This window comes from Candidatus Paceibacterota bacterium (assembly GCA_035530615.1).
In the GTDB taxonomy this organism is placed as follows: domain Bacteria; phylum Actinomycetota; class Actinomycetes; order Nanopelagicales; family Nanopelagicaceae; genus QYPT01.
In genome coordinates this window covers 57,672-288,357 of record DATKUL010000002.1, presented here as the reverse complement: position 1 = coordinate 288,357, position 230,686 = coordinate 57,672, and the positions used below count along the sequence as shown (strand labels likewise).

Sequence of the window (230,686 nt, the reverse complement as noted above, 5' to 3'; positions counted from 1 at the left end):
CTCAATTCCTCGCAGAGTCGGGACTATGCAAAATGTGCAGGTGTTATTACAGCCCACAGATACTGAAACCCAGGCGGAAAATGCCGAAAATCTGCGCGCCGGCAGCGTCGATGGGAAATGCTCTAGAGCCTCCAAAATTTCAATCTGCGACTCTTCTTCAATCCGCGCGCGCTCCAGCAAGACTGGCAGGGAACCAACGTTATGCGTCCCAAAAACGACGTCAACATACGGTGCCTTCTTTAGAATTGTTGCTTGGTCTTTCTGAGCCAGACATCCGCCCACGGCAATTTGCATGGCAGGATTGGCTTTCTTGATGGGTGCGAGAAAACTAAGATTCCCATAAAGTTTGTTGTCGGCATTTTCGCGAACCGCACAGGTGTTAAATACCACGACATCTGCCTGCTCACCCGGGCTGACTGGGATAAATCCGGCTTCATCCAGAAGTCCCGAAATTCGCTCTGAATCATGCACATTCATCTGGCAGCCGTATGTCTCAACGCTGTATGTGCGGGTCATGTGCCAATCGTAGTGGTGCTCTTTATATGCCGATTTCGCGCATAACCTCGTTGATAAGGCTCATAGAGAACCCTCTGCGGGCTAGAGCGCCATGAATTCGACGCCGAATAAGCTCTGAATCTAAATGAGAAATTGGTCTGAATTTGCGCAGAGCCAGGTCCAAAGCAATGGAGTATTCAAGACGATCATCGATTTCGGATGTGACGGTGATAATGATTTCATCCTCAACGCCTTTACCCCGCAACTCGCTGGCGATGACGCGCTTAGAGAGTTTCTTAGTTCTCTGTCGTGATTCGACCCAGGCTCGCGCAAATTCCTCATCGTTGACGAAGCCTTGCTCTTGCAGTCTATAAAGGACCGCGTTGGCAACATCTTCGGCTATGCCGCGCTTTTTAAGATGGGCGAAGAGCTCGCCCCTACTCTTGGCTCGCGGGGCGAGTGCCACTAGGGCAATCGTCTGGGCCAATGAGTAAGGGTCCGAGTCTTGCATCACTTCCACTCTCTGCGAAATGAGTGAAATTAGAAATCAACCTCTGCGGTGGCTTCATTTACTGCGGCAACCAAATCAGGGTCTACGGGCGTTGGTGCAAAATGGATGCGGATCTTGCTCTCAATATCGTTGGCGAGATCTGGATTATCAAGAAGGAAATTACGCGAATTTTCCTTTCCTTGACCTAGTTGGTCGCCTTCATAGGTGTACCAAGAACCAGACTTTTTGACCAGTCCAATATCAACACCGATATCGAGAAGTGAGCCTTCCCGTGATATTCCAACACCATAGAGAATGTCGAACTCTGCTTGCTTAAATGGCGGAGCCATCTTGTTTTTGACAACCTTCACACGAGTTCGGTTGCCGACAGCTTCTTGTCCATCTTTAAGGGTCTCGATCCGCCTGATATCCAGGCGGATTGATGCGTAAAACTTAAGCGCCTTTCCACCAGTAGTTGTCTCTGGAGAACCAAAGAAGACACCAATTTTCTCACGTAATTGGTTGATGAAAATTGCAGTTGTCTTTGACTGGTGAAGTGCTCCCGTGATCTTGCGAAGTGCTTGCGACATCAATCGTGCCTGCAACCCCATGTGAGAATCGCCCATTTCGCCTTCAATTTCCGCACGCGGAACAAGGGCTGCAACCGAGTCAACGACGACAATATCGAGGGCGCCGGAACGGATCAACATATCCATAATTTCTAGTGCTTGCTCGCCTGTATCAGGCTGCGAGACAAGAAGTGCGTCAATATCAACGCCGAGTTTCTTTGCGTACTCTGCATCAAAGGCATGTTCTGCATCGATAAAGGCTGCGATTCCGCCCGCCTTTTGCGCATTGGCGATGGCGTGAAGTGCGAGGGTTGTTTTACCTGATGACTCAGGACCATAGATTTCAACGATTCGACCGCGTGGGAGGCCGCCAATTCCAAGGGCAATATCCAAACTGATAGAGCCGGTAGGAATTACTTCAACCGCAATTGTTCCCCGCTCTCCCATCTTCATGACCGCGCCTTTTCCGAATTGACGTTCAATCTGGGCAAGGGCTGTATCTAGGGCTTTAGAACGATCATTGTTCTGCTTCTCTGTAGCCACTCTTTTTCCTTTCAACTAAACGTCATTGCATGTGTCCATGCCTGACGAAGGTACGGTCCAGAAGGTACGGAAGGCCACTGACGTGGGAACAGGCTTCGTGCCTGCGCCGTGGAAACCGCTCTGGTTGGGTAGAAGAAGCGTATCCGAACACCTGTTCGAAAGGTGCGACACGCCCAGAGTGGGGGCGGATTTGAGCGTGACTTAGCCCAATATCGACACGCCATAAATACTTTGAGAAAACCCTTGCATTTGATTCGCAGAACGATCTACTCTCCACTCATCGACTTACTAAAGTTAGTTAAGAAAGTAAGTGGCAACCAGAGGATGAGGACATGAGAGATAGTACGAATGAAGTCCTCCGCGCGATCGCTACATATGGGCCTGTATCTCGGGCTCAACTCGCTCGGGATCTTGGCCTGAGCGGGCCGACTCTGACGCAGGCCACTAAGTACCTCTTCGACAAGGGACTCATCACTGAAGTAAAGCAATCCCCTTCCACGGGTGGTCGGCCGGCCACCCTGTTGGGATTGGTTGCCAACGCCGGACAGGTCCTTGGGGTCAAGTTGGCCGATAACCACGCGGTCGGCGTCTGCGTCAACCTCCAATCCGAAGTCTTGTGGGGTTTTGAAGAGCCCTTTAGTTCGCGCGGCGACGAAGCGGTGAAGGAACTGGTCACGCTATTAAAGAAGCACACTCGAAAAATCAAAGGCCAGTTGCTAGGTATCGGTATCGGAATACCAGGTGTTGTATCTCCCCTGGATTCAGGTACCGCTGATTCTGCCATGTTGGGTTGGAGCCAAGAGAACGTTGGCAAGCAAATTTCGGATGCACTCAATACTCCCGTTCTTCTTGAGAACGATGTCAATACTCTTGCAGTCGCGGAGAGCCTTTACGGCCATGGTCGCGATGTCAGCAACTTCATCACGATCACGCTCGGTCGCGGTATCGGAATGGGGCTCGTCATCAATGGTGAGCTGTATGCAGGTTCTTATGGCGCCGGCGAATTCGGTCACGTAAATGCCGTCAACGGTGGCGAATTGTGTGAGTGTGGCAAGCGCGGTTGTCTTGAAACTATCGCCTCCGGTCCTGCAATTCACAAAGCGGCCGTTAAGGCGGGATTTGTCGCAGCCTCCGCACCTATGTCAAAAGTTTGGGAAGTAGCACGGAACGACCAAAAGATTGCAAACCAACTTTTCAAGAGACCAGCAGAGTTACTAGGAACTGCGCTCGCAAATGTTCTAAATGTCTTTGGCCCCGAACTCATTCTCATCAGTGGTGAAGGCGTAGAAGGTTGGGATCTCTGGGAAAAACCATTCAAAGCGGCACTCGACGAGCATGTGGTTTCAACCATGAATAAATTCGATATCGAAGTGGACCCCTGGGATGATGCTAAATGGGCGCTCGGTGCTACCGCAATCGTGCTTCAAGCATCCTTGAGCAGAAACCAACGCACAAATGCGAGTTTGACTGAAGTGAAACACCGACTTTCTGTAGCGTCCAAATTTGGGCGTGTCTCTTGATCAAGGCTAAACACGGCCGCACTGCCGCGCTTTTTATAGCACCCAGCTTCATACCTTTGGTGCTTTTTATTATTCTTCCGATGTTCGCCGCAGCCGTTCTTAGCTTTTCCAGTTGGGATCTACTTTCGCCACCACGCTGGATCGGGTTCGCAAACTTTCAAGAATTGAGCCACAACAAGGATTTCTATAATGCTCTAAAGAACACACTCGTTTTCATTGCGGGCTATTTGCCTCTGGTCTATCTCCTTGGGTTGAGCGCGGCTTTAGCCCTTGATCGCAAATTCAAAGGCTCCTCTGCCCTGAGAGCTGCATATTTTCTCCCCGTAATTACAAGCTGGGTAATTGTGGCGCTGCTATGGCAATGGATCCTCAACCCCCAGGGCGGGTTAGTTAACTCCGCACTGGCCACTATTGGAATAACCGGACCTGGCTGGTGGACCAGCACATCCTGGTCGATGATCTCCGTCATCATTCCTTCAGCCTGGAAAGATCTTGGCTTTGTAATGCTCATTCTCCTTGCGGGCCTGCAATCAATCCCACCGGAGTATAAAGAAGCTGCCGCAATCGATGGAGCGAGTAAGCGTCAGATCCTCTTCCGAATTACTCTCCCCTTACTGACACCAGCCTCCTTCTTTGTATTGGTTATTAGTCTGATCAATAATTTTCAAGTCTTTGATCAGATTTGGGTAATGACGCGAGGTGGACCAGAAGGATCGACATCCGTCATCGTGCAACAAATCGTGAGGAACTCATTTGATTATGGTCGGATGGGGTATGCCTCAGCTATGAGCATGGTGCTCTTCTTGATTATTTTACTTATTACAGGAATACAGATTCGCCTACAGAAACGATGGGTGAATTATGAATAGAACTAGTATGCGACCAAAATTCTTCACCACTTTCTTTGGTCTCCTCATGCTCTTCCCATTTTTCTGGATGATTAGTTCGTCCCTCAAGAATAGCGTTGAAGCCTTTGCAACGCCTCCAACCCTTTTCCCAAAGTCACCAACGCTGGAGAATTACAGAAAGGTCTTTGAGTTACTTGATATGCCAAGACTATTTCTTAATAGCATTGCTGTCTCGGTGATTGTCGTCTTCATTCAGATCTTGACCTCCGCGCTCGCTGGATATGCCTTCGCTCGATTGCAGTTCCGCGGAAAGAACCCAATCTTCTTGATCTATCTCGCTACCATGATGATCCCGTTCCAAGTCATCATCGTTCCATTGTTTATCGAGATGCGTCAACTCGGGTTGGTCGACAGTTATCTTGGACTAGGCCTACCCATGATTGCTTCAGCATTTGGCGTATTTCTCATGCGCCAAGCAATGCTTGCTATTCCCCGTGAACTTGAGGAAGCTGCGATCTTAGACGGAGCAAGCCATTTCAGATTATTTCGCTCAGTTGCACTTCCTCTCTGTATTCCCACCATTGCCGCACTGACAATTCTCTCGTCCATGTCAGTATGGAATTCTTATCTTTGGCCGTTATTGATTATTTTCAGCCCAGAGAAGATGACGCTGCCTCTTGCGTTAGCAAATCTTCACGGTGAAAATCTCACCGATTGGCCCATGGTTATGGCCGCTACAACTCTGACAGTTCTTCCAATCGCCTTTATCTACTTGATACTACAACGACAGATCGCACAAAGTTTTCTTACGGCGGGACTCAAAGGATGAAGTCATTCTCTGAAGTTCTTCCCAGCCGCGAGAAGGGCCTTCACAGGCTAGCTACACCACTTACTAGGGGAAAGAAATGATTACTAGGGGGAAAGAAATGAAAAGCAATAAACGAAAGATCTGGGCTGCTGGTATCGCCGGCATTTTGGTCGCGAGTGTTGGGCTAGTCAGTAATCCAGCTATTGCTGCTCCAAAAAAGGTCACAATCAACTTCTTCACGTTCACATCGGTACCTGACCATGTTAAGGATCTTCAAGCCATGGTCGCCGCTTTTGAAAAGAAGAATCCAGCAATCCACATAAATGTCCAATCCGCCAGCTATGCCGATTACTTTACAAAACTAAAGACTCGTGTAGCTGGAAACCAAGCACCAGATACTTTTGAGCTTAATTACGAGAACTTCGTAACATACGCATCAGCTGGGACCCTGCTTAACTTCAATAAGATATCCGCCAAAGATAAGACCTTTAAGAAGAGTTCCTACTATGGCAAGGCATACGACGTATTTTCCGCCAACGGAAAGCAATACGGCGTTCCTTCTTCATTCTCCACGGTTGTGCTCTACTACAACAAGGATCTCTTCAAGGCCGCAGGCGTTGCAACCCCGAATTCAAGTTGGGACTGGAGCGATGAAGCAGCTGCAGCTGCAGCGCTCAAGGCCAAACTGTCAGAAGGGACCTATGCCGATTTTCAGCCAACACAGTTCTGGGAGTTCTACAAAGTCCTCGGACAAGCTGGTGGCAAGTTCCTCAGCCCAGATAAGAAAAAGGCACTTTTCAATAAGCAACCCGGCATCAATGCACTTAGCTGGTTGGTCAGCAAAACTGCGAATGGATACACGCCAACTAGAGCACAAATGGGAACACTTGATGACGGTGCAATGTTCAAGGCGGGCAAGATCGCTATGTACCACACCGGCATCTGGATGTTCGATGCGTATAAAGATGTTCCATTTGGTTGGGACATTGTTGTTGAGCCAGGCGGAGTCACGCCCGGAAACCACTTCTTTGCTAACGCTGTTGTTGCCTCCGCAAAGACCAAAAACCCAGAAGCAGCTTGGAAATGGGCACGATTCATGACCAGTGATCCTGCTGCCGTAAAGATCCGTCTCGCTGCTGCATGGGAAATTCCTGCAATCTCGAACAAGAAGGCACTCTCCATCTACCTCTCAAAGCCCGTACCTGCCAACCGCGCAGCGGTCTTTGATGCTCTGAAAAATCCGATCACTCCTCCAGTAATCCGTCAACAGAATGAGATGCAAGACACGGTGAATGCGTGGCTTGAAAAAGCTCTTAATGGGACGGTTTCAGTCACTGAAGCCTTGAACTCGGCCGCAAGTGCAGTAAACGCAATACTCGCAAAAGAATAGTTCGGGACGGTAATGGCGTTGCGACAACATCCCGTCGCAACGCCATTACATTTTTAAATTTCGTACATTTAGAAGGTCACGGAAACGCTAATAGAATCGATGGTAGAGAGAATTATAATTGAAACGCACTCCAAGTTAAGAGACGCAAGTATTCGTATTATCAAGGCGAATCAAGCTGACTCTGGTGCATACATCGCTTCCCCAAATTTTCGGGTTTACAACTACAGCTGGTTCCGTGACGGCGCCTTCATTGCCGAGGCAATGAGTGTGTCTGGAGAGTCAGAAAGCGCCCTTAACTTCCACAAGTGGGCTACTCGCGTGATCATCGACCGCGAGGAGAAGGTGGCTTCACTTATTCGAAGGAAACGGCAGGGCAAAGAAATTGCGGCAGAGGAGCATCTCCATTGTCGTTATCAAATAGACGGGAAAGAGTCGGAAGAATATTGGACGAATCTGCAACTTGATGGATTTGGAACCTGGATATGGTCCCTTGACAAATTTCGTTCACGCGGAAATGCCCTTCCTATTGCAACATATCGCGCCGTTGAAACACTGGTCGGTTACCTTTCGTCCTTTTGGGAGATTGAGTCCTATGACTGGTGGGAAGAAAGCTTCGGTCACCAACACGTTGCTAATCTTGGAAGTATCGCCGCGGGACTGAAGGCATGTAGCACTTGGGAGGAATTGTCGACAGAATCCAGAAATGTCGCCGGCAACTGCGCCAATGCAATCCTGGACCTAATATATGAAAAGGGATTAGTAGAAGGACGCCTGGCAAAGTGGATCGGTGGTCAAGGTCTAGATGCGAGCCTCCTCTCACTCATCGCGCCTTTCGGACTTATTGAAGGAAGTAGTTCGATCGTTCAATCAACTATTAAGGCAGCTTCAGAAGAGCTGGGAACTTTCGGAACGTATCGCCACAAGGAAGATGGATATTTTGGTGGAGGTCGCTGGCCGCTACTTTCATGTTTCCTGGGCTTATCATTGATCGAAGCTGGCGATACGGCGAAGGCAGCAGAAATATTGGACTGGGTTGAGACTCTCACCAATGATGATCTCGAACTTCCCGAACAGTTGGAAAGCCCACTTCTCTTCCCAGAGATGAGAGCGGAATGGATTGCGAGTTGGGGCGAACCTGCCATACCGCTCCTCTGGAGCCATGCCATGTATTTATCCTTATACAGCGCACTTAATACGTCCTTAGGAAAGGAATAGGCCGGTGTTAGTCCACTCTCCGTTGGGCCTTGGTCATCCGTACCGGCATGAACCGGATCAAAGAGTTCCGGTACGTCCGAAATCGGGAGATGTATGGTCAGTTCGCGCTCGAACCGATGAGTCAACAAAGAAAGTTATGTTGTATCTTGCAGATGAAAATGAAGTGCAGGCTTTTGAACTCACCTGCGTGGGCCCGGCTCATTCACGTGATTATGGTCCTTATGGAAAGACCGCAAAATTCACGGGGACGAATACGCACCTGGCAGATGCGGCTGCACGCTCGGGTGAATACCCAGATGAACTCGCTTGGGAAGTTGTTTTGCCAGTACTCAAAGAGTTCCAAGAGGTCTCCTACTGGCTCGAGAGTGACACAGGTGAGAGAACGGAGACTTTCTCATTCTGTGCACTTGTGTGGTGCTCTGACGACGGATTCTTAAAACAGAGCGGACAATTCCCGTCCGGAATTTCAATTATGGATCCTGAAGTTCTGAAGGACTCTCAGCAACGGGTTTATGGTGTGAGAGCTGGGCTCCCCCTCGCACTCGAAGATCATGTTGTCGGCTTCGGAGAAAGGTTTCACTCCGTTGATCAACGCGGCGAACTAGTCGATGCGGTCGTCTACGAGGAATATAAAGGACAAGGCCATCGGACTTATCTACCTGCGCCGTTTGGAATGGTGATTGGCAGTAATTATGGTTTCTATCTCAATACCGGTAATCCCAGCCGCTTCGATGTGGGAGTGACCGATAAGGACCGGATTGCCTTTGAGATAGATATGGACCCTTCGCAAAACAACTGTGAAATCAAGGCATACGCGGGAACTCCTTCATCCATCTTGAATCAGTACATGTTGGAGTTCCCTCTGCCAAAGAATCCCCCGGAATGGATATACAAACTTTGGGGCAGTAGTAACGAGTGGAACACTCAGAAACGAGTTGAAGCAGAACTCGCCAAAAGCGCAGATGCGAAAATCGACCTGGGCGTTGTGGTGATCGAAGCATGGGCCGACGAGACCACTTTTATGGTATTCAGAGACGCCCAGTACAAGCCAACCGATGGATCACGCGGGTTACGTGCAATCGAGATTGAGTACCCCCACGACGGCGCTTGGCCCGATCCTAAGAAAATGATAGATGACATTCATGCGCAAGGAGCAAAAGTAATCCTCTGGCAGAATCCAGTAATCAAGGATATGCGTGGCGAACCTGATGCGCAGGAAGAAGCGATTTGGAAGTACGCGATCAATAATGACTTGGTTGTGAAAGATGGAGAAGGTGACCCCTACCGCGTTCGCGGTTTCTGGCTTCGATATGGCCTACTTCCAGATCTAACCAACAAGCGTGTCCGTGCGTGGTGGGCTGATCTGCACAAGTATCTCGTCACCGACATGGGAGTAGATGGCTTTAAAACCGATGGTGGTGAACATGCGTGGGGAACTGATTTGCGTTACTTAGATGGGCGCTCCGGCCTTGAGAAAAACAATCTACTACCGGTTGCGTATGCGCAGACTTTTCATGAACTTTTTGCCGATGCGAAGAAAGAGGGTGTGACATTCTCGCGGGCAGGCTTTGCGGGAAGTAGTTCATACCCGACCTTCTGGGCAGGTGATGAAGATTCAACCTGGAATGCCTACCGCGCTTCTATACGGGCCGGAATATCAGCATCGGCAAGTGGAATTTTCTTCTGGGGTTGGGATATCGGCGGGTTTAGCGGAGAACTTCCCAGTGCTGAGCTCTACCTGCGCGGCGCGGCGATGGCGACTTTCTGTCCCATCATGCAATTCCATTCTGAATACAACCATCATCGCATGCCATCAAATGATCGCTCTCCCTGGAATATCGCCGAGCAGACCGGTAAGCCAGAAGTTCTCACTATATTCCGCGACTTTGCGGCGGTGAGAAAGCGGCTTCTCCCCTACTTATCAGTGGAAGGCGAGATCGCGATCAAAACCGGCCGACCACTGATGGCTGGACTCTTCTTTGATTACACCCAAGACGATTCCATCTGGGCAGCGCCGTATCAGTACATGCTCGGTCGATATCTGCTGGTTGCTCCAGTAATTGAGGAAGCTGCGACAAGCATTCGTGTCTACTTACCCGAGGGCGAATGGGTTGATTTTTGGGACCGTAAAAAGTGGACTGGAAAACAGTGGATCGACATAGCAACACCTATCGATCGCATCCCTGTTTTCATTAGGGCAGATGCACCCGAGCAGGTGCACGCACTTTAAATATCTCAAGAAATTAACAAATGAAGCGACGCCATGCCCCACTGGCCCGGCGTCGCTTCATTTCCTAGGCGCGTGAAATTGATACTTTCTTAGATTTCGTAACGGCCTTGGGAACAAGCACTTTCACCTCGAGGATCCCATCCTTATACGTGGCGTGAACATCCCCTTCCTTAACGCCGTGAGGCAGCGTGATCGAGCGTGAGAAGCTTCCATAGTGGAATTCTGATCGATCCGCTTCTTTCTTCTCTACTCGCTTCTCACCCATGATCGTAAGTAGACCATCGTCAAAACTGATCTCAATATCTTTATCGGGATCAACACCTGGCATTTCAGCCCTCACGACGATCTCGTTCTCGTTGACGCTCTCTTCGATTCGAATGAGATGCGCTTCCCCATTGCATTTCATTTGGGATATTGGGAGAAAATCATCAAACCAATCCATCATTCGTGGGAATTCCAGCCTTGGAAAATCCAAAAAAGTTCGAACGGATGATGGTTTGTGAATAGTTAACTCTTTTGTAGCCATGATCTTTTTTTCCTTAGTCGCGACACCTCCAACAGGAGATCTGTCGCCCTTAACATTAACTCTGCGGATATGCCGTTTCAAGATAGGAAGCGATCATTCTCGTGTGAAAAATTTTGCACCAGAAATGACAAATGAGAGTTACAACTCATTACAAACTGGTGATTCTCCGAGCCTGTTCGACACTCTGAGTTTCGGTAAGTGGCTGCAGCACCTGCGCAACCAACCATCGCTGTGCTACTTCCGCCTGAATTTCATCTCCCAGGAACTGAAGCAATCCGGCACGAATCTGTTCCCAAAGAGGGTCTTCGACTTGGGTAAGCAACAGCGCAAGAACACCACTGTCTGTCTTTCGCATAGTCGCGAAAGCTGGGTCAGCCGAGATTTCGACTGATATCTGAGCAAGCGCCTTCCCCTGAGAAAGATCAATATCAATAATTTGAAGGAGGCGCTCAACTTCACTTTCGAGAACGGCCCGCATCACACTGGTTTTGTCTCGAAAATGGTTGTACAACGTTGCGCGAGACACCTCTGCAGTGTCTGCAATTTCGACCATGCTCGCACGGTGCAATCCACGTGAAGCAATGAGCGATTTAGCACCCTCAAGAATTGCGCTTCGAGTACGTCGATAGGACGTCATCTGTCGCTGGTATGGCTCGTCTGTAAGAAGTGAGGGATTCTCCGAGATGGTCACGCTATTTATGCAGCGTCAACAACCACGAGCTTAACGCTCTCAGTGGTCCTTATTTCGTGCGCTACATCTGTAATCACAGAAGCGAGCGAAAGACCCAGTGCCTGGCAGATTGCGTTGAGCAGTTCAGATGAAGCTTCCTTCTGACCCCGCTCGACTTCCGAGAGATACCCAAGAGATACACGTGCCTGACGTGCGACATCTCGCAACGTTCGATTCTGAGAAGTGCGAGCAGCACGCAAGGATGTTCCGATGTGTGTGCGTAGTAGTTCCATCGTTCATCCCCTTTCGATCCGTTATTGCTTCAGGGTCCCTAGGATACGCTCAAAAGTCGATATCGCGCTGGATACACTCGCGTTTCGCACCACTTCACGCTCACCTTCCACTTCGAGTTGAGTGGTCTGATTAATGGGACCACTAATGGCAATCCATACCGTGCCAGCAGCGACACCGTCGGCATCTCCTGGACCCGCCACTCCTGTAGTTGATATCCCCCATGTGCTTCCGAGCAGTTCTCGAATTCCATCTGCCATAGCCACAGCGACCTCTTCGCTCACAACTCCGAAGGTAGCAATCGTTTCCTTTTTGATCCTGAGAAGTGATTCTTTCACGGCTGGACTATAGGCAATGACGCCACCGAGAAAAACATCAGAAGCTCCACCAACAGCAGTGAGGGCGGCTCCGACTCCACCACCGGTGAGTGACTCGGCGACCGCAACGGACTGCTTCTTCGCCTTCAGGAGTTCAACAACTGCTCTCGCACTTTGGAAGGTCGTCATAGAAATACTCTATTTTCTCCGGGATTCAACGACGTACCAAATCCCCGTGACCAGAGTCAGAATGAGTGCCAATCCCATAAAAGTCTCCCGAAACCAATAGAGAGATGGCCCAAGAGGCAGAATGTAAAAACCAGCAGCGAGATTCTGAACCGTAGTCTTTACCTTTCCCCCTCGGTTGGCAGGTATGACCCCCCTCTTAATCACTGCGAAGCGGAAAATCGTAATTCCAATTTCTCGGGCCAAAATCACAATAGTGACCCACCAAGGAAGGATTTCAAGAATGGAAAGTCCCACCAAGGCTGTTCCAATGAGTGCCTTATCAGCAATGGGGTCAAGCAATTTTCCAAACTCTGTCACAGTATTTCTGCTTCTAGCCAACTGGCCGTCCAGAAGATCTGTCATGCCCACGAAAAAAAAGAGAAGGAAAGAAATTATTCGCCAGGTCGTGTCATCTCCACCGTTTTTAAATAATGTATAAGCGCATAAGGGCAACATCAAGATGCGCGTAATCGTGATTGAGTTTGGAAGGTTCATCTCCGAGCGGCGGATCATTCCGGCACAGCAATCAAATCAGCACCTACGGAATCAACTACCCGTCCGGAGATATATTCACCGATTGCGAAACTTGTACCGATAAAGGAAGTGGTTCCATCGACCTCCGGTCCTTGATGTGCTGCGCGACCCTCCTGTAACTCGGCATCTTCGATCAAAACCAGTACCTCTTCACCGATTCTTTCACTTGCTCGTTCGCTCACTAAATTATCGGCAAGCGTGGAAAGATTCTCAACGCGATCATGAATCATGTCGCCATCAATCTTCTCCGCAAGATCTAGCGCTTCGGTATTGTCCTCATCCGAGTACCCAAAGATTCCGACTGCATCGAGTCTTGCTCGTGAGATAAAACTGACCAATTCTTGGTAATCCTCCTCGGTCTCGCCCGGAAAACCGACAATGAAGTTGGAGCGAATTCCGGCTTCCGGAGCAAGGGCACGAATTTGTGCAATGAGGTGTAGAAATTTCTCGCTATCCCCAAATCGACGCATGCGCCGCAGGACCCCACCACTGGCATGTTGAAAAGAAAGGTCAAAATAAGGCACAACCTTGGGCGTTGAAACCATCGCCTGTAACAAAGTTGGCCGCATCTCAGCAGGTTGAAGGTAAGACAGACGGATGCGCTTAATGGCATCAATCTGCGACATTTCGGGGAGAATCTTCTCCATCAAACGAAGGTCGCCTAAATCCTTTCCATATGAGGTGGTGTTCTCGCTCACCAAAAATAGTTCGCTCACACCTTCATTGGCCAACCAGTGAGCCTCATCAATGATCTCGGTAGGCCGACGCGATACAAAAGAACCGCGGAAATAAGGAATGGCGCAGAAGGAACAGCGTCTATCGCACCCTGCGGCGATCTTGAGTGGTGCCCAGGGTGCCGCGCCAAGACGCTTACGCAGCGGAGATCCGCCGGCACCCACCGAGGCGGCTTCCTTGACTCCAATTCGCTCGACAGGAGTGATGGGAAGAAGCGATCGGCGGTCTCTGGGAATGTGTGGCACATGCTTCTCGCCTGCAACTATTGACTGGAGCCTGGCACTAATGTCGCGGTAATCATCGAATCCCAATATGGCATCGGCTTCCGGGAGCGCACGTGCTAGTTCTTCACCGTAGCGTTCTGCCATGCAACCGACAGCCACTACAGTTCGCGTTAGACCGTGGCCCTTGAGTGAATTCGCCTCTAAGAGTGCATCAATAGAATCTTTCTTAGCGGATTCAATGAACCCACAGGTATTTACAAGCGCGACTTCCGCGGATTTGACATCATCAACCAGAGTCCAACCATCTGCTGCCAGTCGGCCTGCCAACTCCTCGGAGTCAACCTCGTTTCGGGCGCAACCCAAAGTAACTACTGCGACGGTTCGACTCATTGAAGCGATGATACAGAGTTAATTGGAAGAATTCGATCCGTAACTTCGATCGATCACTTCGCCGATCGCACCCGGGGTTGGAACACTCGTTCCATTCACAAGGACGTCAACTGCCCCGGCATTTCCGAATCGGATATTGACCACGCCATTACCCGCAAAGGTGCTTACAGTCCCTTGATCCAACCGACCCACATAAATTCTCTGACCAAACTGATCGGTGACAGATAACCAGGAAGATCCCCGGCTAGCGCTCACTTGGACTGCGATATCGCCCGACCCCAATGTGGGAACTGGAGGGGCAACGGCCGTTGGCGTACCAGAAGGAGAATCTGCAGGAACTGTTGGTACGGTTGAAGTCGATGGAGATAAAGTTGGTGTCGGCGTAGTAGCAGCGATCACGGTATTGGTTGCATTTCCTCGCGCAGGTTGGACATTGGTATAGACGACCTGACCTCCAACGACAAGAACCACAGCACTTGCTGAAACCATCGAAAGTGCCTTGAGAGAAACGCGAGATTTTTGTTGCCGTGGTGGAGTCACACTGCTCTCCGCCAATAGTTCATGCATTGGTCGAATTACCGTTGATTGCTCTACGTCAAATCTTTCAAGAAAGACTGCGGGTTCTACTCCGAGTGCATGTGCAAGGTTCCGCACGTGCCCACGTGCGTAGGTATTCCCACCGCACTTGGAGAAATCATCCGATTCGAAATCTCGCAACAAAGTCGCACGGATACTCGTGCGTTCGGCGAGTGAGTCAATGCTCACCCCGGCACTTCTACGCGCTTCCTTTAAGATCGAACCTAATGACATAAAACCTTTATCCGTCTGTTGGAGGGGATCCAAGAGGTAAGCGTAACGCGCACGGTCCAATCCTCATAGTCTTATTATTAGCAACCCATTGCGCACGCTCAATAATCCTGCAGGGTCCCCAGCACATCATCCAGATCTTCGACTTTAACCAGGACTACCCGTGCCTTTGAGCCCTCCGATGGGCCCACGATGCCACGGGATTCCATGAGGTCCATCAGTCGGCCCGCCTTTGCAAATCCAACTCTCAGTTTACGTTGGAGCATTGACGTGGAACCAAATTGGGTCGTTACGACCAAGTGAACCGCTTGAAGAAGCAACTCAAGATCATCTCCAATTTCAGTTTCGTTTACAACATGCCTAACCTGAGACGCAGTCACATCGCTGCGGTAACGTGGAGTGAGTTGACTCTTAACATGATTCACAACCACTTCGATCTCTCGTTCGGAAACATAAGCACCTTGAATGCGGACCGCGCGACTCGCACCCATAGGAATGAAAAGCGCATCACCCTGACCAATAAGTTTTTCCGCTCCAGCGCTATCCAAAATAACTCGACTATCAGCCAAACTGCTCGTTGCAAACGAAAGTCTCGAAGGAACATTTGCCTTGATGAGGCCTGTCACCACATCGACGCTGGGACGTTGCGTTGCGAGAACCAAATGAATTCCCGCTGAACGAGCCAGTTGAGTAATACGGACAACGCACTCTTCGACCTCTTTAGCTGCAATCATCATAAGATCTGCAAGTTCGTCAATCACAATCAGCAAGTATGGATATGGTTCCAGCACTCGGTCACTTCCCGGTGGGGCGACAGCCTTTCCCGCTCGAACAGCCTTATTGAAATCATCAATATGGCGATACCCGAAAGTCGATAGATCTTCGTACCTTAAATCCATTTCGCGAACTACCCACTGCAATGCGTCGGCCGCTTTCTTCGGGTGAGTAATGATTGGAGTAATCAAGTGTGGAATTCCATCATAGGCAGTTAGTTCGACTCGTTTAGGATCAATCAGAATCAAGCGCACATCATCTGGCGTCGAGCGCATCAGAATCGAAACGATCATGGCATTGATCATTGAAGACTTCCCAGCGCCAGTAGCGCCAGCCACCAAAAGATGAGGCATCTTTGCTAAATTTGCACAAACAAAATTGCCCTCAACGTCTTTGCCAAGTGCGACTAGCATTGGGTGATGATCCTGTCCCGCTACTGGGGATCTCAGAACATCACCTAAAGAAACAATCTCCCGATCGGAATTTGGAATTTCGATTCCAACTGCAGATTTGCCCGGAATAGGCGAAAGAATTCGCACCTCGCTGCTGGCTATAGCATACGAAATGTTCTTTGCCAGCGCGGTAATTCGCTCGACTTTAACTGCGTTTCCAAGCTCTACCTCATAGCGAGTAACAGTTGGTCCTCGCATAAATCCAGTAACCGTGGCATCGATCTCAAATTGAAAAAACACTTCAGTAAGTGCAGCTACAACCGCATCGTTCGCCTTACTCTTTGCTTTAGCAGGCGGTCCAGCGCGAAGTGCGTCCGGAGAAGGCAATTCGTACTTAGCATCATTGGTCAGGAGAAGTTGAACAGGCCGCTTCCCATTGACAGGCTCTTGCTCCTGCACATGCGCAACTTCTGCCGGCAAAGGGACAGTGAACTCTTCATCGAAACTCTCTTCATCGAGTTCATCCTCAATCTCCTCAGGAATTTGATGCTTCCAATCGGCGACCAAGGGAGTCTCAAATGGCGGCGATTCAGATATTTCGAAATCGTCTACTGCCTTTCTTACCCTGCCATTCAATTTAGAAATGACCCATACAAGGGAAGACTTAGTCTTGCTCGAAAGTTGAGATACAGGTGTTGCGGTGATAACTAGAACACCAAAAATGAAAAGACAGGCCAAAATGGGATACGCGAGAAGTGAAGTGACTAGGAGAATTAGCGGACGAGAAACGCCGTAGCCGATCCAGCCTCCCCCACCGTGGAGAGCCGCTGCGCTTGTGCCAGTCGACCCGTTTATCATGTGGGCGATGCCGGTAGTACTTAGAAGGAGTGCGAAAGTCCCAACAATAATCCGTCCGGTAGCCGCCTTCTCTTCAGGAACGCGGAAGAGTCGAAGAGCAAAGTAAGTAAGTACAAAGGGAGCGAAAAATCCAATCCGTCCAAGCGCCCCATAAAAAAACGAGAAAAGAGCGCGACCTACAAGATTGTCCGAATGAAACCAAGTACCGGTCGCCGCAATCAGTGCGAAAATCAGAAAGAGAAATGCAACACCATCTCTCTGATGGACTGGATCCAAATCACGGGCGCCACGTGCGAGATATCGCACCGCACTTCCAACACTCTTAGCGAGGAGACGCCAAAAACCAGCAAGTCCCCGCCCGATGGTTGAGCCCTTGCTCGAATTCTTTTTAACGTTTTTTTTCTTTGCCGCCACAGGCATGAGCGTATTTCCTAAAGAAAATCAATGCTCTTAGGCGCGCCGTAATTGAGCGCTATACCTCAATAACCAACGGAAGAATCATGGGACGGCGGCGATGTTCGCCGCCAACCCAAGCACCAACTGTTTTTCGCACAACTTGCGAAAGTTGATGGGTTCCGTTAATGCCATCTGCCACTGCCAGAGCCAGAGCCTTTTCAATTCGTAATTTCACTTCGTTTAGCAACGCTTGATCTTCGGCAAATCCGCGTGCGTGAATATCTGGACCTGCCACAATTTTTCCGCTCTGGGAGTCAACTACTACGACTACAGAAATGAATCCTTCCTCCCCTAGTATCCGTCGATCTTTAAGCGACGATTCTGTAATGTCACCAATACTCTGGCCATCTACGTATACAAACCCGACCGGTACGCTTCCAGCAATTGATACTTCGTGGTCAATAAGGTCAACGACTATGCCATTTTCAACAATGATTGTGTTATCACGTGGCACGCCAGATTGAATCGCCAATTCAGCATTGGCGGTGAGATGTCGCCACTCGCCATGAACTGGCATAACGTATTTGGGTTTGACTACGTTGTAGCAATAAAGAAGTTCGCCAGCAGCAGCATGTCCCGATACGTGGACAAGAGCATTACCTTTATGTACGACTTTTGCACCAAAGCGCGTGAGTTCGTTTATTACCCGATAAACGGGATTCTCATTGCCCGGAATGAGAGATGATGCAAGAACAACTGTGTCGCCCTCGCCAACGCGAATTGAGTGATCCCCGTTTGCCATCCGCGACAGTGCTGCCAATGGTTCGCCTTGAGAACCAGTACAAATAAGCACAACATTATCGCCATAACTATCAATATCTCTAGCATCGATAACTAAATTATCTGGGATCGTCAGGTATCCCATATCTTTAGATATCTTCATATTACGCACCATAGATCTGCCGACGAACGCCACCTTTCGCTCGTGAGCAAGCGCGGTATCAATAATCTGCTGAACGCGATGCACGTGAGATGCAAACGAAGCAACGATTACTCTCCGCCTGGTAGCCCTAAATACCCGATCTAGAGCGGGCATAATCTCTCTTTCGGAGGGTGTAAACCCAGGAACATCTGCATTTGTTGAGTCAACGAGAAAGAGATCCACTCCCCTCTCGCCTAGAGCGGCAAAAGCTCGAAGATCGGTAATACGTCCATCAAGTGGGAGTTGGTCCATCTTAAAATCACCGGTGTGGAGAACAGATCCGGCAGGCGTGTGAATGGCAACTGCGAGCGCATCTGGAATCGAGTGATTAACTGCAACAAACTCAACCGTGAACGGCCCGATATCTTCACTCATGCCCGCCGAAACTTCGCGCGTTAACGGCGTAATCCGGTGCTCTTTCAATTTAGCACTCACAAAAGCTAGCGTCAGCGCCGAGCCATAAATAGCGATGTCAGCGCGTTCACGCAATAGATATGGGACTGCGCCAATGTGGTCCTCATGTCCGTGCGTGAGAACTATGCCGATGACGTCGCTGAGTCGATCGCGGATATACGAAAAGTCAGGAAGGATCAAATCAATTCCTGGTTGCGTTTCCTCTGGGAACAACACGCCGACGTCAACTATGAGCAACTTGCCAGCGGTTTCAAAAACAGTCATGTTCCGGCCAATTTCACCGAGTCCGCCGAGAGCCACAATGCGCAATCCACCTGCCGCCAATGTGGCGGGAAGGCCTAAGCCGGGATGAGGATGTGTCATTGAGTAAGAGTTACTCCGCCCGCGAGAAGATCATCACGCAACTGTGAAATCTGCGCAGGCGTGGCATCTACTAGTGGCAGCCGAGTGTGACCGCCGGGCATCCCCATCAAATTTAACGCTGCCTTGGTCAAGATGGCGCCTTGGGTTCGAAATGTTCCGGTGAAGACTGGCAAAATCTTCTGGTGAATCTCCAGAGCGCGTGCAGAATTGCCGGCAAACCAGGCATCGAGCATTTCTCGGAGTTGCGCTCCGACCGTGTGTCCGCAAACAGATACGAACCCCACGGCTCCGACGGAAAGAAGTGGAAGGTTCAAAATATCATCGCCAGAATAGACGGGAATTCCACTTCTTTTGATAACCCACGACGTAGATGCAACATCACCCTTTGCATCTTTAAGAGCGACGATCTTTGGATGTTCGGCAAGGCGCACGATGGTGTCCGATTCGATCGCCATTCCGGTCCGTCCTGGAATGTCGTAGAGCATGACGGGCAAGTCAGTCGAATCTGCAATTGCCCGAAAATGCGCTTCGATGCCCGCTTGCGGGGGCTTGTTGTAATAAGGGGTGACAACCAACAGCGCGTGCGCCCCAGCCTGCTGTGCCCGTAATGCCTGCTCAACCGAGTGTGTTGTCTCGTTATTGCCCGCACCGGCAATCACCTTTACCTTCGAACCAACCGCTTCAAGCACAACTCGGATGATCTGGTCTTTCTCATCGTCGCTGGTAGTAGGGGCTTCTCCGGTTGTCCCGTTGACAACAATGGCATCGTGGCCGGTGGCTGCTAAATGAGTGGCCAGCGTCGAGACGCCATCCCAATCGATCGACAAATCCTTCTTGAAGGGGGTCACCATGGCCGTTGCCAGTCGCCCAAATGGCGCCAAGATTGTCATGTGCTTAGGCTACTACGGGTTAGAGGTCGCTCCCCTACAATTTTTGGATTCAAATGAAAGATCCAAGAAAGCGGCTAGTTAAGGAGCGATGCGGCCCGATTTTTCAAATGCTCCGTGAGTTAGAGGCATTAGTTCGGCAAAAATATCTTCCATTTTCTCCGCTACCATCTCGATTTCTCGCTGCGGATAGCTCGGAAAGTGAGAACCTTCTCTAGAAGTGCGCAGTGACAAGAAATTCATCAAGGCCCTTGCATTCATGGTGACATACATCGAGGAGTAAAGGCCAACCGGGAGAACCGCGCGAGCCACTTCACGTGCGACACCGGCCTCCAACATTCTCTGGTATCGCTCATACGAGTAAACGTAGCTTTCTTTCATTGCCTCTAGCGTTATTTTGTATTGCTCGGCCGTCCCATCAACAAAAGAGTATGAGCCCGTTTTGCCTATCTGGATGAGTTTTCTTTCTGGAGCTGGCACGTAGAAAACAGGGCGAAGTTCGCGGTAACGCCCACTCTCCTCATTGTAGGAAGCAATACGATGGCGCATAAATTCACGAAAAACGAAAATTGGAGCAGATATAAAAAAGGTCATAGAGGTGTGCTCAAAAGGCGAGCCGTGTCGCTCGCGGGCGAGGTAGTTGATCAAACCTGCCGAGCGAGAAGGATCCTTACTTACCTCCTCTAGCGATTGTTCGCCGGCGGTAGAAACTCGCGCCGCCCAAATGACATCGGCATCGCTGGCACTTGACTTCACCAACTCCACAGACATGTCACTTCTGAAGGTAGGCGTGTGTGATTCGATCGGGTTCGCAGGGTCTTCGGACATGTTGCGACCCTATCCAGCCTTTGGTACACAACATCGGATTGATACGGCAGAATGCCAGTCGTGTCTGCCACTACCAAATCCACGCTCCGCGATTCTTTCAGTGTTTCCCTAACCGTAGGCATGTATGGCATAGCCTTCGGCGCGGCCAGTGTGGCGGCTGGATTTTCGGTTCTGCAAAGTTGCCTCCTCTCCCTGCTTACATTCTCTGGCGCTTCTCAATTTGCAGTCATCGGAGTCATCGGTTCGGGCGGAAGTGCTCTGAGCGGGATTGCGACCGCCTCTCTCCTTGGCTTTCGAAACGGACTGTACGGAGCTCGAATGGCTCCGATCCTCAAAGTAATAGGTATAAAACGTCTGCTTGCCGCCCACGTCACCATAGATGAGTCGACGGGCGTCGCACTGATGCAGGAATCACGCGGAGAAGATGCGATGCGCTTGGGATTCTGGGCCACCGGTTGGGGCGTGTTTCTCTTTTGGAATCTCTTCACCCTGGCCGGAGCACTAGGAGCACAAGCCATGGGGAATCCAGCAGCTTGGGGGTTGGATGCAGCCGTCCCGGCCGCGTTCTTGGGGTTGGTCTGGCCACGACTCGACTCCCACAGAACCCGCCTCCTTGCGCTTTGCGCGATAGCGCTCGCCATTTCCCTAACACCATTGCTACCGGCTGGTCTTCCCATCATTGCCACCGCCTTTCTCGCCCTCGCCTTTGGATTGACCCAAAAATGAGCGCGACATGGTGGGGGGTGCTGGGCACGAGCGCCATCGCCTTGATACTTAAATATCTGGGACATTCCGTTCCTGAGAAATATTTGGCTCATCCCACGGTTCAAAGGGTCAATCTCCTCATTCCAGTAGCACTCTTGAGCGCCCTGGTTGCAATTCAGACATTCACCGAGGAATATCGGCTACTGATCGATCATCGTTCTGCCGGAGTAGGGGTGGCCGTAATTGCACTCCTGTTGCGCGCGCCATTTCCGATTGTCGTCATTTCATCAGCTCTCACATCCGCACTTTTATTCCATTTTATATAGTGCTCCTATAGCGTTTAATTGGCGCCGATACTTCGCCCAGATTGGGTGTGATCTCAGAAAACCGGGAAATCTTCTCTGAAATGATGCAAAAATGTGACAAATGACCAGTCACTTGCCCGTATATGTGGAAGCTTTCTGGGAAAGAGGGATACCTTGACGGGGCTTCTTCTCATCGATTCTCACGATCGGACGGTACATGCAACGGCAAGAAGGCGTGTTGCGTATGTTGTCGTGGCTCTCTTTTACGCCCAACCTTGAAACCGTTGCTCGGGCACTAGTTCTCGACTATTTCTCTACCTATCAAGCAACTCAATCAACCATTTGGCATCTCGATAAAGGCGATGTCTTAACGTGCTTGGCCGAATTTGGGGGAAATGAGTCGCTCGTTGGAAAGTCCTCACCTGGGCATGAATGGCGCACGATGCATAAAGCGGATCGACTCGCCGATCAACCACCATTGAAGAAATCGGCCACGTGGTCAGACATGAATCAGTTGGCAGTCATCAATCTTTATGCTCAGAATCTACTCATCGGATTTATCACTATTCGCTTCTCAAAACCAGTCGACGATACCGTGGCGATTGATGCAGATATTGAAAATATTTCGGCAGCAATTTCTCTCTATATCGCACTGCGCTTTCTTGATGGCCTTGAAAGTGGGCCGTCCTCGCGTGCACATCAGAACGGGCATTCAGAATTGACTCCTCGGCAGCACGAGGTGCTTACCGGTATCACCCGGAAGAAAACCAACAACATGATCGCGAAAGAGTTGGGCTACAGCGTGAGCACAATTCGACATGAGACCATGCGAATTTTTGAAGCTCTCGGAGTCTCGGATCGCATCGAAGCAGCCGCGTATGCCACTAAGAACGGAATAATCTAGAATTTGAAGGGTCGGTCAAGCGTTCGAGAAAACGCGTGACCGCAAAACCGCAAAGAGCCGGTCAACATTTGCCGTCGTTTGATCGTCCATCCGATATCCAACAGGCTCACGAACTTGTGCACTTGTGAAGATCCCTTGTTTTACCAGGAGATACTTTTCAATGGCCAGATATGCATCCAGTGAATGCTCAAGGCTGATGAGATTTGCTAACGGACCGCTAATAAGGTCGATTTGATTCCAATCCCCCTCCTTGAGGGCTTTCCATAGAGCGACAAGTGCCCACGTTAGATCTGCACCAGGCATGGTCCCGACTAATCCCCGCGGGAAGGTATCAATCAACGCTCCTCCGCCAGAACCCTCGAAGACTCGAGCTCGTCCCTGTGTCGCTTCCATAAAGACCGTAAGTCGTGGCCCGATTGGCACGGCTTCTGGCTTGAAATAAACCCGAGTTCCGTAGTCTTCTAGGAGTTTTACTTGTAATTCAAGAGAGAGAGGTCGGCCGATATAGCCCGAGGCATCCTGGACGATCATCGGAATTTCTGTCGCATCAAGAATGGATCCGTAATATGCATAAAGGTCCTCATCGCCTAATAAGGTAGTCAAAGGCGGATTGACCATGACGGCATCGGCATTGCAAGTTTCCGCGTGTTTTGAGTAGTGAATGGATTGCTTCAGAGACTCGCTTCCCGCACTTAGAACTGTTAAGGCGTGATGTGCGTTCGTTACTTCGCTGACCATTTCGTGGAGAGACATTCTCTCATTCGGTGAAAGGCGAAGAATTTCAGTCACCATTCCCGTGGTGACTCCATCAGCACCTTGCTCAAGTACCCATTTTACTTCACGCTGCAGCGTCTTCTTATCAATTTCGTCCTGCGCGTTAAATGGGGTTTGAAGAACAGGAAGTACACCGTGTACCTCTTTGAAGGAGCTCATCTCGTCTACCTATCTCTCATTGCGATGGACTTGTTTGTAGTGTGAAGGAAACCCAAGTTTGCCTGCTTTCATATGGACCAAGTTGAAGCGCTGTGCCATTCGCGATTGCGTCAGTCAAAGAAATGACGGGGGATGAAAATGGTTCAATAGTTATGAGTCGTTCTTTTCCCCACAACGGCCACTCTTTTATCCCCCCAAGTACCATCCACACCCAGCAGTAGGGGAAAGTCTTTACGTCCCAACCAACTTTTATGTCGGTCGAAAGGAAAGGGTTTCTAAAAAGCACGGATGCGTCCTTCATCGGTCCGAGAATCAGGTGACCATCAGTGCCGTCGTCTGCACCAAAGATACTTACGTCCACTTCTTCCCCGGCACTATTAAACGCGGATGGCCATTTCGATTCTGTCTCGGGTTTAAATCGATATGTGGGTCCAGGGTAATTCGGCACTTCAACTCTTTCCCCTGGATTCACGACAATTTCCATACCTGGATCAATGAAGGGGCCACCCAGTACAAGGTGTTGGCCCCATTGGAATTCAAGTGATTCGCCGCTCAAATTTTCCGCTGATTCGTCAAGACGAAGTTCGCCTCCGATAAGCGTCATAACGCGGATCAGTCGCATAGGGAAACGTCGCAGATTGACCGAGAATTCCACCGAGATAGATTCTGGAGTGTCGATTAAAATGCGATAATCCCATGAAAGAAGTGCTACTTCCCCGTGAGCGCCGATCGGAGCCCCTTTATAGGAAACGGGATATTGCGCCACGGGAAGTACCTCTTGCCACCCACCACTGAAGTGATCCAGAAAATTCCCGATGGACGCGTCAATTGACTGCACCGCCGGACGGAAGCGAACAATGTCTTCATGACCATGCCAAAGAAGGTCTAAATCCAATTTCTTTGAACGCAATTCAAGAATCTCAGCACCTCGAGTAAGACTTACTTTCAAATGAATCTCGGGAGATGACATCTCCACAATTTCGTGACCCTCCCAGAGAGCCAGACGGCCATAATGCCCCCTAGCGCGTCGGGTGAATGGGTCTCGTGGCCCCTGAAATGTCATGAAATTTTCTTCAATCGCCGGTTAACTATTCGGCAAGCCGGTTTTAGGATCGAGGTTATAGCGCTTCGCCAATTCGCTATCAATCGCAGGAACGCCTAACGCAGAAGTCCAGCCACCCTCAACCGCGATACTTTGCCCAGATACATAAGATGCGCGGGACGAGAGCAAGAATGCAACCACCTCGGCAATCTCACTTGGTTGACCAATCCGCTTCAAAGGCGTCAACACTTCAAGTGACTGACGACGAGCAACTGGGTCAGGTGCATCAACAAAACTCTGTTCTAAAGCCGGCGTCATGATTGCACCGGGAGCGACCGCATTTGCCCGAATGCCAAATGGGCCATAGGCAACAGCGACGTTCCGAGTTAGTGCATCAATCGCACCTTTTGTCATTTCGTATACGGCATGATCTGGCCATGCGCGTCGCCCATGTACTGAAGAAATATTCACTATCGCGCCAGCAACTTTTCTAGTCGTAAATGAAGCAACAGCTTCAGCGCAACCCCAGAACGAACCCACTTGGTTTGCGTTAATGAGTTCGTCCAAGACCGCGGGATCATTTGGAAATGCGTGCATTGGGGCGCCCCGGGTCCAACCCGCGCAGTTCACCCAAGCAATTAGATTACCTTTGGTCTCCGCCATCTTCCTTGCAGCTTCATGGGTCGAGCGCTTACCGACATCGCCAAGAACCGAATATGTCGTATGCCCTGCTTCAGCGATTTCCTGTTCAACTCTCGGAAGCGTCTTCTCGTTCAAATCAACAAGAATTACTGTGTAGTCCTGGGCAAGTCGATGTGCTATTGCACGTCCTATTCCGGATGCCGCTCCGGTGACGACTGCTACATCAGCCATGATGCAACTCCCCTTCCCTATCGATGTTCTACTGGTGAATGGCAGAGCCATGAGTGAGTCTCTGAACCTTGAGTGATCTGCAATGGTACGGACTTACAATCTTCGCGCCCTAGACCAACCGAGCAGCGAGATCTGTACAGACAAGCATCGTTCACACCGGGACTTGGCAATGACTGCACTTGTTCGCGACTTCGCTTGGTCGCCGAAGGAGTCGCCAATGGGACAGAAGAAAGTAGACCGACCGTGTAATGGTGCCGAGATTTGCTAAAGACATCATCTCGATTTCCGCGTTCGACAATGCGACCGCGGAACATGACGGCAATCTCATCGGCCATATAGTGTGCGACACCAAGATCATGCGTAATAAACAAATAAGTCAATCCACGCTCTTCTTGAATTCGACGAAGCAAATTCAGTACCTGTGCGCGCACAGATACATCTAGCGCAGATACAGCTTCATCTAGAACCACAACTTTCGGATCCAGTGCGAGTGCTCGAGCAATGGCAACACGTTGGCATTGGCCACCGGAAAGCTCGTGAGGTCTACGGCGTAAGTGCTCCTTCTCCAATCCAACGGATTGTAGAAGTTCGATTACCTGCCCCCTCCTAGACTCTTTATCGCCAATTCCAAAGGCAATAAGTGGGGCAGAAATAATTCGTTCAACCGAGTGCCGGCGATTCAGTTGGCTGAAAGGATCCTGCTGAACAACTTGAATCTCTCGACGAAGGAGTCGTAATTCTTCATGTTTAAGAGAGCCAAGTGTCTTGCCCAAGATTTCAATGGAACCAGAGTTTGGAGTGTCGAGTCCTAGAAGTATGCGCGCGGCGGTCGTCTTGCCACTACCCGATTCCCCCACCAATGCGAGTGTGTGACCCTCATTCAAGTCGAAGGAGACATTATCAAGGGCGTGAACGACACCAGTCTTTCCTTTAAAGGTACGACTCACATTGGTAACCGTGGCGACAGAAGTCATAAGCGAGCTCATCTAATGCACCATTCCAACGTGGAATAATTCGTCGGCCCTGAAACAAGCCGCAAGCCTGTCCTGCACTGAAATAAGAGGTGGCACTCCCTCTCGACATTGAGGTTGAATGTGCTCGCAGCGGGGCGAAAATACACATCCTTCCGGTCGGTTATCCGGTCGAGGCGGTTGACCAGCGATCGAATTAATTGGCTTGGTCACATCAATTGTGTAATCACATCGAGAGTCAAGAAGTGCCTTTGTGTAAGGATGCACGGGGTTGGAGAAGATCTGATTTACTGACCCTCTCTCCACTAATTTGCCTGCATACATGACCATGATTTCATCACTAAATTGAGCGGCTACCCCTAAATCATGAGTAATCAGAAGCACGGACAAACCACGCTCGGCAGCCAACTTATCAATCAGAGTAAGAACCCGATCTTGTGTGGTTACATCAAGGGCAGTAGTCGCTTCATCTGCAATGAGCACTTTGGGCTCGCCGCTGAGAGCAATAGCAATAACGACACGTTGCAGCATTCCACCTGACATTTCAAATGGATACGAATCAATCCTGCGATCTGGCTCTGGGATACCCACACTGGCTAAGTGTTCGATCGCCAATTTACGCGCCTGTGCGCGATTCACGTCCGAGTGAAGTCGAATACTCTCGATGATCTGAGCGCCAATACGCATGATCGGATTGAGCGCCGACATCGGGTCCTGATAGATCATTGAGATGTCATTGCCTCGCATATGGCGAAATTCCTTCATACTCATTCCAAGAATTTCTTTATCTCCTAGATAGATTTCGCCCTTATCAACGCGAACTGGATCCTTTATCAACCGCATCAAGGAATATGCCGTCAGAGATTTTCCGCTGCCTGACTCACCTACAAGACCAACTTTAGTACCGGCAGGAATATCAAATGAGACATCGTCTACGACCGTGACGCGGCCCTTGGAAGAAGGGACCGAGAGCGAAAGATTCTTTACGATCAGTGCATTCTTCATATGGAGGACCGCCTAGAATCCATCGTCACTCTGATCCGTTCTCCATACGCGTTAAAGGCCAAAATTGTAATTGTGACTGCCATTGCGGGAAAGAATACGAACCAATAGGTGTTCCAGATCTTGGCGTACCCCTGAAGCATGAGCGTCCCCCACGAAGCATTGGGCGGCTGAATACCTAAACCGATAAAACTCAGTGTTGCTTCCAACATAACCGCTGCCGCGGCATTAATACTTAGTTGAACGAGAAGTTGCGGGGCAATATTTGGCATTACTTCAGAGACGATCAATCGAGATCGCTTCGTCCCACTCGCGATTGCAGCTACAACGTAGTCTGATGAAAGCTCGGTAACTACTGCGCTTCTCGCCATTCTTGCCGTAGTTGGAGAAAGCAAAATACCAACAACTATAGGGAGCGAAATGACGCTCGCCCCAACAGCTGAGATACACACAAGAGCAAAGAGAATCTGCGGTATTGCCATTGTGGCATCGGCAGTTCTCATTAAGAATTCGTCCACCCATCCACGACGAACTCCTGCGGTCAGTCCCCACAGTGTGCCGATTATCAGCGCAATGAACGTTGCCATCATGGCGATCAGGATTGTGATACGTCCGCCGTAGAGAATTCGTGAAAGGAGGTCGCGGCCTAGGTCATCAGCACCAAACCAATGCTTCCCCGTAGGGCCCGAAAAAGGATCGGCAACACCAATCGCATTTGGATCATAAGGAGAAAGAATGGGTGCAGCCAGACAAATCCCCAAAATGAGAAGAATAAGAAATCCGGAGAAGGAGAATCGGTTCTTAAACTTCACTCTTCTGCTCCTTGGCCAAACGTAGTCGTGGATCCACAATTCCGCAGAGAACATCGAAGAGGAAAGTGGTCAAGATGAAGAACGAAATAATTGTCAAAGCCACACCTTGGATCACCACGTAATCTCGCTTAAATGAACTCTCAATGGCCAGCGATCCAATGCCAGGCAGTCCAAACATATATTCGATAACTACTACTCCACTAAGGGTGTACCCAACAATCAGGCCGAGCATGGTCAGAGTAGGAACCAAAGAGTTTGGAAGAATATGGCGGAAGAGAATGCGAGCGTTTGAGAGCCCTTTACCCTCTGCAGTTCGCACAAACGGCGACTGCTTTATCTCCAACATGGATGCTCGTAAGTAGCGCACCAAGTACGGCGTCGCAGTTAATCCCCCAGTGATAGAGGGGAGAATCATCAACTTTAAATTTTCTACAACACCTTCTGACATGGGTACATACCCTCGTGACGGAAGCCATTGAAGTTGAAGTGAGAAGATTAAAATGAAAATAATTCCGATGACAAAGCCGGGAACCGACAAGCCAAGTGACGTAAAATATCCAATAACACGATCAATAATGGAGCCTGGCTTCAATGTCGAAAGCGGTGCCAAAATTAGAGAAAGAACCACCGCGATTACGATTATGAAGAAGGTAAGTTCGAGTGTAACTGGGATTCTTTCTGCAACTAGTCGAGTCACCGGAAATTGCGAGAAGTAAGAGACACCTAAGTCGCCATGCAATGCATGGTTAATCCAAGAGAACAGCTGCACGAGGAGTGGGCGGTTGAGGCCCGCCTCCTCGCGCAGCGCCTTAAGGGCCGCAGGAGTTACTTGTGTGGCGGCACCAAGCTTTGCGAGCACGGGATCGCCAGGGAGTATTCGAATCGACATGAAGACCATCACCACACTCATCGCCAAAACAATGAGGCTCGATGTTGCACGTCGAATCAAAAACTTGCCCATATAACTCCTTCATCCTCTCTTTATAATATTCCAGTAGATTTTTTTGAAATCGACTGAAGTGGTATTTCGCTACTTGATTGAAACGCCTTCCAGGTGAATCTGTCCACCGGACTCAACCCAGGCACCCTTAACGCTCGCGCGTGCTGCGTGCAGTACGTCGAAAACGAATGGGGTGATGAGTGGAAGTTCGGCGTTCTCAAGCTTCAAAGCAGCACACCATGCCGCCTTGCGCTTACCCGCATCAAGCGTTCCGATTGCCTTGGTGTAGAGAGCGTCATACTTCGTGCTCTCCCAGTTATCTTCTGCACGTCCTGTTAAGAGGAAGTTCATAGAGAATGCTGGTTCGCCAGGAACTGACTGGTAGTTGGGAAGCAACAGGCCGGGATAGGTCTTTCCGGCTGGATAGAATTTGGCTGCCCAAGTTCCTACCTCATTGTTCTCAATCTTCATGTCGATACCGATTGATTTGAGTGATGCCTGAAGAACTTGACCCATTGCATCGAATTCCGGTAGCGCTCCCGCAACTCCCCACCACGTGAATGATGAGACACCTGCATCAGCAAAGAGTTGCTTCGCCTTGGCAAGATCGTAATTGTAGGAAATCAAGCCACCTGCAGTGCCACAGTTCCATGCACTCTTGTCTGGGACAATCGTGTTGAATTTAGAAACTGCACCGAAGCCGTAGTAAGCAGACTTCAAGATCGCTGCGCGATCAGTTGCATAAGCAATAGCTTGACGTACGCGGATGTCGTTAAATGGAGCTGACTTCATGTCATATTCCCATGTGACAGAAACGCTTGAAACCTTGGCCTTAACCAATTGAAGGTTCTTGTCCTTCTGGAGTGGGGCTGCGTCTGCTAGTGGAAGTTGATACAACACATCGATGTCGCCAGAGCGAAGTGAAGTGACCGCTGCGGTTGGGTCAGATGCCTTTACAAACTTGACCGAAGCCATTTTCGCAGCATTACCGTAGTAGTTGGGGTTACGAACGATAACAAGTGAAACGTTAGGGCTAAATGACTTGACCTTGTATGGACCAGAGGTAGCCGGATTAACATTGAATTTAGCAACCTGGCTAACCTTGATCATTTTGATCCATGCAATTGCTTCTGGGAACAGAGCGTTCGGAGAACTGAGATCAAAAATAACATTCTGCCCTTTAGCAGTTACCTTCGTGATCATCTTGATCTTGTTTGCTTCTTGGGTGACTGTTGTTGGTTTCTTTGCGTAATCAAATACGGCCTTTACGGCCTTAGCGTCAAGGGCGCTTCCGTCCGAGAACTTAACCCCCTTGCGGATGGTAAATGTCCATTGGGTTGCCTTGGTATTTGCCTTCCATGAAGATGCAAGGTCTGGACCAACGGTGCCATTTGGCTTCCATTGAGATAGACCTGACCACAGGAGCGGGAAGAGTGACTCTTCGAATGCGAAGGTACGGATAATCGGGTTGAGCTGAGGAAGTCCTTGCGTGGAGCCCACGACAAGAGTCGTCTTCGCTGCCGCAGCAGGTCCGACAGTAGAAGTGACAGAAAGAATCATGCCTGCTGCCATAGCAGCAGTAAGCAACTTCTTCTTCACACTGGTTTGTGACTGAAGCATCTATATCCCTCCAGAACTATGCAAAGTGGCGAGTTGAAACTCAAAGCGAGTATCACCTCGGGGTGGTGGCTCAGTGAAAGCCATAGGAAAAACGTTGTCAATAGGAAAGTTAGGCTCTGCCGAACGCTGGTAGGAAGATTTCCGAAATACTATCGACGAAGTAGCGGGTTGCCACGAAGTTCTCTAGTAAGCGCTTCTGCCTGCTTGACTACCAATCCTCCATAGAAGGCTACGCGCTTCTGACGCGCGGGGGTCTTGATTCCTGTAGCACTTATAGCCCCCACGCAGTTGCCGGCGTGATCGAAGAACGCCGCCCCAATGCAGAAAACCCCTTCAACATCCTCTTCATCATCAATGGCATATTTGCGTTCGCGAATCTGATTTATATCTCGCATCAAGGATGCCATTGTCGTATGCGAGTGCCGCGTGCGAGCACCCAATCCTGTTTCCTCAATCACCGCGCTGATCTCATCATCACTGAGTTGCGCCAATATCGCCTTACCGGCGGAGGAGACGTGTGGAACTTCGCGTACGCCAAGCATGGTGTGAAATCTAATTGAACCTGGCGCATCCACGCGGGAGACGAAGACGGGACGCCCTCCATCGTTTATCGCGACACGGATCGTCATTCCTGTCTCTAGTGCCAATTGATGGATAAAACCCTGTGCAATTTCATCTATCGGTTGCGTTGCGCGAGATTGATCTCCCAACCGAACTAGCGCCATTCCAGGCAAATAACGTGGTCCTGGATCGCGCATACGGGCATAGCCTGCATCAACAAGGGTTCGAAGAAGTGCCAATGTTGAACTTTTTGATATTCCGATCGTTTTTGATAATTCGGTAAGCGAATAACCTTCCGCGGGTCCAAGTGTGATTACTTCAATGAGGTTGAGCGCACGCGCCACGCCTGCTACGCGATCCGAGGAATTGCTCAATGCTGCGCCCCCTGCACTTCAATCTTTCGATTTAGAAACTTCGTGATGGTAGCCCTTCCGAACAGTCTTCGGCAATTACGGGGTGTATTTAATCCGCAGCCGCCTGCCTTTCAAACTTACGCGTACGTAAGTAGATTAATGCACTTATCACAAAGGTGAGCGCTCCCCCACAAAAGATGGCTGTACGAACACTCGAAGCTTGCGCAAACCAACCAACGAGTGGACCACCGGTAGCAGCCCCAATGTAGAAAATAAAGAGATAGATCCCATAAATTCGACCGCGAAAATCCTCGGGCGAACTTGAGGTAACTAATGAATTTGACGTCACCATGAACGTGAGGTGAAAAATGCTTGCTATGCCAGCAAAAAACGCGTACAACCAGAACGAAGGCATAAAAGCAGAGACCATCCAGAAGATCGAGACGGCCACTCCACTGTTGAGCATGGTTGACAGTCGAGGAGAGTGGCCCGGTACCGACCACCTAGCAGCAATGGCGGCACCGACGATGCAGCCGAGAGAGACGGCAACACCTATATAGCCCAGGTAAGAAGCATTGAGTTTAAATATGTTTTTGACCATCAAGGACGAAGTGAGGGCGAATTGCATACCAAGTCCTACAAAAATGGCCGCCATAGCCATCGAGAGCACGAGCAACGGAGTCGTACGGAGATACCTGATGGCATCGATCAATTTACCTGGTTTGGATGCTCCAAAATTCTCCATCTCGATTTCATGAATGCGCAGGAATGGAAGAATACAAAAAAGTAGAAAGTAAACTAATCCAAGCGCAAACCAAGGAGCGCCATTATCGAAATGGGTAATAAGAAGTCCGGCCATTAAAGTCCCAAGCAACCGACCTATATTGTAAGTGACAGAATTTAGGCTCATCACATTTGAAAGATTCTCAGCCCTCACGACTTCCAGAGAGATTGCAGTTCGTACTGGACCTTCCATGGCGTTGACCGTGGCGAGTATCAGAGCAGTGAAACAGAGGAAGGAATATGTAAGTGCGCCTTTGTGATAAAGCACGAAGAGCGCAAATGAAAAGATTGCATCGAGCGCCGTAACCAGCATCAAAAAATTTCGCTTATTGAATCTATCGGCAATTGAGCCGCCAATAACTGAAACCAATATAAACGGTCCAAGTTGAAATGCCAGCATTCCACCCAGCGCCGCCGCACTGCCCGTGAGGTCAAGAACCAACCAATCCATAGTTACTTGGTTTGCCCAACCAGCAATACTCATAAGTGTGCTGTAAGTGAAAACCAAACGGTAATTGAAGAACTTAAACGAGGTGAACATACCCACCTTTTTTACTGCTTGCCCCGCATTTACCAATCAAGAGAGCGTCTTTCGTAGTTGACTTACGCTCGCGTCAAAAAGTGCGTCCATGACACCTTTGCCGAAGGGAGGTTGCCAAGCGGTGTAAAGATTGAGATCGTGCAACGGATCCGGCACCACGTAACCAATCGCTTCGTAATCAACGCATGTGATTGCGACGACCGCATAGTCAGGGAACATTTCCCGAATCTTCTGCTGCCAGATGGAATAGACCTCGCACTGGACGCCGACAAAGAGAATTTTGCCAACCCGCCATCCATAAATTCTTAGTTCAATTTCACCACCGTCCTTTACTAATTTTGCGATGGACTTCTTCCTAAAAATTCTTTCGCGAGCAAAAGAATCAGTAGTCTTGCTCAACTCGGTATCCAATTCCTCAACGCTAGGCCACTTCTTAGTGGGAAGCCCCACCGGATCAGCAGTTATCACGATGTCCTCTGACACGGTGTACGGCTTCGGCTCCCAGTACGCCAGCGGAGCCCCAGATTCAACTGCACGGTCGAAAGCGAACTTATTTCCTGCTGAGTTCATGCTAAAGAGCGCACTGAGTGCCGCGAAGCCTAATTGAGCGCCATGACTATCGGCGACATTGGTATCGGCGACGTACTGAAAAGCTGGCGCCAAATCACCAGAGGCTCCCTGCAAAAACAGACAGGGGGCGCCGTCATATTCAGCCTCCACGACCTCTCGCATGGCTCCAACGTAATCAGGAGAAACCAGTTTGTTATCCCACCCCAGAGATGTTGGATGACATGCGTAATTGACAATAGTTCCAATGACTTTTCCGTCGAGAATGCGAGTCACGCGTCCCACCAATACTCTTTCTTCGGCTGTTACATCCGGATTAAATCCGGTGAGAAAGCGTGATGGGTCATGAGGATCCGGAAAATCTCGGTTGCTAGCAAGGGTGCAGTTCCCGTCAGTAAAAGTTATGATCGCGCTATCACGTTTTGCTAAGGCTTCCTTGCACACCTCAACCATTGTGTGGGCCATCTCCTGCAAATAACTCTCAATGAGATCGCCTCCCGGCAAGTGCGATCGGCTGCGTGCGAACCACGGCGAGGCGTGTGTGTGCGAACACGCCAGCATCAGATGAGAATCTTCAATCTCTAAAGCACGTATTATTTCTTTGCGCAACCAGAGCGCTTCCCTACCGTCAAGATCTCCAAGTGACGCTGCGTCCACGGTCATGAGAATTGCAGGTGAATCAGCAGGATCGGCTTGGATCGACATCACGGTGACATAAAGCGGCTTATGGGTGCCCTCAGATTTGTCGTGATTTGATGCCCCCCACATGCGCCCATATATTCCCACTGGTGGAGTGATATCGCGTCGTGAAATTCCAATCAATGCCTGGCCTTCAAATGGGATAACTTCTGGTGACAACATATGTAGTGACCTGAACCCTTTCATCTTCAAAATGATTCACATTTCCGATTGTGTAAATCTATGGCGCGTAATTAGAAAAATGAAATTCTTACGGAGGGAATCTTACTTCCTGGAATTGATTGATCTATGAAACGAAACAACATCTGCTTGAGTATCTTGTACTGGAATCCGATGCTGGAACAAATAGTTGTTCCCGCGCGCCAAAATATTAAGAAAAGTTATCCTTCCGTTTTGAAGGACTCACATCTAAACTGCCTGCATGAGTGGCACCGTCTCTTGTTCATTTGATCTAGATTCGCCAGGAAAAGATGCTGGCTATCTCCTCATCGGCAACTCGACCAATAGCAGTGGTTGGGCAACTCACCAAGTTCCCATTATTAAGATCGCAAATGGAGTGGGACCGACGATGCTTGTACTTGGTGGCAATCACGGCGATGAGTACGAGGGTCAAATTACGGCATCTTCTCTTTCGCGCGCGCTTAACGTGAGTCAGGTTCGCGGGCGAATCATCATCATTCCTTGTCTCTCCCAAGAGGCATCGCGTGCCGGAAATAGACTTTGGCCAAACGGAGACAACTTCAACCGGTCTTTCCCTGGGAAAGAAGATGGCGCACTCAATGAGAAATTGGCCCACTACATCAGCACCGAACTTTTCCCGATATGCGATGGCGTTCTTGATATGCACAGTGGCGGTCGAAGCATGTACTTCATCCCAAGCTCAAACATGGTCTGGGTAAGCAATCTCGAACTTCGCAAAGAAATGATCAAAAATATGCTCGCTTGGAATACCGAGGTTCATATGATCGGCGCCGAGCAACCTGGGACAAACCCTTATTCGCTGCTGCCGGGTGAGGCGGTACGACAGGGCATATCAGTCTCGACAGGCGAGTTTGGAGGCAGTGGTTACACAACTCCCGCCACAGTGAAAAACATCAAGACAGGGCTTACAAATTTCCTACGTACTTTCGGAGTACTCGAAGGCAAGCCTGTCACTCGCGAGGATTTGGGACTTGCTCCTGCATTAATCCTTGACGGGCGCAGCCCAAAGGGATTTGTGCTTGCAAGCAAGGCTGGAATCTATGAAAACTGTGTCCCTTTGAGATCAGATATCCAAGCGGGAGAGATTGTCGGGAAGATTCACGATTTTGATCACCCGGATGTCGATCCTGTGGAGTTGTATGCCAACATATCTGGTGTTATAAATCTCATCCGCGGTTTCCCACCGGTGACAACCGGAGATGTCGTCTGCGTCGTGACACCAAAATTCTCCTCGCTGGAGGAAATGGAAAGGGTGGCGGGCTAAAAATGAGCGGAACTGTCGCCCCATCCTTTGATCTCAACGCGGATGGCAAAAATAAGGGGTATCTCGTCATTGGGGACTCGACCAACGCGAGCGGTTGGGCGAATTTCCATGTTCCGATCATCAAAATTAAGAATGGGGAAGGTCCAACGGTTCTCGTACTCGCGGGAAATCACGGCGATGAGTATGAAGGGCAGTTTGCCGCTGCCGAACTCGCTCGTGAATTAATGCCAGAACAGATTCGGGGCCGAGTGATCATCATCCCCTGTCTATCGCAGGCTGCATCAAAGGCCGGAACTCGCCATTGGCCTTCAGGTGTGAATTTCAATCGCTCATTTCCAGGAGATGAAAATGGCGCAGTAAGTGACAAACTCGCTCACTTCATTTCAACCGAACTCTTTCCGATGTCAGACTCCGTCATGGACATGCATAGCGGTGGGCGAGGAATGTATTTCATTCCATGCTCACACATGGTCTGGTCCAGCAACAAGGCGCAGCGCGCAAAAATGATTTCAAGCATGATCGCGTGGAACACCAGTCATCACTTGATTTTCCCTGAGCAGCCAGGGACAAATCCGGCTTCACTACTTCCAGGCGATGCCGAACGGCAAGGAAAGAATATTTATACAACCGAACTTGGTGGCGCCGGTGTTGCAACATTCGAAACAACGAAGATTGCCAAGGACGGACTCAGAAATGCCCTGGCACACTCCGGAGTTCTATTAGCCCCTTCAAAAACTCGTGAAGAACTTGGACTCTCTGCTCCCGTGTTTCTGGATATGCGTGGTTCACGATCATATGTCCACGCAATGGATTCCGGGGTCTATGAGAATCTCATTCCCCTCGGCGAAGCCGTTGAAGAAGGCTCACCGGTTGGACTCATTCACAATATGGATCACCCATCTGCTCCTGCCATCGAGGTCCTCGCACCGCAATCCGGTGTAGTCGGAGTGATGCGAGGTTTCCCACGCGTTGTTATTGGTGATTTAGTAGCAGTCATCGGAAAGGCATACGGATCCATCGACGAGTTACCAGAGTGAGAGGTTAACTCTCGTTAGTTTTCAAAAAAGTCGAAATGGATTTATCCAGGAACTCAACCATTTCTTCGAAAGACCCTGGAGCCAAAATCGTCTGCCAGGATTGGTAGGCGTTTCGGGCATAAGCGCTACGAGTCGGGATATAGACATATCCGGGACCATTGGTCATATCCATGAACATAATGACACGTTCTGGGTGGCGACGACGCAATTCTTGCTGCATCTCAAAATATGCTTCTCCGCAATGCGCGACCATTACTGCATCGCCAATTTGCCAGAGCCATACAGGATGATTGACATGATCGTCATCCACGTAATTGAGACGAATTCCCAATTGCTTTTGAACTCTCATATTGACGATTCGCGGATTCACGTCATGCCAATTCACCCGCATTTGCTCTTCAGTTAAAAGTTTCTTGTGCTTCATCCGCACATTAACTCGTTCCCTCTTTACAATCGTCGATGGTTTTGCGGCTACAAACGTCCACTTTGCTAAATCAGCGCCTGAACGTACTAGTTCCGTGAGACGATATTCCGATGCCGGCGGAAACATTTTGGCGAGAGTCGCTAGAGTTGCATAGCCAAGAATTTCTCCATTGCGATCGGCGACGGCGGAATCGCCCACGTACTGCTCTCGCGGACCTAAGTTTCCGCAAGCGCCTTGGAGATAGAAGAATGGGGCTCCAGTCTTTGCCTCGACTACCTTCCGTGCTTGCCCGACAAAATCTGGCGAAATGAGATCACATTCCCATCCAAGCGTCGTGGGGTGGCATCCATAGTTTGCCAGTGTTGCCACTGATTTCCCTGCGATTGTCGTTACACAAGCAACAGTTAATGTGTCATCGGCAACAAGGTTTGGGTTGTAACCGACGAAGTCGGTCTCCCCTAATGGTAGATCTCGCACGTTAGCGAGATCGCATTTCCCGTACGCCCATGTAATATCTACCTCTTCAACTTTGGTCCGCGCCTCTTGGCAAATGGCGATAACAGAAGTAATAACGTTCTCAATAAACGCCGGGACCAACTCGGCTCCCTCGCGCGTCGCCTCGTGAATGCAAAATGGTGGACCCTTATGCGTCTGACTCAGATTAACGAGAAGATCATCTATTTCGATCCCCAGTTCATTTACCACTCGAGTTCTAAAGTTAATGACATCGCATTCATAGCAACCGATCCAGCCAATATCTAGAGTAACTAAGAAGAGTTCTCCTCCATCATTATGGAGCCCTTTAAGCACCATGACATTGGCCATCAAAGGATGATGAACTCCTGTTGATCGAGCACTTTCACTTTTACCCCATGGATTGGATTGGATCCCAACTGGGGGCGTGATGTCTCGCTGTGCGACACCACACAAGACTCGACTCAACGAGGGAACTACTCGATCGATTTCAGCCAGTTTGATCAATTCAACTGAAGACATGGCTATAGACATCTCATCCTCTAATTTTTGGGGAGTGACTTGATCGCCTTGTCGGTTGCGTCGATAATTAATTCGAGGGCTCCTGTGGCAAGTAGCGTTTGCCACGCTTGATAACGCACGCGCTCAAAGGCCTCTGGTGTTGGGATGTACATATATCCCGGCCCGTTTGTGCAATTGAGAACCGAGATAACCCGATCAGGATTTCGGCGACGTAGTTCAGTTTGGAATTGAGAGTAAGCCTCTCCCGGTTGACCCACAATGACGGCGTCTCCCCACATCCAGATCCACACTGGGTGTGTTGCGGCGCCATCAACAATGTATCCCGCACGTAACTTCATTGCGCGCCGAATTCTCGTCTCTCTTGCACCAGCGTCGATATCCTTCCAGCGCTCTTCCAGCTCTTCAATTGATGGCAATTTCTGAAGAGGCACGTCAACATCTATGCGGACAGTTTTGCTTGTACTCTGAGGATTGAAAGGCTCTTGAGTCCATTCACCTAATAGGGCACCCGATTCGACGGTGTTGGTAAAACGAATTCGCGTTGCAGATGGGAGCATTTTCTCAAGCACGGCGAGAGTCGCGAAGCCCAATATGCGACCATTCTTGTCCGCTAAATCGGTGTCCCCGCTAAAGCCATCACGTGGAGAGAGATCGCCAGAAGCTCCTTGCAGGAAAAGCATCGGCGCTTTCACTCGATCTTGAATGAGAAGACGTGCTTCTCCCACAAAGTCTGGTGAAACTTTGCTGTTTGCCCATGCAAGAGTCGTCGGATGGCACGCGTAATTCACAACAACACCTAGAACTTTCCCGGATTCGTCGCACACTCGACCAACGGTCAGAGTGTCGTCGGCTGGAACATCAGGGTTGTACGCCAGAACATCTTCGACTCCACACGGAAGGTCGCGATTTACTGCCAAATCACACTTTCCATACGCCCAGGTGATATTCGCTACGACGGCGTGATCGCGGGCTTCTTCACATGCTGCGACAATCTGTGAGATTGCCTTTGCATGATAGGCAGCGACAAATTCGCCACCTTCTTCATGAGCGACATCTGAAGCCGTAGTTGGTCCAGCATGAGTATGAGTGAGATGGAGCATCAGTTGATTCTCTTCGATGCTGAGTGCCTTGATTACTTCTCCTCGAACTGCCAAATCATCGGCTTTGCCCTGCCACCAACCCCAGTCGACCGTGACCAAGTAATTCACCGGTCCTGCTTCAGGGATCACCGCCATAGCCGTCGTAGTAATTGCGTTGTGAATGCCAGTGGCAACGTGACGCTTAGCCGCACCCCAACTCGCCGTGCGTATTCCAATTGGTGGGTTTATCTCCCGTTGAGCCACTCCGGCACGCATCCGCGTCGTTGGTGGTTCCCACAGGATATTTTCAGGGCGCAGGTCGGCTTTGCTACTCATGTCTATTTCTTCTCCCCTTTTTTCTTCCCGATGGATTCCTTGATGTATCTATCAACGTGACCAACAACTTCCTCTATGCATCCCGGAGCTAATAGCGTCTGCCATGCTTGATAGGCAGGTGCGACGTAGGCTGATCTGATCGGCAGATAGAAAAGGCCTGGATAGTTAGTCAAATTCATCACGAAGATAATTCGATCGGGGTTACGTTTGCGAAGTTCGATCTGAAGATATGAATAAGCCTCGCCAGGCTGAGCGACAAAAATTGCTTCGCCCCATTGCCAGACCCAAACAGGATGGGTGACCAATTGTCCTGATTCATAACCGAGGCGAAGCCGGGTGGCACGTTGGATGCGCTCTTCTAAAGCGTCTGAATCGATTCCAGCCCACTCCTCACGAAGTTCGTCAATGCTCTTCATTTCCTTCACTCGCACCGCAACGTCAAGGCGAGTCTCTTTCAGAGTTGAAGGTCCACGAGTCGGAAATTCACGCCAAACCCCTAGTAGGGCTCCGGATTCGACAATTCCTTGCCATCTCAATTCTCTAGCCGGTGACTGCATCGATGCCAGCGTTGCTAAAACCGAATGACCCAGATTAGTTCCATTCTTATCAGCCAGATGTGTGTCACCGCTGAACCCATCGCGCGGGGATAAGTCACCGGACGCACCTTGCAGAAAGAGCATGGGTGCTCCGGTTGCAAGTTGGACGATCTTGCGCGCTTCTCCAACATAGTCCGGAGAAATGGCGCGATTTTCCCACGCCAGAGTCGTTGGATGACAGGCGTAATTCACAATTGTTCCGATGGTCTTTCCGTTACGGTCAGCAATACGACCTACCGCTAGGGTGTCATCGGCTGGAATATCAGGATTGAAAGCGACTACTTCTTGCGATCCACAAGGAAGATCCCTATTCACAGCCAAGTCGCACTTCCCATAAGCCCACGTAATATCAACATCTTGGATATTCGCAGCAGCTTCCTTACATGCCTTAACAGTTCCGGCGACAATTTGCTCGATAAAGCCCGGCACAAGTTCGCTGCCATCTTTGCGCGCACGGTGAATGCATGGAAGCGGTGTTGAGTGAGAGTGGCTCGAGGAAAAGAGCAGATCACTCTGATCAATCGCCAATTCCGAAGCAATTCTCGCAAGAAGGTTCTCTCCACATTCAAGACATCCAAGTACGCAAAGATCAATACCGACGATGAACTTCTTTTGATCGTGTTCGTCTTCACGGGCTACAGCAGTGAGGAATAATCCATGGTGAACGGACTCTGACCGGGAATGCTTGCTTGCGCCCCACACGCCAGATTCAATTCCAATTGGAGGAGTGATATCCGCCTGTGCAATTCCCATGCGAAGTGCGCTCATGTCTTCGCGCCAAATAACTGTGCGTGGGGTCAAACTTGCATTGGGTGAATCAGTGGATGTCATTTTTCTGAAACCTTTCACGATTGTCCGCTATGGATGTTCCCGTGATTTCTCGTACTTAAGCACTGGGAAACCTCTGTGTCAATAAGAACGAGATAATGTCTCACTATGTAACTCGTGCTGCTTTCGTTTCGTTACTTCCAAATCTTTCTAGAACGTAAATTGCCATCACTGCCGCCATCACTGCACCAAACCCGATAGCGATCCGTGGAGAGAAGTTCTGGTTGATCCAACCCAAAATTGGTGCGCCAAGTGCGATTAGGGTCTGCCAAACAAAAATGTATATTCCCCATGCTCGACCATAAAAGCGAGGTGATGAATATGTGCGCAAACTTCCGTTTCCGGAAATATTTACTCCCATGGCGAAATACCCACAAAAAAAGAGAGCAACCGCGTATAGAACGAAATTTGGAGCCACACTGGCAATGAACCACGCTGCAGACATTTTCAATGCTGATATACCAACATTTCTGACCGTCGGAAGGGCCCTATTTCTAGCGAAAACCAAGGCTCCAACGATCGCTCCGAGAGCAAGTGAAGAACCGAGAACCCCAAAAGACGCAGCGCCACGCGCGAAAGTACCTTTAGCCATCATCGCCGAAGTAATCTGCATATCTTGTCCCCACATGGCAAGGAATGAAACTGCCAAAATCGACATATATAACTCTGGCTTTGTAAGCACATGGTTCACGCCTGATCGCAGCCTCGCGCCTTGGTCGTCCTCTCTGGCGTGCTGCTCTGTTTCATACAATTCTGGTTTTATGAGGACCAGCGAGCACAGCACGGCAATAAAGGTGACAGAATTAATAATGAAAGAAGGTCCGGTGCCGAAGCGTTCGATGAGCACACCTGACAACACGGGTCCAATGAGACGGCCAATATTGAGATTTGCGGAATTCAAGCTCAATGCATTTGGTAAATCCTTCTCTCCTACAAGAATTACGTAATAACTTTGCCGGATTGGACCATCAATTGCGTTTGTTGTGCCTAGTAAAAAAGCGGCGACGGTTACTACTATTACGTTCACCTTGCCGGTTATCACCAAAAGACCGAGCAGAAGAGAAATAAGGCTTCCAAAGAAGTTGCAGAGAATCAGAGCTTTCCTGCGATCAAATCGATCAGCGAGAGACCCGCCCGAGAGGCTAAAAAAGAATCCGGGTAGGAATTGTGCGCTGACAACTATGCCAAGTGCTTGCCCGCTATTTGTGAGTTCGAGGACCAACCAATCCTGTGCGATGCGGTGCACCCACGTTCCAATACTGGAAATTGATGACCCAATGAAAAAAATCCGATAATTGGGATGTTGCAACGAGGAGAGAATCATTTTCTTCTCATCCACCCCCAAAGTAGCCCCGTGCGAGAACTTGAAATATATTCTTACTTTGATTCGATGTAATGATTAGTTCGCTCTTCCACGCTCACGCGTTCGGGTAGAGCGAACATTTCGTTTTTTAACCATCACAACTCCGCTCCTCACGCTTGTTCGGATAAGAGTCAGGCGCGAACCCTCACCGCTCGGTCGATAGATTGTGACGCGATTGTTACATAAAAAAACGTTGCCAGCCAGAATTTTTGTGATTACTATCTCTCAAGCTCATGGAGGTCCTGATCCTGAGCTCCTACGCCCCAGGACAGACACGAGATCACTAACAAAGGAAGTAATGAATGAAAATTCGTAATTTACGAATGGTGGTTACCCAGCTCGCGGTGGTATCGCTTGCCGGAACTCTTCTCGTTGGAGTTCCTGCGGCCAATGCTGCAACTGGGGCGAAATGCAAACTCAATACGCCATCTTCAATTTCGCACTGTGATTCCATCACTGTCGCCCTCGTCGGAAAGGTCGTTTCTTTCGATCCTCTATCAAGTGCGCGAACACAGAATCAGAACTACATCACAAAGTACCTGATTCAGGGTGCTCTATGGCGCATCAACTCAAGTGGGCGTCCCGTATTTGACTTAGTTGCTTCAAGAAAGGTCTCAACAAACGGACTGGTCTGGACAATCAAGTTAAAGACTGGTCTCAAGTACTCAGACGGTGTTACTCCAGTACAGGCAGATGATGCTGTTTACATGTGGGAACTCTTCAAGAGTGGCGGTGTGCCACCTGTGCTCAGTGCAGTGAAAAACATCACGGCAACAGACACTTCAACAATCGTCATCACACTCAATACACGTTTTGATGATCTTCCATACTCGCTTGCAAGCCTTTACTTCTTCATGAATCCACGGAGCAAAGCCGAAGGAAATGCGAAGTACTGGGACAACCCACTCAGCGCTGGTCCTTATGAGATTAAGTCATGGACGCCAGGTTCTGATGAAATCACTTTAAAGGTGAACCCAAATTACTGGGCAAAGCCAGCCGTTGACGAAATCAAGTTCTTGGCCATCCCAGATGCCACAACTCGCGTTGTCGCACTTCGTCAGGGAACCATTGATTACGCGTTCGACCTTCCTGCTGCTGTAGCTCGAGCACAGCTCTCCGACAAGAAAACTTTCCGCGGAATACCTGTGCAGCTTCAAGGCACATTCTCTCTTGACTTCAATTTGCGCACTATGACTGCAGGCAAGCCATGGCGTGATGCAAAGGTACGTCAAGCACTGTCCTACGCTATTGACCGAAAGCGCATGGGTGATGTCGCCTTCTTCGGTGACGTCAAACCAAGTTGTACTGTGGTTTGGCAATCGAGCCGTCTTGCAACATGCATGCGCCCTGGTGGAATCGCACAGGACCTCGATAAGGCAAAAGAACTTCTCGCCGAAGCCGGATATTCAAAGGGCTTTGATATCAATATCATGGTCATGACCCGTGCTGGATGGCCAGACGCTGCAAGCCTTATTGCCGCTGACTGGAAGAAGATCGGCGTTAATGCCACCGTTGTTCCTCAGGCAGACGCTGTTGGTGTAGCAGCTTTGACCTCTGGTGCTTACGATGTTCAGTTCATCGGCGGCACAGGCGCAATCCCAACACAGTTGCTCCGTACTTACTATGGATCAACAGGTGCGCTCACAGTCTGGACTGGTGCAGGTTCAAACGATGCACTCCTCAACAAGATTGATACGTCTCCTGTTTCCCAGAAGAAGGCACTTCTTGCCCAAGTAGAATTGGCCATCTGGAACGAATCAGCACATATTCCTCTTGGACAGCGTGCCGTTTACGGTGCAACTCGTTTACCTGCCAATATTTTCCAGAACGTTGCAGGCAACGACAATTACTATGTAAAGCAGACCCCACCACTACGTTAAGCAAGTACACGTAATACGAGTGAAAAAGGTGGGGCATGGTTCCCCACCTTTTTCACTGCAATTACTAAAATGCATCAAGGAGGAAGTGAATGACAGAGGCGAACACAGAATCTCCCTCGACAGTCGAAAAAGAGACAGAGACTGCAAATCGAAATCGGGCAGCATTACGGAGAATGTTCCTAGGGCGAGCCCTTCGTTCGCTCAGCGTGGGCTTCTGGGTAATGGTCATTGCCTTCTTGATGATTCGGCTTAGTCCTGGCGACCCAGTTCGAATAGCTCTCGGAATCGAATCCACTGAAAAGCAAGTCGAAGTGATGCGTCACAAGTTGGGCTTAGACCAAAATATCCTTTTTCAGTTCTATCACTATCTGATCGGCGTTTTCCGAGGGGATCTTGGCTTTTCATATTTCTCAGGTCGTTCGGTAAGTGAGGTCATCGGCACTCACCTTCCAGTGACGCTCATGATCATTGCTCTCTCAATTGGCCTCGGCGCACTCTTAGCCATCCCGATCGCTCTCTTTGTCGCACAGAGCAAGAATCAATTTACAACGTACCTCTTTCGTGCATTCACTTCAGTCTCCCTCGCGCTTCCAGGCTTCTTTCTTGCAGTCGTCGGTCTCTTAGTCTTTGGCATTCGGTTAAATTGGGCTCCAGCCGCAGGCTATGAAGGAAGTTTCCCTGCAAACCTTCATTATCTCTGGCTGCCAGCTCTCGTGAATTGCGGTTCGCTCGTCCCTGTTCTTTCTCGCGTTCTCCATAGTTCTTTGATGGACACACTTGACGAAGAATTTGTCGAAACCGGCGTTATCCGCGGCGTAGGAAGAATTCGTTTCTACTGGTCCTATCTCCTTCGCCCTTCTCTCGCACCGACAGTTGTGCTGCTGAGTTACATGATTGGCGTCATGATTGGCGGAACCGTAATCATGGAGACCATCTTCTCGCTGCCAGGTATTGGCCGAGAATTGATTACTGCCGTAGATACTCGCGATTATCCGATTGTCCAAGGCATTGTGATGATCTTTGGACTGATAGTCGTCTTCTTTAGCTTCATTGGCGACCTTCTTGGATATCTACTAGATCGACGGGTGACACTTTCATGACAACGACATCACTAGAGAAGCAGGTCAAACGCATAAAGAGAATGCGGGAAGGATCTTTTGGCCTTTATTTCGGTTTCTCGATGATTATTATCATGATCGCTGCAGGAGGACTCATCCCGTGGTTGAGCAAGTACGATCCAAACGAACCGGGTGGCATTCCCCTCTCGCCGCCCAGTCATACCAACTATTTTGGAACAGATCTGCTGGGCAGAGATGTCTTCACGCGAGTTTTCGACGCTGTCTTCATCGATTTAGGCACTGCCATTATTGGAGTCTCCATCCCACTTATAATCGGGACAATCCTTGGAACTCTTTTAGGAATTTCAAGGAATAAGAGAATAAACTCCCTTGCAGGATCAATCATTGACGGAATCAATGCTTTCCCATTCCTCATATTCGTGATCGCGTTGATTGCATTTATTGGACCCGGTGTCCCGAGCATCATCCTCGCGCTTTCACTCGTAAACTGGGCTCGATACGCGCGTATCGCTCGAACGAGAGCCGTCGTCGTCAATCAGCAGGGATACGTCGAAGCTGCACGAATTCTTGGTTTTTCAAAGGTTCGAATTCTTTTCAAGCACATTATTCCAAATGTCTCTTCTGAGACGCGTGCATATGCGCTCAGCGATTTCATTATCGTGATTATTGCTGTGGCCGCCCTCTCATTCCTAGGAATGGGGACCCCTCCTCCGCAAGCGGAATGGGGAGCCATGATTAAAGATGGAACACAAATCCTTTCCGTCGCGTGGTGGCCAACAATTTTTCCGGGACTCGCCCTGTGCTGGGCGGGTATCGCCGTAGCATTTGTCGCTGAAGGAATGCAACGCAGATTACGGGAGACAAATACAAAATGAGTGAGAAGAAACTTCTAGAAATAGTCGACCTACAGATCGGCATTCCTCACCCTCGTCGCGAGACTCTCGTCATTGTTGATAATGCAAATTTCGATATCGGTTATGGCGAGATGCTTGGGATCGTAGGCGAATCAGGTTCGGGCAAGACAATGGTTTGTCGAAGTGTGATCGGAACTCTCGAGCGTCGCGGGGCGAAAGTAATTGGCGGACAGGTGCTATTTGAAGGTCGAGATCTCGCTCACGCGAGCGAATCACAATGGAAGAAATTGCGTGGTAAGGCAATTGGATACGTTCCTCAAAGCGCCCTGGCGGGCCCCAACCCTGTCTTGACGATTCAAGCACAATTGGCCGAAGCACTCCAAAAAAGTGAAGGCAAAGGATCGATCGCCGAACAGTCCAAGCGTCTGCTTGATCTAGTGAAGATCCGTCGAATTAACACCGTGCTTAAGCAGTACCCCAATCAACTCTCTGGGGGAATGAGGCAACGTGTCATGATCGCTTGCGCACTCGCCAGCGAGCCAAAACTATTAATCGCAGATGAGCCGACCACTGGTCTCGACGTAACCGTTCAGTCACAGATCATGGAACTCCTCAAGGAGATTCGAGGTGAATTTGGCACTTCTATCATTCTCATCTCTCACGATCTCGCACTCATTGATGATGTCTGCGACCGCGTAGTCGTGATGCACGCGGGTGCGACGGTTGAAGTTGGTTCGGTAGCCGAACTCGTCATACCTCGTCACCCTTACACAATCGCACTTAATCAATCCCGTATTGACATTGCTGAGCCTGGGAGCGAATTAGTCACCATTCGTGGGAACGCTCCTTCAGTTGGCGAATGGCCCACTGGATGCCGCTTTGCGGAGAGGTGCATTTTTAGGCAGAGTGATTGTTCAGACGGGGTGAGTCATCCCCCTCTCTTCGGAGAACGTGGATCACACCAGAGTGCCTGCTTGCATACAGAATTATTGGAGGGCGCACGATGAGTAAGAACATTATTGAAGCAAGAGACGTGAGCGTCACCTTTGGTTCGGGCGCTCACAAAGTGGAGGCAGTCAAGAATGCATCTCTCACACTCGCCGCTGGTGAACCTCTCGGCATCGTTGGCGAATCGGGAAGTGGTAAATCAACACTTGCCCGCGTTCTGGCTGGGCTTCAACCACCTACTTCCGGGCAGGTTTTCTTTAACGGGCAACCGGTCTACAAGGGGAACAAGTCCTACATCGGTGAAGCACGGCGCCAAGTTCAGATGGTTTTCCAGGACCCATATGCAAGTCTCAATCCGCAAATGACGGCGCTGAGCGCTGTCGCTGAAGCCGTTCGCATTCATAATGAGTGCGACAAGAAAGAAGCGGAGACAAAGGCTCTAGAGCTGCTCAAAAGAATGGGGATCGCTCAGCTCGATGCATTGAAGAAACCTCGGCAGTTATCTGGTGGTCAACGGCAGAGAGTGAGTGTCGCTCGTGCGCTCTCCGCAAACCCATCGGTGCTTCTTGCGGACGAGCCAACTTCAGCAATTGATCAGAGTGCCCAAGCGCAGTTACTCAACCTTTTCCGCGGGTTGCTCAATCAAGGCCTCGCAATCATCCTTGTTTCCCACGATCTTGGAGTTATCCGATATCTCACAAATCGCGTTTATGTAATGAAAGACGGCGTCTTTGTTGAATCTGGAGATACCGAAACCATCTTCAACAATCCACATCAGGATTACACCAAAGAACTACTGGCTTCAATACCAGGGGTACTGGGTGCGGCCGCTCGAAAGAAACGAACTGCATAGATGTGCGGGTGTTAAAACCTGCGCATAGTGAAAAGGAATGATGATTTTAGATACGAATATCTATCGATGCGCCACCATCGACAATGACCGTCTGACCAGTGATGTAAGAGGCGGTGGGAGAGGCAAGAAACTGGACCACGTTGCCGATTTCCATTGGATCGGCGAGTCGTTTGATGGGAATCGCATCTAACAACTTCTCATTAGTTGTGAGCCCCTTACCTAAGAGTTCTTCGTGGCTTCGTGTGTGCGTGAATCCTGGCGCAACCGCATTGACGCGGATGCCATCCAGCGCCCATTCCACGGCAAGCACTCGTGTAAGTGCTTCAATTCCCGACTTAGATACAGCGTATGACAATCGCTTGGGGAGCCCGATGCGCGCCATAATCGAGGAAATCGAAACAATTGCGCTCTGCGGTGATTCCTTCAAAAATGGATAGGCCGCCCGTGAACAGCGAAATGCGCCATCTAGATGAACGCCGGTCACATACTCCCAATCCTCGTCAGTGTATGTCGCAGAACGAGCCTGACGAAAATTGCCGGCGTTATTGACGAGAACGTCAATGCGACCGAAACGCTCTCCGACCTGGGCAAATGCGCCGTTGGCAGATTCAGTCTTGGCAACATTCAACTCAACCGCAAAAGTGCGCTTACCTGTCGGATCAAGTTCAAGCGCTGACGCCTGTGCGGCATCGGCATCCATATCTGTTATAGCGACATTGAAGCCCACATTGTAGAAACTCTGACAGCATGCGAAGCCGATCCCACGCGCTCCTCCGGTTACCAGGACAACTGGATTGCTTGATGCCACCCTTTATCCTTTGTTGAGTGTCTAGTTTTTGGGGAGCGGAATCCATTGTGCGCCACCACCGAGCGCCATTGATTCATCCGGTAAATCGGGCATAGTGAACTGCCATCCAAATTTGTCATTCTCTACAGTCTCGCTTTTGCGTGCGAAGATCATTTCCGCCAGCGGGTCCACGCTTGCACCCGGAGCTGAATACTCAATGGAAAACGTCGGAGAATCAATAAGGGATGCAATCTGAGAATGCCACGCATCATAAACGTGCCATGAGATAGATAAACCCGAATTTGCCATATATTCATTGAGTATAAGCATCCGCGATAGACCACCTTGGCAGGTCGTATCCATTCGAAGCATGTCTACCGCACCAGTTTCGATAAATGCTTGTGGGTGGTAAAGATGGCCCTCGTCATCACCACTTGCGAGCGGAACAGAGAGTAATGACCGCAAACCTCGGAGTTCATCAAGACTGCCAGGCACGAAAGGATCCTCAACCCAAGCCAGATCCAACCCTCCTACGATTTTCATCGCATCCTCAGGAGTCCTGCATGACCAGGCTAGATCTGTAGATACCGCACAGAGTTTGGTGTCGAGTGCGGCGATCAGCCGTTCGCGCGTCAATTCATGTGACATGCCAACAGGAAGTTTTACGCCGACCGCACCCGCATTGACCGCTGCCTGCACTTCCCACGCAATCTCTTCCGGTCCACGCGATGGTGGATATCCGATGACAGCCCACTGATCGAGCTTCTTTTTCACGCCACCGTAGCGCGCTACAACCGTCTGCTCTTCATGCCGAGCAATCGCGTCATGAGCTGCAAGATCCACGAGGGAGAAACCTCGCAATGCCGCACCTGCAGAAAGTGCGGGACTCGCCTGGCGAAGAAGTCGATCCCATGTCTTAACGGGATCGCCTTCAAAGAGTTCGCGATATGGCGTTGCAATAAGAGTATTGATCGCCTCTGATACTGGTGCACCGCGATCGAGTGCAAAAGCAGAACCAACGGTGCCATCTTCAAGTTCGACTGTTGCGACGCAGAAATCACGTGCGCGAATTACATAACTACCTAATTCAACTGGGTCGGGCAAGGTCAGCGTGACTCGACGACCTTGAATCTTCCGAATCTTAGGAATTGTCATTTCTTCCAAGGAATCTTCTTGGCTGAGAATCCGCCGTCAATGCTTAGTACATCGCCAGTGATAAAGCTTGCATCATCTGAGAGCAAGAATTTCACACCAGCTGCAATTTCATCTGGCTCGCCAAAACGTCCCATGGCGTGCATGCCTACAATCGTTGGATCTAAATGACCCTTCGCCGTTGCATTCACAACCAGCGGTGTATTGATATACCCCGGTGCAATGGCATTCACTCTGATTCCAAATTCCGCCCACTCGACTGCAAGGGTTCGGGTGAGTGCATCAATGCCCGCCTTAGACACTGCATAAGGAAGACGCCTTGGCCATCCAAATAAATGCGCGACGGATGAGAAATTGACGATCGCGCCGCCCTTCCCACTTTTCACCATCTCCCGAGCGACAGCCTGATTCATGTAGAAATGGCCATCCATATGGACGTCCATCACTTCGTGCCACTGCTCTGGAGTCATCTCCAAACTAGAGACGTTGGTGCTATTACCCGCACAGTTAACTAGCCCCGAGACGCCACCCGCCCAGGCCACTGTCGCTGCGACCAATTCAGTAGCACTCTCCGGTGAGGAGACATTAGCTTCAACGAAAAGAACACGATCCTTGCCAAACTCCTCTTGCACCTTCCCGATCTCACCGATGCGCAGATCGGCCGAGACAATCTTTACACCAGGCCAGTCCTCAAGCAGACGGCGAGCTGTTGCTAGTCCGATGCCGCTTCCGCCGCCTGTAACAATTACACAGGTGTGCCCGCCATTCACAGCGCTCACTCTGAGACCCACAATGTCGCTTCAACTTCAACACATAATTCAGGAAGCATCAACCGACTCACTTCAATGAACGTACAGACAGGAAGGATTGATGCAAATACCTCACCATGCGCCTTGGCAACCGCGGGCCAATCATCAATGCTCGTCATATAAACGCGAGTTCTGATCGTATTTTCAAAGGTTGCGCCAAGTTCTTTGATTGAGCCTTCAATCTCATTGAGAATGTACCGCATCTGACCATAGGCATCATTGGGGTGCATGACCTGTCCGTCGCGCGTCGTTGACGAAGTCCCACTCACCTCAATCAGATTCCCCATCCGCACTGATCGCGAGTAACCAACTATGGGAGCCCACGGACGATTGCCATCAGTACGACGAATGACTGTCATTTTATTTACACACTCCATTGGCAACGTCAATGCATCGCTCTTCAACACATTGGATCATATACATTGAGGTTGTACGCTAACATTTGCAACAAATCTGGTCAATAGAATAGGCGTTGAGTTATGAGTTCAAATAACCAAATTCATCTCTGGAAAAACACCTGGCAAGATATAGATAAGTTGGATCGTGACCGCACTCTTATTTTGATTCCCACGGGTGCGATTGAGCAACATGGACCTCACCTTCCACTGGACACTGACATTTTCAATGCCACTGCAATATCAGAAACTGTCGCAAATAATTTCTTACATAGTGAGAACTCAGTTCTCCTCGCCCCACCAATTTGGTGGGGTACCTCGCCTCACCACTTAGGATTTCCTGGAACAATCTCGCTGAGGAATGAGACGATGAGCAACATTGTGGTGGAGGTCATAACTTCACTCTTGCCACATGGTTTCTATAGATTCTTGTTGGTAAATGGACATGGTGGAAATGCTGGAATTCTGACTGCAACAGTCTCGCGAATCAGTCACGATTTAGGCATCTCTGTTCCAGCGCTTTCGTACTGGACACTTATCAAAGAGACACTCATCGAAATCGGAGAGTCGCCTATTGGTGGAATGGGCCACGGTTGTGAAATGGAAACTTCTCTCATGCTCCACCTTCGCCCCGAGTCTGTTCATATGAATCTTGCGGAGAAAGAGATGCCCCAGGAGCTCACCAATTGGTCCTGCATTGATTTCCGTGCTGGTGGTCCTGTTGGGATTCCCCTTGATTTCCGACGAGATAGCGAGCACGGAGTCATGGGAGATCCAACTCTTGCTAGTGCTGCCAAGGGTGAGCGAATCTTCAATGACGCGACAAGGGCGATTACCTCATTCGTCGATGAATTTTTTGCTCTAAAAAAGTCTGTTCTGATGAGTAAAAGGGGCTAACCCTTTACGAAATGCTTCCCCTGCTTCATCCCCGCGGATCCTCCCCGCGGATCCTCCCCGGGCGGCAATGGTTAAGGCCATCTTTCTTGAGGCCTCATCGATCATTGCACCATTGTAAATCACTGCTCCTCTTGCACCACCTTGGCTCGAGGTGTAGTACTCATAGGCCTCAAGAAGAGACATTGCAGAATCGAATTGCTCCTGAGAGGGCGTAAAGACCTCGTGGCAGAGTTTGATTTGGGAAGGGTGTAAAACCCATTTTCCATCAAATCCAAGAGCCCAGGCACGCCTTGCACTCGTTCTAAACTTATCTAGATCATGTACCTCAAGTGTCGGACCATCAATCGCAGCGATACCGGCAGCGCGCGCAGCGATCAATATTTTCATCATTGGATAATGAAACACATCCGCCAGGTCATAACCTTCCGGTCGGCTCTCAACTATTTGGGAAGGCATTCCAAGATCAGCCATATAGTCGGCAGGACCGAACGCTAAAGAGACAACACGCGGAGAGACTGCAATTGCTTCCGCATTAATGACTCCTTTGGCGCTTTCAATTTGAACATCCACTTTAATTACACCCTGAGTTAATCCGCAGGCCATCTCAATCTTCGCGAGCTCGCTATCAAGCCAAATTAAATCATGACTGTCAGATGCTTTCGGGAAAATGAGAGTATCGACTCCTCTTGCTGCGCCAGCCGCTAATAGAGCCAAGTCCTCGTCAATCCATGGAGTACCTAAACCATTGATTCGGACGCTTACTATTTTGGACGCGAACTGTCTTGCTTTCGCGAAATGTTGGTTGAGAGTTGATGAAACTAATGTGCGCGCAGCCAATTTTGAATCTGGAGCAACTGCATCTTCAAGATCCAAGAAGATTTGGTCGACCTGGAAATCCAGCGCCTTTCCAATCATTTTTTCGCTGTTTCCTGGAACCGCCAGAACGGAGCGTCTTGAATGAATCATTTCTCTCTAGCCTTTCCTCCAAGGATGAATGTTCAAATATTGAAACACTCCTTGCGGTTGAAAATGCATCGCACTAACGTACCTAAAGATTAGCGTAGATCACGTATGTGACTTCACAATATGGAGGCAAGATGACTGGTTTATATGTTGGTGCGGCATCATTCTCAATCTTGCCCATCACGAGTTCCTCTCCATTTTCACCACCGAGAATTCACAAGCCGGGGTTTTACTGACCGTCACAAATTGCTATTGGATCTCCGGTCTTAATCTCATCATCTACTTTGAAAAGTAACTCGGCGACTTTTCCTGAAATCGGCGAAGGGACCTCAACAGTGGCTTTATCAGTTTCAACCTCTAGAAGCATTTCACCAACAGCAATATCGTCGCCAACGGCTTTCTTCCATGCGACCAGGTAGACCGAATCGACGGTATCGCCAACTCGTGGCATCTTTATTGTCATTCTCATGCGTGCGCAGCCTTCTTTGGCGTCCAGATATTCTCAAACATCGATGCCAAGGTTGGTTCCGACGAAGCCTTACACGTTGCTACAACACCTTCGATCGTTGACTTCATCTCGGTCTTGATCTGTTCTGCACGAGCGGCGGTAAAAACACCACGAACAATCAAATCTTCCTCGGTTACTTTGATGGGATCGCGTTTCTGCCATAGCTCAAGCTCGCCTGCTGGACGATAGAGGGCTTGATCCGCTCGCGAATGACCCGCAAAGCGATAGGTCTTCGCTTCAATCAGAGTGGGGCCACCGCCATTCCTCGCCCGATCCACTGCCTCTTTCACCCCTCTGCGAACGGCGTGAATATCCATTCCGTCGAGTGAGAAGTGAGGCATGTTGTAACTCTCGGCACGAAGGTGGAGATCTTCAATCGGGGTTGTGGTTTGAATTCGACTGTACTCTCCATAAATATTGTTATCGCAGATGAAGATCACCGGAAGATTCCAAATTGCGGCCAGGTTCAGACCTTCATGGAATGCGCCAATATTTGTAGCACCATCACCAAAGACAGAAACACTGACACTATCAGTGCCTTTCGTCTGGAAAGCGAGTGCGGCACCCGCAGCAATCGGAATTCCCCCACCGACAATCGCCGACGTTGGAAGAAGTCCAACGCTCATGTCGCAAAGGTGCATCGACCCGCCAACACCGCCGCAACATCCGATTGTCTTTCCCATAATCTCGCCAAGAACAGACTCCGGTGTAAGTCCGAGTGAAAGCGCAATTCCATGTCCACGATAAGTAGCCATGACAATATCCGTCGGTCGCAGTTCGGCTGCAAGTCCGACTGAGAGCGCCTCTTGTCCAAGACAGAGGTGAGTAGTTCCGCGGATTTCACCTGAAGCGAATAACCCATTAATCTGCTCCTCGAATTCGCGAATCTCGACCATTCGCTCAAACTGCGCGACCTCATCCTGCTGCACAACCGTTCTGCGATCGAGTGCGTTGCTCATTACTTCAACCCTTCCAATTCCCACCACGTCTTCGGTGTCTGATTGCTAACAAGAGATTCTTTGAGCTGACGGGAAATATCTTCTGCTGTTGGTATATAGCGCGATTCGAGAACACCGCTATACGGAACCGGCGTATCCGGTGTTGTGATTCGGAACGGAGCAGCCTTTAAATGGCTGAATAATTGAGAAGTCACGCTCGCTACAATTTCAGATCCCCAGCCACCACTCTTGGGCGCTTCTTCAACAACTACCAGGCGCCCGGTCTTCTTTACCGAATCAAGAACAGTCTGTCGATCCCACGGAACCACTGTGGCCAAATCAATGAGTTCTGCATCAATACCTGAATCAGCGATCGCCTGGCGTGCGACATTGACCATCTGTCCCAGCGATACCACCGTGAACTCTTTACCTTCACGGAGCACACGAGCTTTACCAATCTCCATCTTCAGAGATACATCAACTTCCCCACGCTCTGCATAAAGAATTCTGGGCTCCAGCACCATGACCGGGTCTGGATCTTGGATCGCAGCACGCATCAAGCTATACGCGGACTGCGCATCGCTGATACTGACAACCTTTAGGCCCGGCGTCGCGGCAAACCAGTTTTCCAGGGTCTGCGAGTGTTGACTTCCAAATCCAAGTCCTGAGCCGCATGAGGCTCGGACAACCATCGGAACGGAAAGAGCTCCGTTGCTGAGATAGCGCATCTTTGCCGCCTCGGTTACGAGCTGATCGAGCGCCACTCCTAAGAATTCAACGAACATGATCTCCACGACCGGCTTCATTCCCAACATCGCTGCTCCAACGGCTGCGCCCGTGAACCCCATCTCTGAAATCGGCGTATCGCGAACTCGAAGGGGCCCAAACTCCGCGAGCAATCCCTCGGACGTTTTAAAAGGACCTTCAGCTACAGCAACATCTTCGCCAAAGACCATCACGGAAGGATCTGCTCTCATCTCGTCAGCCAAGGCGGAGACAATTGCCTGCCGAACTCTCATTGCGCTCATGTACGTCCCTACACTCGTCGAAAAGGCCAAGAACTGAGGAAGAAACTCGGCTGGAAACGTTTGCTAGGATATTAGGATGGTTGTGAGAAAGTCAAGGTTTTCGATGTCACATCACATATTACTGGGCCGCTCAGCGGGGCGATTTTCGCCAAACCTGACGTACCAGTCATAAAACCGGTTAGTACATCAGCTGTCCACCAGAAACGTTCATCACGGTTCCAGTCACAAAAGAAGATGCCTCAGAAGCGAGAAAGAGTACCGCGCCCACCATTTCGTCAGGGGTGCCAAGACGAGCCATCGGAATAAGAGATATAAATGAGGCAAGCGCTTCCGCACTCATTGCGCCCACCATCATTGATGTATCAACGCCCCCGGGTGAAACAGAGTTGACCCGGACCCCTTCCAATGCAAATGAGCGAGCGAGACCTTTGTGCCAGCAGTGCGAAAAGAATCACGCGCCGTTCTGTTCAAGAAGAATGTTGCCTTGAGATTCACATCGATCTGAACATCCCAATCGTCCTCAGTAACTTCGTCAACCGTAGTGCGGCGGCGAAGTACCGCTGCGCAATGGGCGAGAGCAGTAAATGGTGCCATTCTCTGCGCATGTTCAAATATGGCGGCATGCGACGAGATATCGACGAGGTCAACTTCATGGATGTCGTGGCCCGAACCCGGTAACGTATTAAAAACTTCTTTCATCGGGGAGCCTGGAATATCGACGAGCAGAACTTTGCATCCTGCCTCGGCAAACCCTTTCACGACTGCACGACCGATTCCTCCGGCCGCGCCCGTCACAACAACGCTTCTGTCTTCTAAGCCGGCATCATTTCTCCACATGCGCGCCCCTTTCCGTTTGACCTACCCGCTCGCAGGAAGGTTGGTTGTCTTAGTGATCTATCAATCTCTTTACGCGATCCCAAAGTTCAGCCGAGTTCGAACCAGCAATCAGAGCCTTTGAAATATCTTGCACTTCGGAAAGCTGGCCCCCGACCAGTGCTCTCCATTTCGTATTCATCCAATCGACCTCACGTGGATCATCAAAATCAGCTCCAGGTGGCGTAGTGATGGTTTCTATCTCGCGACCTGACGAAGTCACTACCTCCACGCTCGCCGCACCCATGGGAAGTGATGCGGGAATAATTACTATCCGATCCAGAAGTTCAGCGTTTGGCGTGAGACTTGTTGGATCCTTCGATGACCACGCCGCCGCAACCATCGCCTTCACATCCCACCAAAATCCACCTCGCGTGCCATCGAGCCAGGTGATTGCGCCTTCGGCAACATGCACGTGGAGCGACTCCAATTCGGCAGTATTTCTGCGGGCGAGAACTGCCGCTGCCAATACCGCCGACTGCGCAAAACCGGTAGCGGGAAAGAGTCGAAGGCTTGTTGTCGTGACCCCGTCCACCGTGAGCCTTGCTTCAGTTGGAAAATCTGAGGCAGAGTACATTTCCAAAATTCCAAAGGGCCCATCCCACAAATTCTCGACTGCGACTGTGCCGTCCGCTGCCGCCATCGCGGCAGTTGTACCTAGTATCGTTGCGGCAGAGCGATTGAAACCTGCTGCTCCATCTCGTTGACGTGGAGCTAGGGCGCTTGCTCCAATATTGGCACCGGTCAATCGCAACGCCTTCTGATGCACTGCGCTTGGATATCCAAGAGCCACGGACGCCGCGCTCGCAGCAGCGAAGGCCCCAGTAGTGCCGGTGACATGCCATTTTGATCGGTGGCCAACTCCTAGAAATCTAGCTACCGAAGCACTTGTTCGGTAGCCGACAAGGACTGCTTCCACGAAATTCTCACGGGCTTTTTCATGGTGAAGACAGACGGAAAATACTGTCGACCAAACGACCGAACCCGGATGCGTGCCGACAGTCCAATCAATGTCGTCGCGATCACCTTCACTTGCTCGAAGTGCAAGCCACGCACTCTTGCCAATAACTCCATCATCATAAAGCAAAGAAGGTGAAACGCGGCTCTTCTTAGCCTCACTTGCCGTACAAGCAAAATAGTCAATCAAAAGGATTTCTAAACGGTGAAGATTTTCCTTAGTCCGATAAAGAGTTGATAGATCGCTTAACTCTTCAAAAAGAAGATTGCCTCGCGTTTGTTCTACACCTGTCACTGTCTCACAATCCGCCATTCGTACTGGAGCGCACTGTAAATTTTGTTTCAATCACAGATTCGCTTGGCTCCTTGCCATTGAGCATTTCCAACATCAAATGCGCAGCTTCTCCACCCATCGCTTTCGCGTCGCGATAAACAGAGGAAATCGGTGGCATGAATACATCAAAGAGCGGCCACTCATCAATAGCGACGAAGGCGACATCTTTCCCAATTTGCAGTTTCAACTCATTGAGTGCACGGAGCGCTCCAGCGGTAGAACCAATGCCGCCGGTTATAAGTGCAGTTGGACGCGGATTCTTTGATAAGAAATTCCGAGTGTGAATCAATGCGTACTCGGCATCAAATCCGCCAAGTGCCATCCACTTTTCTGGCACATCTCGACCAGCGTCACTAAAAGCCGCCTTGTATCCACGCAAGCGATCACGCGTTGTGTAAACATTCTCTGCGCCAGTTACAAACGCAATATCCTCATGACCAAGACTTATAAGGTGCGCGGTCGCCTCATACACACCCGTGTAATGATCTGTGATAACAGCGCTTGCATTGAGATCTTTCATCTCACGATCTAGTAGAACGAGAGGTCGGCGAAGCGAAAGAATTGTCTTTTTTATATATGGAGAATCCTCAGCAACGAGTGAGGCAATGACACCATCAACACGTCGCCGTCGAAGAAGTAGTAGATTCTTCGATTCGGTCTCCACGCTTCCGTCCGAGTTCATTAGAATCATCGAATACCCATTACGGCGTAGTTCCTGCTCGCACGCCCTTGCAACCAAGGCGAAAAGAGGGTTGGAAATGTCTCGGATAATAAAACCGATATTGCGGGTCGTGCCGCTTCGTAGAGATTGGGCAAGCAAGTCCGGTTCGTAGCCTAAGGCTTGAACAGCTTCTTCCACCTTCTGACGCATGGCGGGTGAAACATCGGGATGTCCTGTTAGGGTACGCGAAACACTAGAGAGGGCGACCCCTGCTCGTGCGGCCACATGTCGGATAGTGACTTGCTCTCCCTCAATCTCCTTCGAACTCACTGCCGCCCCCGCACTTCTAGGAATACCCGCAACTGCTCTTTCATCTCCAAGCAGTCTTGACACTTCCTGCATATCTTCTAGGATGGAACCGTTACCAGAATAATGACATAGTTCCAGCGAAAAGACGAGGGCAGAGATGAAGGATTACACGATTACACGCATTGAGACCGAGCAGATCCGTGTTCCCCTTGAGCGTGTATACCGCGGGAGCCACTACAAAATGACCCATCGTTCGACCATTATCACCCGGGTCTACACCGCAGGAGGCTTAGTCGGCGAGGCATATGCCGGAGATGAAGATGCGGGGCTGGCAGAGATCGATGGAATTATTCACGATGAGATAGCTCCAGTGTTGATGGGGCAAGATGCCTCCGCCATTGAACTCTGCTGGGAGTTGGCGCGTCCGGCAACTTGGAACATTCTCCGCGATCGCAGGCTCGGTCTAGTCGCATGCGCATCCCTGGATGTCACGCTCTGGGATCTCTTTGCTCGCTCCCTTGATGTACCTCTATGGAAATTGTGGGGCGGCTATCGTTCCAAGATTCCAGTGATCACCATTGGTGGCTACTACGGAAGTGACCTGACAATCAAAGAAGAGGTCGAATACCTTCTCAAAGAAGAATTTGCAGGAATGAAATTTAAGATTGGTGGCCTCTCTCCCGATGAAGATGCCAAACGATTTAAGGAAGCCCGCGCCATTGGAGGAGATAACTTCCGAATCGCAGTGGATGCCAACCAGGGCTACACCCCGGCGGAAGCAATCCGCTTCTCTCACCTGGTTCAAGATGACAATCTTCTTTGGTTTGAAGAACCTTGCCAATGGCAAAACGATCGACGAGGAATGCGTGACGTTCGCTTTGCCGGCGGAGTTGCCGTCTGCGCGGGACAGAGCGAATTCTCGGCCGCAGGTTGTCGCGATCTCATGGAGACTGGCTCGATCGATTACTGCAACTTTGATTCTTCATGGTCAGGCGGTCCTACCGAATGGCGCAAGGTGGCTGCGATGTCTACGGTCTACGACGTCAAGATGGCCCACCACGAAGAAGCGCAAGTCGCGGCACATTTGCTTGCTTCTATTCCACACGGAACATACCTCGAATATTTCCACCCAAAGCGCGATCCCATCTGGCATAACCTGATTGCAAACCGACCAAAACTCAAGGACGGGCATATTCAACTGACCGACCGCCCAGGGCTTGGTTGGGAACTAGATCAGGATTACATTGCTAAATATCGCATTTCACAACGCGTGAGTGGCGAGAACTAAACTCCGCTTGCTTATCGTGCAGGATGGCTCTTAACAAGTCGTGTTGCCACAATCAGTGCAATCCCAAGAACGACTGCGATGATCGACAAGGTCATAAGGGGCGAGAGCACTCTTTCGAGAGTCTGTCGGGCAATCTGTTGCACGTATAGAGCGCTGTCGGATGAGGCAATCAGTTTTTGAGCAAGAATCGGGGTCATGAATCTCAGAGCAAGGCCGATTATTCCGATAGAGATGAGATGCGCACCAAAAATTCGCATGAGCCTTCTACCAATGAGGAGAAATAGCCTAACGAGTAGGACAAGCCAGAGAGCCCAGATAAATAACCCTTGGCGCAATAAGTTCTTGACCTTCCCAATCGTCGTGGACTGCTTACTCAAGTCAACCGATGTGGGTTTGATATCAGCAAGAATCTTCTTGCTGATCACCGTACTTTTCGCGGCCTCATTTACTTTCTCGGCCACCAATGTGGCGAGTGGTGCGAAATCCACGTTCACCGATGACGCACCACTCAATGCAGCCTGAAATATCTGGTTGAGAGTTGAGGAAATCTTCTCTTGGAAATCAGACGACGCGCCCAGCGAGGAAATGGTGCTCTCGATTTTTGTGCGGTTCTTCTTGATCTCTTTCGCCATATTTGGATCGGCATTCTTCGTGAACTCATCAATAATCGAACTCAGAGTATTTGGGCTTGACGAAACCTCTTCCAGGACCGTAGCCGCAACGTCTCCTACCTGGTTTAGGTTACTGACTAGGAGATTTGCTGAAGTCACAAGTAGCGCGATCAAGAGAAGGAGCCACGCGAGAGTCGATAGAAGACCGACCAATACCTTTTTGCCACCCGACATAGGATCCCCCGACGCCTTAGGAAGATACTACGGCTCAAAGTCAGATTATTGAGAGGTCCTTCAACTTTGTTTTTAGGACGTTATCCGATGGCTCGGTCAGATGGGTTCCGTCTGGAAAAACAATAACCGGGATTGACTTATACCCGCCATTGATTTCAATGACTTTATCCGACGCTGATGGATCAGCTTCAACATCAACCAGAGTGTATTTCACGTTAAGAGAATCAAGGAGCCGCTTAGACCGACGACAATCTCCACACCAGTCGGCTGCGTATATTGTTATCGTGGACGAAGTTTTCTCGGTCATAACGATAAGAACCTCTCTAGGCCGAAAGTTATTCCCTGATGCTTGCCGACTTCGCGAATTCCAAGCAAGACACCTGGCATAAAACTCGCTCGGTCTAGAGAGTCGTGGCGGATGGTCAACGTCTCGCCTGGCCCCCCGAAGAGAACCTCTTGGTGTGCGATCAAGCCGCGCAGGCGAATTGAATGGATGGGCACATCTCCCACTTTGGCACCACGTGCACCGTCAAGTGCGACCTTGGTCGCATCCGGCATTGGCGCGGAACCTGCTTCAGCGCGAGCCTGCGTAATAAGTTCGGCCGTTCGAGTCGATGTTCCACTGGGTGCATCCACCTTAGATGGATGGTGCAACTCAATAATTTCAGCGGACTCAAAATAACGTGCAGCTTTCTTGGCAAATTCCATCATGAGTACCGCACCAATGCCGAAGTTGGGAGCAATCAAGACCCCCACTTTAGGGTTAGTTGCGAGAAGTGATTCGACCCGCTTGAGGCGATTTTCATCGAACCCGGTAGTTCCGACAACTACATTGATTCCGTGGCTAATGAGAAACTCCAGATTTCCCATGACCGAATCTGGAGTAGTGAAATCAACAACAACCTCAGCGCCAGCGGATAGCATTTGATCGAGAGAGTCCCCTAAATCCAATTGAGCAACGAGGATCATGTCGGATGAACCGTTGACGGCGTTTACGACTTCTCCGCCCATCCTGCCTTTTGCGCCAAGGACCGCGACTTTGATTGCCACCTAAGCTCCTAAAATTCTCTCGAACTTGCTAGTGTCTTTATATGGGCCGACAAGTGCAAGGGTAGGTCTTTGGACGAGTATCTCGCCAGCGACTTTCCTTAGAGCTTCGGGAGTTACTGCGGAAATCCGCTTGAGAATCTCATCAAAGCTCATGACTTCGCCATAAACAATCTCGCTCTTGCCAATATGGCTCATGCGGGAGCCCGAATCTTCCTGGCTGAGTACCAGCGATCCCTTTACGGCGCCCTTTGCTCGCTCAATTTCCTCATGAGACATTCCATTTTCAGCCACATCATTGAGAACTTCGCGGATAATCTCGACAACTTCAACCGCCTTGGTTGGGTGACATCCGGCATAAAAGCCCAGGAGACCGGAACCGGCAAATTGTTGGGCATACGCATAAACAGAGTAGGCAAGACCGCGCTTTTCACGGATCTCTTGGAAGAGTCGCGAGGACATTCCGCCCCCGAGTGCCGCAGAGAGGATACCCATAGTGAAGCGACGGTCATCTTCGCGAGAAACGCCAGCAACTCCATAGAACATATGCGCCTGTTCTGTTTTGCGCTTAATGAGTCCGACTGATTGTTGTTCGCGCACCTTTATTGCATTGTTTGGACGAATTTGAGGCGTTCCCTTGACATCAAGAAATCCATCCCGCGAAAGCGCTTTTTCCACCATTTCAACTGCGCTCTTGTGTTTGATATTGCCAGCTACGGCGACAACAAGATCCTGTGGCAGGTAGCGCTTCTTGTAATAGTTGTACACATTCTTACGTGGCATCTGATTGATGGACTCTACGGTACCAAGGATCGAACGACCGAGTTGTGTATCGCCGTAGTAGGTATCAGCAAAGAGATCATGGACGAGATCACTTGGATCATCATCTCGCATTGCGATCTCCTCAAGGACTACTTTCCGCTCGCCATCTACATCAGCGGCCGTGACAAGTGAGGATGTAATGAGATCGGAAATGACATCAACCGCGATCGGAAGATCGGTATCGATGACACGTGCGTAGAAGCAGGTGTACTCCTTGCCGGTGAAGGCATTCATCTCCCCACCGACAGATTCAATCGAAGAAGAAATCTCCAATGCGGTCCGAGTCTTAGTGCCTTTAAAAAGTAAATGCTCTAGAAAGTGAGAAGCCCCAGCAGCGGCTGGGGTTTCATCACGTGAACCAACATTGATCCAAATACCTATTGCAGCACTGCGAACCGAGGAGACTTCCTCTGTGACGATCCGCAGGCCGCTAGATAGAACTGTGCGCTTTACGCTCACTATTTATAGGGTCTTTACTCAGCTGCTACAGCAGGAGTGTCTTCGAGAACTGGGATAAGTGAAAGCTTTCCCTTGGGATCAATTTCACCGATTTCAACCTGAATCTTGTCGCCCACCTTGAGTACTTCTTCAAGATTCTCAATGCGCTTGCCACCGTGCATCTTGCGGATTTGCGAGACGTGGAGCAGGCCATCTTTTCCTGGAAGGAGTGAGATAAAGGCACCAAAGGCAGCCAGTTTTACAACGGTACCGAGGTAGCGCTCTCCAACTTCTGGCATCTGTGGGTTTGCAATGGCGTTAATTTGGGCACGAGCGGCTTCTGCCTTCGGTCCATCAGTTGCACCAATGTAAATCGTGCCATCGTCTTCGATTGAGATCTCAGCGCCAGTTTCATCTTGAATCTGGTTGATGATCTTTCCCTTAGGTCCGATAACCGCACCGATCTGATCAACCGGAATCTTGATCGAGATGATGCGTGGCGCAAACGGACTCATCTCATCCGGAGTATCAATGGCTTCTGCCATGACATCAAGAATCGCTAGACGTGCTTCCTTCGCCTGGTGAAGAGCGCCGGCGAGAACCGAAGCAGGAATTCCATCCAACTTGGTATCGAGCTGTAAGGCAGTTATGAAATCACGGGTACCGGCAACCTTGAAGTCCATGTCGCCAAATGCATCTTCTGCCCCAAGGATGTCAGTCAAGGCAACGTATTCAATCTTGCCATCAACATCATCAGAGATAAGACCCATTGCGATACCTGCAACTGGTGCCTTGAGCGGAACACCTGCGTTGAGAAGCGAAAGAGTCGAAGCGCAAACAGATCCCATTGAAGTCGAACCATTTGAACCAAGTGCTTCAGATACCTGACGAATTGCGTATGGAAATTCTTCACGTGTGGGAAGAACTGGTACCAACGCGCGCTCGGCAAGTGCTCCGTGACCAATTTCGCGACGCTTAGGTGAACCAACGCGACCAGTTTCCCCCACTGAATATGGTGGAAAGTTGTAGTTGTGCATGTAGCGCTTATGGTTTTCCGGGTTCAATGTGTCGAGCTGTTGCTCCATCTTGAGCATGTTCAAAGTGGTGACTCCAACAATCTGGGTCTCTCCACGCTCGAAAATCGCCGATCCGTGTACGCGAGGAATTACCTCGACCTCAGCAGATAGTGGACGGATATCTCGTAGACCACGACCGTCAATACGAATCTTGTCGCGGAGAACGCGCTGACGAACCAATTTCTTGGTAAGTGAGCGGAACGCTGCTGGGATTTCTTTTTCACGACCTACGAATTGCTCAGCGAGTGAACCCTTAACCATTGCGCTGAGGCGATCGGTCTCGGTCTCACGATCTTGCTTTCCAGCAATCGTTAGCGCCTTTGCGAGGTCATCGCTGGCAATAGCGGAAACCGCTTCGTATGCATCACTCTGATAATCCAGGAAGACGGGGAATTCGCCGGTTGGCTTTGCGGCCAACTTGGCGAGTTCAAGTTGTGCATCGCAGAGTGTGCGGATAAATGGCTTAGCTGCTTCAAGACCTTGTCCTACGACCTCTTCTGTAGGGGTGACTGCGCCACCCTTAATGAGTTCTATGGTCTTCACCGTGGCTTCTGCCTCAACCATCATGATCGCTACATCATTATCAATGACACGACCTGCAACAACCATGTCGAAGACTGCGTCTTCTAATTGTGAATGATTTGGGAAAGCGACCCATTGGCCTGAGATCAATGCAACGCGAACTCCGCCGATTGGACCAGAGAATGGCAATCCTGCGAGTTGGGTTGAGATTGAAGCTGCATTGATTGCGACTACGTCATACATATGATCTGGATTGAGTGCCATAACAGTGACAACAACCTGCACTTCATTTCGCAAACCCTTGACGAATGATGGACGCAATGGTCGATCAATCAGTCGACAGGTAAGGATTGCATCCTCGGATGGGCGACCTTCGCGACGGAAGAACGATCCTGGAATGCGGCCAAGGGCATACATTCGCTCTTCCACATCCACCGTAAGTGGGAAGAAGTCGAACTGATCCTTTGGCGTCTTGGAAGCGGTTGTTGCTGAGAGAAGCATTGTTTCGTCATCTAGATAGACGGTCGCACTTCCACCTGCTTGGCGCGCAATGCGGCCGGTTTCAAAACGAATTTCTCTTTTTCCATATTTTCCGTTATCAATAACAGCAACGGATGAATGAATTTCTTGACCCTCCATGGGTCACTCCTGTTCTCGATCAAACCACGGGAGTGAATGAATCTTCGATCGAAGCCCACGGACCTCTGCCCTCTAGCCAGACTGGCAGTTGGGCAGTTCCGTAAACCACTACCGAGGACCATTGCTCCCGGTTGATCGTTGGTATTAGCGGCGAATACCGAGTTTTTCGATAATCGCTCTATAACGTTCGATGTCTGTCTTTGCGAGGTACTGAAGAATTCGGCGACGCTGACCAACCAAAAGGAGCAGGCCACGACGGTTGTGGTGGTCATGCTTGTTGGTCTTTAAATGCTCGGTGATCTCTTCAATGCGCTTGGAGAGCAAAGCGACCTGGGTCTCAGGACTTCCCGTGTCAGTAGGAGAGTTTCCGTACTTCGCGATGATCTCTTTTTTAACTTCTGTCGATAGTGCCATGTGTGGTACTCCTTCTACTGTTCACGAGGGCTTCCGGTTTGCCGCACGGAAACTCGCTTTCTCGGTGGACGGCTAAGGGTATCAGCGCAGACACGCTCAAGAGAAATCGAAGAGCTGGGGCAGAAACTGACTCACATATGCGTCAAAATACGAGCCTGATCGCAGTCCTTCTTCATTTGAACGAGCAGTGGCTCAAGACCGTCAAATTTGAGGGTATCTCGCAAGCGCCACCCAAAATCAATGATGGCCCCTTGATCGTACAAATCCAGTCCTTCTCGATCCAATGCATAGGCCTCTACCTGACTGGATCGCTCCCCCGCAAAAGTTGGGTTTGTGCCAATTGAAATCGCCGACGGCCATCGTTGTCCCGCTACTTCAAGCCATCCCGCGTAGACGCCATCAGCCGGCACGGTGTTACTGGCAGAGGAATAGCCCAGATTCGCGGTCGGATATCCAATCTCGCGACCCCGTTTTTCGCCGTGAACAACTATTCCTTCAAGGCGGTGAGGGCGAGTCAGCAGCCGCGAAGCAGTAGCAACATCCCCATGTGCCACCGCATCGCGAATACGAGTTGATGAAATCGGGTCGCCATCGGCAATTTCCAATTCAACTTCCTCCGCGGCAAATCCGTAAAGTTTCCCAGCGGCAATTAAGTCCGCCACTTTCCCCGCAGCCTTGTGACCGTAAGTGAAATTCTCTCCGACTACGACACCAGAAATCTGTAATTGCTTCACCAGTACCTCAGAGACAAATTCCTCAGGTGACTTGGAAGCGAAACTTCGATCAAAATCAATAACTACAACCGCATCTGCACCGTGTTGCTTGAGCAACTCCACCCTTCGTTCTAGCGATACCAACATAGTTGGCGCCCGCTCTGGTGCAAAAACCTGGGTTGGATGAGGGTCAAATGTGAGTGCAATTACGCTACGACCGTTGCTTAACTCTTTGGCCCGGGAAAGAATCGCTTGGTGACCTCGGTGCACTCCATCAAATATGCCAATAGCGACTGTTGCGCCAGATATCTGCTCGCCTCGCCACTGCACTCTATTCATCTGCGTATTCTGCCATTCTTATAGCGTTTATGAACCGTTACGAACGAGGCGCGAAGACCGCGATTGGTCGGGCTTTATCCTCTTCATTTAAAAGAAGCGCGATAAGTCGATCCTGCTCCATGGCAGCAGTGATTTGATCGGTCATATTAGGTGAAATGACTCTTCCGAATGAGAGTTCGCGCGTCTCATCGGAATTCAATTCACGAATAGGGAAAGTCCGCGCAGCCACATCAGCGATATGCAAGGGCGAAAAACCACCAGATTTGAGTGATTCAACCGAAATCGCGGACTCAGCCCCGAAACTTCCAACTCGAGTACGGCGCAACGCATTGAGATGTCCACCCACTCCCAAAGCCTCTCCGCAATCCCGAGCTATCGCACGTATAAAGGTTCCGGCTCCACACGTAACTTCGATATCCACCTCAACAAAACGTTCTAATCTCCGTATTCCTTTAACAACTAGGGAAGAAATGTGGACTTCGCGTGCTGGAAGTTCAAAGCTCTCTCCCGCGCGGACCCTCGCGTGAGCCCTCTCCCCCGCTACCTTTATCGCAGAAACCGAACTCGGGCGCTGCAGAACACGCCCAACCATCTTCTGTAGCTCCGTATGAATTTGCTCATCAGTAATTGCTCTAACTTTTTCTGCTGGTGCTTCAAACAAAAGAACACCTTCGGCGTCATCAGTGACTGTGCTTGCGCCGAGGACGATTGTGGCGACGTATTCCTTCTCACCTTCAGTAATGTACTGAAGCAGCCTCGTTCCATTTCCAAAACCAAGAACCAAGACGCCGGTGGCCATTGGATCTAGCGTTCCTGCGTGTCCAACTTTCTTGGTACCGAGTGCGCGACGAGCAATAGCCACAACATCGTGACTGGTCATTCCAGCGGATTTATCTACAGCGAGAAATCCGTCAGTTATCAATCTTCATCCGCTCGTTCGCGGGGAGCCTTGTATGGATCAGGCTCTCCTGCGTACTTAGCATTCGCACGAAGGGCAATGACTTCGGCATCTCGCTGATGGACTGTCTCTAGAAGTGATTCAAGTGCCTTTGCGCTCTCAGGCAGCGCATCAGAAAAGAAATCAATGGAAGGCGTAATCCGCATTCCAAGATCTTTACCCAGGGCCGCACGAATGACCCCTTTGGCACTGTCTAGAGCAGCGGCTGATGCAGCTCGCTGCTCTTCATCACCAAGAACTGTGTAAAAAACGGAAGCATGCTGTAGGTCGCCAGTAACGCGCGTATCCGTAATTGTGACGAACCCCAAGCGAGGATCTTTAATCTTCCCCTCAAGGAGTCCCGCCACAACAACTTTTATTCGGTCAGCAACTTTCTGCGAACGATGTGATTGGCCCATTGTTATACCCGCTTCTTCTCGCGCATCTCGTAGACCTGTACAACGTCACCGATCTGTACATCCTTGAAGTTCCCAACGCCGATACCGCACTCGAAGCCTTCGCGGACTTCAGTTGCATCGTCCTTGAATCGCTTGAGAGATTCGATAGTCAAACCATCTGTGACAATCTCACCCTTACGCAGCAATCGAGCTTTCCCATTTCGGCGGATGATTCCGTCCAAAACAATGGAGCCAGCGATGTTTCCGAACTTGCTCGACTTGAAGATCTCGCGGATTTCCGCATTTCCAAGCACAACCTCTTCGAACTCTGGCTTGAGCAGTCCCTTGAGTGCGAGTTCGACCTCTTCGATTGCTTGATAAATAACCGAGTAGAACCGGACATCCACACCCTCTTGATCGGCAAAGATTGCCGTCTGCGGCTCTGGCTTCACGTTGTATCCGATGACAACCGCAGTAGATGCCGAAGCCAGAGTGATGTCGCTCTTCGTAATAGCACCAACACCGCGGTGAATAACACGGAGATCAACTTCGGCTCCAACATCAAGCTGCATTAATGCATCTTCGAGCGCTTCTACCGATCCACTCACATCACCCTTGAGGATGAGATTGAGTGTGGTGATCTTCGACTGCTCCATGAAGTCTTCTAGCGAGACCTTCTTACGGGCCTTGGCTAGCTGAGCGTTCCGCTCTGCTGCCTGACGCTTCTCAGCGATCTGGCGGGCCGTACGGTCTTCATCGGCAACAAGGAAGGTATCCCCAGCATTTGGCACGGACGTAAATCCCAGTACCTGTACTGGTCGCGAAGGTCCTGCCGTTTCAACATTATCACCATGCTCATCCAACATCGCACGAACACGACCGAAGGAACCGCCAGCGACAATTGCATCTCCAACTTTAAGTGTTCCGCGCTGAATAAGGACGGTCGCAACTGGTCCGCGACCTCGATCGAGGTGGGCTTCAATTGCAACACCCCGAGCATCATCATCAGCAACTGCTTGAAGATTGATAGTGGCATCGGCAGTAAGAAGAATGGAATCAATAAGCTCTTTAATTCCATCGCCGGTCTTCGCAGAGACGTTTACGAAGATTGTGTCTCCGCCGTATTCCTCTGCAACCAAGTTGTACTCCGTGAGTTGTTGGCGAACCTTCTCTGGGTTTGCACCTTCTTTATCAATCTTGTTTACGGCAACAACGATTGGCACGTCTGCAGCTTGCGCATGGTTGAGTGCCTCAATGGTCTGAGGCATCACGCCATCATCTGCGGCAACAACCAAAACCGCAATATCGGTTACCTTTGCACCACGAGCACGCATTGCAGTAAATGCTTCGTGACCAGGCGTATCAATGAAGGTAATCGCACGATCTAGACCGTTGTGATTGTGGTGAATTTGGTAGGCGCCAATGTGCTGCGTGATTCCACCCGCCTCGCTCTTAACCACTTCAGTCTTACGGATCGCATCGAGCATTCGAGTTTTACCGTGATCGACGTGGCCCATGACCGTAACAACAGGTGGTCGCGTGACCAACTGTGATGGATCAAGAGAAGCGAGTTCGCCCTCAAGGTCGATATCGAATCCTTGAAGAAGTTCGCGATCTTCATCCTCTGGGCTGACGATCTGAATGACGTAACCCAATTCAGCGCCAAGTAGTGCGAAAGTATCTTCGTCCACTGATTGGGTAGCCGTGACCATCTCACCAAGGTGGAATAGGGCCGCAACCAGGGCGGCTGGATCGGCATTAATTTTCTCTGCAAAATCTGCAAGTGACGCTCCCCGACGCATACGGATAGATGTCTTTCCGTCACCGTGTGGAACTACTGCGCCACCCAGTTGTGGCGCCTGCATATTGTCGAATTCATCGCGCAGCGCCTTTCTACTCTTGGGCTTTCGCTTACTGCTTTTGCTCGCATTCTTACCAAACGCGCCACCCGTACTTCCACGTTGTGGTCGACCAGCAGCTGGACGGGCGGGTGCTCCGGCTGCGCCCCCGGCGCTCGGTGTGCGGTACGGACTTCCGGCGGCGCCGGTGGATGGGCCACCAGCGCGTGAAGGAAAACCAGTTCCGCCCGCCGGACGTGAAGAAGAGGGACGTGCCGCAAAACCAGGGCGGACAGATCCTGGACGCGGACCCGACATTGGTGGTCGTGGCGCGCCTGGCCCAGTTGGCCGTTGCGGTGGGCGCGGAGTTCCAAAAGCATTATTGCCGGGGCGCGGCACTGGTGGGCGTGGCGCCGGTGGGCGCGGAGTTCCAAATGGATTGTTGCCCGGGCGCGGAGCTGCCGGGCGCGGGATAGCTCCGCCAGCTGCTGGTAATGATGGGGCAGTTGGAGTGGCTGCCGCCGGTGGTGCGGGAATTGCGACTGATGCTGCAGTTGATGCTATTGGTAAAATTGGTGTCACCGGTCGCGCTTCGGCTGCAGCTTCGCGGGCGTGTTGGGCAGTGGTCTGCTCAACTAGTCCAGGTGCGAGTTCAGCCAAGAGTTCGGTTGCGGCCTCTGGCGTGATCTCCTCTTTTGCGGGTTTTGCGGTGGCCTTCTTTACGGCGGCCTTCTTGACGGGCTTGGTAACTTCTAGCGGCTTTGCATTTGGGAAGAGTTCAAGCATCTTCCGTACAACGGGTGCCTCTACTGTCGATGATGGAGATTTGACGAATTCGCCTATCTCCTGGAGTTTCGCAAGGACGACCTTGCTCTCCATACCGAGTTGTTTTGCTAACTCATGTACGCGGACCTTTGCCACAGTTCTCCTGTCTTGGCCCGCAATTTCTTAGATGCGAGCCTTAGTTGCCTGACCTCATGATCGGTTCGAACTCATTTGAGTGTCATATCTTTCGCATCCATTTCGTAGTTGTTACTTGTTACTTCCTAGATTCAACCGAACTTATGTAAGCAAGTAATTCGCTGCCATCCACGCTCTGTTCTCGTCTAAATGCCCAACGAAAAGACCCGCGTTTGACTGCTCGTACTGCACACAAGGGGTGTACCCACGCTCCCCGACCTGGGGAGGTGCGCTGTGGATCCGGAATTACATTTCCATCGATACACACCACACGAAGTAGCGCCGAAGGATTTTCACGTTTGCGACAGTCAACACAACTCCGCAAGTTTTTACTCTTGCTAGAGGAGGTGCTCATGACCACCGTCCGCTCAAATTCAACGTGCCAACCTTACCTGCCCAACGCGAGATATGCGAAACGGTTTCAAAAAGGGCGGTTTTATTGCTCCGACCGCGTTGGATTTGGGACATCGGAGTGAATATCGATGCGCCAGCCCGTCAATCGTGCCGCAAGGCGTGCATTCTGGCCGTCTTTACCAATGGCCAGGGAGAGTTGATAGTCCGGAACCGTCACTTTGGCCGAACGAGCAGCCAGATCAACAATCTCAACCTTCTCGACGCGGGCCGGAGCCAGAGCGTGGCCGACAAAGACGGCTGGGTCTTCCGACCAGTCCACGATGTCGATCTTCTCGCCATGGAGTTCATCCATCACGGCGCGAGCACGAGCGCCCAACGGACCGATGAGCGAACCCTTGGGACTCACACCAGCACGATGAGTTCGGACTGCAATCTTGGTCCGATGCCCAGCTTCGCGAGCCACGGCCATGATCTCGACAATTCTGTCGGCAATCTCCGGAACCTCTAGGGCAAACAACTGCTTCACAAGAGCTGGGTGACTTCGCGAGAGCGTGACTTCGGGACCTTTGAGTCCTTGTTTTACTTCGACGACGAAACATTTGATCCGCTCGCCATGGGTATAGACCTCGCCCGGGACTTGTTCCTGAGGCGGAACCTTGCCTTCAACTCGTCCCAGGTTCACATAAACCGTGCGCGGGTCTCGTCCTTGCTGAACGACCCCGGAGACAACGTCACCGACGGACGCGGTGAACTCTCCCACGATATCCGCATCATTTGCTTCGCGCATCTTCGCTTTAATGAGTTGGCGTGCCGTTGAGGTTGCGATTCGACTAAAACCTTCAGGACGATCCACCACTTCTTCAATCTTTTCCCCATCATCTCCAAAAATAGGAACTCGGATTTGGATCTCCCCGCTCTCGCGGTCCAAGTGGGCATACGCATGAGCACGCGCCTCGGGCATATGAGCGTACGCAGTAAGAACAGCGGCTTCTATTGCGCCAATGAGGCGGTCGAAAGGAATGTCACGTTCAATTGTGAGGGATGCGAGTGCCTTCATATCTACATGCATCAGATGTCCTCGCCTTTGCGATTAAATTCAATCTCGACTTGCGCCCGCTTGATTTCCAGAAAAGGGAGTTCGATTTTCTTTGCTACTTTTCCAGCAACAATCACGCAGACGGATTCGTCATGAACTACATCGACTCGTCCAGTCACTATCTCGCCATTGACCATTACCGATCGGACCAATCGATTCAAATTCTTCTGCCAATGTCTGGGTTGAGTAAGTGGGCGATCCACGCCCGGTGAGGTTACTTCCAAAGTAAATGGAGTCTCGCCGAGGAAATCTGCGGCATCGAGAATTGAAGAAATTTCCTTTGATGCCACCGTTACATCATCAAGGTTGATACTTTCCAGGCTGTCGACCACGCATGTGATGAGCCGTCGATTTCCCGGGGATGCAACGCTCACTTCTTCAAGTATGAGGCCGTGTGACTCCACGGCGGAAGTAATAGCAATCGTTATTTCTTGGACCAGATCCATTGAATTTCACTTTCTATGAAGTTGTAATTGAGAGCATAACCCAGAAAGCAACCAACTACCAATGTGCGAGGGTGTCGACCCCCACTTTGAAGATCAAAAGTGCTGTCACCAATAAAAATATTTTGCGCACAAAGGTGGACCCGCCGCGGATCGCCATTCGAGCGCCAAGGAGTCCGCCAGCAATATTTGCCATACCTAGAATCAGACCCACCTTCCAAAGAATGACGCCATGCACGCCAAAAATAATTATCGCGCCACAATTCGTTGCGACATTGACTACCTTTGCAATGGAGGAAGCGGAGAGAAAAGCAAAGCCGAGTAAGGCGACAAGAACCACCATCAGGAAAGTTCCGGTACCCGGACCAAAAATTCCGTCATAGAAACCAATGCCCGCTCCCGTAGCAATCGCAATCCACCGGCGGCGTTTGTGAGTATGGCGAAGCTCCTCAATATGACCAAGGGTTGGATGAAGCCACGTATAGATACCGACCGCGAGAAGTAAAACAAAGACGATAGGTCTTAGTGCACGAGTCGGAATGTACGAGGCGAGCAAAGCACCACACATTGAACCTATCAAAGCGGGAAGGGCCATGAAGAGAGTGAATATGAAATCTGGTTTCACCCTTCTTCTGTAAAGAATGGCTGCCGCAGTTGTTCCAAATATTGAAGAGAGCTTATTTGTTCCCAGAACTTGAACGGTTGGAGATTGGGGAAGTCCGATAAGAAGTGCGGGAAGTTGAATCAAGCCTCCACCACCGGCGATTGCGTCAATGAATCCTGCGCTGAGTGCGGCAAGTCCCATGAAGATCATGGTGAGGGTGGGGATGTCTCCAAAGAAATTCATCTTATCCCCTTGCTTATGAAAGCAGTGTGGTTATTTTCTTCGCTGCATCTGCGACAAGGGCCTCAGATCGTTGACCAGTTCGACGGACGCGAATTTCGACTTTGCCTTCCACGAGGGCTTTGCCAACGACGACAATGATTGGATTCCCGATTAATTCGGCATCCTTGAATTTCACACCCGGGCTGGCATCGCGACGATCATCAAGCATCACTTTGTAGCCGGCGCTCTCCAGTTCTTTGGCGAGTTCTTCCGCAACATCGAAAGGGTGATCTTCCTTCCCGGTTGCAACGATATGGATCTGCGCTGGGGCAATCTCTTTTGGCCAGTTCAAGCCCAATTCATCATGGGTTTGTTCGGCGATTGCGGCAACTGCGCGCGAAACCCCGATGCCATACGACCCCATCGTCACAACTCGCGATTTTCCATCGCTATCAAGCACCGTCAAATCGAGTGCTTCGGCGTACTTTCGCCCGAGTTGGAAGATATGACCAATTTCGATGGCGCGATCGATGACTACTGGCCCAGAACACTCTGGACATGCGTCGCCTTTACGCACTTCAGCAGATTCAACATACCCATCAACTTTAAAATCCCGCCCGTTTACAACATTGAGAGCATGAAAGCCGTGTTTGTTAGCGCCCGTCACCCACTTGGTACCTGGAGCAATGCGAGGATCTGCATAAAGCGTCAGGCCAAAACTCTGTGAGTTTTGTGGACCGACATAACCTTTGACAAGAGTTGGATTCTTTGCGAAATCAGAATCTTCGAACAGGCGCAAGTCCTGCACGCCAGGAAGATTTGCTTGCAGACGCTTCAGGTCCACTTCCCTATCTCCGGGAACAAGCACCGAAATATTCTTTCCATCCGCGACGAGCAGAACATTTTTCAGGGTATCCGCGCCTGCGAAACCACCACCATGTCGCTCATTAAGGACGGCCACCAAAGAATCAATCGTTGGCGTATTCGGAGTCTCAACAATTTCCATCGCGGGAACACCCGCTGGATCCACAGCGGCGATCACAGTCTTCATCGCTTCAACATTTGCCGCATACCCGCACTTCTCACAAAGAACGTACGTGTCTTCACCAGTGGGGCATGGCGCTAAGAATTCTTCAGAGCGAGATCCACCCATGGCACCCGACATCGCACTCACTATGTTGTACCGCATTCCCAGACGATCAAAAGTCTTGATGTAGGCAGCGCGATGCTTGTTGTATGACTCATGCAGGCCCTCGTCAGTAAGGTCGAAAGAGTAAGAATCTTTCATCACAAACTCTCGTCCGCGAATGATTCCGCTGCGTGGCCGTGGTTCATCCCGATACTTCGTCTGGATCTGGTAAAGAGCGAGAGGCAGATCCTTGTAGGAGGAGTACTCCCCCTTCACCATCAAAGTGAACATTTCCTCGTGTGTTGGACCCAAAAGATAGTCCGCACCACGACGATCCTTGAGCCGGAAAAGGTCGGGGCCGTACTCCGTCCAACGGTTCGTCTCTTCGTATGCTTCTCTGGGCAATAGGGCAGGAAAGTGGACTTCCTGAAAGCCCGCCGCGTCCATCTCTTCACGTATGACCCGTTCGATATTGCGCAAGGTGATGTAGCCCAGTGGCAACCATGAATAAATGCCGGCGGCAATCCGCCGGATATAACCGGCTCTTACAAGCAGGCGGTGACTGGCAACTTCAGCGTCAGATGGATCATCCCGTAGGGTGCGTAAGAAAAGAGTGGACATTCGCAACATAAGCGCGAGCCTACCTGAGGAAATCGGGCGGACGTACTAGATAGGTACTAGCGAACCTCAACCGCTGGCTGCCCCGAAGCAACTCCTGCTGCCTCCATCTCTTCGGCAAGGCGCATCGCCTCTTCAATCAATGTCTCAACAATTTGGGCTTCAGGTACTGTCTTGATCACAACGCCCTTGACGAAGATCTGTCCCTTTCCATTTCCGGAAGCGACCCCTAGGTCAGCTTCCCGTGCTTCACCCGGTCCATTGACAACGCATCCCATTACGGCAACGCGAAGTGGAACCGTCATTCCTTCCAGGCCCGCTTGGACTTTCTCCGCCAAGCTATAAACATCCACCTGAGCTCGTCCGCAGGATGGGCAGGAGACGATTTCCAATTTACGTTGACGCAAATTGAGGGATTCAAGAATTGAGATGCCAACTTTAACTTCTTCAACTGGCGGAGCCGATAGCGAAACCCGGATTGTGTCCCCGATTCCCTCAGCTAGAAGAATGCCAAATGCCGTGGCCGATTTAATGGTTCCTTGAAAGAGAGGACCGGCTTCCGTAACACCGAGGTGAAGTGGGTAGTCACACTTCTGAGCAAGCAGGCGATATGCACTCACCATGGTCACGGGATCGTGGTGTTTGACCGAGATCTTTATGTCGTGAAAACCGTGCTCTTCGAATAAGGAGCACTCCCAGAGGGCAGATTCGACTAATGCCTCTGGGGTCGCTTTTCCATACTTGGCGAGTAAGCGGGGATCAAGGGAGCCGGCATTTACGCCGATGCGAATTGGAATTCCAGCATCACCAGCCGCCTTTGCGACTTCCTTGACTTTGTCATCAAATTGTTTGATATTCCCAGGATTTACTCGTACCGCAGCACATCCCGCATCGATGGCGGCAAAAATATATTTGGGTTGAAAGTGAATATCTGCAATAACTGGGATTTGTGAATGCTTGGCAATGTGAGCGAGCGCATCCGCGTCATCTTGGCTTGGAACTGCAACCCGGACTATCTGGCATCCAGCAGCCGTAAGTTCGGCAATCTGTTGCAGAGTTGCGTTGACATCTGAGGTCAAAGTTGTACACATCGACTGCACACTGACTGGTGAATCACTTCCGACCATGACGCTTCCGACCCGAAGTTGGCGGGTCTTTCGGCGCGACGAGAGTGTAGGCGGAGGCGCTGAAGGAATCCCTAAGTCAACCATGTATGCATTCTGCCCTACTTGGCGGTTCCCTTCACCTTGCGACTCCTGCAGACGCTTACAGATTGATGTTAATCGGATTGACGATGTCCGCCACCAGGAGAAGAAGGGTGAGCCCAACAAGAAGGACAAAGACGATCATCGTGATTGGAGTCAGAACCGCGACATCAATGGCAGGCGGTCGAGAGCGACCGCGGAGCCGGGCGATAAACGCTCTTACTTCGTCCGCGATAGCCACCGCCATATGACCTCCATCGAGAGGCAGAAGTGGCAGAAGATTGAAAATGCCCACAAAGAAATTGAGGCTGGCGATGATGAGGATGAAGGTAGCAAGACGTTCGGAGAGAGAAAGTTTTGAACTTCCGACTGCCTCGCCGGATACACGAGCAACTCCGACAACTCCGACAAGACCTTCAGGGTCTCTCGCTTTGCCTCCAACGGTCTGAGACCAAAGTTCGGGAACTTTGGTCGGAAGGGAGATGAGGGACTTGACCGAGGCCGAAATGAAATTTCCAGTCGTGATTGCCGATTGCTTTACTGCGGTGAAAGGGTCGCTGCGGACGAGTGCATACTCATTGAAGATGCCGATAAAGCCAATGGTCTTGCCGCTGACGACTCTCGCATGTGGAGTTATAGATATTTCCAGATCGGGCAACCCCAATGAAGTCGAATTCTGGACGATTTTGCTTCCGCGATTTATTCCGAAGAGAAGTGGGACACCGGCGGATTTGCGAATGATCTCAACATCGCTTGACCACTTTGTAATCGGCTTGCCGTTGATTGAAACAATCGTGTCACCTGCCTTTAATCCCGCCGCCTTGGCCGGGGAAACAGGTGAAGACGAGGTGCAGGCTTGATTGCCAGTGGCAGGAGGGACACATGGACTAATTTGGGCGATAGTAGAGGTCGCTTGCGAAGTGCCTATACCTATAAAGAGAATGAGAAGCAGCACATAGCCAAGGACGAAGTGTAGAAAAGAGCCCGCCCCAAGAACTATTAGCTTTCGACTTCCTTTGGCACGGTAGAAATCTCGCTCGCCCCCGATGAGACCTTCACTCGGCGACATCCCTTCGATACGGCAGTACCCTCCGGCTGGAATGGCCTTTATACCGAATTCAGTCTCGCCACGGACCGTGGACCAGATTTTCGTTCCGAATCCAAGGAAAAACTCGCTCACCCGCATACCAAAATGCTTCGCAGTAATGAAGTGTCCGAATTCGTGGACCATCACTGAAAATAGGAGCGCAACGACAAAAGCCAGAATCCCGAGTAATTGCATTGCGCTATCTTGGCAGGTCAGGCTGACAAGTGAGAACTTATTGCAAGTAGTAGAATTTCCGCCATGACAACGATCCCTCAGGTACGTTCATTGGTGACTGCAATCCCAGGTCCAAAGTCTCAAGAAATTCTCAAGCGGCGTTCAGAGGCGGTCTCCGCCGCCCTGGGAATGGCTATACCTATTGTGGTCGAACGAGCCGGTGGCGGAGTCATTGTGGACGTGGACGGAAATTCCATTATTGACATGGGCGCGGGCATCGCGGTGGTCAATGTAGGCAATAGCGCCGAACGCGTCGTGGCCAACGTGCAGGCGCAGGTTGCCGCATTCACACATACCTGCTTCATGGTCGCCCCATACCTTGGTTACATCGAGGTATGCGAGGCCCTCAACCGCCTCACTCCAGGTACCCATAAGAAGAAATCAATTCTTCTCAATTCCGGTGCCGAGGCCATTGAAAATGCGGTGAAGATTGCCCGTAGTTATACCAAGCGCCAAGCCATCGTCGTTTTCGAGCATAGTTATCACGGTCGCACCAACCTCACTATGGCTATGACTGCGAAGAACTTGCCGTACAAGGAAGGTTTCGGTCCATTCGCTCCTGAGATTTATCGGATGCCCATGGCCTACCCAATGCGTTGGCCAGGCGGAGCCGAGAAGTGTGCGGAAGAGGCACTCGATTTCGTCATACATAAAATGGAGAAAGAGCTAGGCGCAAAAAATATTGCCGCCATTGTCATCGAACCGATTCAAGGTGAAGGCGGTTTCATCGTTCCGCCCAAGGGCTTCCTGCCGGGGCTCTCTAAGTTCGCAACCGAGAACGGCATCGTTTTCATTGCCGATGAAGTCCAAACTGGTTTTGCCCGCACTGGTCAGATGTTTGCCTCGGAGGACGAAGGTGTAGTTCCAGACATCATCGCAACAGCAAAGGGAATTGCCGGTGGACTTCCGTTGGCAGGTGTCACTGGACGCGCAGAAATCATGGATGCAGTGCATGGAAGCGGATTAGGTGGAACATACGGTGGCTCCCCCGTTGCATGTGCAGCGGCCATCGGCGCAATTGCGACCATCGAAGAAGAGGATCTCTGCAAGAGTGCACTTGAGATGGGAAAGATAATTTCGGATGCTCTTCATGAGATGAAGAGAAAGTATCCAATCATCGGTGAAGTACGCGGTCGGGGCGCCATGCAAGCGATCGAGCTTGTCATTCCTGGTGGAATAGAGCCAAATCCTGCCGCGCTCACCTCAATTGTTAAGTACTGCCAGCAACAGGGAGTACTTATTCTCTCGGCCGGCACTTACGGCAACGTCATCCGACTTCTCCCTCCGCTTGTGATGCCAGAGCACCTCTTACGTGAAGCACTCGGCATTCTTGACGAGGCGATTGCGGCGGTTTAAGGAACGTACCGAATCACTAGCAGAAAAGTCATTGACCCACAGTGATCCGCGGAATTGGTTTTGATTTAGATAACACCCTTTTCGACCATCGCGGTGCCGCAGCGGCTGGGTTATCTTCCTTCTTACGCCGAAGAGACTGGGTCTACGAAGGTGAACCTGATCTCGAAACCATCTGGCAACAAATAGAACAGAAATATTTCTCCGAGTATGTCGCCGGAAATTTGACACTGGCAGAACATCGACGCGAACGAATGCGCGAATTCCTTCAGAGAGCAAATCTTCACGCAGATAGCGATCATTTGGATGAATATTTCACAGAGTATCTTGAGGAATATTCGAATTCATGGGTCGCTTATTCGGACGCACTTCCCACCCTTGAAGCCCTACGAGAGTCAGGGTACGTTCTCGCGGTTTTAACCAATGGGCAGCAAGAACAACAGGAGCGCAAATTGGCAAAAATGGGGTTAAGTCATTTCTTCTCGTCGGTTCTAGCAATAGGCAAGGTGACCCATCCCAAACCCGATGCGCGAGCTTTCCTGCACATGTGTGCTTCATTAGAGTGCGAACCTGAGGAAGTCGTTTATGTCGGAGACGATCCGCAAGTGGATGCAATAGCGGCCACTCGTGCAGGACTTCACGGGGTATGGCTCAACCGAGAGGGTCTGCAAACGCAAGTCGGCATAAGTAATCAGATAAGTACACTTGCCATGTTGAAAGGCTCCCTCCCGAATCGAGGTACTCAATGACAAAGAAGGAGATACCTCCGATCCGCCCTACCGTTCGCGTGCTGATGCTTGATGACCAAGACCGTGTCCTGCTTTTTCGTGGTCAAGATCCTCATCAACCCACCACTCGTTTCTGGTTTCCTCCAGGCGGCGGCATTGAGCCCGGTGAAAGTGTCGAAGATGCTGCCAGACGTGAAGTAAGAGAGGAAACAGGATTGGTCAATTTCGAACTTGGTCCTCACATTTGGAATCGACGCCACGTTTTCATGTTTTACGGAACACATCAGGACGTGCGGGAAACCTGGTTCTTTGCGCGCGTTCCTGCCTTCAGTATCGACATCTCCGGATTCACCGACCAAGAAAGAGAGAGTCTGCAGGAGCACCGTTGGTGGACACTTCCCGAACTCGAATCCACAACCGATTCGCTCACACCCCGCGACCTTGCAGCTCTACTAAAAAACCTCTTTGAGAACGGACTTCCGACCAGCCCAGTCACTGTCCAAGTTTGACGTTGACTCCGTCTTCAGAGGCGTATGTACGCCTACCTGGAGCCCAGATTAGTCAGATCTCTGAATTTTGACCTTTTAAGGCGCACATTGTTTGTATCCTTTATGGTACTTTTCAAGCATTAAATGCAGTATTATTCTAACCATCAAAGCGCACATTGTTTGCGAAGGGAGGATCATGGCACTCAGTACTCAGACGCGAATTGCACGGTCAATCGGCCGCAGCAAGCGAGATGTTTTCTTGCGCGCCGATTTCGCCGAACTTGGTAGCCCAAGCCGAGTCACTCGAGCCATCAGTGAGCTGATTACCAAAGGAAAGCTGGTACGACTCGGGTATGGCGTATATGCCAAAGCGATACCCAGCGCCGTCACAGGCAATCCGATACCACGAAAAGTGCTCGAATCTTTGGTAGTTGAAGCATTCGACTCTTTACGCATTCCTGTGGAAATGGGCGTTGCACGTTCGGCTTACGCAACCGGTAGTACGAATCAGGTGCCAATGTCAGTAACCATCTCCACTGGTTCCAGGCGGGTCAGTCGCAAACTAAAGCTCGGCAACCGTGAGGTCATATATGAGAAGCCTCTCGCCCGAGCAATTTGAACTTATCGTCGCTGCGGCGAACGAAGGTTTGTCGCTATTTTCTGCGGGAGGATTAGAAAAAGACGTTCACCTCACCGAGGTATTGCGCGCATTAAAGTTAGTTGAGACTGAGGATCTCACACTTGTCTTCTGTGGCGGCACCAGTCTCGTCAAGGCATACGGATATCTGAATCGGATGTCTGAGGACATCGACATAAAGATTGTTGACCGATCGGGCAGAAGCACCTCGGCCATCCGGCAAAGTATGAGTCATCTCAAAGTTGCAGTGACTCATGCCTTTGTCGATGCCGGATTTGCTGTTGACGCATCCCAAGCTATGAGCGCAAATCGTTACATAACCTTCGATCTTCGCTATGAGCCGAAGTTTCCAAGTGAAGTAAGTTTGCGGCCAGAGATCAAGGTGGAGTTCACTTATGCTCCCGCCCACTTGCCCGTAGTGCAACGTTCAATAAGCACGCTGCTTCTTCGTGATCTGGGAATGACTGAACAGTCTTTGAAATTCGCTTGTAACGCCATGGAGGAAACTCTGGCGGAAAAAGTGCTCGGTTTCCTTAGGCGTTCCTCAAAACTCTCGTCGAAACAAGATGGTGACGAACGCCTAGTTCGCCATATCCACGACGTGCACATCTTGGCGGGCATGGCACCAGACTTAGTTGCTACACATCGAGCCTTCAAACTGGCTGTTGAGGAAGATGTCAGGAAATTCGCAAATCAAGATCCTGCTTTCTCACAAAATCCGAAACTCATGCTCCAAACTGCTCTTCAAAAGGCATCTACAGATTCGCAACGGAGGGTGTCATACTCAAAGTTTGTGGAGGACCTAGTCGCTGGTGGCGCACCAGATTTTGATGCGGCGCTTTCAACTTTTGCGCTCCTGGCTGGTGGATTGATCGCCGAACTTGATTAGGCCCTGATGTTCATCACCACTCTCTGCGGCAGGCAAAACCAATCAGTGCGTCAGTTGCACCCAATTAACCGTTGAAGCTCGATCATCTCGTTGCCCCTGGCCACTGAAATCGCAGGGATGCTGATCACGGAAAGCCTCGGTTTCTTTGGTATTCAATGGAGTCACTCCCACACTTGCGAACGCAGCCAGCACGGAAGGCGTCATATGATCAAAGACGCTACCCAGAATCTCTCTTCCATCCTTTGCCGGCCAGGTTCCAAATAGGTCCAGATCGAAATCGAACTCCTTGTCTCCTAAGGCTGCGTAGCCAATAAGTTCGCCGGCTTTAACGGAATCGCCGACTTTGAATGCTCTTGCAAAATAGATATGTCCAAATTGAAACAAAACACCCTTATCCAAGGGCGTTGAAAAGCCAATCCCATTACCATTCATCGGTCGACCACTCACCTTGTTGGCCTCTAAATTGATGCTCGCAACAGTTCCGTCAAAAGGTGCAAACATTTTTACTTTGTCCAAGGTGCCTCGGAATTGCGCTATGGGGTAGAAGTAGTGCTTGAGCGATCTGTTCGTTTCTAACACTTGGTCAAATGTATATCCATCACGATTATGACCCGAGCAACTCCTATATTTGGAAATACTCTCAATTTGAGTGAGATCCACAGGGATTGCGGAAATATATTTGGCATCCGGGCTGGGCCAGTCGGAGAGTTTTCCTTCATCTACGCTCTTTTTCGGATCCGATTTTCCCTCCGAATTCGTAGGCGACGACGGAGTCGGCTTCGCTGTCGCCTTTGCCACAACCCAGACCAATTTCTTATTCTTCTTGTCACAAATGAATGTCTTACCAGCGACTTTAGTTTTAGCGCCAGGTTTTGTGCAGGTACCACCCAATTTTGCGGCGGCGAATGCTCCCGAGGTCAGTCCTAGAAGCAAAGTGATACAGAGAGAAATGACTGCCAATTCGGTCTTTTTTCGCGTCATAAAGTCGGACATAAGAGAAAGACTAACGTCACCAGATGCATTCGCAAGGGCTCCTTCCCTAGTGCCTTTTTTGCCATCGCATGCGGCCTCGGCAATCCCACTAATCGTTAATACGCCCCCTTATTCAGTGCAGTAGATTCACCTCGTGGCTCAAGATCGCGAATCTTCAAAAACTCCCTCGGGCACGCCAAGTCTCATCATTTTCGATTGCGATGGCGTGCTTGTTGACAGCGAGGTAATCTCCATCGCAATCGATGAGATTGTCCTGGCCGACCTAGGGTGGCAGATCGGGAAAGACGAGATCATCGCCCGATTCGTTGGTCGCTCGCACGATCATTTTCTAAAAGTTGTTGAGGAACACATCGGCTATAAACTGCCCAACGATTGGGAAGATTCGTACCAACACCTTTATCGTGAGGCAATGCTGCGTGATCTTCGCCCCGTTGCAGGAATTATTGATGCCCTCGATTCGATCACGGTTCCCTCGTGTGTGGCTTCCAATGGGAGCCACGAAAAGATGCAATTCACCTTGGGACTAACCGGACTCCTGACACGATTTGAGGGTCGTATATTTAGTGCATCAGAAGTCTCGTTTGGAAAACCTGCACCAGATCTATTCCTCCACGCATCATCGATACTCGGGTATGGGCCATCTGACTGCGTTGTTGTTGAGGACAGTGTGGCGGGCGTTCAAGCAGCTCTTGCTGCCGACATGAATGTGATTGCCTATGCCGGAGGAGTCACTCCGCGAGAGCAACTGGAACTCTTTGGTGTGAGCGTCATTGACCACATGTCAGAACTCCCGCAAAGTTTGGAAAAGTTCGCCACTTGAGAGCGCTTCTATAGGTTTCGACTTAATCCCTGGCAGAGACAACCGCATTGAGCAATCCCACTAATTGTTAATGTAGCTCCTTTACCGTCTGGAATTTTGTTACTCCGCGTGACATGAATTTATGCCATAGTTTGTTCGCCTTGGTTTTTGCAAGGAAATGGTGTGATGCGAGGGCTGGTAATCCTCACAAGCAAGCATTGCGCCTTGGAGTTGGCGGCAAGAGAGACCTTGGAATTCTCTAGGGTCTCTCTTGCTTTCTATCCACACTTATTACCCATTCACATTGAAACTCGCGTTATTCATCGCGTCCTAAATGTAAGGCAAGTATTCGGATGCGTTGTTGGCGTGGTGTAACGGCAGCATTACAACTTTTACCAAGTTGCCGGTGCGGGTTCGATTCCCGTCGTCAACTCCGTAGTCTCAAGTTCACAGGACTGATCTATTGGTATCGATCAAGAAGTTAGCGAAGTTGAGCAAGAGCCTCGAGGAAACTCGAGGCTCTTTCAATTTATCTGCGCAAAATCTTGGGCAGCCCCACTAATCGTTAATGCAACCCCTCTCGGGTTCAGGGAGTAGCCGACTTTTTCCCACATCACGTGCGTGATGAACTAAATGGACAAAGTTGAATTCACCGTCGCCCAGATTTCCTTATTGCGCGCAACAAGCAAACCCGAACGAGCGTGATCAGCTACACGGTAATTGGAACCGTCGGGACGTGTTGCATGTCCGCCTGCTTCCTGTAAGAACAAAACACCTGGGGCATGGTCCCACGGCAGTGTTCTCCAGTAGAGGGCAAAGTCCATCGATCCATTCGCTATCGCGGGATAGTCAAAGCCTGCGCACTTGCTTCCAAGAGAAAGACTGGCAAAACGACTTTCGACTGCCTTTACGTGTTCTGCTAGTTCTTGTGGGAGAAATCGGCGCAACACGGCCCCGTTCATAAAGGTCAGTTCTGGTGAGTCCTCACGAACGGTGATCCGTTCACCATTAATCCAAGATCCTGATCCTTTTTCTGAAACGGAGAGTCGATCCGCAACTGGATCCAAAATCCAGGAGGACACAGTGTCGCCATTGCGAACTAGCGCAACCATTATCGCAAACGGCGAAATCCCGCTCGCAAAGTTTGAGGTTCCATCCAGTGGATCTATAAGCCAAACACTTCCATCGTCCGTGAGTCGATCAAGAACAGTTGGGTCAGCGGAGGCCGCTTCCTCTCCGACAACCAGAGAGCCCGCGATCAAGGAACGTAATGCGGGTTCCAAAAATGCTTCGCCTGCTCTGTCTGCTTCGGTAACCCACTCGCCCGGAGACTTTTCTTCGGAATTCGCTTCGCGCTTCCCGAAGACCGGCATCACACACGTTTCTGCCGCTTCGCGGAGTAAGTTTGAAACGGAGGAGATCAGATCTGGCACGGCTCGTAGTATGACTCATTTCCTCTCGCACGGGCGCGCAAAAGACATTTGGCACTGCGAAACACAAGGAACCGACCTGGAGTTCATGCAACCCCTTTGAGTCTCGACAATTGGGCCTTCGAGAAGTGGCACCATGCTGGCAGAATGACACACATGACCCAGGACGACCGCCAAAAAATGCGCTCTTACTACGATGAACTTGGAAATGCGGAGTGGGAGCGGCTCGAAAAGGACATCAATGGGCGCGTCAGTTTGGAAGTACACCGTCAATTTCTAACTCGTTTCATCAGTGATGGCGACCGAGTCTTGGAAATCGGTGCTGGACCAGGTCGATTCACAATGGAATTGATTGAATTGGGCGCGAAGGTAGCGGTTACCGACTTCTCGCCCATCCAACTTGATCTAAACCGAGCACGACTTACGAGTTCGACTTCAGTGGAATCTTGGGAGGTACTCGATGTGTGCGATACATCCAAGTATGCGGATGGCGAATTTGATGCAGTCGTGGCCTACGGAGGGCCGTTGTCTTATGCGTTCGAGAATATTGATGAGGCTTTCAGCGGGCTATTACGCATCGTGCGCCCAGGAGGAATCGTCGTTGCATCTGTGATGTCATGGCTCGGCACGTGGAGACATCTCTTGGAGGATGTGATTACGGTTGCAGAAACTTTTGGGGAGGACGCGAACGATGCAATATTGCGTACTGGCGATCTACGACATATCGGAGGTGCGCATGTCTGCCAAATGTTCCGTGCATCAGATATCACGAATCTTGTTCAGCGTTGCGGAGGCGAGGTGCTAGCAATGAGTGCAAGCAATTGGGCATCTCTGGATAAACCGGAAGCACTTTCTTCTTTGGAGTCTGATCCTGATCGGTGGCGGCGGTTCCTTGAGCACGAGGTTGCGGCTTGCGCTGAAGCTGGAGCCGTAGACGGTGGCACGCACCTACTTTTTGCAGCGCGAAATATCTTGGCGGGTTAAACCTTGCCCAGCAACCCCACCAGTCGTTAATGCAATTCCCTTCGCCGCCGTCCCAGATAGCCGCGGTTAGGTGATTCCCATGTGTCGAGTGACAAGCGCGAGCGCTGCGATTGAGGGTGCGTCTTTCAACCTACCGTCTTTAATGAGATTCCAAACTTCATCTGGATCGAAGCGACGACACGCCATTCCCATTTCGGAAATTTCGGGACTCGACTTTCCAAGCGTGAGTTCAGTTGCAAGAAACACGGTGAATCCCTGATTTGAGAACCCATAAGCCTCATACAGCCTCCCTAGGACTTCTAACGACTTCGCCGCAAGCCCGGTTTCCTCTCTAAGTTCCTGTTTGGCCACTTCGAGAACATCCGTATCTGGTGCGCTCTCTAAGGAGCCTTGGGGAAACTCCCAATACCTGCCATCCACTGGATAGCGGTACTGCTCCACGAGATAAAATCCCGAACCATCGAACGGGACAACAAGTGCAAAATCAGGTTTATCAACACAACCGTAGATGCCTTCGGATCCGTCTGGAAAGACAACTTGGTCTTCCCAGACCGTCATCCAAGGATTTTTATAAACCATTCGACGATCAGTTCTCGCGATCTCGGGTGGCATAAGTCCTTCGTCACTCGGCATGATCGCAACCCCGCTCGCTATAAATGTCTTCTAAGCCTAGACGTAATTTTCCACGTTCTCTGGCTTCACACGCGGAAAACATGTTCGTGTAACTCATGTTGGGACAGGATTTCAAGAGAAATGAAATTCAACCAACTCCGGCAAGACGGCTTAGGTGCTACCTGTCGAGAACATTCTGGGAAGGCGAATAACCCTCACCCCTTTTGCGTTTTGCGATTCCGCTGAGTGCTTCAAGGACGACGCGGTTGGCAAGTATTGCTGTGATATCTGCGCTGTCATACGGTGGAGAGACTTCAACGATGTCTATACCGACTATTGGGAGTTCGAGGCAGATTCGCCGCACGGCTTCCAGCAATTCACGGCTTGTCATTCCACCTGGTTCTGGCGTTCCGGTGCCAGGCGCCATCCCTGGATCGACAACATCTATATCAATGGAAAGAAAAACTCCGTCGCACTCATCTAGAAGGCGATCAAAAGACTCATCCAATACTGTGTTCATTCCTCGGTTATGAATCTCTGTCATCTCGTACGAGCGCATTCCTTGGTCACGCATCCAATCGAGAGTCTCAGGTTCCGGCCAGTATCCACGTAGACCTACCTGCAAGAATCGATCACCTCGCACTGCGCCGGATTCGATTAATCTGCGCATAGGTGTTCCGTGTCCAACGAGTGCGCCGAATTGCGTATCGCCCGTATCAGCGTGCGCATCAAAGTGAATCATTGAGATCTTACCCATGCCTCGATGCCGTGCAATTCCTGCAACATCGGCCGAGGCAATGGAGTGGTCTCCCCCGAGAATGACCGGGATTTTCCCGGCTCGAGAAATCTTCTCTGTGGCATCTGCCAGTACGGCGAGAGAAGCGACAAGATCGCCTCCAGGCATTAGGAGATCGCCGGCATCTTTTACTTTCAATTCTTTAAGTGCATCAACTCGAAGCGTGAGGTGAGGACGCTCGCCGTCATGAGGCAGGTAGTCGCCTCCACGAATGGCTTGTGGCCCAAATTTGGTACCGGAGCGGTGCGATGTTCCGCTATCAATAGGCGCACCGATGATGATGACATCGGAATCGGCGAAGGTTTCTGGTTTATCCAGGTCGCATGCCGGGATTCCAAGGAAGGTGAAATTTGGTCCGTACATATTTCCAATGTTGGTCACCCTAAAAGGGTAACGCATCTCCTAGGAATCGAAGCCCAGACCCAATCGGTCAAGGACTTTCAGCCAGATATTTCGCCGACCGTTCTTCTGGTCTGCTCTATTGATCGACCACTGTGTGATGCGAATAAACAAGTAACGGAACGGCTCTGGCGGGAATGGGAGTGGTTTCCGTCTGACCATCTTGAGTGCTGTTCTCTCGGTCTTCTGCCAATCCAGCAAATCCAACATGGTTGCGGCTCCGAAACGAGTGGCAGCAACACCAAGGCCCGTATATCCCATGACATAGGCAATGCGACCTTTATGACCCCAGAACGGTGAGAATCGAGTGCACGTATCGATCGCGCCTCCCCAGCTATGCGTGAACTGAATTCCTTCCAACTGCGGGAAAGTCTTAAGAAAGTGGGACGCGAGAGTCGCATAAGTATCGGGACTAAATTCATACTCTTGTCTTACTTTTCCGCGGAAGTTATAGATGGCGTCATAGCCGCCCCAGAGAATCCCGCCATCACTCGTCAATCTGTAATAGTGGAATTGATTTCCTGCATCTGCAATGCCTTCACGGTTGGCCCAACCAATGCTCTCGCGTTGTTCGGGAGTGAGTGGTTCGGTAACGAGTTGATAGTCATATACCGGGATGACATATTTACGGGCGCTTCGAACGAGTGATCTAAAAACGTTGGTGGCGAGAGCTACTTTGGCAGCAGTGACTGTCCCATAGGCGGTATGGAGAACGACACTCTCATCCGACTCGTCCAACCAATCGACCTTTGAGTTCTCATAAATTTTCACGCCAAGCGACAGGCATGCCTTCTCCAGTCCCCATACGAGTCGAGCCGGGTCAACTAATGCAGTTCCGTCATGATCAAAAAGTGCGCCTTCATAGATCGGTGACTTGACCCGCGCTTGAATCTCCTCCTTGTTCAGAAATTCGATATTATCGCCAAACTCATTCCGAAGTTCAGCCTCCTCGCGCATACCTTCGATCTGCCACGGTGCCACTGCCACTCGCAGTTCTCCGGTGCGCTCCCAATCACAGTCAATCTTGTACCGCTTGATTGTCTCTTCGATTGCATCAAGATTTTCACGTCCCAGTCTTTCGATAGTCGCAATCTCTTTTCGAAAACGGCTATACCCATTGAGAAATCCATGAGTAAGTGAAGAGTTGCAGAAACCACCATTACGGCCAGAGGCTCCAGCGCCTGTTTCGCGCGCTTCGACAATGATTACTTCACGTCGAGGATCTCTCTCTTTAGCTAAAAGAGCGGTCCACAATCCTGTGTATCCAGCGCCAACAATGCACAAATCCGTTGTGACATCGCCAATTAACGCCGAATGAGATTCGGGTTCGAGGGGATCTTCATCTAGCCAGTAGAGAACAGGTTGTACATCTTTTAAATGGCGCAGAACAAAAGGGTCGATGTCTGACATCGTGTTCCGGCAACCGCCGGACTCACCCCTTAACCTATTTCGCAGTTGGCCCGGGTCCTCCGGAGTCCTACTCCAAGGTGCAGGCTTTCATCAACCTGTCGTTCGCCTTGGCTACGAATGTAGGTTAGCGCACCTTTTTGCGGTTGACTAGTTGCCCGGCAATAACAATGAAAAGTGCGATAAGAAACATCGAAGAACCAATCACGTTTGCTTGTGCAGGAATCCCGCGGGCAGCAGAGACGTAAACAAATTTAGGGAATGTGGTCAAGGTTCCTGAATTGAAGTTTGTGATGATGAAATCATCAAAAGAGAGTGAAAATGCCAGCAACGCCGCACCGAGAATTCCTGGCATCACCAGAGGCAGGGTCACTCGGCGGAATGTCTCGACCTCGCTAGCATAAAGATCCATTGCAGCTTCTTCCAACTTCGGATCAAGACTGGCAATGCGCGCTTTCACGGTTACTACGACGAATGAAATACAGAACATAACGTGTGCGATAACCGTGGGCCAGAAGCCGGGATTTATTCCGAGATTCAAGAACATTGCTAATAATGACGCTCCGAGAACGATTTCGGGAGTCGCCATCGGCAAGAAAATCAGGATATTAACAGTGGAACGACCTCGAAAACGGTGCCGTCCTAACGCAAAAGCAATCATGGTTCCCAAAACTGTGGCAATAAAAGTTGCGATGAATCCAATCTTGAGTGAATTGCCCAATGCGTTACAGACCTCTGGTGCGCCACAGGGATTTTGCCAATTCTTAAATGTGAAGCCACGCCAAGTCAGATTGCTCTTACCAGCATCGTTGAATGAGAAGGCCATAGTGTAAGCAATCGGAATAAAGAGATACACAAAAGCTAAGAATGCATATATTCTGATGAGGTTCTTCGATAACCAACGTCTCATACAAGTTCCTCAGTTCCTGCGCGACGAACATATACGGTGACTAGAATCAAAATAGCGGCCATCAACATAAATGAGAGGGCAGCTGCAGTCGGGTAATCAACGATCTGAAAGAAACGAGATTCGATCACATTTCCTATCATCTTCGTTCTTGGATTTCCAAGCAGCGTTGCATTGATGTAATCACCTGCCGCAGGGATAAAGGTCAGAAGTGTTCCTGCCACAACTCCCGGAAGCGAGAGTGGAAAAGTAACCTTGCGAAAAGTTGTAATTCCATTTGCATACAAATCCGAGGCAGCTTCCAAAGTTCGCGGATCGATTCTCTCTAAACTCGCATAAAGCGGAAGCGTCATGAATGGAAGAAAGTTATATGTCATACCCGTCACGACTGCGAAAGCACTCGCAGTTAATCCAGCCTGAGGACCAAGGATATGAAGGGATCGCAATACCGTGACAACTGGGCCTTCACTGCCAAGTATTTGCGTCCAAGCAATAGTTCTCAAAAGGAAAGAGGTAAAGAATGGAGCAATTACCAGAACGAGCAGAAGGTTTTTCCATTTCCCGGATCTAAAGGCAATTGCATAAGCAAGAGGATAGGAAATTCCCAGTGCTAATAGCGTTGCAATTAGAGCGTAAAGAATTGAGCGGAAGAATTGTTCTTGGGCGCCAGAGAAAGCATCAATATAGTTGGCGAATCGAAATGTCTGAACATAGGCGCCTATCTCGTTACTACTTGCTGGTGTTTGCGTACTTGTGCTTGCCAAAGTAAAGATAGGAACAATAAAAAAGAGAAGGAGCCAAGCAAGACCTGGAATTAATAGTAAATAAGGCGTGCCAGGTCGTTTGATACCGCGAACCAGGCTAGATCGCTTGGCAGCAACTGCGACAAATGCCATCAGATCTCTTCGGGATTTACGGTAGTTCCGGCATCAACATCTGCTGTTCCATCAAGTGCAAAGGTGAATGCCGGCTTCCAAGAAAGTGAAACGGTATCTCCCTTTTGCAAATGGGAGGCTCCTCCATCGTTCTGCTCGAAAACTGAGAGTTCTTGCCCCCATGGCATTTGAATTTGAAACTGAGTACTTACGCCAACGAACGAAATATCGGTGATGATTCCGCCACCCAATGAATTGTCTTCAGAGCGTTCAATCGAAATTTTTTCCGGGCGGATGCCAATCAGAACACTCTTCTCGGCATTGTCTTTAGCAAAATTTCGTGTAGGGGGAACGCTAATTCGATTTCCATGCACAGATACTTGAATATCGTTACCACTGCTGCCTTCGATTTTGCCTTTAACTAGATTCGATTGCCCCAAGAAATTTGCGACGAAAACAGTGCGCGGAGATTCATAGAGTTCAACGGGCGAACCCATCTGCTCGATCCGACCCTCATTCATTACGGCAATCGTGTCGGCCATTGTCATGGCCTCTTCTTGATCGTGAGTGACATGTACGAAGGTGAGACCCACCTCCGTCTGAATCCATTTCAACTCAATCTGCATTTGGCGACGCAACTTTAGATCTAAAGCTCCGAGTGGTTCATCCAAAAGAAGGAGAGCGGGACGGTTAACAATTGCGCGAGCAACGGCAATTCTCTGTTGCTGACCACCCGAAAGTTGAGAGGGTTTCCTCTGCGCCAAATGTTCTAGCTCGACCAGCGCTAAAACTTTGGAGACCGCCTCCTTAATATCCTTTACCCCACGGCGACGAAGACCGAAGGCAACGTTTTCAAAGATTGTTAAATGAGGAAAGAGCGCGTAATTCTGAAATACCGTATTGACTGGACGTGCATACGGTTTGGCATACGTAATATCCGTGCCACCAATTGCAATCTTTCCGGAAGTTGGTTCTTCAAGTCCTGCAATCATTCGCAAAGTTGTGGTTTTGCCGCAACCCGAAGGCCCAAGTAGAGCAAAAAATGAGCCTTCGGGAATTACTAGCGACAAATCATCTACTGCTCGGAAATCTCCAAACTCTTTAACTATATTGGCTAGATGGAGATCGCCTTTTGTAGAAGCTGCTGCATCGACCACTAGTTACCTATTGCCTTCTGGAATGCAGATTCGTATTTGGTCTCATCCGCTGGGGTGAGACCGGCAAAAACCTTTACCTTTGCAAGCGTAGCCGCATCCGGGAATATGTAAGGACTCTTGGCCAGAACTGGATCAATCTTCTCCATCTCGGCCTGTGCTCCTACTACTGGGCAGATGTAATTTACATAAGCAGCGACTTGGGCAGCGACTGCAGGCTCGTAGTAGTAATTCATAAGTGTCTCTGCGTTCTTCTTATGAGCAGAAGTCGAAGGAATCATCATGTTGTCACTCCATAGAGTTCCACCGCTCTCAGGAATAGCGAATTCAAATTTATCTTGGTTCTCCATAGCTAGTATGAATAAATCTCCAGACCAGCCAATGACGGCGGCCGCATCTCCGGAAATCAAATCTTCTTTGTAGGAGTTTCCTTTTACTTGGCGGATAAAGCCATCAGAGATCTGCTTCTGCAAGAAATCAATAGCGTTCATAAATTGATCTTCTGTGAATTGGCCAGATGGATCTACGCCCTGGTACTGCATGATGATTCCCATGGTGTCACGCATTTCGGAGAGAACTTCAATGCGCCCCTTATTTGCCGGAGCAAATAGATCATCTAGGGTATGCACGCCCTTCGGCAACAACTCCTTGTTCCAGCCAAGTCCAGCAAAACCACTCTGCCAGGTCAAAGAATTCTTCCGTCCTGGATCAAAACTGACATTGGCTAGTGCGGGAAGAATATTTTTCTTATTAGGTACAGCCGCCTCATTAATTGCCTGGGTATAACCCAATCGAATCCAACGAGCAGCCATCCAGTCAGTCAAAGTGACAATGTCGTACCCAATATCTTGGCCAAGTTTTAGTTGCCCTACGACCTTGCCGTAGAAAGTGTTGTTGTCATCGACATCTTCCTTGTATGTGATATCCAGACCAGAAGATTTCTTGAGCGCCTCCAGAGTTGGATAATTCTTGGTATCTTCGTTGTAATCCAAATACAGAGTCCAGTTGGCCCAGCGCACACTTTTTTCTTTATCGGAAAGATCTACCACCCCTGCGGAAGTCTCTGAAGGTGATGAACCAGTTCCGCATGCAGCAAGAAGTCCGGCCGCGCCAAGTCCTCCCACCCCTGCGATAACACCACGACGGGACAGTTGTGCGCGTACAAGTTCGCGCATCTCGGGAGATAGCGGATTGTTATTTGGCATTGCGGCTCCTATTGGTCTAGTGGTTAGTTCTCAAGAAAGTTATCGTGCCTTCATTCACATTCGATTGCGGTGGGGTGGATCATGTTTGGGGATTCTAGCCGTTCAAATTGGTCATAACGTGCTTTATACGCGTGTAATCTTCAAAGCCGTAGCCCGAGAGATCTTTGCCGTAGCCCGATTTCTTGAAACCGCCGTGTGGCATCTCAGCAACAATCGGAATATGGGTGTTGATCCAGACGCATCCGAAATCGAAGGCCTTGGCCAATCTCATTGCACGGCTATGGTCCCGGGTCCACACACTTGAAGCCAGTCCATATTCGACACCGTTTGCCATCGCGATGGCTTGTTCTTCCGTATCGAATTTCTGAATGGTGATGACAGGTCCAAAAATCTCTTTTTGAATCATCTCGTCATCCTGACGCAGATCTGCCACGATTGTTGGAGGGAAGAAGAATCCTGGTTGATTCAACCGGGACCCACCGACCAACACTCGTGCATGCGATGGTGCACGATCGACAAAGCCACTCACGCTCGTCATCTGGTTGGCGTTATTGAGAGGTCCAACGAGAACATCCTCTGACGGCATCCCGATGGCAATCTTGTTTTTTGCTTGGTCACTCAGAAGAGCGACCATCTCGTCATAGACACCCGCCTGAACAAGTACGCGAGTGGCGGCGGTGCAATCCTGACCAGCATTGAAGAATCCAGCCAGTGCAATTCCTTCTGCCGCGTTTTCAAGATTGGCATCATCAAAAACGACAACGGGAGCCTTTCCTCCGAGCTCGAGGTGAACCCGCTTGACCTGTTTAGCCGCAGTGCCCGCCACATCCATTCCCGCCCGCACCGAACCGGTGATCGAAACCATGGCCGGAGTTTCATGTTCGACGAGAGCTCTCCCGGTTTCCCTTTCACCACAGACCACATTGAATACACCGGCGGGTAGAAACTCTGACATTACCTTCGCCATAAAGGCGGTACTGGCAGGCGTCGTGTGGCTTGGTTTGAGAACGACAGCATTTCCCGCGGCAATCGCAGGTGCCCATTTCCACACTGCCATCATCATCGGATAATTCCAAGGTGTGATCTGGGCGCAGACACCAATTGGTTCGCGACGGACAAAAGAGGTCATGCCATGCATATATTCGCCGGCGGATTTACCTTCCAGGTTGCGTGCTGCTCCTGCAAAAAATCTAATTTGATCGATCATCGGAGGAATTTCCTCAGACATGGTGACCGCGATTGGCTTACCTGTATTGCGACTCTCTATGGCAACAATCTCTTCGGCCCGTGATTCAAGAGCGTCCGCAATCTTGAGAAGAGCACGTTGGCGCTCACTGGGCGTTGAATCTCGCCATCCTTCAAAAGCAGTGGCCGCACTCTTCATCGCCTTCTCTACATCGGCCTGGTTGGACTTGGGCGCGGTCGCATAAACCTCGCCCGTGGAGGGATTAGTGATCTCCGTAGTTTCCCCAGATTCGCTTGCCACCTCCTTGCCGTTGATAAAACTGGATAACGTCTCCATAAAAAAAGTCCCCTATCGATAGTGAAGGCGAGGGTACGCCCAGTTACTCTCCCTGACCAGCCCCCACCACTGATTTTCTACTTTTTAGGGCAATAATCTGCGGATATCGTTGTGAAATGCCCCAAAATCTGCGAATTCCTTTGCTTTTCCTCTAAAGGTACGAGAGAGTGGCACTATGACAACCAAGGCACGCCCGGTCCTGGATGACATTTCTCGGGCGATCATTGAGCAACTCCAGATTGATGGGCGTAAGCCATACGCCGCGATTGGAGTTGCCGTGGGTCTTTCAGAGGCGGCGGTGCGCCAGCGCATCGCCAAACTGATTGAGTCTGGGGTCATGCAAGTGGTGGCCGTCACAGACCCGCTAACAGTGGGTTCATTTCGGATGGCCATGATCGGTATCAAGGTTGAAGGCGATCTCGTTGAAGTGGCAGACCAACTCTCCCATTACAAGGAAGTGGATTACATCCTCGTCACCTCAGGTGGCTTCGATGTGATGGCAGAGGTGATCTGCAATGACGATGAGCACCTCCTTGAACTATTACAACGTATCCGAGCGATCCCGCAGGTACGAATCACTGAAAGTTTTATCTACCTAAAGTTGCGCAAGCAACTTTATAACTGGGGAACCTAACAAATGGCTACAACAAGCACTTTCGACAATGTTCAATTCTTTGAATCGGATCTTGAATCAAATTGGTCCAACCGCGCCAAAGAGCATCTATGGATGCACTTCTCGCGCATGGGTGCTTACGAGGACGGTGGTTCAATTCCTGTCATCGTCAAAGGTGAAGGCACCTACATCTATGACGACCGCGGCAAAAGGTATTTCGATGGAATCTCCTCTCTTTTTACTGTTCAAGTCGGTCACGGCAGAGAGGAACTTGCGGACGCGTACGCAAAACAGATTAAGGAGATTGCATATTTCCCTATCTGGTCATACGCGCATCCCCGCGCCATTGAATTGGCCGAGCGACTCACCGATTTGACCCCGGGAGATCTCAATCACGTCTTCTTCAGTTCATCAGGCGGAGAGTCAGTTGAGACTGCCGCAAAATTGATCAAGCAGTATTTCAAGCTCACCGGCAAACCGATGAAACACAAGATCATCAGCCGAAACGTTGCCTACCACGGCACAACCCAAGGTGCTCTGTCCATCACCGGCATTCCTGGTGCAAAGCAATTTTTTGAGCCTCTTATTGCAGGCCATCACAAAGTCCCGAACACAAACTTCTATCGTGCGCCGCTGAACCACCGCGACTCATTTGAAGAATTCGGACAATGGGCAGCAAACCGAATTGAAGAAGCCATTCTATTTGAGGGCGCGGATTCTGTTGCGGCGGTCTTTATTGAGCCAGTCCAAAACTCCGGCGGATGCTTTCCGCCTCCCCCCGGCTATTTACAACGCGTGCGCGCTATCTGCGATCAGTACGACGTCATCATGGTCTGCGACGAGACCATCACCGCATTCGGCCGCATCGGCGAGTACTTCGCATCAACCAGATACGACGTGATCCCAGACATCATTACTTGCGGAAAGGGCATGACCTCTGGTTATTTTCCAATGGGAGCAATGATCGCCAACGAAAGACTCTACGAACCTTTCCGAAAGGGCACCAACTCATTCCTGCATGGGTTCACCTTCGGTGGACATCCAGCCGGCGCTGCCGTGGCACTGGCAAACTTGGAAATCTTTGAAAGAGAGAAGATTAACGAGAATGTAAGGTCAAACGAAGACGCCTTCCGCGCCACAATCGAGAAGCTTTACGACCTTCCCATTGTTGGCGACATCCGCGGTGCCGGGTATTTCATCGGTCTCGAGATGGTAAAGGACAAGGCTACGCGTGAAACTTTCTCCGCAGATGAAAGTGAGAAGCTACTGCGTGGGTTCCTATCCAAAGCCCTCTTTGACAACGGCTTGTACTGCCGGGCCGATGATCGTGGCGATCCCGTGATCCAATTGGCTCCTCCGCTTATCTCTGATCAGAGCCACTTCGATGAGATTGAATCAATTCTCCGCACCGTTCTGACTGAAGCGTCCTCTATTATTTTGTAATGAGAACCGATCGCGCCAAAGTTCGCCGTTCTCCTCATAAATTAGTGGACGATCCGGGAACGCTAAATATGGGTCTTTGGTGGTCTGAGATAAGTCGCCCAGAATTTTCACCCGGCAATATCGATCGCCGCTGGGACGTGCTCATTGTCGGAGGCGGATTTAGCGGCCTGTGGAGTGCGCATCACCTGATCAGCAATGATCCTTCTCTGAAAATCGCGATTGTCGAGAAGGATCGGGTGGGATCTGGGGCCAGCGGCAGAAACGGCGGCTGGGCTTCGGCTCTGTACCCAGCATCCGATGAAACCTTGCTCACTCGGTGTTCGCAATCGCAAGTGGATCAACTCCACACACTTCTAAGAGTTTCAATTGATGAGATAGGCCAATTCGTTAAGAGCAACCGGATCGAATGTGGATTTCAAAAGAGCGGGGCTCTGATTGTCGCGCGCAACGGGGGTCAGCTTCGCCGGCTTCAGATCGAGAGCAACACTCCCATGCTCTCCCAAGAGGAGACACTCTCACGCATCGCGATGTCAGGTGCAGTTGGATCGTTCTTCACGCCCGATTGCGCAGTCCTTAACCCCGCAGCTCTCGTCGTTGGCTTAGCAAAATCACTAGAAGCTCGCGGAGTGGCAATTTTTGAGAATACTTCCGCGGATATTTCTCGGAGAAGAAAGGCATCCGTCAACGGTCGTTCAATCAAAGCAAAATTCATTATCCGAGCAGTAGAGGCGTATCACGAGAAAACACGTGATCAGATTCCAATCTACTCATTGATGATCGCCACCGAGCCTCTCCCCGCGGAAGTCTTTGAAGTTATTGGGATTCGCAATCGTGAGGCATTCGCCGAAGCCTCGCATCTCGTCACGTACGCTCAACGCACTGCCGACAATCGGCTCGCGATTGGTGGTCGCGGAGCCCCTTACACCTGGGGCTCGAAGAGAAATGAAGGAAGTGAATCTCACGAAAAGGACCACGAAAGACTTCGGATAATGGCCAGAGAGTGGTTCCCAGTTCTAAAAGATTTTGAATTCACTCACGCTTGGGGCGGCGCAGTTGGAGTAACCCGAGACTGGGCTCCCTATGTTCGAACATGGAGAGGTTTTGGTGAAATGGGCGGATACGCAGGTGACGGGGTGACACTCTCCTATCTCGCGGCGGCAGCCATGGCAGATCTAGTCACCAAGGAGAAGTCAGTCCGCACCTCACTTCCATTTGTTCACTGGAGAAATCCTCGATGGGAGCGCGAGCCACTGCGATGGCTGGCAGTAAATGGTGCCATCAAACTCTCCGCGCTGGCCGACAAGGAAGAAAGAATTACCCATCGCCCAAGTCGCATCATGAAACTCCTTGCGCCTCTGACCGGACAGTAGCCGATGAGCGAAGAATTGTCGGCGCTGATTCTCACCGGAGGCAGAAGCAGCAGATTCGGATCCGATAAGTCCCTTGCGATGCTAGAGGGTAAGACTCTTCTCTCCCACTTGCTCACCGACCTCGCAGAGAATATCGAGGTAGTCATTATCGGGCCGACTTTTGAATCCCAATTGCGACCCTTGAAGTTTGTCCAGGAAGATCCCGCTGGAGGCGGTCCGGTAGCAGCGGTGAATGCTGGTCTAGCAATGATCAGCACAGAGTTTGTCGCGCTAATAGCAACCGATATGCCCTTTGCAGCAACCGTGATCCATGAATTAGCGAAGTCACTTGAGCCATCCATCGATGGGCTGATTCCGATCGATGCCGAAGGAGTGCCCCAAACTCTCTGCGCAATCTATAGAACGAGTGCACTTAGGAACGCTCTGGCAAAACTTGGGAGCCCGCAAGGGCGTTCTATGCGCTCCCTGACTGCGCTCTTGCAGTTGAGAGAAATTGAGCTCTCTACATCTCTCAAGAGTAGGCTTCTCGATATTGATACCCCAGAAGAGTTGCAGCAAGCCATCACGGAAGAGGAAGCCAAGAAGCGCTAGGAACTATTGATTGTAGTTAGTCATAATTCTCGAAAAGAAAGGCCGACGCTATGAACGAGTGGATTGAGGAAGTAAAGAAAGAACTTGGTGTCACGTTCAATTTTGATATTGATTCGATTCTCGACACGGCCAGAGACGCAGCTCATAACGTCGAACGTAAAGTTGCACCCGTCACGACTTTTCTACTTGGATACGCAGTCGCCAATGGAGCCGACCTTGAAACCGCAACGAAAAAAATTGCAGAGTTGGCCAAGAATTGGCCCGCAAATAAGTGAGTGGATCTGAAGAACTGGGTTGGGATGAAGCAAGGGAGAAGGCGTCCCTCGTCACGTCACCACTTCATAGTGAAACAGTTCCGCTCGCCCACAGTCTGAATAGGACTCTCGCCAGAGATTGCATTTCTCTCGTTGATTTGCCCACCTATACAACTTCATCAATGGACGGTTGGGCTGTTAGCGGAAATGGTCCTTGGGAAATCATTGGCGACGTGAAGGCTGGCGAGCCTTTTCAAGGAAAGTTAAGGGAGGGGACGGCGGTTCGCATAGCAACGGGTGCGATGATTCCACAAGGAACTTTTGGCGTGCTTCGATGGGAAAGCGCCGAGTCAGTCGATAATTATGTAAGCGGTGCAGTCACACGAGATCTCGATATCCGCCCGGCGGGCGAAGAGTGCCCGCAAGGGCAGATGCTGGTCATGGGAGGCACGAAACTTTCACCGGCCCATGTTGGCCTGCTTGCGGCAAGCGGATATGACGAAATTGAAGTGAGAGCAAGACCTAAAGTCGCACTACTTCTCCTAGGCGATGAACTCCAACTCTCCGGAATTCCACAAGGCGGAAAAGTTAGAGACTCACTTGGCCCTCAGTTGCCCGGATGGTTAACGCGCCTTGGCGTCGAAGTAATTTCTCAGCAGTACGTCACCGATGAACTCGAGACAGTAATTAAGGCCATCAATTTTGCGTCTCAACATGGCGACCTTGTGATCACCACGGGCGGAACCGCAGACGGACCACGAGATCACATCCACTCCGCTCTTCGTGCACTCGGTGGGACTTTCGTAGTGGATCGAGTCCGTTCGCGTCCCGGTCACCCAATGCTGTTGGCCACGATCGCGCATGGAAGTCGTTCCGTTCCACTCCTTGGGTTACCAGGAAATCCTCAATCCGCAATCGTTGGACTTATGACATTGGGAGTTCCAGTCATTAAGAACCTTCTTGGTGAAACGGAGCCACCGCTCGCGCAGGTCAGGACCGCCAACGAAATTTCAGCACCCGCCGATTTCACACGACTGGTATTGGGAAATCTCCGAGATGGTCATTTTGAAATGGGCGAGCATCTAGGCTCGGCAATGCTCCGCGGTCTGGCTCTTTCAACCGGATTCGCAGTGGCTAATTCGGGCCTAACACCTGTTGGTGGCGCAGTTCGGTGGCTGCCCCTTCCCTAGGTAACATGACTACGATTGCCTCTTATGAGCCCCTCGTCGCATTCTTTTTCGCACATCACCGAAGAGGGCAATGCCCATATGGTTGATGTGACCGACCGCGATGTCACCACCCGCACGGCCACTGCATCCGGAAAAGTACTTCTATCGGAGAGAGTTATCAATCTGCTTCGCGAAGGTGGCGTTCCCAAAGGGGATGTTCTCGCCACCGCCCGTATCGCAGGAATTATGGGCGCAAAAAGAACTCCTGATCTCATTCCCTTGTGCCATCCCATTGCGCTGCACGGAGTTAGCGTTGATTTAGAGATTCAAGAAGATGGCGTAGCGATCAGAGTTGAAGTGAAAACTGCTGATCGCACCGGCGTTGAAATGGAAGCACTCACTTCAGTGTCGATTGCTGCACTCACCGTCATCGATATGGTGAAGTCCATAGATCCTGGCGCCATAATCTCTGATGTTCGCGTCGAAAGCAAAGATGGTGGACGCAATGGTGCCTGGAAACGATCGTGACTGCCTCTAGAGCAATCGTCATAACCGCAAGCAGTAGAGCATCACAAGGACTTTATGAAGACTCCAGCGGAGAAATACTTGTTGCAGGTCTTACTACTTTGGGATTTAGCGTTCTTCCTAAAGTAATTGTTTCGGATGACCGGGTTCTTATCGGTCATGAAATTGCGAATGCTATTGATGCGAAGATAGACCTCATCGTAACTACCGGTGGAACGGGAGTTTCTCCGACGGATGTAACTCCCGAAGCAACGGCTCCGCACATTGAAAAATTACTTCCGGGTTTCAATGAGGCGCTTCGTGCATACTCCCGGGAAAAAGTTCCCACCGCTGATCTCACTCGAGGACTTGCTGGCACGAACGGTCGTTCTTTAATCGTCAACCTGCCTGGATCCCCTGGAAGTGTACGAGACGGACTTGTCATTATTGAACGCCTAGCGCCGCACATCATTAGCCAACTCCAAGGCGAAGATCACGTGAGATCGAAATGAAGATGAGCGCGGATTTCCCGGTAATGACTTTGTTAACTCCCCAGCCAGTTTCTGCATCCCTTCTTGCCGAAGAGGTAGCTTCCGATAATTCCGGTGCGGTTGTTACTTTTAGCGGAAATGTGAGAGATCACGACCATGAAAAATCAGTCGCAAGTCTTCGCTACGAAATTCACCCTTCTTCATCCCTGATACTTTCGGAGACGGTGGAAGAGGTCGCTTTACGACACAATCTAACCGGAATTGCGGTCGCCCATCGTTATGGCGAAATTCCCATCGGGGAAGCTGCCCTCGTAGTAGCGGTGGCAGCCGTGCACCGTGGCGAAGCATTCGCCGCCTGCGCTGAACTCGTTGATGAAATCAAAGCAAAAATACCGATCTGGAAGCACCAAGTTTTCACTGACGGCACAGATGAATGGATCAACTGCGCATGAGCGAATTGGTCGATACCTTCAATCGTACTCACCGTGATCTTCGAGTCTCACTGACAGATCGATGTTCGCTTCGCTGCACATATTGCATGCCCCAAGACTTTGATAAATGGCTACCTTCGCACGAACTTCTGACTACCGATGAATTAGTGACAGTTATTGATGTCGCGACAGAAAACGGCATCAATCAAGTTCGACTCACCGGTGGCGAGCCACTTTTGCGACCTGACATAGTCGACATTGTTACGCGAATTAATTCGCTTTCAAACCCACCAGAACTTTCACTCACCACAAACGGACTTCGACTTGCAGATCTTGCTGCACCTCTCTTTGCGGCAGGGCTGGTGCGCGTAAACATCAGCCTCGACACGCTTGATCGCGATCGATTCAAAACTCTGACATTCCGCGACCGCATTGGTGACGTATTTAAAGGAATTAAAGCTGCCCGTGAGGCAGGGTTAACTCCGATCAAAATCAATAGTGTCTTAATGCCCGGCATAAATGATGATGAGGCACCGGCGCTGCTTCACTGGGCGTTAGAAGAAGGTCTTACCCTCCGCTTTATCGAACAGATGCCGTTGGATGCAGGTGGAATTTGGGACCGAAACACTATGGTGAGTGCAGAGCAAATCCTTAAATCTCTCGCACGGCACTTCACGTTAACTCCCGTGCCAGCACGAGGATCTGCACCAGCCGAGGAGTTCTATATCGATGGCGGCACCGCGAAAGTAGGGATCATCGCCAGTGTCTCCCAACCATTCTGCGGTGCTTGCGACCGACTCCGCTTAACATCGGATGGACAACTCCGCTCCTGCCTGTTCTCCAGCGACGAAACCGATCTTCGCAAGGTGCTCCGTAACCACGAACTTTCAAACGAGGAAGTCAGATCAGAGATCTCACGTAGATTGCAGAAAACCGTCCTGGGAAAGCTCGCTGGGCACGGGATCAATGATCCAAGTTTCATCCAACCAGCCAGACCCATGTCGGCAATCGGCGGCTAGTACGTACCTACCCTCCCGCAAAGGGTGGCAGGACATCCACAGTGCTTCCTGCAGAAATCGTCATAGTTCGATCGTGACAGATACTTCCGTCAACTAAGAAACTGCACCTTTCTAGAACCTGCGAAAGTCGGGGATTGCCTTGAGAAATATCGAGAAGCAATTTCTCAAGAGAACTTGGATTAACCCGAATTTCGACGCTTCCGGCGGCATCTCTAGCGGCCGCATAGAAGCGGACTAACACTTTATCCATGGCGTCCTAGACCCTAACTCGAAAAAGCGTGACGTAGTTGTTTTCGAAGACTGTAAACAACGCCAAATGCTACAAACGCCATTACTGCGCTTAACGCATAAGCAGTCGACATATCCTGATCAGCAGCGAAATACACCTGCATGGGCCAGGTCTGCGTTAAACCTGGAAGAGATCCTGCAAACATCATCGTCGCACCAAATTCACCAAGCGCCCGCGCCCACGCTAATACAGCACCCGTGGCAATGCCGTTCCTTGCTTGTGGCAGAGCAATCTTCCAAAAGAGCATGAACGGAGTTGCTCTGTCAATCTCGGCGGCATCAACTTGATCCGTTGGAAGGTGGCGAAAAGTAGATTCCACCACAAGTGCAAGAAAGGGCATTCCCACGAATACACCGGTGACGACCACCGCAGTAGTGGTGAATGGCATCGACCATCCCGTCGCCTGATAGATGTACCGTCCCAACAACCCTTCGCGACCAAGGAGCGCCAGAAGTGACATGCCTGCAACGGTTGGAGGTAGAACCATGGGAGCAAGGACAAGTGGACGTAAAATGTTTATTAAACGAGGATTCCCCTTTGCTAAAACCCAGGCAAGTGGAACGCCGAGCGCCACGCAAAGCAGTGCGGCAATTAATGAACTCCAAAGCGAGAGGCGAATTGCACTGATCGAATTCGGTTCAGACAGACGGGTGAGGAGTGAAGCCCAAGGAACTTTTGTAAAGAGCGCGACCAATGGAAGTACTAGCAGCAAACTCGCCAATATGGCGACCGTCCAATTGAAGGAATCCAACTTTCGTCTCGTCATGAAGCGCTCTTAGCAACGTTCATAAATCCGGCGTCGGCAAGAGTCTTTTGGCCCACGGCGGAAAGGAGTAGATCTACAAAGGACTTTGAAAGTGCTTTCTTTGAACTCAATTTCACCACTCCTACAGAATACAAAGTGGTCGCTGCTTTCGAGTCTTTAAAGGCAATCTCCCTGAGAGCCGCTACATGGGCTAGGTAATCTGTATGGTAAATGAGGGCGGCATCCACTTCCCCGCTGATCAATTTCGAGACAACACTTGCGACATTCTGCTCAAAAGAAACTGGCTTGGATTTTACGGATCCTTCGGATAAAAACGCAGAAGCAGCGACAACTCCACACGGGGCAGCTGGATTACATTGAATCCACTTCACTCCCGGCTTGTTCAGATCGGCAACCGCACTGATACGAAAGGGGTTTGCTTTCGGCGTGGCCAGAACAATACGGTTAGAAGTAAATATTTTAGAATGGGGAATTTGTGTCTCCGCGGCCTTCATATCCGACTCTGACGCTGAAGCAAAAAGATCGGCGGGCGCTCCAGCAACTATTTGCGTTGCCAGCGTCGTGGAAGATAAAAATGAAAATTGGACGTTCACTCCGGAATGAGTTTCCTCGAACACTCTGCCTAATTTAGTGAAGACCCCGTTTAGGCTTGATGCGGCAAAAACTGTGAGTGTCTCTTTCTTGCTCTGTTCTATTTTCACAGATGCAGTAACAGAAGAGGAACAGCCCGCAAGCAGGACTACGACGGTCAGAGCTAGTATCTCTAGACGACTTTTCACTTCGTCATCCTAGCAACGGTAAATAGACCTTGGCCTTCCCGTTGCGCGCAAAGGCCAATAAGGTGAGATCGAATTCAAAAGCAAGATCCACCGCCAACGAAGTCGGTGCCGAAACGCCCACGAGTGCAGAAATTCCAGCAACGATTGCCTTTTGAACAATCTCGTATCCAACTCTTCCCGATACAACAAGAGTCCAATCATGCAGTGGAAGTTGGCCAGCCATAAGCGCCGCACCATTCACCTTATCGACGGCATTGTGCCGTCCCACATCTTCACGAATCCACTTAGGTTCGCCATTGGGGTCAACTAAAAGTGCGGCGTGTAACCCGCCTGTCTTCTTAAAGACGCTCTGGCGGCCCTCAAGAAAGGTCGTCATGCCTGCGAGAGTTTGAATATCGCGCGAGCTCTTCACAACGGGTTTGACACCGCGCTTATGAAGATCAGCCATGCTGGTGGAGCCACAAACCCCACATGCAGAAGTCATTGTAAAGCGACGATCCATGGATCGTGAATGGACAGGTGCATCATCACTCACTTGAGCGATTGTTATATTTGCCCGTTGTCGAGGTGTAAGTAATTTGTCTCCACATGACTTTACATTCACTAGCTGATCTGGAGAATTTAGGAATCCCTCTCCCCACAAAAAACCTGCGGTAAGTTCTAGATCAGAACCTGGGGTTCTCATGGTTATGCCGAGTTGCTCTTCAACACTCCCACGTTTGATGCGAATCTCCAAGGGCTCTTCAACTACGACACTGTCAGTAGCGACTTCCCCTGAATCGGTCGCTTGAACTCTTACTCGAGCGATAGAAGATGGAGCAGATTCATCACCAAGCATGTTATGCCTGCTGGTGTCGGGAGAACTCGAAATTCTCAGGTGGGAGGGGATTAAGCTCCAGATCGATTGCCTGCTGGACAATTGGTGAAAGTTCTGATCGATCAGCCTCATTAATCAATCGCTCTTTCATGGTGGGTGTCCAGAATTGAACGATGTGGTGGGCGACCGCTAACTCTGGCGCTGCATGTGCCGGCACATTAGCCGCGATTTGATTCGCCATACGAATGATTGATGCCAGCTCAACATCTCCATGTAGGACATGTTCCAAGATTTCTCTCGGACCACGCAGGCTTGGAGCGATCTCTACCGCAGTCACTTTGTATTCGGGGCAGTTTGTCGCCCAATCGGAGTAATCAGTAGTGATGACGTTGGCGCCACTTTCGGGAAAGTGGAAGGTCGTGTAGACCACGCCGGCTGGAACTTCATCAGTGATTCGAGCCCTTAAGACGGTTTCGCCCACTCGGCTGGAAAGACGCACCCATCCCCCGTCACTGATTCCGCGTAGCATCGCGTCTGACTCGTGAATATCAAGAATATCTTCGGAGTGCCAAATCACATTTGCGGTGCGACGAGTCTGAGCACCGACGTTGTACTGGCTAAGAATACGCCCCGTTGTAAGCAGTAGTGGGAATTTACGTGACGCCCGCTCATCTGTCGGTACAAAAGGAGTCTCCATGAAACGACCTTCGCCACGGACGAAATGATTGACGTGCATAACCGGAGTGCCGGTTGGATTTGCTTCATTGCAAGGCCACTGGATGCTTCCCAATTCGTCAAGCTTTGCAAAAGAGACTCCGCTAAATGTCGGAGTCGTGGCGGCGATCTCATCCATGATCTCGGCACCGTTCTTATACTCCATTTCAAAGCCGAGTGCCTTAGCTAAATCGCAAGTGACTTCCCACTCCGACTTTCCAGTCTTGGATGGCATCACTGGACGGACGCGGTTGATCCGACGCTCGGCGTTTGTGAAGGTCCCATCCTTTTCTAGAAAAGATGTCCCGGGTAAAAAGACGTGCGCAAACTTTGACGTCTCATTGAGGAAGAGATCTTGAACAATAATCAATTCCATAGCACGTAGGGCCGCATGTACGTGAGAAGTATTTGGGTCGGACTGGGCTATATCTTCACCTTGCACATAAAGACCCTTGAACTCACCCGAGATCGCTGCATCGAACATATTCGGGATACGAAGTCCCGGCTCTGCCTTGATTTTCCGGCCCCAGATATTTTCAAAAATTTCACGAGTCTTCGGATTTGAAATGTGACGGTATCCAGGTAGTTCGTGCGGGAACGATCCCATATCGCATGAACCCTGCACATTGTTCTGGCCACGGAGCGGATTGACGCCCACACCGGGGCGGCCAATATTTCCAGTTGCCATCGCCAAGTTTGCGATACCCATCACCATGGTTGAGCCCTGACTGTGCTCTGTGACACCGAGCCCGTAATAGATAGCACCATTTGGGGCGGAAGCAAATAACCGGGCTGCGGCACGAACCTGCTCTGCAGGTACTCGAGTGATGCCTTCAAGTGATTCAGGACTGTTCTCAGGAAGGCTTATGAACTCTTCCCAGCGTGCAAATGACTCAAGGTCGCAACGCTCATTGACGAATGCGCGATCAAAGAGACCCTCCTCCGCAATCACATAAGCCAGAGCGTTGATGATGGCTACGTTTGCTCCTGGCATCAGTTGAAGGTGATGCGTGGCTTCCACATGAGGAGTACGGACTAATTCAATGGCACGGGGGTCTATCACGATGAGTTGAGCCCCTTTACGCAGAGCTTGCTTCATTCGAGCGGCGAAGACTGGATGAGCCGCGGTTGGATTGGCACCAATGAGCATGATGACATCTGAATGCTCTACCGATTCGAAATCTTGTGTACCCGCCGAAGTCCCAAAAGTCTGGCTGAGTCCATACCCAGTGGGCGAGTGGCAGACCCTTGCGCAGGTATCAACATTGTTATTGCCCATGGCCGCACGAACCATTTTCTGCACAACATACACTTCCTCATTTGTACATCTTGATGACGTAATTCCGCCAATGCTCTCGTTTCCGTACTCATTTTGAATCGTTTTCAATCGTGAGGCTGCATATCCAATCGCTTCTTGCCAACTCACAGTTTTCCATGAATCGGTGATTTTCTCGCGAATCATTGGAGAGGTTATGCGGTCTTCGTGAGTCGCATATCCCCACGCAAAACGGCCCTTTACGCAGGAATGGCCCTCGTTCGCGCCGCCTTCCTTGTAAGGGACCATGCGAACTAATTCGTCTCCGCGCATCTCCGCCTTAAATGAGCAACCAACACCGCAATATGCGCAGGTAGTAATGACCGACCGAGTGGGGGTACCAATGGTGTACAGAGTCTTCTCGGTCAGAGCACCGGTGGGACATGCTTGCACGCAAGCACCGCAAGAAACGCATTCGCTCTCGATAAAGGATGTGCCGGATGATGAGACACGCGCCTCAAATCCACGGTTCTCGATGGTGAGCGCGAAGGTACCCTGAACTTCATCGCAAGCACGTACACACCGATTGCAAACAATGCACTCTGTCGAATCAAAGGTGAAATAGGGATTGGACTCATCTTTAGGCAAATCCAAGTGCGTGCGTCCAGAATACCGGACTTCATTCAAACCCACCCGTTTGGCCATCCCGTGCACTTCGCACTCGTGTCCGGATGCGCAGACCGCAGGGTGATCAGACAAATAAAGTTCCATCACTCCTTGGCGAATCCGATCAATGCGTTCGCTATTTGTCAAGATTTTCATTCCTTCGACAACAGGAGTGGTGCACGAAGAAGGTGTTCCATTTCGGCCATCGATTTCAACGACACATAGACGACATGACCCAAAAGCGTTGAGACTATCTGTCGCGCAGAGCTTAGGAATAGAAATCCCGACAATCTCAGATGCCCGCATGATTGAAGTTTCGGCAGGGATCTCTACTGCGATCCCGTCAATTTCAACGTGAACAAGTTCGGTCCGCTTACTCGCAGGGGTGCCGTAATCAGGCTCCATTATTAGCGTCATTGTTTGACCTCTCTCCGTACTGCGAAGTCTTCCTCAAAATGTAGCATCGCGCTCCTTACGGGTAACGGTGTAAGCCCGCCCATCGCACAGAGCGAGCCATCCGTCATCACTTCGCACAGATCCAGGAGGAGCTTCTTACTGCCTTGGAAATCCTCCCCTCGCATCATCTTCGCAATGGTCTCAGCTCCACGCACAGAACCGAGCCGACATGGTGTGCATTTGCCGCATGACTCAATGGCGCAGAACTCCATCGCGAATTTCGCCTGCACCGCCATGTCGACGCTCTCGTCAAAGATCACAATCCCACCGTGGCCCAACATTCCACCTGCAGCGATCAGTGACTCGTAATCCATGGAAACGTCGAAGGCCGAGACGGGTAAATAGGCGCCGAGCGGGCCACCAATTTGCACAGCTCTCACTGGGCGCTTGCTTAGTGTCCCGCCCCCGAAATCGTTGACCAAGGTCTCTAGAGTGACACCAAAGGCAATTTCGACAATTCCACCTTGTGCGATATTTCCGGCGAGCTGGAAAACTTGAGTACCGATCGAGCGACCTACACCTCTTCCAGAGTACGCGGCGGCACCCTTTGCAAGAATCGATGGCACAGTGGCAAGAGTGAGAACGTTATTGATAACGGTTGGTTTTCCAAAGAGGCCCTGAATTGCGGGAAGAGGTGGTTTAGAACGGACCACTCCCCGTTTTCCCTCAATACTTTCCAGCATCGCAGTCTCTTCACCGCAGACATAAGACCCGCCGCCAGTGCGTACCCGGATATCAAATGCGTGAGTACTTCCTAAGACGCTTGCACCCAACCATCCAAACTCTCGGGCAATTTCAATGGCTTGGTGCATCGTCGCAATTGCATCTGGATACTCGGAGCGAATATAAATAACTCCTTCAGTCGCCCCCACTGCAACCGCCGCAATTGTCATACCTTCAAGGAGAGTAAAAGGATCGCCCTCCATCAACATGCGGTCGGCGAATGTTCCGCTATCTCCCTCATCTGCATTGCAACAAACAAATTTCTGCTCATCGGGAGTTGCGAGCACGGTTCTCCATTTAATTCCAGCGGGGAAACCTGCGCCACCGCGACCGCGCAATCCCGAGTCTGTCACCTCAGCCACGATTGTGTCTGAATCCATCTCAAGTGCTCTTCTTAAACCAACGAGTCCGCCGTGATCTTGGTAATCGGCTATTGATAATGGGTCGACGACACCGACTCGCTCAAAAGTAAAGCGATCCTGCCGTGCCAGCCAGGCAATGTCCGCGGTAAGTCCGTGCGAAAGCAAGTGTTGGTGACCCAACTGAAATCCGGCATCAAAGAGAGACGGAACATCCACGACTTGGACGGGACCATAAGCCACCCGCCCTTCACTTGTTTCGACTTCTACCAATGGTTCTAGCCAGAGAGCCCCACGTGACCCGTTGCGCACGATCGTGATTGCAATTCCCCGCTTGATCGATTCGCGTTCAATCGCTTCCGCGACTTCATCAGCGCCGACTGACCGAGCGGCTGAGTCTCTAGGTACAAAGATGCGTGCTTGGCTCATTTTTTATCACTCGCCTGCAGATTCGCAAGAAGATCCTCCACACGCGCACGACCAATGAGTTTGCCATTGACGCTGGCCGCAGGACCTAAAGCGCAGTTTCCAAAGCAGAAGACCTCTCTGATCTCAACCTCACGTGGGAGTGATTTCTTGGCGTCCTTGATAAGTTCTCGCGCACCCACAGACTGGCAAGCCTCGGCGCCGCAAATACTCACGATATTTTCTGGTGGAGGTGTTCGTCGCAGGTCGTGATAATAGGTAAGCACTCCATGTACATCTGCGCGGGAAACATTGCACGCCTCGGCCACCAGGGAAACCGCCTCGGCATGGACATAACCGAACTTCGCTTGTAGTGCTTGCAAGGAAATCAGGACCGGTCCTGGCTCGCGGCGGGTGGTATCCAGAACGGTCGATGCCGACTCCTTTGACCAAGGCGTGAATGTCATTAGAACAACCCCACCACTTTTCCGTCGACATAGTCAATGCGCTCACTCGATGGAACCTTCGGCAGACCGGGCATTGTCATAATTTCGCCACATACCATCACAATAAATTCAGCCCCCGCAGAAAGCCGCACCTCTCGGATGTTGATTGAATGACCCTTCGGTGCGCCGCGCAATGCTGCATCAGTAGAGAATGAATACTGGGTCTTGGCAACGCAGATTGGGAAATGACCATATCCAGATTCCTGCAATTCCTTAATTTTGGATCGAACCTTTGAATCTGCAGTGACTTCTGATGCACCATACACACGGGTTGCAACGGCATTTACTTTCTCCCAGAGAGTTGCCTCATTTGGGTAAACGAAGGTGACTTCGCTCTTCTCGTCGCAAAGTTCTACAACTGCCTGTGCTAGATCTGTTGCGCCTTTACCGCCATCGGCCCAGTGAGTTGCCAGAACAATTCTCACGCCGATCGCTTCGACTCTCTTCCGGAGGAGTTGAACTTCAGCCTCAGTATCACTTGTGAAGTGGTTGATCGAAACTACAACCGGCATTCCGTAGACATCCTTAATGTTGGATACATGCTTCTCCAAGTTAACAATGCCAGCATCAAGTGCCGCTAGATTCTCTTCAGTAATTGTCTTGAGGTCAGCACCACCATGGTATTTAAGCGCGCGAATGGTTGCCACTAGAACGCAGGCCGATGGACGAAGTCCGGATTTGCGGCACTTGATATCTATGAACTTCTCAGCCCCGAGATCAGCGCCAAATCCAGCCTCGGTGATCACATAATCTGCGAGCTTGAGAGCAGAGGTTGTGGCAACAACTGAGTTGCAGCCGTGAGCGATATTTGCAAAGGGCCCTCCGTGAACGAATGCTGGCGTGTTCTCGAGAGTCTGTACCAGGTTTGGCTGGAATGCATCCTTAAGAATGACCGTCATCGCCCCTTGGGCATTGAGATCACTTGCCAGAATTGGTTTCTTGTCGCGGCTGTATGCCACCACGATTTTGCCGATTCGCTCCTTTAGATCCTCGATTGAAGTAGCCAGGCAGAAGATGGCCATGATCTCGGATGCCACCACAATGTCGAATCCATCCTGGCGCGGATAACCATTTCCTACTCCACCGAGTGAAACCACAATGTCGCGAAGGGCACGATCGTTCATATCGACAACGCGCTTCCATGTCACCCGTCTGACATCAATATTCAATACGTTCCCGTGGTGAATGTGATTGTCCAAAAGGGCAGCAAGCAGGTTGTTGGCTAGCGCAATCGCGTTGAAATCCCCCGTGAAGTGAAGATTGATATCTTCCATGGGAACAACCTGCGCGTAGCCGCCTCCTGCTGCTCCGCCCTTCATTCCGAATACAGGTCCAAGTGATGGCTCACGCAGACAGATCATGGCGTCTTTGCCGATGTGACGGAGAGCATCGCCTAACCCAACGGTGGTTGTTGTCTTTCCCTCCCCTGCTGGCGTCGGACTGATCGCGGTCACAAGAATCAATTTGCTATCTGCACGCTTGGGAAGAGAGTCCAAATACTTGAGAGACACCTTCGCCTTGTAGTGCCCATAGGGCTCAAGCTGTGCCGGATCGATTCCAAGTACCGCTCCAATCTCCGCAATTGGTTTCATGCTGGCCGACTGTGCGATTTCAATATCTGACACTTTTATAGCCCTCTTATCTCTTGTTAGTTTTTGCTTGCTCTGACTGCGGCAGTGAGTGCGGGAATAATTTGGTGAAGGTCGCCGATGACAACCGCCTTTGCCTTCACTGGAACCGTGCTCATGACTCGATCCTTTTCTCTATCAGTTGACTTCAAGTATTAAAGATTGCGACGAATATTGCCTTCAAACCCTTCAACGTGATCTTGCATTGCCTTTGCTGCGGCGATTGAGTCGTGATCGCGGATCGCCTTAAGAAGTGCACGATGCTCGATCGTTGCCTCTGAAAGATTGTCTACACGGTCTAGCGCAAGAAACCAGATACGAAGTGCGTGACCGTAATACTGCTCAAGAGTCGTCTCAAGAAATTGATTGTGGGTGCACTGATAAATGTGTCGATGAATACGCTGGTCCAATTGAATGAGCTTGGTCATATTCAACTTGCCTTTGATGGCGTCAATCTCCGCAATTAATGCGACCGTGATTGCCCTATCGTGTGGTGTCGAACGCTCGGCTGCCAAACTTGCCGCTTTGATTTCCAGCACTGCACGAACTTCTGAAATCGCAGAAAGATTCTGAACATCGACGCTTGCGACAAACATTCCGCGACGAGGATAGACATCCACCAACTTCTCACTTGCCAACGTTCGAAGCGCTTCCCGAATGGGAGTACGACCGAACCCCAAACGTGACATAAGTTCGGATTCATTGATCAGCGAACCGGGCTCAAGCTCTAACGAGACGATCATGGCGCGAATCTGGTTATAGGCCTCCTCCGATTGGGATACGCCAGGCTGGCTGGGTCCCTTTGCACCCGTCGAGATGGAGGTCACGCTCACGTAGGCGATGATATATCAGTATCAAACAGATAGATACATAAGAGCGAGTGATTTCTGAGAAATCGCTGAAATCAATGGGTACTTGGCACTTCTTGATGGACTTGCTCTCCGACCGGACTCTGGATCGCATGAGAAATACGAAGGTGTCATAGATGACGGGACTGCTCACTATGACGTGAAGTACTGGCACCCACATGGCACACCGATTGGATTGCCTAGGGGTCACGGCCTTACATAGACGAATGTTCGCGAGCGCACGATGTACTACCCATCACCCACTCAGGTTGATGTTCAATCAATTGAACTGAAGGTCTGCCCAGCACACGAAGCATGATTCTACGAATTCGAAGGTCTTCCTAAAAGTGGGTTAGCCCTCCCCCAAAATGGTGGCCATCTATTCATAAGAAATCCACTAAAGGTTCGTGCATTGGATCCCGTAGCAACGAAGTTTGGTTAGACCGTTATGCAATAGTTATCAAGTCGGTCAACTTTTCCTAGACGAGCGATGTTCCGAAGACTAAGTTTAGCCGAACTAAGCCTTGCCCAGGGTCGGTCGCGGGCGAGAGAAGGAGCGCGATACGCATTATCAGTGCGAATAGTCGTTCGCCTGCAGTCAATATGCGTACCGTACTGAACGGATTGATCGAAACAACATAACCAATGAGGAGGAATATAGTGACGTTCTCGAAGTTCACTCGGGGATCGGTGGGCGCAGTACTTGCTGTCGCACTCACGTTCCCTGCGTTAAGCATCACAACGGCATCCGCCGCTGCGAATTACAACACCGTCAAAAAGTTATCAGTTGGCAATGGCGGAATAAACGGCATGATCGCCGCCTGCCAAAAGGAAGGCCAGCTCAACGTCATCGCATTGCCTCACTACTGGGCCAACTGGGGCGATATGCTTGCAGGTTTCAAGGCGGCATACGGCGTGAAGATTGATGAAGCCAACCCAGAAGGCTCTTCGCAGGAAGAGATTGATGCCGCAAATACCAACAAGGGCACCAACCGCTCACCGGACGTTTTCGACATCGGTATCGCTGTTGCAGATAAGTATGCCGGCACCGGCACTTTCGCCCCATACAAAGTTAAGATGTGGCATTACCTATCTTTTGCATCAACTCTTTCGCCAACGGGCGAATTCACCCCGGACTACACCGGAACGTTGACCATCGGGTACGACGGATCACTTGGGACAATTACGAAGTTGGATGATCTCTTGCTTCCAAAGTTCAAGGGCAAAGTTGCCTTGAACGGCGATCCAACGGGGTCAGCCACCGCGCTCAATGGCTTATTCATGATCAACAAGGCGCTCGGCGGAACCTTCGATGATGTCTCAAAAGGTGTTGCCTTCTTCAAGAAATTGAAGGATGCCGGAAACTTCATCAACGTCGACCCAACCGAAGCCACCATTGCCTCGGGTCAAACCCCAGTTGTTATTGACAATGGCTATGTTCAAGCTGGAGTTCAGAAGCAGATGGCGGCAGCTGGAAAGAGCTGGAAGATGTTCACCCCAGCCCTGGTTGGCTCGACATACAACCTGGCAATTTCTGCTTGGGCTCCGCACCCAGCATGTGCTCGCCTCTGGTTGGAATACACACTTGGCGAGATCGGCGCGAAGACCTTCGCAATCGGTGGAGCTACCCCAGCATTATGGGTATGGATGCTAAAGGTCAACCATGCGCCTGCTGAGGGAATTGCCGCAATCGGCAAGAGCAAGATTGCTGCCTCAAAGGCAACACCTGATCAGGCCAGTGCGGCAGTCATATATCTTAAGAAAGCATGGCCAGCAGCGGTTGGTGGCTAAGGAGATATAGTCGCCCAATGACTCAGGTCACTGATACGAGAGCCGGTTCTGCCACTAGCAGCGCCGGCTCTCGGCGTTGGCGTAGCAAGAGTGCCTACCTGGGAGTTCTGCCTTTCCTAATCTTTTCTGGTTTATTTCTGCTTTATCCGACGTATAACGTCATTTTGGGCGCATTCAAAAACAATGAAAACAAATTTAGCCTTTCAGCCCTTACGGAAGCATTCAACTCAAGTATCACGCGTCACGCTTTTAAGAATTCACTTATCCTCTCATTGTGGACCGCCCTAGCCGGTTCGATATTGGGTGGATTGTTCGCGTGGGCTCTGATCACCGGAAAGAAGAAGGGCTTCTTTTACCGCTTCTCCGTTGCCCTCAGTTCAGTACTGGCTCAATTCGGTGGCGTCATGCTTACCTTCGCTTTTCTGGCAACCTTTGGTTTTAACGGCGTTATTTCCACCCTCGCCCTAAAAGTTATGCCCGGCTCATTCTTGGCCGACTCCGCCTGGTTGTACGGGTTAAATGGCCTCATTGTCGTCTACACCTTCTTCCAAATTCCCTTGATGATTTTGGTCTTTCTCCCCACAATCGAAAATCTGCGCCCCCAATGGAGAGAAGCCTCTGACTCTCTGGGCGGCAATTCCCGCGAATACTGGACGAAAATTGGCATTCCTGTGCTCACGCCTTCCTTTGCAGGAGCCGCGCTGTTACTTTTTGTTAATTCATTCTCCGCGTATGCCACTGCTGCAACACTCATAAATTTATCAAGTTTCTTGACTCCGCTTCAGATTGCCACCTCGCTCAATAGCGAGGTAGGTGGCGCCAACCCGGCAGAAGCGAAAGCGCTCTCCTTCTTTATGATTGTGCTCGTAACATTCGTCATGGCTCTCTACGCACTTCTCCGCCGTCGCGTAACCAAGTGGGAGGCGAACCGATGAAGCGCACCTGGAAACTACAAACGTGGCGTCGAATCATCATCGGCTTTGTTGGCCTCTATTTAATGGTGCCTCTATATTCAATGTTTGACTTTTCAACCAAGCCCTTTGCCATTGCAGACAGCGGAAGAAACCTGCGCGCCTGGAGAATTATCCCCAGCCAACCCGATTTAGGCATAGCAGTTCTACGATCTTTGATTACCGCCGGGATAGTGATGATGCTGATCCTCTTTATGATCGTGCCTACCGTCATCTGGATCCAATTGAAATTACCAAAATTGATCAGACCATTTGAATTACTCTGCTTGCTTCCCTTGGCGATTCCGGCAATTGTAATTGTGGTTGGAATCGCACCCCTCTACCGCTGGATTTCAATTAATTTATCTGAGTCACCCATTACGCTCGCTGGTGTCTATTCAATGTTGATCTTGCCATATACATATCGGTCGCTTTCCGCGGCGTTGGACGCGGTAGACATTCATACACTTGCCGAAGCCGCGCAAACATTGGGCGCATCAACTTTTAGGATGATCTCTGGCGTCATTATGCCGACCATTCGTACGGGCATCATTAATGGTTCGTTCATTGCAATTGCATTGGTCCTTGGTGAATTCACAATTTCAAATATTCTCAACTTCAAGACCTTCCAGGTGGTGATTGCTCAAATTGGTAGAACGAGCGGGAATATAGCCGTTTCTGTTTCGCTTGCATCAATCATTTTCGTCTTGATTTTGCTCTTACTCGTCCCTGCCACTAAACGTCGTGCCGCAGTTCTCGACGTTGACCTCGCCTGACCGAAAGGAACCATACGTTGAGCTCTTCGCCGTACGTACAGTTGCTTGACCTTGCTAAGCACTTTGGCAAAGTTAAAGCCCTCGATGGGTTAAGCCTTGATATTGCTCAAGGCGAACTTGTCGCACTGCTTGGCCCATCGGGATGTGGCAAGACGACGGCACTTCGATCGTTGGCTGGTCTGCAAGAGTTGGATCGCGGACAGATGATCGTCGATGGCAAGGATGTAACTTTCCAAAATGCCAATAAGCGCGGCATGGGAATGGTTTTTCAAGCTTATTCTCTCTTCCCCCATATGACCGCTGGGGAGAACGTTGAATACGGGTTGAAATTGCGCGCGCATAAAACTTCTGCCGAGAAACGGAAGCAACGCTCCAGCGAACTTCTCGAAATTGTCGGACTTTCAACGCACAGAAACCACTACCCCCACCAACTCTCCGGTGGGCAGCAGCAGCGAGTTGCACTGGCTCGCGCTCTAGCAATCTCTCCCAAAGTCCTACTCCTCGACGAACCTCTATCTGCCCTTGATGCAAAGGTGCGCACGCAATTGCGCGAGGAAATTCGCCGCATTCAGTTGGAACTTGGCACCACAACACTCTTTGTGACACACGATCAAGAGGAAGCACTTAGCATTGCCGACCGCGTCGGAGTTATGCGCAATGGTCAACTGGAACAGATTGCAGTCCCTGCCGAACTCTATGACCGTCCCGGCACCGCCTTCGTTGCCGAATTCGTTGGGCTGACCAATCCCATGCAGGGAAAGGTCAATGGTGGATCAATCGAAATTCTCGGTGGATCGCTTCAGGTTCTTCCTGGTTCGATTACCTCGGGCATAGGAATTGCCCTTGTTCGCCCTGAGAGCATTCAAGTGAAGGCTAATAAAACAGGAACCGCCAGAATTTTCTCTGCCAGTTTTCTCGGTGCATCATGTCGCCTCATGATCACCTTGGCTGATGGCACACGCATTACTGCGCAGATGCCGAGTTCGGAAAGCGTCGGTCTCATTGCCGGAGCAACCGTCGATGTCTCAGTACTTGATATGCCGGTCTTTGTGAAAGTAGCGAGCTGATCTGGAGCACCAACTCGTTCGTTTTACTTTAGATTCTCGGCCGCTGCCAACTGCCCACAGGCACCTTCAATTTCTCGTCCACGCGTATCTCGCACAGTCGTCGGTACACCATAACTTTCCAGAATCCGCACAAATTCTGCTTCGTCTTCCGGACGAGATGCCGTCCATTTAGATCCTGGCGTTGGATTCAGAGGAATCAAATTAACGTGGGCATTGCGATTCTTAAGCAACCGCCCTAAAAGATCTGCGCGCCAGGTTTGGTCGTTGATATCGCGAATGAGTGCGTACTCAATCGAATATCTACGTCCAGTCTTTTCTGCGTAGGCATCTGCTGCCTGAAGAACTTCCTTTATTTTCCAGCGCGAATTAATTGGGACGAGCGTGTCTCGAAGATCATCATCAGGACAGTGAAGGGACACAGCAAGAGTCACTGGAAGACCCTCATTCATTAATTTTTCAATTCCGTTGACCAGGCCAACAGTAGAAACTGTTACCGATCTTGCACTAATTCCAAGTCCATGTGGGTTTGGATCGGTGATGTTGCGAAGGGTTCGCATGACGGCGTTGTAGTTCGCCATCGGCTCGCCCATTCCCATAAACACAATATTTGAAAGGCGGGTAGGTCCGCCGGGTAACTCACCCTGCGCACATGACCTGGCTGCGGCAACGATCTGCTCGGTAATTTCACCGGCTGTTAAATTGCGAGTGAGTCCTGCCTGTCCTGTTGCACAGAACGGACAGTTCATTCCACACCCGGCTTGGGATGAGATACATACCGTTGTGCGATCGGTGTAACGCATCAGAACACTTTCAACAAGTACGCCATCGTGCAGACGCCATAAATCTTTGCGCGTCATCCCATTGTCGCAAGTAACCGAACGAACCAATTCGATGAGTTTAGGCGTCAAGAGTTCGGCAATTGTCCCTCGTAAATTCGCCGGAATATCACTCCACGTCTCGGGATCTGAAGAAAGGTGTGTGAAATAGTGATTTGCAACTTGATTGGCCCGAAATGCTGGAAGCCCAAGTTCAATAGCTAGTTCACGTCGCTGTTCGGGAGAGTAGTCCGCAAGATGGCGGGGTGTCTTCTTCTTCAACTTGGGTTCGTCGAAAACCAATTTGATTTCTGGAGTCTTCTCAAGGCGAGTCATAAATAGCGCTTAACAATTTCGAAGGCCAACCAAACAGCGGGGCCTGAAAGAAGGGCAGAATCCAATCGATCAAGCATGCCGCCATGGCCCGGAAGAATTGTTCCCATATCCTTCAATGAAAGATCACGCTTCATCGCGCTTTCAATCAGATCGCCACTGGTGGCGGTAAAGACAACCATGAGTCCAACAAGTGCGCCGACCCACCAATGTTCGTGCATGAGGTAATGAAATGTGAGGGCCCCGCCAAGAACGGTAAATACCAGAGATCCTGCCAAACCCTCCCATGTCTTCTTCGGACTAATTTTTGGTACCAACGGATGCTTGCCAATTAGGACTCCTACCAAATAGCCGAACGTGTCATTACACGCAATAAGCACCACAAAAGTCATGACCCGATCGAAACCGTCAACTGGTCGCGCCAGAAGAATTATAAAACCGGAGAGAAAGGGCAAATAAATAAGTACCAGCGTCGTAGCTGTAGCACTCTTAATAAATCCATCGGGTCCGCGGCGCAGCAAATCGACAAGAAGTATCGGTAGGCAGAACGCGGTAGAGATTGCCAGACCAGTAAGACTCCCCCGCCACGTAGCCGCAGTGAGAACCACCGTCGCAATGATTAATGCTGGCAAAGAAAGGTAAGTCTTGCCAACACGAAACGCTTGGGTAATTTCACGAATACCAAGAATCACTGCTGCGCCGATGAGGATTGCAAAAAGTTCACGATGGTAGGCAAGTGCAAACCAGACAAGAGCGACGATGGAAGCGCTGACAGCGATCGAAGGAAGAAGTTTTCTCCCCGCCTTGCGATTTATCGCTTCATTGATCGCATGTAAGTCATTCATTCGACAGTGGAACTCTCAGACCTCGAGAAGTTCGATCTCCTTATGCTTAAGCAGGTCATCGATTTTTGCGACGTGCTCGGATGTGATCTTCTCTAATTCTTTCTCGCCACGAGTGAGGTCATCTTTCCCGATTAGGCCGTCTTTCTCTAACTTTTCGATACTCTCTTTCGCACCCCGTCGGATATTGCGAAGTGAGATCTTGGCATCTTCGGACTTGGTACGTACCACCTTGATGTACTCCTTGCGGCGCTCTTCTGTAAGCTGTGGAAAACCAACCCGAATGACAACCCCATCATTGCCCGGATTTACACCAAGGTCCGATTCACGGATGGCCTTCTCAATCGCAGCCATCGCACCCTTATCAAAGGGAGAGACAATCGCCATACGAGCCTCCGGCACCTGAATAGAAGCCAACTGCGAAAGCGAAGTAAAGGTGCCGTAGTAATCAACCATTATCTTGTTGAAGAGCGAGGGATGGGCGCGACCGGTTCGAATGGACGCGAAATCTTCCTTCGCGACCTCGATAGCTTTGTCCATCTTTGTCTCGGCATCCTTCAGGTTGCCAGCAACATCACTCATTACTACTCCTCATTCTTGTAACTTCTTTGAAGTTTACGATTATGCGACCAGCGTGCCGATAGTCTCACCACGAACGGCGCGACCAATATTTCCATTCGATTTGAGATCAAAAACAATGATGGGAAGTCCATTTTCACGGCAGATACTAAATGCAGCTGCGTCTGCCACTGCCAGAGACTTCGAAATCACTTCATCATAAGAAATACTTTCGTACTTAACGGCTTTTGGATTCTTACGAGGATCATCAGAGTAAACACCGTCGACTCCGCTCTTAGCTAAGAGCAATGCTTCCGCGCCGATCTCAAGTGCACGTTGCGCCGAGACGGTGTCGGTGGTGAAGAACGGCATGCCTGCGCCCGCTCCGAAAATCACAACTCGTCCTTTTTCCAAGTGTCGGATTGCGCGGCGCGGAATGTAAGGCTCGGCAACTTGCCCCATGGTGATCGCGGTTTGGACTCGAGTATCAATGCCTTGCTTCTCCAGAAAATCTTGAAGCGCAAGGCAGTTCATGACCGTTCCGAGCATCCCCATGTAGTCGGCACGAGCGCGGTCCATTCCCCGTTGCTGTAATTCCGCACCGCGGAAGTAATTTCCTCCGCCAACAACGATGGCAATTTGGACACCCGTACGAACCACATCCGCAATCTGCTTGGCAACATCTTGGACAACATCGGGATCCACGCCAATGCCCTTTGCCCCGCCAAATACTTCTCCAGAAAGTTTAAGGAGCACCCGCCCGTAACTACCTCTACTACCGGGCATAAGTGCTCCTTTCGCTTAATTACTAGAGTCTAAAGGTCTGGTCCTAAAGGTTACTGACCCACGCGGAAGCGTTGGAATGCCTTTACGGTTGTACCCGCCTCATCAAGGATCTGCTTGACCGTTTTCTTGGCATCCTTGGCGAATGCCTGTTCGATCAAACTGACCTCCTTCACGAAACCAGTCACGCGACCTTCAACGATCTTAATAAGGGCTGCCTCTGGCTTACCCTCATTGCGGGCTGTCTCCTCCGCCAGGCGTCGCTCGTTCTCGATGAGTTCGGTTGGAACATCTTCGCGATTGACGTATGTAGGAGCAAAGGCGGCAATGTGCTGGGCAATGTCCTTGCCCACCTCAAGTGCATCCTTGGACAACTGAACAAGAACGCCCAGTTGTGGTGGCAAATCAGGACTGGTGCGGTGAAGGTAAACCGCGGCAGGACCATCAAGAACGGCAATGCGGCGGACCTCAATCTTCTCGCCCAAAGTCGCATTTGCTTCGTCGATAACATTTTGAACAGTGCTACCTGGTTTAATTTCTGAAGCCAAATACGCATCAAGCTCTGAAATGTTGGACTCAAGCAAGTGCTCCAAAAGCTCGCCTGCCAGCACCTGAAAGCGCTCACCTTTGGCGACGAAGTCAGTCTCGCAGTTGAGTTCGAGCATGACGCCATAGTTGTTCTGGACCTTGGCAATAACAAGCCCGTTGGAAGCCGTCCGGCCCTCGCGCTTGGTGATTCCCTTCAAGCCCTTGACTCGGATGATTTCAACAGCCTTGTCGAAATCGCCTTCCGCTTCATCGAGAGCCTTCTTGCAATCAAGCATTCCCGCCGCGGTTGCCTCGCGAAGTCTCTTTACATCGGCAGCTGAGTAATTCAATTTAACCCTCCGTTACAGCATTGGTTTCGACGACCATTGGTACTTCTACCTCTGGACGAACCTCAACCGCCTCCGTGTCGGGAGCGGCATCGCCGGAGAGGATTTCTTTCTCCCAATCGGCGAGTGGCTCACCAGCAGCAACAGTTTCTGTATCAGCCTTCACTTCTTCTTTCACACTGGCTGCCGCGCGCGCTTGCAGTCCGGCAGCTACTGCATCAGTGATGACACGGGTGAGGAGTCCGATGGAGCGGATTGCGTCATCATTACCTGGAATTTTGAAGTCAACTTCATCTGGATCGCAGTTGGTATCCAAGATTGCAATAACTGGAATACCGAGCTTCTTTGCTTCGGCAACTGCGAGGTGTTCCTTCTTGGTGTCGACAACCCAAATTGCACTTGGCAACTTGGTCATATTACGAATTCCATTGAGGTTCTTATTGAGCTTCTCGCGCTCACGACGAAGAACGAGAAGTTCCTTCTTGGTCAGCAACTGATCATTGGCGCTTTCTAGTGCTTCAAGTTCCTTGAGACGCTGAATTCGCTTGTAGACAGTTGGAAAGTTGGTGAGCATTCCGCCAAGCCAGCGCTCGGTGACGTAAGGCATGCCTACGCGAGCAGACTGCTGAATGATTGGCTCTTGTGCTTGCTTCTTTGTGCCCACATAAAGAATATGTCCGCCCTTAGCCACGACATCCTTTACAAATTCGTAGGCGCTATCGATCAATCCGAGTGATTGCTGAATATCGATGATGTAGATGCCATTGCGCTCTGTGAAAATAAAGCGCTTCATCTTTGGGTTCCATCGACGCGTCTGGTGTCCGAAGTGAACTCCGCTGTCGAGAAGTTCTCGCATTGTTACAACCGCCATGGCGGCACACTCCTTCTTGCGCACTTCTCTCGAAGTTCGCTCTCGGTTATTGGGTCAACTATCTGCTGGCCCGCTAGCGCCTAGACACCGACCAGCGAACTGGACCGAGGTGGTACTTACTAGGCGCGTGAAGTCATCACGATGGTCTGTGATGCAGGGGCAATCCTACCTGACCGATTGGGGTCGAAGTTCCGCATTATTTTGCGTAGAAAACCGTATAAGTCTGGGGGCGTTACGCCCGCGGATGTGCCTGTTTGAAGGCTTTTTGTAGCCTTTCCGTCGAAACATGGGTGTAAATCTGAGTAGTCGCAAGTGAGGCGTGACCCAATATCTCCTGAACCGTCCGCAGATCGGCGCCGCCTTCGAGCAAATGGGTCGCAGCTGAATGACGCAGAGCATGCGGACCCATTCTCCCTACTCCTTCGAGGGCCGAGAGTGCTTCATAAACCACCGTTCTCACAGTTCGTGGATCTATCCGCTTTCCACGGGCGCCAAGAAAAACTGCGTCGCCCGAAACCGAATTGATTAAAGCAGGTCGGCCTTCTTTGATCCACGCTTTCAACGCCCTCATCGCCGGATTACCGACAGGGACGGTTCGTTCCTTATTACCTTTACCCAGAACTCGAAGAGTTTGACGTTCGTAATCAATATCCAGAAGATTGAGTCCACATAATTCGGCGACACGAGCACCGCTGGCATAGAGCACTTCGACCATGGCGCAATCGCGAAGAGCCAGCGGCGTCTCCTCTTCACCTACACGTACCGAAAGAGCTTCCATTGCGAGCAGAGCATTTGGAATGTCAAGAATCTCGGGCAATGTGCGATGCGCTTTTGGAATGGCCAGAGTGAGGCCGACATCGGTGGGAATCAGGCCGGATTTAAAAGCCCACTGAGTGAAGAGGCGAATCGATACTGCTCGCCTCGATAAAGAGGTGCGAGCTCCCCCTTTGACTTGCATTGTGGCAAGCCATGATCGAATATGTGAAAGATCCAACTCTTCGATTCTCTCAACCTCCAGCACGCGGAGTTGTTTGAAAAGGCTCTCTAGGTCCCCTAGATATGCACGAATAGTATGAGTCGCAAGATTACGTTCATGACGAAGGTGACTCTCAAAAGATGCGGTTACCGAATCCAGATCGCTCACATAACCAGATTACTCTGGAATTCTGCCTTGTCTAAGAAGTCCATAGGTGACTGCGTCCTCTAACGCCATAGCCGATGCAGCAATGACGTTCTCATGCACACCGACCGTACTCCATTCACCCTTGCCGTCACTTGTCTCTACAAGAACTCGAGTTATAGCGCCGGTTCCGAGGCGACCTTCAAGAATACGGACCTTGTAGTCGGTAAGTTCGAGTTGGGCCAATTCTGGATAAAAACGTAGTAGCCCGGATCGAAGTGCCTTATCAAAAGCGTTTACCGGACCATTTCCTCGTCCCACGCAGGCGATCTTCTCCCCTTGTGCGGTAAGAGTAATCTCAGCCTTTGTCACGATGCTCTGATCTTCGGCTCGCTCCACAGTTGTGAGCCAGTGATCGATTGAGAAGAAACTTGGTCGTACTCCAGTAGCCTCTTCGCGCAACAATAATTCAAAGGAGGCATCGGCGGCTTCGAAGGTGAATCCGCGTGATTCCATTTCCTTAACGCGCTCGACAACCCGACCTATGACTTCGCGGTCTCCTCCCAGATCAAATCCAAGTTCTTGTGACTTCAATTCTATGGACGCTCTTCCAGCCATCTCGGAAACAAGCATGCGCATGTCATTTCCAACAGAGGCTGGGTCTTCGTGTTGATACAACGATGGGTCAACTTTGATCGCACTTGCATGCAGACCGGCTTTATGGGCGAAGGCTGACACGCCAACGTAGGGCTGGCGAGCACTGGGGGCGACATTTGTAACTTCTGCAACTGCATGCGAAATACGGAATGCTTCCTGCAGCGCGCTCGCGGGAAGAACTTGTTGGCCCTTCTTCAACTGCAGGTTTGCAATGATTGTGACTAAGTCTGCGTTACCAGTCCTTTCGCCATACCCGTTGAGTGTCCCCTGAACATGTGTCGCACCTGCTGCAACCGCAGCCATCGAGTTTGCGACGGCACAACCTGTGTCGTTGTGGCAATGAATTCCAACACGAGCAGAAGTACTTTGGATGATGTCATGGACAATATCTGAAAGTTCATCTGGCAACATGCCGCCATTGGTGTCGCAGAGCGCAACTACATCGGCACCCGCCTCAACCGCGACTCGGATAACCTCCAAGGAGTAAGCACGATTCGAGCGGTAGCCATCAAAGAAGTGCTCGGCATCGAGGAAGACTCTCTGCCCTTCGCCGCGAAGATGCTTGATCGAATCGGCAATCATCTCCAAGTTCTCATCAAGCGTGGTGCGCAGTGCCAAATCAACGTGTCGGTCATGAGCCTTGGCAACGAGAGTGACCACAGAAGCACTCGAGTCGCGCAAGGCGCCAAGAAGCACGTCATCCGCGGCATTTACATGTGGGCGTCGGGTCGCACCGAAAGCCACGAGAGTCGCATTCTTAAGCTGCAATTCAGTCTTTGCCCGCGCAAAGAACTCAGTGTCTTTTGGATTAGCACCTGGCCATCCGCCTTCAATAAATCCAACACCTAAGTCGTCTAGATGGCGTGCAATCGCAAGTTTGTCATGAACCGACAGATTCAAACCCTCTTGTTGCGCGCCGTCACGCAGCGTGGTGTCATAGATATGAAAAGTATCAGACATTTTCATTAGAGAACTTTTCTCAGCCAATGATGTGAATCCTCAACGGTGCCATGCTGAATTCCAAGGAGGGTATTGCGAATCTGCATCGTGATGGGACCTGGGTTGCCATCGCCGGTCACCCACGTGCCCATGGCACTCTTAGCAGTTCCGACTGGAGAAACAACCGCCGCGGTTCCGCACGCAAAAATCTCAGTGATCTCTCCACTCTCGACGCCTTTGTGCCAGTCGTCAACACTGATCATTGTTTCTTCGACTTTGTAGCCAAGATCTGCCGCAACACTAAGTATGGAATCACGCGTGATTCCAGGCAGTAAAGTGCCAGTCAACTTGGGAGTGATTACAGACGCGTCTTTTCCTGAACCCTTAACAAAATAAAGATTCATGCCGCCCATCTCTTCAACCCATTTACGTTCGATTGCATCGATCCACACAACCTGGTCGCATCCCTGCTCAGCTGCAACCTTTTGTGCCACAAGGGAGGCGGCATAATTCCCCCCACATTTAGCCTCGCCGGTACCACCCGGTGCCGCCCGTACATATTCAGTGGAAATCCAGACAGTCACTGCATTCTCTGGATTGAAGTAAGCACCCGCTGGTGTAGCAATCAACATGTAAACCGCACGGTTTGTTGGTCGCACTCCAAGTCCAACTTCGGTGGCAAACATAAATGGGCGCAGATAGAGCGACTCCCCCACCTTGTCCGGAACCCAACTTGCATCCGCTCTTACGAGTGCATCGACTGATTCGATAAAGAGTTCAATTGGTAGTTCTGGCAGTGCCAGTCGTTTCGCGCTTCGTGCAAAGCGAGCAGCGTTTGCCTCCGGGCGGAAGAGTGCAACGCCTCCATCTGGTTGACGATACGCCTTTAATCCTTCAAAGATCTCCTGGCCATAATGAAAAACCATCGTCGCTGGATCCAGGGAAATCGGCGCATATGGCTTCAATTCCGCCTCAGACCAGCCACTCTCTTCACTCCACTCGGCCACAACCATGTGATCGGTGTAGTACTTACCAAAACCGGGGTTGGCTAATTTCTCAGCACGCTGCTCCGGAGTTAATGGATGAGTAGATGGTGTGATTTTGACCGTCATGATTATCCCCTCAGCGCTGCCACGAGCGCGCTTCCGATTTCAGTGGTGCTTCGTTTGGTAATACCGCGACTGCGAAGATCCTGCGCAACAACTCTTTCAACATCGCGAGCCGCCTCCGATAGACCCAAGTGGTCGAGCATCATCGCAATTGAAAGGATCGTGGCAGTTGGGTCAGCCAAGTTCTTGCCCGCGATATCCGGGGCCGAACCGTGTACAGGTTCGAACATAGATGGATACTTTCGAGTTGGATTGATATTTCCCGATGCCGCCAAGCCGATTCCACCACAAATGGCCGCAGCGATATCTGTTAGTAAATCTCCAAATAAATTGTCAGTAACAACAACATCAAAGCGCCCTGGATTGGTTATGAAGAACATCGCTGCCGCGTCCGCATGCAAGTACTCGGTCGTGACCGCTGGATATTCCTTGGCCACTTCATAGAAGGTACGCGTCCACAGATCGCCGGCATGAACCAGAACATTGTTCTTGTGAACCATGGTCAACTTCTTACGCGGGCGCAGCATGGTGCGATCAAATGCATCGCGGATGACGCGCTCAACACCTTTTCGGCTGTTGATACTGTCCTCAATCGCTACTTCACTCTCGCTACCGTAACCTAAGAACCCGCCGGCGCCAGAATACGGGCCCTCAGTTCCTTCGCGAACAACGATGAAGTCGACGACATCGGCAGTTGAAAGAGGGGACGTTACGCCTTCATAAAGACGCGCTGGGCGTAAGTTGACGTACTGATCAAATTCAAAGCGCAATTTAAGAAGTAATCCTCGCTCAAGAACACCGCTTGGAACTGAAGGGTCTCCAACTGCGCCTAACAATATGACGTCGGATTTTTTCAGTTCATCGAGTACGGACTTTGGCAGAACTTCACCTGTTCGGTGCCAATAGCCTGCGCCGAGTTCGTACGGAGTCTTCACAAATGAGACACCATGCTTTGCGCCGACAACATCGAGAACCTTTAGCCCCTCGCCAACAACCTCAGGACCGATTCCATCGCCTGCAATGACGGCAACATTAAATGAACTTGCATTCATTTCTATACTCCTAAAGTGACGGTTCGGACAAGGTTGGCACCCGTTTCACGGGATAATTCATCAAGTATTGATCGGTCTACAGGTGAATCCACCGTGATTGCCATGAGGGCGTTGCCTCCAAGGTGATCACGGGCAACCTGCATGCCGGCGATATTGATTGACCCTTTCCCAAGGATGTTTCCCACCGTCCCGACAACGCCAGGACGATCGGCGTAGCGCAGGAAAATGATGTTCTCTGTTGGCGCAAGATCGAGATCATATGAATCAATCGCAACGATCTTCTGCACCTGACGGATGCCCATCAACGTGCCGCTCACCGAGATTTTTACTCCTCGTGAAAGCGCGCCGTTCAAGGTGACAATGTTGCGATGCTCTGGAGAAATCTCATCTGTTGTTACGGATGTGACCAGACCGCGCTCTTGGGCAATGCCTGGAGCATTCACATAAGTGACATCTTCTGAACCTAATCCAAGGAGTGCGCCCTTAAGAGCGCTGATCCCGAGAACTGAGCAATCATGTTGAGCGATTTCACCGTGCACCGCAACTTCGATACTCACTGGAACTTCTCCAGCTAAACTCACGAGAACTCCGGCAAGTTTCTCAACGAGTGATAGCGCAGGACGAACATCCTTATGAATGACACCGCCTTTGACATTGACCGCATCCGGGACGAGTTCGCCAGCGAGCGCCTTACGGACTGAAACCGCAACTGCGATACCCGCACGTTCCTGTGCCTCATCCGTCGACGCACCAAGGTGAGGTGTGGCAACAACTCGATCTAGTGTGAAGAGTGGAGAGTCCGTACATGGCTCAGTGGAGAAAACGTCTAACCCGGCGCCGCCAACTCGACCTTCATTAATGGCATCATAGAGAGCGTTCTCATCAAGAACGCCACCACGCGCAGCATTGATGATGCGAACAGTTGGCTTCACCTTTTTGAGAGCCTCTACTCCAATGAGATTCGCAGTCTCTTTCGTCTTGGGCAAGTGAATCGTGATGAAATCACTCTGTGAAAGTAGATCATCAAGATCGACCAGTTGGACGCCCAACTGTGCCGCACGGGCTGGTTGGAGATAGGGATCATAAGCAACGACCTTCATTCCAAATGCCTGCATACGTGCTGCGACGAGTTGGCCAATACGCCCAAATCCCACGATACCCAAGGTCTTTTCGAAGAGTTCCGTACCGGTGTATTTGGACCGCGCCCACTTTCCATTTCGAAGTGCGGCGTGAGCCGGTGAAATATGTCGAGCAGACGCTAGCAATAGACCAATGGCTAATTCGGCAGCACTGACGATGTTGGAGGTTGGCGCGTTCACGACCATAACTCCGGCAGCAGTTGCGGCAGGAATTTCGACGTTATCAAGGCCCACACCTGCTCGTGCAATAACCTTTAGCCCCTTTGCAACCCCAATCGCTTCTTCGTCCATCTTGGTTGCAGAGCGGATAAGTACCGCGTCTACACCCGCGGCTAATGCAGCAAGCAACTCATCTCGATTCGCGCCATCGCAGTGACGAACCTCGAAATCAGGTCCAAGCGCATCTAAGGTCGCCGGACTTAATTCTTCCGCAATAAGTACGACTGGTTTAGCCACGGGCAGCGCTGCCCTCTTGGTAGTCATCCTTTGGATTCTTGACCCATGACATCAGTGCCCGAAGATTGCGACCAACCGCTTCAATTGGGTGGGTCTGACCCTTTTCGCGGAATGCTTTGAATTCAGGCGCACCGGCATCCTGATCATCGATAAATCGCTTTGCGAAAGCACCGCTCTGAACATCGGCAAGAACCGCCTTCATGTTCTCCTTCACGTGTGGATCGATCACGCGAGGTCCCGATACATAGTCACCATATTCGGCGGTGTCTGAGATTGACCAGCGCATCTTGGCAATGCCGCCTTCGTACATGAGGTCAACAATCAACTTGAGTTCGTGAAGACACTCGAAGTATGCAACTTCTGGTTGGTAACCGGCCTCGGTAAGAACTTCGAAACCATACTGAACCAACTGTGAAGCGCCACCACAAAGTACTGCCTGTTCGCCGAAAAGATCTGTCTCCGTCTCTTCAGTAAAGGTGGTAAGAATTCCGCCTGCACGAAGACCGCCGATTGCCTTGGCGTAAGAAAGGGTGAGTGGCCAAGCATTTCCGGTTGAATCTTGTTCTACCGCAACGATCACTGGAACTCCGCGGCCGGCCGAGTATTCACGACGCACAAGGTGTCCTGGGCCTTTCGGCGCAACCATGCACACATCAACATTTACCGATGGCTTGATGTAACCAAAACGGATACTAAATCCGTGGCCGAAGAAGATGGCATCGCCATTTTTGAGGTTTGGCTCGATGGACTCTTTGTAAATATGTCGCTGTACTGGGTCTGGTGCAAGAATCATGATGACAGTTGCTTCTTTAACAGCTTCAGCCACTGATACAACGCGAAGGCCTTCGGCCTGCGCCTTTTCGCGCGACTTCGAACCTTCAGCAAGACCGACACGAACATCCACGCCGCTGTCACGTAGGCTGAGCGCGTGAGCATGGCCCTGCGAGCCATAGCCAATGACGGCAACCTTTCGTCCCTGAATGATGGATAGGTCTGCATCTTCATCGTGATACATCGTTGCCACGGTGTTCTCCCTTTTCTTGGTCTTTGGTCTCTTTAATTCTGGTAGTCGGCCTGAGTGCTGATTTCGTGAAGTGTCGATATCCCCTGTGCGCTAAGGGTACGGTCAGAGAGCGCCGCGGTGCCACGCTCAAGTGCCACCAGACCTGACTGAACGAGTTCCCTTATACCTAGCGGAGTAAGCGCCTTCAACAAACCTTCAATACGAGCACTCTCGGCTGTCGCTTCGATAGTTATCGCTTCCGGATCTTCGTCAACAACTTTGGCGCCAAACTGGGCAACCAGAGCAAGTACATCTTGCCTATTCGTTGTTTCGACTTTGACTAGAAGCAATTCTCTTTGGATGCTGGACTCGACCGGCATCTCCGATACTGCAATTACGTTGACTAGTTTGTAAACCTGTGCCATAACTTGGTCAAGTACGTGTCCTTCAAGGTTAAGGACGATTGTCATACGTGAAATATCTGGATTCTCTGTGGGTCCAACCGCCAGCGAATCGATGTTGTATGCGCGCCGCGAGAAGAGCGAAGCAACACGCGCCAGAACACCAGGGCTGTTCTCTACGAGAACTGCGAGCGTATGTTTACTCATCACAACTCCTCTGAATCCCAGTCGGGAGCTAAGCCCCGAGCAATCATGATTTCATCATTAGAGGTTCCGGCCGCAACCATCGGCCAGACCATTGCATCGCGAAATACGCTGAAATCGACAACAACGGGTTGATCGTTTATTGACATCGCTTCCTTGATGACTGCATCGACGTCTTCCGTCCGTTCGCATCGAAGACCCGCACATCCCATCGCATCCGCCAACTTCACAAAGTCAGGAATGCGCTTGGAGTGCAGTGAGGTATTTGAGTAGCGACCTTCGTAGAACATGGTCTGCCACTGACGGACCATGCCCAGACTCTCGTTGTTGATGATCGCAACCTTGATTGGAATGTTGTTGAGTGCGCAGGTCACCAATTCTTGGTTAGTCATCTGGAAACAACCATCACCATCAATCGCCCAAACCGTTGTGTCCGGCATGCCAACTTTCGCACCCATAGCTGCCGGAACTGCGTAACCCATGGTTCCGAGCCCGCCAGAGTTCAACCACGTCCGCGGCTTTTCGTACTTAACGAATTGAGAAGCCCACATCTGATGCTGCCCAACACCGGCTACGTAAATTGAATCGGGACCCGAGATTGCGCCGATTCGCTCAATCACGTACTGGGGTGAGACAGAACCATCCTCGGGATGGGTGTAGCCAAGCGGATAGGTCGAACGTAGCGAACTCAAGAATCTCCACCATTGCGTCAAATCTGGTTTTGATTTCTTGAACTCGCCTTGTAGAGCGGGAATCAAAGCCTTGATCGTGTGTGCAAGATCGCCGATGACAGCAACGTCCGCAAATCGGTTCTTGCCGATTTCGGCTGGATCGATATCTGCATGAATTACCTTTGCATTCACGGCAAAGGATGAGAGTTTTCCAGTGACTCGATCGTCAAAGCGAGCGCCAAGAGTGATCAGGAGGTCGGCTTTCTGCAAAGCGGTGACTGCAGCGACAGTGCCGTGCATTCCTGGCATTCCAAGATGGAGATGGTGACTGTCAGGAAAAGCACCCCGCGCCATGAGGGTGGTCACGACTGGGGCACCCGTGAGTTCAGCCAGCCGCATCAACTCTTTATGTGCGTTGGACTTGATGACTCCCCCGCCGACAAATAAAACCGGTCGGGCTGATTGCGCGATTAGAGCGGCTGCATCGCGAATTGCCTCATCATCGGGATCAATCTGCGGTTTGTATCCGGCGAATTGCAACTTCGTTGGATACTTGAAATGAGTCATCGCCTGAAGTGCGTCCTTGGCGATATCAACCAGAACTGGACCAGGACGACCCGTGCTCGCGATATGGAAAGCCTCTGCAATGGCGCGTGGAATATCGTCAGGATTGGTGATCAGGTAATTGTGCTTAGTGATCGGCATGGTGATGCCGCGAATGTCAGCTTCTTGAAAGGCATCGGTACCAATGGCAGCCGATGGGACCTGCCCTGTGATTGCCACGAGTGGCACTGAGTCCATAGCAGCGTCGGCGATAGGCGTGACCAAGTTGGTGGCACCTGGGCCAGAAGTCACGATGCATGTACCGACTCGACCAGTCGCTTGGGCGTATCCGGTGGCCGCATGTCCCGCGCCCTGCTCGTGACGGACCAAGATATGACGGATCTTTGAGTCGAAGATTGGATCGTAGGCAGGAAGGATGGCGCCACCGGGGATACCGAACATCACGTCCACGCCTGCAGCCTCTAGTGATTTCACCAAACTGCTCGCCCCAGTCATCTCTTTGCTCATTCGCCCACTCCCTTCCGTCTCTGGTAATTAAAAATTTGCGCCTAATAATGCAAAAACCCTCAGTGATAACTGAGGGTAGCGCGGGATCTGATTGTGCTAGATCGCGCGCTTTTCAATCACTACTGATGTCTTCATTGGCATATTCTCTAATGAGCATGCGCAAGCGTCAATCCTTTGAGATTGTGATCTCACCATATGGACATGACCTGAAACACTTTTTTTAGTCGCAGACAGCGCCTTTGCTGGCAGATCCCACTAATTTCGAGTACTTCGAGAGCACTCCACGTGTGTACTTATGCGGCATCGGTGAAAAATTGATACGACGCTTCGCCAATTCTTCTTCATCGACAAGAAGGTCAAGGGTCCGAGTGATGGTGTTGATGCGAATGCGATCACCTTCTCGCACAAATGCAATCGGACCGCCCAGAGAAGCTTCTGGCGCAACATGTCCCACGCAAAGTCCAGTGGTTCCACCCGAGAAACGTCCGTCGGTGAGAAGCAATACGGATTTGCCCAATCCTGCACCCTTGATAGCGCCCGTTATCATCAACATCTCGCGCATCCCTGGTCCGCCTTTAGGGCCTTCGTAGCGGATCACGACCACATCGCCAGCCTGAATGGAGCCGTCTTCAAGTGCAGTCATTGCTTGTTGTTCGCGTTCGAAAACGCGGGCGGGGCCTTCAAAAATATCGACATCTACGCCAGCAGTTTTGGTTACTGCTCCATCTGGTGCCAGTGAACCATGGAGAATTGTGATTCCCCCACCTAGGGACATTGGATTTGTCGTTGCACGAAGGATCTCTCCGTCTGGATCAGGGGGCGCGATATCGGCCAAGTTCTCGGCCATCGTCTTTCCTGTCACGGTCAGAACATCCCCATGCAATAAACCAGCATCTAGTAGTGCTTTAAGAACAACCGGAACTCCGCCGACTTTATCCATGTCACTCATGACGAAGCGGCCAAATGGCTTGAGATCACCAAGCAGCGGCACACGCGAACCAATGCGATGGAAGTCTTCGAGATCAAGATCCACTTCGGCCTCGTGCGCAATTGCCAGCAAGTGCAGAACCGCATTGGTCGAACCACCCAATGCCATGACAGCAGTGATGGCGTTCTCAAAAGCCGGCTTGGTGAGAATGTCGCGAGTGGTAATTCCTTGCCGGATCAATTCAACTACGGCGGCGCCGGCCTTTACTGAGTATGCATCGCGTCGACGGTCAACTGCGGGTGGTGCGGCAGACCCGGGAAGTGAAAGACCAATTGCTTCGCCGACGGTTGCCATGGTGTTTGCGGTGTACATGCCACCACAGGCACCTTCACCGGGACAGATCGCACGCTCGATCTTGTCTAATTGGGCTTGGGAAATCAATCCGCGAGCGCATGCACCGACTGCTTCGAATGCATCAATAATCGTGACATCTTTGCCATCCACTTGTCCTGGCAATGTCGAACCTGCGTAAACAAAAACGCTTGCGACATCGATGCGCGCCGCAGCCATCATCATGCCTGGCAACGATTTATCGCATCCGGCGAAAGTCACCATGCCATCAAGTCGTTCGGCCTGCATGACTGTCTCGACGGAGTCGGCGATAACTTCTCGCGATACGAGTGAGAAGTGCATGCCTTCGTGGCCCATGGAAATTCCATCTGAGACAGATATGGTTCCAAATTGAAGAGGAAATCCGCCGGCGTCAATCACTCCCTGGCGGGATGCTTTTGCTAAACGGTCCAGGGATAAATTGCAGGGGGTAATTTCGTTCCACGACGAGACAATGCCGATCTGCGGCTTGACCCAATCCTCATCCCCCATGCCCACCGCGCGCAACATTCCGCGGGCGGGTGCTCGTTCCATTCCATCAGTGACCAGACCAGACCGGGGCTTCATTGTGCTCATTGGGTAATCGTAGGCGATCGCCCACGATTGTTTGGCGAAACAAATTCTTTACTGAACTGCGAGGTCCGCGATTCGGGCAAAAAGTCGGTTTGGGTGAGCAACCGGTCGCGAGGATCTATGGAAGCCAAACCTCTCGTATAGTCCCATCATCTCCGGGGTCAAGGCGTCGACAATTAGGTATCGCGCTGCAGCAATCTGGGATGCCTTCTCCGCTTCCGTCACAACGTCCGCAATTAGAATTCTGCTTAATCCCTGACCTTGTAACGAAACATCCAAGGCGAATTTACCCAAGAGAAGTGCGGGAACGATGACTTGTTCACCCCTTGCCAATTTCTTGGGAAGCTCATCTCGACTAAAAGAGTGCGCAGTGAGGGTATAAAAGGCAACAACAACGCCATCGCCAAAGTGCCAGACATAAGTACGGCCGTAGCCTCGCGCACTGGCAGCTGAAGCGTGGCTACGAAGCCATAAATCAATCTTTGGTTCACCAGAGTCGAATTTAGCCAATTCGTGATGGCTAGCCAACTGTTCTCGAACAATTCGACTGCTCACCAGGTGTTATCGACGTTCGATTAGAGCATCAGCTTCAGCCCGGGCCTTCGCTAGTTCTTCGTTGAAAACTGGGGGCGCGTCAAGTGCGCTCAATAGTTCCTCAAAGAAAGACACCGGAACTCTCCACGTTCGCTGCGCTTCAATCACTTCTTGAGCTCTTTCTAACGCGGCATCAAGGGCAAACTTGCTTGCGCTCGTCCGCTCCAAACTTGCGGCTTCGCGAATCTGGCGAAGAGCTTCCTCAGGTAGGCGGATCTCAAACCGTTCCGTTGCAGAGGTTGTCATTGGATTCCTCCTTCCACTACGTACATTGTCCGTACAAATCCTATCAAAGTCAATAGACCGCGAAGGCCCCTTGGAAGATTGATTTGCTCCCAGAAATTACGATACGGTACGGTATCGTTTCGGAAGTCGACAGGAGGCAAGATGAGTATCGCCCAATGCATCGGCCGCCCTCGCGACACATCCCGAGATGTCGTAATTGAAAAAGCCGCAATTGAACTCCTCCGAGAGGTCGGCTACGAGCAACTCACCATCGAGTCGGTAGCCACTCGTGCGCAGGTAAGCAAGGCAACTATTTATCGCCGTTGGAAGAACAAGGCAGCTCTCATTACCGATTCAGTTCACCACTACGCCTTCTGCAAAGCCCCCGCTATCGATACCGGATCTCTTCGGGGCGACCTCATTGGGGTGATTTCAGAAAAAGTTAAAACAATGAAGAGTGCAGATGGTCAGTTGATCGCGGGTCTGATGTGTATGGCCCGAACAGACACCGACCTTGCCAGCGTACTGACTCAATCACTTGCCGATTACGCCAGTGCAGCCCACGCAGCCATGTTCGATCGAGCCGTTGCACGAGGAGAAATTTCCAAAGATGCCAAGCGTGAACTTATATTGCAGATAGTTCCCGCAGTGATCAGCTTCCGGGTTTTTATGTCTCACCAGAGCGTCAGTCGCAAGTTCGTCGAGAACTTCGTCGATGACGTTCTTATCCCAGTCATAAAGCACACCAACAAATAATCCGTCGTAAGCAGCCATCTAAGAGGAGACATGCGTGTCAAAGACAACAGTTGATCTAAGTACCACAAGCACAGAAGAAGGTCTTGATCCCAAGAGGTGGAGAGCTCTTTTCGTCATTGCCATTGCACAATTAATGGTCATTCTTGACTCATCAATCGTCAACATCGCAATTCCTAGCGCAAAAATCTCTTTGCATATCACTAACGCAAATCAGCAGTGGATTGTCACATCCTACACACTTGCCTTCGGCTCTCTCCTTCTCCTAGGTGGCCGAATCGCCGACTACGTAGGTCGCAAGAAGATCTTTATCGTCGGCCTTCTAGGTTTCGCTGGAGCATCTGCTCTGGGTGGAATCGCCTCCACACAAGGACTTCTCTTCGCATCTCGAGGTCTGCAAGGCGCATTTGCCGCACTCCTATCTCCTGCTGCACTCTCGCTTCTCAATGTGACCTTCACCGTTCCGAAAGAACGCGCAAAAGCCTTTGGTGTATACGGCGCTATCTCCGGCGGTGGCGCAGCAATCGGCCTTATTCTCGGAGGAACTCTCACCGAATATGCCAACTGGCGCTGGTGCCTTTTCGTCAACGTCCCTATCGCGATCATTGCTGCGCTCTTGGCTCGACCATTCATCAAAGAATCCAAAGCACTCGGTGATCGCAGCTATGATACCCCCGGAGTTCTCACTGCGACCGCGGGATTGTTCTCTCTCGTTTACGCTTTCACGCTGGCAGCAAAAGACGGATGGACAGATGGGCACACTTTCTTGTTCTTTGGTCTAGCAGCGGTATTCCTTACCGTCTTCATCTCCATCGAGCGCCGTGCGAAAAATCCACTGCTACCAATGCGAATCCTCTCTGAGCGAAACCGTGCAGGCTCCTACCTCGGTTCGCTCTTTGTAAGCGCCGGCCTATTCTCAATGTTCCTATTCCTTGGCCTCTATCTCCAAGTGATTCTCGGATACACCCCACTGCACACTGGCTTCGCATTCCTGCCATTCTCAACGGGAATCATTCTCTTCGCAGGTCTCGCGGCGAAGTTGCTTCCAAAAACAGGTCCTCGCCCTTTGATGTTATGGGGTCTTGTTCAAGCCGCAATCGGACTTCTCCTCCTGTCGCGAATCACGCCTGCAACGTCCTACCTCACTCATGTGCTCCCGACGCTCATCATCATGAGCACGGGTATGGCACTGGTATTCATTCCAATGGCATCGACCGCTCTGCATGGAATCGGGAGCCATGACTCAGGCGTGGGAAGTGCAATGCTCAACACCAGCCAGCAGATCGGTGCATCTCTAGGTACCGCGCTATTGAACACAATCGCAGCCACTGCAACAACTAGTTACATTGTGATCCACGGAGGCAATGGCAAGCAGGCGCAGTTCTGGGCACTCACACATGGCTACGCCGAATCATTCAGAGTCGGAGCAACTTTGTTGCTTGTAGGCGCAGTGATTCTTGCCTTTACAGTCCGCATCGGTCGTGAATCACTCGTTGAAGCAGACCTGGTTGTTTCAGCCCACTGACCAAAGAATCGACCTTTCGCGCTCTTGGAATAGATCTACTTAATAAAAGTCGGTTCTAATATTCCCAGGGCTAGCGAGTTCTCTATCTGCGCCATCGCCGTAATCAATCGAGCCTCATCATCTCTGCGCGAAACAACTCCCATCCCAACTGGGAGTCCGTCAGTGAACCCCATCGGAAGACAACCGATCGGTGTTCCTGCAATGGCAGGCGCCGTTGTGATCCAACTTGATTTAGAAAAGTCATCACCTTCGCCAAGCGTGCTCACCCATGCCGGTGAATAGGTAGCGCCAATCAGGACATCAACGCCATCCAATCCCAATGCCAAAGTCTTCTCTGCCCAGGCCAGATTCCTGGCACGTTTTTCGGCATACTCAATTCCACGGCCACCTAGTTCGAGGGCTTGCTCAAAGAGTTCCTGCGCAAAGTATTGAAGCTCAGTATCGGCGTTCTCTGCGTTAAAACGAACAACATCTGCCAGGGATGAGAGTTTCGAATCGCAGCGAATTGAAAAATATGAGGCAAGATCATCTACCAGTTCGTGAAGCAGAACGTGAACCTCATCCTCACCAATCGACTCATCAGGAGCTGGGAGATCAACGTCAACCAAAGTTAGGCCGAATTTACTCAGCTGAGTGAGCACTCCATCAAAGAGTGCATCTGTTCCCTCATGAGTCGTTAACCAGGATTTGACGACTCCAATTTTCAGCGATCTCCTGTCTAAAGTGGCATTCACTAATCCCGATCTACCCATCATTACCTCTAGCAGCAACGCAGAATCTTGGACCGTTCTCGCCATTGAGCCTGGTGAATCTTGACTCGAACTGATGGGGATGACTCCCCCGCGCGGTACCGATCCGACAGTTGGTTTTATCCCAACGCAACCGTTTAATGACGCGGGACAGACGATAGATCCGTCCGTCTCGGTGCCGACTGCAAGTGAAACTAAACCAGCAGAAATTGCGGCACCCGAGCCGGAGGAAGAACCGCCCGGGCTATGAATGTGCTTCCATGGGTTGGCGGTCAGACCACCCACACCTGACCATCCGCTTGTTGACTTAGTAGAACGAATATTTGCCCACTCAGAAAGATTGGTGGCGCCAATGATATTTGCCCCTGCTGCACGTAGACGAGAAACGATGGGAGAGTCTCGTTCTACCGGATACTTGGTGAGGGCAAGAGAACCAGCAGTTCCAGGCAGACTAACCGCCTCAATATTGTCCTTAATAACTATCGGCAATCCTGCCAGCGGCAGGTTGGTATCAATCTGTTCTGCATTTTCTCGGGCTCGGGGCGCCAGAGCTAGTACAGAATTAAGTTCGTAGCCAGAGGAATCCATGCTCTCGATTCGATCTAGAGCTGCTTCAACCAATTGACGTGAAGAACTATTGCCATCTCGTACTGCATTGATTTGGTCGTGAGCGCAGGCGTATGTGCTCACGAGGTAATCGTATGCGATCTGACATCAGCAATTTCTGCCCTGAAAAGATCAACTCGACTGCCGATCTCAGATACGCCACCACCACTTAATGGCCCACCCAGACCAAATGCATCTGCGCCAGCACCAAACCAAGACGCCACATTCTCCTTGTTCACTCCACCCGTAGCTACCCATATCTGATTCGGAAAAGGGTCTCGCAGTGCTTTGAGATGCCCTGGTCCATATGTCGAAGCCGGGAAGAGTTTCAAGGCATCGCATCCGGCCCCTATCGCAATTGCAACGTCTGTTGCGGTGGCCACTCCCGGCATTGATATCAATCCCGCGGATTTCGTCATTTTTATCACGTCACTGTCCGTATTGGGAGAGACAACAAATTGGGCCCCTGCTCTTTTGGCATTGAGCACATCACTGGTCGTCATTGCCGTACCCACGCCAATATGTATAGATGTCTCATGAGAGAACTCTTCAATAAGATCAAAAACATTGGGACAAGTTGTGGTGAACTCCAAGACTAGAACTTTGGAAGCAATGAGGCTACGGGCAATCTCGCGAGCTTCATCGGAACTTGACGTGCGAACAATCGCCATAATGCCACTGGATTTAAGGTCTTGAATCATGAAGTCGGCTCCCTTTCGCTGGTGTCTATCCTGCGCCCCGCAATGCCATATGGAAGGCCGATCCAATCTCCAATTTGCGTAGCAACTGAAGCGCCGCATTCACTTCCCTGCACAACAGCCCGCTCCAGTTCGAGTCCAGCGAGCAGGCCAGCAATCGTGCCACCAACAAAAGCATCACCCGAACCGACTGGATCGATCGCCGTGACCAGGGGTGGGGATACTTCGAAATATTCTCCATCGCTTAGCACCCTGATCAGTGCTGGTCCCGCGGTCATAATTGCTGTCTTGATTCCCCGATTAACGGCGTTTTGTAAATTTGTTTTGGGATCATCTGACCCCCACACCACTTGGTACTCATCGGCACCCCCGAATACGACATCTATATTCTGCACTAGATCATATAAAACCTCGCGCGCTCGCGTCTCACTCCATAATTTTCGACGGATATTGAGGTCAAAACTCTTCATAGTCTCTGCAGCGCGCCCAATATTTAGTGCTTCGGCAACAGTAGCGCAGGCGCTCTGCGAAATTGCCGCAGTTATTCCCGTGACATGCAACCAACGACATTCCTCTATGTCCGATGCCTCGATATCGCGTGGCGTCATCGTCGAAGCCGCACTCGAAGTGCGCAAATAGGTCACGTTGACTGGTTGTGAGGTTCCTCGGTTGCGCACGATCGCCCCTGTGTAGTTATCAACTCGTCGGATCCGAGAAACATCAATTTTTTCCTTTAGCAACTCCCCAATAATCACATCCCCCAATTCGTCCAAGCCGACACGAGTTTGAAAAATAGAGGAAAGACCCAAGCGGCTCACGGCTACAGCAACATTAGCCTCAGCCCCAACCACTTGGAGGTCGAATTTACGTGCAGAAACAACTGAGTCTGTGTCTTCAGCTAGAAACAACGCAAGTGCTTCACCAAAGGTAAAAAGATCAGCCACCGTAGTTCTTGACATCCTGTCGTTTCTCCCAGCCTGGAGCATACAACGCTAGTCGCCCACCAGTCCGTGGATGCTCGGCACACGCCGCCCGATTGAGAGTTACTCCTAATCCAGGTGCTGTCGGCAACTCAAAACAACCATCTTTTGGATTTACGTATGGGGCTCCCTCAACGATTTCATGAATCCACGGGTCAGCGAAATCATTAAAGTGTTCTAATACTTTGGTGTTTGATGCTGCAATGGCAACATGCAGAGCCGCAGCCGTACCGATTGGTCCAGCCACATTATGTGGTGCCAGACGAACATTGTAAGCATCACTCCACCCCACTAAACGCTGTAGTCCCGTAATCCCTCCGCAGTGAGTTGTATCAACTTGCAGGATGTCTACAAGACCTTCTTCCAAGAATGGAATCAAATCTGTCTCTTGATGAATTCGTTCACCTAATGCGATTGGCAGATGTGTATGATTACGAACATTGCGCAAACCGCCAATATCCATCGGCGAAACAGGCTCCTCTATCCATGCCGGCTCAATATGTTCGATGGCTTTGGCAACCGCTCGAGCGGATGAGGATGTAAATCGACCGTGCATTTCAACATAAATATTTATATCCGGTCCCACCGCACCCCTCACCGCTTCCAGAATGCCGACAGATTCACGCAGAGCATTGCGACTTATCTCAGCACTTGCATGGCCGAAGGGATCGATCTTCAATCCACGATATCCACGTTCAACAACCTTCCCCGCGTACTCCGCAATAACTTTGGGATCACGATCTCCTTGATACCAACCGTTGGCATATGCTTCGACCCGTGCGGTAAATACACCACCCAACAATTGGTAAACAGGCACTCCCAAAGATTTACCAAGGATGTCCCAACACGCAATATCAAAAACTGCTAACGCGCTCTGTCCAACTTCACCTGGTAAGCCATACTCAGCAACTTTGATATTCCAAGCAAGCTTGGAAAGATCTGCGGGGTCAGCGCCTATGAGGTAACGGTTTCCCAACTCTTCAATCGCCGCAATCAAAGTATCGGTTTTATTCACCATGCGTACTTCTCCAAGACCAGTAATTCCAACATCCGTCTGGACTTCGACAATTGTTAACTCTCGCCACGGCGTCCCAACTACAACAATTTCAAATCCAGTGATCTTCATGAAACATGCAACCCCGCATTCGCTCTTGGCACTCGCTCTTTATAATTCTTAAACTAACATCGGTTAAAAGTCTACTGCTTTCCTCGAATAATGAGCATAGGTTCCTATTTGTTCCAAAACAAACCGGTTTTGAAAGTACAAATCGAAATAAATGTTCACCAACATTACAGTGACAATAGCAACCATTGCATCTGTTCATAATAAGGATAGAATCACGCTAATTATTCGAAGGAGTATCCATGACAGCGCGAACCTGGCCATCGACACGAGACCCACATGGTCCCATGGGAAAGTCCATTTCTATACTCCAAGCGCAGGGAATCGAATATCACGATGCTGACGGGTTGCCCGAATCAGAGAAAAGATTTCCAGATGGAGACCGATGGAAGATTGAAATTCCATCCGTCGAAGGTCCATCAGCGTTTAAAGCTATTCTTGACGAAGCACAGAAACGAAATTTGAAGTTTCATCGTATTTCGCAAGGTTCAGGCATCATGATGCAGACCGATGATGAGATCCAAGAAATGGTTAGATTAGGAAATGCGCACAACCTCGAAGTCTGTCTTTTCGTAGGACCGCGAGCGGCCTGGGATATTGGCAAACAACCGCTTTCATCCGCCGGTGGCGTTGCATCCCCGACGTTACGTGGCACAGATCAAGTTCGTTTTGCACTCGAAGATGTTCTTCACGGTGCCGACCTAGGTGTGCGCTCCGTCCTAGTCGGTGATATCGGTCTACTCAAAGTCTTGGGCGAAGCGAAAAGTCGTGGGGATCTGCCTGCAGATTTCATCCTCAAAACTTCAGTAGCGATGCCCTGTCCGAATGCAGCAACAGCACAAGTGCTTGCCGACTTAGGCGCATCGACATTGAATCTCGCCACCGATCTATCACTTCAACAAATTGCCACCATTCGCGCGCAAGTGGATATTCCAGTCGATGTCTATGTTGAGGGTCCTGACGATTTTGGCGGAGTGGTACGTCACTACGAGGTACCTGATCTAGTGCGCGTCGCCGCTCCGATCTATCTTAAGTTCACCGTCCGAAACTCTCCCGGACTATATCCCGCAGGCGGACATATCCAAGGGCTTATCGAAGCGACAGGTCGTGAACGAGTGCGCCGTGCCGCGATCGGATACTCGATGTTGACCCGCTACAACTATGAAGGTTGATCCTCTGATGCCCCGAAATCGCGTACTTCTATTTGGAGCAACCGGCGCACTTGGCACAGCAATCAGCGAAACATACAAAAGTCATGGATGGCAAGTCTTTCCAGTAGTACGGCAGTCGACTGGCCTCGTAGATGAAGTATTGCTTCCGTTAGAAGACTCTAAAGAATTTGAAAATGCTATTGTGGCAAATAGTTTTGATTCAGTCGTATTTGCGCAAGGTATAAACATGAATGGTTCTATTATGACAACCGAGGAGGAAGATTTCCAACGACTTTTTGATGTTAATGTCACTTTTATTGTTCGACAAGTAAAACTCCTAATGGAGAAAAATGCGATTGCCACAGAGGGCAAGATAGTTGTCGTAAGTTCCTTAGCGGAAGTATTTACTCGAAGAGAGAAATTTGCTTATACAGTTTCCAAAGCAGCGGTCGGCGGACTTGTACGGTCTCTAGCTGTTGATCTCGGACGCTCTCATCGCATTTTGGTCAACGCCGTTCTACCTGGTGTCGTGGATACACCAATGTCTCGAAAAGGTCTAACGTCGGATCAGATAGCCAATGTCATCGACGCTACACCAATTGGAACATTAGTAACTCCTACGGATGTAGGAAATAGCGTTTATTCACTGGGCAGTGAATTGAACACTGGAGTTTCTGGCCAAAGCCTATTGGTCGATAATGCTTTTTCCGTGACATTCCTACCTTGAATCTTTTGGAAAACTTTAATCTACCGACCACGTCATAAGGCCAGATGCATTTCGCGAGCGAGCAATGCGCTGGTACGACTCAAGTACCTCAAGATGACCAAGTACCGGGTAAACCAAGTATTTGTATTCCGGATCCCCCCATGGACCCAAACGCTCATGACATTGGTCGATTAATTCCATGAGCGTTAATGGCCTAAAGGCCATCTGTAAAGTTTCCATGCATGTGCGTTCCACTAGATCTGTATACGCCAAAGAGGTATCAAGAAAATCAATGGCGCTCTGCCCTTGGTAACGAGGGTAGTGAGAAGTGAGTACTTCTGTTGGCTTGTATCCCTTGAGCAAGCGAATCGTGGAACGATATGCCTCAACAAAACGATAGGTGGGCGGAAAAGCTGGTTGACCATCTGCATGCAGCACGCTTGCACCAAGGACCGCATCACCAATAATGACGACGCCCGTCTTCTCGTCCCAGAATGAAAGGTGCCCCCATGAGTGACCGGGAGTGTGCAAAATTTCGATAACACGGTCACCTAGGTCAATGCGTTCATTACCTGAAAACCCAATATCGACACGAGTCTGGAAAGCAACAGTTCTTATAAATGCCTTCGTCTCAGAAGTTTCATCAAAATTATGATCATCTGCAAACTCCCCATAGCGATCATCTATCATCGATTGAAGATTTTCGATCATGGGTCGATCGCGTTCACCGCAGCAGATCAGAGCATTAGGCATTAACTCTTTAACTGCCCTGTTGCCACCCGTGTGATCGAAATCTGAATGCGTATTCACGGCATATAGAACGGCATCTAAAGAAAGACCATTCGCATTAAAATATGGGACAACAACCTCGCGCATCGATCCATCAAATCCAGTGTCAACAATGAGGGTCGCCGCTGAACCAACAATTGCGTAAACGGCAATATACCTAGTGCCAATGGGGCATTCAATTCGATGTATACCTGGAAGAATTTCCATGCTTACCTCCCCTGCAAATGTCGGACACATTTTCGGATACTCGGGTGAACTCCAAGGTGTATGACTCAGAGCGTTATCTCGAGGGCCACCCTATATACAGAGGGGATACCGACTTGGCTGACACGAGTTAATGCCGACCAGGCGCTGGCACCGCCGCCGGTAAAAACCACCTGAGAACCATTGACAACCGCCATTTTGAACTTCACAATTGGTCATACAAATGATTCATATGTTGAATAAAAGCCGATTGGCCGTCCCCAGCCACGCTCAAATTTCTTCTATGAGTACCAGAACCCAGGAGGCCTGATTAATGATTCGAAATTCTCATCTGAGAGCGCTGGCATTAGGGGCAGCAATCTCATTTCTGGCTATATCAGCGGTTTCTCCATCTTTCGCTGCAAAAAGTAAGGCTGTGAAACCGGTAACAATTACTCTGTCCAGTTGGCAGTTTGTTGAGCCAGGCCGCGGTGAAGCCTTAAGCGACTTGATTGATACATTCAACGAATCACACAAGAAAATTCAAGTGAAAGTAGTCTCTGTTCCGTATCCAACCTACGCGAACACCATTTTGACCCAACTTGGTGCTAGATCAGGCCCTGATGTTGTCAATTTAGATTATGACGTTTTCGTCCAGGCCCAACAAGCTGGCTTGCTTGCTGACATCACTAAATTAATTAAGAAACCAGCAGGCGGATTAGCCGTCTATGACGCAAAATTTTTAGTCGGGAAAAAACGATTTGGAGTTCCTTGGGAGACGCTAGGTTATGCCCTGATCGTAAATAAAGATTTACTTGACAAGGCTAATGTCGCAGTGCCCACAACTTTCGCAGAGTTTGTTGCCGCTGCAAAAAAACTAACAAATGGCACGGATCAGTATGGGTTCGCTTTCCGTAACACAATGACTCAGGAAACTGGTTGGTGGTATGACCTCAGCAATTGGGTTTACGGGTTCGGAGGCTCTTGGACTGATGCAAATGGAAACCCAACCGTAAACTCCGCAGCAGTAATTAAGGCTGTCACTGAATATAAGAACTTTTTCGACCAGAAGTACATCCCTCAAGGAGCAGAAGCTGCTACTTATCGGCAAATGTTCTGGGAAGGCAAAGTTGCGATGGAGATTGATAACGGGTCTGTACCAACAATCTTTTCCACCCAGAATCCTGCAATCAAAAAGAATCTTGTAATTATCAAGAATCCATTTCCGTTTCCAACTAATGCTCAAATCTTGGAAGGTACATCAATCAATGCAGCTTCAAAAAACAAAGAAGCTGCGGCCGTTTTCATCAATTGGTTGCTACAGACAGCCCAACAGCGTCAATTGATGAACGCCCTTGGTCATCCTGGAGTTGCAGCGGTGGTCACTCCACCTAAGGCTCTGATCTTCGATAAACCATGGGTAGTGCCATATCAGGCTGTTGGTCGCTATGGCAAACTCATTTTGCCTCAGCGGGCGGAGTTGAAGACTGCTGAAATTCGCCATGCGGTTCTCGCGCAGATGGATCTGGTCCTTCGATCCGGCTTGAGCCCTACGGACGCTATGAATGCAGCACAAACTGAGGTGAAGTCAATCCTGCATAAGTAACAAGATATCAAGTTGATGTGGTTTGGAGTGGGTTTTAACATGCAACAGAATCCCACTCCAAACCACATTGTTACCGATCTATCCGGCAAAGTACTCTCAATTTTGAAAAATAAGGAGAAGCCATAGTGGCGAAAGTGGAAAAATTATCAAACACGGACGTTTGGTATAGACGCAATGCCCATTGGATTCTTCTTGCTCCTGCCCTGATTTATCTTGGACTATTTTTGGGTTATCCACTTTTCCGCGGCTTCCAACTTAGTTTCACCGAAACAAATACATTGAATCCCGGATTAAATACTTACATTGGATTGAAGAATTACGACGAAATTCTACATTCTTCTGGATTCTTCAGCACCCTATCTGTCACTGTACGTTATGCAATCGCAAGTGTTATCGGTGCACTGATACTTGGTTTAGGCGCAGCGTTGCTAATGAACAGATCAATGCGTGGCAAGGTTTTCGTTCGGACCATGGTGACTTTACCTTGGGCATCTCCTCCCATAGCCGTAGCTCTTATTTTCACTTGGATGTTCAATCCTCAATACGGAATTATCAACTCAGGCCTGCATAAATTAAACATCATCGGAAAAGAACAACATTGGCTAGATAATCCATCTTTAGCACTCCCAACCCTCGTTACAGTCACGATTTGGATGACCTTTCCATTGACGAGTCTGATACTTCTAGCTGCTCTTCAATCTGTTCCAAAAGATCTTTATGACGCCGCAAAAGTGGATGGGGCAACATCCTTCAAGCTTTTCCGTTATGTGACGATCCCATTAATTCGTCCAACGATGTATGTAATGATGCTGCTTTTGTCGATCTGGGCACTACGCCGTTTTGACGTGATTTGGGTTCTGACCCAAGGTGGGCCCGTTGACAAAACTTCAACTCTCGTTGTTCGCCTCTATCGCGAAAGTTTTCAGTACGGCAATCTCGGTTATGGAGCAGCAATCGGAACAATCGGATTTGTCCTTTCAGTTTCTTGCACCGTTGTCTATTTTCTTGCCAATCGTCGACTTGAGCGGAATATCTAATGTCCTCTAACCGAAAGAAAGCACGTTCTTCTCGAATCTCAACAATGATCATCTTGTTATGCATTATCGGCATTGCCATAATCGCTGGCTTTCCTATTTATTGGATGTTTAACACTTCGCTTCTGCCAACAAATGAAATGTTCACATCATCCCCACGTCTGTGGCCTTCCTTCGATAATTTAGGTGGATTTTCTAATCTTTTTCAAAAATTGGAAATCGCAAAGTGGTTGACGAACTCCGCATTCATCGCAGTCGGAACAACTTTTGCTAGTCTCGGAATGGCACTCTTTGCTGCCTATGCAATTTCACGTCGCAAATTTCGTGGCCGAGGATTTATCGGCTTCATTATGTTTGCAACTCAAATGCTTCCAGAAGCACTTCTAGTGATTCCACTGTATGCACTATTCATTTCCTTAGGACTAATCAATAACCTTTGGGGATTGATCCTTGTTAACGCAGCGTTCGTGATGCCAATCATTGTTTGGGTGCTCAAAGGTGCAATTGATTCGATTCCGCATGAAATTGAAGAAGCAGCTATTGTCGATGGATGCTCGACGTTGCAAATCCAGCGCTTAATCATCTGGCCGCTAATTGCCCCGTCAATCGTTGCTGGGGCGGTTCTAGCCTTTTTCCACGCCTGGAATGAGTACCTGTTTGCCACAACTTTCATCCTTGATATGGATAAGAGGGTCGCCTCTACCGGCTTAGCCTCGCTTATTGGCGAACTTACAACCCCCCTTGATCGAGTCATGTCAGCATCTTTGCTCTATACCTTGCCACCAATTATCTTTTTCCTAATTGTCCAACGACGCATTGTTGATGGGCTAACAAGTGGTGGAATTAAAGGATAGGAGAGTCAGAATACTCCACTGCGATGTATCCAGGATCAGTAGATTGCTAGATCCGATATATGACAGATGAACCTTTCACAATTATTTGCCTTCGAAATGCGGGGCACGTTTTCCAATAAAGGCGTCTCTACCCTCTTGAGCATCCTGGGTAGTGAAGCAATAAGCAAAGGTGTCGTTTTCATATGCTAGACCAACATCAACAGCGGTCGACATCGAAATCCTAACCAAATGTTTAGCCAATTCTGAAGCAATCGGGGCATTACTTGCAATTCGCGCTGCCAATTCCCCAACTTTCTGATCTAGCTCATCTTCGTTAAATATTCGGTCAACCAATCCAGACCTCTCAGCTTCGTCCGCAGAAATCATGTCCCCCGTGAGCAGCATCTCAAGGGCTCGACCTGTACTCATATGACGTGGAAGGAGCTGAGTGTTGCCCGCTCCACCGTGCCATCCCAACTTAATTTCCCCGGCGCCGAATTTGGCATCAGGAGTTGAATAGCGAATATCACTCAGGAGCGCCATTTCCAGACCACCGCCGATACAGTACCCACGGATCTTTGCAATGGCAGGCTTCCTAATCTGCCAGATACTTCGCGCATAGTCGTCACGATTGCGCAATTGCCAGTTTGAACCGTAATCATCTAAGACTTTGATATCACTACCCGCAGAAAATGCTCTTGTCCCTGCCCCTGTGATTATGACAACGCGAATACTCTCGGTGTTGTTAATGTAAAAGACTAGTTGCATCAACGCTTTGCCCATTGCTGGTGTCATCGTGTTCAATTTCTCAGGACGGTTGAGTGTTAACGTCGCAACAGAATCAACAACATCAAATTCCAGTTCTTCCGGGAGCACTGGAATAGACAGCGTCACTGTTTGTTCTTTCGCCGAGCATTCGACGAGGTCTGCGCTGCAGCTTCAAGGAGAGCTTTCATGGCAAGTTCGGCACCATCTGGGTCTTCATCGATAATTGCATCAAGCACTGCTTGATGCTGAATAATGAAAGAACCATCATCAATGGCATCTCGAACCATTTCATCGCGAATTCGCAGAAGTGGAATGAAGAGTGTCCCAATCCGTTTCATTAACTCATTTTGCGTCGCATCAAGCATGCCCTGATGAAAAGCCATGTCAGCTTCGCCAATTACTTCCGATTTCATGCCATTGCCGTAGTACGCATCGGTCATGCGTTTTAACGCTGAAGAAAGAACGGCAACATCTTTACTGCCGCGCCGTTTAGCAGCAATTCGAGCAACCCAAGGTTCGTAACTAGCACGAACCTCTTCAAGATCTTTCAATAACTCTGGAGCCAGCCCAGAACTCCGGAACCATGAAATTACATCAGGGTCTAGCAAATTCCATTCTTCACGTTCAAGGACAATCGTGCCGGTCTTTGTGCGAGCACGGGTCATCCCTTTGTCATGAAGAACCCTAAGAGCCTCGCGAACGACCGTGCGACTCACGCCGAACTGTTCCTCTAATGTGTCCGATGTAAGAATTGAACCTGGTGGAATGTCTCCAGAGATAATGCGACTACCCAAGTCCCAGACTATCTGGGTTGGCAGATTTCTAGCGATCTTGGTTTTCATATTAAGTCGTCCATTTCACAGATTGCTAGTGCCAATGGCCCTTGCCCCCATGGGACCAAGAAACCACGCGGAGTATGTACGTAATGCGATGCGCGAGTAGATGCCATTACCGCAGCAGTAACATTGCGAAGATGACCGTTCGCGTCCGTATCATCAAGTGCACCGGCAAGGGCATTGATCGCGTGCGGTAATACATCTTCTTTACTCACAATACCCATCTTAATGGCGCGCGCAAACCCCGTTGCCATAAAGGCGGCAGTTGATCCTTCTTCGCCCGAAGTTGGATCATGTACAACACACCACCAACGACCGTCGGGGCGTTGCAGTTCAATCATGCGGTGAATCTGCTTCTGTACCGCGCTAAGAATATGTGCTCGAGCGGGATTATCTTCGGAGATGTTCTTAAGAACATCTAGTAGGCCTAGCATGGACCAACCCTGCCCCCGCCCCCATCCGGGGCCAAAAGTTCCGGCTACTCCATGCATAAAGAAATGATCGAAGATTCCATCAGGTTGTTGCAAGGCTTCAATATATGCAAGTGCTTGCGAGATTCCAACTTCGGTAAATTCTGGATCGTCTAAGGCCTTGCCTAAAGCAGTAAAAAAAGGCGGGTCAAAATGCAAGCAATCAACGCACGACCCTCGCGGCGGCTGAGCAAGCAGCGCAGCCTCCTTGGGAGGAAGCATCTCACCCCCATAGGGCGGAATTAAGCACATGCTCTCCCACATATCAAAAATCCCGCGATCAACGGGCCGCGACATCAAGTAGCGCGCTAAACCAATGAGTTCTCCAAGAAGAATGGTGTCATTAGCTAAATGTGCAACCTCAACCATCGCCATTCCCGGAGCCGTGGCATCCATCCGTTGGTATGGAGTTGGTCTGGTCGCCCAAGCTCGCATCCACCCATGAGCAAAGGCAAAATAAGTGTCGTCTTTCAATACCCTTCCGGATTCGATCATGCCTTCGAACCCAGTGGAATCACCAAAATTCCATGTGTCAAAACGCATCCGAGGCAATGATGCTGCAACTTTTTCAAGTATTGCCAATCGTTCCTGGCGACTAGGTAGCGCAGGGGCAGAGAACATATCTTTACCTTCCCTTGAAATTCGGCGGACGTTTTTCAGCAAATGCTCTCTGTCCTTCTTGCGCATCCTGCGTTGTCATGCAGTACGCGAATGAATCATTTTCATAAAGAAGCCCAACTTCCAACGGCATACTCTGCGCCATACGAACCATATGTTTTGTCATTTGCGCCGCGATTGGAGCCTTTGCCGCGATGGACTCGGCGATTTCAATTGCACGGGGAAGAACTTCTTCGCGGGAAACCATTTCTTGTATTAAACCCATACGCAATGAGGTAGATGCATCTACCGGCTCGCCATGGAGAAGAAAAAGTGATGCATTTCCAGGACCAACCGCATGGGTTAAGAGTTGGGTCTGACCTGAACCACCATGCCAACCCCAACGAATTTCTCCCGCTAAAAACTTGGCGTCAGAAGTTGAAATACGGATATCGGAAGCACAGGCCATTTCTAGGCCACCACCGATGCACCATCCATGAATTGCGGCAACAACGGGCTTCTTGATCAACCATATTGCGCGCGCGTAATCGAGTCCTCTACTAAAGCGATTACGGTATTCCCAGTTAGTTCCATACTCGTCCAATTCAGTTAAATCACTTCCCGCACAAAACCCCTTCTCGCCTTTGCCATACAATACAACGGCACGAATATCGAGGTCATTATTAATTTCATAAATATAAGAATTCATCATCTCGTCCATCACCGTGGTCATCGCGTTAATCTTCTCCGGACGATCCAAAATCAGATGTACCGTGTTTCCATGGCGTTCGAGTATGACTTTTCCGGGATTCGCTGCGGCCATTGTTAGTCCTTTACTAGTCCGATTGCACCAGTTCCTACTAATGCATCTATCTGTAAGTCAGAAAACCCAAGAATGCCATTCAAAATTTCTCGTGAGTGCTCGCCAAGAGCAGGAGCACCGCGACGGATCGTCGGTGGCGTCTCAGAAAGTCGTAATGGAGGACGCACCGTCCTAGCACTAGTGCCACGATATTGCGGTTGTTCGACAATGTATTGAGCTTCCTGAATATGCGGATCATTAACCAAGTTTTCATAGTTATAGACGGGTCCGCACCATGCACCGGCTTTATCGCAGATCTCAATCCATTCTTTAGTGGTCTTGCCTTCGAATTTATGACGGATAAGGCGATAAACCTCATCGCGATATTCATGGCCCGAGTTGTAATGCTCCAAAGTACGTAACCAATCATCGTTAAGAATTTCACCAAGGATAGGAAGCGGAACCATTGCTAAGGTCATCCAACCATCTGAAGTCTTGTAGACGCCGTACGGAGCAGGAATAGATCCATGCCCACTTCTTTCTTCCATACGGCGCGGCATCGTCTCCGTATTGAGATACGTAACAAACTCTTGTAATTGGCAGTCCATAACTACCGACAGCATGTCGACCTCAACATGTTGGCCCAAGCCAGTGAGATGGCGTGATTCGATTGCGGCAAGAATTCCAATCACCGCTTGATACCCCGTCATTACATCGGCACCCCAAAGTGCACTAGGGGTTGGATCGTCGCCAAGGGCTCCAACGCTAAACATCGAACCGCTATATCCCTGTACAACAAGATCTTGACCGGGACGATCGCGATAAGGACCAAAAGATCCATACCCTGAAATAGAGCAATAGATCAATTGCGGATTTATTTTGTGCAATTCTTCATAGCCAATACCTAAACGATCTGCAGTCCCGTATCGAAAATTTTGCAAAAAAACATCAGAGTTCTTAATTAATTCATGAATAACAGCTTTTCCGTCAGGATGTTTTAGATCAATAGCAAGGGAACGCTTGTTGCGATTGACGGCGAGAAAAGTAGTCATCTCGCCATTACTCATCTGATCCTCAAAGCCACGAGTGCGGTTAAACTCACCCAAAATCGGTGGCTCTATCTTGATCACATCAGCGCCCAAATCCCCCAATCGCGTTCCAGCGATGGGGCCGGCAAGCATCTGGGTGGCATCAATTACTCGTAATTTCTCAAGGGCTCCACGTGTCATACTTAAATACTTTCATATGAAGAAATACTTGTCAACGCTCGTCCACTCCACTTTTTCTTCACGACATCAGGCGAAACGGGCGTGAAGCCCGCCATCAACAATCCAGTCAGCACCGTTGACGAAGGAGGCATCATCGGAGAGAAGGAATGTGACCACCTTTGCAATTTCCGAGGTCTGCGCCATTCTGCCCATGGGCTGTACCGCCATCGCCTCAGTCCGCTTGGCAGGTTCCTGGACGAACCAAGACTCCAGCAGCGGGGTCAGGGTGTATCCAGGCGAAACTGCATTGGTGCGAATTCCGTTGCGCCCTTCGTCAAGGGCAAGGTTCCTGGTCAATCCAATAACACCGGATTTGGCCGCTGCGTAAGGAAAATACTTGGGATAAGACATGCGAGCATGGATCGATGCGATATTTACAATCGCTCCCCGCCTTGCCGTACGCATCCCGGGGAGTACGCACTTCGCCGTGTGCCACACACTCTTAAGGTCAACGTTGAAGAATCGTTCCCATTCATCATTGGTCATCAGAACCGGATCGTAATAGGCATTGACACCAGCGTTATTGACTACGCCAGTAACTGGACCGAAATGTTCGACCATTGCGTCGTGTGCCACGTTTAGGCTATCGAAATTTCCAACATCTGCTTGGTGGAAGAAAACTTGGAAACCTTGCGTGCTGAGTTCTTCGGCATACTTCTCGCCTGCCGGGACATTGATATCACAGAAGGACACGCTTGCCCCTTCTTGTACCGCATCCAGAACAATGGCCGCGCCAATTCCAGCTGCGCCACCTGTAACTAAAATATGTTCGTTCTTAAGTTTCATTTATTTTACCAATCTGCTACTGAGCCGTCATTATGGAACCACTGAACTGGCATAACCGAGACGAATGGGTGCTTACTTGCCTCAATCTGGTTAATCTCTATGCCGATACCGAGACCTTGCGGGGGAAGAATATGCCCGTCCTCAAACTCGGGCACCCCGATAAATACTTCTTCGCGCCAGGGAACATCCGCGCGCATCACTTCCTGAATAAGGAAATTGGGCGTTGTGAGCGCAAGATGGACATTAACCATCGTGGCTACAGGGCCCAAGGGGTTATGAGGAGCCATCACGACACCGAAAGTTTCACAGAGCGCAGAGATCTTCCTCAACTCAGTGATGCCGCCAGCGTGACAGACATCAGGCTGGGCGACATCAATGAGACCGTCTTTCAAGAGTGGTAAGAATTCAGAGCGCGTGAGTAAACGCTCCCCTGTTGCCAATGGAAGATTGATGCCGCGCCGGGCACGCACCAAGGCTTCATGTTGGTCTGGTTGGACCACCTCTTCCAAAAAGAGTGGATGGAATGGTTCTAAAACTTTTGCATACTGGATCGCCATAGCTGCACTCGTACGACCATGGAAATCGATCATAATATCCACATCAGGACCTGCGGCATCACGCGCTGATCCCATTAGTTCTTCCGCATGTCGCAATCCGGCACTTCCCCCAAGTGGCGCCGATTGTGGCACTGCCAAGATTTTCACAGCTGTAAATCCATCTGCAATTGATTGCTTCATTTTTTCAGCAAAGGATTGTGCAGTATCGGAGTTGTAAACAGCATCCGAACTACCACCACCAAGATGGTCATACATTCGCACTCGATCCCGAGCAAGGCCGCCAAGAATTTTCCAAAGTGGTACGCCTAAATCCTTAGCGCTAATGTCCCAGAGTGCTTGATCAATTCCACTCAAGGCGGACATTGTGATTACGCCGCCTTTGAAGAAAGGGTGGCGATAAATTATCTGCCAAAGTTTTTCAATATCCCGTGGATCTTGTCCGACAATTAACTGACCCAGATCTTCTATAGCACCCACGACTGCTTGGGCTTGAAATTCAACTGTCGCTTCCCCAATTCCAATAAGTCCCGCCTGATCCGTGAAGACTTGAACGATCACCCAGTTCCGCATCTTGGCATTAATGACGGTTGTAGTGATTTTCGTGATCTTCATAAGTGCACTCCTATGCTTTGAAGGAAAACTATTGACTCGTCTAGCGTTGCCTCAATTTCAGCATCCCAAATTGTGGTGGGGCGCCTACAGTAGGCAGTAGCGATAATCCCACGACGTTGCAGAATACTTTTCTCAACCGCAATCAATTGCTCAAGATTGGAAATCCAACGTGCAATCCAAGGAATAAAAGTGTTCAAGCGTCTTTCAAATTCTGTAAAATCGCCCGCATCCAATGCGTCTTCGGCCCATATATACGCATCGGTTAGTGCGCACCCCGGTTGTACTCCTAGAGCACCCGCTTGAACTCCCTGAGCCCAGAAAATTCCGCCCCACCCAATGAGCGTTCCAACTGAGTCATGAGTCAAACTTTTTACTCGTTCAATGGATGCCGAAGGTGGGTTGGCTTCACATTTAATCATTGCCAAATTTTCATACTCGCCGGCCAATTGGGCCAGCACTGCGACGTCCTCCATCCCCCCTGCCTGCGGCAGATGTTGGATGATCACGGGAATCTTCACTGCAGAAAGGATTCCTCGCAGGTGTTCGAGGATTTGCTCGGCCGATGGTGCAAAAAAAGAGGGTGGCAAAATATTGATGAAATCAGCACCCATCGCTTCATACTTACGCGCACGAACCACCGCTAGTTCGAGAGAATGATCAGCAACTGAAGCCACAATCGTGAGAGATGCCTTACGTTTTTCTTCTACCAAGATTTCAAGTAGCCGATCGCGCTCAAGATCATCCAATTTTATGTTTTCGCTTGCGACGCCAAACATCAATACCGATTCAGCGCCGCATGAAATAATCCATTGCACGAGATTTCGAAAACTCTGGTAATCCACTTCACCAGTTAGCGTAAATGGAACGGAGAGAACAGGGCAGACGCCACGAACTTGCTGCATACTACTCATCTGCTCGTGGTTACCCCCTGTTGCAGAACTATTTTTTGACTCGGCGGCTGATGATTGCCTGCATGATTACAGAAAGAATAATGACTAAGCCGAAGAAAACTTGCGTGTAGAACGCATTGATTCCCGATGCGACAATCCCTGCATTGATTGCGCCAATGATGAAGGACCCAACGAAAGTTCCCGTCACGGTACCCACTCCGCCAAAGACGCTGGTACCACCCAAGAAGACTGATGCAATGGAGTTGAGCATGAGACCGTCACCAAGGGTTGGCCAGAAATAAGATACTTCAAAGGATGCCACCAACCCAGCCAATGCCGCAAAGAAGCCCATAACTGCAAAAGTGCTGCGCTTAACTCGTGAAACGTTGACACCCATTAACTGAGCAGAAATTTTGTTATCACCCGTAAGAAATACGTGAGACCCGTACTTAGTGCGATTCAAGATAAACCACAAAATCAAAGTCGCCAAAATTGTCCACCAGAATTGATTTGCAATACCAAAGAACGACCGCCCAACAAGGAGAGTCGTAATCTTCTGTAATTTAGGATCAGTCAATCCAACGCCTGATCCATTCATCCATGCGAGTTCGATGCCACGGAAAAGAAATCCTGTGCCGATCGTAATAACTAGTGACGGTATGGCGAAGTATGTAATCAGGAATCCATTGAAGTAACCGCAAAGCACTCCAATGAAAAGTGCACCTGCAATTCCAATCCAAATACTCCCAGTGCCAGAGTAGATTTTTGCAAATCCAGCAGTGGCTAGTGCCATCGTTGAAGGAAATGAGAGATCAATTTCGCCTGTAATAACAACTAATGTCAATGGGATCGCCATCAAAGCAAAAATCGGCGTAGAGGAAGCGAATGCCAGATAGATATCTCTAGAGGTAAATGCCTCTGAAGCTGTTACAACAAAGATCAGCCAGATGACAACCCCAACACCCCAGATTCCAAATTGCATTCCAAAACGGCGCCAGAATGATGGCGGACGTGCAGCGTTATTCTTGACCACGGAAACTTCTTTACTTTTGCTCATCTCTAATTCTCCTGCAAACTGCCCGTGCGGGCGACTCGATACATGCCCTCGATGAGCTGATCCATCGTAATTTCACTCTTGTTGTACATACCGGCAACTTTCCCACGATCCAACACAATCATGCGATCAACTGCTGGATAGATATGGAAGATATTGTGGTCAATGAAAATCGCTGAGCGGCCAGATTTCTTTATCTCTTGAACAAAATCCAAAGTTTTCTTAGTTTCAGAGAGCGATAACCCGACCGTAGGTTCATCCAAAATCACTAATTCGGCATCAAAGTACAATGCTCGAGTAATAGCCACACCCTGCTTCTCGCCACCCGACATCGTCAGCACTGGGTTATCAGGGTGTACTGCGGTCGACGTAAAGCCCATATGGGCACCCATTAAACGCGCAGCTTCAGACTTCATCTGCTTGACATCAAGTTTGCCAAAACGGTTTGTGATCTCACGCCCCATGAACATATTGCGCCAAATGGGTTGTTGCTCGCAGAGCGCACGCTCTTGGTAAATAGTTTCGATTCCAATGGAGCGAGCTTTGGCAACATTCCATTCGGTAATCTTCTCACCTTTAAACCAGATCTCGCCCCCTTCATCGGGTGCATGAAACCCCATGATGGTTTTTACAAGTGTGGATTTGCCAGCGCCATTATCGCCAAGAAGGCCAACGATTTCACCCGGATAAATGCTCAGATTGACATCTGATAACGACCTAACCTCACCGAACGTTTTAGAAACATTCTTTAATTCAATAACAGGAACTACGCTCACGACCGCCCTTTCGTTGATACTAAAAACCCATTAACACTCTCACCTAAAATATGTGGTGCCGACCAGGAGAAATTACTCCTCGCCAGCACCACATACCTTAATGCTTCCTTACTTTACTGTTTTAACGGATCTCTCTCTTTGCAAGAGGCGCAACTATTTTGACGTTGCTTGCATCGACAAATCCACCAGCGGTATTAATGTCCAAACCCGAAAAACCATACTTTTTGGTCAAGCAGATTTGAAGAATTGGTAAATACCCTTGTAACCATGGTTGTTGATCAATTACAAGTTGCAGATATCCACTCTGGACTGCAGTCACGGTTGCTGGTGACACATCAAAGCCACCAAAATAGACCGAGCCGGCCTTTAAATTAGCTGCCTTCATGTAAGTAGCGGCAGTTGCAGTCAGACCACCATGGTCGGTGACAACAGCCTTAATATCAGGGTTCTTTGCCATGATTCCGGCAAAGGTTGGCCCACCAGATGCAGGTGAGGTATTAGTTGCTTGGTCAATCTCTTGATAAACAACCTTTACGCCGGCAGATTCAAAGCCGTCAATCACACCAACTGTGCGTTGACCGCGATCTCCACCTTGTCCCTTTAGACCCCAAACAAAGGCTGAATCGCCACTCTTAAGTTTTGCGCGTTTCACCATTTCGGCAGCCAGATCTTTGCCGGCCTTGTAGTTCACAGCTCCTACGAATCCAAAACCTCTTGCGCTGTATGTTTTTTGCAAATCAACCAGCGACGTGTTAAGAGTCGTGACAATGATTCCCTTTTTCTCTGCCGCGTCAACAATAGGCTTGCTGGCCTCTGGTCCGCCAAATCCATAAATGGCAACTCCGTCTGGCTTTGTCGCGACTGCCTCTTTAAATTGCGTCATCATTTTTCCTGGATCCCAGTCAGAGAAGTAGTACTTGACACTTGGACCGAGATCTTTCGCGGCTTGTTTGAAACCGTTGTAGACGTTGTTAGCAAAAACACCACCTTGAGGTCCACCAGGGAATGCGGCGATTTTTACTCCAGAACACCAACCACCTGCTGCCTGCGAACTCGTGGCAGTACCGATGGTTGTTAATCCAACGGATGCGGCGAGTGCCAGCGCTGTTACTCCGGCTTTAATACGACGTGCTCTCATCTATGTCCTCCTAGTAGGTCTGGCTAGAATCAGCCTGTCCATGTATAGATGATATGGAATGACTATTCAAGGGTTTTTCAAAGATTTCGAAATAGTTATACCCCGGAGCCCCGAAAGAACGACTTGAGTTTAGATTGAGACTTTGTTGGTCAGAGTGATTTATCCACCAAATGCGCCTTTTAGTTAATACTAATCCCCTTTAATTGCCGGATTAGTCTCACGAAGAAGCCTCGTAGAACAGGATGTATACGTTGTGCGCCTTTAGAGGTACCAAAGGTGACCCCGCACGCAGAAGTTCACGAATCAGATTGCCTTGAAGTTGTTCGGTAATCTGCCCTTGACTTTCACATCAGCGAAAAACAGTGAACCCGCCAGAGGCTCACTGCTGGTAATGGACTCCTCATATGAGGCGTCTGCCGTCGTGACATACAACGTTGAAAGGTCTTCACCCCCAAATGCACAATTTGTTACGAGAGAGGCAGCAACCTTGACAACTCCCAAGAGTTTTCCCTCTGGTGAAAAGTTTCGCACTTGCCCCCCGCCCCAGAAGGCAACCCACAAGTTACCTTCAGCGTCGACGCACATGCCATCGGGCATTCCTGGGCTGTCACTCACATCTATCGGTTCCATTTCTTGACCCAACGAACCCGAATCCAGATCAAATGTAAAGCGGCTCACCTGCTGCGTGGGCGTGTCGATGTAATAAAAAATATCTCCACGTGGGGACCAGTCCATACCATTCGAGATTGTTACGTCTCGCAACACGACGTGAGTTTGAAAATTTCCAGCAACTCTCTTGAGGTCGCCCATCCCGGCCTTCGCATCGTATGCCATGCTGCCAATCCAGAAATTGCCCAGTGGATCAATGTTTCCATCATTAGTTCGAACATTTGGATTTGGCATCTCCAATAATGTCTCGTTTATCACAACTAGATTCTCATCAAGGAGTTGGATGCTATTCCCTGCCGCGACAATGAATCCTCCCGCGGCGTTCTTTCCTATCGAAGTAATAATGTTCTTGAATTCTTTTCGGAAAAAGGAATTGCTTCCTGGCTTCCACTGAATAATCGTGTTTTTGAAGATGTCAGACCATAGAAGAGTGCCAGACCGCTCGTCCCAGAGCACTCCTTCGCAAAGATCTCCCTTTGTCCCAGGAACGCACTCGGCAATGAGTTCAATCATATCTTTCCTTCCATCTCGAGTGATTCAGTGTAATGTCCAATCCATAGATTAACTCGTGGATGGAGTTGCGTGGTGAAAATTCAAAGTTTAGAAACGTTCATTGTCAACGTGCCCTATAAGCGAACTGAAGTCAGTTCGATAGTCCAAAGAAGCGGCGTGACGTCTGTAGTTGTGAAATTGACGACAGATACCGGTTTAGTTGGGTGGGGTGAGGCTTGCTCAGGCGCCGATGTACTCTCGATATCTGCTGCCGTCAAAGCCATGTTCCCCTTCGTGCAAGGACGATCTCCTTGGGATTCGGCCGATATTATGCGCGACCTATTCCGCAGAGGGCTCTGGACACTACGTGCCATGACCGGCAACTACGCGTGGGCTTCTTTCGACATGGCTCTATGGGATCTCTGCGGCAAGAGTTCCGGACTGCCAGTTTACAAACTACTGGGTGGTGCGGTTCATAAAGACGTTGACTATTTCTTCTATCTAGGACACGGGACCCTCCAGGATATCGAGGCTCAGTGCGCTGAGGGCATGAAAGCTGGGTATGAAACCTACTACCTGAAAACTGGGGTCGATTTAGAACATGAGATAGAGATGGTAAGAACAATCCGAAATGCCATTGGTCCGAAGAATCGCATACGACTTGATTCAAATGGGGCTTGGTCGCTGCAGGACGCTCCACGTTTCCTGGAGCGTTTCGCTCCTTTTGGAATTGACTTCATCGAACAACCAGTCCGCGAACATCCAACGTCCTTAATGGCAAATTTACGTACAAAAACATCAATCCCCCTTGCAGCTAACGAAGGGTTGTGGACTGAGGAAGATGCAAACAGATTAATACTCAACCGCGTTGCCGATGTTTACACCTTTTCGCCATACTGGGTCGGGTCACTTGAAAAATTTAGACAAGTTTCCTACGTTGCTCAAGTAATGGGTAGCAAGGTATGTCGTCATACCCATGGCGAACTGGGCATCGCCGCCACAGCTTTTCACCACGCCAGTCTCACCATTCCCAATCTTGTCCTGGGCAATCAACAGACCGCGGCACACATGGAAGGCGACATCCTGCTCCAAAAAATCCCTACTACCACCTCGCCTAAATGGGGACTTCCAGAGGGAAGTGGCCTCGGTTTCGATATAGACGATGCAGCATTGAACGAGGCCAAAAAACGTTTTGAAAGTGAAGGACAATATCTTCCTTATGGAAAAGTCTAGTATCGAGTTACTGCTCGGCAATATTTCGCTCACAATTCTGCCAGAATTTGGAGGAAGGATTGCGAGCGTCAAACTTGATGGATGCGAGGAATGGATTTCTCAACCATCGGCCCCTTTAGTTGCAAGGAATATAGGCGACAATTTTATCCGGCCAGAGATTTCAGGATGGGATGAAATGGTGCCGACGACGGATGCCTGCCGATCCTTGGATGGCCTTCACGATCTGCCTGATCATGGCGAAGTGTGGAGTAGGCCCTGGAGAGTTGAAGAGTCCAATTCGACATCCGCGACCCTGTCCATAAAACTTTCAACAAGAACTCTGGAATTTTGGAGAAAGGTCTCTCTCAATTCGTCAGACATGAAGCAGTCAAGCGTTGCCATCGAATACCGAATTACCAATGTCGGAAGGGTCAATGTACCCGCGTTCTGGTCATGCCATCCGCTATTTTCGGCGGCGAATATCACCCAAGTGCAAATCTATCCAAACATCAGCTTTGAACAAACCGCCCCATTAATACCGAGAATCGAACAAACTTTTCTACCGCAGGACCTCCCACCGAACACATCCGTTGAGTATTGGTGCAGACCAGAAACTGCAATAGAGAGAATCACACTCGTGCGCTCAACAGGTGAGCGACTAAGTCTTTCTTGGAACAAGTCAGAAGTACCGTACTTTGGAATTTTCGTTGATAATAAAGAATATGCAAAGGAAACGGTGATATCGCCACAACCTGCAATCGCCCACCGCGTGAGTGAACGCAACGCTGAAACGGCCCACCGAATACGAATTCTTAAACCTGAGGAATCAATTAGCTGGAGTCTGCGAATGGATCTTGAAGAGTAATTCAAAATTACTCTTAGGAGTAAAACAGGGCTGCTAGGCATATAATGCAGCATGAACCTAAATAATAAAACTGTTCTGATCACTGGTGGTGGAAGTGGGATCGGATCCGCCACGGCTAAGAAGTTTGCCGAATATGGCGCAAACGTTGTAGTAACAGATATCAATCAAGAATCCGCAGAATTGGTGGCTACTGCTATCAAGGAAGCAAATGGGAAGGCCATCAGTTTAAAACTGGATATCACAGATCTTGACAATTGGGAGAGGGTTAAAACCCACGTCCATGAGATTTATGGAAAAGTGAATGTGGTCTTTAATAACGCTTATATAAAAATCGTCAAACCTGCCCATTTGACCACAGTAGAGGAGTGGAATCGTCAAACTGAAGTCAACTTCGGCGGGATTCACAAATCTGTGATCGTCTTTCTCGGCGACCTCGAAGAAACGCATGGAAGTATGGTTAATACGGCATCAGTACATGCGCGTTTGGGGTTCCCCGGACATGGTGTCTATGCAGCAACCAAGGGCGGCATTGTTTCATTGAGCAATCAATTGGCCGTTGAATACGGACCAAAAATTAGAGTTAATTCCGTACTACCGGGTCCGATTTTAACGCCAGTCTGGGACACTGCGACAGAGAAAGACTTCGAAGAGGCAATCAGAAATACCGCGCTCAACAGAATGGGCATGCCTGAGGAAGTAGCCGAAGCCGTCTGTTTCCTCTCCTCGGATGCGGCGTCATATATAACAGGCGCCTCCTTGCTCGTAGACGGTGGTTTTAGCGTAAAAAAATAACTACACGAAGATTAGTTTTGTAATGATCATTGGTGAAGAATTGGAGACACTCAACTGAAAATATCTTATGAATCTCTTGGTATAAAACGCGTGATAAATGGCGCGACAACGTACACGCGACTCGGAGGTTCTTTAATGCTTCCTGAGGTCATTGAAGCCATGAACCGAGGCGCAGAATCTTTTGTTGATATGCAAAGCTTGCATGCAGCAGCAGGAAGGAGGCTCGCTGAAATTACTCGCAATGAGGCGGCCTACATAACCCCTGGCTGCGCCTCTGCAATTGTTCTTTCCATCTTGGCGGTAGGTAGATTGTCCGACTCGCCCACTCGGACCGATGTTCTCATTGATAAATCTCATCGGATCCCCTATGACCAGGCGATTACATTTGCCGGCGCCAAAATCAAGGAATACGGCACCAGTGGCAAGAGAACAGAAGAAGATTTGGAAAAGGCAATCAATGAAAACACTTTAGCTATCTTCTGGGTTGCCGGTTCTTATGTGGGAGCAGACGCCCTCGACATCATTTCTACGGTCAAGATTGCCAAAAAGTACAAAATCCCTGTAATTGTTGATGCAGCGGCTCAGTTGCCACCAGTTTCAAACCTTTGGTTCTTCACCGCAGATGCTGGAGCTGATGTTGTCTTATTTAGCGGAGGAAAGGCATTGAGAGGGCCCCAAGCCAGCGGTCTGATGATGGGCAAATCTAAAATCTTGGACGTTGCCGCCTCGCTTGCCGCTCCCAACCAAGAGATAGCAAGAGCGTTCAAAGTAGGCAAAGAGGAAATATTTGGATTGCTCCAAGCTGTAGAAATGTATATAGCTCACGATCACGAAGAAGATTTCAAAGGTTGGCTCCGCGACTGCCAAGCAATTAATTCTGGCTTACAAAAGATCCCAGGTGTTGCCGGAACTACCGAGAACGTGAATCAAGCAGGACAGCCGGTTCCCCGAGTAAAGATTTCCTTTGATCCCTCTCAGCCTACAGATGTTGCGCAGAGGGTATACACATCGTTGGTAAACGAGAATCCATCCATAGTTCTTGATTTATCAGAAAGTCTTTATATCAGTCCAGACATGCTATCCGAAGGCGAGATTGACCTTGTGCTTGCAGGAATTGAACGTGCAGTCAATTCCCTGTCTTGATCTTTCATTTCACTGCACCAGCCATAATGCCACGACGGAAATATCGCTGCGCGAATAAGTAAACAGCAAACATTGGCAAAATTACGAGCAATGAAGCTGCCATAACAAGAGGTGTGTCTCGGAAAAAACGTCCTTGAAAGACGCTAATACCCGCAGCGAGTGTACGCCGATCGTTTCCTTGCAAGAAGATGAGAACAATCAAAAGCGAATTCCAAACATAGAGCATATTAAGCACTAGCTGCGTTCCAATCGCGGCCTTAGCGGTTGGCAAAACTACCCGGAAAAGGGTCGACAGTCGCCCAGCCCCATCCATTGATGCTGCTTCCAGAATTTCTTTTGGAAACGTGTCAAAAAATCCGAGCAAGAGATAACAACTAAATGGAAGCAGGAGACCCGTAAAAACAATAATTGCGCCAACAAAAGAATTTATCAAACCAAGATTACTAAATAGTACAAAAAGCGGAACTATTATTATAATTGGTGGCACCGCAAGTAAAGGTAAGAATATTTTTCGAAAGGCACCATTTATCCAATTTCTTGAGGTGGAGACATAGTAACTAGCCAGAATGCCAGTAATCGTGATCAATAAAACGGTTCCGAAAGTTACAACAACACTGTTTCTAAACCAAGTTAAAATCTCTCCACGCGAGAATACTTCATGAAATGCCCTTAGAGTGGGTTTCAATGGAATAGACCACGGTGAATCTCCGTAATCTAGAGTGGTCTTAAATGCATTAACAATTATGAAATAAAGAGGAATAAGAAACATTGTACTAAATATCAAGAGCAGTAGATGTCGGCTTAAAGACACGAGCAGTTTTACAGTGGAATTAAGTTTATAGCCAATCCTTGAACGCTTGAATTTACTCGCTCGTGATGGTGTTCGTGGCGACGATTTTATATTGGCCGAAAGGGGGCTGAATGCTTTGGGGACGAGGCGTCTTCTTCTTCGCAATACAGAGAATGCCTGTAGTAGTTTGCTGCTAAAGAGAATTACTAGAAGCAGGATGACGACGACACTAGATGCTGCAGTTGCAATTCCAATGGACCGGAATTGCACCGCTTGTTGAAAAATATAGAGATCAACAACCATTGTTGATCCCGCTGGGCCACCACGAGTAAGCATGTAGACCCACTCAAAGGTATAGAAAAATACTGTAATAACCTCGAGAACAATCAATGTAATGAGCACTCCAGCGATCTGTGGCAATATTGCATACCTTAATCGGCGCCACCAACCAGCCCCATCAATTTCTGCGGCCTCCACAATTTCTTGATCAATATTTCCTAAACGCGAGAAAATTAGGATCGAACTGAAACCAATTTCTCGCCAGATCAATGCTGCGCAAATAATAAAGAATGACGTGTTCGCCTGCCCAAGCCAATCGACGGCAAGAAAATCTAATCCAACACTATTGAGAAGTTGGTTTAGTCCGCCCCTGTAGGCAACAATCGCTGCGATTGCAATTGCAGACACCGGGATAGGTAAGATGAAGGGAATCAGAATTACGAATCTATGAATGGTCCATCCACGAGGACGCTCATTAATAACTACTGCGAGAACGAGAGAAATCAAAATTATAACGGGGACGAGTGCTAGTAATTTTAGATTATTGAAAAGGGATGTTCGAAAAACAGTGTCACTTTCCAAGGCTCTGTAATTTGCTAATCCAACAAATTTCCCTGAGCGACGAAAAGCAAGTAGCCCAATTTGAATAAGTGGATACGCAAAGACCAATAGCATTAATGCGATGGCTGGCGCTGTGTAGCCAAACGCGACGGTAGATTTCCGTATTGACCCTGTTTTACTGGCCATAGGTACCTTCATTTAGGGAGATCCCTTCTTAAAGAAACCCCCTCGAACTGGTTATCAAAAACCAGACGAGGGGGTTTCTTGACTTCCGTCAGTTTACTACTTTATTCCTGCCCACTTTTTGAAGTTAGCGACCTCTTCTGGCTTTTGCGTTACCCAGCTTTCGGATGCTTTCTTCCAGAGGGCGATGTCTGCTGGACCATCACCTTTACGGGTACTAATTAACTGACCACCAGCAAGATCTGCTTGCTCGAAAACAGAACCTGGTTCAAAGTTGCTTAGCCAGACGCTGGGTAGTTTGTTAAGAGCAAAGAGTGCTTGCTTGACTGGGTCAGTAACAGTGCTCTGATCAAATCGACTATCGGCAGGCATAACACCAGTTAATTCGAACCACTTGTTAAGTGACTCGGTCGAATGCCAAAACTTGATGAAGTCTGCAGAAACTTCCTTATTTGGGCTCCAACTAGTAATGAAGTGCGAGATAGATTGCGTAGCGGTGTAGTACTTCGCCATGGCTCCATCTCCAAAGACAGGAAGGGTCATGATGCCGATGTTGCTTTGACCCAATGCATCTGCTGCACCGAGAGCGGCTCCATCAATAGCAAGGACCATTCCAGCCCCGCCTTTATTGAACACATCATATTTTTCTTGAAGTTCAAGGCTGTTAATGTCTTTGTTAAAGCAATTGTTCTTAAACATTTCATCGAACTTGCTAGCCCATGGCGCAATTCGAGTGAAGTCTCCCGAAACTGCCGCCTTTTGAAGGTCTGATGGCGCATCCATATATTGCTTGCCGAGATGCGCAAACCACCATGAACCTTCAAACCCACCGCGGTTACCTCCAACAATTGGGGTGATCCCAGCCTTGTTGAGAGATGTACAAAGTCCAAGGAAATCGTTCCACGTTGCGGGTGGAGTCTCTGTATCAATGCCGGCTTTCTTAAAGAGGGTCTTGTTGTACACGATTGGCAACCCAACGATGTAAGTAGGTGCTGCCCAAATCTTCCCTTCATAAGCATTTTCAGCCGTATTTAACCAATTATCCATTTCTGTCTTATCTACATAATCGGAAATGGGAGAGACGTTCCCGGCCCAGACCTGGCTGAGTACTGGACTGCTTGCCCAAGCTGGTGCAATGTCAGGACCTGACTTTGCCGCGGCTGCCGCTTCAAAGGCGGTTGTAATATCAGTATCTGTTCTCTCTTCGTACTTGATGGTGACGCCCGGGTGCGCGTCTTCATATGCTTTCGCAACCCAGTCAACCCAAGTATTCATCTTGGGAACATCTCCAGTGCCCCACCACCACCAGTTGAGGGTAACTTCCTTCGTCTCGTCTGTTGCGCTTGGAGTTGATGTGCTGGAGCAACCCGTGAGCACCAAACTAAGTACAGCAACGGCTGCACCAAATACCTTTAAGGTTTTGTAGCGAGATTTCACAGATGGACCTCCAATAAATTTGAGTCTAGATTATGTAGAGCGTAATCTAGACTCAAACGGTCCCGTATGGAAAGGACTACCCCTCTGACTTGTAACCCTCATGCGATTTCTCCGGGGCGGGCAGCCCTCGATTCCCAAACCCGACGGCGCCAGGTACTCCGCAAGGGTGTAGATTCATTAGAATTGCGTCTGTAAGAATTACGCGGACCAACAATACCAAGGATCTACTATCGCGAATTCCTCCAGAGACCAACTGTCTGAAGAGTGACTTGAGAGGCGCCCATGCTCAATCCTAAACTTCTTGATCAGGGGACGGTTGTGGCATACTTTAAAGATCGAGAAATCTTTTCACCAGAATCGAGTCCACTCGTTGAAATTCTCACCGGAGGGGTTTCTAATGTTGTTCTCGCTGTTTCCGGAGAGGGAAAAGATTTAGTTTTAAAGCAGGCGTTACCTGAATTGAAAGTCGCGTCAGAATGGATAGCTGACCAGCGCAGAGCTATTGTGGAAGCGCACGCAATAGAAGTCTTGCACAAACTAACACCGGAAAATGTTCCAAAACTTTACGATGTCGATCCGGATCAATTCATTTTGATTATTGAACGGGCACCGCGGACAATGACGATCTGGAAAGAAGATCTGCTATCAGGTTCGATTCAACCTGATATAGCAGCGCACTTAGGTCAAATCTTGGGTCTCTGGCATAGAAATACCGCCAAAGATCCAGCAATACTTCAGGAATTTCAAGAGGATTCCCTTTTCGAACAATTGCGAATCAGCCCATTTTATCGAACCGTAGCCACTAAGCATGAAAGTATCTCAAAACGCATAGGGGCGTTGATTACCGAACTTCTCGAAGACAAACCTTGCCTTGTTCACGGCGATTACTCTCCTAAGAATATCCTCGTTGACGGTCGATCAAAAGTCATCGTGCTGGATTTCGAGGTTGCGCATACTGGCAATCCTGTGTTTGATTTGGGGTTCTTGTTGGCACACTTACTGTGCAAATATGAGTTTTTTCAGGAACAAGACAAAAAAATTCTGCTTGCCCAAGCAGCTGACGCTTTTGTTCAAGCATATGAAAAATCATCCGAGAGTCCAGTATCTGCCTCACTACCTTGGCACGTCGCCGCCATTGCGCTTGCCCGCGTAGATGGACAATCCCCCGTAGGTTATCTTGACTCGGCTGCACAAGATCGTCTTCGCCGTCGTGCCTTGACTATTTTACAAAGTGAGACACCTCCCACGATAACTGAGATATTCTCTCAAGCATGAGCATCACAATACGAGATCTTCAGGGGTTGCAGGTTCTTGACTCTCGCGGACGACCAACCGTCTGCGCCCGAATGACTCTAAGCGACGGCAGTGTCCATAAGGTGAGTGTGCCGTCCGGTGCGTCTACCGGAGTCCATGAGGCGTTCGAACTCCGTGACAGCGGTGGACCACATGCGGAGAATTTTTTTGGCGGTAAGAGCGTATATACAGCCGTCGCCAACATCAATAACGTAATCCGCCCACGACTTATCGGCACAGTTGCTGATTCGCAACTAACTGATGACCTGCTCTGCGAAATCGATGCAACGGAGCGACACGAAATTTTAGGAGCAAACGCAACCTTGGCGGTGTCGCTCGTTACAGTCGAAGCAGCGGCGCGTACTCGTGGACTATCCATGGCCCGGTTCTATCAACCCACGGGCGTATTGAATATTCCCATGCCGATGGTGAATATCCTTTCAGGTGGTGCGCATGCCAACGGGGCCATTGATATTCAAGATGTTCTTGTCATCCCACATGGCGCAGCAACATTCGAACAAGCCCTCTCCTGGATCGTTGCAATCCGTGATACCGCCGCAAGAATCGGAGCATCACGAGGGTTTATAACAAATCTGGTTGCAGATGAAGGTGGACTAGGTATTCCTTTTGAGGGCTCCTCGGAAGCGTGCACATTTGTGGAGCAATGTATTGAGGCAGTAGGACTCACACCTGGAGAAGAAGTTTCTATTGCACTCGATATCGCAGCGAGCCAATTTTACGATCAAGGAAATTACATATCTCGAAGTTCAAATATGGTTTTCACGCCAGAACAATGGCGCGAACAACTCATTGCATTATTGTCGTCACACCCCATAGCCTCTATTGAGGATCCCTTCGCGGAAGATGACTGGAGTTCTTGGGATCGATTCATGACCGAACTGCCAAAGCCAATCCAAGTAGTGGGTGATGATCTTTTTACAACGAATCTGACTCGACTCTCCCAAGGCATCGACACTCAGAGCGCAAATTCGATTCTTATCAAGCCCAATCAGAATGGGCTAGTCACTCAGACTCATCATGTACTTCGCCACGCACAGGAACATGGTTTCTCCACGATTGTTTCAGCACGCTCGGGAGAGACCGAAGATAGTTGGTTGGCAGATTTAGCAACTGGTTGGGGAGCCGGTCAAATTAAAGTCGGTTCCACTCACGGATCAGAGCGAACCGCTAAATGGAACCGACTTCTTGAACTTGAGGCAACTGAAGAAACTGTTTTTAACAATCCATTCCAAAAAATCTAAAATTCCGGAACGTGAGAGTTAGTTCATAAATTACAGAGCAACAACCAAATCAATCTCGACCAAGATATTTATGAGATCCGAGCCAACGGTCGTACGTACAGGAAAAGGCTCGCTAAAAAATTCACGATAAACAACATCGTAAGCCGCAAAGTCGCGATGAACTTCTTGCAGGTGTGCGGTCACTTTAATGACATTAGCCATGGTCGCGCCACGCTCAGCAAGAATGCTTTCAAGATTTTTTAGCGTCTGTCGTGTCTGCTCGGCCACGCCACCTTCGACAATTTTCCCAGTGGCTGGATCGACAGGACCCATGCCACATGTATAGAGAAATCCATTTGCGACTACTCCGTGGGAATATGAACCTCCTGGCAGTGGTGCGCTTTCTACTTGAAAAAAATTGGCAGTCATCGTGTCTCCATTTGTTTTGGGGTTCGTTTTAGAAAAAGGTATGAATGAACTCTACTACATCATAATTATCATCCACCAGCGGCATGAGTTTCCACTTATCAAACGTTGTACAAGGATGCGATATACCCATACCGATCACATCAGCGATTCTCACATCTTCTTCTTCCTGAAAATGCAGGTACCCGTGTTGATCGTTTAAATGATCAATCACACCACTGATAGCTGAGATCTCTCCACGATATTTCTTGAAGGGCGATGGATTATCAACATCATTGCCTACATCTCGTTTCCCGAGGTTGAGTATGGCTAGGCCAGGTTCGGGTTGGGTGAGTACTTGACCCCATAATTCAATGGCTGGCAACAATTGTTTAACGCTCGGCTGATCGGCGAAAGGATAGATTCGTTCATAGAACCCGCTATCGTGAGAAATGTATCCACCACTGCGTAAAATGAGGTGCGCACTACCGTCGTACTTATTGAATTCTTCGGCGACAATATCAAAAAAAGCACTTCCACCCGCAGTGATTATGATTTTTTCGGCACCAACATATGGCGCTACCAATTTCGCTGCGACAACTATCTTTTGACAGAACTCGCGAACTTTTGCCATGCCATCGCTCGAACGATCTGCTCCATCGACTATTCCTTCAAAACCAGAGACGCCCCGCAGGATCAGCCGAGAATCTTCAGCAACCTTCTCTGCGAGTGTTTGGGCATCGGCATTATCTCGAATACCGCCACGCCCGCCGATGAATCCAATTTCAAGTAGAAGATGGATCCGGGCATCACTCAGACCACTTAGTGCGTCTTGAATAATTTCAAGTCCATCTAGTGAATCTACGTAGAAGATTACCTCATGATTCGGTTCCAAATTCTTTAGCGCTATTGCACGAATAGAGTGTCTATCAACAATTTCATTTGCAATGATGATGCGTTCAAATCCAAGGTCAAGAAACACGCGGGCCTGAGAATAGTTAGCAACAGTCAAGGCCCAAGCACCATGTTCCAACTGCATCTGCGCGATCTGTGGCGACATGGTCGTTTTCACATGTGGAGCAAGAGAGGCACCAACTTCTGTGCAATATTCCGCCATGCGTTTTAGATTATTATCAAGTGCAGATTTTCGTAGAATTGCGATGGGAAATTGAAATCCAGATGTGAAGAGGTTTGGTTTAGTTTTGAGAAACTCTTCGATGCGCTGGCCATCAGCCTCTAGCGGAATTCCTTTGTACGTCGAAGTGAGAGTCCTTTTTCCAAACGCTTGAAGGTTTGATACTAAGTTGGGCATTAAACAACTATACAAGTTTCCGGTGTAACTTTTTCTGGGAAGTTCTAACGAGACCGCCTCCCGCTTACCCTGGAAGGTTAGCCGTTTACATCTGACCTAAGTGACCGAGTAGGAGCTCTCGAACTCGAGCAGCATCTGCTTGGCCCTTTGTCTCTTTCATGACCGCGCCGATGAGTGCGCCGGCGGCAGGAATGTTTCCGTTTCGGACTTTCTCAGCGGTATCGGGTTGAGAGGCAATGGCCTTCTCAATCGCAGCCATGAGTGCAGAGTCATCAGAGACCACTTTCAAGCCGCGAGATTCCATTACTTGTGCAGGCGTGCCTTCTGAGTTAATGACGCCTTCTACAACTTGGCGAGCCAGCTTGTCAGTCAACTCCCCGGCAGCAACGAGAGCCACAATGTCGGCGACATCCTTAGGTGTAATTGCCAGATCGAAGATTGAAACTTCCTTCTCGTTGGCAACACGTGAAATCTCGCCAAGCCACCACCCGCGCGCACGGGTCGGATCTGCTCCGAGTTTCACTGTGGCTTCGACAATGTTCAGAGCCTCAGCATTAATCATCGCGGCCATCTCTTTATCCGGCACCGACCACTCAGCCTGCAATCTCTTTCGACGTGTTGTGGGTTCTTCAGGCAAAGTGGCTCGCAATTCCTCAATCCAGGCTGCATCTGGCTCTACTGGGACAAGATCTGGCTCAGGGAAATAACGGTAATCCTCGGCCTGCTCCTTGGAACGACCGGAGCGAGTAAGTCCGCTCTCCTCTTGGAAGTGACGAGTCTCCTGAACAACTTTCTTGCCTGCGTTTAAGAGTTCTGCATGACGGATCATCTCTCCGCGCACCGCACGCTCGACTGAGCGAAGCGAGTTGACGTTCTTTGTCTCACTACGAGTTCCAAGTGCCGTCTCACCTATCAGTCGCAATGAGACGTTGGCGTCGCAACGAAGTGAGCCCTGCTCCATGCGAACATCACTCACGCCGAGGGAGCGGAGAATGTCACGGAGTTCTGCGACATAAGCCTTGGCGACCTCAGGTGCGTACTTTCCTGTGCCCGGAACAATCTTGGTCACAATCTCCACTAAAGGAATACCTGCCCGGTTGAAGTCGAGCAACGAGTAGTCAGCGCCGTGGATTCGTCCAGTGGCCCCGCCCATGTGCAATGATTTTCCCGTGTCCTCTTCCATATGCACGCGCTCGATCTCAACGCGGAACTGCTTCACACCTTCATCCGTATCAATCTCGACATCCACAAAACCATTGATGCAGATCGGCTCGTCATACTGCGAGATCTGGTAGTTCTTTGGCATATCTGGATAGAAATAGTTCTTCCGCGAGAAGCGGCTAAACGGCGCAATAGAACAATGCAGAGCAAGACCAATAAGAATGGAGGATTCAATCGCCTTCTCGTTGACCACGGGCATCGCACCAGGCATGCCGAGACAGACGGGGCAGGTCTGAGTATTTGGCTCCGCACCAAAGACTGTCGCACACCCACAGAACATCTTTGAATTGGTATTGAGTTCGACGTGAACTTCAAGACCCAATACAGGTTCGTACTTAGCAATCACGTCCTCATAGGAAAGACTCACTTCGCACCTCCCAATGCAGGAATACGCGAGAGCAATGGCGCACCCCACTTAGCAAGCAGTGCCGCCTCCAACGCAGCACCCACCGAATACAACTTCTGATCCTGCATTGCAGGAGCCATAATCTGAAACCCCGTGGGCAGCCCATCTTCTGGAGCCAGCCCGGAAGGCAGGCTCATTCCTGCGATTCCCGCCATGTTCACTGGAATCGTCGCAATGTCGTTGAGATACATGGCTAATGGGTCATCAGCTTTCTCGCCGATCTTGAATGCGGTTGTTGGTGCGGTAGGAGAAACGAGAACATCCGCCTTGGCGAATGCATTGTTGAAATCCTGCATAATCAACGTGCGTACCTTCTGCGCGCTGCCATAATAAGCATCGTAATAACCCGAGGAAAGTGCATATGTTCCAAGGATAATTCGGCGTTTCACTTCGCGGCCGAAGCCCACCTCGCGGGTGATATTCATAACGAGTTCTGCCGAAACTCCGTCATCATCGCCCTTTCGCATTCCATAACGCATGGCGTCAAAACGTGCGAGGTTGGAAGAACATTCACTCGGAGCAATTAAATAATAAGCAGCAAGCGCGTATTCAAAATTAGGGCAGGAGACTTCAACGATTTCTGCGCCAGCCTTAGCAAGAAGTTCCAAAGACTCCTCAAAGCGAGAACGAACCCCCGCTTGGTACCCATCGCCATTGAGTTCTTTCACAACGCCGATCTTCATGCCCTTCACTTCACCACTTCGGGCAGCATTCACAACTTGTGGCACTGGCACATTGGCACTCGTTGCATCCATTGGATCATGTCCAGCGATCACCTCATGCAACAACGCCGCATCCAATACGGTACGCGCACAAGGACCTGCCTGATCCAGACTCGATGAGAACGCGATCAATCCATAACGCGAAACTCCACCATAGGTTGGCTTCACTCCCACTGTTCCGGTTACAGCCGCTGGTTGACGGATAGATCCACCCGTATCTGTACCAATAGCAAGAGGCGCTTCAAAGGCAGCAAGGGATGCGGATGACCCACCGCCAGATCCACCAGGAATACGAGATAGGTCCCACGGATTATGTGTTGGACCGTACGCAGAGTTCTCAGTCGACGAACCCATCGCAAACTCGTCGCAGTTCGTCTTGCCCAGAATGACAATTCCAGCATTCTTCATCTTGGTAACGATGGTTGCGTCATAGGGCGGACGCCACCCTTCAAGAATCTTGGATCCAGCGGTAGTCGGAACATCCTTCTGAACGATGATGTCTTTCAGTGCCAGTGGAACCCCAGCCAACGGCCCGACTTTCTCGCCACGTCCGCGCGCCTCATCGACCGATTGAGCCTGTGCTAAAGCACCCTCATGATCCAAATGCAGGAAGGCATGAACCTCAGCATCAACTTCAGCAATCCGATCAAAATGCTGTTGGGTTAATTTCTCAGAAGTAATCTCCCCCGCCGCCATTGCCGCAGCCATCTCATGTGCGGAGCGAGTAATCATGCTTCCTCCCCCAAAATCTGTGGCACCCGGAAGCGGCCATCTTCTTTTGCCGGAGCCCCTGAGAGCGCCTGCTCTGGGGTAAGGCTCGGAGCCACTACATCAGGACGGGTCACATTGCGCAAAGGCAAAGGGTGTGAAGTCGGCGGAATATCAGCCGTTGCCACCTCCTGCACGCGGGCTACCGCGTTCAGAATGACATCCATCTCAGTGGATAGATGGGCAAGTTCCTGATCAGTCATCTCGATTCGAGCCAGGCGGGCTAGATTCGCTAGGTCTTTTGGCGACAAGTTGCTCATGGGTGGAGTCTATTAGAAGAGCCTCTAACTACGAATTTGCCACTGGAGAAATGATTGTCGCAACAGCTAGTAAATGCCTTTATAAGCCAAGTTTCTTAGCGAGAGCTAGAAGGCATTCGGGTGGGCTTGCTTGAGGATCTTGGAATTCGCCCAATTTCTCTTTCACCGTCACTTTGAGGTGCTCCATACCATCAGACCCTCTGCTCGTTTGAAGCGTATCTTTGTATCTATCCGCTAATTCGACGATCCATTGCACTGTCCCCCATTGTTGCTTAGAGACGGCTCGTTCGATTAAATGTGGCAGTGCTAAATGAGTTCGAAACTTCTTTTCAGAGCCCAGAAAAATTTGATACGTTAAGAGCAGCTCCGAAGGAACCTCGCCATCAAGTGGCTGCAATTTCGAGCACAATTCCTGAGCGATAACTTGCCTTGATGCGCTGGGAAGTAGAGAAGTTATTTTTACAAAAATCTCCGGAGCCGGATGCCAGACCGCAGATCCCTCTGCGAGCCTATCGAAATGCAAATGAAGCGCACTAGGGAGCCCGGTGGGGTTCAAAGGACTTTCATCGGTGTCCGCCAACAATACCGCCAAGGTCAGAAGGGGGGCCCCCTCTGGATTCAAAAGGGCAACTTCCCAATCCGTTGCCTTTAAACCTAAAACTATTTCTTTGGCCCATTCGCGTATTTCTAACCCTATGTCGGGTTCTGATTGAGAAATTCTCAATGCTGAAATTGCTAATTCGATATCAGAAGAATTGCTCATGATGTATAGACGACTCGTCTGCATAACGAACAAGTGTCGGGAAATTGAATCCAATTCCGAAGGAATGAATTCAGATCGCAAGTACTCCAAATGAGACAAATATTGATCTGCACTAATGACAAGGGAAGATAATCTTGCAAGATCATGCATTAACGAAGAAACCCATAGGGGGAAATACGGTCTGACGCTTTGGAGGATTAAGAATGCTTTGTCGGAATGCTCTGAGAGCCATAGTGATTGCTCTGCGATCACTTGAGTGTTGTTGGCAGGATATAGAAGGACTTGCTCTAAAATTTGTTTTCCACTCCGAGAGTCTCCACATAGAACGGTTTCTGTCATTGAGGGAGTTGCTATCAAATGAAGCAGGGTGACCTTTGCCATCAAATCAAAAAAATCATTTCCGGAAGTTACCGACGTCAAATGCAAAAGGGCACCACTCTCGGCCAAAGGTCTTAAGAACTGGTCGGTATTTGTTTCTAGAGATACTTCTTCCATCAGTTTAATGGAAGAAACTATTTTATCCTTGGAATCTATGGCTCTTGCATCCAAAGCTTGAGTAAGACCTAGTTGCAGAACAGCCAAGTCAATCTTCCCTCCGAGATTTAGAAGCCACCGAAGAGCAGTTTCAAGCCCTTGAATTTGATCATCTTGCAATGAATCGACTAGCGCACGAGCGATCTCTTCAGGAGTATTTTGGATCTGCACTCTACTCAAATCCGTCGTATCACTAACTAATTCCAATAACCTTGAAACATGAAGCACTAGATTCACTGTGGGAAACTGAATTGGCACTTCGAATAAATCATTCGGGAAGAAGTCATGAGTCATTGCGCTCAGGAACCCCACAAAACCAAGAAAATATGCTTCGCTTTCGACCGGATTCGGATTCACAGAAATAGGTGAAATCTTGGCAATTAAGTCAGCAAGGCTTGGGCCATCTGGTTTCAACTTACTAAAAATCAAGGCAAGACCTACCCCCGATGCGCTGCCGTCTAGGGTCCAAGAACTCACTTTGCGAGCAATCCGAGATACATCTTTCTCGAGCCACTTACCTAATTCTGGGCTTTCGAAAACTTTCGCCGAGTAAAGGGTCCCGAGATTTCTCATTAGTTCACTTCCGCCAGCCAATATCATGTCGTCAACATCGAGATTCTCAACCACTTCAATAAATCCAGGCATCGTCTTTAGGTTTACGATTCCATCGACAGATCCTTCGCCAAATGCCCCAATCAGCCTTGGACTTATGAAGAGTTGTTGGGCTAGCTTTGGATCCGTTCCAAAGTGCAATGCCAGCAAATTTGTCGCCAAATCCTGGCCAAGGGGGGCCTCAACCTTCGAATTTCGAGGCGGAGATCCCAAAAGCATCTCCGCCACATTGATTCTATCTTGTCGAAGAAGTACATAATATGCGACTTGAGGCAGGGGAACAGTATTTGTCAATCTACGGATTATGCCGATTTGATTCACAAAATTTTTGAGTTGACGCGGAGTTGGGGCTTCCCGTGATACGACCGATCTGGATTGAAATTGCACATACCGAACCCGAAGTTTGCGAACTTCATCAAACTCGTCCTCAGCATGTCCTGGTAAAGCTTCCGCGAGAAGTTCACGAAGACGCTTGTGCCAGTCTGAGACAACTAAAGGAGGTGCTTCGAATCGCACGTTAAATAACTTTTCAATAAATGCTACGGAGACGGGAGTTGTAAATGGAAGTGGCAATGTATTCTCATCACTCGTATCATTTCCTAACTCAACCGGATTCCAAAGCAAGTCCAATCCCTGGGGATCATAGGGAATGAGCAACCATATTTTCGTGTGATGTGAGGGATTCCAAGTTCGTGATATTTCAATAAATGTTTGCATCGTTGCAAATAACTGTCGTGCTACCTCCACGTCAACGCGATCCAGATTATCTAAAATTATTAATAACTGCCGAGAATCTAGCGTCGACGCCTCCACGATCTCTTTGAACAACTTTTCGAATTCCAGAGAAGTTGGCTCTCCTCTTTCGACTCCAAGCGCAGTAGTATTGATTTTCTGACTTTTAGCGAAAAAACTCAGAGGCTCGAGTTCGGATAGCCTCTTTCGCCAAACACTTCCTCTCGAATTTTCTAGACCTTTCTCGTTAATTTCCGACCTCTTGACCAAATACTTTCCCACTTTTTGAAATCCCAACATGGCGATGATTACAAGCAGGGGCGCAACTAAGAGAATATTTCCAAGTACACGGTACGACCCCTGCCAAGTTGTCGTTTTGATAGAAGACAGGTGTACCCCTAATGGCATTAAGAGTGATGATAACGAAACAATTAACCCTTCTTTAGACAAGAAGGCAGAAGAATTGGTAATGACCTTCGTTGCCTTGCCGGAAAGCTGATTTCGGAACCCATCCGCCAAGTTCTCACTAAGGTGACCGAGTTTCGCCATGGTGGTTATTACAGTTTCTAGAAACGCTCTTCTCAACGGATCTGCCTGGTGTGCCCAAGAATCAAACATCACGGTCACAGTCTTACCTGGATCCACTTTAGTGACCACTAAGCCGACAATCGTGGATTTTCCAGAGCCCCAGGCGCCTTCTAGGCCAACGATTCTCCCGGATACCAAGTCCGGGTCTTCTAGGAGACTCGTAATTGCCGATGCGACTTTTTCATGCGCTTGCCCGTCAAAAAGATCCTTTTGAGATGGCGTCTCCGACAAGAGTTGCACTCTACCCGCTCGCGAACTCTGAGAATCTACTGATTGATGGTTCTCGACTTCGTGCATAGTGAAATCTCCCCTTTGAACCTAAGTATTCCTGAAAGGAATCGTTATGAGATTTCGGCACGGTCCCTCGAGCGGAATTCTTTAACAAACCACCATCAGAATACAGATGGTCAGAATCTCATGACTCAGAGCGCAGTGTCCAGGTAATTGGATTCGTAGGGCACTACAATCCGACAAAAAAATTTCTTACTGGACAATTCCAACACAGAGTCGACATGTTTGTAGTGCTCACTCGCCCATAAGGAAGGCGAAAACCACTGGCACGAGGGCATTCCTTTCATTTCCGAATCTGACCCATCCCGTTCACAATCTCGGTCGTCGTAGTCGCAGCCTCAAGGTTCATCTGCCTCCATCAACCTTCGGCACTATCTTTGTTATTCCACATTTATGCACTCATATTCAAGACTAAAACTGGACCGCTCACCCTCAAAGATTAAAGGGATTGCATCACTGGTAATTCATTCGTTCGCATGAACGTGAAAGCAAGAAATCGGGTAAGTAGCAGGGTCCGAGCGCACTGGCCTCGGCGTACTCTCGCCCTCCTGTGCCAGCGCCGTGGCCAAGTCCACCGCCGAGGCTCTCTAACAGGCACCGGCTGCGAGTTGTAGTGCATCACTTACTGTGGCATTATCTTAGGCATGACAACTCGCATTCAAGCCCCAGTTGTACGCCGAACATCTCTCCCGCTCACTGAGCAGAATGAGCGCGATCTTTCCAAGATCCGTGAATCGTCCTCGTACCAGATTGCTCTTGAGCAACTATCTGAGATGAAAGTATTCAACGCAAAAATGAGCGAGGCCGCCCTATTGACCGCGATATTCAAAGCTGGAATCGCCGCGGTTCGACAGAGGGCCGAGCTCGAGGGATATGCCGAAATCGCCGCCTCACTATCAAAAGTTGAATCCAAACAACAAAAAACAGGCGCCCGTCGCCGTCGTCCTACATGGTCAGAAGAAGCATGAACTCCCCTTGGCCACTTCTTCGTGGCAGAGTGTATGCAGCAAAATTATCCAACCTTAAGAATGAAAAGTATTTTGTTGTCGTTTCGAACAATCAGCGCAATTCCCAGCTTCCGCAAGTACTCGCCGTGCGGCTCACGACTTCGTCAAAACCAAGAATTCCCAGCATTGTCGAATTGGGTAAGGGAGAAGTATTTCTCGGTCGGGCTGTCTGCGATGACATCGTTGAACTGTATGAAGATGAAATCCTCAGAGATCTTGGTGCCCTAAGCCCAGGGGCCATGTCGAATCTGAATGAAGGATTGAAAGCAGCGCTTTCAATCTAATTCTCTATCCTCTAATCTGACCAGTTCCCTTCACAATCCAAGTGGTCGTGGTCATCGCTTCGGTGTGTTGGGTTCCGTACTTGGCGATGTGGTCGAACGATGCCTTAGTGGTAGCTACTGAAGTTTGGTCACCCTGTTACTTCTCGGGGTGGACCGCAGCAAGGCACTGGGCTCTCACCGAGCAAGTCTTTAGACCAACTGTGGTGAAAACAACTAATCGAGTTAGGGCATCCAAAATAAAGTTTCTTGATCATGACTATCTGGTCAGCCATTTAGACCCAGGGCAAACTAAGAGTGGGAAAAGAATCAGCCGTTGGCGACTTTTTGTAAATACTTCAATAAACCAAAAAGAGCCATCGTGATTGCGCCTTATCTTCGGGGAACCTCATTCAACTAGTAGTGGTCTCGAAGATGCAAAATAATTAGCGTTTCATCCTCAACTTGGTAAACAATTCGGTCTTTGTGGTTAATGCGCCTAGACCACGTTCCTGAAAGTTCATATTTAAGTTTCTCTGGTTTACCGATTCCTGTACTTGGACTTTTCATAATTGAATCAACCAACGCATTAATACGTTCAACTGTTTTTGGACTGGTACTTTCCCAAAACTTTAAGTCTTCCCAGGCATCTTCTGAAAGTTTAAGTTTCCTGAGTGATGGCTCCTTTGGCATTAAGAGGAAACTTTTTTATTTGTTACTTTCTTAGTTGCTTTCGTAGGGGTCGTCACTTTCTTGCTTTTAGTGACTTTGTTTTTTACCCGAGAAGCGCTGGAAAGTGGCAGCGTAAATTCAATCAACCTTCCCGCTGCGACATCAGCGCGACTTCTGGCAAGGCGCTCTCGGTTGGTTGGGGTTCTAAGTAAATACATTGTCTCGATCATTGATTCCCATTCGCTCTCCGAGACCAAGACGGCGTTGCCCTTCTTTGATGTGATGGTAATTGGCATACTGTCGTTGTTAACCTGTTCGATTAGTGGAAAGAGTTGTGCCCGAGCTTCCGAGGCAGTTATGACCATGATGTGCTCCTTTTCTTACCCAAGAGAGAACCCTAGCATCTGGTACGAGATTTTGTACCAGATACACGATGGGATTCAAACCCCTAACTGTCTGTTCCAAAGAAGCGAACGGATGACAGGGACAGTTTTGACTATTACTTAATTAATTCAGTTAGTTAATTCATTGGACTCAATTGCCGTCAATGTTTCCTGGCAGCCCGAGAAAAGAGACCTGTCTTGATTGCCTGTTCAGCCGCCTTATTCATTTGTCCGTGAAATACATCGCGTTCGACCTTGAATGACTCAACACTTGATCTAAGTAAGCGTCTATGGGCGCTGCTACCCGGCACATTCTCTGCTTGCATGAGACCTTCGTCGATCATTTTAAGAACAGTGGGCCGACTAATGCCGAGCAGTGCAGCAGCATCGTTTGGACTGAGCCACTGAGACTCTGCATTATCAAGATGTACTTGGCCTGTGCGTTCGACAAGATCTGCCGCACTTTCCAATACTTCTGTCAGCGCACGACTTAATTTGAGCGAGGATCCATCCTTTGCGACAATTTTTACGTTAGTTCCATGCGAAGCGAAAAAAGCTAATACTTCTGTGGCATTCTCTCGTTCACTTTTATTGGCCGTAACCTGAGTTACGGCAGATGGACTTGCCATAGCATCTCCAAGTGTAATAACTGTCATCTGCAATAACTGTAACCTACTCTGGGCTGCCCTTGCGGCCACCGTATGCAAGGAATCAGCCAAGGTCTTCTAACACGCTCAGTAAGTTCAAAAGCCTCAGGCTAAAGGTTGAAAATGATTAAAAAAGGGTGTATTTTTCGAAAGTGGCTGACATAGAGAGCAATTTTCTAATCAACGGACTTCTTCGCTCAGTTCGCCATGATCAACCACTGGACCTCAAGACCCTGGCCAACCACAGAGTCTCGGGCGCCCTCGCCGCTCATTATTCGCGTACTGGGTGGCTCACTCGATTAGGACCCGGAGTTTACGCATTTCCAGGCGGGCGTCTTGATCGAGACCAATGCCTACTATTCCTGCAAGAACGCATCATTGGGCTACACGTGGGAGGGAAGACTGCCTTAGCGTGGCAGGGAGTGACCCACTATCTATCGACAGTTGAAACCTTAACCTTATGGGGCGAGGAAAAAACCACATTGCCAAGTTGGTTTGTAAGCCAGTTTCCATCTAACTACCGGTCTTGGTCACTTCTTAACAACAAGGTAGCGGGTCGAGGATTATTCACGCCACCAGAGTTAACACCACACGTGAAAGTATCCGCGCGCGAGCGTGCCCTGCTTGAACTTCTGCGAGATATCAAAACAGAAGTGGATTTGGAAGAAGCTCGACACCTGTTCTTCGCAACGAAGGGTATGCGAGTAAAACATGCTGGCGAATTGCTTGAAGGATGCACGAATGTGCGAACAGTCCGCCTATTCCTGATGTGGGGTCATGAAGCTGACAATATAAATGTCGAGCAATTACGTGCCAAATACATACTTCCAACAGGAAGTTCGTCGCGATGGATAGGGAAACTCGCTGACGGTACGAAGTTGGTGCTTCCCGCATGATGCAAACCGAATACGTTAACGCGGTCCGCCTACTCTTACAGGTTCTGCCGAGTGTTTTCGAAAGTGGCCAATTGGCACTCAAGGGCGGCACCGCAATCAATCTGTATCTCGATGACATGCCGCGGTTGTCCGTCGACATTGATGCCGTGTTTCTTCCGATCGGTATAACACGTGATGAAGCTTTGCTCGCGATCAACGATGAAGTCAGCAAGATCGCACAAACTTCGGAGGGTATGGGGCTACGTGTCCACCGTGCTATTGCGGAGGACGTCAATGAATCACAGTTGTTAATCACCAACGGTTCGACTCAAGTAAAAATTGAGATTAACACTGTGTTTCGCGGAACCGTATTGGAGCCAAAACTCCGTTCACTAAATCCAATGTCATCAGAAATCTTCGCAATTGATGTATCCGCAATGCTTCTTGATCCCGCGGAGATCATTGATGAACTCGTACAAGTCCGAGAGGCGCTGCGCCGCGACATCATCACTGGGTTTAGCGAAGCCAGTCGCTCATTCATCAAAGGTTTCTTTTCTGGTACTCCTCAATGGGATCTGATCCCTTTTAACATCACATCCGAAAGGGATCGCGTAAATCTCATTTACATCTAACTTCGAATCTGGCCGTCGCCCTTCACGATCCAGGTGGTCGTGGTCATTGCTTCTAGACCCATTGGACCACGAGCGTGGAGTTTCTGGTTGGAGATGCCGATTTCGGCGCCAAAGCCCATCTGTTCGCCGTCGGTAAATCGCGTTGAAGTATTGACCATGACGGCAGCGCAATCGGAGAGCGCGATGAATCGGTTCGCGGCGGCTTCTGATTCGGTGACGATTGCTTCGGTGTGCTGAGTTCCGTACTTGGCAATGTGGTCGATGGCTTCATCGACGGAATCAACGACGCCGATGTTCATTTCAAGAACGCCGTACTCGGTCTGCCAATTCTCATCCGTTGCTAATGACGAGGCGATGTGAATGGAGTCTGCGATCTTTAGTGCCTTCTCGTCAGAGTGAAGAACAACCCCCGCTTCAGACAACGCTATGAGTGCCATCGGGAGGAACTTGTCGGCGATTGAACTGTGAACGAGAAGGGTCTCGGCAGCGTTGCAGACACTTGGGCGATGGGTTTTGGAATTGAGAAGGATTGGAATTGCTTTTTCGAGGTCAGCGAATTCGTCAACGTAAACATGGCAGACACCGGCGCCAGTTTCGATAGTTGGAACCGTGGAGTCATCAACAACCATGCGGATAAGCCCCGCGCTTCCGCGTGGGATGACCAGATCTACTTTGCCACGGGCGTGCAGGAGAGCGTGGACGGTTTCGCGATCGTAGGAAGGGACAAGTTGGATGACATCAGGAGAGATATTTGTCTTGGCAAGGGCATCGCGCATTATGTTGACGAGTGCTTCATTGCTGGAGGATGCGCTGGATGAACCACGGAGAAGTGCGGCGTTGCCGGACATGAGAAGGATGACAGCGGCATCGACTGTGACATTGGGGCGAGCTTCATAAACCATGCCGACAACCCCGAATGGAACTGTGACCTGCTTGAGGTGAAGTCCATTGGGAAGGGTGGATTCGCGCAGGGTTATTCCGAGTGGATCGGGAAGATTGGCGACTTGGCGTGCGCCCTTTGCAATATCGCGGATCCTTTGTGGGGTGAGGAGCAACCGGTCAAGAAGTTGCGGGTGCATCTCTTCGGCGCGACCACGAGCCATATCTTCTTCATTAGCAGCAAGGATCTCTTCGCTTCTGCTCTCGATTTCATCGGCAATGGCGAGTAGGGCTGCCTCTCGCTCTAATCCCGATGCAGTTGTGAGAGTGCGGGCAGCAAGTCGGGCACGAGTGGCAAGGTCGGAGATCAGCGTTGCGGCATCCATAAAGGCAAGCCTATACGGGCTTAGGATTCACAGGTGCGCACCTTATTTCGCTTCGTTCTAAATCTAGTCATCGGACTCCTTGCCTTCTACATCCTTCTCTTCAGCGCGACTCGGATAATCCACTACCCCGAACCTATCGCCGCTATTCGATTGGGAATTGCTCCGGCCTCCAAGACGCCGACTCTGATGCCATTTCATATTGTCGATCCTGCGACCAAGCCTGTTCTGTGGAGTTCGGCAGAAGGGTCTATGCCTGCAAGCGTCAATTGGGATGGGGTGAATATTTCTTTCAAGGATTTCCTGGCAACTACCTCAACTACTGCTTTTCTAGTGGTGCGCGATGGCGTGATTACCTATGAGTGGTACGGCAAGTCGATAAACGCACTGAGCAAGCTCCCTTCGTACTCAATGGCTAAGACCTTGACTTCCATCATGATCGGCCAACTTATCGCAGAAGGAAAGATCAAAGAATCTGACACCTTTGTTCAGTACTTCCCCGAATTCAAAACTGGTGGAAGTTTCGACACGGTCACTATTCAGAGCCTTCTCGATATGCAATCCGGTGTCGGCGTGAGTGACAATTATCCAAGTGGTCCCTCCGGCTGGGGTGTGGCCATTGCGCAGATGTATGCGACCACCGACCTCAATTTCTTTATGGAGCACAACCGAAAGATGAATTGGGATCCAGGAACCCAATCCGAGTACCGAAGCGTTGATACGCAAATGCTCGGTTTCATCATCAAGAAAGTCACCGGTATGAGTGTCTCCGATTACTTCAGCCAACATGTCTGGCAGCCCATCGGTGCCGAGCAGAGTGCGTTCTGGAACGTGGACCATGTGGGAGGTCTAGAGAAGACTTTCTGCTGTTTCAATGCCACAGCACGAGACTGGGCACGTATTGGCGCGCTAGTTCTCAATAACGGCGCAGGTAAAGTGGGAAATGCCAACTTGATCAATGCGGCTTGGATGAATCGCCTCACTACTGCCGCAACAACTCTAGATCACGGCTGGGGATATGGCGCACAGATGTGGCATCCCTTTGCGGGATCGTCGATGCTCTTGGGGCTACACGGCCAGTACATCTTCATTCAGCCCAGTACTCACATGGTAATTGTGAAACTAAGTGATGAGCCAACTGATAATGGAAATAATGAAGAACTGACTGCAGGGGTTCTGCACGATGTCGCGACGGCAGCGTACTAAGCCCAAATTTGCATTTGGTCCTAGGCGGCGTTGGAGATGCTGAAGTCGAAGACCACTTTGACGGTGCCCAAACCCGGATATTCGACGGTGTTGGTTCCCTTTCCAGTTCCCTTCACCACATGCGTCACTGGATCAGATACAAACGTCACTGTAAAGGTCATTGCTCCGTATATCGAGTTTGAAGCAGTGACTGTGGCGACACCGGACACATCAGTGACATAGCCGTTGATCTTCCAGATATCGGCGGTTCCAATGATGTCGCCATTGAGGACAGTGTTAGAGGTGTTGAGCGTTGAGGAAAGTAAGGAGATTACATTGTCGTTCTGAGTCACCGTCACAATGGCAGTGCCAACGTACTTCCCATCGAATGCTGTGATGCCAGGACGCTGTGGAAACTGAGTTGGGGTCGCTGTCGGCAAAGGCGCGGTCGTCGCTGTAGGAGTAGGGCTCGCATACTTGGGCGCGATATATTTTGTCGCCCGAAAACGAACAAGTACGCGCGCAAATCCCACGATTGAATCGGGCCCGGTTCCAACTGAATTCACCGCCGCCACAGTGAAATAGAACCAGACCGGTGCCGGTTTGCTGCTTGGCTTGTTGGGATTTGCGATAGGAACTTTGCATGTCGTGGCCGAACTCTTACAAACGTAAACTTTCTTACCGGGGTTGTAGGTAATCCTGTACGAAGTAATAGCCCTGCCGCCATTCGTCGCAGGCGCTTTCCACTTCAATGTCGCGCTATTCAATCCACCTACGGCGGTGACATTTGTCGGGGCCGAAGGAAGCGAGTATTTGGAAGTAGCAGCGCCAGAGATATTAACCCCGCTGAGGCCGATAAGCACGAAAACAATTGCGAATATGGAGAACCTTCGGCGACGCGAACCTTCCATTGCCACTCCTCAACACGACTTTGCCGTGACAAAAAGTCTAGTAAGAGGCGCATTTGAGTAGTGAAGAAAATGAGAGTGGCAGCCCACATTTGCAAAAGCTAGAGAAGAACTAGATCATCCCTATGAATGAGTTCGCGTTCGTATTCGGCGCCCAATTCCTTGGCAAGTTCCTTCGTTGAACGTCCCAGCATCTGAGGAATTTCCACAGAATCAAAAGCGACCAGGCCGCGTGCAATAACGCGTCCATCTTGGGTTGCGATTTCCACGGCATCACCCGCACTGAATTCCCCTTCGACCCCAGTAACGCCAGCGGGAAGAAGTGAGACGCCCCGCTCGATTAGAGCCGTGACTGCTCCAGCATCGACAGTCAGGCGACCATTGGGCGTGGAGGCGTGTGCGAGCCAGAGTAAACGTGAATTTGTTTTGGAGTGCTGTGCATGGAAGTAAGTGCCCACATCTTCACCATCGAGTGCTCTCTTCGATTGCGCAAGAGAAGTGAGGAGCATTGGGATACCTGCACTAGTCGAAATACGGGCGGCTTCGACTTTGGTGACCATTCCCCCGCTTCCGACTCCGGCGGCGCCGACTCCGCCTATTGTTGCGTCGTCAATATCGGTGACGGACTCAACCTCGCTGATCCGTTGTGCTCCAACTTTTGTTGGAGGCGCGTCATAGAGAGCGTCAATGTCGGAGATCAGAACAAGTAGATCGGCCCCAATGACGAGTGAAACCAGAGCGGCAAGTCGATCATTGTCTCCGAAGCGAATTTCCTGCGTGCCAACTGTGTCATTCTCATTGATGATTGGAACAACGCCGAGGGCGAGCAAACGATAAAGAGTGCGCTGGGCATTCTTGTAATGAGAGCGATGGATGACATCCTGGGTGGTCAGAAGGATTTGGGCAGCCGTTGTTTGGTAGCGTGCGAAACTCTCCGTATAGCGGTGCAGCAGCAGACCCTGTCCGACCGCGGCGGCGGCCTGCTGCGTTGCTAAGTCTCTGGGTCTGGCCTTGAGCCCCAGTGGAGCAAGTCCGGTAGCAATGGCACCAGATGAAACTAGGACAACTTCGGCACCTCTTTCGCGACAAGTTGCCACGAGATCAACCAGGCGATCTACGGCAGTTGGGTCTAATTCTGACCCAGCCTTTCCCGTCAGCGAAGATGAACCCACCTTAATGACAATTCTCTTAGCCTTGGAGATATGCCCGCGACTCATCGGCTTTCCTCAACCTCTGAATCTTCTTCTGAATCAGCAGTCGCCTCGGCCACATCTTCCGCGTCCATTTCCAATTCCGACTTCAATACCGGAGTGCGGGGATCGTCAATGGCAAATTCCCACTGACGGGCGAGTTCTTCATCGCTGAGTTGGTCTTGGACCTTCTCATATCCGCGCCACACAGAATCAAATCGCTCATCTTGACCTCGCGCACCCAGGAGTTCGGCGCCCGATTCAATCGTTGGTTCCCAGTCAAAGATAACAGCGTCATCGCCTTCTCCAACGCGTACTTCACTTCCGGCGACTGCGCCTTTCTTGAGAAGTTCGCGCTCGACACCAAGTATCGCCATGCGATCTGCAAGGTAGCCAATGGCTTCAGCATTTTTAAAGTTGGTCTGACGGACCCAGCGAAGAATCTTCGTGCCCGTGATGGAGAAAGAGCCGTCTTCATTTGGAATGACAACGAAACCGGAGTCATCAACGGAGACTGGACGCAGAACAATTCGTGTCCGTTCTTCCGTCGCGGCGGCGGCTCGATTCTTCTGAATGACGCGCGCCATGGCGAAAGTTAGATCGCGCAATCCGGCATGCGATGCAGCGGAGACTGGATAGACCTCATACCCGCGATCGCGAAGTGTCTGTGCAACCATGTCGGCCATTGCTGCGCCATCAGGGAGATCGATTTTGTTGAGAGCAATAATGCGTGGGCGATCTTCGAGCCCGCCATATTCGGCGAGTTCGTTTTCAATGATTTCTAAATCTTGGATCGGATTGCGATCTGTTTCTAGCGTGCCACAATCCAGAACCTGAACGAGCGCGGCGCAACGTTCGACGTGACGGAGAAATTCATGTCCCAAGCCTTTACCTTGGCTTGCACCAGGAATAAGTCCAGGAACGTCAGCGACAGTAAAGCGAGTCTCCCCCGCCTCCACTACGCCGAGGTTGGGAATAAGGGTGGTGAATGGATAATCCGCGATCTTGGGACGAGCCTTCGACATGGCTGCAATAAGAGAAGACTTTCCAGCGCTTGGGTAACCCACGAGTGCGATATCGGCAACACTCTTGAGCTCGAGAATGAGTTTGCGTTCTTCGCCTGGCTCGCCAAGCAGCGCAAAGCCGGGTGCGCGACGTTTGGAGGAGGCCAACGCCAAGTTGCCCAGGCCACCGTGTCCGCCCTGCGCTGCAATAAAGACAGTCCCGTTGCCGACCAAGTCGGCAAGTTGATTGCCTTTATCATCGAAGACAACAGTGCCGTTGGGAACTTTAAGAGTGAGATCTTCACCTGCAGGTCCATCTTTGCGATCGCCGTATCCTGCGCGACCGGACGTTGCCTTGCGATGTGGTGAGTGGTGGTAATCAAGAAGTGTTGTGACGTTTGGATCGACAATGAGTTTGATATCTCCGCCGCGTCCTCCATTGCCACCATCTGGACCACCGAGGGGTTTGAACTTCTCGCGGTGCACGGAGACGCATCCATCGCCGCCCTTTCCGGCAGAGGCGAAGAGCGTGACTTGATCAACGAATGTTGTCATCTCTGCTCCCTTCGATTGTCGGTAAGTAGTCCTTAAATTTTAAATGCTCCGTAAAAATAAAAGAGCGGGTCCGCATGCACGGCCCGCTCATTTATGAGTACCGAGAACTAGGCGACGGGGACCACATTCACAACGCGACGTCCGCGCGCGCGACCGAATTCAACTGCGCCAGCTGCCATTGCAAAAAGTGTGTCGTCCTTGCCGCGTCCTACGTTTGCGCCTGGGTGGAAGTGGGTGCCACGCTGACGCACGAGGATCTCGCCGTTCTTGACTACCTGTCCGCCGAAGCGCTTAATTCCGAGGTATTGCGCGTTTGAGTCGCGACCATTTCGTGTCGATGAAACGCCTTTTTTACTTGCCATCTCTCAACTCCTTAGTTCATGCCGTTGATGGCAGTGATAAGTACGCGTGTGTTCTTCGAACGGAAACCCTGACGACGGCGGTAGCCGGTCTTGTTCTTGTAACGAAGAATGTCGATCTTCTTGCCCTTGGTCTCATCCACGATCTCGGCCATAACTTTTACGCCGGAGAGGACCTTTGGGTCGGTCGTGACGGTTGCACCGTCAACGACGAGAACTGCGGGGAAAGTTACGGTGGATCCTGCCGCGGCGTCGATACGATCGACAGTCACGGTGTCTCCGACGGCGACCTTTTCTTGGCGTCCGCCAGCCTTCACGATTGCGTACACGTAACAACTCCAGTTCTTTTGGCTTTCACGCTTATTCGGCACTTCTAGGATAAAAAGACCACTAAGCAGAGGCTTAGGGTACGGAAGTTTGACCCCCTGGGTCAAACTGAGACCCATTTATAGGCTCATTTTGGACCTGGACCAGGCTCCCAAAGTTAGGCGCCTGGTGTGATTACTCCCGAACTTGCCGCGCGACGACGGCGTCGTCCCTTTGCTGGTTCTGGAGTCACAACATGTGGCATTTCCGCAGTTTCGCTCTCCCCGGAGGCTTCGTAATCCTCACCCGACTCCACCTCAAGTTCGACCTCTTCCATCTCAGTAACTTCATGCTCAATGGCATCATGAACATCGCCCAGGCCATTCTGTCCTCCAAAGGGAAGAGATGGACGAGCCTTCACGGGATCGGTCTGAATATGTATTCCGCGGCCGCCGCAAGTTTCGCACGGGGTCGAGAAGGCTTCAATGAGACCTTGCCCAACTCGCTTGCGAGTCATCTGAACCAGACCGAGCGAAGTCACTTCGGCAACCTGATGCTTGGTGCGATCACGCCCGAGACATTCGACAAGGCGACGCAGAACCAACTCGCGGTTAGATTCGAGAATCATGTCGATGAAGTCGATGACGATAATGCCACCGAGGTCACGCAGGCGCAGTTGTCGAGAAATTTCTTCGGCTGCTTCCAAGTTGTTCTTGGTAACCGTCTCTTCCAGGCTTCCGCCCTTACCGATAAATTTTCCGGTGTTGACGTCGATAACAATCATTGCCTCCGTGCGATCGATAACCAGAGATCCACCTGAAGGTAGATAAACCTTGCGATCAAATGCTTTGGCCAATTGCTCATCTACTCGATAATCGGTGAAGAGATCTCCCAAACCCGTCCACTTCTCAATCTTTGAAGTGAGCTCTGGTGCAATGAAGCCGAGATAGTTGTTGATCTCTTCCCATGCATCATTTCCTTGAATGGTGAGCTTGCGGAAATCTTCATTGAAAATATCGCGAATAACACGGACTGCGAGATCAGGCTCTGAATAAAGAAGTGCTGGTGCATGAAAATTTGGGTTTTCAGATTTTGCAACGATGTCATCCCACTGGGTTTTCAGTCGCGCTACATCTGCTTCGATTTCCGCATCGCTTGTTCCTTCTGCCGCGGTGCGGACAATGACGCCCGCTTCATCCGGAACAACGGCTTTGAGGATTGTTTTTAATCGTGCGCGCTCTGGTTCCGGAAGTCGACGGCTGATACCGCTCATTCCACCACCTGGCACGTAGACCAAATATCGACCGGGAAGGCTGATCTGACTTGTTAGGCGAGCGCCTTTCTGTCCGATCGGATCCTTCGTCACCTGGACGAGCACTGGTTGTCCGGTCTTCAAAACCATTTCAATTTTGCGCGGTTGTGAGTCAGAAATGCCAGCAGCATCCCAATTCACTTCAGCTGCATAAAGAACTGCGTTGCGGCCCTTTCCAATATCGACGAATGCCGCTTCCATGCTGGGAAGAACATTCTGTACGCGACCCAAATAAACATTGCCGACGTATGAAACGTTGGTGTGACGGTTGACGTAGTGCTCAACCATGACCTTGTCTTCGATGACGCAGATCTGCGTGCGATCTCCTATTTGACGGACCAACATCTCACGGTCGACATTCTCACGACGTGCCAGGAATTCGCCTTCGGTAATGATTGTTCCGCGCTTGCGATACGGCTCGCGATATTCACTTCGCGCTTCACGAGTACGACGAGGTGCTCGATCGCGGGCTGCACCACGGGCTGGACGTTCGCGAACCTCACGAGGCTCGCGCGGTTCACGCACCTTTACAACTGTGATGACGCCATCTTCTTCTACGGTCTCACCCGGTGTGACTCCATCAGTGGATGAACGGCGTCGACGTCGTCGGTGGGTGGCGCTTTTTTCGGACTCGGAATCTCCAACATCAGATTCGGTGGACTCAACATCTAACTCGTTTGGACGGCGGCGACCGCGGCCGCCTCTGCGACGGCGGCGACCGCGCCCTTCTGAGTCGGCTGAACTTGCCGCTTCCGGCTCAGTTGCAACGGGAATGACGGCTGGAACCGCTTTCTTCCGTGACGTGGCCTTCTTGACGACGCTCTCTGGGGCGCTTTCCTCGGTTGCAGCCTTGGCTCGGGAAACACGGGCCGGTTTCGCCTGCGCCACCGGGGCTGCCTGGAACATGGGAACGGGAATCGCCGCAGCGCTCTTCTTAACGGGGGTCTTTTTTGTCGCTATTTCACCCGTATCGGTTGAAACTACAGCGGTAGCTTTCTTAGCCGCACGCTTGCGCGGCGTTTTTGGCTCAATAGCCATATCTAGTACCAAATCCTCTATGCGTTCAAAAAAACGCGCTCATGCTCGCTTCCGAGCAAATCTTTGTTGAGTTCGCGCTGGCGGTGACCGCGATGAAATCGCGAGCCGCGCTGAACTTTGGGCTAAGTATGGCAGAAAGGCGGGTCAAAGCCCAACACAACGCCCAAAACCCCAGTTCGGAGGAGGGGAGACATCCGGTTCAAGCAATAGTTGTGACCCAGCCGCAGCCGAGACCCGGAAGGTGTCATCTAAGAAGTCCTCTCAGATGCTTGTCTTTACCGCCTATAGCCGTTACTGTAACGGCTATAGGCGAAGGAGATGACATGGGTACCGAGACGGTAGTAGCCGAAGTTGCAGGAGAGAACTGCTTGGTGGTCCGAGTGAGGGAACTTCGGGGCGCTCGCACACTCAGTGAGGTCGCCGCCAGGGTTGGCATGCGCCAGGATGACTTGGGCAGGATCGAGCGGGGAGAAACCTCAAGTATTCGGTATGAGACACTCCTAAAACTGTGCACGGAGTTTAAGGTTGGCCCTGATGAGATATTCAAGGTAGAACCAGTAACTAAAAGCACACCAACCCCACTAGAACGAGTTCTCGCAGCCATAGAGGCGGGGACAGTCAGAACCCATAAAGTCCCGACCAGTCGGGGATCTCACGTGCTTCGCCAAGAGGAGAGTTTGGATATGACCGATTCCGTCAACTTTGCGGACCTAGAGGAGCCTGCTACCACGCGACGTCGGATCCGACCATTGTCGGCCCGAGTAAAGTAAGTACCATCCCAATAGTGACCAACGGTATCTATGTAACGGATGACACTCGGCCACTACAACAGGGAGATATCGTCCTCGGCAGTGGCGTTGTCCGACTGACTGCCTTACAAGACATTTTCATACCACCAGCATGGGCGGGAATCGACACGATACAGAGCCAACTAAGTACGTCCAAATCAGGAGACTCTGGGTTGGGAGCAATCGGGGGCTCATCGTTAGTGATGGTTCTTAGCCACGACTGCCAGTTGGATAAAGAACTCAACAGGTCTGCTAGAAACCTAATGAAATCAGATCCGAGCCTCACCTCGGAAGAAGCCTTTGAGATCGCAGAGAAGAACCCTGAACTAGATCGGTTTGTTCTCGTCGCCCCACTAGTGGATGTTGACCAAATACCTAATGGAGGAGACCAGAACTTCACCAACAATGTCCTCCGCGGTGCGATGCTAGGTTATTTCCCTCTGCAAGACGAGACGAACCTTGCAATAAGCCGAACGGTTGTTGACCTCAGTTACCGATCCACAGTTGATATCCTCACCCTTACTCAGCGACTAACTAGTTTGTCGGATATTGCTCGAATGCAGTTGCGCTACGCACTCGCGAGGATGGATTCACTTCGCGTGCCAGTGTTAGATGCAAGTTTCTCGGAGGCGATTGGACAGAAAATAACGGACATACAGTCACCTAGAAAGGCCAGCCCTACCGTAAGACTCATATTAGAAAACGGGAAAGCTTTGGAAGTACTACTTCCTGCGACGAGTACCGATCAGGAAGGACCCACTAGAAAAAAGACACGGGTGGCAAAGTCAAAATGAGGAAGACAATGGAAGCTCTCGATTGACTAAACAACAAGCACATGAGATCGATGCGCTAAGACTCAAAAAGGCGGATTGATTTCTCCGATTGGGTTTTGAACTACAGAACGGAGTAGTGCCGGTGCGAACACGGCAACTACAAGAATGGAAGCAACGCCACTAAGCAAAATTGTGGTTCGCGGACCGATGAGAGAAATGACGAGACCCGCTATTGCCAGCGCAGAGAGATTGCCAGTAGAAATTGCGGCTTGAACCACTGAAATAACACGAGCACGACTCTCGTCAGGTGATCGATGAACGATTAGTGCGAATCCGTAAGCCGTGAATGTGCTGCCGCCTGCACCTGCCAGTGCAGCGGTAGGCAGAAGTAATGCCCAGTGCCAAGCACAGCCGGTTAGTAGTACGGCAAGGCCAAGCATTAGAGTTCCCACAATGATGTTTGCGGGTAGCCGAGCCTGATCTACTTCGCGCCGTTCGTTGATGAGTGCAGCGATGAACTGCCCGGCAGCAAACACTGAGGCAGTAAGACCATAAATGAATGTTGACGCATGAAGATCGTCAAGTGCGAAAAATAATTCAGCCACGTTGTACGCCCCCAGCGCAACTACGAGACTGAACATCAAAATGGCAAGAGCTCGAATGACAGGTTCGCGCTGCACAATCTGCAATCCGGCCCACACATCTCCGCGCTGCCGCGGACCTCTCTCACGAGCATGAAACGGCAGAGTTAGAAATGCAGGAACAATGGCAAGCAACGCAAATGTCGCAGCATTGGCGAGCATTGGCGTTACGTAACCGAACTGGCTCACCATGAGCCCGGCTATCGCCGGGCCGGCCATTCCGGCTATTGCATACAACGCCTGCATAAGCGAAAGAGCCTGCGGTAGAGCATCCTTGCCAACGATCTCTGGCAATGTGGCAGACCACGCAGGAGCGGTGAACGCTTGGCCGGCTCCAATCAAAGTTATGAGCCCGAGTGAGACAAACAGTGGTGTGTTAAATGCAAGTAGGGCAGCAAAGACCGCTTGCCCGATGTTGACGAAAGGAGCCAGGCGACGCACTGGCACACGGTCAGCAACAGTTCCCGCCCAAGGCGAAAGCAAGATCAGAGGTAGATGCCCTGCCGCCAAAATAACAGCAATAGAGAAGGCTCCGCCGCCATGATGTTTCTCGCGGAGCAGAAGAGCGAAGATCGCGAGTTCATCACCGAGAAACGAAAGCGCACGCGCCGAAGCGATGACACGAACCGTATTCCAGCCTGCAGGGCGCGCCTTTGACATCCGCCCATCCTGCCGAGATAGAAGCAATAACACAACGGGGTAGCCCGGCTATTGGAGGTCAACCATGTTGACCAACCTCACTAACCTCTTTGACGTGCGTAAACATTTTGGAGCAGACCGATCCCAATGAGGTTGGCGAACATGCTTGATCCGCCATAGGAGATAAAGGGCAGCGGCACACCCGTCATAGGCATCAACCCCATGGTCATGCCGATATTTTCAAATGCCTGAAAAGCAAACCATGCAATGACGCCGGTACAGACTAGCCTGCCAAAAAGATCTTGCGATCTTCGAGCTATTCGGAAAGCTCGCAGAAGAATCACCAAGAAGAGGAGCAAGATAAAAGAGCTCCCCACAAAGCCAAGTTCCTCACCTGCCACTGTGAAGATGAAATCGGTCTGCTGTTCGGGAACAAACCGTCCGTTGGTTTGCGGACCATTGAATAGTCCCTTACCGAGAAGGCCGCCAGATCCAACCGTGATTCTGGATTGGCGCAACTGATAACCACTTGCCTCGGGATCGGCAGAAGGATTGACAAAAGATTGCAATCTCTTCACCTGATATTCACTCAGGACTCCAATCTTCACTGCAGTGAATCCACCCATGAGCGCAACAATGAGAAGACCGGCAACCCATCGCGACGGTGCTCCAGAGACGGCGACAATTGTCACTACCGATGCACTAATAATGATGACGGTACCCATATCGGGCTGGATAAGAATCAGCAGAATGGGCAATGCTGCAATAAGCAGTGCTCTCACTACATCTTCGTGCGTGGGTGATTCGCGATCATGAATCCGCTCTGAGAGAACCATCGATATTCCAACGATGATGGATATCTTCGCGAGTTCGGCAGGTTGAATCTGAAAACCACCAGGAAGAGATATCCATGCCCGCGCGCCGTTGACGGTACTTCCGATACCGGGAATCAAGACTGCAATTAATCCCAGAACACTCGCCCCATAAAACAGCGGCGTGTAAGCGCGCAATAATCTGTAATCAACAAAGGTCGCACTCACCGCAAGAAAACCACCAATAAGAATATTGATGACGTGTCGCTTTAGGTAATACTGCGGATCTAGCCCCATCCCGGCATACCAAGCACGAGTCGCCGAATAAACGAGAAGGGTTCCGATAATGAGTAAACCAGCAACCGCGACGGTAAGGATCGGATCGGAGCCGGCCATCAAAGAACCACGCCGAGTCCGCCGTCTGAAAGTCATTGTCGCGCTCATTTGGAGGAGACTTTCATAGTTGGTGATATCCGAGGAAGTGTGGTTGGCGGACCAGACGGGAAGAGCGCCTTGCCTGGCATAACTTTGTTCCCGACCACTCCGAAAATGGCATTGTAGATTTTACGCACGCCGAGTCCGCTCACTTCCGAACCAAACCCACCTTGGCTCACCATCATCACGACGGCGTAGCGTGGTTTCTCGGTGGGCCCAAAAGACGCGAACCAGGAGGTGTTGTCCTTCTTTGTCCCATCGGCATTGAGGCCAAAAACTTCTGCTGTACCTGTTTTTCCGCTGACCGCAATTGGGAAACCTGCAAAGACGAATCCGCCGGTGCCGCTAACGACCACCTCACGAAGGGCGCCTTGTAAGAATTTCAGGGTGGATTTCTTAGCCGGTAGCGTGCCCAAAACTTTCGGAGTAACGCGGGTAATAACTCTCCCTTCCGTTGTAACAATTGCCTCACCAACCGTGGGTTGCCAAATTTTGCCGCCATTGGCGATTGCCGCATACATCTGTGTCAGTTTGAGTGGTGTGATGACGGTATCGCCTTGACCGATGGAAAAGTTCACGGCGTCACCGCCTCGTATCTTGTCTCCATCAATGCAGTTTTCTTTGGCAAGTGCCACAAGAAACGTTGTCTGTTGGCTCTTGGGAGCACGCTTAGTGTAATTGCAATAGTAATTCTTATTCTCCGCAAACCAAGCTTTACGCCATTGGCGATCCGGCAGACGACCCGCAGACTCCGCCGGAAGATCAATCCCGGTCTTCTCTCCGATTTGGAAACCACGCGCTGCCGAGAAAAAGTAATCATGGGCATTCTTCTTGGGAGAAAGACCACCATCACGTAGCCATTCATCATAAGCAATCTTGTACCAAATCGTGTCACAGGAGATTGCAATAGCTTCCTTCATCGTAATGGTTCCTTGAGATTTGCTCTCAAAGTTTTGAAAGTCGATATTTCCAACCTTCACGCTCGATGGACAACTGTATGTCGCATTCATGCTGTAACCCGCATTTGCCGCAGCGAGAACCGAGACAGATTTAAAAGTTGAGGCGGGAGCGAAGAGGCCTTGCAATGCTCGCGAGAGTGCTGGCACGCCATTCTCTTCGCTGAAGAGATCCTTCGCTTGCTTAAAGGTCAACCCTTTCTCCCAAATATTTGGATCATAGGTTGGGTAAGAGGCAAGCGCTAAAACCCGACCGGTTTTCACATCCATGACGACGGCCGCACCCGAATCACCACGATTTCCGTTGGCACGTGCTTGGGTAATCGCTTCGGACAGAGCCTTCTCGGTTGCCGCCTGTAATCGCACGTCGATGCTTGTCACGAGATGATCTCCGGGAATTGGCGGAATGTTCTGCGCTTGTCGGGTGACAGACTCCTGTCGATCGACGATCACCGTGCGAATGCCTGGTTTTCCGCGTAAGTACTTGTCGTACTGATATTCCAAGCCCGCTTTTCCTATTGACTCGCTCCGATAGAAGTGAAAACCATCAGCACCGGATAAGTCCGACTCGGTCAGAGGGCCGACGTATCCAAGAATATGCGCTGCATTAACTCCATCCTTGCCAGGATAATTCCGCACGGCCACCGGTTTGGAGTCGATACCAGGATAGAGATCTGCTCTCTCCACAATCTGGAGCGCCTTATTTGGGTCTGCATCCTTGGTGATTGGGATTGGCTGGTAGCGAGTACCTATCCAGCATCCCGCTTGTACCGAATTCGGAATTTCACCACAGAGTCGAGTCTGTGAATAAACGTTGGCATATTTAAGTCCGAGAAGTTTGGCTGTTTTTGCCAGAACTGCCTTGCCACCGTCTTTCTGACGATCCAAAACACTTCTATCAACGGTGACGGCGAGTCCAACTCTGTTAAGTGCCAAAGGCACACCCGATGAATCGACTATGAGTCCGCGAGTTGCAGGCGTAACGATGTCGCGACTTTGAATACTCAATGCCGCATCGCGATATTTTGCTCCGGCTCCGATCTGCAAATAAAAAAGACGACCCATCAAGGCGAGCATGAGCGAGAGAATTAACGTTTGGGTAACGATCAAACTCAATCTCGAACGTTGGTTCACTGGAACTCACGCGTTTCGAATATAGCTCGATGAAGTCGGGAAGCCACAGGAAGAACAAAGGGAGCAATTGCCAATGTCCAAAGACCATTTCCAACGATGGAACGCACAAGTTGGCGCATATTTCCGACTTCAAGACCAAAAAGTGAATTCAAAAGTACGTAAACTGATATCGAAATGACTGCCGCGCCGGCCACAAAAACAACCAGACTCAGCGGACTCCCCTGAAGGCTGTCGTCCCCGTAGCGAAGGAATGCGATGCCAAATCCAACGGCGGACAATATAAGTGCCCATTGGCCCATTGGCCCATTTGACGAGGGAGCCAGGTCCAATAAGAAGCCGCCGAAGAAACCGCCAATTGCGCCGATCTCTGGCGAACTCAGGGCAGACCACGAAAGAACAAATATAAGGAAGAGAGAGAAGCCGCCGAATGGTAGATGAACCTGGTCGATGATCATGAACTCCATCGCATAAACGAGAAGGAAAATTAGAGCAGTATAGGAACCTCTTCTCGTGTACATGGGGTTCTATTTTTTCGTGGCTGTTGAGTTGGACGGAGTTGCGGAGGGGACACCTGAAGCAGATGGCGTCGGAGTCACAAAAATGGTGACCGTTGGAATCGGTGTGGGTGTCGGTTTTGCAGGAACGAGTGCGTCGCGGGGATCTATCACCGGAGCCCTGAGAACCACCGCAACAACGGAAAGTGAATGTAAATGAGTGAAAAATTTGACTTCGGCCAACTGTGAGATAAGGCCGGCAGAATTCGGAACTGCAGTCACAACGCCCACGGGCACTCCGGGAACAAATGGCTTACCTCCTTCGCTCCCGCGCGCAACGAGGACATCTCCTTTTTTCACAGAAGACTGACTATCGAGAAGTTGCAGCATTGCCCGATCCGTCCCTTGACCGCTGAGAATTCCAATCTCTTGGCTTCCCGCGATACGCACGCCAACTCGGAAAGCGGGGTCGGACTCAAGAAGAACTAGTGCAGTCGATGCATACACCTCTTTGACAACACCAACGAGGCCATCACCGCAAATAACTGTCATGTCCCTCGTTATATGAGCGTTGGCACCGACATCAATTGTGATCGACTGACTGAACGAAACACTCGTTCCTTGAGAGATGACTTTCGCACTCACAATCTTGTATCCGCCCGTGCCGGCAAGATTAAGAATCGATTTGAGTTGCTTTATCTGCGCATCAGTACCTTTAAGATCGATCAGGCTTTTCCGAAGTTTTGCATTCTGATCTACAAGGCTCGCGAGTTGCGTACGAGTGCGACCAAGGTGTGCGACATCAGAGAAGAAATTACCGAGTGGAGTTAGGGCTGTGCTCGCGGCCCGTTGGAAGGGACCCAGAACGCTCTGAGTTCCTTGACGCAGACCGGATATGAGTTGCACACCCCTCATATCCAGAGTAATCAGAAAGAGGGAGGTGACAATCAAAGTCACCAGCAACAGGCGACTTCTATTGTCGCCGCCATATCGCATGACAGATTACCTATCGACGAGGTTCGGAAATCAAGACTTTCTCTAAAGCCTCAAATTCTTCGATACATTTCCCGGTGCCCTCTACAACTGCATCAAGAGGACGATCTGCGATGTGAATCGGCATTCCTGTTTCGCGTCGTAGACGCTCATCAAGTCCGCGAAGAAGGGCCCCACCGCCAGTAAGAACAATGCCGCGGTCCATGAGATCGCTAGATAACTCAGGTGGGGTTTTATCGAGAGTGCTCTTGACTGCATTGACGATTGCGTTGACCGGCTCTTCTATTGCTTTTCGGATTTCAGCAGCCGTGACGACAATGGTTTTTGGTAATCCAGTCGCTAAATCGCGACCACGAATTTCTGCATCTGGTTCGCCTTGAATTGGGTAGGCCGAGCCAATAGCCATCTTTATTTCCTCGGCGGTGCGCTCTCCCAAAAGAAGTGAGAATTCGCGTTTAACCCAGTTGATGATGGCTTGGTCAAGCTCGTCTCCACCGACTCGGATGGACTGAGCCGTGACAATTCCACCCAACGAGATGACCGCGACCTCAGTCGTACCGCCTCCGATATCGACGACCATGTTGCCGGTTGGCTCGTGAATAGGAAGGCCAGCACCGATTGCCGCTGCCATTGGTTCTTCGATGATGTAAACCTTACGAGCACCTGCGGCATAACCCGCATCCTTAACCGCACGTTGCTCTACGCCAGTGATACCCGACGGTACACAGACGACGATACGCGGCTTGGCGAGGTAGCGCCGGCGATGTACTTTCTGGATGAAGTAACGGAGCATCCGCTCTGTTGTATCGAAGTCTGCAATAACGCCATCCTTGAGTGGGCGGATTGCCACAATATTTCCTGGGGTACGACCAATCATCTTCTTGGCTTCATGGCCAACGGCAAGAATCGCGCCGGTATCTTGATTGACGGCTACAACGCTTGGCTCGTTGAGGACAATGCCGCGTCCACGCACATAAACGAGGGTATTTGCGGTCCCCAAGTCGATGGCCATATCGCGACCAATAAATGACATTCTGTTGCTCATGTATTCCTCTCAGCTGTTCCGGTAAATCCACCAAAGAAAATCTTTATTTCGCGTTCGGCCGACTCGACCGAATCAGATCCGTGAACAAGGTTCTGAACAACTTTTGTACCCTGATCGCGAGCCAGGTCTCCGCGGATTGTTCCGGGAGCGGCAACAGTCGGATCAGTCGCACCCGCGAGAGATCTGAATCCCTCAATGACGCGATTGCCTTCAGCAATCATTGCCACGATCGGACCCGAGAGCATGAATTCAACAAGTGGTTCGAAAAATGGTTTGCTTGCGTGCTCTGCATAATGACGTTCGAGTGTTGCGCGGTCTGCATTCATCATCTTTAGAGCAGAAATTGAGTAACCTTTGGTTTCGATCCGTGCGATGACCTCGCCAACCAGACCACGGCGTACGCCATCGGGCTTTACCAATACTAATGTTCTCTCTAACACTCTCTCTGGGCTCACCCCGAGAGTCTAATCGGTCTATTGACTCTTGTGACCCGCGCTCTCGCCCGCCTTCAAAAGGGCGGCTCGGGCCGCCTCCCCCTTGCGACCGACCACAATCGCCGCGACCCAGAGGCCACCAAAAAGTGCTCCCAGAAAAAATAGGGGGGTCACGACGAACCCGTAGGCAATCATGGCTACTTGAAGAATCGACCCAAGAATCCAACCCGAACGCTTCCGGAGCATCCCCGCCGCGATAATAAGGAGAAAGGCAATGACTCCCCCGAGGATCAAGAGTCCGCCGCTCTCATTTTTCGAGGCGAGAAGAACTGCAAAACCCATCACCATCACTTCCATGGCGAGTACCGCAGACCCTAAAACTTTCACATCCGGATCAATCTCTTGAGAGCCGCTTGAGAATTGCCCGAGCCTGTCCGACTGTTACAACAGAACCGGTAATGACGATTCCAATTGAGTCATCGCTAAGTGGGCGACGTGCATCAGTTATGGCGCGCTTGATTGCCTCCTCCAAGTGATCGACTTTCACCACTCGATCGGCTCCGAAAATTCTCGTCGCGATTCTGTCTACTTCCCCCACCGGCATTGCACGTGATGACTCGCTCGCGGTAACAATAATTGAACTCAACACAGGTTCAAGTTCGGTGAGAATTCCTTCGACGTCTTTATCCGCGAAGGCCGCGAATATTCCAATAATTTCATCAAAGGTAAATTCGGTTTCGAGAGTTTCGGCAATCGCCTTTGCTCCGTGAGGATTATGTGCCGCATCCAATATGACTGTCGGATCGCTATGAACAATTTCGCATCTTCCTGGAGAAGTAACGGCAGCGAATCCTTCCTGCACTGATTCGAGAACTAATTCTTCTCCGCCAAAGAACGCCTCGACTGCGGCCAGGGCAGTGGCCGCATTGGCCCCTTGGTGCTTGCCATGCAACGGCAGGAAAATATCGTCATACCGCCGACCTAAGCCATTAATACTGATTAATTGACCTCCGACGGCGATCGCCCGACTCTCAAGGGAATACTCCACGCCTTCACGGGCAACGATGGCTTCAACTTCAGCAACTCGGCGCATCAATTCGACTGCTGCCTCTGGTTCTTGCCTGGCAAGAATGACGGATGAACCAGGCTTGATGATTCCACCTTTTGTCTTGGCAATTTCAGTGAGCGTATTCCCAAGATATGCGGTGTGGTCGAATCCAATCGGGGTAATTACCGAGACAGCGGCTTCCACCACATTGGTGGCATCCCATTCCCCGCCCATTCCAACTTCAATAACGCCAATATCGACCGGCCATTCTGCAAAAGCCACGAATGCAATGGCGGTCATCGCTTCAAAGAAAGAAATTGGGTGTTCAAATTTCTGATCCATCAAATCGATATACGGCGCGACATCATTGTAGGCAAAAATGAAATCCTTGGGCTCGATTGGTTCGCCGTTGATGGCAACCCGCTCCAGAAAACTCTCCAAATGCGGACTTGTAAATCGACCCGTGCGAAGGCCATGTGCGGCCATGAGGGAATCAATCATGCGGGCCGTTGTTGTTTTCCCATTTGTCCCGCCAACGTGGATTGTCGGATAACTCAGTTGTGGAGATCCAAGGTGATCTACCAGAGCTGATATCCGCTCAAGGGTCGGCTCAATCCGTGTCTCAGGCCAACGCGCCTCTAACGCCACCTCAATAGCGTGAATACGGGCTTGGTCGTCGCCGCTCGTCATGCGGATGGAAGTTTCGCGAGCTGGGCGTTGATTCTATCAATCTCTGCATCCGTCTTAACCAATCGCTCTCGAATTTCCGCCACAACATTGGCTGGCGCCTTGGCCATGAAATTCTCATTGGAAAGTTTGACATTGGCCGTCTCACGATCCTTCTGTGCAGTAGCCAAATCCCTGGCAAGACGACTTCGTTCCGCGCCAACATCAACGGCACCCGATAGATCTAGTTCAACTTTCATTTCACCGATTTCCAGAGTTGCGCTCGGAACGAAAAGAGTGTCTTCTTCAGGGTGGTCAATTCGCAGGACAAATCGCATGGCGGCGTCGTATCGAGCAAATTCCTGAGGAGCAATAAAGCGACCAGGAATCCGTTGGCTTGTCTTGATTGCCTGATCATTTCGGAAGCGTCGAACCTCCGTAATAATTTCTTGCACCTGGATAATTAATTTTTCGCCGACAAGATCGACGTGATCATCTATTGGCCTTGGCCATTCAGCTATGACTACCGACTCACCTCCAGTGAGTGCAGTCCACAATTCCTCAGTAAGAAAAGGCATGATCGGGTGCATGAGACGAAGAAGTTGGTCGAGAACGTATCCCAAAACTCGCTTTGAGTCGTGTGCAGTACCTGTGGCAAATGATTCCTTGGAGAGTTCGAGGTACCAGTCGCATAGGTCATCCCAGGCAAAATGATAAATCTGATCGCATGCGCGAGCGAATTCATAAGTCTCCAGTAGTTCATCAACCTCGGTAATCGTCTCGTTGAGACGGCTCAAGATCCAACGATCGAAAACGTTGAGCGAATCGAAAGCAGGCAAGTCGCCTTCGACAGTCGCACCGTTCATCATTGCGAAGCGAGTCGCGTTCCAGAGTTTTGTGCCGAAGTTTCGCGAGCCTGCAATCCACTCCTCCGCCAAGGCTTGGTCCGCACCTGGGTTTGCGCCGCGAGCAAGGGTGAAACGGATGGCATCGGCTCCATAGGTATCCATCAGTTCGAGGGGGTCAATTGCATTTCCCTTGCTGCGGCTCATCTTCTTGCCGAATTTATCGCGAACGAGCCCGTGAAGAGCGATCACGCGAAATGGTGGGACCCCATCCATCGCAAAAAGTCCAAAAAGCATCATTCGCACTACCCAGAAGAAGAGAATGTCATAGCCAGTGATCAACACGCTTGTTGGATAGAACTTCTTCAAATCTTCAGTGGTATCGGGCCATCCGAGCGTAGAAAATGGCCAGAGAGCCGATGAGAACCACGTATCCAAAACATCCGGATCTTGAACATACCCTTCGGGCGCATTCTCATCAGGACCGAGTACTAGTACATCTCCTTCGGGACCGTACCAAACTGGAATGCGGTGTCCCCACCAGAGTTGGCGCGATATGCACCAGTCATGCATATTGTCTACCCACTCAAAATAACGCGGCGCAAGTGATTCAGGTTCGATTTTCACTTGCCCATTGCGAACTGCGTCGCCAGCAGCTTTGGCAAGTGGAGCAACTTTTACAAACCACTGCTTGGAAAGACGCGGCTCAACAACAGTGTCGCATCGTTGGCAATGTCCAACTGCGTGAATATATGGACGCTTCTCGGTAACGATTCGTCCTTCCGCCCTGAGGGCTTCCACAACAGCCTTGCGGGCTTCGAATCGATCTAAGCCATCAAAGCGCGTTCCTGAATTAGCAACTTCTCCTTCTGCATTCAAGACGACGATGCTTTCAAGATTGTGGCGTTGCGCAATCTCAAAGTCATTCTGGTCATGTGCAGGAGTTACTTTGACTGCACCCGTTCCGAATTCAGGATCAACGTGTTCATCTGCAACCACAGGAATTTCACGTCCAACCAATGGTAAAAGAATCGTCTTGCCAATGAGATGCGCATATCGCTCGTCATCGGGATGTACCGCAATCGCGGTATCGCCAAGCATCGTCTCGGCGCGAGTGGTTGCTACAACAATGGAGTTTTCACCATCGCCGTACCGGATTGAGATTAGTTCGCCAGCATCATCATTATGTTCAACTTCTATATCTGAAAGCGCGGTCATGCAGCGAGGACACCAGTTAATGATGCGCTCGGCACGGTAGATGAGACCGGCATCGTAGAGCCGCTTGAAAATAGTGAGAACCGCGCGTGACATTCCCTCATCCATCGTGAACCGTTCGCGACTCCAATCGACACTGTCGCCAAAGCGGCGCATCTGTTCGAGGATTGCGCCACTCGATTTTGCTTTCCAATCCCACACGCGTTTAACAAATTCCGCGCGGCCAAGATCGTGGCGTGAGAGTCCCTCCGCGGCCAACTGCTTCTCAACGACGTTCTGGGTTGCGATACCGGCGTGATCTGTGCCAGGCAACCAGAGGGTGGTAAAGCCCTTCATGCGCTTCATACGGATGAGGATGTCTTGCAGAGTGTGATCAAGGGCAGTGCCAATGTGCAAGACGCCGGTGACGTTGGGAGGCGGAATGACAATCGTGTAAGCGGGCTTATCCGAAGTTACATCCGCAGTGAAATATCCCGCATCTACCCACTTTTGATAGAGCGGGCCTTCTATCTCAGAAGGTGCAAAAACCGAGGGCAATTCGCGCTGACTCATAGAGGAGAGTCTAGATTATGCGCTCTTCTCCTCTTGACCCTTTTGGGCTCGGTTGATCCGCTTAGGGATATCGCCCGTGCGGTTAATGAATGTTGGGGCAGTGCCTTCATCAATACTTTCCTTAGTGACAATGACTTTGGCAACATCGGTACGGCTTGGAACGTCGTACATGACCGTAAGAAGTACCGACTCCATGATTGCCCGCAGTCCGCGGGCGCCGGTGCCTCGCTTGAGGGCGAGTTTGGCGATCGCTTCGAGAGCCTCCGGGGTAAATTCAAGTGCAACATCATCTAGTTCGAAGAGACGCACATACTGCTTGACCAGTGCATTCTTCGGCTCAGTCAAAATCTGCATGAGCGCGGATTTGTCAAGTTTTTCAACACTGGTAACAATCGGCAGTCGGCCGATAAATTCTGGGATCATTCCAAACTTAAGGAGATCCTCCGGCATAACGTCGGCGAAGATGTCCTGGCGATCGCGATCGGCTTCGGTCTGCAAGACGGCATTGAAACCGACCCCTGCGGCACCCTTACGACCCTCGATGATCTTTTCAAGTCCCGAGAACGCGCCGCCAACGATGAAGAGGACGTTGGTGGTATCGATCTGAATGAATTCTTGATGTGGGTGCTTTCGTCCCCCTTGAGGAGGAACAGATGCGACCGTTCCTTCCAAAATCTTAAGTAACGCCTGCTGGACACCTTCGCCAGAAACATCACGGGTGATCGAAGGATTTTCTGCCTTGCGAGCGACCTTGTCGATTTCATCAATGTAGATGATTCCGGTTTCGGCTTTCTTCACATCATAATCAGCGGCTTGTATAAGTTTGAGGAGAATGTTCTCAACATCCTCACCTACGTAGCCAGCTTCGGTAAGAGCGGTCGCATCAGCAATTGCGAAGGGCACATTAAGCATCCGCGCAAGAGTCTGGGCAAGCAGTGTCTTTCCGCATCCGGTTGGACCTAGGAGGAGAATATTGCTCTTGGATAATTCGACTGAGTCTTCGCGTTTTGTATCACCACTTTGAACTCGCTTGTAATGGTTGTAAACGGCGACAGAGAGAGATTTCTTTGCGCGATCTTGACCGATGACATACTGATCAAGGAAGTCATAAATTTCCAAAGGCTTTGGGAGATCCTGCAGACCGAGCGTGTTGGCTTCGGATAATTCTTCAACAATGATTTCATTACAAAGGTCTATGCACTCATCGCAGATGTAGACGCCAGGTCCGGCAATGAGTTTCTTTACCTGCTTCTGGGTCTTGCCGCAGAAAGAACACTTAAGCAGATCGCTGGTCTCACCGATACGGGTCATGACACTCCTCTATGCCCACAAACAGGGAAGTTGGGCACGAGCCAAGGGTAGGTTCAGGAGGGCTGAGTTCGCTTGCTGATTATGCCTTTAACTGTTCGCCCTGAGAAGAATCTGACTTTTTTGGGGTGTGAAGATCGATTACTCCTGGGACGAGGAGAACAAGACCGCAGACCAGCAAGTGGAAAACAATCGCCCCGATAAGAAAGGGTCTCTCCCCAAAGACGTGAGTCACTGGACCCACCAGGGCCATTCCCAGGGGCATAAGTCCGACCGATCCCATGTAATCCACGCTAAAAACCCGACCCTGCAATTCTTGTGGAATCTCCCGCTGAATCGCCGAACTCCAATACGCCTCCCAGGGTCCAATCGAGATACCCGCAATCAAGTAACCCACAATCACGAAAGTCTTCGACTCTGGAAATGCCAGTACGAGCGGTGCAAATGCGAAAAATCCCCAGATAACGACAGCGATCAATCCAGGATGTTTAGCTTTGTAACGCATCGCGATGAGAGCAGAGATCGAACCACCAATGCTGAACATCGCGGCGGCAACAGCGAAAACAGTATTGGTATGAAACTCGCGCCGTGTAATGACGGGCAAGAGAACATTCTCGCTTGCAAGTACGACCATCAGTTGCAACGTAGACATCGCAATGCACGCAGCGACCCAGGGCGTATCCCAAACAGTCTTGAGTCCTTCACGTAAATCAGTAAGGAAGGTGGGTTGAACATCAACCACGGTCCGTGGTTTTTCGTCGATCCTAAAGAGCAATACAGTTCCAATAACGAAGAAGGCCGCCGTCACGGCGAATGTCATGCGACCCCCAATAACTGCGACAGAGAATCCGCCAATGCCAGGTCCAACAACTTGGGCGATACGAACTCCGAGACTACGCAAAACATTTCCCGCAGGAAGTTTTTCCGATGGCAGAATGCTCGGAAGAATCGCACCAGATGCGGGGAAACCAAAAGCCTCGCCCGCGCCCATTGCAAAAACGAGTGCAGCAAGTGCCCAGGGCGGAACATCGGGAGTCGATATGAAAACCAGACCAATCATGAGAGCGGCGCGATAAAGATCCGCGCCAATCATCACGAACTTACGTGGCAGACGATCTGCCCACACTCCACCAACTGGCGCAAGAATGACGGAGGACAAAACTCGTGATGCCAAAATTAATCCAAGTGTCGTTGTGGTTCCGCCGGCATCAAGAACCGTGACCGCAAGTGCAATAGGAAAAGCGGATGCACCTATCGTCACGAATAAATTAGATAGCCAGAGATTTCTATAGCCCGCGTAGGAAAATATGCTTCCAGGCGTGATTAAAGCCACAAAAAATTACCCCTACCTCAGAAAAATCGGAAACGCTAAGTGTGGCGGTAGTCACGTGTTAATAGCAAGGACATGACTAGACATACCGGATGTAAACGTTTCCTTATAAATAACGATTGCATAACCTTTATAGCGATTAAATCGCTAATTAGTGAGTGGGCTTTGCCTTACGGCTAGCCAGTACTTGATCGATCAACCCGTATTCGACCGCTTCACTCGCCGTGAGAATCTTGTCACGCTCGATATCTAGAGCGATCTGCTCTGCCGAACGAGTGGAATGGCGAACGATCAATTCCTCAAGCAGAACGCGCATCCGCATGACTTCGCGCGCCTGAATCTCGATATCGGACGCTTGTCCCCCACCTTCGCTAGAAGGTTGGTGAATCAAAATTCGCGAGTGCTCAAGGGCCATTCGCTTGCCTTTGGATCCCCCTGCGAGCAGAACTGCCGCAGCAGATGCTGCTTGACCGAGACAGATGGTCATAATGTCGGGGCGTACGAACTGCATGGTGTCGTATATCGCCGTTAGCGCAGTGAATGATCCTCCGGGTGAGTTGATGTAGATCATGATGTCGCGATCAGGATCCATTGACTCAAGAGTCAGAAGCTGCGCCATGACATCGTTTGCGACCGTGTCATCAATTGCTTGGCCTAGAAAGATGATGCGCTCTTCAAAAAGCTTTGTATACGGGTCAAGGCGCTTGTAACCGTAACTCGTGCGCTCTTCAATGGTAGGAAGAACATAACGGTTGGTGATTTCGTTGACTCGATCAAATTGACTCATCATGCGGTGCCTCCACGACCCGAAACTTGTACAGCGGAACGAACAACGTGATCAACAAATCCGTATTCCTTCGCTTCTTCTGCATTAAACCAACGATCACGATCCGAATCTGCGGTGATTGTCTCCAGGCTCTGGCCAGTGTGGAAGGCAATCAACTCGGCCATCTTCCTTTTGGTAAAACCAATTTGTTCGGCCTGAATCTTGATATCGGTTGCTGTTCCGCCAATGCCACTTGAAGGTTGATGCATCATGATGCGCGCATGTGGTGTCGCGTAGCGCTTTCCGGCGGCGCCTGCACAGAGCAAGAATTGACCCATCGATGCAGCGAGACCCATTCCTACTGTGGCGACGTCATTATTGACATATTGCATGGTGTCGTAGATCGCCATACCGGCGGTGACAGAACCACCAGGTGAGTTGATGTAGAGGTAGATGTCTTTCTCTGGATCTTCGGCAGCAAGGAGAAGGATCTGTGCGCAGATGGCGTTGGCCATGGAATCTTCTACAACAGAGCCAAGGAAAATAATGCGCTCCTTGAGCAAACGGTTATAGACCTGGTCATCGAGGCCACCCGAGCCTGATTGAGGGGCGCGAGCAATAATCTCCGCCGCTGGCAAATGGGTGCTAATTAAATCCACGGACATCCTCCTTGTTGAATCTTCCTGTAATGACCCTAACCACATGGATGAGCAAATACTTCCCGATTCCACCTTTTGAGCGTGCTTGTTCGCTTATAGCGGAGTGGTGACTCCCCTGATTACTCAGATTCTGGTGCGTTAGATTCCGTGGCGTCGGCTAGTGGGCGCATCGCCTCTAAGTCGACAGCATTTCCAGAAGCATCAATCACCAATACGCGGCTCAAAACAGTGGCAAGGGCTTTCGCACGACCGACCTCGGCAACGAGTTGGCTGATTTGACCAGCCTTGGAGAGTTCTTGAGCGAATTGCTCAGGGGCCATTCCATAGCGTTGGGAAGCGCGGACTAAGTACTCCGTCAATTCAATCTCAGTTACCTCTACGGCTTCAGCTTTAACGACTGCGTCCAACAAGAAGTCAGACTTGAGTGAAGAAATAACTTGCTCCGTAACTTCGGCACGATGGGCTTCGTCTTCCGTGCGGCTTTCGCTCTGGAGATGATCGTTTACTTCAGCAGTTACAAATTCTTCCGGAACTGGAATCTCGATCTCAGCGAGCAACTTCTCAACGAGACGATCGCGTGCTTGTGCACCTTGTTCCATCTTCTTGACTTTGGCTAAGCGCTCTGCAAAATCTGCGCGTAATTGCGCCAAGGTATCGAACTCGCTTGCGAGCGCAGCGAAGGCATCATCCAGAGGTGGGAGTTCGCGCTCTTTTACCGTCTGCACAGTGACTTCAACTTCTCCCTTTTCGCCCTCTTCTTGGCCCACGAGTTGTGTTTCAAAAACTTTTCCATCCCCAGCTTTGACACCTACGAGAGCTTCGTCGAGTCCGTCAATCATTCGATTGGAGCCGACTTCATAGGACATTCCGGATGCAGATCCGCCTTCAACTTCTTCGCCACCGATGCGAGCAACAAGATCAATGGTTACGAAATCGCCAACCGCTGCAGAACGCTCCACAGTGTTGAGTGTTCCAAAACGAGTGCGAAGTGACTCAACTTGCTCATCAATATCAGCATCTGTTACTTCAACATCATCGACGTTAATTGTTATTGTTGAAAAATCTGGCAATTTAATCTCTGGACGAACGTTGACTTCGACGGTGAATGACAACTTCTCTTTGTCAACGAATTCCTTGATATCAACCTCTGGCCGACCAAGCGTCAGCACTTCGTGCTCGCGGGCGGCTTGTGAGTAGAAGTCGGGAAGAGCCATGTTGATGGCCTCATCCAAGACAGTTCCACGACCCACGCGCTGATCAATCATGGCTGGCGGGACTTTGCCCTTACGAAAGCCAGGAACATTGACCTGGGATGAAATCTTCTTGTAAGCCTCTGTGACATGACCCGATAGTTCATCAAAGGTCAGATCGATCGTGAGTCTTACACGGGTAGGAGATAGGGCCTCGACCGTGCTTTTCACGTGGAACTCCTTGCTTTCGCCAAGTATGGGTGAATGGACCGAAATTTCTGGTCGGGGCGGAGAGATTCGAACTCTCGGTCTCCTGCTCCCAAAGCAGGCGCGCTAGCCACTACGCTACGCCCCGTGGCGTAAGTGGGAAGTCTAGAGGAGAAAATGACCTCCGCTTACCGTTATCGTTATCCCCTGAACGGGAGCCAACCAGGCTTCTGGACAATTATGCGGGTGTAGCTCAATGGTAGAGCCCCAGCCTTCCAAGCTGGCCATGCCGGTTCGATCCCGGTCACCCGCTCCACTCTTTCAAGTTGGCGCTCGCTCAAATGTAAAATTTGTTTGATGAATCTAACGGCTCTAGGGCTTGTAATTAGTTAACGTAAGAAATCAAAACTTTCGCTTGAATTTTCTGGCGTAGATATGACAATCCAGAGCCCTTAAATGCCAAACCCAATTTCAGAATAAGCACCTAAGACTGACCGCATTACACAAGCCAACCATGATACTTGTGGAAGTGTATCATAATTGATACAGTTTCGGCCTGTAGAGCAAGAGAGAGGCTCACTATGAGGACTAAGCAAAGTGTGTTCTGGGATGACTTGGCAAAGGATCTGGAGGATCCCGAATACCTTCGCACATTCCTTTTAGAGTCACTTCGAATTTCTACAGTCGACGCCCTGATTAACCAACTAGATGAGGCCAGACTTGAAAAGGGCATTACGAAGGCTGAAATAGCCCGGAAACTTGGATCCGAAGCTTCAAACGTTAGGCGTTTTTTCGCAAAAGGACCGATAAATCCCACGTTAAGTACTTTGACGGAAGTGGCCGCAGCCTTGGGGATGCGCGTCACACTAGAACCATTGTCTCCTGAGCAACGCGCACAGATTTCAAAAGTACTCTCGCATGAAATTATCTCTGCTAGAAAAATCTCAACATCCAAAGAGATCAAGAAGACTAACCAAAAAGATGAAACTCAAGCTCTCTCGATCTAGTTAGGCAGTCGATCGGGGATTTCGTTTCAAATACTCGTCTCCAAGAATCCTAACTTTTGCATAATCCGAAGAATTGAAAGTAGTTCGAAATCTCTTCTTCATTCCCGTCACTACGACCAGTAGCGGTTCGGACTCGCCAATAGCGTCATAATCGATAAGACAAAATAATCGGAAATGAGTCCGGCTTGGTGGGCCATCCACCCGCACCTCAAACCAGCCATTCATATCACCGCTCATTGCCTCCCAAGCACCACCACCAGCAAACTTCTTTGGGGGTGCTTTCGCGACGGCAATAAGAATGTTCTGGAGCTTGATTCGAACGTTAGGCGGACATTCATTGCTCAAAAAATCTCTAGCTGGCATGTGGCAATCAGGGTCGTCATCTTTGTGTCGTTCAAAGTAGGCAATTTCGTGAATGTCTTCAGAAGAGCGCTTGGTGCGGTGTTCAATTTCTTCATGGCTGACCATTCGCTTCTTTTTGAGACCACGCTTCGGTCGCGGATCAGGTGTCATAACGCTTAAATCCATCGATTCCAAGATTTAACTTAATGAGAAATCCGAATTGTTTCCATTCATACATCACGTCTATTTGGCACCTGCCTTGAATTGATTCAAAGCTTTCAGCACTTTCATTGTCGCCATACAAGGCCATCGCCGCACCGATTTCGATGAGAACATGCTGGTTCAAGATTCCGTGTTCATTTCCACCTTCATCCTGCATTTTTTCTTCCGGTTGCGCTCCACCGGTCCCGCCACAATGTGAGTTTCATCCTCTTAGTTGCCGCCAACGGCACGCCCATTTGCTCGAGAACGTTGTGAGCAATTTTTTCGGCTGGGATGGGCGAACCATCATATTTCTCAAGAAATTCCTTTTCAGTCAGAGCCACAAGGGCTGCCTCGCGAAGCGCGGACTCATTGTCCTCTTCTGCCACTGGAGCAATAATTCTTCTCCCCAAAACGCCTATTCCAACGAGATGCGCGGAACGTCACTTTGGCTAACGTAATTACTCTCCGTGACACACCGGTTCAAATACCTAGACACCGCGATATCGATGAGTCGGCAGCAAAAGCGATCATGAAACACTTAGAGAAAGAGTTAGGTGCGAAATGGTGGAGCAGATGATTAAGACCGCATACAGAGCAATTATTCAGAAATCTGGTACCGGTTATTTTCATAATTCATTTTAGTTTCTCAGGGCCATTCAAAGGCTCTTCCCCGATCTTCCACACATTTTTTTCTAAAAAAGCTTCAATCGTCTGTCGAGTAGCCTTGTTGATGAGGTTTGAGTGCGAAATCTTATTGCTCTTTCCATACTCGGCAAGAGTGATAATCTTCTTTCCTTCCAAATATGCCAGCCGTTTATGATAACTATTCGTCAATGCTCTGCCGACGATCTCTTCCATAATAGAAGTTTCTCCTTGCTCATCGAATTCTTTGAACGCATCGTAATATTTTTTTCTATCAACAAATTTAATGTTGATCGGCACAAAACCTTCCCGTATGAGCAAGTAATTATTAAGTACGCGCCCAATGCGGCCGTTACCGTCTACAAATGGATGCGTATATTCAAACGCAAGATGCAACCTTGCAATACGCTTGATAACACTCTCGTAACTGCTGGCATTATATTCTGCGAGCATTTTTTCAAGTCGTTCCAAGATTTCCTTTGGCGCGGGAGCAATGTGGCTCCCCACGCGGACATATTCATCGCCAACTCTAAATCTTCCGGCGATATCGTCGCGAATATTGGAGATGAGCATTTTGTGAAGCGATAGTATGCCGTCGAGCGTCAACTCTTGTTCTTTGGCTCTCTTGTCTATGTAGGACACTACTCGCGCAAGATTTTTCGCTTCAAATATTTCTCGTTCGCTGATAAATCGGTCAAGATCAATCTGAAGAAGTATTTTCTCCGTCTCTTCAAGGGACAGCGTGCTGTTCTCAATAGCGTTTGAGTTATATACCTGCTCGGCGACCTCAGATTCAGAGATAAGTCTGATCAGGGCATCTTTGCCGATAGCTGCCTTGTAATATCTTTCTCTTAAGGCGTTGATTTTATTAAAAACAGCCAGTTTCTTTGCCATATGCAATGAGCATAGTTCTTTTCACGGTTTTGTCAACATAATCGTGAAAATCCATGGAAAAACACCATTTTTCACGGTTTTGGCATGATTTACTCTCCAACTTTCCCAGCGCGATTCAGGTGACAGTTTCACAAGCGGTTTGAGTGCGCCAATTCCAATTCAGCGACATTGATCCTTCTCGTTTTTCCATCGCAACGTCTTGTCCGCATGATTTTCTAGACTACTTATTTCTGTCAGGTAGCGCACCTCTAATTGCGCAATGAAACGCGTTGACCTCCTTAGGATGATCTCTCAGGCCGCCTCAGACGTTGGATTACGTGGGTAATGACTCGCGAGGGTGGCAACCACTCCATATTCACTCTCCGTGACACCCAGGTACAAATTCCTAGACACCGCGACATCGATGAGTTGACAGCCAAGTCGATCATGAAACACTTAGAGAAAGAGTTAGGTGCGAAATGGTGGAGCAGATGATTAAGACCACATACAGAGCACTCGTTCAGAAATCTGGCGCGTATTGGGCAATATCAGTTCCTGAAATTAGCGGGCTCTACAGTCAAGCTCTCTCTCGAGATACCGTCGAAGAAATGACTCGCGAGGCAATTGCCTTCTGGTTTGAAGCCGATCCGCAATCCTTTGATATTGAATACGAATTCATCGACGAAGCATAAAAGAGAAGAAGTCCATTTAGGAGTCCCGCATCCTCAAATCTTTACTCGGATCATTGGGGGCACAGCACCCATCATCCATTTTCACCTTGCCGGTGAGTCCGGCATAGGCCAGAACGCCAATAAATGCGACAACTACGGCTCCGATTATGTAGCGGATCACTTATCGCTCCTTTCGGGTGGCGGGTACAAATCCATAGTACTCCACGAATGGGTGAGAGTCCTTTTGAATTGAATCTATGCAGTTAGTTGACTTGACCGACTTGCTGAAAAATCGCTTGGCCGGATATTGACATGCTGTCAACACCTGAAGTGACGCCGGCACCGTCTGTGACACTCACTTTCAGCCAGGTATCGGATGAGCCGACAACAATTGTTCCTTGAATTATGAATGTATATCGATGCACAAAGGCAGCACCGATGTAAGCACGGTTTTCAGTTATTGCGGACTCATACAAAGTGGTTGTAGCAAGTGGGCCAACTTTCATTGATAGTCCGAAGTAAGCATTTGTCACCGGAGTTACTCCATGCAAAATGATTGAGTAATGGTAAGAATTCTGCGCTGCCAAGGTTCCAAATGAAAGAGAGTCCGCGCTTGTTCCCCCCGTTGCCGTTGACAAGGTCCATGCAGGAATAGAAATGACATAAACACGCGATGGTCCTGCTGCCCCCGTTGCGCCAGTTGCACCAGTTGCACCAGCGAGGCCTATTCCGCCAGATGCTCCTGCAGAACCAGGTGCACCATTTGCTCCAGGTGATCCTTGTGCGCCCGCAGGACCCGCGGGACCCACTGTTCCATTTGCACCAGGAGAGCCTGCTGCACCCGCTGGGCCCATCGGTCCCATCGCACCACCTGCGCCAGCCGGTCCCGCCGCACCAGCGATTCCCGCCTCGCCGCGAGGTCCGATTGGTCCAGCGATCCCCTGCGGACCAATCTGACCTACGCTCGTTGAATTCTTTCCATCAACGCCGTTAGTTCCATTAGCTCCTTTTGCTCCCGGGGTTCCTTGCGGTCCTCGCAAACTAATGGGATTGAGCCAACGTGATTTACTTTTTGGACCATACAAAACAAGGGCTTTCATATCTATATAGAAGTCGCCGTTGATTCCAATCGAACTTCGTGGCGGAGTAATTCCGTTCAAAATCGTGTTAGGGACAGCTGTTGAAACTCGTCCCGCCATGAAAAGACGGACAAGTTCGCGTCGTGGTCCGGCATATGTAGGCGGAATTGTTAATGCGTTGATAAGGATGACCAGAATGAGAGTGCGTGCGAATATGTTTCTAGAGTTCCTCATGTACCGCTCTCCGGGAAGATTCACACACGGTCACCAAGTTTTAACGCAGCGTTATCAGCAAACAATCAGGAATCCCCCGACATGACTCGCTGGAAGGGTAAGGGTTGCCCTATCTGAGCGTGAACGCAGTACTCGGTGCTGGCTCTCACGCTGGAAAACTCTAACGGGGTTCTAAGGATTTCCGACCAACTTCTTCAGGATGCGGGAGTTATCTAGGGGTAGTCGATGACGAAGGGTCGTTGGCAGAAATCCTCTAGGGGACGGAAAGCAGGGTAAGAAAATGTCATCAAAAAAGAAGGTAATCACAGTCGCGATAACTAGTGCAGCACTAACGCTGGGAACTGTAGGTTTCGCTACCGCCTCACAAAATCGGAATTCAATCAAGGTCAAATCCGCCATCTCCAACTCCATCGGTTTCCCAGGTGGCATGAACGTCGGAATGCGTGGAAGTGGCTACGCAAACGATGAACTTGCAACCGTACTTAAGGGACTTGTGGCAAAGGGCACTCTGACGCAGGCACAGGTTGACGCGATCACCGCTGCGATCACCGCTGCTCGTGCCGCCAATCAAAATGACGGTGTTTCAGATCGTGCAACGCATCAGCAACTGATCGCAGACACGCTTGGTATCTCTGTTGCTACTTTGCAGACACGCTTAGCTGCCGGTGATTCACTCGCAACAATCGCAGGTGCAAAGACCAGTGCTCTCATTTCGGCTCTCGTGGCTGAAGCGACTGCAAGGATCGATGCCGCTGTCACTGCAGGGAAAATCACTGCTGCTCAGGCAGCCGATTTTAAAACCAATCTGACCGCTAACGTCACCGCGATGGTAAATCGCACTGGTGGAATGCATAGCGGAATGTATGGCGGAATGCATACTGGGATCGGTGTCGGAATAGGTATGGGCCGTGGATTCGGCGATAACGACAATGATGGTCGGAGCATGGGAATGGGAACTAGATTCTCAACTCACGGAATGGGTTTTCGTAACTAGCACTTCCAAAGCGGAATAAAGGTCAGCAAAACCCGTCACTCCTGGCAGTGGCGGGTTTTTGCTTTGCCCCGCAGGGTTCATGAGAGACTTCCGCCATGCGCATTCACATCGGTAGCGACCATGCAGGGCTTGAATTAAAAGCAATCTTGATCGACCACTTGAAAGACAGTGGCCACGAAGTCACCGATCATGGACCCTTTGAATATGACCCGATGGATGACTACCCCGTCTTCTGCATACCAGCGGCTCAAGCGACTGCAGCAGATCCTGAATCACTCGGAATCGTCCTTGGCGGTTCCGGTAATGGCGAACAAATGGCCGCAAATAAGGTCAAGGGAATTCGCGCAGCACTTGTCTGGAGCAATGAAATTGCCAAACTCGCACGCGAACATAACAACGCAAATGTCATCTCCATCGGCGGACGGATGCACTCCCCTGAGGTCTGCAAAGAACTCATCGACACCTTCATTGCGACACCTTTTAGCGGAGATGAGCGACATATGCGTCGCATTGGTCAGATCGCTGACTATGAAAACGAAGGCATCGTCTAAATTTTTTTGTAAATCAGATCCGCAACCCGATGTGCTTTGCGAATTCCTTGACCTTCAAATCTAGTGATCGGACGCCATTCCGGTCGGTCTACCTCTCCTCCAACAAATAAATTTGAATTTGCCAAGCAATCCTTTATCCACTCCGCGTAGGGATGCCAATCAGTGGCAACGTGAAATGTTCCACCTGGTTGCAATTTGGAGTGAATCAGAGAAATGAATTGCTCGTTCACGATCCGACGTTTGTGATGGCGAGTTTTGGGCCAAGGATCGGGGAAAAAGAGATGGATGCCGTCTAGGGATTCATTATCAATCATGGATCCAAGAATCAGGTGCGCATCCTCATCCATCACACGGACATTGGTTAGTCCAGATTCTTCAATCAATGCCAATAATTTCCCAATGCCTGGTTGGTGCACATCGACCGCAAGGAACCCGGTCTCCGGAAACCCTTTTGCGACTTCAATAGTCGCCTCGCCCATTCCAAATCCGATCTCGACCACGACCTTTTGGGCGGTAGGGAAGAGGGATGCGAGAGTCAACCTCTCTGGAATGAAATCAACGCCGTAAACCGCCCACAAACGCTCTCGTGCCGCCTCTTGGGCAGCGGTTATGCGAGTTCCGCGGAGCTTGAAACTCTTGATCGTCGGGGTGTCCACGACCCCAGCCTTTCATGATTGGATAGAACAACGTAATCACCGTCAACGCCTATAAGGAGTGCAACGTGCCAGGAGTCAACCTCACCCGAGCCGAAGCCAAAGAGCGCGCCAGCGTTATCAAGGTCCATAGTTATGTCATCGATCTGGATCTGACTTCGGGGACTGAAACTTTCACATCAAATGCCGTGATCAAGTTCTCTGGCTTAAAGCCTGGCTCCCCGACTTTTGTTGATGCGGTCGGTAAGAGTGTCATATCCGCGACTCTCAATGGCAAGTTGCTTGATGTTTCTGATTACGACGGAGAGTCGATCCTTATTCCTGCAGTTGCCGCTGAGAACGAATTAGTTTTGAGCGTTGAGGCAATCTATTCAAAATCCGGAGAAGGTCTACATCGCTTCGTCGACCCTGCCGATGGCGAGGTCTACCTCTACAGCCAGCACGAGACGGCGGATGCGCGACGAACATTTCCATGTTTTGACCAACCAGACCTCAAAGCCACCTTCTCAATTACAACTCTTGTCCCGGCGCACTGGGAAGTAATTTCAAATAACCCAATCGAATCGGTAACCGAGGTCGGAGACCAGAAAAAGCGCTGGGTCTTTACAACCACACCCGTGATTTCCACTTACCTGACTGCCGTAGTCGCGGGTTCGTACCACCGGGTTGATGATGTTTACGTTGGAGAGAAGACAGTTCCGCTTGGCCTCTTCTGCCGTAAGTCACTTGCTCCCCATATGGACTCGGATGAAATCTTCAAGATCACCAAGCAAGGCTTCGCCTTCTACGAGAAGGAGTTTGGCCTGGCATATCCCTTTGATAAATACGACCAACTAGCGGTCGCCGAATTCAATGCCGGCGCGATGGAGAATGTTGGTTGCGTGACTTTCGCAGAAGATTACTTCGTCTTCCGCAGCAAGGTGACCGACAAGAACTACAACTGGCGCGCCAACGTCATTCTTCACGAAATGGCACACATGTGGTTCGGCGATCTCGTCACTATGACATGGTGGGATGACCTCTGGCTCAATGAGTCATTCGCCGAGTGGGCTTCGTACTACACGCTTGAGAAGGCGACACGTTTTACCAATTCTTGGACCGTCTTCAATGCCGAAAGAAAGAACTGGGCCTACCGTCAAGACCAACTTTCATCAACGCACCCCATTGTTGTTGATATGCACGATATGGAAGCAGTACGAACCAACTTTGATGGAATTACCTATGCAAAGGGTGCATCCGTCTTGCAGCAGATGGTTTCCTACGTTGGAAAGAATGAATTCGTTGAAGGACTGCGCAAGTACTTCGCAAAGCACGCGTGGGGAAATACAACTCTCAACGATCTAGTCGTCGAGTTAGAGGCATCCAGCGGTCGCGATATGACCCCGTGGATTGCGACGTGGCTCAAGACCGCGGGAGTAAACACCTTCCGTCCTGCGTTAGAAATTTCCGGAGAGAATTACTCCTCGGTCTCTATCCTCCAGGAAGCTCCCTTGATGCCAGTGGGATCCACCGAGCTTCGTCCACACCGCATGGCTATTGGTCTGTATGACCTAAGAGATGGCGCCCTTGTTCGTCGAAGGGCCGTTGAACTTGATGTTTTCGGCGCCTCGACTTCCGTACCCGAACTTTCGGGTGAGGAGTTAGCCGACCTCGTACTCATCAATGATCAAGATCTCTCCTACGGAAAGATTCGCTTTGATGAGCGATCAGTCGAGACTCTCAAGAACCACCTCGGCGTTATCCAGGATCCCTTAAGCCGCGCGCTCTGTTGGTCGGCTGCATGGGACATGCTCCGCGATGGCGAACTTGCTGCCAGCGATTATGTCCCCATGGCGATCAACGCACTTGCTGGTGAGCCAGATGTGGCAGTAGTTGGAATGACCCTGACACAACTCGAGACCGCGGTAGAACTTTTTGCCGCAGAATCACACCGCCAAGGACTGCGCGTTCAACTCGCAAATGGCATTGAGTCACTTCTGAATAGAGCCGAAGCTGGAAGCGATCTTCAGCTTTCCTACTCCCGCGCACTTGCAAGTTCGGCAAGCACTCCCGAACAAGGTGCTCGCATTCGCAGGATGCTCAACGGTGAGGTCAAGGGCTTGGTTGTGGATGCCGATCTTCGTTGGCATTTCCTCAATGCCCTCGTGGAGCGAGGCCTCGCAACTATCGAAGATGTCGAAGCAGAACTTGCGCAGGACAACACCGCAAATGGCCTTCGTTCAGCCGCGCTAGCGCGCGCCGCTTTCCCAACGGCGGAAGCAAAAGCACGTGCATTTGAAGCTGCAACTAAAGAGAAGTTGAGTAACCACATTCAACTTTCGACCATTCGCGGATTCCAACGTCCTTCGCAGCGCGAACTCCTCGTGCCTTACGTCGAGCGCTATTTCGACATCATTCTTGAGGTTTGGAATTCAGAGACCTACGAGATGGCTTCCAATATCGTGGTTGGTCTATACCCAACATATGTTGTGGCTCAATCGACTCTGGATGCAACAGAGGCATGGCTGGCGCATATTGGTAAAGAGGCCCCTGGCGGTTTGCGACGCATCGTTTCGGAAAACCGAGATGCGATGGCTCGTGCCTTGAAAGCACAAGTTAAGGATGCGCAGGTTAAGCAGTAGCCGCTTCCACTCCAAAGGGTTCTAAGTAAGGCAGCCAACGAATCTCGGTGCGACCAGCACCTAGGACGCGCCAGGCTGCCCCAACTGGTTCACGCGGAAGGGCTTTCAAGCGCCACCCTAAATCTTTGAGATGCTTGTCGGCCTTGGCAGCGTTGCAACGATGGCAGGCAGAGACGACGTTCTCCCAGCTGTGTCCGCCGCCTCGACTTCGCGGGACCACGTGGTCAATCGAAGTTGCCGGTGCGGTGCAGTAAACGCATCGCCCACCATCGCGTGCGAAAATCGCCCGCCGTGAAAGTGGAACGCTATGCCGGTAGGGAACACGCACAAATCGATTGAGTTTGATAACGGCCGGCAGCGCCATTTGACCACTTGCGTAGTGAAATACCGACCCAGAATCTTCAATCATGGTGGCCCGTGAATTCAGGACAAGAATGAGTGCGCGTCGCTCTGGAACAACCCCTAGTGGCTCGTAGGTTGCGTTTAACACAAGAGTGCGCGACATAATCGCTCCGATCAGGCGCGTGGCTCGCGCCGATGCGCATATCTTGCCGTAAGAGAACTCACCTACGCAGTATTTAAAGAAGATTAAGTTAGAGTCGTCCCATGATGAGCGCATTCTTCTCACTTTCGCCTCGCAATACGGCTCTGAACTTCACAGATCGGACTCAGGAAATCTGGGACTGGTTTAGCGGCTCCCCATTGCATATCCTCGAAATCATTCTCGTTGCCCTCATCGCGCAGCGGCTGGGCAGCCGTGCCATCACGCGAGCGATGAATCGACTGGCTGCAGTGGATCTCAGCCACGGACTCGCCGCCACCGTCAACCGCCAGAAGGAACGAGCCAGAACCACTGGAACGGTGCTCACAAGCACTCTCAATGCAGTCATTTGGGTGATCGCCCTAGGCATGATCCTTGGCGAATTCGGACTCAACCTCGGTCCCCTCATCGCATCAGCAGGAGTAATCGGCATCGCATTCGGCCTGGGCGCTCAGACGATTGTCCGCGATGTACTGGCCGGATTATTCATGCTCATTGAAGATCAGTATGGAGTGGGCGATCGCATTGACGTCCTAGAGATTTCCGGAAAAGTCGAAAGGGTCGGACTTCGGATTACGACGGTGCGAGATGAGGCGGGCACCCTCTGGTATCTGCGAAACGGCGAAATTCTTAAGGTCGGCAACCGCTCTCAGTCGGGTTGATTCACCAAAGAGTTGGCTGCCATCTCAACATATTGATTGAATTCAACTTTGAGATGATCTTCAATATCCAACGCTGCAATCGCCGATTTCATACACTCCAACCACGCATCCCTTTCCGGCATGGCAATGTGAAAACCGGCATGGCGCATACGTAAGCGCGGATGTCCGCGTTCGTCCGAATAAGTTGTAGGTCCTCCCCAGTATTGCTCCAAAAACATTTGGAGGCGCAAGGCCGCACCTTTCAAATCTGATTCTGGGTACATTGGTCTCAAAATTGGATTGACGGCTACACAAGCATAAAAGTGTGAAACTAGATCCGCGAAAGTCTCACTTCCACCGACCTCTTCAAAGAAGGTACTCATTTCGAGAGTCGCAACCACACTGCTGTATCCGTCGGCAACTTAATTCCATCAAGTGGTCCACTCGACAGAAGTAAGTCAGCTCCCAACGGTAAATCACATGGTGCTCCGAAATTCACATAACAAGCGAAATTACCTGGACGCGAAAATGCCACCACTGAAGGACCTGCTTCTATCCACGTCATCGGTCCATCGCCCAAACCCTCTTCTTCGTGACGAATGGACAAGGCTTTGCGATACATCGTCAAAGTAGACGCAGGATCTCCATCTTGAACTTCTACGGAGAACGATCCCCAGGATGCGCTCTGTGGAAGCCATGCTTCGTCGGGAGTGAGATTAAAATTATTTGAGAATCCAAAAGCACCCGAAGAATCCCTCTTCCATGGGAGAGGAACGCGACAACCATCTCGGCCCCGATCGGTGTACTCACTGAGTGACCAGCGTGGATCGGTGAGGCGGGCTTCCGGAATTTCTCGGGCTTCCGGAAGTGCCAACTCTTCACCTTGATAAATGTATGCGCCACCGGGAAGCGCCAGCATCAGAAGTGCACCGGCACGGGCTCTTTGAGTTCCGCGGACAATGTTGAATTGCTTTTCATCCCCGTGGCGCTCACGGGTTGTACTTCCGGTCCCGGCAATGAGTCCCAAATCGAAACGGTCAACCGAGCGAACAACATCGTGATTATTGAAGACCCATGATGAAGGTGCGCCAACTTCTGCAAGTGCTTCTAGAGAATGGTTGATCATCTTCTTCAACTCATCGGGTTTCCACGCAGAGCTGAGAAAATCAAAGTTAAATGAATTCATCAATTCGTCGGGGCGAAGATAGCGGGCAATGCGTGAGGACGGACTGACCCATGCTTCAGCCACCGCCATGCGGTGATCGGGGTACGAATCAAGAATCTTGCGCCACTGACGGTAGATCTCGTGCACGCCCTCCTGATCCCAGAATGGACGGTTCTCGGGTGCAAGCATCTCCGATGTTGGATCTGGTGCCACGATATCGGGCAGACCAGCCAATTTCACCATTCCGTGAGCCACGTCAATTCGGAATCCATCTACTCCGCGATCGAGCCAAAATTTAAGGACATCCTCGAAATAAGCTCGGACTTCCTCGTTCTCCCAATTGAAATCCGGTTGCTCTACTGCAAAAAGATGTAAGTACCACTGCCCCGGCTTTCCATCAGCCTCAATAACTCGCTCCCACGCGGGACCACCAAAAACGGAGGTCCAATTATTGGGCGGAAGTTCGCCATACTCGCCCTTACCGTCCTTAAACCAATATCGATTTCGCTCTTTCGATCCTGGGGCTGCTTTAAGGGCTGCTTGAAACCACTCATGCAGATCACTTGAATGATTTGGAACAATGTCGACGAGGATTCTTATTCCGAGTTCGTGCGCCTCTTTGATAAGTGCTTGCGCATTTGCCAGCGTGCCATAATCAGGTTCGATATCCATGTAGTCGGCAACGTCATATCCATGATCCTTCTGCGGTGATGGATACCAAGGAGTAATCCAAATTGCATCAATGCCCAATCCCTTGAGATACGGAAGTCGCGAACGAATTCCATCTACGTCACCTTTGCCATCGCCATTGGAGTCAGCGAAAGAACGGATATAAATCTGATACGTGACTGCATCTCGCCACCATGGTCGCTCCGAACGTGCCGGGAGTGAATTCTGGTCTGTCATTATTATCCTTCCGCGGAAACCTCTAAGTAATCTGACAAAAAGCTTCGCTCTTCTTCAGTGAGTGGGCGAGACTTCTTTGTCTCCATAGATACGCCAACTTGCACTGTCTTGGCGCGGGCGTGAATCATCCCTTGATGGGAAATTACATAATTGAGTTCGAATGAAGAATTCCCTAGACGGCCAACGGTGATTGCTACATCAATCTCGATTCCGCCATCGTAGATCGGCTCCAAATAATCCACTTCAGCTCGTGCGACGACCATGTCTCCTAAGAGCTCGCGTTTCCCCGCAGCCTTGCGCGAGTACCATATGAAATCGTTCCTGGCCTCTTGCACAAAAGTTAAGTACGCTGCGTTATTTGCATGGCCAAATGCATCCAAGTCATCCCAACGAACTTCAATTGAACTATGGTGAATCATTAGCGCGTCAGCTTTCTATACGTGACGCGGTGTGGGCGAGCTGCATCAACACCGAGCCGTTCGATCTTATTCTTCTCATACGATTCAAAGTTGCCTTCGAACCAGAACCATTGTGAATCGCCTTCGTAAGCCAAGATATGCGTGGCCACCCGGTCAAGGAACCAACGATCGTGGGAAATAACCACTGCACAACCAGGAAATTCGAGTAGTGCATTTTCAAGCGACCCTAGCGTTTCAACATCCAGGTCGTTTGTTGGCTCATCGAGAAGGAGCAAGTTGCCGCCCATCTTCAAAGTCAACGCCAAGTTCAAACGATTTCGCTCGCCGCCGGAAAGAACGCCGGCCTGTTTCTGCTGATCTGGACCTTTAAATCCAAATGCGGAGACATAAGCACGACTGGGCATTTCAACCAGTCCCACTTTGATGTAATCCAACCCGTCGGAAACAACTTCCCAGAGTGTCTTCTTTGGATCGATACCTGCACGAGACTGGTCGACATAGGAAATCTTCACAGTTTCGCCCATTTTAATAGAACCCGAATCTGGCTCTTCAACACCCAACATCATCTTAAAGAGAGTTGTCTTGCCCGCACCGTTTGGACCGATGACACCGACGATGCCGTTGCGAGGAAGTGAGAAGGAAAGATCGTCGACCAAAAGCCTTTCACCAAAACCCTTGGAGAGATGGTCAACCTCAACCACAATATTTCCAAGACGCGGCCCGGGTGGAATCTGGATCTCTTCAAAATCGAGTTTGCGCATCTTGTCGGCTTCGGATGCCATTTCTTCATACCGAGCAAGACGCGCCTTTGATTTGGCCTGTCGGCCCTTCGAGTTCTGCCGCACCCATTCGAGTTCTTCAGTGAGGCGTTTTACGCGCTTGGCATCCTTCTGTCCTTCGATCTTCAAACGCGTTGATTTTGTTTCCAAATACGTTGAGTAGTTACCTTCATATGGATATGCGCGACCGCGGTCTAATTCGAGAATCCACTGCGCAACGTTGTCGAGAAAGTATCTATCGTGGGTAATTGCCACAACGGTTCCTGGATACTTGCTCAAATGCTGCTCGAGCCACTGCACTGATTCCGCATCAAGGTGGTTGGTAGGTTCGTCCAGAAGAAGAAGATCGGGTTGCTGAAGTAGCAACTTGCACAGTGCCACGCGACGTCGTTCTCCACCGGAAAGTACTTTGACATCGGCGTCTGGTGGTGGACAACGAAGGGCATCCATTGCCTGCTCTAATTGTGAGTCGAGATCCCAAGCATTCCGGTGATCCAGTTGCTCTTGCAAGTTTCCCATCTCAGTAAGTAATTTGTCGTAGTCGGCATCTGGGTTCGCCATCTCTTCACTAACTTCATTGAAACGGGCCATGAGAGCCATTGTCTCGGCAACGCCCTCTTGCACATTCTCCAAAACATTTTTCTCATCATTGAGTGGCGGTTCTTGCAGAAGAATTCCCACCGAATATCCAGGTGACAGGAATGCTTCACCATTTGAGGGTTGCTGCAAGCCAGCCATAATCTGCAAAACAGTGGATTTTCCTGCACCGTTGGGTCCGACAACACCAATCTTGGCCCCTGGGAGAAAAGAGAGGGTCACATCATCCAAAATAACCTTGTCGCCGTGCGCTTTTCGCGTCTTTCGCATTGTGTAAATAAACTCAGCCATGGGAATAAACCTTAGTGGTTCGAGTCGCTAGACTCCGTATCCTGAGGTAGCCCCAGCGCCTGTAGCTCAGTCGGATAGAGCACCCGCCTTCTAAGCGGGTTGTCGCAGGTTCGATTCCTGCCAGGCGCACTCACCTTTTCTTGGTATACCCACTTGGGCAGACCGGCTTTACTGCGGTGACTTTCTTCACAAGTTTTCCCTTGACGCACAAAATAGTGATCTTTTTGGGAGTGGCAGCAACAGTAATAATCATGACTTTGACTGGTGCGGCTAGGAATTCACTATTTCCCTCTTGCGACATTGAGACTATGCATCGACCTGGTGCCACCAGAACAAGTTTGGACTCGGATATTAGGCAAACCTTCTCAGTCTTGGAAACGGCAGTGACAAGCAAACCGGACGTTGCAGAAATTTTGAATGGAAGTATCGATTTCGTGATGACTGCTGTTTTCGGGAGGTTCCAATTTCCAATTGACTGGCCTGACTTGGTCATTGCTGTAGTCAACGTTGAGGTGGGTGTCGGGGTGGGTGTCGGGGTGGACGTGATGACGCCTGCACCAGTCCAGATCTGACTGGTTGAGGTGCAATTGAGGATTTTAAAGCAGAGCAGCGGAGTTCCGTGAAATATTCCAAACCCCTCCGAGTCGATATATTTCGCGGTGGCCAATCCAATAACACGCCCAGTTCTATCAAAAACAGGACCGCCGGAATTGCCATGATTAATTGGCGCCGTCGTGGTGCCCGTGAATTTGGCACTGGTGACACTTGAGACAATCCCGGTTGTAAGCACACCTGGGAAACCCAATGGACTACCAATAATTCCGGACCACCATCCTTGCTCGGGAGTTGCACCTCTCCAATTAAGAGGCGGAATGGACGTCATCGTGAGGATGCCTGCCACGTCATTTGCTTCATCCCATGCATAAACATACGCACTCACTTTTGTTTGGTCAGAAAGGACAATATAAATGTCTTTGTTTGTCGTGCATTCTGAAATCACATGATGATTGGTAATGATGTAACTCTTGAAACCAGATGAAAGATTGGCAGCACTCAAATCAACATTGACCGACCAGCCACTGCCAAGGCTATTGCCGCAAAGCACAGTAACGACCGACTTGGTCAATGCCGATGAGAGTGCGACCAAATCATTCGGAGGATTGGCTGGTGAGGAAATTGAAGTCATTCCCATTGTGATCTGAATATCCCTGAATACCCAATGTTGAACCAAAGGGTAAGCAAGTGTTTGGGATGCTAAACCCAATCCATGTTGCCTGCTTGTCCAGATTGGTCCAGGTTCCCACTGCACATATCGAGCTAGCAACTGGAGAACCCGAACTACGATCGATGAATCTCCCCGGCTGAATAAAATTTCCTGAAAATGGAGTCGTGGGGGTTTCCAATGAGTAGTCATCTTTTCCGTCAAGATTGAGATCTAGAAAAATGGCAGCCCAGGATTTATTAACATCGGAAAAACGTGTCGCGGTTAAAGGGGTACTGAAACCTAAAAAGAACCAGTATTCATTTGGTGCAGTATCGCTCACGGCAACATCTACTTGGGTAATATCGTACTCGGGCGAAAGATCAGGACGGTTATACGTATCCGCCGGACTTGACTGGTATTGAGTCCACGCAGCACTAGCGGTTGACACAGATGATTGCGCCACGATCAGCGTCAGCGCGGCGAGCACAATGAGATACTTTCTCACAGCCTAAATTATCGCTCGGTTATCACCCACAGTACAGACTTGCGCAGGCAAAGATCCAAGCGTTCGAATCCCTTCGGGCGCACTCTGTTCTAATCACGTTTGCGACGTTAACAAACCTTGCTCGCCCGCATTGGTATAGGCACGAAGAAAGACTCCATCCTGAGTGAACTGAACCCCCGAAGTTGGAGACTCAATGAAGAGTCCTGACTGAAGGGGTTCTTTTCATGGATGGACGAATTGACTATTCCGAAGAACGTTGGGTAGATCAATTCGCAATCCTAGGCGATCTGCCTGATAGAACGCTTGACAATATCTAAAGAAAGTAAAACGATAGTTATCAGAACACGGAGAGCGCCAAAAGCAGCCTTGCTTAGGTGATGAGCATTCGGCACTTCTATCTCTTCGGTGTTTGTAAATTCAGCGGTGAGTGAAAGTGCCTCAGGGAGGTCTTTCCATGTTGCAAATGTCGAAGTTCCGTAGATCTGGACTAAATCACTTCTCAACTCTCATAGCGGGTGCACTTCTATATTCCTTGCTCACCCAACCTATGTCGGCAAATGCCGACATAGGTATATGGACCAAACTCAATCTAAATTGTTCCTGCCAGTCCATTGCCTCCTCCAGCGATGGCTCAAAACTTGTTACCGCTGATAACTCTGGAGCAACAGGCGGACACATATTTACTTCGACAAACTACGGGGCTACATGGACACCGCGTGAATCCGCACGAAACTGGATTGCCCTTGCTTCATCGAGTAATGGCGCCAAACTCGTTGCGGCCGTCCAAGAAGGTCTGATCTATACCTCTACTGATTCAGGAGCAACATGGACTCCGCGGGATTCAGTTCGACGTTGGAGTGGACTTGCCTCATCCAGTGATGGCTCCAAACTCGTTGCCACGGTTGAGGGAGGCTGGATATATACCTCTACTGATTCAGGAGCAACATGGACTGCGCGGGATTCAGTTCGAAATTGGACTTCCGTAACTTCGTCCAGCGATGGGACCAAACTTGTTGCCACCGCGCGAGCTGACCAGATATTTACTTCTTCGAATTCAGGGGTGTCTTGGACTCCTCGTGACTCAGTTCGCCTTTGGCGAGCAGTCGCATCCTCTAGCGATGGGTCAAAACTTGCAGCGGTCGTGTACGGAAACCCAGGAAACATCTACACCTCTGCCGACTCTGGTGCTACATGGACGGTGCGTGCCACCGACCTTAACAAATACTGGCAGGGAATTGCGATGTCAGGTGACGGTTCAAAACTTGTGGCAAGTAGTTATACGGGGGCCCTTTATACATCGCAAGATTCTGGTGCTACCTGGACTCCTATCAATTCGATTCAGAGTGCCTACGGAGTTGCGTTATCTGCCGATGGAACCAAGTTTGTTGTTACTACCCCTGGCTACATCTACACATTGGGAAGTGCTTCAACTCCAACACCAAAGCCATCATCCATAGCCGCGAAGAATGTGCTAAATGGTAAGTGTACAAAAGTTGGAACTACGACAAAATCGAAAGGGATCTCTCTTAAATGCGTCAAAGTTGGTAAGAAATTGGTGTGGCAGAAAGTTAGTATTGCTCCCGTAACAAAAACTCCCACGGTTAAACCGTCAGCAACTAAGGCGAAGAATCCTTGCGTTGTCGCAGGAAATTGCCCCATCGGCAGCACTGGACCGGGCGGTGGAATTGTTTTTTATGATGCGGGTTCTCAACAATCGTGGGGTCGATATTTAGAAGCGGCACCAAGTGGTTGGTCTGGTAAGTCGGCCGACCCAAATTCGATCTGGTGCAATGTGAGTGTGGATGTGGTTGCAACGGTGACAGATCCATTGGTTAGAGCTGGCATTGGTAAGGGAAGTGCCAATACGACTGCCATATTGACCGCCTGCACCTCAAGTGCCGCCGCCGTGGCTCACGCTTACCGCGGTGGTGGAATGCAGAATTGGTATTTACCCTCGTCCCTCGAGGCTAAGGCCATGTACTCCGTCTTATGGGCCAGTAATTCCATTTTAGGTGGCGCAAATATTGGTAAATTCAACCCTAATGCCTATTGGACTTCAACCCAAGCCGATGCGGCCTATGCAGGGATGCTTATGGTAGACGGCACGTTAAGCACCTCCCTTAAAGTTTATGCAATGTCAATTCGCCCCATACGGGCTTTTTAAGGAATTCCTACGCCCGCCACTACTATAAGAAAGGTTTGTCATGTCGCACATATCGAAATTCCGTAACTTAACATCGCATCGAACCTCAATTCTTATAGTGTACGGTCTTCTGTTTTCCTTGTTTTTACCGATCGGTCGTGCGGCAGCAGACTTAGGAACCTGGACTCCGCGTGGCTCAGTTCAAAACTGGTTTGCAGTTGCTTCCTCAGATAATGGTAGGAAACTTGTTGCCACAGTCATTAGCGGACAGATCTATACCTCTACCGATTCTGGAGCCACTTGGACGGCGCGGGACTCAGTTCGAAACTGGCGCGGAGTTGCCTCATCAAGTGATGGCACAAAACTCGTTGCAACTGTCGCCAGCGGCCAAGTCTACACTTCGACTGATTCTGGTGTTACCTGGACAGCACGGGACTCAGTTCGAAACTGGCGCGGAGTTGCCTCATCAAGTGATGGCACAAAACTCGTTGCAACTGTTTACGAAGATCATATATATACCTCTTCTGATTCTGGTATTACATGGACTACGCGTGACTCAACTCGAGACTGGGAGCAAGTCGCTTCGTCGAGTAACGGTACAAAACTTGTTGCCACCGCTTTAGGCGGCAAGGTCTATACCTCTACGGATTCTGGTGTCACGTGGACAGCGCATGATCTATCTACAAATTTGAATGGAGTTGCCTCATCAAGTGACGGCACAAAACTCGTTGCCACAGTGGGCGATCCACTTGGCGGACAGATCTATACCTCTACCGATTCTGGCCTAACGTGGACGCCGCGTGGATCAAAAAGGGAATG

Annotated in this window: 223 protein-coding genes, 4 tRNA genes and 3 pseudogenes (2 of these 230 only partly in view); 71 read left to right on the top strand and 159 right to left on the bottom strand. The window is 50.2% G+C overall.

The annotated features are described in order from the left end of the window. The 3 genes in view from miaB to recA are tightly spaced (at most 29 nt apart) and all read right to left on the bottom strand, a layout consistent with a single transcriptional unit that may run on beyond the window. On the bottom strand, positions 1-516 hold the 5' end (the start) of the coding sequence (gene miaB, locus VMW30_04435) for a tRNA (N6-isopentenyl adenosine(37)-C2)-methylthiotransferase MiaB (protein HUW87607.1). Its footprint begins 912 nt before the window's first position; the window shows 516 of its 1,428 coding nt (coding positions 1-516); it begins with the start codon at positions 514-516; its stop codon lies off the left edge, out of view. Positions 517-538: 22 nt separating this feature from the next. Further along, entirely contained in the window at positions 539-1,006 is a 468-nt protein-coding gene (locus VMW30_04430) for a regulatory protein RecX (GenBank protein ID HUW87606.1), read from the bottom strand. 29 nt (positions 1,007-1,035) lie between these two features. Continuing rightward, entirely contained in the window at positions 1,036-2,097 is a 1,062-nt protein-coding gene (gene recA, locus VMW30_04425; GenBank protein ID HUW87605.1) for a recombinase RecA, read from the bottom strand. A gap of 332 nt (positions 2,098-2,429) precedes the next feature. Between recA and VMW30_04420 the strand changes: the two genes are divergently transcribed. From VMW30_04420 to VMW30_04395, 6 genes are all read left to right on the top strand, one after another. Continuing rightward, positions 2,430-3,617, top strand: coding sequence for an ROK family transcriptional regulator (locus VMW30_04420; GenBank protein HUW87604.1), 1,188 nt, complete (start codon positions 2,430-2,432; stop codon positions 3,615-3,617). After that, on the top strand, positions 3,614-4,486 hold the full coding sequence (locus VMW30_04415) for a sugar ABC transporter permease (protein ID HUW87603.1): 873 nt from the start codon (positions 3,614-3,616) through the stop codon (positions 4,484-4,486). The genes VMW30_04420 and VMW30_04415 overlap by 4 nt, the downstream gene beginning before the upstream one ends. After that, complete coding sequence (locus VMW30_04410; GenBank protein HUW87602.1) at positions 4,479-5,294, top strand: carbohydrate ABC transporter permease; 816 nt, start codon at positions 4,479-4,481, stop codon at positions 5,292-5,294. The genes VMW30_04415 and VMW30_04410 overlap by 8 nt, the downstream gene beginning before the upstream one ends. A gap of 97 nt (positions 5,295-5,391) precedes the next feature. Next, a complete protein-coding gene (locus VMW30_04405) occupies positions 5,392-6,663 on the top strand; it encodes a sugar ABC transporter substrate-binding protein (GenBank protein ID HUW87601.1) in 1,272 nt (423 codons plus the stop codon). A gap of 99 nt (positions 6,664-6,762) precedes the next feature. Further along, entirely contained in the window at positions 6,763-7,878 is a 1,116-nt protein-coding gene (locus VMW30_04400) for a glycoside hydrolase family 15 protein (GenBank protein HUW87600.1), read from the top strand. 4 nt (positions 7,879-7,882) lie between these two features. Then, a complete protein-coding gene (locus VMW30_04395) occupies positions 7,883-10,108 on the top strand; it encodes a TIM-barrel domain-containing protein (protein ID HUW87599.1) in 2,226 nt (741 codons plus the stop codon). A 64-nt stretch (positions 10,109-10,172) separates the two neighbouring features. On the opposite strand, the gene VMW30_04390 is transcribed toward VMW30_04395, so the two are convergent. The 11 genes from VMW30_04390 to thyX form a co-directional block, all read right to left on the bottom strand. Then, entirely contained in the window at positions 10,173-10,634 is a 462-nt protein-coding gene (locus VMW30_04390; protein HUW87598.1) for an Hsp20/alpha crystallin family protein, read from the bottom strand. Between the two features lie 148 nt (positions 10,635-10,782). Next, positions 10,783-11,325, bottom strand: coding sequence for a helix-turn-helix domain-containing protein (locus VMW30_04385; GenBank protein ID HUW87597.1), 543 nt, complete (start codon positions 11,323-11,325; stop codon positions 10,783-10,785). A 5-nt stretch (positions 11,326-11,330) separates the two neighbouring features. Next, positions 11,331-11,597 carry a helix-turn-helix transcriptional regulator gene (locus VMW30_04380; protein ID HUW87596.1) on the bottom strand — a complete coding sequence of 89 codons (267 nt, stop codon included), beginning with the start codon at positions 11,595-11,597 and terminating at the stop codon, positions 11,331-11,333. Positions 11,598-11,618: 21 nt separating this feature from the next. Further along, positions 11,619-12,101, bottom strand: a complete 483-nt coding sequence (locus VMW30_04375; protein ID HUW87595.1) for a CinA family protein — start codon at positions 12,099-12,101, stop codon at positions 11,619-11,621. A gap of 9 nt (positions 12,102-12,110) precedes the next feature. Next, positions 12,111-12,653, bottom strand: coding sequence for a CDP-diacylglycerol--glycerol-3-phosphate 3-phosphatidyltransferase (pgsA, locus tag VMW30_04370; GenBank protein HUW87594.1), 543 nt, complete (start codon positions 12,651-12,653; stop codon positions 12,111-12,113). Continuing rightward, complete coding sequence (gene rimO / locus VMW30_04365) at positions 12,650-14,023, bottom strand: 30S ribosomal protein S12 methylthiotransferase RimO (GenBank protein HUW87593.1); 1,374 nt, start codon at positions 14,021-14,023, stop codon at positions 12,650-12,652. Before rimO ends, pgsA begins: the two co-directional genes overlap by 4 nt. Positions 14,024-14,041: 18 nt before the next feature. Continuing rightward, positions 14,042-14,866, bottom strand: coding sequence for a RodZ domain-containing protein (locus VMW30_04360; protein HUW87592.1), 825 nt, complete (start codon positions 14,864-14,866; stop codon positions 14,042-14,044). 65 nt (positions 14,867-14,931) lie between these two features. After that, the gene (locus VMW30_04355) at positions 14,932-17,268 is read right to left on the bottom strand and encodes a DNA translocase FtsK (protein HUW87591.1); all 2,337 of its coding nucleotides are present in this window, start codon (positions 17,266-17,268) and stop codon (positions 14,932-14,934) included. A 58-nt stretch (positions 17,269-17,326) separates the two neighbouring features. Beyond that, positions 17,327-19,009: a ribonuclease J gene (locus VMW30_04350; protein HUW87590.1), complete on the bottom strand. Its 1,683-nt coding sequence runs from the start codon at positions 19,007-19,009 to the stop codon at positions 17,327-17,329. Further along, positions 19,006-19,899 (bottom strand): 4-hydroxy-tetrahydrodipicolinate synthase, encoded by an 894-nt coding sequence (gene dapA / locus VMW30_04345; GenBank protein ID HUW87589.1) that lies wholly within the window; start codon positions 19,897-19,899, stop codon positions 19,006-19,008. The genes VMW30_04350 and dapA overlap by 4 nt, the downstream gene beginning before the upstream one ends. A gap of 78 nt (positions 19,900-19,977) precedes the next feature. Then, entirely contained in the window at positions 19,978-20,724 is a 747-nt protein-coding gene (gene thyX / locus VMW30_04340; protein HUW87588.1) for an FAD-dependent thymidylate synthase, read from the bottom strand. A gap of 60 nt (positions 20,725-20,784) precedes the next feature. On the opposite strand from thyX, the gene VMW30_04335 reads away from it, so the two are divergent. The 3 genes from VMW30_04335 to VMW30_04325 all read left to right on the top strand — a co-directional run bounded on the left by VMW30_04335 (position 20,785) and on the right by VMW30_04325 (position 22,638). Next, a complete protein-coding gene (locus VMW30_04335) occupies positions 20,785-21,450 on the top strand; it encodes an AzlC family ABC transporter permease (GenBank protein ID HUW87587.1) in 666 nt (221 codons plus the stop codon). After that, positions 21,447-21,755, top strand: a complete 309-nt coding sequence (locus VMW30_04330; protein ID HUW87586.1) for an AzlD domain-containing protein — start codon at positions 21,447-21,449, stop codon at positions 21,753-21,755. The genes VMW30_04335 and VMW30_04330 overlap by 4 nt, the downstream gene beginning before the upstream one ends. 223 nt (positions 21,756-21,978) lie before the next feature. Beyond that, entirely contained in the window at positions 21,979-22,638 is a 660-nt protein-coding gene (locus tag VMW30_04325) for a LuxR C-terminal-related transcriptional regulator (GenBank protein ID HUW87585.1), read from the top strand. A 15-nt stretch (positions 22,639-22,653) separates the two neighbouring features. Here the strand turns inward: VMW30_04325 and VMW30_04320 are convergent, their stop codons facing one another. From VMW30_04320 to VMW30_04270, 11 genes are all read right to left on the bottom strand, one after another. After that, positions 22,654-23,571 (bottom strand): dihydrodipicolinate synthase family protein, encoded by a 918-nt coding sequence (locus VMW30_04320; protein HUW87584.1) that lies wholly within the window; start codon positions 23,569-23,571, stop codon positions 22,654-22,656. 16 nt (positions 23,572-23,587) lie between these two features. Further along, complete coding sequence (locus VMW30_04315) at positions 23,588-24,634, bottom strand: DUF4432 family protein (GenBank protein HUW87583.1); 1,047 nt, start codon at positions 24,632-24,634, stop codon at positions 23,588-23,590. 21 nt (positions 24,635-24,655) lie between these two features. Continuing rightward, positions 24,656-25,486, bottom strand: a complete 831-nt coding sequence (locus tag VMW30_04310; protein ID HUW87582.1) for an SDR family oxidoreductase — start codon at positions 25,484-25,486, stop codon at positions 24,656-24,658. Positions 25,487-25,503: 17 nt separating this feature from the next. Then, the gene (locus tag VMW30_04305; protein HUW87581.1) at positions 25,504-26,472 is read right to left on the bottom strand and encodes an oligopeptide/dipeptide ABC transporter ATP-binding protein; all 969 of its coding nucleotides are present in this window, start codon (positions 26,470-26,472) and stop codon (positions 25,504-25,506) included. After that, complete coding sequence (locus tag VMW30_04300; GenBank protein ID HUW87580.1) at positions 26,473-27,462, bottom strand: ABC transporter ATP-binding protein; 990 nt, start codon at positions 27,460-27,462, stop codon at positions 26,473-26,475. After that, the gene (locus VMW30_04295; protein HUW87579.1) at positions 27,459-28,271 is read right to left on the bottom strand and encodes an ABC transporter permease; all 813 of its coding nucleotides are present in this window, start codon (positions 28,269-28,271) and stop codon (positions 27,459-27,461) included. Before VMW30_04295 ends, VMW30_04300 begins: the two co-directional genes overlap by 4 nt. Beyond that, complete coding sequence (locus VMW30_04290; GenBank protein ID HUW87578.1) at positions 28,261-29,232, bottom strand: ABC transporter permease; 972 nt, start codon at positions 29,230-29,232, stop codon at positions 28,261-28,263. Before VMW30_04290 ends, VMW30_04295 begins: the two co-directional genes overlap by 11 nt. A 69-nt stretch (positions 29,233-29,301) precedes the next feature. Further along, positions 29,302-30,831 carry an ABC transporter substrate-binding protein gene (locus VMW30_04285; protein HUW87577.1) on the bottom strand — a complete coding sequence of 510 codons (1,530 nt, stop codon included), beginning with the start codon at positions 30,829-30,831 and terminating at the stop codon, positions 29,302-29,304. Positions 30,832-30,980: 149 nt separating this feature from the next. Next, entirely contained in the window at positions 30,981-31,766 is a 786-nt protein-coding gene (locus VMW30_04280; protein HUW87576.1) for an IclR family transcriptional regulator, read from the bottom strand. 88 nt (positions 31,767-31,854) lie between these two features. Further along, positions 31,855-33,069, bottom strand: coding sequence for an MFS transporter (locus VMW30_04275; protein HUW87575.1), 1,215 nt, complete (start codon positions 33,067-33,069; stop codon positions 31,855-31,857). Positions 33,070-33,105: 36 nt separating this feature from the next. Beyond that, positions 33,106-34,497, bottom strand: a complete 1,392-nt coding sequence (locus tag VMW30_04270; GenBank protein HUW87574.1) for a neutral/alkaline non-lysosomal ceramidase N-terminal domain-containing protein — start codon at positions 34,495-34,497, stop codon at positions 33,106-33,108. Positions 34,498-34,756: 259 nt separating this feature from the next. On the opposite strand from VMW30_04270, the gene VMW30_04265 reads away from it, so the two are divergent. Together VMW30_04265 and VMW30_04260 are read left to right on the top strand one after the other, a co-directional pair. Further along, positions 34,757-35,800: a succinylglutamate desuccinylase/aspartoacylase family protein gene (locus tag VMW30_04265; protein ID HUW87573.1), complete on the top strand. Its 1,044-nt coding sequence runs from the start codon at positions 34,757-34,759 to the stop codon at positions 35,798-35,800. Between the two features lie 2 nt (positions 35,801-35,802). Next, positions 35,803-36,837 carry a succinylglutamate desuccinylase/aspartoacylase family protein gene (locus VMW30_04260; GenBank protein HUW87572.1) on the top strand — a complete coding sequence of 345 codons (1,035 nt, stop codon included), beginning with the start codon at positions 35,803-35,805 and terminating at the stop codon, positions 36,835-36,837. A 4-nt stretch (positions 36,838-36,841) separates the two neighbouring features. On the opposite strand, the gene VMW30_04255 is transcribed toward VMW30_04260, so the two are convergent. The 4 genes from VMW30_04255 to VMW30_04240 form a co-directional block, all read right to left on the bottom strand. Further along, positions 36,842-38,257 (bottom strand): hypothetical protein, encoded by a 1,416-nt coding sequence (locus VMW30_04255; GenBank protein ID HUW87571.1) that lies wholly within the window; start codon positions 38,255-38,257, stop codon positions 36,842-36,844. 20 nt (positions 38,258-38,277) lie between these two features. Continuing rightward, positions 38,278-39,672: a neutral/alkaline non-lysosomal ceramidase N-terminal domain-containing protein gene (locus VMW30_04250; GenBank protein HUW87570.1), complete on the bottom strand. Its 1,395-nt coding sequence runs from the start codon at positions 39,670-39,672 to the stop codon at positions 38,278-38,280. A 2-nt stretch (positions 39,673-39,674) separates the two neighbouring features. Beyond that, positions 39,675-41,099, bottom strand: a complete 1,425-nt coding sequence (locus VMW30_04245; GenBank protein ID HUW87569.1) for a neutral/alkaline non-lysosomal ceramidase N-terminal domain-containing protein — start codon at positions 41,097-41,099, stop codon at positions 39,675-39,677. Between the two features lie 103 nt (positions 41,100-41,202). Further along, complete coding sequence (locus VMW30_04240) at positions 41,203-42,435, bottom strand: MFS transporter (protein HUW87568.1); 1,233 nt, start codon at positions 42,433-42,435, stop codon at positions 41,203-41,205. Between the two features lie 326 nt (positions 42,436-42,761). Between VMW30_04240 and VMW30_04235 the strand changes: the two genes are divergently transcribed. The 5 genes from VMW30_04235 to VMW30_04215 all read left to right on the top strand — a co-directional run bounded on the left by VMW30_04235 (position 42,762) and on the right by VMW30_04215 (position 48,073). Beyond that, positions 42,762-44,339: an ABC transporter substrate-binding protein gene (locus VMW30_04235; GenBank protein ID HUW87567.1), complete on the top strand. Its 1,578-nt coding sequence runs from the start codon at positions 42,762-42,764 to the stop codon at positions 44,337-44,339. An 89-nt stretch (positions 44,340-44,428) separates the two neighbouring features. Continuing rightward, positions 44,429-45,439 (top strand): ABC transporter permease, encoded by a 1,011-nt coding sequence (locus tag VMW30_04230; GenBank protein HUW87566.1) that lies wholly within the window; start codon positions 44,429-44,431, stop codon positions 45,437-45,439. Further along, positions 45,436-46,293 (top strand): ABC transporter permease, encoded by an 858-nt coding sequence (locus VMW30_04225; GenBank protein ID HUW87565.1) that lies wholly within the window; start codon positions 45,436-45,438, stop codon positions 46,291-46,293. Before VMW30_04230 ends, VMW30_04225 begins: the two co-directional genes overlap by 4 nt. Then, a complete protein-coding gene (locus tag VMW30_04220) occupies positions 46,290-47,279 on the top strand; it encodes an ABC transporter ATP-binding protein (protein HUW87564.1) in 990 nt (329 codons plus the stop codon). The genes VMW30_04225 and VMW30_04220 overlap by 4 nt, the downstream gene beginning before the upstream one ends. Then, positions 47,276-48,073: an ABC transporter ATP-binding protein gene (locus VMW30_04215; protein ID HUW87563.1), complete on the top strand. Its 798-nt coding sequence runs from the start codon at positions 47,276-47,278 to the stop codon at positions 48,071-48,073. The genes VMW30_04220 and VMW30_04215 overlap by 4 nt, the downstream gene beginning before the upstream one ends. A 46-nt stretch (positions 48,074-48,119) precedes the next feature. Here the strand turns inward: VMW30_04215 and VMW30_04210 are convergent, their stop codons facing one another. Genes VMW30_04210 through VMW30_04195 form a run of 4 tightly spaced genes read right to left on the bottom strand, consistent with a single transcriptional unit; the run spans position 48,120 to position 51,180 of the window. Beyond that, on the bottom strand, positions 48,120-48,881 hold the full coding sequence (locus VMW30_04210) for an SDR family NAD(P)-dependent oxidoreductase (GenBank protein ID HUW87562.1): 762 nt from the start codon (positions 48,879-48,881) through the stop codon (positions 48,120-48,122). Positions 48,882-48,902: 21 nt separating this feature from the next. Then, positions 48,903-50,015, bottom strand: a complete 1,113-nt coding sequence (locus VMW30_04205; GenBank protein ID HUW87561.1) for an enolase C-terminal domain-like protein — start codon at positions 50,013-50,015, stop codon at positions 48,903-48,905. Continuing rightward, positions 50,012-50,791 carry an SDR family NAD(P)-dependent oxidoreductase gene (locus VMW30_04200; protein HUW87560.1) on the bottom strand — a complete coding sequence of 260 codons (780 nt, stop codon included), beginning with the start codon at positions 50,789-50,791 and terminating at the stop codon, positions 50,012-50,014. Before VMW30_04200 ends, VMW30_04205 begins: the two co-directional genes overlap by 4 nt. After that, entirely contained in the window at positions 50,788-51,180 is a 393-nt protein-coding gene (locus VMW30_04195; GenBank protein ID HUW87559.1) for a Rid family hydrolase, read from the bottom strand. Before VMW30_04195 ends, VMW30_04200 begins: the two co-directional genes overlap by 4 nt. A 120-nt stretch (positions 51,181-51,300) precedes the next feature. Here VMW30_04195 and VMW30_04190 point away from each other — a divergent pair, with 120 nt between their 5' ends. After that, complete coding sequence (locus tag VMW30_04190) at positions 51,301-52,113, top strand: creatininase family protein (GenBank protein HUW87558.1); 813 nt, start codon at positions 51,301-51,303, stop codon at positions 52,111-52,113. On the opposite strand, the gene VMW30_04185 is transcribed toward VMW30_04190, so the two are convergent. The 7 genes and pseudogenes from VMW30_04185 to VMW30_04155 form a co-directional block, all read right to left on the bottom strand. Next, positions 52,078-53,079 carry a CoA ester lyase gene (locus tag VMW30_04185; protein HUW87557.1) on the bottom strand — a complete coding sequence of 334 codons (1,002 nt, stop codon included), beginning with the start codon at positions 53,077-53,079 and terminating at the stop codon, positions 52,078-52,080. The genes VMW30_04190 and VMW30_04185 overlap by 36 nt on opposite strands. Positions 53,080-53,305: 226 nt before the next feature. Further along, entirely contained in the window at positions 53,306-53,545 is a 240-nt protein-coding gene (locus tag VMW30_04180) for a biotin/lipoyl-containing protein (protein HUW87556.1), read from the bottom strand. Then, positions 53,542-54,543 (bottom strand): thiamine pyrophosphate-dependent dehydrogenase E1 component subunit alpha, encoded by a 1,002-nt coding sequence (locus VMW30_04175; GenBank protein ID HUW87555.1) that lies wholly within the window; start codon positions 54,541-54,543, stop codon positions 53,542-53,544. Before VMW30_04175 ends, VMW30_04180 begins: the two co-directional genes overlap by 4 nt. Next, complete coding sequence (locus VMW30_04170; GenBank protein ID HUW87554.1) at positions 54,543-55,550, bottom strand: alpha-ketoacid dehydrogenase subunit beta; 1,008 nt, start codon at positions 55,548-55,550, stop codon at positions 54,543-54,545. The genes VMW30_04175 and VMW30_04170 overlap by 1 nt, the downstream gene beginning before the upstream one ends. 178 nt (positions 55,551-55,728) lie before the next feature. Then, positions 55,729-56,387 (bottom strand): annotated as a pseudogene (locus VMW30_04165) (SDR family oxidoreductase). A 49-nt stretch (positions 56,388-56,436) separates the two neighbouring features. Continuing rightward, positions 56,437-57,675, bottom strand: coding sequence for an MmgE/PrpD family protein (locus tag VMW30_04160; GenBank protein HUW87553.1), 1,239 nt, complete (start codon positions 57,673-57,675; stop codon positions 56,437-56,439). Positions 57,676-57,679: 4 nt separating this feature from the next. Continuing rightward, positions 57,680-58,777: a LacI family DNA-binding transcriptional regulator gene (locus tag VMW30_04155; protein ID HUW87552.1), complete on the bottom strand. Its 1,098-nt coding sequence runs from the start codon at positions 58,775-58,777 to the stop codon at positions 57,680-57,682. 64 nt (positions 58,778-58,841) lie between these two features. Between VMW30_04155 and VMW30_04150 the strand changes: the two genes are divergently transcribed. Further along, on the top strand, positions 58,842-59,972 hold the full coding sequence (locus VMW30_04150) for a mandelate racemase/muconate lactonizing enzyme family protein (protein HUW87551.1): 1,131 nt from the start codon (positions 58,842-58,844) through the stop codon (positions 59,970-59,972). A gap of 11 nt (positions 59,973-59,983) precedes the next feature. Here the strand turns inward: VMW30_04150 and VMW30_04145 are convergent, their stop codons facing one another. From VMW30_04145 to VMW30_04065, 17 genes are all read right to left on the bottom strand, one after another. Beyond that, the gene (locus tag VMW30_04145) at positions 59,984-60,817 is read right to left on the bottom strand and encodes a hypothetical protein (protein HUW87550.1); all 834 of its coding nucleotides are present in this window, start codon (positions 60,815-60,817) and stop codon (positions 59,984-59,986) included. Positions 60,818-60,857: 40 nt separating this feature from the next. After that, entirely contained in the window at positions 60,858-61,124 is a 267-nt protein-coding gene (locus VMW30_04140) for a glutaredoxin domain-containing protein (protein ID HUW87549.1), read from the bottom strand. Next, entirely contained in the window at positions 61,121-61,867 is a 747-nt protein-coding gene (dapB, locus tag VMW30_04135; protein ID HUW87548.1) for a 4-hydroxy-tetrahydrodipicolinate reductase, read from the bottom strand. The genes VMW30_04140 and dapB overlap by 4 nt, the downstream gene beginning before the upstream one ends. After that, on the bottom strand, positions 61,868-63,145 hold the full coding sequence (locus tag VMW30_04130; GenBank protein HUW87547.1) for a pitrilysin family protein: 1,278 nt from the start codon (positions 63,143-63,145) through the stop codon (positions 61,868-61,870). Positions 63,146-63,159: 14 nt separating this feature from the next. Beyond that, complete coding sequence (locus VMW30_04125) at positions 63,160-65,361, bottom strand: polyribonucleotide nucleotidyltransferase (GenBank protein ID HUW87546.1); 2,202 nt, start codon at positions 65,359-65,361, stop codon at positions 63,160-63,162. A 144-nt stretch (positions 65,362-65,505) separates the two neighbouring features. Beyond that, entirely contained in the window at positions 65,506-65,775 is a 270-nt protein-coding gene (gene rpsO, locus VMW30_04120) for a 30S ribosomal protein S15 (protein ID HUW87545.1), read from the bottom strand. A 131-nt stretch (positions 65,776-65,906) separates the two neighbouring features. Then, complete coding sequence (locus tag VMW30_04115; GenBank protein HUW87544.1) at positions 65,907-66,827, bottom strand: bifunctional riboflavin kinase/FAD synthetase; 921 nt, start codon at positions 66,825-66,827, stop codon at positions 65,907-65,909. A gap of 37 nt (positions 66,828-66,864) precedes the next feature. After that, positions 66,865-67,746, bottom strand: a complete 882-nt coding sequence (truB, locus tag VMW30_04110; protein HUW87543.1) for a tRNA pseudouridine(55) synthase TruB — start codon at positions 67,744-67,746, stop codon at positions 66,865-66,867. Continuing rightward, complete coding sequence (gene rbfA / locus VMW30_04105; protein ID HUW87542.1) at positions 67,746-68,183, bottom strand: 30S ribosome-binding factor RbfA; 438 nt, start codon at positions 68,181-68,183, stop codon at positions 67,746-67,748. Before rbfA ends, truB begins: the two co-directional genes overlap by 1 nt. Before the next feature lie 2 nt (positions 68,184-68,185). After that, the gene (infB, locus tag VMW30_04100) at positions 68,186-70,921 is read right to left on the bottom strand and encodes a translation initiation factor IF-2 (protein ID HUW87541.1); all 2,736 of its coding nucleotides are present in this window, start codon (positions 70,919-70,921) and stop codon (positions 68,186-68,188) included. A gap of 118 nt (positions 70,922-71,039) precedes the next feature. After that, positions 71,040-71,315 (bottom strand): YlxR family protein, encoded by a 276-nt coding sequence (locus VMW30_04095; GenBank protein HUW87540.1) that lies wholly within the window; start codon positions 71,313-71,315, stop codon positions 71,040-71,042. Between the two features lie 81 nt (positions 71,316-71,396). Then, positions 71,397-72,383 (bottom strand): transcription termination factor NusA, encoded by a 987-nt coding sequence (gene nusA, locus VMW30_04090; GenBank protein ID HUW87539.1) that lies wholly within the window; start codon positions 72,381-72,383, stop codon positions 71,397-71,399. Continuing rightward, on the bottom strand, positions 72,383-72,856 hold the full coding sequence (gene rimP / locus VMW30_04085) for a ribosome maturation factor RimP (protein HUW87538.1): 474 nt from the start codon (positions 72,854-72,856) through the stop codon (positions 72,383-72,385). Before rimP ends, nusA begins: the two co-directional genes overlap by 1 nt. 55 nt (positions 72,857-72,911) lie before the next feature. Beyond that, positions 72,912-73,700 carry a TSUP family transporter gene (locus tag VMW30_04080; protein HUW87537.1) on the bottom strand — a complete coding sequence of 263 codons (789 nt, stop codon included), beginning with the start codon at positions 73,698-73,700 and terminating at the stop codon, positions 72,912-72,914. Between the two features lie 13 nt (positions 73,701-73,713). After that, a complete protein-coding gene (locus VMW30_04075; GenBank protein HUW87536.1) occupies positions 73,714-75,438 on the bottom strand; it encodes a proline--tRNA ligase in 1,725 nt (574 codons plus the stop codon). 47 nt (positions 75,439-75,485) lie between these two features. After that, positions 75,486-76,637, bottom strand: a complete 1,152-nt coding sequence (gene ispG / locus VMW30_04070) for a flavodoxin-dependent (E)-4-hydroxy-3-methylbut-2-enyl-diphosphate synthase (protein HUW87535.1) — start codon at positions 76,635-76,637, stop codon at positions 75,486-75,488. 55 nt (positions 76,638-76,692) lie between these two features. After that, the gene (locus VMW30_04065) at positions 76,693-77,913 is read right to left on the bottom strand and encodes a M50 family metallopeptidase (protein HUW87534.1); all 1,221 of its coding nucleotides are present in this window, start codon (positions 77,911-77,913) and stop codon (positions 76,693-76,695) included. 63 nt (positions 77,914-77,976) lie between these two features. Here VMW30_04065 and gabT point away from each other — a divergent pair, with 63 nt between their 5' ends. The 5 genes from gabT to VMW30_04040 all read left to right on the top strand — a co-directional run bounded on the left by gabT (position 77,977) and on the right by VMW30_04040 (position 82,047). Continuing rightward, positions 77,977-79,308 carry a 4-aminobutyrate--2-oxoglutarate transaminase gene (gabT, locus tag VMW30_04060; protein HUW87533.1) on the top strand — a complete coding sequence of 444 codons (1,332 nt, stop codon included), beginning with the start codon at positions 77,977-77,979 and terminating at the stop codon, positions 79,306-79,308. 41 nt (positions 79,309-79,349) lie between these two features. Continuing rightward, positions 79,350-80,054 (top strand): HAD family hydrolase, encoded by a 705-nt coding sequence (locus VMW30_04055; protein ID HUW87532.1) that lies wholly within the window; start codon positions 79,350-79,352, stop codon positions 80,052-80,054. Further along, positions 80,051-80,542 carry an NUDIX domain-containing protein gene (locus VMW30_04050; GenBank protein ID HUW87531.1) on the top strand — a complete coding sequence of 164 codons (492 nt, stop codon included), beginning with the start codon at positions 80,051-80,053 and terminating at the stop codon, positions 80,540-80,542. The genes VMW30_04055 and VMW30_04050 overlap by 4 nt, the downstream gene beginning before the upstream one ends. Before the next feature lie 175 nt (positions 80,543-80,717). Beyond that, positions 80,718-81,140, top strand: a complete 423-nt coding sequence (locus tag VMW30_04045) for a DUF6088 family protein (protein ID HUW87530.1) — start codon at positions 80,718-80,720, stop codon at positions 81,138-81,140. After that, positions 81,112-82,047, top strand: a complete 936-nt coding sequence (locus VMW30_04040; protein ID HUW87529.1) for a nucleotidyl transferase AbiEii/AbiGii toxin family protein — start codon at positions 81,112-81,114, stop codon at positions 82,045-82,047. The genes VMW30_04045 and VMW30_04040 overlap by 29 nt, the downstream gene beginning before the upstream one ends. 42 nt (positions 82,048-82,089) lie before the next feature. On the opposite strand, the gene VMW30_04035 is transcribed toward VMW30_04040, so the two are convergent. Next, the gene (locus VMW30_04035; GenBank protein ID HUW87528.1) at positions 82,090-83,040 is read right to left on the bottom strand and encodes a hypothetical protein; all 951 of its coding nucleotides are present in this window, start codon (positions 83,038-83,040) and stop codon (positions 82,090-82,092) included. Positions 83,041-83,173: 133 nt separating this feature from the next. Between VMW30_04035 and VMW30_04030 the strand changes: the two genes are divergently transcribed. Together VMW30_04030 and VMW30_04025 are read left to right on the top strand one after the other, a co-directional pair. Then, positions 83,174-83,860: an HAD family hydrolase gene (locus VMW30_04030; protein HUW87527.1), complete on the top strand. Its 687-nt coding sequence runs from the start codon at positions 83,174-83,176 to the stop codon at positions 83,858-83,860. 339 nt (positions 83,861-84,199) lie between these two features. Beyond that, positions 84,200-84,272: transfer RNA gene (locus VMW30_04025), tRNA-Val, on the top strand. Between the two features lie 196 nt (positions 84,273-84,468). Here the strand turns inward: VMW30_04025 and VMW30_04020 are convergent. Beyond that, positions 84,469-85,272 carry an inositol monophosphatase gene (locus VMW30_04020; protein ID HUW87526.1) on the bottom strand — a complete coding sequence of 268 codons (804 nt, stop codon included), beginning with the start codon at positions 85,270-85,272 and terminating at the stop codon, positions 84,469-84,471. 144 nt (positions 85,273-85,416) lie between these two features. Between VMW30_04020 and VMW30_04015 the strand changes: the two genes are divergently transcribed. Then, on the top strand, positions 85,417-86,253 hold the full coding sequence (locus VMW30_04015; protein ID HUW87525.1) for a methyltransferase domain-containing protein: 837 nt from the start codon (positions 85,417-85,419) through the stop codon (positions 86,251-86,253). Between the two features lie 66 nt (positions 86,254-86,319). On the opposite strand, the gene VMW30_04010 is transcribed toward VMW30_04015, so the two are convergent. From VMW30_04010 to VMW30_03975, 8 genes are all read right to left on the bottom strand, one after another. Continuing rightward, positions 86,320-86,886, bottom strand: coding sequence for an NUDIX hydrolase (locus tag VMW30_04010; protein HUW87524.1), 567 nt, complete (start codon positions 86,884-86,886; stop codon positions 86,320-86,322). Between the two features lie 157 nt (positions 86,887-87,043). Next, on the bottom strand, positions 87,044-88,042 hold the full coding sequence (gene speB, locus VMW30_04005; protein ID HUW87523.1) for an agmatinase: 999 nt from the start codon (positions 88,040-88,042) through the stop codon (positions 87,044-87,046). A gap of 21 nt (positions 88,043-88,063) precedes the next feature. Further along, positions 88,064-89,470: an FAD-dependent oxidoreductase gene (locus VMW30_04000; protein ID HUW87522.1), complete on the bottom strand. Its 1,407-nt coding sequence runs from the start codon at positions 89,468-89,470 to the stop codon at positions 88,064-88,066. A 124-nt stretch (positions 89,471-89,594) separates the two neighbouring features. After that, positions 89,595-90,377, bottom strand: coding sequence for an ABC transporter permease (locus VMW30_03995; GenBank protein ID HUW87521.1), 783 nt, complete (start codon positions 90,375-90,377; stop codon positions 89,595-89,597). Continuing rightward, positions 90,374-91,270 carry an ABC transporter permease gene (locus tag VMW30_03990; protein HUW87520.1) on the bottom strand — a complete coding sequence of 299 codons (897 nt, stop codon included), beginning with the start codon at positions 91,268-91,270 and terminating at the stop codon, positions 90,374-90,376. The genes VMW30_03995 and VMW30_03990 overlap by 4 nt, the downstream gene beginning before the upstream one ends. Then, positions 91,270-92,406 carry an ABC transporter ATP-binding protein gene (locus tag VMW30_03985; GenBank protein HUW87519.1) on the bottom strand — a complete coding sequence of 379 codons (1,137 nt, stop codon included), beginning with the start codon at positions 92,404-92,406 and terminating at the stop codon, positions 91,270-91,272. Before VMW30_03985 ends, VMW30_03990 begins: the two co-directional genes overlap by 1 nt. Continuing rightward, the gene (locus VMW30_03980; protein HUW87518.1) at positions 92,406-93,608 is read right to left on the bottom strand and encodes a spermidine/putrescine ABC transporter substrate-binding protein; all 1,203 of its coding nucleotides are present in this window, start codon (positions 93,606-93,608) and stop codon (positions 92,406-92,408) included. Before VMW30_03980 ends, VMW30_03985 begins: the two co-directional genes overlap by 1 nt. A gap of 94 nt (positions 93,609-93,702) precedes the next feature. Beyond that, entirely contained in the window at positions 93,703-95,130 is a 1,428-nt protein-coding gene (locus VMW30_03975) for a gamma-aminobutyraldehyde dehydrogenase (GenBank protein ID HUW87517.1), read from the bottom strand. 175 nt (positions 95,131-95,305) lie between these two features. Here VMW30_03975 and VMW30_03970 point away from each other — a divergent pair, with 175 nt between their 5' ends. Genes VMW30_03970 through moaA form a run of 10 tightly spaced genes read left to right on the top strand, consistent with a single transcriptional unit; the run spans position 95,306 to position 103,015 of the window. Further along, positions 95,306-95,764: an AsnC family transcriptional regulator gene (locus VMW30_03970; protein ID HUW87516.1), complete on the top strand. Its 459-nt coding sequence runs from the start codon at positions 95,306-95,308 to the stop codon at positions 95,762-95,764. Between the two features lie 3 nt (positions 95,765-95,767). Then, positions 95,768-97,186 (top strand): aspartate aminotransferase family protein, encoded by a 1,419-nt coding sequence (locus VMW30_03965; GenBank protein ID HUW87515.1) that lies wholly within the window; start codon positions 95,768-95,770, stop codon positions 97,184-97,186. Continuing rightward, positions 97,186-98,556 (top strand): FAD-dependent oxidoreductase, encoded by a 1,371-nt coding sequence (locus VMW30_03960; protein ID HUW87514.1) that lies wholly within the window; start codon positions 97,186-97,188, stop codon positions 98,554-98,556. Before VMW30_03965 ends, VMW30_03960 begins: the two co-directional genes overlap by 1 nt. A 3-nt stretch (positions 98,557-98,559) precedes the next feature. Then, positions 98,560-99,147 carry a molybdenum cofactor guanylyltransferase gene (locus VMW30_03955; GenBank protein ID HUW87513.1) on the top strand — a complete coding sequence of 196 codons (588 nt, stop codon included), beginning with the start codon at positions 98,560-98,562 and terminating at the stop codon, positions 99,145-99,147. 50 nt (positions 99,148-99,197) lie between these two features. Further along, positions 99,198-99,422: a DUF6457 domain-containing protein gene (locus VMW30_03950; protein HUW87512.1), complete on the top strand. Its 225-nt coding sequence runs from the start codon at positions 99,198-99,200 to the stop codon at positions 99,420-99,422. Further along, positions 99,419-100,591, top strand: coding sequence for a molybdopterin molybdotransferase MoeA (locus VMW30_03945; protein HUW87511.1), 1,173 nt, complete (start codon positions 99,419-99,421; stop codon positions 100,589-100,591). The genes VMW30_03950 and VMW30_03945 overlap by 4 nt, the downstream gene beginning before the upstream one ends. 24 nt (positions 100,592-100,615) lie before the next feature. After that, on the top strand, positions 100,616-101,098 hold the full coding sequence (moaC, locus tag VMW30_03940; GenBank protein ID HUW87510.1) for a cyclic pyranopterin monophosphate synthase MoaC: 483 nt from the start codon (positions 100,616-100,618) through the stop codon (positions 101,096-101,098). Next, positions 101,095-101,586 (top strand): MogA/MoaB family molybdenum cofactor biosynthesis protein, encoded by a 492-nt coding sequence (locus tag VMW30_03935; GenBank protein HUW87509.1) that lies wholly within the window; start codon positions 101,095-101,097, stop codon positions 101,584-101,586. Before moaC ends, VMW30_03935 begins: the two co-directional genes overlap by 4 nt. Further along, positions 101,583-102,017 (top strand): molybdenum cofactor biosynthesis protein MoaE, encoded by a 435-nt coding sequence (locus tag VMW30_03930; protein HUW87508.1) that lies wholly within the window; start codon positions 101,583-101,585, stop codon positions 102,015-102,017. The genes VMW30_03935 and VMW30_03930 overlap by 4 nt, the downstream gene beginning before the upstream one ends. Beyond that, positions 102,014-103,015, top strand: coding sequence for a GTP 3',8-cyclase MoaA (moaA, locus tag VMW30_03925; GenBank protein HUW87507.1), 1,002 nt, complete (start codon positions 102,014-102,016; stop codon positions 103,013-103,015). Before VMW30_03930 ends, moaA begins: the two co-directional genes overlap by 4 nt. 7 nt (positions 103,016-103,022) lie before the next feature. On the opposite strand, the gene VMW30_03920 is transcribed toward moaA, so the two are convergent. The 10 genes and pseudogenes from VMW30_03920 to VMW30_03875 form a co-directional block, all read right to left on the bottom strand. After that, complete coding sequence (locus tag VMW30_03920) at positions 103,023-103,265, bottom strand: MoaD/ThiS family protein (GenBank protein ID HUW87506.1); 243 nt, start codon at positions 103,263-103,265, stop codon at positions 103,023-103,025. 13 nt (positions 103,266-103,278) lie between these two features. Continuing rightward, positions 103,279-104,070 (bottom strand): molybdate ABC transporter permease subunit, encoded by a 792-nt coding sequence (gene modB, locus VMW30_03915; GenBank protein ID HUW87505.1) that lies wholly within the window; start codon positions 104,068-104,070, stop codon positions 103,279-103,281. Then, positions 104,067-104,849, bottom strand: coding sequence for a molybdate ABC transporter substrate-binding protein (modA, locus tag VMW30_03910; protein ID HUW87504.1), 783 nt, complete (start codon positions 104,847-104,849; stop codon positions 104,067-104,069). The genes modB and modA overlap by 4 nt, the downstream gene beginning before the upstream one ends. A 4-nt stretch (positions 104,850-104,853) precedes the next feature. Beyond that, on the bottom strand, positions 104,854-105,687 hold the full coding sequence (fdhD, locus tag VMW30_03905) for a formate dehydrogenase accessory sulfurtransferase FdhD (protein HUW87503.1): 834 nt from the start codon (positions 105,685-105,687) through the stop codon (positions 104,854-104,856). A 1-nt stretch (position 105,688) separates the two neighbouring features. Beyond that, the gene (locus VMW30_03900) at positions 105,689-105,907 is read right to left on the bottom strand and encodes a formate dehydrogenase subunit delta (protein HUW87502.1); all 219 of its coding nucleotides are present in this window, start codon (positions 105,905-105,907) and stop codon (positions 105,689-105,691) included. A 51-nt stretch (positions 105,908-105,958) separates the two neighbouring features. Continuing rightward, positions 105,959-108,718: pseudogene (fdhF, locus tag VMW30_03895) on the bottom strand (formate dehydrogenase subunit alpha). After that, complete coding sequence (locus VMW30_03890) at positions 108,715-110,268, bottom strand: NADH-ubiquinone oxidoreductase-F iron-sulfur binding region domain-containing protein (protein HUW87501.1); 1,554 nt, start codon at positions 110,266-110,268, stop codon at positions 108,715-108,717. Before VMW30_03890 ends, fdhF begins: the two are co-directional and overlap by 4 nt. Continuing rightward, positions 110,265-110,711, bottom strand: coding sequence for an NAD(P)H-dependent oxidoreductase subunit E (locus VMW30_03885; protein ID HUW87500.1), 447 nt, complete (start codon positions 110,709-110,711; stop codon positions 110,265-110,267). Before VMW30_03885 ends, VMW30_03890 begins: the two co-directional genes overlap by 4 nt. Next, positions 110,711-112,375, bottom strand: coding sequence for a formate--tetrahydrofolate ligase (locus VMW30_03880; protein ID HUW87499.1), 1,665 nt, complete (start codon positions 112,373-112,375; stop codon positions 110,711-110,713). The genes VMW30_03885 and VMW30_03880 overlap by 1 nt, the downstream gene beginning before the upstream one ends. A 158-nt stretch (positions 112,376-112,533) precedes the next feature. Continuing rightward, positions 112,534-113,211, bottom strand: coding sequence for a GntR family transcriptional regulator (locus tag VMW30_03875; protein HUW87498.1), 678 nt, complete (start codon positions 113,209-113,211; stop codon positions 112,534-112,536). Between the two features lie 82 nt (positions 113,212-113,293). Here VMW30_03875 and VMW30_03870 point away from each other — a divergent pair, with 82 nt between their 5' ends. From VMW30_03870 to VMW30_03850, 5 genes are all read left to right on the top strand, one after another. Continuing rightward, on the top strand, positions 113,294-113,449 hold the full coding sequence (locus tag VMW30_03870) for a hypothetical protein (GenBank protein HUW87497.1): 156 nt from the start codon (positions 113,294-113,296) through the stop codon (positions 113,447-113,449). Between the two features lie 437 nt (positions 113,450-113,886). Beyond that, the gene (locus VMW30_03865) at positions 113,887-115,017 is read left to right on the top strand and encodes an ABC transporter substrate-binding protein (protein HUW87496.1); all 1,131 of its coding nucleotides are present in this window, start codon (positions 113,887-113,889) and stop codon (positions 115,015-115,017) included. A 17-nt stretch (positions 115,018-115,034) separates the two neighbouring features. Then, a complete protein-coding gene (locus tag VMW30_03860) occupies positions 115,035-115,952 on the top strand; it encodes an ABC transporter permease subunit (GenBank protein HUW87495.1) in 918 nt (305 codons plus the stop codon). Next, positions 115,949-116,743: an ABC transporter permease subunit gene (locus VMW30_03855; GenBank protein HUW87494.1), complete on the top strand. Its 795-nt coding sequence runs from the start codon at positions 115,949-115,951 to the stop codon at positions 116,741-116,743. The genes VMW30_03860 and VMW30_03855 overlap by 4 nt, the downstream gene beginning before the upstream one ends. 17 nt (positions 116,744-116,760) lie before the next feature. After that, the gene (locus tag VMW30_03850) at positions 116,761-117,810 is read left to right on the top strand and encodes an ABC transporter ATP-binding protein (GenBank protein ID HUW87493.1); all 1,050 of its coding nucleotides are present in this window, start codon (positions 116,761-116,763) and stop codon (positions 117,808-117,810) included. A 23-nt stretch (positions 117,811-117,833) separates the two neighbouring features. Here the strand turns inward: VMW30_03850 and rlmN are convergent, their stop codons facing one another. From rlmN to VMW30_03765, 17 genes are all read right to left on the bottom strand, one after another. Then, positions 117,834-118,961 carry a 23S rRNA (adenine(2503)-C(2))-methyltransferase RlmN gene (gene rlmN / locus VMW30_03845; GenBank protein ID HUW87492.1) on the bottom strand — a complete coding sequence of 376 codons (1,128 nt, stop codon included), beginning with the start codon at positions 118,959-118,961 and terminating at the stop codon, positions 117,834-117,836. Further along, entirely contained in the window at positions 118,958-119,803 is an 846-nt protein-coding gene (locus VMW30_03840; protein ID HUW87491.1) for a phosphatidate cytidylyltransferase, read from the bottom strand. The genes rlmN and VMW30_03840 overlap by 4 nt, the downstream gene beginning before the upstream one ends. A 15-nt stretch (positions 119,804-119,818) precedes the next feature. Continuing rightward, a complete protein-coding gene (frr, locus tag VMW30_03835; GenBank protein ID HUW87490.1) occupies positions 119,819-120,382 on the bottom strand; it encodes a ribosome recycling factor in 564 nt (187 codons plus the stop codon). A gap of 39 nt (positions 120,383-120,421) precedes the next feature. Beyond that, complete coding sequence (gene pyrH / locus VMW30_03830) at positions 120,422-121,144, bottom strand: UMP kinase (GenBank protein HUW87489.1); 723 nt, start codon at positions 121,142-121,144, stop codon at positions 120,422-120,424. Positions 121,145-121,194: 50 nt separating this feature from the next. Further along, entirely contained in the window at positions 121,195-122,019 is an 825-nt protein-coding gene (gene tsf / locus VMW30_03825; GenBank protein ID HUW87488.1) for a translation elongation factor Ts, read from the bottom strand. Between the two features lies 1 nt (position 122,020). Beyond that, entirely contained in the window at positions 122,021-122,887 is an 867-nt protein-coding gene (gene rpsB / locus VMW30_03820) for a 30S ribosomal protein S2 (protein ID HUW87487.1), read from the bottom strand. A 232-nt stretch (positions 122,888-123,119) separates the two neighbouring features. After that, on the bottom strand, positions 123,120-124,031 hold the full coding sequence (locus VMW30_03815) for a tyrosine recombinase XerC (protein HUW87486.1): 912 nt from the start codon (positions 124,029-124,031) through the stop codon (positions 123,120-123,122). 9 nt (positions 124,032-124,040) lie between these two features. Beyond that, positions 124,041-125,630: a citramalate synthase gene (gene cimA / locus VMW30_03810; GenBank protein HUW87485.1), complete on the bottom strand. Its 1,590-nt coding sequence runs from the start codon at positions 125,628-125,630 to the stop codon at positions 124,041-124,043. After that, positions 125,630-126,715 (bottom strand): branched-chain amino acid aminotransferase, encoded by a 1,086-nt coding sequence (locus VMW30_03805; protein HUW87484.1) that lies wholly within the window; start codon positions 126,713-126,715, stop codon positions 125,630-125,632. Before VMW30_03805 ends, cimA begins: the two co-directional genes overlap by 1 nt. Before the next feature lie 2 nt (positions 126,716-126,717). Continuing rightward, complete coding sequence (locus tag VMW30_03800) at positions 126,718-127,764, bottom strand: 3-isopropylmalate dehydrogenase (GenBank protein HUW87483.1); 1,047 nt, start codon at positions 127,762-127,764, stop codon at positions 126,718-126,720. Positions 127,765-127,766: 2 nt separating this feature from the next. Further along, the gene (gene serA / locus VMW30_03795) at positions 127,767-129,386 is read right to left on the bottom strand and encodes a phosphoglycerate dehydrogenase (GenBank protein ID HUW87482.1); all 1,620 of its coding nucleotides are present in this window, start codon (positions 129,384-129,386) and stop codon (positions 127,767-127,769) included. Next, positions 129,352-130,374, bottom strand: a complete 1,023-nt coding sequence (gene ilvC / locus VMW30_03790) for a ketol-acid reductoisomerase (protein HUW87481.1) — start codon at positions 130,372-130,374, stop codon at positions 129,352-129,354. The genes serA and ilvC overlap by 35 nt, the downstream gene beginning before the upstream one ends. A 41-nt stretch (positions 130,375-130,415) precedes the next feature. Then, entirely contained in the window at positions 130,416-130,970 is a 555-nt protein-coding gene (gene ilvN / locus VMW30_03785; protein HUW87480.1) for an acetolactate synthase small subunit, read from the bottom strand. After that, on the bottom strand, positions 130,970-132,709 hold the full coding sequence (locus VMW30_03780) for an acetolactate synthase large subunit (protein HUW87479.1): 1,740 nt from the start codon (positions 132,707-132,709) through the stop codon (positions 130,970-130,972). Before VMW30_03780 ends, ilvN begins: the two co-directional genes overlap by 1 nt. 220 nt (positions 132,710-132,929) lie before the next feature. Beyond that, positions 132,930-134,603: a dihydroxy-acid dehydratase gene (ilvD, locus tag VMW30_03775; GenBank protein HUW87478.1), complete on the bottom strand. Its 1,674-nt coding sequence runs from the start codon at positions 134,601-134,603 to the stop codon at positions 132,930-132,932. Between the two features lie 48 nt (positions 134,604-134,651). After that, positions 134,652-135,155 carry a GNAT family N-acetyltransferase gene (locus VMW30_03770; GenBank protein HUW87477.1) on the bottom strand — a complete coding sequence of 168 codons (504 nt, stop codon included), beginning with the start codon at positions 135,153-135,155 and terminating at the stop codon, positions 134,652-134,654. 6 nt (positions 135,156-135,161) lie between these two features. Beyond that, positions 135,162-135,440 carry a DUF1778 domain-containing protein gene (locus VMW30_03765; GenBank protein HUW87476.1) on the bottom strand — a complete coding sequence of 93 codons (279 nt, stop codon included), beginning with the start codon at positions 135,438-135,440 and terminating at the stop codon, positions 135,162-135,164. A gap of 141 nt (positions 135,441-135,581) precedes the next feature. On the opposite strand from VMW30_03765, the gene VMW30_03760 reads away from it, so the two are divergent. Both VMW30_03760 and VMW30_03755 read left to right on the top strand, forming a co-directional pair. After that, complete coding sequence (locus tag VMW30_03760) at positions 135,582-136,175, top strand: TetR/AcrR family transcriptional regulator (protein ID HUW87475.1); 594 nt, start codon at positions 135,582-135,584, stop codon at positions 136,173-136,175. Between the two features lie 34 nt (positions 136,176-136,209). Beyond that, positions 136,210-137,697 carry an MFS transporter gene (locus VMW30_03755; protein HUW87474.1) on the top strand — a complete coding sequence of 496 codons (1,488 nt, stop codon included), beginning with the start codon at positions 136,210-136,212 and terminating at the stop codon, positions 137,695-137,697. Between the two features lie 35 nt (positions 137,698-137,732). On the opposite strand, the gene VMW30_03750 is transcribed toward VMW30_03755, so the two are convergent. Genes VMW30_03750 through VMW30_03735 form a run of 4 tightly spaced genes read right to left on the bottom strand, consistent with a single transcriptional unit; the run spans position 137,733 to position 141,856 of the window. Beyond that, on the bottom strand, positions 137,733-139,136 hold the full coding sequence (locus tag VMW30_03750) for an amidase family protein (protein HUW87473.1): 1,404 nt from the start codon (positions 139,134-139,136) through the stop codon (positions 137,733-137,735). Next, a complete protein-coding gene (locus tag VMW30_03745; protein ID HUW87472.1) occupies positions 139,133-139,753 on the bottom strand; it encodes a bifunctional 4-hydroxy-2-oxoglutarate aldolase/2-dehydro-3-deoxy-phosphogluconate aldolase in 621 nt (206 codons plus the stop codon). Before VMW30_03745 ends, VMW30_03750 begins: the two co-directional genes overlap by 4 nt. Next, the gene (locus VMW30_03740; GenBank protein ID HUW87471.1) at positions 139,750-140,709 is read right to left on the bottom strand and encodes a sugar kinase; all 960 of its coding nucleotides are present in this window, start codon (positions 140,707-140,709) and stop codon (positions 139,750-139,752) included. The genes VMW30_03745 and VMW30_03740 overlap by 4 nt, the downstream gene beginning before the upstream one ends. Next, entirely contained in the window at positions 140,687-141,856 is a 1,170-nt protein-coding gene (locus VMW30_03735; protein HUW87470.1) for a mandelate racemase/muconate lactonizing enzyme family protein, read from the bottom strand. The genes VMW30_03740 and VMW30_03735 overlap by 23 nt, the downstream gene beginning before the upstream one ends. 239 nt (positions 141,857-142,095) lie before the next feature. Here VMW30_03735 and VMW30_03730 point away from each other — a divergent pair, with 239 nt between their 5' ends. Both VMW30_03730 and VMW30_03725 read left to right on the top strand, forming a co-directional pair. Beyond that, positions 142,096-143,025, top strand: coding sequence for a U32 family peptidase (locus tag VMW30_03730; GenBank protein ID HUW87469.1), 930 nt, complete (start codon positions 142,096-142,098; stop codon positions 143,023-143,025). Between the two features lie 7 nt (positions 143,026-143,032). Beyond that, positions 143,033-143,731, top strand: coding sequence for an SDR family oxidoreductase (locus VMW30_03725; protein ID HUW87468.1), 699 nt, complete (start codon positions 143,033-143,035; stop codon positions 143,729-143,731). A gap of 15 nt (positions 143,732-143,746) precedes the next feature. Here VMW30_03725 and VMW30_03720 read toward each other — a convergent pair whose 3' ends face one another. Further along, on the bottom strand, positions 143,747-144,706 hold the full coding sequence (locus VMW30_03720) for an MBL fold metallo-hydrolase (protein ID HUW87467.1): 960 nt from the start codon (positions 144,704-144,706) through the stop codon (positions 143,747-143,749). A gap of 310 nt (positions 144,707-145,016) precedes the next feature. On the opposite strand from VMW30_03720, the gene VMW30_03715 reads away from it, so the two are divergent. The 3 genes from VMW30_03715 to VMW30_03705 all read left to right on the top strand — a co-directional run bounded on the left by VMW30_03715 (position 145,017) and on the right by VMW30_03705 (position 148,176). Then, positions 145,017-146,288, top strand: a complete 1,272-nt coding sequence (locus VMW30_03715) for a sugar ABC transporter substrate-binding protein (GenBank protein ID HUW87466.1) — start codon at positions 145,017-145,019, stop codon at positions 146,286-146,288. Between the two features lie 125 nt (positions 146,289-146,413). Then, on the top strand, positions 146,414-147,325 hold the full coding sequence (locus tag VMW30_03710) for a sugar ABC transporter permease (GenBank protein ID HUW87465.1): 912 nt from the start codon (positions 146,414-146,416) through the stop codon (positions 147,323-147,325). Further along, on the top strand, positions 147,325-148,176 hold the full coding sequence (locus VMW30_03705) for a carbohydrate ABC transporter permease (protein HUW87464.1): 852 nt from the start codon (positions 147,325-147,327) through the stop codon (positions 148,174-148,176). The genes VMW30_03710 and VMW30_03705 overlap by 1 nt, the downstream gene beginning before the upstream one ends. Before the next feature lie 81 nt (positions 148,177-148,257). Here the strand turns inward: VMW30_03705 and VMW30_03700 are convergent, their stop codons facing one another. The 12 genes from VMW30_03700 to VMW30_03645 form a co-directional block, all read right to left on the bottom strand. Beyond that, positions 148,258-149,049: an enoyl-CoA hydratase/isomerase family protein gene (locus VMW30_03700; protein HUW87463.1), complete on the bottom strand. Its 792-nt coding sequence runs from the start codon at positions 149,047-149,049 to the stop codon at positions 148,258-148,260. Then, positions 149,046-149,765 (bottom strand): FadR/GntR family transcriptional regulator, encoded by a 720-nt coding sequence (locus VMW30_03695; protein HUW87462.1) that lies wholly within the window; start codon positions 149,763-149,765, stop codon positions 149,046-149,048. The genes VMW30_03700 and VMW30_03695 overlap by 4 nt, the downstream gene beginning before the upstream one ends. Beyond that, entirely contained in the window at positions 149,762-150,850 is a 1,089-nt protein-coding gene (locus VMW30_03690) for a glycoside hydrolase family 88 protein (GenBank protein ID HUW87461.1), read from the bottom strand. The genes VMW30_03695 and VMW30_03690 overlap by 4 nt, the downstream gene beginning before the upstream one ends. 4 nt (positions 150,851-150,854) lie before the next feature. Continuing rightward, the gene (locus VMW30_03685; protein HUW87460.1) at positions 150,855-151,649 is read right to left on the bottom strand and encodes an enoyl-CoA hydratase/isomerase family protein; all 795 of its coding nucleotides are present in this window, start codon (positions 151,647-151,649) and stop codon (positions 150,855-150,857) included. Between the two features lie 2 nt (positions 151,650-151,651). Further along, positions 151,652-152,857 (bottom strand): CaiB/BaiF CoA-transferase family protein, encoded by a 1,206-nt coding sequence (locus VMW30_03680; GenBank protein HUW87459.1) that lies wholly within the window; start codon positions 152,855-152,857, stop codon positions 151,652-151,654. A gap of 66 nt (positions 152,858-152,923) precedes the next feature. Further along, on the bottom strand, positions 152,924-153,682 hold the full coding sequence (locus tag VMW30_03675; protein ID HUW87458.1) for an SDR family oxidoreductase: 759 nt from the start codon (positions 153,680-153,682) through the stop codon (positions 152,924-152,926). Positions 153,683-153,687: 5 nt separating this feature from the next. After that, positions 153,688-154,851, bottom strand: coding sequence for a galactonate dehydratase (gene dgoD / locus VMW30_03670; GenBank protein ID HUW87457.1), 1,164 nt, complete (start codon positions 154,849-154,851; stop codon positions 153,688-153,690). Continuing rightward, the gene (locus tag VMW30_03665; GenBank protein HUW87456.1) at positions 154,848-155,762 is read right to left on the bottom strand and encodes a dihydrodipicolinate synthase family protein; all 915 of its coding nucleotides are present in this window, start codon (positions 155,760-155,762) and stop codon (positions 154,848-154,850) included. The genes dgoD and VMW30_03665 overlap by 4 nt, the downstream gene beginning before the upstream one ends. 28 nt (positions 155,763-155,790) lie before the next feature. Continuing rightward, the gene (locus VMW30_03660; protein HUW87455.1) at positions 155,791-156,798 is read right to left on the bottom strand and encodes an ABC transporter permease; all 1,008 of its coding nucleotides are present in this window, start codon (positions 156,796-156,798) and stop codon (positions 155,791-155,793) included. Between the two features lie 2 nt (positions 156,799-156,800). Beyond that, positions 156,801-157,571 (bottom strand): ATP-binding cassette domain-containing protein, encoded by a 771-nt coding sequence (locus VMW30_03655; GenBank protein ID HUW87454.1) that lies wholly within the window; start codon positions 157,569-157,571, stop codon positions 156,801-156,803. Positions 157,572-157,692: 121 nt separating this feature from the next. Continuing rightward, on the bottom strand, positions 157,693-158,709 hold the full coding sequence (locus tag VMW30_03650) for a substrate-binding domain-containing protein (GenBank protein HUW87453.1): 1,017 nt from the start codon (positions 158,707-158,709) through the stop codon (positions 157,693-157,695). 303 nt (positions 158,710-159,012) lie between these two features. After that, complete coding sequence (locus VMW30_03645) at positions 159,013-159,891, bottom strand: SMP-30/gluconolactonase/LRE family protein (protein HUW87452.1); 879 nt, start codon at positions 159,889-159,891, stop codon at positions 159,013-159,015. Positions 159,892-159,963: 72 nt separating this feature from the next. Between VMW30_03645 and VMW30_03640 the strand changes: the two genes are divergently transcribed. The 4 genes from VMW30_03640 (at position 159,964) to VMW30_03625 (ending at position 163,882) form a co-directional block, all read left to right on the top strand. Continuing rightward, positions 159,964-161,103 carry a mandelate racemase/muconate lactonizing enzyme family protein gene (locus VMW30_03640; protein HUW87451.1) on the top strand — a complete coding sequence of 380 codons (1,140 nt, stop codon included), beginning with the start codon at positions 159,964-159,966 and terminating at the stop codon, positions 161,101-161,103. After that, positions 161,090-161,947 (top strand): hypothetical protein, encoded by an 858-nt coding sequence (locus tag VMW30_03635; GenBank protein HUW87450.1) that lies wholly within the window; start codon positions 161,090-161,092, stop codon positions 161,945-161,947. Before VMW30_03640 ends, VMW30_03635 begins: the two co-directional genes overlap by 14 nt. A 51-nt stretch (positions 161,948-161,998) precedes the next feature. After that, positions 161,999-162,739: an SDR family oxidoreductase gene (locus tag VMW30_03630; protein HUW87449.1), complete on the top strand. Its 741-nt coding sequence runs from the start codon at positions 161,999-162,001 to the stop codon at positions 162,737-162,739. A 90-nt stretch (positions 162,740-162,829) separates the two neighbouring features. Beyond that, positions 162,830-163,882, top strand: a complete 1,053-nt coding sequence (locus tag VMW30_03625) for an aminotransferase class V-fold PLP-dependent enzyme (GenBank protein HUW87448.1) — start codon at positions 162,830-162,832, stop codon at positions 163,880-163,882. Between the two features lie 4 nt (positions 163,883-163,886). Here the strand turns inward: VMW30_03625 and VMW30_03620 are convergent, their stop codons facing one another. Continuing rightward, on the bottom strand, positions 163,887-165,698 hold the full coding sequence (locus VMW30_03620) for an ABC transporter permease subunit (protein HUW87447.1): 1,812 nt from the start codon (positions 165,696-165,698) through the stop codon (positions 163,887-163,889). A 96-nt stretch (positions 165,699-165,794) separates the two neighbouring features. After that, positions 165,795-167,132, bottom strand: a complete 1,338-nt coding sequence (locus tag VMW30_03615; protein HUW87446.1) for an ABC transporter substrate-binding protein — start codon at positions 167,130-167,132, stop codon at positions 165,795-165,797. 282 nt (positions 167,133-167,414) lie between these two features. On the opposite strand from VMW30_03615, the gene VMW30_03610 reads away from it, so the two are divergent. Beyond that, the gene (locus VMW30_03610) at positions 167,415-168,407 is read left to right on the top strand and encodes an aminoglycoside phosphotransferase family protein (protein ID HUW87445.1); all 993 of its coding nucleotides are present in this window, start codon (positions 167,415-167,417) and stop codon (positions 168,405-168,407) included. Next, a complete protein-coding gene (locus VMW30_03605) occupies positions 168,404-169,687 on the top strand; it encodes a phosphopyruvate hydratase (GenBank protein ID HUW87444.1) in 1,284 nt (427 codons plus the stop codon). The genes VMW30_03610 and VMW30_03605 overlap by 4 nt, the downstream gene beginning before the upstream one ends. A 30-nt stretch (positions 169,688-169,717) precedes the next feature. Here VMW30_03605 and VMW30_03600 read toward each other — a convergent pair whose 3' ends face one another. From VMW30_03600 to VMW30_03575, 6 genes are all read right to left on the bottom strand, one after another. Further along, on the bottom strand, positions 169,718-170,095 hold the full coding sequence (locus tag VMW30_03600) for a Rid family hydrolase (protein HUW87443.1): 378 nt from the start codon (positions 170,093-170,095) through the stop codon (positions 169,718-169,720). 28 nt (positions 170,096-170,123) lie between these two features. After that, on the bottom strand, positions 170,124-171,383 hold the full coding sequence (locus VMW30_03595; GenBank protein HUW87442.1) for an alanine racemase: 1,260 nt from the start codon (positions 171,381-171,383) through the stop codon (positions 170,124-170,126). Positions 171,384-171,468: 85 nt separating this feature from the next. After that, positions 171,469-172,971, bottom strand: coding sequence for an Asp-tRNA(Asn)/Glu-tRNA(Gln) amidotransferase subunit GatB (gatB, locus tag VMW30_03590; GenBank protein ID HUW87441.1), 1,503 nt, complete (start codon positions 172,969-172,971; stop codon positions 171,469-171,471). Further along, positions 172,968-174,464, bottom strand: a complete 1,497-nt coding sequence (gene gatA, locus VMW30_03585) for an Asp-tRNA(Asn)/Glu-tRNA(Gln) amidotransferase subunit GatA (GenBank protein ID HUW87440.1) — start codon at positions 174,462-174,464, stop codon at positions 172,968-172,970. Before gatA ends, gatB begins: the two co-directional genes overlap by 4 nt. Beyond that, complete coding sequence (gene gatC, locus VMW30_03580; protein HUW87439.1) at positions 174,461-174,760, bottom strand: Asp-tRNA(Asn)/Glu-tRNA(Gln) amidotransferase subunit GatC; 300 nt, start codon at positions 174,758-174,760, stop codon at positions 174,461-174,463. Before gatC ends, gatA begins: the two co-directional genes overlap by 4 nt. 79 nt (positions 174,761-174,839) lie before the next feature. Next, the gene (locus VMW30_03575; GenBank protein ID HUW87438.1) at positions 174,840-178,220 is read right to left on the bottom strand and encodes a P-loop NTPase fold protein; all 3,381 of its coding nucleotides are present in this window, start codon (positions 178,218-178,220) and stop codon (positions 174,840-174,842) included. A 704-nt stretch (positions 178,221-178,924) separates the two neighbouring features. On the opposite strand from VMW30_03575, the gene VMW30_03570 reads away from it, so the two are divergent. Both VMW30_03570 and VMW30_03565 read left to right on the top strand, forming a co-directional pair. Then, positions 178,925-179,248 carry a hypothetical protein gene (locus VMW30_03570; GenBank protein HUW87437.1) on the top strand — a complete coding sequence of 108 codons (324 nt, stop codon included), beginning with the start codon at positions 178,925-178,927 and terminating at the stop codon, positions 179,246-179,248. Continuing rightward, a complete protein-coding gene (locus VMW30_03565; GenBank protein HUW87436.1) occupies positions 179,245-179,571 on the top strand; it encodes a type II toxin-antitoxin system PemK/MazF family toxin in 327 nt (108 codons plus the stop codon). Before VMW30_03570 ends, VMW30_03565 begins: the two co-directional genes overlap by 4 nt. 393 nt (positions 179,572-179,964) lie before the next feature. Here VMW30_03565 and VMW30_03560 read toward each other — a convergent pair whose 3' ends face one another. The 3 genes and pseudogenes from VMW30_03560 to VMW30_03550 all read right to left on the bottom strand — a co-directional run bounded on the left by VMW30_03560 (position 179,965) and on the right by VMW30_03550 (position 181,258). Next, the gene (locus tag VMW30_03560; protein ID HUW87435.1) at positions 179,965-180,240 is read right to left on the bottom strand and encodes a Txe/YoeB family addiction module toxin; all 276 of its coding nucleotides are present in this window, start codon (positions 180,238-180,240) and stop codon (positions 179,965-179,967) included. 128 nt (positions 180,241-180,368) lie between these two features. Continuing rightward, positions 180,369-180,584 (bottom strand): annotated as a pseudogene (locus VMW30_03555) (type II toxin-antitoxin system Phd/YefM family antitoxin). Positions 180,585-180,763: 179 nt separating this feature from the next. Then, positions 180,764-181,258 (bottom strand): helix-turn-helix domain-containing protein, encoded by a 495-nt coding sequence (locus VMW30_03550; GenBank protein ID HUW87434.1) that lies wholly within the window; start codon positions 181,256-181,258, stop codon positions 180,764-180,766. 143 nt (positions 181,259-181,401) lie between these two features. On the opposite strand from VMW30_03550, the gene VMW30_03545 reads away from it, so the two are divergent. Together VMW30_03545 and VMW30_03540 are read left to right on the top strand one after the other, a co-directional pair. After that, positions 181,402-182,145 carry a type IV toxin-antitoxin system AbiEi family antitoxin domain-containing protein gene (locus VMW30_03545; GenBank protein HUW87433.1) on the top strand — a complete coding sequence of 248 codons (744 nt, stop codon included), beginning with the start codon at positions 181,402-181,404 and terminating at the stop codon, positions 182,143-182,145. Further along, positions 182,142-182,756, top strand: a complete 615-nt coding sequence (locus tag VMW30_03540) for a nucleotidyl transferase AbiEii/AbiGii toxin family protein (GenBank protein ID HUW87432.1) — start codon at positions 182,142-182,144, stop codon at positions 182,754-182,756. Before VMW30_03545 ends, VMW30_03540 begins: the two co-directional genes overlap by 4 nt. On the opposite strand, the gene VMW30_03535 is transcribed toward VMW30_03540, so the two are convergent. Further along, positions 182,753-184,021 carry a glutamate-5-semialdehyde dehydrogenase gene (locus tag VMW30_03535; protein ID HUW87431.1) on the bottom strand — a complete coding sequence of 423 codons (1,269 nt, stop codon included), beginning with the start codon at positions 184,019-184,021 and terminating at the stop codon, positions 182,753-182,755. The genes VMW30_03540 and VMW30_03535 overlap by 4 nt on opposite strands. 33 nt (positions 184,022-184,054) lie before the next feature. On the opposite strand from VMW30_03535, the gene VMW30_03530 reads away from it, so the two are divergent. After that, a complete protein-coding gene (locus VMW30_03530) occupies positions 184,055-185,224 on the top strand; it encodes a serine hydrolase (GenBank protein HUW87430.1) in 1,170 nt (389 codons plus the stop codon). Between the two features lie 20 nt (positions 185,225-185,244). On the opposite strand, the gene VMW30_03525 is transcribed toward VMW30_03530, so the two are convergent. The 6 genes from VMW30_03525 to VMW30_03500 all read right to left on the bottom strand — a co-directional run bounded on the left by VMW30_03525 (position 185,245) and on the right by VMW30_03500 (position 191,875). Beyond that, positions 185,245-186,114: a fibronectin type III domain-containing protein gene (locus VMW30_03525; protein ID HUW87429.1), complete on the bottom strand. Its 870-nt coding sequence runs from the start codon at positions 186,112-186,114 to the stop codon at positions 185,245-185,247. 98 nt (positions 186,115-186,212) lie between these two features. Beyond that, entirely contained in the window at positions 186,213-187,328 is a 1,116-nt protein-coding gene (gene proB / locus VMW30_03520) for a glutamate 5-kinase (GenBank protein HUW87428.1), read from the bottom strand. Further along, positions 187,325-188,860 (bottom strand): GTPase ObgE, encoded by a 1,536-nt coding sequence (gene obgE / locus VMW30_03515; GenBank protein ID HUW87427.1) that lies wholly within the window; start codon positions 188,858-188,860, stop codon positions 187,325-187,327. The genes proB and obgE overlap by 4 nt, the downstream gene beginning before the upstream one ends. A gap of 107 nt (positions 188,861-188,967) precedes the next feature. Beyond that, positions 188,968-189,222 (bottom strand): 50S ribosomal protein L27, encoded by a 255-nt coding sequence (rpmA, locus tag VMW30_03510; protein HUW87426.1) that lies wholly within the window; start codon positions 189,220-189,222, stop codon positions 188,968-188,970. Between the two features lie 11 nt (positions 189,223-189,233). Next, on the bottom strand, positions 189,234-189,548 hold the full coding sequence (gene rplU / locus VMW30_03505; protein HUW87425.1) for a 50S ribosomal protein L21: 315 nt from the start codon (positions 189,546-189,548) through the stop codon (positions 189,234-189,236). A 155-nt stretch (positions 189,549-189,703) separates the two neighbouring features. After that, positions 189,704-191,875, bottom strand: coding sequence for an Rne/Rng family ribonuclease (locus VMW30_03500; protein HUW87424.1), 2,172 nt, complete (start codon positions 191,873-191,875; stop codon positions 189,704-189,706). A 323-nt stretch (positions 191,876-192,198) separates the two neighbouring features. Between VMW30_03500 and VMW30_03495 the strand changes: the two genes are divergently transcribed. Continuing rightward, positions 192,199-192,645, top strand: coding sequence for a helix-turn-helix transcriptional regulator (locus VMW30_03495; protein HUW87423.1), 447 nt, complete (start codon positions 192,199-192,201; stop codon positions 192,643-192,645). Between the two features lie 14 nt (positions 192,646-192,659). Beyond that, positions 192,660-193,457, top strand: coding sequence for a hypothetical protein (locus tag VMW30_03490; protein ID HUW87422.1), 798 nt, complete (start codon positions 192,660-192,662; stop codon positions 193,455-193,457). Between the two features lie 62 nt (positions 193,458-193,519). Here VMW30_03490 and VMW30_03485 read toward each other — a convergent pair whose 3' ends face one another. The 16 genes from VMW30_03485 to VMW30_03410 form a co-directional block, all read right to left on the bottom strand. Next, positions 193,520-194,737: an MFS transporter gene (locus tag VMW30_03485; protein ID HUW87421.1), complete on the bottom strand. Its 1,218-nt coding sequence runs from the start codon at positions 194,735-194,737 to the stop codon at positions 193,520-193,522. Between the two features lie 80 nt (positions 194,738-194,817). Continuing rightward, positions 194,818-195,972 carry a rod shape-determining protein RodA gene (gene rodA / locus VMW30_03480; protein ID HUW87420.1) on the bottom strand — a complete coding sequence of 385 codons (1,155 nt, stop codon included), beginning with the start codon at positions 195,970-195,972 and terminating at the stop codon, positions 194,818-194,820. Continuing rightward, on the bottom strand, positions 195,969-198,035 hold the full coding sequence (mrdA, locus tag VMW30_03475) for a penicillin-binding protein 2 (protein ID HUW87419.1): 2,067 nt from the start codon (positions 198,033-198,035) through the stop codon (positions 195,969-195,971). The genes rodA and mrdA overlap by 4 nt, the downstream gene beginning before the upstream one ends. A gap of 14 nt (positions 198,036-198,049) precedes the next feature. Beyond that, positions 198,050-198,571, bottom strand: coding sequence for a rod shape-determining protein MreD (mreD, locus tag VMW30_03470; GenBank protein ID HUW87418.1), 522 nt, complete (start codon positions 198,569-198,571; stop codon positions 198,050-198,052). A gap of 6 nt (positions 198,572-198,577) precedes the next feature. After that, positions 198,578-199,543 (bottom strand): rod shape-determining protein MreC, encoded by a 966-nt coding sequence (gene mreC / locus VMW30_03465; GenBank protein ID HUW87417.1) that lies wholly within the window; start codon positions 199,541-199,543, stop codon positions 198,578-198,580. 10 nt (positions 199,544-199,553) lie between these two features. Next, on the bottom strand, positions 199,554-200,585 hold the full coding sequence (locus VMW30_03460; protein HUW87416.1) for a rod shape-determining protein: 1,032 nt from the start codon (positions 200,583-200,585) through the stop codon (positions 199,554-199,556). Continuing rightward, positions 200,582-201,040: a nucleoside-diphosphate kinase gene (gene ndk, locus VMW30_03455; protein ID HUW87415.1), complete on the bottom strand. Its 459-nt coding sequence runs from the start codon at positions 201,038-201,040 to the stop codon at positions 200,582-200,584. Before ndk ends, VMW30_03460 begins: the two co-directional genes overlap by 4 nt. Positions 201,041-201,058: 18 nt before the next feature. Further along, positions 201,059-201,406 (bottom strand): DUF4233 domain-containing protein, encoded by a 348-nt coding sequence (locus VMW30_03450; GenBank protein ID HUW87414.1) that lies wholly within the window; start codon positions 201,404-201,406, stop codon positions 201,059-201,061. 7 nt (positions 201,407-201,413) lie between these two features. Next, positions 201,414-202,757, bottom strand: a complete 1,344-nt coding sequence (locus VMW30_03445) for a folylpolyglutamate synthase/dihydrofolate synthase family protein (GenBank protein HUW87413.1) — start codon at positions 202,755-202,757, stop codon at positions 201,414-201,416. Further along, positions 202,754-205,345: a valine--tRNA ligase gene (locus VMW30_03440; GenBank protein ID HUW87412.1), complete on the bottom strand. Its 2,592-nt coding sequence runs from the start codon at positions 205,343-205,345 to the stop codon at positions 202,754-202,756. Before VMW30_03440 ends, VMW30_03445 begins: the two co-directional genes overlap by 4 nt. A 15-nt stretch (positions 205,346-205,360) precedes the next feature. Then, positions 205,361-206,656, bottom strand: a complete 1,296-nt coding sequence (clpX, locus tag VMW30_03435) for an ATP-dependent Clp protease ATP-binding subunit ClpX (protein HUW87411.1) — start codon at positions 206,654-206,656, stop codon at positions 205,361-205,363. A 79-nt stretch (positions 206,657-206,735) separates the two neighbouring features. Next, positions 206,736-207,986 (bottom strand): MFS transporter, encoded by a 1,251-nt coding sequence (locus VMW30_03430; protein HUW87410.1) that lies wholly within the window; start codon positions 207,984-207,986, stop codon positions 206,736-206,738. A 148-nt stretch (positions 207,987-208,134) separates the two neighbouring features. Then, positions 208,135-208,773: an ATP-dependent Clp protease proteolytic subunit gene (locus VMW30_03425; GenBank protein ID HUW87409.1), complete on the bottom strand. Its 639-nt coding sequence runs from the start codon at positions 208,771-208,773 to the stop codon at positions 208,135-208,137. Continuing rightward, complete coding sequence (locus tag VMW30_03420; GenBank protein ID HUW87408.1) at positions 208,770-209,387, bottom strand: ATP-dependent Clp protease proteolytic subunit; 618 nt, start codon at positions 209,385-209,387, stop codon at positions 208,770-208,772. Before VMW30_03420 ends, VMW30_03425 begins: the two co-directional genes overlap by 4 nt. 140 nt (positions 209,388-209,527) lie before the next feature. Further along, positions 209,528-210,829 carry a trigger factor gene (tig, locus tag VMW30_03415; protein HUW87407.1) on the bottom strand — a complete coding sequence of 434 codons (1,302 nt, stop codon included), beginning with the start codon at positions 210,827-210,829 and terminating at the stop codon, positions 209,528-209,530. Between the two features lie 48 nt (positions 210,830-210,877). After that, a tRNA-Pro gene (locus VMW30_03410) sits at positions 210,878-210,953 on the bottom strand. Between the two features lie 94 nt (positions 210,954-211,047). On the opposite strand from VMW30_03410, the gene VMW30_03405 reads away from it, so the two are divergent. Together VMW30_03405 and VMW30_03400 are read left to right on the top strand one after the other, a co-directional pair. Beyond that, a tRNA-Gly gene (locus tag VMW30_03405) sits at positions 211,048-211,121 on the top strand. A 265-nt stretch (positions 211,122-211,386) separates the two neighbouring features. Continuing rightward, positions 211,387-211,812 carry a helix-turn-helix transcriptional regulator gene (locus tag VMW30_03400; GenBank protein HUW87406.1) on the top strand — a complete coding sequence of 142 codons (426 nt, stop codon included), beginning with the start codon at positions 211,387-211,389 and terminating at the stop codon, positions 211,810-211,812. Here VMW30_03400 and VMW30_03395 read toward each other — a convergent pair whose 3' ends face one another. From VMW30_03395 to VMW30_03380, 4 genes are all read right to left on the bottom strand, one after another. Beyond that, positions 211,813-212,340: a hypothetical protein gene (locus VMW30_03395; protein HUW87405.1), complete on the bottom strand. Its 528-nt coding sequence runs from the start codon at positions 212,338-212,340 to the stop codon at positions 211,813-211,815. Further along, positions 212,315-212,533 (bottom strand): hypothetical protein, encoded by a 219-nt coding sequence (locus VMW30_03390; GenBank protein ID HUW87404.1) that lies wholly within the window; start codon positions 212,531-212,533, stop codon positions 212,315-212,317. Before VMW30_03390 ends, VMW30_03395 begins: the two co-directional genes overlap by 26 nt. Continuing rightward, a complete protein-coding gene (locus tag VMW30_03385; GenBank protein ID HUW87403.1) occupies positions 212,523-212,744 on the bottom strand; it encodes a hypothetical protein in 222 nt (73 codons plus the stop codon). Before VMW30_03385 ends, VMW30_03390 begins: the two co-directional genes overlap by 11 nt. Positions 212,745-212,991: 247 nt before the next feature. Beyond that, positions 212,992-213,894 (bottom strand): Fic family protein, encoded by a 903-nt coding sequence (locus VMW30_03380; protein HUW87402.1) that lies wholly within the window; start codon positions 213,892-213,894, stop codon positions 212,992-212,994. A 470-nt stretch (positions 213,895-214,364) separates the two neighbouring features. Here VMW30_03380 and VMW30_03375 point away from each other — a divergent pair, with 470 nt between their 5' ends. Next, positions 214,365-214,565: a type II toxin-antitoxin system HicB family antitoxin gene (locus VMW30_03375; GenBank protein ID HUW87401.1), complete on the top strand. Its 201-nt coding sequence runs from the start codon at positions 214,365-214,367 to the stop codon at positions 214,563-214,565. A 16-nt stretch (positions 214,566-214,581) separates the two neighbouring features. Here the strand turns inward: VMW30_03375 and VMW30_03370 are convergent, their stop codons facing one another. Both VMW30_03370 and VMW30_03365 read right to left on the bottom strand, forming a co-directional pair. Then, positions 214,582-214,725 (bottom strand): hypothetical protein, encoded by a 144-nt coding sequence (locus VMW30_03370; GenBank protein HUW87400.1) that lies wholly within the window; start codon positions 214,723-214,725, stop codon positions 214,582-214,584. Between the two features lie 82 nt (positions 214,726-214,807). Further along, a complete protein-coding gene (locus VMW30_03365; protein ID HUW87399.1) occupies positions 214,808-215,857 on the bottom strand; it encodes a hypothetical protein in 1,050 nt (349 codons plus the stop codon). A gap of 280 nt (positions 215,858-216,137) precedes the next feature. Between VMW30_03365 and VMW30_03360 the strand changes: the two genes are divergently transcribed. After that, entirely contained in the window at positions 216,138-216,851 is a 714-nt protein-coding gene (locus VMW30_03360; protein HUW87398.1) for a hypothetical protein, read from the top strand. Between the two features lie 95 nt (positions 216,852-216,946). Continuing rightward, positions 216,947-217,402: a ribose-5-phosphate isomerase gene (locus tag VMW30_03355; protein HUW87397.1), complete on the top strand. Its 456-nt coding sequence runs from the start codon at positions 216,947-216,949 to the stop codon at positions 217,400-217,402. Here VMW30_03355 and trmB read toward each other — a convergent pair. After that, a complete protein-coding gene (gene trmB / locus VMW30_03350; protein ID HUW87396.1) occupies positions 217,399-218,058 on the bottom strand; it encodes a tRNA (guanosine(46)-N7)-methyltransferase TrmB in 660 nt (219 codons plus the stop codon). The genes VMW30_03355 and trmB overlap by 4 nt on opposite strands. A 65-nt stretch (positions 218,059-218,123) precedes the next feature. Between trmB and pepN the strand changes: the two genes are divergently transcribed. Next, a complete protein-coding gene (gene pepN / locus VMW30_03345; GenBank protein ID HUW87395.1) occupies positions 218,124-220,676 on the top strand; it encodes an aminopeptidase N in 2,553 nt (850 codons plus the stop codon). Here pepN and VMW30_03340 read toward each other — a convergent pair. Beyond that, positions 220,666-221,181, bottom strand: a complete 516-nt coding sequence (locus VMW30_03340) for an HNH endonuclease (GenBank protein HUW87394.1) — start codon at positions 221,179-221,181, stop codon at positions 220,666-220,668. The two genes, pepN and VMW30_03340, sit on opposite strands and share 11 nt — an antisense overlap. Before the next feature lie 104 nt (positions 221,182-221,285). On the opposite strand from VMW30_03340, the gene VMW30_03335 reads away from it, so the two are divergent. Further along, a complete protein-coding gene (locus VMW30_03335) occupies positions 221,286-221,879 on the top strand; it encodes a mechanosensitive ion channel domain-containing protein (GenBank protein ID HUW87393.1) in 594 nt (197 codons plus the stop codon). Here the strand turns inward: VMW30_03335 and VMW30_03330 are convergent. The 4 genes from VMW30_03330 to ettA are packed head-to-tail and all read right to left on the bottom strand — an operon-like array spanning position 221,867 to position 226,015. After that, the gene (locus tag VMW30_03330; GenBank protein ID HUW87392.1) at positions 221,867-222,241 is read right to left on the bottom strand and encodes a globin; all 375 of its coding nucleotides are present in this window, start codon (positions 222,239-222,241) and stop codon (positions 221,867-221,869) included. The genes VMW30_03335 and VMW30_03330 overlap by 13 nt on opposite strands. Then, entirely contained in the window at positions 222,238-223,929 is a 1,692-nt protein-coding gene (locus tag VMW30_03325; GenBank protein ID HUW87391.1) for an alpha-amylase family glycosyl hydrolase, read from the bottom strand. Before VMW30_03325 ends, VMW30_03330 begins: the two co-directional genes overlap by 4 nt. A gap of 2 nt (positions 223,930-223,931) precedes the next feature. Then, the gene (locus tag VMW30_03320) at positions 223,932-224,348 is read right to left on the bottom strand and encodes a thioesterase family protein (protein ID HUW87390.1); all 417 of its coding nucleotides are present in this window, start codon (positions 224,346-224,348) and stop codon (positions 223,932-223,934) included. Further along, entirely contained in the window at positions 224,348-226,015 is a 1,668-nt protein-coding gene (ettA, locus tag VMW30_03315; GenBank protein HUW87389.1) for an energy-dependent translational throttle protein EttA, read from the bottom strand. Before ettA ends, VMW30_03320 begins: the two co-directional genes overlap by 1 nt. Positions 226,016-226,070: 55 nt before the next feature. Here ettA and VMW30_03310 point away from each other — a divergent pair. Further along, positions 226,071-226,144: transfer RNA gene (locus tag VMW30_03310), tRNA-Arg, on the top strand. Position 226,145: 1 nt separating this feature from the next. Here the strand turns inward: VMW30_03310 and VMW30_03305 are convergent. Both VMW30_03305 and VMW30_03300 read right to left on the bottom strand, forming a co-directional pair. Continuing rightward, entirely contained in the window at positions 226,146-227,207 is a 1,062-nt protein-coding gene (locus VMW30_03305; GenBank protein HUW87388.1) for a serine protease, read from the bottom strand. Beyond that, positions 227,164-227,724, bottom strand: coding sequence for a hypothetical protein (locus tag VMW30_03300; protein ID HUW87387.1), 561 nt, complete (start codon positions 227,722-227,724; stop codon positions 227,164-227,166). The genes VMW30_03305 and VMW30_03300 overlap by 44 nt, the downstream gene beginning before the upstream one ends. A gap of 454 nt (positions 227,725-228,178) precedes the next feature. Here VMW30_03300 and VMW30_03295 point away from each other — a divergent pair, with 454 nt between their 5' ends. After that, positions 228,179-229,888 (top strand): hypothetical protein, encoded by a 1,710-nt coding sequence (locus VMW30_03295; protein ID HUW87386.1) that lies wholly within the window; start codon positions 228,179-228,181, stop codon positions 229,886-229,888. Positions 229,889-230,006: 118 nt separating this feature from the next. Next, positions 230,007-230,686, top strand: the 5' portion of a protein-coding gene (locus VMW30_03290) for a sialidase family protein (GenBank protein ID HUW87385.1). 433 nt of this gene lie beyond the right edge of the window; only the first 680 of its 1,113 coding nucleotides appear in the window; its start codon is at positions 230,007-230,009; its stop codon lies beyond the right edge, outside the window.

Bases quoted from the DNA above. Each gene is read 5' to 3' on its own strand.
- VMW30_04375 (HUW87595.1), bottom strand. From the start codon at position 12,101: ATGACGACCTTCCAAAGTGCGAGAGCAGTTGTTGAACTCCTGAAGGCG.
- VMW30_04250 (HUW87570.1), bottom strand. From the start codon at position 39,672: ATGAGTAGCAAAGCCGACCTGCGCCCTGAAAATATCCTGTGGGAACCA.
- VMW30_03840 (HUW87491.1), bottom strand. From the start codon at position 119,803: ATGAATGACTTACATGCGATCAATGAAGCGATAAATCGCAAGGCGGGG.
- VMW30_04220 (HUW87564.1), top strand. From the start codon at position 46,290: ATGAGTGAGAAGAAACTTCTAGAAATAGTCGACCTACAGATCGGCATT.
- VMW30_03635 (HUW87450.1), top strand. From the start codon at position 161,090: ATGGAAAAGTCTAGTATCGAGTTACTGCTCGGCAATATTTCGCTCACA.
- VMW30_04075 (HUW87536.1), bottom strand. From the start codon at position 75,438: ATGTTGCGAATGTCCACTCTTTTCTTACGCACCCTACGGGATGATCCA.
- VMW30_03695 (HUW87462.1), bottom strand. From the start codon at position 149,765: ATGAAAACCAAGATCGCTAGAAATCTGCCAACCCAGATAGTCTGGGAC.
- rbfA (HUW87542.1), bottom strand. From the start codon at position 68,183: ATGGGCCAATCACATCGTTCGCAGAAAGTTGCTGACCGAATAAAAGTT.
- VMW30_04015 (HUW87525.1), top strand. From the start codon at position 85,417: ATGACACACATGACCCAGGACGACCGCCAAAAAATGCGCTCTTACTAC.
- VMW30_04215 (HUW87563.1), top strand. From the start codon at position 47,276: ATGAGTAAGAACATTATTGAAGCAAGAGACGTGAGCGTCACCTTTGGT.
- VMW30_03800 (HUW87483.1), bottom strand. From the start codon at position 127,764: ATGAATGCAAGTTCATTTAATGTTGCCGTCATTGCAGGCGATGGAATC.
- VMW30_03485 (HUW87421.1), bottom strand. From the start codon at position 194,737: ATGTCAAAGGCGCGCCCTGCAGGCTGGAATACGGTTCGTGTCATCGCT.
- VMW30_04245 (HUW87569.1), bottom strand. From the start codon at position 41,099: ATGACATCCACTGATTCACCCAATGCAAGTTTGACCCCACGCACAGTT.
- VMW30_03320 (HUW87390.1), bottom strand. From the start codon at position 224,348: ATGATTCACCATAGTTCAATTGAAGTTCGTTGGGATGACTTGGATGCA.
- gatA (HUW87440.1), bottom strand. From the start codon at position 174,464: ATGATTACTCGCTCCGCACATGAGATGGCTGCGGCAATGGCGGCGGGG.
- VMW30_04185 (HUW87557.1), bottom strand. From the start codon at position 53,079: ATGATTCATTCAAGACGCTCCGTTCTGGCGGTTCCAGGAAACAGCGAA.
- VMW30_04230 (HUW87566.1), top strand. From the start codon at position 44,429: ATGACAGAGGCGAACACAGAATCTCCCTCGACAGTCGAAAAAGAGACA.
- VMW30_04150 (HUW87551.1), top strand. From the start codon at position 58,842: ATGAAGGATTACACGATTACACGCATTGAGACCGAGCAGATCCGTGTT.
- VMW30_04050 (HUW87531.1), top strand. From the start codon at position 80,051: ATGACAAAGAAGGAGATACCTCCGATCCGCCCTACCGTTCGCGTGCTG.
- proB (HUW87428.1), bottom strand. From the start codon at position 187,328: ATGAGTCGCGGGCATATCTCCAAGGCTAAGAGAATTGTCATTAAGGTG.
- rpsO (HUW87545.1), bottom strand. From the start codon at position 65,775: ATGGCACTATCGACAGAAGTTAAAAAAGAGATCATCGCGAAGTACGGA.
- VMW30_03885 (HUW87500.1), bottom strand. From the start codon at position 110,711: ATGACATTCACGCCTTGGTCAAAGGAGTCGGCATCGACCGTTCTGGAT.
- VMW30_03970 (HUW87516.1), top strand. From the start codon at position 95,306: ATGACAACCAAGGCACGCCCGGTCCTGGATGACATTTCTCGGGCGATC.
- thyX (HUW87588.1), bottom strand. From the start codon at position 20,724: ATGTCCGAAGACCCTGCGAACCCGATCGAATCACACACGCCTACCTTC.
- VMW30_04190 (HUW87558.1), top strand. From the start codon at position 51,301: ATGAGTTCAAATAACCAAATTCATCTCTGGAAAAACACCTGGCAAGAT.
- VMW30_03675 (HUW87458.1), bottom strand. From the start codon at position 153,682: ATGAAACTTAAGAACGAACATATTTTAGTTACAGGTGGCGCAGCTGGA.
- VMW30_03325 (HUW87391.1), bottom strand. From the start codon at position 223,929: ATGACAGACCAGAATTCACTCCCGGCACGTTCGGAGCGACCATGGTGG.
- VMW30_03460 (HUW87416.1), bottom strand. From the start codon at position 200,585: ATGAGCAACAGAATGTCATTTATTGGTCGCGATATGGCCATCGACTTG.
- rodA (HUW87420.1), bottom strand. From the start codon at position 195,972: ATGAGCGCGACAATGACTTTCAGACGGCGGACTCGGCGTGGTTCTTTG.
- VMW30_04035 (HUW87528.1), bottom strand. From the start codon at position 83,040: ATGTCCGACTTTATGACGCGAAAAAAGACCGAATTGGCAGTCATTTCT.
- VMW30_03330 (HUW87392.1), bottom strand. From the start codon at position 222,241: ATGAGTACCTTCTTTGAAGAGGTCGGTGGAAGTGAGACTTTCGCGGAT.
- VMW30_04045 (HUW87530.1), top strand. From the start codon at position 80,718: ATGGCACTCAGTACTCAGACGCGAATTGCACGGTCAATCGGCCGCAGC.
- rpsB (HUW87487.1), bottom strand. From the start codon at position 122,887: ATGGCGGTTGTAACAATGCGAGAACTTCTCGACAGCGGAGTTCACTTC.
- VMW30_03305 (HUW87388.1), bottom strand. From the start codon at position 227,207: ATGGGAATGACTTCAATTTCCTCACCAGCCAATCCTCCGAATGATTTG.
- VMW30_03645 (HUW87452.1), bottom strand. From the start codon at position 159,891: ATGATTGAACTCATTGCCGAGTGCGTTCCTGGGACAAAGGGAGATCTT.
- VMW30_04080 (HUW87537.1), bottom strand. From the start codon at position 73,700: ATGAATTTCTTTGGAGACATCCCCACCCTCACCATGATCTTCATGGGA.
- VMW30_03440 (HUW87412.1), bottom strand. From the start codon at position 205,345: ATGAGTCAGCGCGAATTGCCCTCGGTTTTTGCACCTTCTGAGATAGAA.
- VMW30_04115 (HUW87544.1), bottom strand. From the start codon at position 66,827: ATGAATAGAGTGCAGTGGCGAGGCGAGCAGATATCTGGCGCAACAGTC.
- VMW30_04155 (HUW87552.1), bottom strand. From the start codon at position 58,777: ATGCAGGAAGTGTCAAGACTGCTTGGAGATGAAAGAGCAGTTGCGGGT.
- VMW30_04095 (HUW87540.1), bottom strand. From the start codon at position 71,315: ATGAGCACCTCCTCTAGCAAGAGTAAAAACTTGCGGAGTTGTGTTGAC.
- VMW30_03495 (HUW87423.1), top strand. From the start codon at position 192,199: ATGGGTACCGAGACGGTAGTAGCCGAAGTTGCAGGAGAGAACTGCTTG.
- VMW30_03445 (HUW87413.1), bottom strand. From the start codon at position 202,757: ATGACGAGCGGCGACGACCAAGCCCGTATTCACGCTATTGAGGTGGCG.
- VMW30_04305 (HUW87581.1), bottom strand. From the start codon at position 26,472: ATGAGCTCGCTTATGACTTCTGTCGCCACGGTTACCAATGTGAGTCGT.
- gatC (HUW87439.1), bottom strand. From the start codon at position 174,760: ATGAGCAACTTGTCGCCAAAAGACCTAGCGAATCTAGCCCGCCTGGCT.
- VMW30_03500 (HUW87424.1), bottom strand. From the start codon at position 191,875: ATGGCTATTGAGCCAAAAACGCCGCGCAAGCGTGCGGCTAAGAAAGCT.
- pgsA (HUW87594.1), bottom strand. From the start codon at position 12,653: ATGATCCGCCGCTCGGAGATGAACCTTCCAAACTCAATCACGATTACG.
- mreD (HUW87418.1), bottom strand. From the start codon at position 198,571: ATGTACACGAGAAGAGGTTCCTATACTGCTCTAATTTTCCTTCTCGTT.
- VMW30_03765 (HUW87476.1), bottom strand. From the start codon at position 135,440: ATGACAACCTCTGCAACGGAACGGTTTGAGATCCGCCTACCTGAGGAA.
- VMW30_03920 (HUW87506.1), bottom strand. From the start codon at position 103,265: ATGGATAAAGTGTTAGTCCGCTTCTATGCGGCCGCTAGAGATGCCGCC.
- VMW30_03720 (HUW87467.1), bottom strand. From the start codon at position 144,706: ATGGAAATTCTTCCAGGTATACATCGAATTGAATGCCCCATTGGCACT.
- VMW30_03595 (HUW87442.1), bottom strand. From the start codon at position 171,383: ATGCCCAACTTAGTATCAAACCTTCAAGCGTTTGGAAAAAGGACTCTC.
- VMW30_04205 (HUW87561.1), bottom strand. From the start codon at position 50,015: ATGACAATTCCTAAGATTCGGAAGATTCAAGGTCGTCGAGTCACGCTG.
- VMW30_04265 (HUW87573.1), top strand. From the start codon at position 34,757: ATGAGTGGCACCGTCTCTTGTTCATTTGATCTAGATTCGCCAGGAAAA.
- VMW30_04290 (HUW87578.1), bottom strand. From the start codon at position 29,232: ATGGGCAAGTTTTTGATTCGACGTGCAACATCGAGCCTCATTGTTTTG.
- VMW30_03960 (HUW87514.1), top strand. From the start codon at position 97,186: ATGAGAACCGATCGCGCCAAAGTTCGCCGTTCTCCTCATAAATTAGTG.
- clpX (HUW87411.1), bottom strand. From the start codon at position 206,656: ATGACCCGTATCGGTGAGACCAGCGATCTGCTTAAGTGTTCTTTCTGC.
- ilvC (HUW87481.1), bottom strand. From the start codon at position 130,374: ATGTATCACGATGAAGATGCAGACCTATCCATCATTCAGGGACGAAAG.
- VMW30_04225 (HUW87565.1), top strand. From the start codon at position 45,436: ATGACAACGACATCACTAGAGAAGCAGGTCAAACGCATAAAGAGAATG.
- dgoD (HUW87457.1), bottom strand. From the start codon at position 154,851: ATGAAGATCACGAAAATCACTACAACCGTCATTAATGCCAAGATGCGG.
- VMW30_04320 (HUW87584.1), bottom strand. From the start codon at position 23,571: ATGAGCTCCTTCAAAGAGGTACACGGTGTACTTCCTGTTCTTCAAACC.
- moaC (HUW87510.1), top strand. From the start codon at position 100,616: ATGAGCCCCTCGTCGCATTCTTTTTCGCACATCACCGAAGAGGGCAAT.
- VMW30_03665 (HUW87456.1), bottom strand. From the start codon at position 155,762: ATGAGTAGTATGCAGCAAGTTCGTGGCGTCTGCCCTGTTCTCTCCGTT.
- VMW30_04405 (HUW87601.1), top strand. From the start codon at position 5,392: ATGAAAAGCAATAAACGAAAGATCTGGGCTGCTGGTATCGCCGGCATT.
- VMW30_03610 (HUW87445.1), top strand. From the start codon at position 167,415: ATGCTCAATCCTAAACTTCTTGATCAGGGGACGGTTGTGGCATACTTT.
- mreC (HUW87417.1), bottom strand. From the start codon at position 199,543: ATGCGATATGGCGGCGACAATAGAAGTCGCCTGTTGCTGGTGACTTTG.
- VMW30_04065 (HUW87534.1), bottom strand. From the start codon at position 77,913: ATGCAATTACTCGGGATTCTGGCTTTTGTCGTTGCGCTCCTATTTTCA.
- VMW30_03550 (HUW87434.1), bottom strand. From the start codon at position 181,258: ATGACAGTTATTACACTTGGAGATGCTATGGCAAGTCCATCTGCCGTA.
- VMW30_04175 (HUW87555.1), bottom strand. From the start codon at position 54,543: ATGAGCAACGCACTCGATCGCAGAACGGTTGTGCAGCAGGATGAGGTC.
- VMW30_04195 (HUW87559.1), bottom strand. From the start codon at position 51,180: ATGACAGTCATTCGTCGTACTGATGGCAATCGTCCGTGGGCTCCCATA.
- VMW30_03685 (HUW87460.1), bottom strand. From the start codon at position 151,649: ATGGCCGCAGCGAATCCCGGAAAAGTCATACTCGAACGCCATGGAAAC.
- VMW30_03400 (HUW87406.1), top strand. From the start codon at position 211,387: ATGAGGACTAAGCAAAGTGTGTTCTGGGATGACTTGGCAAAGGATCTG.
- VMW30_03980 (HUW87518.1), bottom strand. From the start codon at position 93,608: ATGCCAAATAACAATCCGCTATCTCCCGAGATGCGCGAACTTGTACGC.
- moaA (HUW87507.1), top strand. From the start codon at position 102,014: ATGAGCGAATTGGTCGATACCTTCAATCGTACTCACCGTGATCTTCGA.
- VMW30_03560 (HUW87435.1), bottom strand. From the start codon at position 180,240: ATGCCAAAGGAGCCATCACTCAGGAAACTTAAACTTTCAGAAGATGCC.
- VMW30_04410 (HUW87602.1), top strand. From the start codon at position 4,479: ATGAATAGAACTAGTATGCGACCAAAATTCTTCACCACTTTCTTTGGT.
- VMW30_03740 (HUW87471.1), bottom strand. From the start codon at position 140,709: ATGTCAAGAACTACGGTGGCTGATCTTTTTACCTTTGGTGAAGCACTT.
- dapA (HUW87589.1), bottom strand. From the start codon at position 19,899: ATGACAATCTTGGCGCCATTTGGGCGACTGGCAACGGCCATGGTGACC.
- VMW30_03965 (HUW87515.1), top strand. From the start codon at position 95,768: ATGGCTACAACAAGCACTTTCGACAATGTTCAATTCTTTGAATCGGAT.
- VMW30_04380 (HUW87596.1), bottom strand. From the start codon at position 11,597: ATGGAACTACTACGCACACACATCGGAACATCCTTGCGTGCTGCTCGC.
- rimP (HUW87538.1), bottom strand. From the start codon at position 72,856: ATGGATCTGGTCCAAGAAATAACGATTGCTATTACTTCCGCCGTGGAG.
- pyrH (HUW87489.1), bottom strand. From the start codon at position 121,144: ATGCCCGGTAGTAGAGGTAGTTACGGGCGGGTGCTCCTTAAACTTTCT.
- VMW30_04235 (HUW87567.1), top strand. From the start codon at position 42,762: ATGAAAATTCGTAATTTACGAATGGTGGTTACCCAGCTCGCGGTGGTA.
- VMW30_03335 (HUW87393.1), top strand. From the start codon at position 221,286: ATGAGCGCATTCTTCTCACTTTCGCCTCGCAATACGGCTCTGAACTTC.
- VMW30_03425 (HUW87409.1), bottom strand. From the start codon at position 208,773: ATGATGAGTCAATTTGATCGAGTCAACGAAATCACCAACCGTTATGTT.
- VMW30_04300 (HUW87580.1), bottom strand. From the start codon at position 27,462: ATGAAGAATGCACTGATCGTAAAGAATCTTTCGCTCTCGGTCCCTTCT.
- VMW30_03525 (HUW87429.1), bottom strand. From the start codon at position 186,114: ATGGAAGGTTCGCGTCGCCGAAGGTTCTCCATATTCGCAATTGTTTTC.
- ettA (HUW87389.1), bottom strand. From the start codon at position 226,015: ATGGCTGAGTTTATTTACACAATGCGAAAGACGCGAAAAGCGCACGGC.
- rimO (HUW87593.1), bottom strand. From the start codon at position 14,023: ATGAGTCGAACCGTCGCAGTAGTTACTTTGGGTTGCGCCCGAAACGAG.
- VMW30_03660 (HUW87455.1), bottom strand. From the start codon at position 156,798: ATGAGCAAAAGTAAAGAAGTTTCCGTGGTCAAGAATAACGCTGCACGT.
- VMW30_03570 (HUW87437.1), top strand. From the start codon at position 178,925: ATGACAACTCGCATTCAAGCCCCAGTTGTACGCCGAACATCTCTCCCG.
- VMW30_04350 (HUW87590.1), bottom strand. From the start codon at position 19,009: ATGACACATCCTCATCCCGGCTTAGGCCTTCCCGCCACATTGGCGGCA.
- VMW30_03890 (HUW87501.1), bottom strand. From the start codon at position 110,268: ATGAGCCAAGCACGCATCTTTGTACCTAGAGACTCAGCCGCTCGGTCA.
- VMW30_04180 (HUW87556.1), bottom strand. From the start codon at position 53,545: ATGAGAATGACAATAAAGATGCCACGAGTTGGCGATACCGTCGATTCG.
- VMW30_03380 (HUW87402.1), bottom strand. From the start codon at position 213,894: ATGGCAAAGAAACTGGCTGTTTTTAATAAAATCAACGCCTTAAGAGAA.
- VMW30_03365 (HUW87399.1), bottom strand. From the start codon at position 215,857: ATGAGGAACTCTAGAAACATATTCGCACGCACTCTCATTCTGGTCATC.
- VMW30_03360 (HUW87398.1), top strand. From the start codon at position 216,138: ATGTCATCAAAAAAGAAGGTAATCACAGTCGCGATAACTAGTGCAGCA.
- serA (HUW87482.1), bottom strand. From the start codon at position 129,386: ATGACTACCAAGAGGGCAGCGCTGCCCGTGGCTAAACCAGTCGTACTT.
- VMW30_03950 (HUW87512.1), top strand. From the start codon at position 99,198: ATGAACGAGTGGATTGAGGAAGTAAAGAAAGAACTTGGTGTCACGTTC.
- VMW30_04420 (HUW87604.1), top strand. From the start codon at position 2,430: ATGAGAGATAGTACGAATGAAGTCCTCCGCGCGATCGCTACATATGGG.
- VMW30_03955 (HUW87513.1), top strand. From the start codon at position 98,560: ATGAGCGAAGAATTGTCGGCGCTGATTCTCACCGGAGGCAGAAGCAGC.
- VMW30_03745 (HUW87472.1), bottom strand. From the start codon at position 139,753: ATGATTCAAGACCTTAAATCCAGTGGCATTATGGCGATTGTTCGCACG.
- VMW30_04315 (HUW87583.1), bottom strand. From the start codon at position 24,634: ATGACATTTCAGGGGCCACGAGACCCATTCACCCGACGCGCTAGGGGG.
- VMW30_03355 (HUW87397.1), top strand. From the start codon at position 216,947: ATGCGCATTCACATCGGTAGCGACCATGCAGGGCTTGAATTAAAAGCA.
- VMW30_03780 (HUW87479.1), bottom strand. From the start codon at position 132,709: ATGAGCAAAGAGATGACTGGGGCGAGCAGTTTGGTGAAATCACTAGAG.
- VMW30_04270 (HUW87574.1), bottom strand. From the start codon at position 34,497: ATGTTGTCACCAGAAGTTATCCCATTTGAAGGCCAGGCATTGATTGGA.
- VMW30_03860 (HUW87495.1), top strand. From the start codon at position 115,035: ATGACTCAGGTCACTGATACGAGAGCCGGTTCTGCCACTAGCAGCGCC.
- VMW30_03565 (HUW87436.1), top strand. From the start codon at position 179,245: ATGAACTCCCCTTGGCCACTTCTTCGTGGCAGAGTGTATGCAGCAAAA.
- VMW30_03730 (HUW87469.1), top strand. From the start codon at position 142,096: ATGACAGCGCGAACCTGGCCATCGACACGAGACCCACATGGTCCCATG.
- modB (HUW87505.1), bottom strand. From the start codon at position 104,070: ATGACGAGACGAAAGTTGGATTCCTTCAATTGGACGGTCGCCATATTG.
- VMW30_04285 (HUW87577.1), bottom strand. From the start codon at position 30,831: ATGCTTCAGTCACAAACCAGTGTGAAGAAGAAGTTGCTTACTGCTGCT.
- VMW30_03650 (HUW87453.1), bottom strand. From the start codon at position 158,709: ATGAGAGCACGTCGTATTAAAGCCGGAGTAACAGCGCTGGCACTCGCC.
- VMW30_03630 (HUW87449.1), top strand. From the start codon at position 161,999: ATGAACCTAAATAATAAAACTGTTCTGATCACTGGTGGTGGAAGTGGG.
- rlmN (HUW87492.1), bottom strand. From the start codon at position 118,961: ATGACTCGCCTTGAGAAGACTCCAGAAATCAAATTGGTTTTCGACGAA.
- rpmA (HUW87426.1), bottom strand. From the start codon at position 189,222: ATGGCAAGTAAAAAAGGCGTTTCATCGACACGAAATGGTCGCGACTCA.
- VMW30_04400 (HUW87600.1), top strand. From the start codon at position 6,763: ATGGTAGAGAGAATTATAATTGAAACGCACTCCAAGTTAAGAGACGCA.
- VMW30_04430 (HUW87606.1), bottom strand. From the start codon at position 1,006: ATGCAAGACTCGGACCCTTACTCATTGGCCCAGACGATTGCCCTAGTG.
- VMW30_03390 (HUW87404.1), bottom strand. From the start codon at position 212,533: ATGCAGGATGAAGGTGGAAATGAACACGGAATCTTGAACCAGCATGTT.
- cimA (HUW87485.1), bottom strand. From the start codon at position 125,630: ATGAAAATGTCTGATACTTTTCATATCTATGACACCACGCTGCGTGAC.
- VMW30_03680 (HUW87459.1), bottom strand. From the start codon at position 152,857: ATGACACGTGGAGCCCTTGAGAAATTACGAGTAATTGATGCCACCCAG.
- VMW30_03855 (HUW87494.1), top strand. From the start codon at position 115,949: ATGAAGCGCACCTGGAAACTACAAACGTGGCGTCGAATCATCATCGGC.
- VMW30_03990 (HUW87520.1), bottom strand. From the start codon at position 91,270: ATGGCATTTGTCGCAGTTGCTGCCAAGCGATCTAGCCTGGTTCGCGGT.
- VMW30_03975 (HUW87517.1), bottom strand. From the start codon at position 95,130: ATGGAGACGTTATCCAGTTTTATCAACGGCAAGGAGGTGGCAAGCGAA.
- gabT (HUW87533.1), top strand. From the start codon at position 77,977: ATGACAACGATCCCTCAGGTACGTTCATTGGTGACTGCAATCCCAGGT.
- VMW30_03715 (HUW87466.1), top strand. From the start codon at position 145,017: ATGATTCGAAATTCTCATCTGAGAGCGCTGGCATTAGGGGCAGCAATC.
- obgE (HUW87427.1), bottom strand. From the start codon at position 188,860: ATGACAACATTCGTTGATCAAGTCACGCTCTTCGCCTCTGCCGGAAAG.
- VMW30_03930 (HUW87508.1), top strand. From the start codon at position 101,583: ATGAAGATGAGCGCGGATTTCCCGGTAATGACTTTGTTAACTCCCCAG.
- VMW30_03535 (HUW87431.1), bottom strand. From the start codon at position 184,021: ATGGATGCCGCAACGCTGATCTCCGACCTTGCCACTCGTGCCCGACTT.
- VMW30_03735 (HUW87470.1), bottom strand. From the start codon at position 141,856: ATGAAGATCACTGGATTTGAAATTGTTGTAGTTGGGACGCCGTGGCGA.
- VMW30_04325 (HUW87585.1), top strand. From the start codon at position 21,979: ATGTTGTCGTGGCTCTCTTTTACGCCCAACCTTGAAACCGTTGCTCGG.
- VMW30_03605 (HUW87444.1), top strand. From the start codon at position 168,404: ATGAGCATCACAATACGAGATCTTCAGGGGTTGCAGGTTCTTGACTCT.
- VMW30_03725 (HUW87468.1), top strand. From the start codon at position 143,033: ATGCCCCGAAATCGCGTACTTCTATTTGGAGCAACCGGCGCACTTGGC.
- VMW30_03395 (HUW87405.1), bottom strand. From the start codon at position 212,340: ATGGATTTAAGCGTTATGACACCTGATCCGCGACCGAAGCGTGGTCTC.
- VMW30_03340 (HUW87394.1), bottom strand. From the start codon at position 221,181: ATGTCGCGCACTCTTGTGTTAAACGCAACCTACGAGCCACTAGGGGTT.
- VMW30_03540 (HUW87432.1), top strand. From the start codon at position 182,142: ATGATGCAAACCGAATACGTTAACGCGGTCCGCCTACTCTTACAGGTT.
- VMW30_04140 (HUW87549.1), bottom strand. From the start codon at position 61,124: ATGACCGAGAAAACTTCGTCCACGATAACAATATACGCAGCCGACTGG.
- VMW30_04170 (HUW87554.1), bottom strand. From the start codon at position 55,550: ATGAGCGCAATGAGAGTTCGGCAGGCAATTGTCTCCGCCTTGGCTGAC.
- VMW30_04000 (HUW87522.1), bottom strand. From the start codon at position 89,470: ATGTCAGACATCGACCCTTTTGTTCTGCGCCATTTAAAAGATGTACAA.
- VMW30_03705 (HUW87464.1), top strand. From the start codon at position 147,325: ATGTCCTCTAACCGAAAGAAAGCACGTTCTTCTCGAATCTCAACAATG.
- VMW30_04260 (HUW87572.1), top strand. From the start codon at position 35,803: ATGAGCGGAACTGTCGCCCCATCCTTTGATCTCAACGCGGATGGCAAA.
- VMW30_04040 (HUW87529.1), top strand. From the start codon at position 81,112: ATGAGAAGCCTCTCGCCCGAGCAATTTGAACTTATCGTCGCTGCGGCG.
- VMW30_04010 (HUW87524.1), bottom strand. From the start codon at position 86,886: ATGCCGAGTGACGAAGGACTTATGCCACCCGAGATCGCGAGAACTGAT.
- VMW30_04255 (HUW87571.1), bottom strand. From the start codon at position 38,257: ATGTCTTCAGTTGAATTGATCAAACTGGCTGAAATCGATCGAGTAGTT.
- VMW30_04275 (HUW87575.1), bottom strand. From the start codon at position 33,069: ATGTTCACCTCGTTTAAGTTCTTCAATTACCGTTTGGTTTTCACTTAC.
- VMW30_04330 (HUW87586.1), top strand. From the start codon at position 21,447: ATGAGCGCGACATGGTGGGGGGTGCTGGGCACGAGCGCCATCGCCTTG.
- VMW30_03900 (HUW87502.1), bottom strand. From the start codon at position 105,907: ATGGCGAATCAAATCGCGGCTAATGTGCCGGCACATGCAGCGCCAGAG.
- frr (HUW87490.1), bottom strand. From the start codon at position 120,382: ATGAGTGATGTTGCTGGCAACCTGAAGGATGCCGAGACAAAGATGGAC.
- nusA (HUW87539.1), bottom strand. From the start codon at position 72,383: ATGCATGTAGATATGAAGGCACTCGCATCCCTCACAATTGAACGTGAC.
- VMW30_03600 (HUW87443.1), bottom strand. From the start codon at position 170,095: ATGACTGCCAATTTTTTTCAAGTAGAAAGCGCACCACTGCCAGGAGGT.
- VMW30_03690 (HUW87461.1), bottom strand. From the start codon at position 150,850: ATGTTCTCTGCCCCTGCGCTACCTAGTCGCCAGGAACGATTGGCAATA.
- VMW30_04125 (HUW87546.1), bottom strand. From the start codon at position 65,361: ATGGAGGGTCAAGAAATTCATTCATCCGTTGCTGTTATTGATAACGGA.
- VMW30_04310 (HUW87582.1), bottom strand. From the start codon at position 25,486: ATGGCTGATGTAGCAGTCGTCACCGGAGCGGCATCCGGAATAGGACGT.
- fdhD (HUW87503.1), bottom strand. From the start codon at position 105,687: ATGCTTGGTGATGAATCTGCTCCATCTTCTATCGCTCGAGTAAGAGTT.
- VMW30_04390 (HUW87598.1), bottom strand. From the start codon at position 10,634: ATGGCTACAAAAGAGTTAACTATTCACAAACCATCATCCGTTCGAACT.
- VMW30_03805 (HUW87484.1), bottom strand. From the start codon at position 126,715: ATGACGGTCAAAATCACACCATCTACTCATCCATTAACTCCGGAGCAG.
- VMW30_03620 (HUW87447.1), bottom strand. From the start codon at position 165,698: ATGGCCAGTAAAACAGGGTCAATACGGAAATCTACCGTCGCGTTTGGC.
- ispG (HUW87535.1), bottom strand. From the start codon at position 76,637: ATGGTTGACTTAGGGATTCCTTCAGCGCCTCCGCCTACACTCTCGTCG.
- ilvN (HUW87480.1), bottom strand. From the start codon at position 130,970: ATGAGTAAACATACGCTCGCAGTTCTCGTAGAGAACAGCCCTGGTGTT.
- VMW30_03995 (HUW87521.1), bottom strand. From the start codon at position 90,377: ATGAGACGTTGGTTATCGAAGAACCTCATCAGAATATATGCATTCTTA.
- VMW30_04145 (HUW87550.1), bottom strand. From the start codon at position 60,817: ATGTCGGGTGGCAAAAAGGTATTGGTCGGTCTTCTATCGACTCTCGCG.
- VMW30_03295 (HUW87386.1), top strand. From the start codon at position 228,179: ATGTTGCAAATGTCGAAGTTCCGTAGATCTGGACTAAATCACTTCTCA.
- VMW30_03760 (HUW87475.1), top strand. From the start codon at position 135,582: ATGAGTATCGCCCAATGCATCGGCCGCCCTCGCGACACATCCCGAGAT.
- VMW30_03375 (HUW87401.1), top strand. From the start codon at position 214,365: ATGATTAAGACCACATACAGAGCACTCGTTCAGAAATCTGGCGCGTAT.
- ilvD (HUW87478.1), bottom strand. From the start codon at position 134,603: ATGAGCACAATGAAGCCCCGGTCTGGTCTGGTCACTGATGGAATGGAA.